Origin of the sequence: Janthinobacterium sp. HH106 (assembly GCF_001758725.1) — a bacterium.
In the GTDB taxonomy this organism is placed as follows: domain Bacteria; phylum Pseudomonadota; class Gammaproteobacteria; order Burkholderiales; family Burkholderiaceae_D; genus Janthinobacterium.
The window spans coordinates 403,701-627,652 of the sequence record NZ_LRIC01000002.1; the positions used below are offsets into that span (position 1 = coordinate 403,701).

General features: G+C 63.3%; 225 protein-coding genes (2 of these 225 cut by a window edge). 114 read left to right on the top strand and 111 right to left on the bottom strand.

Translation table 11 applies throughout. From position 1 onward, the window contains the following. Positions 1-712, bottom strand: partial view of a helix-turn-helix transcriptional regulator gene (locus tag JAB8_RS02330; protein ID WP_083287536.1) — the 5' portion only. The gene continues 23 nt to the left of window position 1, outside the view; only the first 712 of its 735 coding nucleotides appear in the window; its start codon is at positions 710-712; its stop codon lies off the left edge, out of view. A 276-nt stretch (positions 713-988) separates the two neighbouring features. On the opposite strand from JAB8_RS02330, the gene JAB8_RS02335 reads away from it, so the two are divergent. The 5 genes from JAB8_RS02335 to JAB8_RS02355 are packed head-to-tail and all read left to right on the top strand — an operon-like array spanning position 989 to position 7,483. Beyond that, entirely contained in the window at positions 989-1,672 is a 684-nt protein-coding gene (locus JAB8_RS02335; protein WP_070288264.1) for a VWA domain-containing protein, read from the top strand. Between the two features lie 14 nt (positions 1,673-1,686). Beyond that, positions 1,687-2,445, top strand: a complete 759-nt coding sequence (locus tag JAB8_RS02340; protein ID WP_070288266.1) for a PP2C family serine/threonine-protein phosphatase — start codon at positions 1,687-1,689, stop codon at positions 2,443-2,445. Next, positions 2,442-4,784 carry a hypothetical protein gene (locus JAB8_RS02345; protein WP_070288270.1) on the top strand — a complete coding sequence of 781 codons (2,343 nt, stop codon included), beginning with the start codon at positions 2,442-2,444 and terminating at the stop codon, positions 4,782-4,784. The genes JAB8_RS02340 and JAB8_RS02345 overlap by 4 nt, the downstream gene beginning before the upstream one ends. 9 nt (positions 4,785-4,793) lie before the next feature. Continuing rightward, positions 4,794-6,146, top strand: a complete 1,353-nt coding sequence (locus JAB8_RS02350; RefSeq protein WP_070288271.1) for a toxin-antitoxin system YwqK family antitoxin — start codon at positions 4,794-4,796, stop codon at positions 6,144-6,146. Beyond that, positions 6,131-7,483: a toxin-antitoxin system YwqK family antitoxin gene (locus tag JAB8_RS02355; protein ID WP_070288273.1), complete on the top strand. Its 1,353-nt coding sequence runs from the start codon at positions 6,131-6,133 to the stop codon at positions 7,481-7,483. Before JAB8_RS02350 ends, JAB8_RS02355 begins: the two co-directional genes overlap by 16 nt. A 21-nt stretch (positions 7,484-7,504) precedes the next feature. On the opposite strand, the gene JAB8_RS02360 is transcribed toward JAB8_RS02355, so the two are convergent. The 3 genes from JAB8_RS02360 to nadB all read right to left on the bottom strand — a co-directional run bounded on the left by JAB8_RS02360 (position 7,505) and on the right by nadB (position 10,188). After that, the gene (locus JAB8_RS02360) at positions 7,505-7,870 is read right to left on the bottom strand and encodes a hypothetical protein (RefSeq protein WP_070218695.1); all 366 of its coding nucleotides are present in this window, start codon (positions 7,868-7,870) and stop codon (positions 7,505-7,507) included. A 151-nt stretch (positions 7,871-8,021) separates the two neighbouring features. Next, positions 8,022-8,429: a hypothetical protein gene (locus tag JAB8_RS02365; RefSeq protein WP_070288274.1), complete on the bottom strand. Its 408-nt coding sequence runs from the start codon at positions 8,427-8,429 to the stop codon at positions 8,022-8,024. A 145-nt stretch (positions 8,430-8,574) separates the two neighbouring features. Beyond that, positions 8,575-10,188 carry an L-aspartate oxidase gene (nadB, locus tag JAB8_RS02370; RefSeq protein ID WP_070218697.1) on the bottom strand — a complete coding sequence of 538 codons (1,614 nt, stop codon included), beginning with the start codon at positions 10,186-10,188 and terminating at the stop codon, positions 8,575-8,577. 205 nt (positions 10,189-10,393) lie between these two features. Here nadB and JAB8_RS02375 point away from each other — a divergent pair, with 205 nt between their 5' ends. From JAB8_RS02375 to JAB8_RS02400, 6 genes are all read left to right on the top strand, one after another. Continuing rightward, a complete protein-coding gene (locus JAB8_RS02375) occupies positions 10,394-11,782 on the top strand; it encodes a TIGR03013 family XrtA/PEP-CTERM system glycosyltransferase (protein ID WP_070288275.1) in 1,389 nt (462 codons plus the stop codon). Continuing rightward, entirely contained in the window at positions 11,779-13,881 is a 2,103-nt protein-coding gene (gene prsK / locus JAB8_RS02380; RefSeq protein WP_070288276.1) for an XrtA/PEP-CTERM system histidine kinase PrsK, read from the top strand. The genes JAB8_RS02375 and prsK overlap by 4 nt, the downstream gene beginning before the upstream one ends. Positions 13,882-13,896: 15 nt before the next feature. After that, positions 13,897-15,252 (top strand): PEP-CTERM-box response regulator transcription factor, encoded by a 1,356-nt coding sequence (gene prsR / locus JAB8_RS02385; RefSeq protein ID WP_070288277.1) that lies wholly within the window; start codon positions 13,897-13,899, stop codon positions 15,250-15,252. Positions 15,253-15,357: 105 nt separating this feature from the next. Next, the gene (locus JAB8_RS02390; RefSeq protein WP_070218701.1) at positions 15,358-15,801 is read left to right on the top strand and encodes a hemerythrin domain-containing protein; all 444 of its coding nucleotides are present in this window, start codon (positions 15,358-15,360) and stop codon (positions 15,799-15,801) included. 35 nt (positions 15,802-15,836) lie between these two features. Beyond that, positions 15,837-16,775 carry a hypothetical protein gene (locus JAB8_RS02395; RefSeq protein WP_070288280.1) on the top strand — a complete coding sequence of 313 codons (939 nt, stop codon included), beginning with the start codon at positions 15,837-15,839 and terminating at the stop codon, positions 16,773-16,775. A gap of 227 nt (positions 16,776-17,002) precedes the next feature. Further along, on the top strand, positions 17,003-17,572 hold the full coding sequence (locus tag JAB8_RS02400; RefSeq protein WP_070288282.1) for a DUF1439 domain-containing protein: 570 nt from the start codon (positions 17,003-17,005) through the stop codon (positions 17,570-17,572). A 12-nt stretch (positions 17,573-17,584) separates the two neighbouring features. Here JAB8_RS02400 and JAB8_RS02405 read toward each other — a convergent pair whose 3' ends face one another. Next, entirely contained in the window at positions 17,585-17,821 is a 237-nt protein-coding gene (locus tag JAB8_RS02405) for a hypothetical protein (RefSeq protein WP_070288283.1), read from the bottom strand. 156 nt (positions 17,822-17,977) lie between these two features. Here JAB8_RS02405 and JAB8_RS28790 point away from each other — a divergent pair, with 156 nt between their 5' ends. Both JAB8_RS28790 and JAB8_RS02415 read left to right on the top strand, forming a co-directional pair. Further along, a complete protein-coding gene (locus JAB8_RS28790) occupies positions 17,978-18,703 on the top strand; it encodes a hypothetical protein (protein WP_139142908.1) in 726 nt (241 codons plus the stop codon). Between the two features lie 119 nt (positions 18,704-18,822). Next, complete coding sequence (locus tag JAB8_RS02415; protein ID WP_070288285.1) at positions 18,823-20,871, top strand: M13 family metallopeptidase; 2,049 nt, start codon at positions 18,823-18,825, stop codon at positions 20,869-20,871. 31 nt (positions 20,872-20,902) lie between these two features. Here the strand turns inward: JAB8_RS02415 and fdx are convergent, their stop codons facing one another. The 3 genes from fdx to lpxO form a co-directional block, all read right to left on the bottom strand. After that, the gene (gene fdx / locus JAB8_RS02420) at positions 20,903-21,235 is read right to left on the bottom strand and encodes an ISC system 2Fe-2S type ferredoxin (protein ID WP_070288286.1); all 333 of its coding nucleotides are present in this window, start codon (positions 21,233-21,235) and stop codon (positions 20,903-20,905) included. A gap of 61 nt (positions 21,236-21,296) precedes the next feature. Beyond that, a complete protein-coding gene (locus JAB8_RS02425; RefSeq protein WP_070288288.1) occupies positions 21,297-21,695 on the bottom strand; it encodes a DUF6331 family protein in 399 nt (132 codons plus the stop codon). 85 nt (positions 21,696-21,780) lie between these two features. Further along, positions 21,781-22,680, bottom strand: coding sequence for a lipid A hydroxylase LpxO (lpxO, locus tag JAB8_RS02430; protein WP_070218708.1), 900 nt, complete (start codon positions 22,678-22,680; stop codon positions 21,781-21,783). 142 nt (positions 22,681-22,822) lie between these two features. Between lpxO and JAB8_RS02435 the strand changes: the two genes are divergently transcribed. From JAB8_RS02435 to JAB8_RS02490, 12 genes are all read left to right on the top strand, one after another. After that, positions 22,823-23,257, top strand: coding sequence for a hotdog fold thioesterase (locus JAB8_RS02435; RefSeq protein WP_070288290.1), 435 nt, complete (start codon positions 22,823-22,825; stop codon positions 23,255-23,257). 290 nt (positions 23,258-23,547) lie between these two features. Then, the gene (locus JAB8_RS02440) at positions 23,548-25,128 is read left to right on the top strand and encodes a methyl-accepting chemotaxis protein (RefSeq protein ID WP_070288293.1); all 1,581 of its coding nucleotides are present in this window, start codon (positions 23,548-23,550) and stop codon (positions 25,126-25,128) included. A gap of 94 nt (positions 25,129-25,222) precedes the next feature. After that, positions 25,223-25,759, top strand: a complete 537-nt coding sequence (locus tag JAB8_RS02445) for a CPBP family intramembrane metalloprotease (RefSeq protein WP_070288294.1) — start codon at positions 25,223-25,225, stop codon at positions 25,757-25,759. Between the two features lie 35 nt (positions 25,760-25,794). After that, positions 25,795-26,355: a DUF6000 family protein gene (locus JAB8_RS02450; RefSeq protein ID WP_070288296.1), complete on the top strand. Its 561-nt coding sequence runs from the start codon at positions 25,795-25,797 to the stop codon at positions 26,353-26,355. Positions 26,356-26,656: 301 nt separating this feature from the next. After that, positions 26,657-29,701, top strand: coding sequence for a calcium-binding protein (locus tag JAB8_RS02455; RefSeq protein ID WP_070288297.1), 3,045 nt, complete (start codon positions 26,657-26,659; stop codon positions 29,699-29,701). A 102-nt stretch (positions 29,702-29,803) separates the two neighbouring features. Further along, on the top strand, positions 29,804-32,002 hold the full coding sequence (locus JAB8_RS02460; RefSeq protein WP_070288299.1) for a type I secretion system permease/ATPase: 2,199 nt from the start codon (positions 29,804-29,806) through the stop codon (positions 32,000-32,002). Next, on the top strand, positions 31,999-33,342 hold the full coding sequence (locus JAB8_RS02465; protein WP_070288300.1) for an HlyD family type I secretion periplasmic adaptor subunit: 1,344 nt from the start codon (positions 31,999-32,001) through the stop codon (positions 33,340-33,342). The genes JAB8_RS02460 and JAB8_RS02465 overlap by 4 nt, the downstream gene beginning before the upstream one ends. Continuing rightward, positions 33,332-34,729 carry a TolC family protein gene (locus JAB8_RS02470; protein ID WP_083287537.1) on the top strand — a complete coding sequence of 466 codons (1,398 nt, stop codon included), beginning with the start codon at positions 33,332-33,334 and terminating at the stop codon, positions 34,727-34,729. The genes JAB8_RS02465 and JAB8_RS02470 overlap by 11 nt, the downstream gene beginning before the upstream one ends. Before the next feature lie 63 nt (positions 34,730-34,792). Next, positions 34,793-35,293, top strand: a complete 501-nt coding sequence (locus JAB8_RS02475) for a VOC family protein (protein ID WP_217494190.1) — start codon at positions 34,793-34,795, stop codon at positions 35,291-35,293. 106 nt (positions 35,294-35,399) lie between these two features. Further along, positions 35,400-36,629, top strand: coding sequence for a formate-dependent phosphoribosylglycinamide formyltransferase (purT, locus tag JAB8_RS02480; protein WP_071654373.1), 1,230 nt, complete (start codon positions 35,400-35,402; stop codon positions 36,627-36,629). Further along, a complete protein-coding gene (locus JAB8_RS02485; RefSeq protein WP_070288303.1) occupies positions 36,629-37,075 on the top strand; it encodes a DUF6678 family protein in 447 nt (148 codons plus the stop codon). The genes purT and JAB8_RS02485 overlap by 1 nt, the downstream gene beginning before the upstream one ends. A gap of 138 nt (positions 37,076-37,213) precedes the next feature. After that, positions 37,214-37,951 (top strand): hypothetical protein, encoded by a 738-nt coding sequence (locus JAB8_RS02490; RefSeq protein ID WP_070288304.1) that lies wholly within the window; start codon positions 37,214-37,216, stop codon positions 37,949-37,951. Here the strand turns inward: JAB8_RS02490 and JAB8_RS27980 are convergent. Continuing rightward, on the bottom strand, positions 37,938-39,287 hold the full coding sequence (locus tag JAB8_RS27980; protein WP_083287538.1) for a hypothetical protein: 1,350 nt from the start codon (positions 39,285-39,287) through the stop codon (positions 37,938-37,940). The two genes, JAB8_RS02490 and JAB8_RS27980, sit on opposite strands and share 14 nt — an antisense overlap. 241 nt (positions 39,288-39,528) lie before the next feature. Between JAB8_RS27980 and JAB8_RS02505 the strand changes: the two genes are divergently transcribed. Then, on the top strand, positions 39,529-40,707 hold the full coding sequence (locus JAB8_RS02505) for a hypothetical protein (protein WP_070288305.1): 1,179 nt from the start codon (positions 39,529-39,531) through the stop codon (positions 40,705-40,707). Between the two features lie 149 nt (positions 40,708-40,856). Next, positions 40,857-41,189 carry a hypothetical protein gene (locus JAB8_RS02510; protein WP_139142910.1) on the top strand — a complete coding sequence of 111 codons (333 nt, stop codon included), beginning with the start codon at positions 40,857-40,859 and terminating at the stop codon, positions 41,187-41,189. A gap of 78 nt (positions 41,190-41,267) precedes the next feature. On the opposite strand, the gene JAB8_RS02515 is transcribed toward JAB8_RS02510, so the two are convergent. The 4 genes from JAB8_RS02515 to JAB8_RS02530 form a co-directional block, all read right to left on the bottom strand. After that, complete coding sequence (locus JAB8_RS02515; protein ID WP_070288309.1) at positions 41,268-42,704, bottom strand: catalase; 1,437 nt, start codon at positions 42,702-42,704, stop codon at positions 41,268-41,270. A 282-nt stretch (positions 42,705-42,986) separates the two neighbouring features. After that, positions 42,987-43,679, bottom strand: a complete 693-nt coding sequence (locus JAB8_RS02520; protein WP_083287539.1) for a tetratricopeptide repeat protein — start codon at positions 43,677-43,679, stop codon at positions 42,987-42,989. Positions 43,680-43,735: 56 nt separating this feature from the next. Further along, positions 43,736-45,832, bottom strand: a complete 2,097-nt coding sequence (locus JAB8_RS02525; RefSeq protein ID WP_070288314.1) for a bifunctional 2',3'-cyclic-nucleotide 2'-phosphodiesterase/3'-nucleotidase — start codon at positions 45,830-45,832, stop codon at positions 43,736-43,738. 114 nt (positions 45,833-45,946) lie between these two features. Next, positions 45,947-46,993, bottom strand: a complete 1,047-nt coding sequence (locus JAB8_RS02530; RefSeq protein ID WP_070288316.1) for a hypothetical protein — start codon at positions 46,991-46,993, stop codon at positions 45,947-45,949. Positions 46,994-47,231: 238 nt separating this feature from the next. On the opposite strand from JAB8_RS02530, the gene zigA reads away from it, so the two are divergent. Genes zigA through JAB8_RS02550 form a run of 4 tightly spaced genes read left to right on the top strand, consistent with a single transcriptional unit; the run spans position 47,232 to position 50,829 of the window. Next, positions 47,232-48,458: a zinc metallochaperone GTPase ZigA gene (zigA, locus tag JAB8_RS02535; protein WP_070288318.1), complete on the top strand. Its 1,227-nt coding sequence runs from the start codon at positions 47,232-47,234 to the stop codon at positions 48,456-48,458. A gap of 18 nt (positions 48,459-48,476) precedes the next feature. Next, positions 48,477-49,481 (top strand): GTP-binding protein, encoded by a 1,005-nt coding sequence (locus tag JAB8_RS02540; protein ID WP_070288320.1) that lies wholly within the window; start codon positions 48,477-48,479, stop codon positions 49,479-49,481. Beyond that, entirely contained in the window at positions 49,478-50,266 is a 789-nt protein-coding gene (locus JAB8_RS02545) for a hypothetical protein (RefSeq protein WP_070288322.1), read from the top strand. Before JAB8_RS02540 ends, JAB8_RS02545 begins: the two co-directional genes overlap by 4 nt. A gap of 44 nt (positions 50,267-50,310) precedes the next feature. Next, on the top strand, positions 50,311-50,829 hold the full coding sequence (locus JAB8_RS02550) for a GNAT family N-acetyltransferase (protein ID WP_070218729.1): 519 nt from the start codon (positions 50,311-50,313) through the stop codon (positions 50,827-50,829). 13 nt (positions 50,830-50,842) lie between these two features. Here the strand turns inward: JAB8_RS02550 and JAB8_RS02555 are convergent, their stop codons facing one another. The 9 genes from JAB8_RS02555 to JAB8_RS02595 form a co-directional block, all read right to left on the bottom strand. Then, entirely contained in the window at positions 50,843-51,268 is a 426-nt protein-coding gene (locus JAB8_RS02555; protein ID WP_070218730.1) for a transcriptional repressor, read from the bottom strand. Between the two features lie 103 nt (positions 51,269-51,371). Further along, a complete protein-coding gene (locus JAB8_RS02560; RefSeq protein ID WP_070288325.1) occupies positions 51,372-52,721 on the bottom strand; it encodes an alpha/beta hydrolase in 1,350 nt (449 codons plus the stop codon). Between the two features lie 108 nt (positions 52,722-52,829). Beyond that, positions 52,830-53,708, bottom strand: a complete 879-nt coding sequence (locus JAB8_RS02565) for a peptidase (protein WP_070218732.1) — start codon at positions 53,706-53,708, stop codon at positions 52,830-52,832. Between the two features lie 91 nt (positions 53,709-53,799). After that, on the bottom strand, positions 53,800-54,609 hold the full coding sequence (locus JAB8_RS02570; protein ID WP_070288327.1) for a transglutaminase family protein: 810 nt from the start codon (positions 54,607-54,609) through the stop codon (positions 53,800-53,802). Continuing rightward, positions 54,609-55,553, bottom strand: a complete 945-nt coding sequence (locus JAB8_RS02575; protein WP_070288329.1) for an alpha-E domain-containing protein — start codon at positions 55,551-55,553, stop codon at positions 54,609-54,611. Before JAB8_RS02575 ends, JAB8_RS02570 begins: the two co-directional genes overlap by 1 nt. Beyond that, positions 55,547-57,016, bottom strand: a complete 1,470-nt coding sequence (locus tag JAB8_RS02580; protein ID WP_070288332.1) for a circularly permuted type 2 ATP-grasp protein — start codon at positions 57,014-57,016, stop codon at positions 55,547-55,549. Before JAB8_RS02580 ends, JAB8_RS02575 begins: the two co-directional genes overlap by 7 nt. Positions 57,017-57,186: 170 nt before the next feature. Then, the gene (locus tag JAB8_RS02585) at positions 57,187-58,314 is read right to left on the bottom strand and encodes a HAMP domain-containing sensor histidine kinase (RefSeq protein ID WP_070288334.1); all 1,128 of its coding nucleotides are present in this window, start codon (positions 58,312-58,314) and stop codon (positions 57,187-57,189) included. Between the two features lie 83 nt (positions 58,315-58,397). Further along, positions 58,398-59,270 (bottom strand): hypothetical protein, encoded by an 873-nt coding sequence (locus JAB8_RS02590; RefSeq protein WP_139142911.1) that lies wholly within the window; start codon positions 59,268-59,270, stop codon positions 58,398-58,400. An 85-nt stretch (positions 59,271-59,355) separates the two neighbouring features. Next, complete coding sequence (locus tag JAB8_RS02595; protein WP_070288338.1) at positions 59,356-61,572, bottom strand: TonB-dependent receptor; 2,217 nt, start codon at positions 61,570-61,572, stop codon at positions 59,356-59,358. A 233-nt stretch (positions 61,573-61,805) separates the two neighbouring features. Here JAB8_RS02595 and JAB8_RS02600 point away from each other — a divergent pair, with 233 nt between their 5' ends. The 3 genes from JAB8_RS02600 (at position 61,806) to JAB8_RS02610 (ending at position 65,174) form a co-directional block, all read left to right on the top strand. Then, complete coding sequence (locus JAB8_RS02600) at positions 61,806-62,477, top strand: hypothetical protein (RefSeq protein WP_070288339.1); 672 nt, start codon at positions 61,806-61,808, stop codon at positions 62,475-62,477. A gap of 507 nt (positions 62,478-62,984) precedes the next feature. Next, positions 62,985-63,938 carry a 2-hydroxyacid dehydrogenase gene (locus JAB8_RS02605; RefSeq protein WP_070288340.1) on the top strand — a complete coding sequence of 318 codons (954 nt, stop codon included), beginning with the start codon at positions 62,985-62,987 and terminating at the stop codon, positions 63,936-63,938. A 45-nt stretch (positions 63,939-63,983) separates the two neighbouring features. After that, complete coding sequence (locus JAB8_RS02610; protein WP_070288342.1) at positions 63,984-65,174, top strand: low temperature requirement protein A; 1,191 nt, start codon at positions 63,984-63,986, stop codon at positions 65,172-65,174. A 13-nt stretch (positions 65,175-65,187) separates the two neighbouring features. Here the strand turns inward: JAB8_RS02610 and JAB8_RS02615 are convergent, their stop codons facing one another. Continuing rightward, on the bottom strand, positions 65,188-65,718 hold the full coding sequence (locus JAB8_RS02615) for a GNAT family N-acetyltransferase (protein ID WP_070288344.1): 531 nt from the start codon (positions 65,716-65,718) through the stop codon (positions 65,188-65,190). 91 nt (positions 65,719-65,809) lie between these two features. Here JAB8_RS02615 and JAB8_RS02620 point away from each other — a divergent pair, with 91 nt between their 5' ends. Further along, on the top strand, positions 65,810-66,379 hold the full coding sequence (locus JAB8_RS02620; protein WP_070288346.1) for an XRE family transcriptional regulator: 570 nt from the start codon (positions 65,810-65,812) through the stop codon (positions 66,377-66,379). A gap of 2 nt (positions 66,380-66,381) precedes the next feature. On the opposite strand, the gene JAB8_RS02625 is transcribed toward JAB8_RS02620, so the two are convergent. Then, the gene (locus tag JAB8_RS02625; RefSeq protein ID WP_083287562.1) at positions 66,382-67,257 is read right to left on the bottom strand and encodes a LysR substrate-binding domain-containing protein; all 876 of its coding nucleotides are present in this window, start codon (positions 67,255-67,257) and stop codon (positions 66,382-66,384) included. 84 nt (positions 67,258-67,341) lie between these two features. Between JAB8_RS02625 and JAB8_RS02630 the strand changes: the two genes are divergently transcribed. The 3 genes from JAB8_RS02630 (at position 67,342) to JAB8_RS02640 (ending at position 70,834) form a co-directional block, all read left to right on the top strand. Continuing rightward, the gene (locus JAB8_RS02630; protein ID WP_070288352.1) at positions 67,342-68,838 is read left to right on the top strand and encodes an MFS transporter; all 1,497 of its coding nucleotides are present in this window, start codon (positions 67,342-67,344) and stop codon (positions 68,836-68,838) included. Positions 68,839-68,930: 92 nt separating this feature from the next. After that, positions 68,931-70,484 (top strand): EAL domain-containing protein, encoded by a 1,554-nt coding sequence (locus tag JAB8_RS02635; RefSeq protein ID WP_070288355.1) that lies wholly within the window; start codon positions 68,931-68,933, stop codon positions 70,482-70,484. Further along, positions 70,481-70,834, top strand: coding sequence for a hypothetical protein (locus JAB8_RS02640; RefSeq protein ID WP_139142912.1), 354 nt, complete (start codon positions 70,481-70,483; stop codon positions 70,832-70,834). Before JAB8_RS02635 ends, JAB8_RS02640 begins: the two co-directional genes overlap by 4 nt. A 3-nt stretch (positions 70,835-70,837) precedes the next feature. On the opposite strand, the gene JAB8_RS02645 is transcribed toward JAB8_RS02640, so the two are convergent. The 3 genes from JAB8_RS02645 to JAB8_RS02655 form a co-directional block, all read right to left on the bottom strand. Then, the gene (locus JAB8_RS02645; RefSeq protein WP_070288358.1) at positions 70,838-72,190 is read right to left on the bottom strand and encodes a serine hydrolase domain-containing protein; all 1,353 of its coding nucleotides are present in this window, start codon (positions 72,188-72,190) and stop codon (positions 70,838-70,840) included. Between the two features lie 124 nt (positions 72,191-72,314). After that, complete coding sequence (locus tag JAB8_RS02650; RefSeq protein ID WP_070288359.1) at positions 72,315-73,688, bottom strand: serine hydrolase; 1,374 nt, start codon at positions 73,686-73,688, stop codon at positions 72,315-72,317. Between the two features lie 11 nt (positions 73,689-73,699). Next, entirely contained in the window at positions 73,700-74,686 is a 987-nt protein-coding gene (locus tag JAB8_RS02655) for a DUF535 family protein (RefSeq protein ID WP_139142913.1), read from the bottom strand. Between the two features lie 191 nt (positions 74,687-74,877). On the opposite strand from JAB8_RS02655, the gene JAB8_RS02660 reads away from it, so the two are divergent. From JAB8_RS02660 to JAB8_RS02675, 4 genes are read left to right on the top strand one after another with little or no spacing between them, the layout of a single operon-like run. Continuing rightward, positions 74,878-75,486 carry a hypothetical protein gene (locus JAB8_RS02660; RefSeq protein ID WP_070288361.1) on the top strand — a complete coding sequence of 203 codons (609 nt, stop codon included), beginning with the start codon at positions 74,878-74,880 and terminating at the stop codon, positions 75,484-75,486. 29 nt (positions 75,487-75,515) lie between these two features. Beyond that, complete coding sequence (locus JAB8_RS02665; RefSeq protein WP_070288362.1) at positions 75,516-75,950, top strand: DUF1801 domain-containing protein; 435 nt, start codon at positions 75,516-75,518, stop codon at positions 75,948-75,950. Next, a complete protein-coding gene (locus JAB8_RS02670; RefSeq protein ID WP_070288363.1) occupies positions 75,947-76,498 on the top strand; it encodes a hypothetical protein in 552 nt (183 codons plus the stop codon). Before JAB8_RS02665 ends, JAB8_RS02670 begins: the two co-directional genes overlap by 4 nt. 3 nt (positions 76,499-76,501) lie before the next feature. Next, positions 76,502-76,789 (top strand): hypothetical protein, encoded by a 288-nt coding sequence (locus JAB8_RS02675; RefSeq protein ID WP_070288364.1) that lies wholly within the window; start codon positions 76,502-76,504, stop codon positions 76,787-76,789. 210 nt (positions 76,790-76,999) lie between these two features. On the opposite strand, the gene JAB8_RS29375 is transcribed toward JAB8_RS02675, so the two are convergent. Continuing rightward, positions 77,000-77,164, bottom strand: a complete 165-nt coding sequence (locus JAB8_RS29375; protein ID WP_175445147.1) for a hypothetical protein — start codon at positions 77,162-77,164, stop codon at positions 77,000-77,002. 10 nt (positions 77,165-77,174) lie between these two features. Continuing rightward, the gene (locus tag JAB8_RS02680) at positions 77,175-78,197 is read right to left on the bottom strand and encodes a DNA-binding protein (protein WP_254679424.1); all 1,023 of its coding nucleotides are present in this window, start codon (positions 78,195-78,197) and stop codon (positions 77,175-77,177) included. 182 nt (positions 78,198-78,379) lie between these two features. Between JAB8_RS02680 and JAB8_RS02685 the strand changes: the two genes are divergently transcribed. Then, positions 78,380-79,435, top strand: a complete 1,056-nt coding sequence (locus JAB8_RS02685; protein ID WP_254679425.1) for a site-specific integrase — start codon at positions 78,380-78,382, stop codon at positions 79,433-79,435. Positions 79,436-79,633: 198 nt separating this feature from the next. Here JAB8_RS02685 and JAB8_RS02690 read toward each other — a convergent pair whose 3' ends face one another. From JAB8_RS02690 to JAB8_RS02705, 5 genes are all read right to left on the bottom strand, one after another. Next, positions 79,634-82,006, bottom strand: a complete 2,373-nt coding sequence (locus JAB8_RS02690) for an NERD domain-containing protein/DEAD/DEAH box helicase (RefSeq protein ID WP_070288366.1) — start codon at positions 82,004-82,006, stop codon at positions 79,634-79,636. A gap of 350 nt (positions 82,007-82,356) precedes the next feature. Then, on the bottom strand, positions 82,357-82,488 hold the full coding sequence (locus JAB8_RS30105) for a hypothetical protein (protein WP_275528093.1): 132 nt from the start codon (positions 82,486-82,488) through the stop codon (positions 82,357-82,359). Between the two features lies 1 nt (position 82,489). After that, the gene (locus JAB8_RS02695) at positions 82,490-82,942 is read right to left on the bottom strand and encodes a PaaI family thioesterase (protein WP_070288367.1); all 453 of its coding nucleotides are present in this window, start codon (positions 82,940-82,942) and stop codon (positions 82,490-82,492) included. Between the two features lie 33 nt (positions 82,943-82,975). Continuing rightward, the gene (locus JAB8_RS02700; protein ID WP_083287543.1) at positions 82,976-83,467 is read right to left on the bottom strand and encodes a MarR family winged helix-turn-helix transcriptional regulator; all 492 of its coding nucleotides are present in this window, start codon (positions 83,465-83,467) and stop codon (positions 82,976-82,978) included. Positions 83,468-83,512: 45 nt separating this feature from the next. Beyond that, positions 83,513-84,694, bottom strand: a complete 1,182-nt coding sequence (locus JAB8_RS02705) for a citrate synthase family protein (protein WP_083287563.1) — start codon at positions 84,692-84,694, stop codon at positions 83,513-83,515. Between the two features lie 100 nt (positions 84,695-84,794). Here JAB8_RS02705 and JAB8_RS02710 point away from each other — a divergent pair, with 100 nt between their 5' ends. Further along, positions 84,795-85,337, top strand: coding sequence for a GNAT family N-acetyltransferase (locus JAB8_RS02710; RefSeq protein ID WP_070288369.1), 543 nt, complete (start codon positions 84,795-84,797; stop codon positions 85,335-85,337). 168 nt (positions 85,338-85,505) lie between these two features. On the opposite strand, the gene JAB8_RS30110 is transcribed toward JAB8_RS02710, so the two are convergent. From JAB8_RS30110 to JAB8_RS02740, 7 genes are all read right to left on the bottom strand, one after another. After that, complete coding sequence (locus tag JAB8_RS30110) at positions 85,506-85,637, bottom strand: hypothetical protein (RefSeq protein ID WP_275528094.1); 132 nt, start codon at positions 85,635-85,637, stop codon at positions 85,506-85,508. A 4-nt stretch (positions 85,638-85,641) separates the two neighbouring features. Beyond that, a complete protein-coding gene (locus JAB8_RS02715) occupies positions 85,642-86,805 on the bottom strand; it encodes an MFS transporter (protein ID WP_070288370.1) in 1,164 nt (387 codons plus the stop codon). Between the two features lie 90 nt (positions 86,806-86,895). Then, positions 86,896-87,477, bottom strand: a complete 582-nt coding sequence (gene vioE / locus JAB8_RS02720; RefSeq protein WP_070288371.1) for a violacein biosynthesis enzyme VioE — start codon at positions 87,475-87,477, stop codon at positions 86,896-86,898. A 9-nt stretch (positions 87,478-87,486) separates the two neighbouring features. Continuing rightward, on the bottom strand, positions 87,487-88,605 hold the full coding sequence (locus JAB8_RS02725) for a tryptophan hydroxylase (RefSeq protein ID WP_070288372.1): 1,119 nt from the start codon (positions 88,603-88,605) through the stop codon (positions 87,487-87,489). Continuing rightward, entirely contained in the window at positions 88,605-89,894 is a 1,290-nt protein-coding gene (locus tag JAB8_RS02730; RefSeq protein ID WP_070288373.1) for an NAD(P)/FAD-dependent oxidoreductase, read from the bottom strand. Before JAB8_RS02730 ends, JAB8_RS02725 begins: the two co-directional genes overlap by 1 nt. A 1-nt stretch (position 89,895) precedes the next feature. Further along, on the bottom strand, positions 89,896-92,910 hold the full coding sequence (vioB, locus tag JAB8_RS02735) for an iminophenyl-pyruvate dimer synthase VioB (protein ID WP_070288374.1): 3,015 nt from the start codon (positions 92,908-92,910) through the stop codon (positions 89,896-89,898). Then, entirely contained in the window at positions 92,907-94,214 is a 1,308-nt protein-coding gene (locus JAB8_RS02740) for an FAD-dependent oxidoreductase (RefSeq protein ID WP_070288375.1), read from the bottom strand. The genes vioB and JAB8_RS02740 overlap by 4 nt, the downstream gene beginning before the upstream one ends. Between JAB8_RS02740 and JAB8_RS28795 the strand changes: the two genes are divergently transcribed. Together JAB8_RS28795 and JAB8_RS02745 are read left to right on the top strand one after the other, a co-directional pair. After that, a complete protein-coding gene (locus JAB8_RS28795; protein ID WP_139142914.1) occupies positions 94,207-94,461 on the top strand; it encodes a hypothetical protein in 255 nt (84 codons plus the stop codon). The two genes, JAB8_RS02740 and JAB8_RS28795, sit on opposite strands and share 8 nt — an antisense overlap. Before the next feature lie 298 nt (positions 94,462-94,759). After that, positions 94,760-95,815, top strand: a complete 1,056-nt coding sequence (locus JAB8_RS02745; protein ID WP_070288376.1) for an FAD-binding oxidoreductase — start codon at positions 94,760-94,762, stop codon at positions 95,813-95,815. A gap of 3 nt (positions 95,816-95,818) precedes the next feature. Here the strand turns inward: JAB8_RS02745 and JAB8_RS02750 are convergent, their stop codons facing one another. From JAB8_RS02750 to JAB8_RS02760, 3 genes are all read right to left on the bottom strand, one after another. Beyond that, positions 95,819-96,289, bottom strand: coding sequence for a hypothetical protein (locus tag JAB8_RS02750; RefSeq protein ID WP_254679426.1), 471 nt, complete (start codon positions 96,287-96,289; stop codon positions 95,819-95,821). Then, a complete protein-coding gene (locus JAB8_RS02755) occupies positions 96,282-96,899 on the bottom strand; it encodes a hypothetical protein (protein ID WP_139142915.1) in 618 nt (205 codons plus the stop codon). Before JAB8_RS02755 ends, JAB8_RS02750 begins: the two co-directional genes overlap by 8 nt. Positions 96,900-97,064: 165 nt before the next feature. Continuing rightward, on the bottom strand, positions 97,065-97,946 hold the full coding sequence (locus JAB8_RS02760) for a LysR family transcriptional regulator (protein ID WP_070288548.1): 882 nt from the start codon (positions 97,944-97,946) through the stop codon (positions 97,065-97,067). Between the two features lie 97 nt (positions 97,947-98,043). Between JAB8_RS02760 and JAB8_RS02765 the strand changes: the two genes are divergently transcribed. Beyond that, complete coding sequence (locus JAB8_RS02765; protein WP_070288378.1) at positions 98,044-98,628, top strand: GNAT family N-acetyltransferase; 585 nt, start codon at positions 98,044-98,046, stop codon at positions 98,626-98,628. 129 nt (positions 98,629-98,757) lie between these two features. Then, a complete protein-coding gene (locus JAB8_RS02770; protein WP_275528096.1) occupies positions 98,758-100,236 on the top strand; it encodes an MFS transporter in 1,479 nt (492 codons plus the stop codon). A gap of 39 nt (positions 100,237-100,275) precedes the next feature. Here the strand turns inward: JAB8_RS02770 and JAB8_RS02775 are convergent, their stop codons facing one another. The 3 genes from JAB8_RS02775 to JAB8_RS02785 form a co-directional block, all read right to left on the bottom strand. Then, complete coding sequence (locus JAB8_RS02775; protein WP_070288380.1) at positions 100,276-101,097, bottom strand: alpha/beta fold hydrolase; 822 nt, start codon at positions 101,095-101,097, stop codon at positions 100,276-100,278. Between the two features lie 109 nt (positions 101,098-101,206). After that, a complete protein-coding gene (locus JAB8_RS02780) occupies positions 101,207-101,959 on the bottom strand; it encodes a LytTR family DNA-binding domain-containing protein (protein WP_070218775.1) in 753 nt (250 codons plus the stop codon). After that, positions 101,956-103,107 carry a histidine kinase gene (locus JAB8_RS02785; RefSeq protein WP_070218776.1) on the bottom strand — a complete coding sequence of 384 codons (1,152 nt, stop codon included), beginning with the start codon at positions 103,105-103,107 and terminating at the stop codon, positions 101,956-101,958. The genes JAB8_RS02780 and JAB8_RS02785 overlap by 4 nt, the downstream gene beginning before the upstream one ends. A 145-nt stretch (positions 103,108-103,252) precedes the next feature. Here JAB8_RS02785 and JAB8_RS02790 point away from each other — a divergent pair, with 145 nt between their 5' ends. Continuing rightward, the gene (locus tag JAB8_RS02790; RefSeq protein ID WP_070288381.1) at positions 103,253-104,236 is read left to right on the top strand and encodes a formylglycine-generating enzyme family protein; all 984 of its coding nucleotides are present in this window, start codon (positions 103,253-103,255) and stop codon (positions 104,234-104,236) included. Positions 104,237-104,268: 32 nt separating this feature from the next. On the opposite strand, the gene JAB8_RS02795 is transcribed toward JAB8_RS02790, so the two are convergent. Continuing rightward, positions 104,269-105,711, bottom strand: coding sequence for an alpha/beta fold hydrolase (locus tag JAB8_RS02795; RefSeq protein WP_083287544.1), 1,443 nt, complete (start codon positions 105,709-105,711; stop codon positions 104,269-104,271). A gap of 85 nt (positions 105,712-105,796) precedes the next feature. Further along, positions 105,797-108,076, bottom strand: a complete 2,280-nt coding sequence (locus tag JAB8_RS02800; RefSeq protein ID WP_070288382.1) for a heavy metal translocating P-type ATPase — start codon at positions 108,074-108,076, stop codon at positions 105,797-105,799. A 99-nt stretch (positions 108,077-108,175) separates the two neighbouring features. Between JAB8_RS02800 and cadR the strand changes: the two genes are divergently transcribed. Together cadR and JAB8_RS02810 are read left to right on the top strand one after the other, a co-directional pair. Beyond that, positions 108,176-108,616, top strand: a complete 441-nt coding sequence (gene cadR / locus JAB8_RS02805) for a Cd(II)/Pb(II)-responsive transcriptional regulator (RefSeq protein WP_070218780.1) — start codon at positions 108,176-108,178, stop codon at positions 108,614-108,616. Between the two features lie 3 nt (positions 108,617-108,619). Further along, positions 108,620-109,663 carry a hypothetical protein gene (locus JAB8_RS02810; protein WP_139142916.1) on the top strand — a complete coding sequence of 348 codons (1,044 nt, stop codon included), beginning with the start codon at positions 108,620-108,622 and terminating at the stop codon, positions 109,661-109,663. On the opposite strand, the gene JAB8_RS02815 is transcribed toward JAB8_RS02810, so the two are convergent. The 7 genes from JAB8_RS02815 to JAB8_RS02845 form a co-directional block, all read right to left on the bottom strand. Next, on the bottom strand, positions 109,660-111,192 hold the full coding sequence (locus JAB8_RS02815) for a methyl-accepting chemotaxis protein (protein WP_070288384.1): 1,533 nt from the start codon (positions 111,190-111,192) through the stop codon (positions 109,660-109,662). The genes JAB8_RS02810 and JAB8_RS02815 overlap by 4 nt on opposite strands. A 91-nt stretch (positions 111,193-111,283) precedes the next feature. Then, positions 111,284-111,751, bottom strand: a complete 468-nt coding sequence (locus JAB8_RS02820) for a cache domain-containing protein (RefSeq protein WP_083287192.1) — start codon at positions 111,749-111,751, stop codon at positions 111,284-111,286. 239 nt (positions 111,752-111,990) lie between these two features. Next, positions 111,991-112,407: a hypothetical protein gene (locus JAB8_RS02825; RefSeq protein ID WP_070288385.1), complete on the bottom strand. Its 417-nt coding sequence runs from the start codon at positions 112,405-112,407 to the stop codon at positions 111,991-111,993. Between the two features lie 28 nt (positions 112,408-112,435). Beyond that, the gene (locus JAB8_RS02830; RefSeq protein ID WP_070288386.1) at positions 112,436-112,822 is read right to left on the bottom strand and encodes a hypothetical protein; all 387 of its coding nucleotides are present in this window, start codon (positions 112,820-112,822) and stop codon (positions 112,436-112,438) included. A 123-nt stretch (positions 112,823-112,945) separates the two neighbouring features. Continuing rightward, complete coding sequence (locus JAB8_RS02835; protein ID WP_070288387.1) at positions 112,946-113,497, bottom strand: DUF4142 domain-containing protein; 552 nt, start codon at positions 113,495-113,497, stop codon at positions 112,946-112,948. Positions 113,498-113,597: 100 nt separating this feature from the next. Further along, positions 113,598-114,248 carry an SMI1/KNR4 family protein gene (locus JAB8_RS02840; protein ID WP_070288388.1) on the bottom strand — a complete coding sequence of 217 codons (651 nt, stop codon included), beginning with the start codon at positions 114,246-114,248 and terminating at the stop codon, positions 113,598-113,600. Beyond that, entirely contained in the window at positions 114,245-114,643 is a 399-nt protein-coding gene (locus JAB8_RS02845) for a MerR family transcriptional regulator (RefSeq protein ID WP_070218787.1), read from the bottom strand. The genes JAB8_RS02840 and JAB8_RS02845 overlap by 4 nt, the downstream gene beginning before the upstream one ends. A gap of 71 nt (positions 114,644-114,714) precedes the next feature. Between JAB8_RS02845 and JAB8_RS02850 the strand changes: the two genes are divergently transcribed. Then, the gene (locus tag JAB8_RS02850) at positions 114,715-115,509 is read left to right on the top strand and encodes an SDR family oxidoreductase (protein ID WP_070288389.1); all 795 of its coding nucleotides are present in this window, start codon (positions 114,715-114,717) and stop codon (positions 115,507-115,509) included. A gap of 3 nt (positions 115,510-115,512) precedes the next feature. Here the strand turns inward: JAB8_RS02850 and JAB8_RS02855 are convergent, their stop codons facing one another. The 3 genes from JAB8_RS02855 to JAB8_RS02865 all read right to left on the bottom strand — a co-directional run bounded on the left by JAB8_RS02855 (position 115,513) and on the right by JAB8_RS02865 (position 120,003). Continuing rightward, complete coding sequence (locus JAB8_RS02855) at positions 115,513-116,793, bottom strand: divalent metal cation transporter (protein WP_070288390.1); 1,281 nt, start codon at positions 116,791-116,793, stop codon at positions 115,513-115,515. An 81-nt stretch (positions 116,794-116,874) separates the two neighbouring features. Beyond that, positions 116,875-118,836: a c-type cytochrome gene (locus tag JAB8_RS02860; protein WP_254679437.1), complete on the bottom strand. Its 1,962-nt coding sequence runs from the start codon at positions 118,834-118,836 to the stop codon at positions 116,875-116,877. A 243-nt stretch (positions 118,837-119,079) separates the two neighbouring features. Next, complete coding sequence (locus JAB8_RS02865) at positions 119,080-120,003, bottom strand: LysR family transcriptional regulator (RefSeq protein WP_070288392.1); 924 nt, start codon at positions 120,001-120,003, stop codon at positions 119,080-119,082. A gap of 101 nt (positions 120,004-120,104) precedes the next feature. Here JAB8_RS02865 and JAB8_RS02870 point away from each other — a divergent pair, with 101 nt between their 5' ends. Beyond that, on the top strand, positions 120,105-121,565 hold the full coding sequence (locus tag JAB8_RS02870) for an amidase (RefSeq protein WP_070288393.1): 1,461 nt from the start codon (positions 120,105-120,107) through the stop codon (positions 121,563-121,565). A gap of 92 nt (positions 121,566-121,657) precedes the next feature. On the opposite strand, the gene JAB8_RS02875 is transcribed toward JAB8_RS02870, so the two are convergent. Then, positions 121,658-121,906 carry a DUF2061 domain-containing protein gene (locus tag JAB8_RS02875; protein WP_083287545.1) on the bottom strand — a complete coding sequence of 83 codons (249 nt, stop codon included), beginning with the start codon at positions 121,904-121,906 and terminating at the stop codon, positions 121,658-121,660. Positions 121,907-122,406: 500 nt separating this feature from the next. Here JAB8_RS02875 and JAB8_RS02880 point away from each other — a divergent pair, with 500 nt between their 5' ends. Continuing rightward, on the top strand, positions 122,407-123,045 hold the full coding sequence (locus JAB8_RS02880) for an SDR family oxidoreductase (protein WP_070288394.1): 639 nt from the start codon (positions 122,407-122,409) through the stop codon (positions 123,043-123,045). Between the two features lie 259 nt (positions 123,046-123,304). Continuing rightward, complete coding sequence (locus JAB8_RS28800) at positions 123,305-123,604, top strand: hypothetical protein (RefSeq protein WP_139142917.1); 300 nt, start codon at positions 123,305-123,307, stop codon at positions 123,602-123,604. Positions 123,605-123,689: 85 nt separating this feature from the next. Here the strand turns inward: JAB8_RS28800 and JAB8_RS30115 are convergent, their stop codons facing one another. From JAB8_RS30115 to JAB8_RS02970, 22 genes are all read right to left on the bottom strand, one after another. Beyond that, positions 123,690-123,821 carry a hypothetical protein gene (locus tag JAB8_RS30115; RefSeq protein ID WP_275528095.1) on the bottom strand — a complete coding sequence of 44 codons (132 nt, stop codon included), beginning with the start codon at positions 123,819-123,821 and terminating at the stop codon, positions 123,690-123,692. After that, the gene (locus JAB8_RS29380; RefSeq protein WP_175445148.1) at positions 123,818-123,982 is read right to left on the bottom strand and encodes a hypothetical protein; all 165 of its coding nucleotides are present in this window, start codon (positions 123,980-123,982) and stop codon (positions 123,818-123,820) included. Before JAB8_RS29380 ends, JAB8_RS30115 begins: the two co-directional genes overlap by 4 nt. A 13-nt stretch (positions 123,983-123,995) precedes the next feature. After that, on the bottom strand, positions 123,996-124,169 hold the full coding sequence (locus tag JAB8_RS29385) for a hypothetical protein (RefSeq protein WP_157998737.1): 174 nt from the start codon (positions 124,167-124,169) through the stop codon (positions 123,996-123,998). Next, positions 124,169-124,546 carry a hypothetical protein gene (locus JAB8_RS02890; protein WP_070288396.1) on the bottom strand — a complete coding sequence of 126 codons (378 nt, stop codon included), beginning with the start codon at positions 124,544-124,546 and terminating at the stop codon, positions 124,169-124,171. The genes JAB8_RS29385 and JAB8_RS02890 overlap by 1 nt, the downstream gene beginning before the upstream one ends. Continuing rightward, positions 124,546-124,935, bottom strand: a complete 390-nt coding sequence (locus JAB8_RS02895; protein WP_070288397.1) for a hypothetical protein — start codon at positions 124,933-124,935, stop codon at positions 124,546-124,548. Before JAB8_RS02895 ends, JAB8_RS02890 begins: the two co-directional genes overlap by 1 nt. After that, complete coding sequence (locus JAB8_RS02900) at positions 124,932-125,579, bottom strand: glycoside hydrolase family 104 protein (RefSeq protein WP_254679427.1); 648 nt, start codon at positions 125,577-125,579, stop codon at positions 124,932-124,934. Before JAB8_RS02900 ends, JAB8_RS02895 begins: the two co-directional genes overlap by 4 nt. Then, entirely contained in the window at positions 125,580-126,296 is a 717-nt protein-coding gene (locus tag JAB8_RS02905; protein ID WP_070288398.1) for a hypothetical protein, read from the bottom strand. 1 nt (position 126,297) lies between these two features. After that, positions 126,298-126,942, bottom strand: a complete 645-nt coding sequence (locus JAB8_RS02910) for a hypothetical protein (protein ID WP_070288399.1) — start codon at positions 126,940-126,942, stop codon at positions 126,298-126,300. Next, positions 126,939-127,337: a hypothetical protein gene (locus JAB8_RS02915; RefSeq protein ID WP_070288400.1), complete on the bottom strand. Its 399-nt coding sequence runs from the start codon at positions 127,335-127,337 to the stop codon at positions 126,939-126,941. Before JAB8_RS02915 ends, JAB8_RS02910 begins: the two co-directional genes overlap by 4 nt. Next, a complete protein-coding gene (locus tag JAB8_RS02920; RefSeq protein WP_139142918.1) occupies positions 127,334-127,594 on the bottom strand; it encodes a hypothetical protein in 261 nt (86 codons plus the stop codon). The genes JAB8_RS02915 and JAB8_RS02920 overlap by 4 nt, the downstream gene beginning before the upstream one ends. Before the next feature lie 14 nt (positions 127,595-127,608). Then, positions 127,609-127,857, bottom strand: coding sequence for a hypothetical protein (locus tag JAB8_RS02925; protein WP_070288402.1), 249 nt, complete (start codon positions 127,855-127,857; stop codon positions 127,609-127,611). 9 nt (positions 127,858-127,866) lie between these two features. Then, positions 127,867-128,691 (bottom strand): major capsid protein P2, encoded by an 825-nt coding sequence (locus JAB8_RS02930; protein WP_070288403.1) that lies wholly within the window; start codon positions 128,689-128,691, stop codon positions 127,867-127,869. 10 nt (positions 128,692-128,701) lie between these two features. Further along, positions 128,702-128,857: a hypothetical protein gene (locus JAB8_RS29390; protein ID WP_157792321.1), complete on the bottom strand. Its 156-nt coding sequence runs from the start codon at positions 128,855-128,857 to the stop codon at positions 128,702-128,704. 168 nt (positions 128,858-129,025) lie between these two features. Further along, a complete protein-coding gene (locus JAB8_RS02935) occupies positions 129,026-129,640 on the bottom strand; it encodes a hypothetical protein (RefSeq protein WP_070288404.1) in 615 nt (204 codons plus the stop codon). Beyond that, entirely contained in the window at positions 129,637-130,155 is a 519-nt protein-coding gene (locus JAB8_RS02940; protein WP_070288405.1) for a hypothetical protein, read from the bottom strand. Before JAB8_RS02940 ends, JAB8_RS02935 begins: the two co-directional genes overlap by 4 nt. Before the next feature lie 11 nt (positions 130,156-130,166). Next, the gene (locus JAB8_RS02945; RefSeq protein WP_070288406.1) at positions 130,167-130,448 is read right to left on the bottom strand and encodes a hypothetical protein; all 282 of its coding nucleotides are present in this window, start codon (positions 130,446-130,448) and stop codon (positions 130,167-130,169) included. 2 nt (positions 130,449-130,450) lie between these two features. After that, complete coding sequence (locus tag JAB8_RS29395; protein WP_175445149.1) at positions 130,451-130,615, bottom strand: hypothetical protein; 165 nt, start codon at positions 130,613-130,615, stop codon at positions 130,451-130,453. A gap of 1 nt (position 130,616) precedes the next feature. Then, complete coding sequence (locus JAB8_RS29400; protein WP_175445150.1) at positions 130,617-130,763, bottom strand: hypothetical protein; 147 nt, start codon at positions 130,761-130,763, stop codon at positions 130,617-130,619. Further along, entirely contained in the window at positions 130,748-131,344 is a 597-nt protein-coding gene (locus JAB8_RS29795; RefSeq protein WP_254679428.1) for a hypothetical protein, read from the bottom strand. The genes JAB8_RS29400 and JAB8_RS29795 overlap by 16 nt, the downstream gene beginning before the upstream one ends. 7 nt (positions 131,345-131,351) lie before the next feature. Then, positions 131,352-132,581: a replication endonuclease gene (locus tag JAB8_RS02955; RefSeq protein WP_070288408.1), complete on the bottom strand. Its 1,230-nt coding sequence runs from the start codon at positions 132,579-132,581 to the stop codon at positions 131,352-131,354. Further along, positions 132,581-132,853 carry a hypothetical protein gene (locus JAB8_RS02960; RefSeq protein WP_070288409.1) on the bottom strand — a complete coding sequence of 91 codons (273 nt, stop codon included), beginning with the start codon at positions 132,851-132,853 and terminating at the stop codon, positions 132,581-132,583. Before JAB8_RS02960 ends, JAB8_RS02955 begins: the two co-directional genes overlap by 1 nt. Before the next feature lie 185 nt (positions 132,854-133,038). Then, entirely contained in the window at positions 133,039-133,305 is a 267-nt protein-coding gene (locus JAB8_RS02970) for a hypothetical protein (protein WP_070288411.1), read from the bottom strand. Between the two features lie 372 nt (positions 133,306-133,677). On the opposite strand from JAB8_RS02970, the gene JAB8_RS02975 reads away from it, so the two are divergent. After that, positions 133,678-133,992 (top strand): helix-turn-helix domain-containing protein, encoded by a 315-nt coding sequence (locus JAB8_RS02975; protein ID WP_070288412.1) that lies wholly within the window; start codon positions 133,678-133,680, stop codon positions 133,990-133,992. Between the two features lie 186 nt (positions 133,993-134,178). Beyond that, positions 134,179-134,478, top strand: coding sequence for a hypothetical protein (locus JAB8_RS28805; protein ID WP_139142919.1), 300 nt, complete (start codon positions 134,179-134,181; stop codon positions 134,476-134,478). Between the two features lie 26 nt (positions 134,479-134,504). Here the strand turns inward: JAB8_RS28805 and JAB8_RS02980 are convergent, their stop codons facing one another. Together JAB8_RS02980 and JAB8_RS02985 are read right to left on the bottom strand one after the other, a co-directional pair. Further along, entirely contained in the window at positions 134,505-134,894 is a 390-nt protein-coding gene (locus tag JAB8_RS02980) for a DUF6232 family protein (protein WP_070288413.1), read from the bottom strand. Positions 134,895-134,945: 51 nt separating this feature from the next. Next, a complete protein-coding gene (locus JAB8_RS02985) occupies positions 134,946-135,173 on the bottom strand; it encodes a hypothetical protein (RefSeq protein WP_070288414.1) in 228 nt (75 codons plus the stop codon). A 378-nt stretch (positions 135,174-135,551) separates the two neighbouring features. On the opposite strand from JAB8_RS02985, the gene JAB8_RS02990 reads away from it, so the two are divergent. Both JAB8_RS02990 and JAB8_RS02995 read left to right on the top strand, forming a co-directional pair. After that, positions 135,552-136,883 carry a S41 family peptidase gene (locus JAB8_RS02990; protein ID WP_070288415.1) on the top strand — a complete coding sequence of 444 codons (1,332 nt, stop codon included), beginning with the start codon at positions 135,552-135,554 and terminating at the stop codon, positions 136,881-136,883. Then, positions 136,876-137,370, top strand: coding sequence for a MarR family transcriptional regulator (locus tag JAB8_RS02995; protein WP_217494180.1), 495 nt, complete (start codon positions 136,876-136,878; stop codon positions 137,368-137,370). The genes JAB8_RS02990 and JAB8_RS02995 overlap by 8 nt, the downstream gene beginning before the upstream one ends. 19 nt (positions 137,371-137,389) lie before the next feature. Here the strand turns inward: JAB8_RS02995 and JAB8_RS03000 are convergent, their stop codons facing one another. Together JAB8_RS03000 and JAB8_RS03005 are read right to left on the bottom strand one after the other, a co-directional pair. Then, positions 137,390-137,803: a MerR family transcriptional regulator gene (locus JAB8_RS03000; protein ID WP_070288416.1), complete on the bottom strand. Its 414-nt coding sequence runs from the start codon at positions 137,801-137,803 to the stop codon at positions 137,390-137,392. Positions 137,804-137,819: 16 nt separating this feature from the next. Then, on the bottom strand, positions 137,820-138,098 hold the full coding sequence (locus tag JAB8_RS03005) for a hypothetical protein (protein ID WP_070288417.1): 279 nt from the start codon (positions 138,096-138,098) through the stop codon (positions 137,820-137,822). Positions 138,099-138,333: 235 nt separating this feature from the next. On the opposite strand from JAB8_RS03005, the gene JAB8_RS03010 reads away from it, so the two are divergent. Both JAB8_RS03010 and JAB8_RS03015 read left to right on the top strand, forming a co-directional pair. Beyond that, positions 138,334-139,575, top strand: coding sequence for an NADH:flavin oxidoreductase/NADH oxidase family protein (locus JAB8_RS03010; protein WP_070288418.1), 1,242 nt, complete (start codon positions 138,334-138,336; stop codon positions 139,573-139,575). A 43-nt stretch (positions 139,576-139,618) separates the two neighbouring features. Continuing rightward, positions 139,619-140,602: an acetoacetate decarboxylase (ADC) gene (locus tag JAB8_RS03015; protein ID WP_070288553.1), complete on the top strand. Its 984-nt coding sequence runs from the start codon at positions 139,619-139,621 to the stop codon at positions 140,600-140,602. Between the two features lie 4 nt (positions 140,603-140,606). Here JAB8_RS03015 and arsH read toward each other — a convergent pair whose 3' ends face one another. After that, positions 140,607-141,365: an arsenical resistance protein ArsH gene (gene arsH / locus JAB8_RS03020; protein WP_254679429.1), complete on the bottom strand. Its 759-nt coding sequence runs from the start codon at positions 141,363-141,365 to the stop codon at positions 140,607-140,609. 198 nt (positions 141,366-141,563) lie between these two features. Between arsH and JAB8_RS03025 the strand changes: the two genes are divergently transcribed. From JAB8_RS03025 to JAB8_RS03035, 3 genes are all read left to right on the top strand, one after another. After that, positions 141,564-142,598, top strand: coding sequence for a zinc-dependent alcohol dehydrogenase (locus JAB8_RS03025; RefSeq protein ID WP_217494193.1), 1,035 nt, complete (start codon positions 141,564-141,566; stop codon positions 142,596-142,598). A 100-nt stretch (positions 142,599-142,698) separates the two neighbouring features. Next, entirely contained in the window at positions 142,699-143,403 is a 705-nt protein-coding gene (locus tag JAB8_RS03030) for a hypothetical protein (RefSeq protein WP_070288421.1), read from the top strand. 160 nt (positions 143,404-143,563) lie between these two features. Further along, entirely contained in the window at positions 143,564-145,513 is a 1,950-nt protein-coding gene (locus JAB8_RS03035) for a cytochrome c/FTR1 family iron permease (protein ID WP_139142920.1), read from the top strand. Positions 145,514-145,592: 79 nt separating this feature from the next. Here JAB8_RS03035 and JAB8_RS03040 read toward each other — a convergent pair whose 3' ends face one another. After that, on the bottom strand, positions 145,593-145,961 hold the full coding sequence (locus JAB8_RS03040; RefSeq protein WP_070288423.1) for a gamma-glutamylcyclotransferase family protein: 369 nt from the start codon (positions 145,959-145,961) through the stop codon (positions 145,593-145,595). Positions 145,962-146,045: 84 nt separating this feature from the next. Here JAB8_RS03040 and JAB8_RS03045 point away from each other — a divergent pair, with 84 nt between their 5' ends. From JAB8_RS03045 to JAB8_RS03080, 8 genes are all read left to right on the top strand, one after another. Then, complete coding sequence (locus JAB8_RS03045) at positions 146,046-146,672, top strand: TetR/AcrR family transcriptional regulator (RefSeq protein WP_070288424.1); 627 nt, start codon at positions 146,046-146,048, stop codon at positions 146,670-146,672. 91 nt (positions 146,673-146,763) lie between these two features. Further along, positions 146,764-147,570, top strand: a complete 807-nt coding sequence (locus JAB8_RS03050) for an oxidoreductase (protein ID WP_070288425.1) — start codon at positions 146,764-146,766, stop codon at positions 147,568-147,570. Positions 147,571-147,606: 36 nt separating this feature from the next. Beyond that, positions 147,607-148,614 (top strand): NADP-dependent oxidoreductase, encoded by a 1,008-nt coding sequence (locus JAB8_RS03055; RefSeq protein ID WP_070288426.1) that lies wholly within the window; start codon positions 147,607-147,609, stop codon positions 148,612-148,614. Between the two features lie 124 nt (positions 148,615-148,738). After that, positions 148,739-149,896, top strand: a complete 1,158-nt coding sequence (locus JAB8_RS03060; protein WP_070288427.1) for an ABC transporter substrate-binding protein — start codon at positions 148,739-148,741, stop codon at positions 149,894-149,896. Positions 149,897-149,933: 37 nt separating this feature from the next. Next, positions 149,934-153,584 carry a response regulator gene (locus JAB8_RS03065; protein ID WP_070288428.1) on the top strand — a complete coding sequence of 1,217 codons (3,651 nt, stop codon included), beginning with the start codon at positions 149,934-149,936 and terminating at the stop codon, positions 153,582-153,584. Further along, on the top strand, positions 153,581-156,121 hold the full coding sequence (locus JAB8_RS03070) for an EAL domain-containing protein (protein ID WP_070288429.1): 2,541 nt from the start codon (positions 153,581-153,583) through the stop codon (positions 156,119-156,121). The genes JAB8_RS03065 and JAB8_RS03070 overlap by 4 nt, the downstream gene beginning before the upstream one ends. Positions 156,122-156,140: 19 nt before the next feature. Continuing rightward, a complete protein-coding gene (locus tag JAB8_RS03075; RefSeq protein WP_070288430.1) occupies positions 156,141-156,515 on the top strand; it encodes a hypothetical protein in 375 nt (124 codons plus the stop codon). 63 nt (positions 156,516-156,578) lie between these two features. Further along, the gene (locus JAB8_RS03080; protein ID WP_139142921.1) at positions 156,579-157,226 is read left to right on the top strand and encodes a hypothetical protein; all 648 of its coding nucleotides are present in this window, start codon (positions 156,579-156,581) and stop codon (positions 157,224-157,226) included. A gap of 9 nt (positions 157,227-157,235) precedes the next feature. Here JAB8_RS03080 and JAB8_RS03085 read toward each other — a convergent pair whose 3' ends face one another. Continuing rightward, positions 157,236-158,741, bottom strand: a complete 1,506-nt coding sequence (locus JAB8_RS03085; protein WP_070288432.1) for an anion permease — start codon at positions 158,739-158,741, stop codon at positions 157,236-157,238. A 288-nt stretch (positions 158,742-159,029) separates the two neighbouring features. On the opposite strand from JAB8_RS03085, the gene lodA reads away from it, so the two are divergent. From lodA to JAB8_RS03100, 3 genes are all read left to right on the top strand, one after another. After that, positions 159,030-161,240 carry a CTQ-dependent lysine 6-oxidase LodA gene (lodA, locus tag JAB8_RS03090; RefSeq protein ID WP_070288433.1) on the top strand — a complete coding sequence of 737 codons (2,211 nt, stop codon included), beginning with the start codon at positions 159,030-159,032 and terminating at the stop codon, positions 161,238-161,240. Positions 161,241-161,242: 2 nt separating this feature from the next. Further along, positions 161,243-162,340 carry a tryptophan 7-halogenase gene (locus tag JAB8_RS03095; protein WP_070288434.1) on the top strand — a complete coding sequence of 366 codons (1,098 nt, stop codon included), beginning with the start codon at positions 161,243-161,245 and terminating at the stop codon, positions 162,338-162,340. A 245-nt stretch (positions 162,341-162,585) separates the two neighbouring features. Next, positions 162,586-163,359, top strand: a complete 774-nt coding sequence (locus tag JAB8_RS03100; RefSeq protein ID WP_070218815.1) for a ferredoxin--NADP reductase — start codon at positions 162,586-162,588, stop codon at positions 163,357-163,359. A gap of 79 nt (positions 163,360-163,438) precedes the next feature. On the opposite strand, the gene JAB8_RS03105 is transcribed toward JAB8_RS03100, so the two are convergent. Next, positions 163,439-164,980, bottom strand: coding sequence for a phosphoethanolamine transferase (locus JAB8_RS03105; RefSeq protein WP_254679438.1), 1,542 nt, complete (start codon positions 164,978-164,980; stop codon positions 163,439-163,441). A gap of 315 nt (positions 164,981-165,295) precedes the next feature. Between JAB8_RS03105 and JAB8_RS03110 the strand changes: the two genes are divergently transcribed. Then, a complete protein-coding gene (locus JAB8_RS03110; RefSeq protein WP_070288436.1) occupies positions 165,296-165,877 on the top strand; it encodes a type 1 glutamine amidotransferase family protein in 582 nt (193 codons plus the stop codon). Here the strand turns inward: JAB8_RS03110 and JAB8_RS03115 are convergent. The 3 genes from JAB8_RS03115 to JAB8_RS03125 form a co-directional block, all read right to left on the bottom strand. Further along, a complete protein-coding gene (locus JAB8_RS03115) occupies positions 165,874-167,352 on the bottom strand; it encodes a serine hydrolase domain-containing protein (RefSeq protein ID WP_217494181.1) in 1,479 nt (492 codons plus the stop codon). The genes JAB8_RS03110 and JAB8_RS03115 overlap by 4 nt on opposite strands. Positions 167,353-167,437: 85 nt before the next feature. Next, positions 167,438-167,767 (bottom strand): hypothetical protein, encoded by a 330-nt coding sequence (locus JAB8_RS03120; protein WP_070288438.1) that lies wholly within the window; start codon positions 167,765-167,767, stop codon positions 167,438-167,440. Positions 167,768-167,774: 7 nt separating this feature from the next. Beyond that, positions 167,775-168,149 (bottom strand): hypothetical protein, encoded by a 375-nt coding sequence (locus JAB8_RS03125; protein ID WP_070288554.1) that lies wholly within the window; start codon positions 168,147-168,149, stop codon positions 167,775-167,777. Positions 168,150-168,457: 308 nt separating this feature from the next. Between JAB8_RS03125 and JAB8_RS03130 the strand changes: the two genes are divergently transcribed. The 11 genes from JAB8_RS03130 to JAB8_RS03180 all read left to right on the top strand — a co-directional run bounded on the left by JAB8_RS03130 (position 168,458) and on the right by JAB8_RS03180 (position 175,882). Continuing rightward, a complete protein-coding gene (locus JAB8_RS03130) occupies positions 168,458-168,646 on the top strand; it encodes a hypothetical protein (protein ID WP_070288439.1) in 189 nt (62 codons plus the stop codon). Positions 168,647-168,827: 181 nt separating this feature from the next. Beyond that, entirely contained in the window at positions 168,828-169,013 is a 186-nt protein-coding gene (locus JAB8_RS03135) for a hypothetical protein (protein WP_070288440.1), read from the top strand. A 78-nt stretch (positions 169,014-169,091) separates the two neighbouring features. Continuing rightward, positions 169,092-170,105, top strand: coding sequence for an MvdC/MvdD family ATP grasp protein (locus JAB8_RS03140; RefSeq protein WP_070288555.1), 1,014 nt, complete (start codon positions 169,092-169,094; stop codon positions 170,103-170,105). After that, positions 170,087-170,965, top strand: coding sequence for a hypothetical protein (locus JAB8_RS03145; RefSeq protein ID WP_070288441.1), 879 nt, complete (start codon positions 170,087-170,089; stop codon positions 170,963-170,965). The genes JAB8_RS03140 and JAB8_RS03145 overlap by 19 nt, the downstream gene beginning before the upstream one ends. Further along, on the top strand, positions 170,959-171,468 hold the full coding sequence (locus JAB8_RS03150; RefSeq protein ID WP_070288442.1) for a MauE/DoxX family redox-associated membrane protein: 510 nt from the start codon (positions 170,959-170,961) through the stop codon (positions 171,466-171,468). Before JAB8_RS03145 ends, JAB8_RS03150 begins: the two co-directional genes overlap by 7 nt. After that, positions 171,465-172,022, top strand: coding sequence for a hypothetical protein (locus JAB8_RS03155; protein WP_070288443.1), 558 nt, complete (start codon positions 171,465-171,467; stop codon positions 172,020-172,022). Before JAB8_RS03150 ends, JAB8_RS03155 begins: the two co-directional genes overlap by 4 nt. Next, positions 172,019-173,791 carry an ABC transporter transmembrane domain-containing protein gene (locus tag JAB8_RS03160; RefSeq protein ID WP_070288444.1) on the top strand — a complete coding sequence of 591 codons (1,773 nt, stop codon included), beginning with the start codon at positions 172,019-172,021 and terminating at the stop codon, positions 173,789-173,791. Before JAB8_RS03155 ends, JAB8_RS03160 begins: the two co-directional genes overlap by 4 nt. 10 nt (positions 173,792-173,801) lie before the next feature. Continuing rightward, entirely contained in the window at positions 173,802-174,203 is a 402-nt protein-coding gene (locus tag JAB8_RS03165) for a GFA family protein (protein ID WP_070288445.1), read from the top strand. A gap of 197 nt (positions 174,204-174,400) precedes the next feature. Next, complete coding sequence (locus JAB8_RS03170; RefSeq protein WP_205602360.1) at positions 174,401-174,739, top strand: hypothetical protein; 339 nt, start codon at positions 174,401-174,403, stop codon at positions 174,737-174,739. Between the two features lie 18 nt (positions 174,740-174,757). After that, a complete protein-coding gene (locus JAB8_RS03175; protein WP_083287549.1) occupies positions 174,758-175,579 on the top strand; it encodes an OBAP family protein in 822 nt (273 codons plus the stop codon). Between the two features lie 54 nt (positions 175,580-175,633). After that, positions 175,634-175,882: a DUF3297 family protein gene (locus JAB8_RS03180; RefSeq protein ID WP_010398340.1), complete on the top strand. Its 249-nt coding sequence runs from the start codon at positions 175,634-175,636 to the stop codon at positions 175,880-175,882. Positions 175,883-175,947: 65 nt separating this feature from the next. Here JAB8_RS03180 and JAB8_RS03185 read toward each other — a convergent pair whose 3' ends face one another. From JAB8_RS03185 to JAB8_RS03215, 7 genes are all read right to left on the bottom strand, one after another. Next, complete coding sequence (locus tag JAB8_RS03185; protein WP_070288446.1) at positions 175,948-176,820, bottom strand: DNA-binding domain-containing protein; 873 nt, start codon at positions 176,818-176,820, stop codon at positions 175,948-175,950. After that, the gene (locus tag JAB8_RS03190; protein ID WP_083287550.1) at positions 176,810-177,754 is read right to left on the bottom strand and encodes a DUF692 domain-containing protein; all 945 of its coding nucleotides are present in this window, start codon (positions 177,752-177,754) and stop codon (positions 176,810-176,812) included. Before JAB8_RS03190 ends, JAB8_RS03185 begins: the two co-directional genes overlap by 11 nt. Then, on the bottom strand, positions 177,754-179,775 hold the full coding sequence (locus tag JAB8_RS03195; protein ID WP_070288447.1) for a ferritin-like domain-containing protein: 2,022 nt from the start codon (positions 179,773-179,775) through the stop codon (positions 177,754-177,756). Before JAB8_RS03195 ends, JAB8_RS03190 begins: the two co-directional genes overlap by 1 nt. A 281-nt stretch (positions 179,776-180,056) precedes the next feature. Next, complete coding sequence (locus JAB8_RS03200; RefSeq protein WP_070288448.1) at positions 180,057-180,704, bottom strand: hypothetical protein; 648 nt, start codon at positions 180,702-180,704, stop codon at positions 180,057-180,059. Further along, positions 180,701-181,552 carry a hypothetical protein gene (locus tag JAB8_RS03205; protein WP_217494182.1) on the bottom strand — a complete coding sequence of 284 codons (852 nt, stop codon included), beginning with the start codon at positions 181,550-181,552 and terminating at the stop codon, positions 180,701-180,703. Before JAB8_RS03205 ends, JAB8_RS03200 begins: the two co-directional genes overlap by 4 nt. Positions 181,553-181,633: 81 nt before the next feature. Then, positions 181,634-182,452 carry a glutaminyl-peptide cyclotransferase gene (locus JAB8_RS03210; protein ID WP_071650154.1) on the bottom strand — a complete coding sequence of 273 codons (819 nt, stop codon included), beginning with the start codon at positions 182,450-182,452 and terminating at the stop codon, positions 181,634-181,636. A 26-nt stretch (positions 182,453-182,478) separates the two neighbouring features. Next, complete coding sequence (locus JAB8_RS03215; RefSeq protein WP_070288449.1) at positions 182,479-183,387, bottom strand: LysR family transcriptional regulator; 909 nt, start codon at positions 183,385-183,387, stop codon at positions 182,479-182,481. A gap of 103 nt (positions 183,388-183,490) precedes the next feature. On the opposite strand from JAB8_RS03215, the gene JAB8_RS03220 reads away from it, so the two are divergent. Next, positions 183,491-183,949, top strand: a complete 459-nt coding sequence (locus JAB8_RS03220; protein ID WP_083287551.1) for a CidA/LrgA family protein — start codon at positions 183,491-183,493, stop codon at positions 183,947-183,949. Further along, complete coding sequence (locus JAB8_RS03225; protein WP_070288450.1) at positions 183,946-184,635, top strand: LrgB family protein; 690 nt, start codon at positions 183,946-183,948, stop codon at positions 184,633-184,635. Before JAB8_RS03220 ends, JAB8_RS03225 begins: the two co-directional genes overlap by 4 nt. Here the strand turns inward: JAB8_RS03225 and JAB8_RS03230 are convergent. Beyond that, positions 184,632-185,315: a TetR family transcriptional regulator gene (locus JAB8_RS03230; protein WP_070288451.1), complete on the bottom strand. Its 684-nt coding sequence runs from the start codon at positions 185,313-185,315 to the stop codon at positions 184,632-184,634. The genes JAB8_RS03225 and JAB8_RS03230 overlap by 4 nt on opposite strands. 89 nt (positions 185,316-185,404) lie before the next feature. On the opposite strand from JAB8_RS03230, the gene JAB8_RS03235 reads away from it, so the two are divergent. From JAB8_RS03235 to JAB8_RS03300, 15 genes are all read left to right on the top strand, one after another. Further along, positions 185,405-186,547, top strand: coding sequence for an NAD(P)/FAD-dependent oxidoreductase (locus JAB8_RS03235; protein WP_083287552.1), 1,143 nt, complete (start codon positions 185,405-185,407; stop codon positions 186,545-186,547). Between the two features lie 79 nt (positions 186,548-186,626). Continuing rightward, positions 186,627-187,706 carry a tRNA 2-selenouridine(34) synthase MnmH gene (gene mnmH / locus JAB8_RS03240; RefSeq protein WP_070288453.1) on the top strand — a complete coding sequence of 360 codons (1,080 nt, stop codon included), beginning with the start codon at positions 186,627-186,629 and terminating at the stop codon, positions 187,704-187,706. A 98-nt stretch (positions 187,707-187,804) separates the two neighbouring features. Then, a complete protein-coding gene (gene selD / locus JAB8_RS03245) occupies positions 187,805-188,869 on the top strand; it encodes a selenide, water dikinase SelD (protein WP_070288454.1) in 1,065 nt (354 codons plus the stop codon). Positions 188,870-188,894: 25 nt separating this feature from the next. Beyond that, on the top strand, positions 188,895-189,764 hold the full coding sequence (locus tag JAB8_RS03250; RefSeq protein ID WP_070288455.1) for a putative selenate ABC transporter substrate-binding protein: 870 nt from the start codon (positions 188,895-188,897) through the stop codon (positions 189,762-189,764). A 169-nt stretch (positions 189,765-189,933) separates the two neighbouring features. Next, a complete protein-coding gene (locus JAB8_RS03255; protein WP_070288456.1) occupies positions 189,934-190,746 on the top strand; it encodes an ATP-binding cassette domain-containing protein in 813 nt (270 codons plus the stop codon). A 17-nt stretch (positions 190,747-190,763) separates the two neighbouring features. Next, positions 190,764-191,576 (top strand): ABC transporter permease, encoded by an 813-nt coding sequence (locus JAB8_RS03260; protein ID WP_070288559.1) that lies wholly within the window; start codon positions 190,764-190,766, stop codon positions 191,574-191,576. Continuing rightward, positions 191,573-192,370, top strand: coding sequence for a phosphonate ABC transporter, permease protein PhnE (gene phnE, locus JAB8_RS03265; protein ID WP_070288457.1), 798 nt, complete (start codon positions 191,573-191,575; stop codon positions 192,368-192,370). Before JAB8_RS03260 ends, phnE begins: the two co-directional genes overlap by 4 nt. 25 nt (positions 192,371-192,395) lie before the next feature. Further along, entirely contained in the window at positions 192,396-192,761 is a 366-nt protein-coding gene (locus JAB8_RS03270; RefSeq protein WP_070288458.1) for a hypothetical protein, read from the top strand. Between the two features lie 57 nt (positions 192,762-192,818). Beyond that, the gene (locus JAB8_RS03275; RefSeq protein ID WP_070288459.1) at positions 192,819-193,460 is read left to right on the top strand and encodes a hypothetical protein; all 642 of its coding nucleotides are present in this window, start codon (positions 192,819-192,821) and stop codon (positions 193,458-193,460) included. After that, on the top strand, positions 193,457-193,951 hold the full coding sequence (locus JAB8_RS03280; protein ID WP_217494183.1) for a GNAT family N-acetyltransferase: 495 nt from the start codon (positions 193,457-193,459) through the stop codon (positions 193,949-193,951). Before JAB8_RS03275 ends, JAB8_RS03280 begins: the two co-directional genes overlap by 4 nt. Positions 193,952-194,170: 219 nt before the next feature. Continuing rightward, the gene (locus tag JAB8_RS03285; protein WP_070288460.1) at positions 194,171-194,521 is read left to right on the top strand and encodes a hypothetical protein; all 351 of its coding nucleotides are present in this window, start codon (positions 194,171-194,173) and stop codon (positions 194,519-194,521) included. 114 nt (positions 194,522-194,635) lie between these two features. After that, on the top strand, positions 194,636-195,022 hold the full coding sequence (locus JAB8_RS27990; RefSeq protein ID WP_071654374.1) for a hypothetical protein: 387 nt from the start codon (positions 194,636-194,638) through the stop codon (positions 195,020-195,022). 143 nt (positions 195,023-195,165) lie between these two features. Further along, positions 195,166-195,384: a hypothetical protein gene (locus tag JAB8_RS03290; RefSeq protein WP_070288461.1), complete on the top strand. Its 219-nt coding sequence runs from the start codon at positions 195,166-195,168 to the stop codon at positions 195,382-195,384. Positions 195,385-195,735: 351 nt separating this feature from the next. Continuing rightward, positions 195,736-196,419, top strand: coding sequence for a hypothetical protein (locus JAB8_RS03295; RefSeq protein ID WP_070288462.1), 684 nt, complete (start codon positions 195,736-195,738; stop codon positions 196,417-196,419). After that, positions 196,420-197,268, top strand: a complete 849-nt coding sequence (locus JAB8_RS03300) for a phosphodiester glycosidase family protein (RefSeq protein ID WP_070288463.1) — start codon at positions 196,420-196,422, stop codon at positions 197,266-197,268. 55 nt (positions 197,269-197,323) lie between these two features. On the opposite strand, the gene JAB8_RS03305 is transcribed toward JAB8_RS03300, so the two are convergent. The 7 genes from JAB8_RS03305 to cyoA form a co-directional block, all read right to left on the bottom strand. Beyond that, positions 197,324-197,860 carry a response regulator transcription factor gene (locus tag JAB8_RS03305; RefSeq protein ID WP_034788474.1) on the bottom strand — a complete coding sequence of 179 codons (537 nt, stop codon included), beginning with the start codon at positions 197,858-197,860 and terminating at the stop codon, positions 197,324-197,326. Continuing rightward, positions 197,850-199,199: an ATP-binding protein gene (locus JAB8_RS03310; protein WP_139142923.1), complete on the bottom strand. Its 1,350-nt coding sequence runs from the start codon at positions 199,197-199,199 to the stop codon at positions 197,850-197,852. The genes JAB8_RS03305 and JAB8_RS03310 overlap by 11 nt, the downstream gene beginning before the upstream one ends. Then, complete coding sequence (locus JAB8_RS03315; RefSeq protein WP_254679431.1) at positions 199,183-199,944, bottom strand: SURF1 family protein; 762 nt, start codon at positions 199,942-199,944, stop codon at positions 199,183-199,185. Before JAB8_RS03315 ends, JAB8_RS03310 begins: the two co-directional genes overlap by 17 nt. A 77-nt stretch (positions 199,945-200,021) precedes the next feature. Further along, the gene (cyoD, locus tag JAB8_RS03320) at positions 200,022-200,408 is read right to left on the bottom strand and encodes a cytochrome o ubiquinol oxidase subunit IV (protein ID WP_034788483.1); all 387 of its coding nucleotides are present in this window, start codon (positions 200,406-200,408) and stop codon (positions 200,022-200,024) included. Continuing rightward, the gene (gene cyoC, locus JAB8_RS03325; protein WP_034788486.1) at positions 200,405-201,043 is read right to left on the bottom strand and encodes a cytochrome o ubiquinol oxidase subunit III; all 639 of its coding nucleotides are present in this window, start codon (positions 201,041-201,043) and stop codon (positions 200,405-200,407) included. Before cyoC ends, cyoD begins: the two co-directional genes overlap by 4 nt. Further along, the gene (cyoB, locus tag JAB8_RS03330) at positions 201,036-203,039 is read right to left on the bottom strand and encodes a cytochrome o ubiquinol oxidase subunit I (protein ID WP_070288466.1); all 2,004 of its coding nucleotides are present in this window, start codon (positions 203,037-203,039) and stop codon (positions 201,036-201,038) included. Before cyoB ends, cyoC begins: the two co-directional genes overlap by 8 nt. Before the next feature lie 90 nt (positions 203,040-203,129). After that, positions 203,130-204,113: a ubiquinol oxidase subunit II gene (cyoA, locus tag JAB8_RS03335; RefSeq protein WP_175444764.1), complete on the bottom strand. Its 984-nt coding sequence runs from the start codon at positions 204,111-204,113 to the stop codon at positions 203,130-203,132. 217 nt (positions 204,114-204,330) lie between these two features. Here cyoA and JAB8_RS03340 point away from each other — a divergent pair, with 217 nt between their 5' ends. Then, positions 204,331-205,677: an MFS transporter gene (locus JAB8_RS03340; protein ID WP_070288561.1), complete on the top strand. Its 1,347-nt coding sequence runs from the start codon at positions 204,331-204,333 to the stop codon at positions 205,675-205,677. A gap of 104 nt (positions 205,678-205,781) precedes the next feature. Here the strand turns inward: JAB8_RS03340 and JAB8_RS03345 are convergent, their stop codons facing one another. Continuing rightward, on the bottom strand, positions 205,782-206,234 hold the full coding sequence (locus JAB8_RS03345; protein WP_070218889.1) for an Hsp20/alpha crystallin family protein: 453 nt from the start codon (positions 206,232-206,234) through the stop codon (positions 205,782-205,784). Positions 206,235-206,515: 281 nt separating this feature from the next. Between JAB8_RS03345 and JAB8_RS03350 the strand changes: the two genes are divergently transcribed. The 4 genes from JAB8_RS03350 to JAB8_RS03365 are packed head-to-tail and all read left to right on the top strand — an operon-like array spanning position 206,516 to position 214,966. Then, positions 206,516-209,998 carry a response regulator gene (locus JAB8_RS03350; RefSeq protein ID WP_070288562.1) on the top strand — a complete coding sequence of 1,161 codons (3,483 nt, stop codon included), beginning with the start codon at positions 206,516-206,518 and terminating at the stop codon, positions 209,996-209,998. A gap of 13 nt (positions 209,999-210,011) precedes the next feature. After that, complete coding sequence (locus JAB8_RS03355) at positions 210,012-210,893, top strand: CheR family methyltransferase (RefSeq protein WP_070288467.1); 882 nt, start codon at positions 210,012-210,014, stop codon at positions 210,891-210,893. Beyond that, on the top strand, positions 210,883-212,073 hold the full coding sequence (locus JAB8_RS03360; RefSeq protein WP_070218328.1) for a hybrid sensor histidine kinase/response regulator: 1,191 nt from the start codon (positions 210,883-210,885) through the stop codon (positions 212,071-212,073). The genes JAB8_RS03355 and JAB8_RS03360 overlap by 11 nt, the downstream gene beginning before the upstream one ends. Positions 212,074-212,080: 7 nt before the next feature. Beyond that, positions 212,081-214,966, top strand: coding sequence for a PAS domain S-box protein (locus JAB8_RS03365; RefSeq protein WP_070288468.1), 2,886 nt, complete (start codon positions 212,081-212,083; stop codon positions 214,964-214,966). On the opposite strand, the gene JAB8_RS03370 is transcribed toward JAB8_RS03365, so the two are convergent. Next, on the bottom strand, positions 214,960-218,232 hold the full coding sequence (locus JAB8_RS03370; protein WP_254679432.1) for a PAS domain-containing protein: 3,273 nt from the start codon (positions 218,230-218,232) through the stop codon (positions 214,960-214,962). The two genes, JAB8_RS03365 and JAB8_RS03370, sit on opposite strands and share 7 nt — an antisense overlap. A gap of 68 nt (positions 218,233-218,300) precedes the next feature. Between JAB8_RS03370 and JAB8_RS03375 the strand changes: the two genes are divergently transcribed. Then, positions 218,301-219,206, top strand: coding sequence for an alpha/beta hydrolase (locus tag JAB8_RS03375; protein ID WP_070288469.1), 906 nt, complete (start codon positions 218,301-218,303; stop codon positions 219,204-219,206). A 122-nt stretch (positions 219,207-219,328) separates the two neighbouring features. Continuing rightward, the gene (locus JAB8_RS28810; RefSeq protein WP_139142924.1) at positions 219,329-220,537 is read left to right on the top strand and encodes a hypothetical protein; all 1,209 of its coding nucleotides are present in this window, start codon (positions 219,329-219,331) and stop codon (positions 220,535-220,537) included. A 242-nt stretch (positions 220,538-220,779) separates the two neighbouring features. Here JAB8_RS28810 and JAB8_RS03380 read toward each other — a convergent pair whose 3' ends face one another. Beyond that, complete coding sequence (locus JAB8_RS03380; protein WP_070288470.1) at positions 220,780-221,310, bottom strand: SRPBCC domain-containing protein; 531 nt, start codon at positions 221,308-221,310, stop codon at positions 220,780-220,782. Between the two features lie 130 nt (positions 221,311-221,440). Between JAB8_RS03380 and JAB8_RS03385 the strand changes: the two genes are divergently transcribed. The 3 genes in view from JAB8_RS03385 to JAB8_RS03395 are tightly spaced (at most 17 nt apart) and all read left to right on the top strand, a layout consistent with a single transcriptional unit that may run on beyond the window. Next, positions 221,441-221,875 (top strand): MarR family transcriptional regulator, encoded by a 435-nt coding sequence (locus JAB8_RS03385; RefSeq protein WP_070218336.1) that lies wholly within the window; start codon positions 221,441-221,443, stop codon positions 221,873-221,875. Beyond that, a complete protein-coding gene (locus JAB8_RS03390; RefSeq protein WP_070288471.1) occupies positions 221,872-223,446 on the top strand; it encodes a DHA2 family efflux MFS transporter permease subunit in 1,575 nt (524 codons plus the stop codon). The genes JAB8_RS03385 and JAB8_RS03390 overlap by 4 nt, the downstream gene beginning before the upstream one ends. Before the next feature lie 17 nt (positions 223,447-223,463). Continuing rightward, positions 223,464-223,952, top strand: the start of a protein-coding gene (locus JAB8_RS03395; RefSeq protein ID WP_083287554.1) for an efflux transporter outer membrane subunit. Its footprint extends 945 nt past the window's final position; the window shows 489 of its 1,434 coding nt (coding positions 1-489); the start codon lies at positions 223,464-223,466; the stop codon falls past the right edge of the window.

Sequence of the window (223,952 nt, forward strand, 5' to 3'; positions counted from 1 at the left end):
GCGCCGTCGCGCCGTGGATCAGCGCGATCAGCTCGCCCTGGCGGCGCGTGTCGGTCTTCAAATAGGTGTGGTGCAGATGCGTCTTGACGGTATTGACGCTGATGCCGCCGCGCGCGGCGATTTCCTCGATGGTGGCCCCTTGCGCCAGTGCCTTGCCCACTTGCGCTTCGGCTTGCGTCAAGTCGAACAGTTGCCGCAAGGCAGTGACAGAGGTGCTCGCTTGGGTGGGATCGCGCGCGATCAGCAGCGCGCATGGGGGCTGGCAATCGGCAAGCGGTGTGACTGTCAGGGCCAGGGGACCTTGCTGCCTGCGCGCCAGGCGCAGCGACTGGCATTGCGCTGCGCCGCCGGTGCTGCCGATGACCATGCGCACGGCGCGTGCCAGGTCGGGCGGCGCGGCGTGCGCCAGTTGCGCCGCATGCAAGGCGTGGCCGGCGGGCGTGGCGAAACGTAGTCCGAGGTTGGCGTCGAGCACCAGCACGATGGCGCCCATGGCATCGAGCGCCGCCAGCGCGCAGTGGCTGGCCAGTTGCGCTTCGCGCAGGCGCTGCTGCAGGCACAGGGCGCGTTGTAGATGCGGCAAGAGTTCCTGCCATTGCTGGCCGCTCAGGTCAAAGCTGTCGAGCTGCGGCCAGTCGCCCGCGCCGCAGGCCGAGTCGTACATGGCGGCGATCAGTTTCCCCACATCCGCCGTTGCTGTACCTGTGTCCATGCTTGCCCCCAATTCTGACTACATCAGTGTGCCGCAGGCGCGCAGGTGCGGAACTGGGTAAGGGCGGTGTTGCGCAGCGATTCGTCCCACCTTTGTGAGGAAGGTCTGTTCGCTGCCTTCTGTCCTGGGCAACTATCAAGATAGTACAAAGATATCGGTGCCGCAATGGTTCGCGCCTGTCCTTCTGGATAGTGTTCTGTAGGAAACTCGCGCGGGTAAATCACGGCCATGATGTAAGATTCGCACTATGTCCGATTTCACATTTACCGATTGCCCATGAGTTCAATAATGATTCCCGACGTCGCCCTGGTCGACAACACCGAACAACGCACGCCGCTGGTGCTTGTGCTCGACTGCTCCGGCAGCATGGCGGGCGAACCCGTCGCGCTGCTCAACGATGGCCTGGCCTTGCTGGAACAGGAACTCAAGTCCGATGTGATCGCCGCCAAGCGCGTGCGCATCCTCGTGATTCAATACGGCGCGCACGATGAAGCGGTAGTCGCCAGCACCTGGTGCGACGCCATGGATTTCACGGCGCCCCGGCTTGAAGCGAACGGCACCACGCCGACCGGTGCGGCTGTCGAACTGGCCCTGGCCGAGATTGAGCAGGAAAAGCAGCGTTTCCGCGCGGCGGGCGTGGCGTACACGCGGCCGTGGCTGTTTTTGATGTCGGACGGCGAGCCGACCGATCCCTGGCAGCGCGGCGCCGAGCAGGCGCGCGCGGCTGAACAGGCGAATAAAGTGGCGATCTTCCCCATCGCCGTGGGCGACAATGCGAATACCGATACCCTGGGGCAGTTTTCCAGCCGTGGCGAACGGGGCGTGAAGCAGCTGAAGGGCTTGCAGTTCCGCGAACTGTTCCTGTGGCTGAGCGCCAGCATGCAGGTCGTGTCGCAATCGCGCCCAGGCGCGCAGGCGCAGCTGGCTTCGACGGACGGCTGGTCCGTCGTGAATACGTGAAAGCCCGCTGATCCATGGCAATAGCAAAGCAGCAGTGGCGCGTGTTTGGCGCCTCCGTCACGGGCAAGGCGCATCTGGATAAAGACATCCCTTGCCAGGACGCGCACGCGCACGCCGTCGTGAACGACGTTTTGGTGGCCATCGTCTGCGATGGCGCCGGCTCGGCCCGCCTCAGCGAGCAGGGCGCGCAGTTTGTCGCAGCGCAAACCGTGCAGGCGCTGGCTGGCCGGCTGGAGCAGGGCGCCACCGTGCAGGATTTACAGGACGGCGCGCTGGCGGCGACCCTGGCGCAGATCCGCGCCGCGCTCGACGACATCGCCCGCGCCGCCAATGCCACCCTCGACGACTACGCCAGCACGGTGGTGGGCGTGGTCATGGGGCAAGAGGCCGGCTTCTTCTTCCACCTGGGCGACGGCCTGGGCGTGGCGCAACTGATGGACGGCGGCGAGCTGATCTCGCTGCCCGCCAACGGCGAATACGCCAACGAAACATATTTCATCAGCGGCGAGCGCTGGCGCGAACAGCTGCGCCTGCTGGCGATTCCGCAAGCCGTGCGCGGCGTCGTGCTGATGTCGGACGGCTGTATGCCCTTTGCCATGAGCAAAAACAATGCAGCGCTGTACGCGCCGTTCATGGATGCCGTGCAAGGCTATCTGCGCACGGTCGAGAGTATCGAGCTGGGCAATGCGGCGCTGGCGTCCACCCTGGCCGACCCGCGCACGCACCAGATCACGGGCGACGACAAGACCCTGCTGCTGGCCTTGCGCGCATGAGCCGGAAGCAGGGTGTGACACCGGGCCTGAGTCCGGGCGGCAAGATATGGCTGGATAAGGTCCGCAGCCTGGTACTGGGCAAACTCGTCAAGAGCGGCGGCGCGGGCAGCGTGTATCTGCTGCCCGGCGCGTCCGCGCAGGTTGCCAAGCTGTACCACCCGCACCTGGACCGGGCCGCCAACCGGCGCAAGCTCGAAGCGATGCTGGAACTGTCGCCTGAATTGCCCGATCAAGTGGAAAACGGCAAGCGCTATGTGCAGATCGCGTGGCCGCAAGCGGCCGTGTTCGACGGCCAGGGCGGCTTTGCCGGTTTCGTCATGCCCCTGCTGGACATGGCGCAAACGGCCGAGCTGGAACAGATCATGCAGGAGCGGCAAGCACGCGCGGCCGGCTTGCCCACGGGACTCGGTCCCAAGCTGACCCTGGCCGCCAATCTGGCCGCCGTCCTCGACGCGCTGCACCAGCAGCAGCATTACGTGGTCGACTTAAAACCCGTGAACCTGCGTTTTTACCGCGATTCCCTGTACATCGCCATGCTCGATTGCGACGGCTTCAGCATCCAGGGCCATGCGGAGCGTTTTCCTGCCGAGCAATTCACGGCCGACTATCTGGCGCCGGAATTCCAGCGCAAGGGCATGCCTGCGGGCACGGAAATGGCACAGGACCGCTTTGCCCTGGCCGTCGTCATCTTTCAGTTGCTCAACTTCGGCATCCACCCGTACAGCGGGCGGCCCGGCAATGCGCAGGTGGCCACCGACATTCCCGGGCGCATCCGCGACGGTTATTACGCGTATGGCGTGAAGCGCCACAAGCTGCTGGCGCCGAACGCCACCAGCGGCCACGCGCTGATGCCGCCCGAGCTGCGCGCCATGTTCGACCGCGCGTTTTCCCAGTCGCCAAACTCCCAGCGGCCATCGGCGGCCGACTGGGCGCAATTGCTGCGAGGCTATGCGCAGCGCAGCGGCGGCAAGTTGACAGTGTGCGCCGTGAATCCCGAACATCAGCATTTTGCGGGCCACGGTTGCGCGGCCTGCGCGCGCGACAAGGTGATCGGCGCGGCCGCGCAAGCTTCGGCTCAGGCTCAGGCTCAGGCTCAGGCTTCGGCGCAGGCAAGGCAGGCGCCGCCGCCGCGGCGTCCGCGTACCTTGCCTGGCAACGCCGCGCCGGCGCCGGCCGCGCAAGGCCAGTCCGCCGTGTCGGACACGGGCTGGGTGGTCATCGTCATCCTGATCGTGCTGTTCGTGATCGGTTTTGCGATCTGGACCGCCGTACCGGACGATGCGGAAAAGAAGACCGGGCAACAAGCCACGACGGTGCCCGTAGCCGGGCTGGAACAGCTGGATTGGCATGCGCGCAAGGCCGGTGCATTGCAGCAGTCGGACGTGCGCCGTGCCGTGCGCAGCCTGTCGCAAGCCATGGGCAAGGGCGACGATGCCGCCGTCGTGCGGGGCCTGCAACTGCTGTACCGCAGCGAACGGGAAAAATCGTCGGGCTACAGTGGCGACCTGACGCGCACGCGCCTGCGCACCTCGATGATGGAAAGCATGGGCTGGCTGCCCGGCTACCAATCCAGCCTGTCCGATACCTACCTCGATTTGCTGCAAGCCGATCCGCGCGACCACCTGGCCGCGGCGGCGTTGGCGCGCACGCACCTGAGCCTGAACGAGCCGCAAGCGGCGCGCCAGTACTTCGAGCAAGCCGTGTGGGCACGTCCGACTGATGGCGTGGCCTGGCTCGGCATCGCCGCCACGGCGCTGCTGCGCGGCGGCGGGGGCGAGCAGGATGCCGCCAACCTGGTGGCGCTGGCGCAAGTGACGGCGCAGCGCCATACGGCGCAGAATGCCATGCCGGCCGAAGAAGGCGAAGCGGCCGACAACGGCGTCGAGCGCACGGTCAGCCGCATGGAGCGCGCGGCCAATATGCTGCGCCTGGTGCAGCCGGGCGCCTATCCTAAACGCTGGGACAAGGCGCTGGCAGACGGTGCCTTGCTGGCAAAGAGGCTGGCAGCCTTGCCGGCGCCGCCAGACCAGGGCGCCAGCGTGCAGCGCGACACGATGGCCACCGTCGCCTACCGCGTGTTGAGTGAGGCGCAGGCCAGCGGCGAAAGCCGCCTGACCCTGTCCATCGCTGCCGATGGCAGCCTGACCGCTGCGCGGGCCGAGCAATTCATGGAGCCGATGCTCAACAAGGTCATCCTGGATAGCCTGAAGAGCTGGACTTTCAACCCGTCCGTGAAAAATGGACAATTCCAGGACGGCAAGGTTGACGTGCTGGTGCGCTACCGCAACGGCCGTGCCAGTTTCGTGCCTGCCGACGCGCCCGCCACGGCGGAAAATTAAAGGAATAGCATGAAAATCAAGACGATTTGCGCCGTGTTGGGCGCATCCTTGCTGACCCCGGGTCTGGCGCAGGCGGACATCGTGCAGCGCCAGGTGCTGGCCAGCATGGCCAGCGAGCAAGATAGCGAAGGCGGCGATGTGTTCACGATTGCCGGCACGACGGCCTGCGGCGGCAAGCAGATTCGCATGGATGCCCGCTCGGTCAATCTGGACGAGGCGCCGTACGACGCGCTGATAGCCGATCTGGCCCGGCACATCCGCAGCAAGACGCCCATGCTCGTCACCCTGAAAAAATGCCCCGAGGATGCAAGCGTGCCCATCGTGCGCCAGATCGCCGCCTGCACGCCAGCCGCCTGTGCCGATGGCCGGGCGCGGCTGTACCTGCACGAAGGTTTCTACCCCATCGAGCAGGAAAAAGCGCCCAACGTGCTGCTGTTGCCCTTGCCGAAAGGCAAGCTGTCAGGCACATGGAAGGTCGATATTTATAGCGTCGCCGACCACAAGTTGCGCCTGTCCGGCCAGGTCAACCGCGCCGATTATGCCTCCGGCGAGCTGGTGGGCGGCTATGTGACGTATTTCCCCAATGGCAAGGTCGAGAAACAGGTGGCGCAGGATGGGCAAGGCCGGCAACACGGCATCGGCAGCAAGTACTATCCCGACGGCACGCTGGAGCTGCGCGGCAATTGGCGCCATGGCATGCCAGAGGGCGAGCACCAGCGCTATCACGCGACGGGCAAGCTGAGCGAGACGAGCAGCTACCGCGACGGCCAGCGCCTGGACGGGCCAGTGCAAACCTTCGATGAAAATGGCAAGCCCAGTACCAGCTACACTTTACGCAGCGGCAAGATGGAAGGCGAGATGCTCACGTATTTCCCGGATGGAAAAGTCTCCAGCCGCTCGGAAATGCACGATGGCAAGTCCAATGGCTTGACGACGAATTACTACCCCGATGGCGCCGTGCACGCCAGGATGACGCAGGTCGACGATTTGCCGGTCGGGGAAGCGCTGGAGTTCTATCCCGACGGCAAGGTGCAAAGCCGCCAGCGGTACGGCGACAAGGGCGGGCTGCTGAGCCTGCAGCGCTACAGTCCGCAGGGCGTGCAGGTGCTGGAACGACGCTGGGATGCGCAATGGCGCGAGCAGGGCACGTCGCGCTCGTGGTACGAAAGCGGCAAGCCCGAGCAAGCCATCGAGTATGTGAACGACCGGCGCGACGGCTGGAGCCGCAGCTGGCGCGAGGATGGCAGCCTGAAAAGCGAATGCCGCTATGTGGCCGGCAAGGCCCAGGGCGCATGCGGGGAGGCGCCGCCGGCGCCGGCGCCGGAACTGCAGCGCAAGGAGCAAGCATGGCGCGCCTTGTGAAGCACGTGCTTGGCGCCATGCTGCTGTTGCCGGTGCTGGCCCAGGCTGAGATCGTGCAGCGGCAAGTGGTCAGCGCGATCAAGGCCGAGGCCGGCAAGGGCGGCGGCGATGTACTGACACTGGCCAGTGACAACGGTTGCGGCGGGCGCCAGGTGCGCATGGATGCCTTGTCCGTGCACCTGGACGCAGCGCAATACGCGGCCATGAAGCAGCAGCTGGCGCCGTTGATACGCGAGGCGACGCCCTTGCTGATGCGCATCAGATCGTGTCCGGCACCCGGCGCAGCGCTCGCCATGCCCGAAGTCAGCAAGCTGGGCGGCTGCGAGCCGCAAGCGTGTGCCGACGGCAAGGCGCGCCTGTACCTGAATCACAATCTGACGCGCGGCGAAGTGAAGGAACATGCGCGCTATGCGCTCGTCGTGCCGCTGCCGCCAGGCAAGACACCGGGCACCTGGCAAGTCGCGGTATTCCACGTGCGCGAAGGCGAGCCGAAGCGGCTGACGGGCCAGGTCGACGCCCCCGATTACCTGCGCGGCAAGCTGGTGGGCAACTACAGCATGTATTACCCGCATGGTCAGCTGGAAATGCTGGTGGAGCAGGACGGGCGCGGCGTGCAGGAAGGCGTGCAAACCCGCTATTACCCGGACGGCCAGGTTTCCATGCGCGGCAGCTGGCGCAATGGCGTGCAAGAAGGCGAAGAGCAGACTTATCACCAGAGTGGCAAGCTGATCGAGTCGCGCACCTACCGCAACGGCGCCCGCGCCGATGGTGTGGTGGAAACGTTCGATGAAAACGGCAAGCTGCGCACGCGCATGACGCGGGTCAAGGGCGAGACGGACGGCGAGCTGCTGCTGTTCTATCCCGACGGCACCGTGGAAAGCCGCAGCCAGTATGTGAATGGCATCATGACGGGCCCCAGCACCGGCTATTTCCCGGATGGCAAGGTACGCAGCACGGCAAGCTATGTGGACGGCAAGCCCGCCGGCGACAGCGTCGAATATTATCCGGACGGTAAAGTCGCCAGCAAGCGCACGCACAGCGGCCACTACGTATTGCGCAGCGAACAGCGCTTCAGCCGGGCCGGCGTGTTGCTCGTGCACAAGCTGTGGAACGAGGGCGGCCGCGAGGAGGGCGCATTGCGCTCTTGGTACGCCGATGGCAAGCCGCGCCAGCTGATCAAGTACGTGGATGGCGAGCGCCAGGGCTGGACGCGGCATTGGAACGAAGATGGCAGCCTGGAAAGCGAATGCCGCTATGTGGCGGACGAGCCGCAGGGGGAGTGTATGGGCGAGTCGGCCAAATTTTCGTATACGGAAGATGGCATACACATAGACTAGGCGGCGGGCCGGTCAGGTCTTTTATCGGCCTGCGATCAAACGGGCATAGCGGTAATCTGGGATCAGCAACGGTTCAATATCTGCTCTCCAAACCCAGGCTGCGATATCACGCGGAGTTTCTTCCTGCGTAAAATCAGCAAAGAATTCCCGCAGGCTGGTGATGGCGATCAGAAAGTCTTCGGCGCCTAGCAATTGAAAGGAATACACCTCCTGGGTGATGAATTCTCCGCTTGTTATGCTGGACAATATTTCATGGTTGGAACTCAATACCTCATCGAAAATGGCGCCAAACACACGCCATAGTGCATCATCGATACTGGCCCAGGACAGGTTTTCGGCCGAGGGCGGATGTTTGGGGTCAAGAAGACCGATAACAATAACACCCATGGATCAGTTCACTGCCACAAGGGCGCTACTGGTAGGCACAGCGTGGAGCCAGGCCGCAATGTTGCGCGAAATGAATAGCGCCACCACCATCCAACTAGCGACATTGTCGTCCCATGAGATGAACGACTGCTCCTGGCCACTTGAAGCCACCTCAAATTCCATACCTGTTCCGGGCAACGGTCTCAAGCTCAGCCTGCGCCAAGCCTGCTTGCCGCCAAAATTCAAAAAAATACTCCAATGTTTCGGCAGTAGCGCCACTATCCATAGGATGCAAGACGCATATGGCCGTTCTTATTTTCAAAACGTCCGGCTCGTCCGATTGGTCTCGTCCTTCAATTGCTCGCCAGAGACGTACACGCTCGGCGATGACTTCCTCAGCCGTCGCCGCACCGGTGATGTATCGATTCGCCACCGCTGCCGCTGACCTGGCAACCGCAGGCAATTGCGCATTCACTCTTCCTATAGCATCAATCATGAATCGCTGAGCTAAAGATTGTTCTGCAGGGTCATCCAGGTCCACCGCGGAGGCAATGGCATCAAAAAGTCTCTTATTCAACATTTGTATTCAGTTTCGGTGATTGCGCGATGCCTGCGGCGGGGCCGCCTCCAGCAAATGGCGTTCCCCCAAGACGCAGACTGGGGTCGTACCCTCAGGGTACGACCCCGGACCTTGCATGAGTTCCATGATGGAAGCGCCTGGTGGCTTAGCGGTGCGGCGGCGTCAGCACGCTGGCGATGGCCTTCGGCAAGGTTTCCGGATAATCGCGGCTGAAGTGCAGGCCGCGGCTTTCGCGGCGCGACAGGGCGCTGTTGACGATCATCGAGGCCACGTCGACGAGGTTGCGCAGTTCCAGTAAATCGTGCGTGATGCGGAAGTTGCGGTAGTACTCGTCGATTTCCTCTTTCAGCAGGGCGATGCGGTGCTGGGCCCGCTCCAGGCGCTTGGTCGTGCGCACGATGCCCACGTAATTCCACATGAAGCGGCGCAGCTCGTCCCAGTTGTGGGAAATCACCACCTCTTCATCCGCATCCGTGACGCGGCTTTCATCCCAGTCGGGCAGGTAGGGCGTGCCCAGCTTTTCCTTGCTTTCGATATCCTGCGCGCAGGCGCGGCCGATGACGATGCATTCCAGCAAGGAATTGCTGGCCAGGCGGTTCGCACCATGCAAGCCCGTGCACGCCGTCTCGCCCACGGCGTACAGCCCCGGCAAGTCGGCGCGGCCGGACAGGTCCGTCACGACGCCGCCGCACGTGTAGTGGGCGGCGGGCACGATGGGAATCGGCTGCTTGGTGATGTCGATGCCCAGTTCCAGGCAGCGCGCGTAAATGGTGGGGAAGTGTTCGATGAGAAATTCGGCCGGCTTGTGGCTGATATCGAGGTGCACGTAGTCGAGGCCCCGCTTCTTGATCTCGAAGTCGATGGCGCGCGCCACCACGTCGCGCGGCGCCAGTTCGGCCCGCTCGTCGTGGGCCAGCATGAAGCGCTGGCCGGCAGCCGCGCCCGCTTCAGGCGGCAGTTTCAGCAAGCCGCCTTCGCCGCGGATGGCTTCGGTGATCAGGAACGACTTCGCATATGGGTGGTACAAACAGGTCGGGTGGAACTGGATGAATTCCATGTTCGACACGCGGCAGCCGGCGCGCCAGGCCATGGCGATGCCGTCGCCGCTGGCCGTGTCCGGATTGGTGGTATATAAATACACCTTGCCGGCGCCGCCCGTGGCCAGCACGGTGTGCTCGGCGGCAAACGTGTGCACCTTGCCCGTTTGCTCATCCTGCACGTACAGGCCGTGGCAATGCGGTTGCGCATTGCGCTGGGTCGGTTTCATGCCCAGCTTGTCGGAGGTGATCAGGTCGATCGCGCAATGGTGTTCGAACAGGCTGATGTTCGGGTGGGCGCGCACCTTTTCTTCCAGCGTCACTTGCACGGCGTGGCCCGTGGCGTCGGCCGCGTGGATGATGCGGCGCTGGCTGTGGCCGCCTTCGCGGGTCAGGTGGAAACCCAGCTCGGCCGAGGCGTCGCGCGTGAATGGCACGCCTTGCTCGATCAGCCATTCGATGGCTTCGCGGCCGTGCTCGACGATGTAGCGCGTGGCGCTCTCGTCGCACAAGCCGCCGCCGGCGATCAGGGTGTCTTCGATGTGCTGCTGGTGGCTGTCGCCGGAGTCCAGCACGGCCGCGATGCCGCCCTGCGCCCAGTTGCTGGCGCCATCGAGCAGCGCGCGTTTGGAAATGATCGCGACGGTGCGCGTCTCAGCTAAATGCAGTGCAACCGATAAACCCGCCAGGCCACTGCCGACAATCGCTACATCAAATTTCATGACATTTATCTTCTTTTAGGGGAAGCATACTATATGCCATTTCCCCTCATTCGGTAATGTATTGAGATAAATTCTGCCAGCGAAAGATAGCTGGGGCTGTAGCTTGTGGCGCATCAATGTCTTCTTGGAACAGTTCGCCATCATGGCAAGACCAGCAGCGGCCCGCCTTGCGCGCCGCCTGGTGCTTTTTGCCGCAGGGGGAACCATGATCCGCATCTTCAGCCATTATGTCTCGAAAACAGCGTTTATCTTGCTGTTGCTGGAAATCCTGCTCCTGCTGCTGTCGGCCACCCTGACGTCCTTGCTGTGGCTGGCGGACGGCAGCCGCGTGCTGCGCGTGGGCGATATTTACCTGTCGTCCTCGATCTTTGCGCTGGTCATCGTCCTGAGCATGAGTGCGCTGGGCATGTACCAGCACCGCTCGCGCGAAGACATCCGCAACACCTTATTGCGCATCCTGCCTTCGTTCGCGCTGGGTTTTGCCGTGCTCAGCGTCCTGATACGCTTCATTCCGGCGCTGCAATTCGGGCGCGGCAGTGCGATGATCTTCGGCCTGGGCGCCATTGGCGTGCTGCTGGCGCGCCTGGTGGTATTCAAATCCTCGCAATCGGCGCTGATGGAAGGCCGGCTGATCCTGGTGGGCGGCGGGGCGCTGGCGCGCGAATGCATGGACTTGGCGGCCAGCAAGATTGGCTTCCATCAATTTACGGTGGTCGGCTGCATCGATGTGGCGGGCGAGCAATGCTGCGTGCCGGCCTCGGCCTTGCTGCCGGCCGGACCGTCGCTGCTGGCCACGGCGCAGCGCCATGCCGCGCATGAAATCGTCGTGTCCGTCAGCGACCGGCGCAATGGCGCGTTTCCTGCCAAGCAACTATTGGAATGCGCGCTGGGCGGCGTCAAGGTGATCGACGCGGCCACGTTTTTCGAGCGCGAAGCATGCCAGATCCGCATCGACTCCTTGCAACCGAGCTATCTGATCTATGGCGGCGGCTTCGACCAGAGTTTTTTCCGCGCCGCGTCGAAACGGCTGTTCGATCTGGCGGCCAGCGCGGTTATCTGCCTGGCCACGCTGCCCGTGATGCTGGTGACGGCCCTGTGCATCCGCCTGGAAGACGGCGGCCCCGTGTTTTACCAGCAAGAGCGGGTGGGGCGCGATGGCCTGCCTTTCAAGGTGCTGAAATTTCGCAGCATGCGCTGCGATGCCGAGCGCGACGGCAAGCCCATCTGGGCCCTGGCCAACGATACGCGCATCACGCGCGTGGGTAATCTGATCCGCAAGCTGCGCATCGACGAACTGCCGCAGATGCTCAATGTGTTTCGCGGCGAAATGAGTTTCGTGGGCCCCCGTCCCGAGCGCGCGTATTTTGTCGAGCAATTGAAGGAGCAGGTGCCGTACTACAACATTCGTCACAACATCAAGCCTGGCATCACGGGTCTGGCGCAGGTGCGCTACCAGTATGGCGCTTCCGTCGACGATGCCGTCAAGAAGCTGCAATACGATCTGTATTATGTGAAAAACAATAGCCTGTTCCTCGACTTGCTGATCCTGCTCGACACGGTGCAGGTAGTACTGTTTGGCAAGGGCAGCCGATGATGCGGGCGCAGTCGGCCTGGCTGGCGGCTGCCGATGCGGCGGCGCTCAGCCATGGTCTGGCATCGCTGGCTTTTTTCGTGCTGGCGCTGCTGCTCATCAGCAATTGGCGCGCGCGGCAGAACGTGCGCGCCTTGCTCGTCGCGTGCCTGGCGACGGGAGTCTGGGCCACGGGCACGGTGGTGCTGGTGCTGCTGGGGCAACGCATCGCGCTGGCCGGCGACGCGCTCGAATTGCTGCGCACCCTGGCCTGGCTGGTGTTTTTGCTGCTGCTGATCGAGCCGTCGCGGTCCCGCCTGCGCCTCGTGCTGGCCGGCATCGTTCTCACGGCGCTGGCGCCCTGGCTGCTCTCCATGGCTTCCTCCTGGCTGGCGCTGCCTTTGCCTGCGCGCATCATCGCCAGTGTCTGCCGTTTGCTGCTGGCCGTGCTGGGCATGTTGCTGGTGGAACAGTGGTACCGCAACACGCCGCCCTTGAAACGCTGGGGCATCAAGTTTGCGTGCCTGGGCGTGGGCGGGCTGTTTGCCTACGATTTCTATCTGTACAGCGACGCCTTGCTGTTTCGCGCGGTCAACGATGACATCTGGGCCGCGCGCGGCATCGTCGACGCCCTGTGCGCGCCGCTGCTGGCCGTCTCGGCGGCGCGCAATCCGGGCTGGGCGCTGGGCTTGTCCGTCTCGCGCCAGATGCTGTACCGCTCGGCCGCCTTGCTGGGCTCGGCTATTTATCTGCTGGCCATGGCGGCCAGCGCCTATTATTTGCGCTACTTCGGCGGCACCTGGGGTTCCTTGATGCAGATGGCTTACCTGGGCGGCGCGGCCCTGCTGCTGGCGGGCGTGCTGTTTTCGGGCAGCCTGCGCGCCAAGCTCAAGGTGACTATCAATAAACATTTTTACAATGCCATCTTCGACTACCGCGAGGAATGGCTGCGGTTTACACGGGCCTTGTCGGAAGACGGGCCGGCCCTGGGCGAACGCACGATACAGGCCATGGCGCAGCTGGTGGAAAGCCGCGCCGGCGCGCTGTGGATACTGCGCGAACCTGGCCTGTTTGCCCCGGCCGCCAGCTGGAACTGGCCGCCGAGCACGTGGAGCGAGCCGGCGTCCGGCAGCCTGTGCCAGTTTCTGGAGGCGCGGCAATGGGTGATCGACGTGCCCGACTGCGAGCACAACCCGCGCCAGTACGGCGGCTTGCTGTTGCCGCCCGCGCTGCTGGCGCTGCCCGACGTGTGGCTGCTGGTGCCCCTGATGCTGCATGGCCAGTTGTTCGCCTTTGTCGCGCTGGCGCGGCCACGCACGCACATCGGCTTGAACTGGGAAATCCTCGACGTGCTGAAAATTGCCGGCAGCCAGGCCGCCAGCTACCTGGCGCACCGCGAATCGCTCGATACGCTGACGGTGGCGCGTCAGTTCGAGTCGTTCAACCGCATGTCGACTTTCATCGTGCACGACCTCAAGAACCTCGTGTTCCAGCTGTCCCTGTTACTGAGCAATGCGGAAAAGCACCGTGCCAATCCCGCCTTCCAGGAAGACATGCTGGGCACCTTGGAGCATTCCGTGCAGAAAATGAAGACCCTGCTGCAGAAGCTGGCGCGCGGCGAGGCGCCGGAAGCGCCCGCGCCGCTGCTGCTCGACGGTTTGCTGCGCCAGGCCGTGGCCGCCAAGGCGAGCCTGGCGCCGGCGCCCCGGCTGGAAATCGTCGATGGCGAACTGACGGTGCTGGCCAACCGCGCGCGGCTGGAACGGGTGCTGGGCCACTTGATCCAGAATGCCATCGAGGCCACGGCCAGCGACGGCAAGGTGGACGTGCGGCTGCGGCGCGAAGAGCATACGGCAGTCGTCGAGCTCGACGATACGGGGCAGGGCATGAGCGAACAGTTCATCCGCGAACGCTTGTTCAAGCCGTTCGACACGACCAAGACGGCGGGCATGGGCATCGGCGTGTTCGAAAGCCGCGAGTACCTGCGCGAAGTGGGCGGCAGCCTGGAAGTGCGCAGCGAACCGCAGGTGGGCACGACGTTTCGCGTGATCCTGCCGCTGCATGCGCCTTTGGGGGCAGAGCCGTCGGCGCTGACCCCAGACTTCCGTTGCCCTATTCACTGACAGGAGCTGATACGCATGGCCAAGCAAAAGTTGCTAGTCATCGAAGACGATCCCGGCCTGCAAAAGCAGCTGCACTGGAGTTTCGACGGTTATGAGGTCTTGCTGGCGGGCGAGCGCGAGGCGGCGCTGGCGCTGGTGCGGCGCCACCAGCCGGCTGTCGTGACGATGGACCTGGGCTTGCCGCCCGACCCGGACGGCGCCACGGAAGGCCTGGCCACGCTGCAGCAAATCCTCGCGCTGGCGCCGGACACGAAAGTCATCATTTTGTCGGGCAACCAGGAGCGCGCGCATGCCTTGAAAGCCATCGCGCTGGGCGCCTACGACTTCCACCAGAAACCGTTCGAGGCCGACATGCTGGGCCTCGTCATCGCCCGCGCGTTTTACTTGCACGCGATGCAGCAGGAAAACCGCCGCATGCTGCAGACGCAGGCCGACTCGCCCCTGGCGGGCATCGTCAGCCGCGATCCGGGCATGCTCAAACTGTGCCGCAGCGTGGAAAAAGTGGCGCCTTCGTCGGCCAGCGTGATGCTGCTGGGCGACTCGGGCAGCGGCAAGGAACTGATCGCGCGGGGCTTGCATGCACTGTCGAGCCGCCATGCCCAGCGTTTTGTCGCCATCAATTGCGCGGCCATCCCGGAAAACCTGCTGGAAAGCGAGCTGTTCGGCTATGAGCGGGGGGCGTTTACGGGTGCGGCGCGGCAAACGCTGGGCAAGATCGAGCTGGCCCACGGCGGCACTTTCTTTCTCGATGAAATCGGCGACATGCCGATGGCGCTGCAGGCGAAACTGCTGCGTTTCCTGCAGGAGCGAATCATCGAACGGGTGGGCGGACGGGCCGAGATCGCCGTTGACGTGCGCATCGTCTGCGCCACGCACCAGGATTTAAAGGTGCTGGCGGAACAGGGCCGTTTCCGCGAAGACCTGTTTTACCGCCTTAGCGAAATCGTGCTGCGCATTCCGCCGCTGCGCGAGCGGGCTGGCGATGCGGCCTTGCTGGCCCATCATTTCAAGAACAAATTCTGCGCCAGCGAAGGCCGCGGCAACCTGCATTTCAGCGCCGGCGCGCTGCAGCTGATCGAAAGCTATGGCTGGCCCGGCAACGTGCGCGAAGTGGAAAACTGCATCAAGCGGGCCGTCATCATGAGCGACGGGCCGCAGATCGCCGCCGACGATCTGGGCTTGCCCGCCAGCGCCCAGGCGGCGCCCCAGGACGAATCGCTGAACCTGCGCCAGGCACGCGACGGAGCCGAATACAAGGTCATGGTGCGCGCGCTGGCGCGGGCCGACGGCAATATCGCCAAGGCGGCCGAACTGCTGGGTGTCAGCCGGCCCACGCTGTACGACCTGATGAACCACCACGGCATCAAATAGTGTCCGTGCACTGATGTGTATCAAATATCAAGATTGTGTAAGGCGTCGCACATACGCAGGCGCCGCCGTGGCGCATCCTAGCCTCATCAACAACGAGGAGGCGTCATGAATGCGATCAGTTTATTAATGCAGGACCACAAGGCCGTCAAAGCCCTGTTTGCCCAATATGAAGGCTTGAGCGACCGCTCATTTGCCACCAAGAAAAAGCTGGCCGACCAGATCTGCCAGGAATTGACCGTGCACACGCAGCTGGAAGAAGAAATCTTCTACCCGGCCGTGCGTCGTCCCATCCACGATGGCGATCTGATGGATGAAGCCCTCGTCGAGCACGCGAGCGCCAAGGAACTCATCGCGCAAATTACCGCGATGGACCCCGCCGACGACCTGTACGACGCCAAGGTCAAGGTCCTGTCCGAGCAGATCGAACACCACGTCCAGGAAGAAGAGGGCGACATGTTTCCCAAGGTACGCGATACGGCCGTCGACCTCGACGCGCTGGGCAAGGAAATGGCCGCGCGCAAGGAACAGCTGACGGGCGTCGCCGCCTGAACGGCATACAAAATCAACAACCAAGGGAGTATTTCATGCAAGCTACACAATTGTCCGTATCGGACCTGAACAATCCGGGCGTGTCCTGGGGCGCCGTGCTGGCGGGCGCCGCGGCGGCGGCCGCCTTGTCCTTCATCCTGCTGATCCTCGGCGTGGGCCTGGGCCTGTCGTCCGTATCGCCGTGGTCTTTCAACGCCACGGCCATCGGCGTGTCGACCATTGCCTGGCTGGCCTTCATGCAACTGGCCGCCTCCGGCATCGGCGGCTACATGGCGGGCCGTCTGCGCGTGAAATGGAGCGCCATTCATACGGATGAAGTGCATTTCCGCGATACGGCGCACGGCTTGCTGGCCTGGGCCGTGGCCACCCTGATCACCGTGGCCGTGCTGGCCGGCGGCACGCGCGCCGTGCTGAGCGGCGCCATCGATGCGGGCAGCGGCGTGGCGGCGGCAGTTGGCCCGGCCGTAGGGGCGGGCGCAGGTGCTGCAGGTGCCGCCAGCGCCAGGCAAGGCGAGGGCGGCGGCGCCAATCCGCTCGATTATTTCTCGGACATGCTGCTGCGCGCGGCGCCAGCGCCAGCTGCCTCCGGCACGCCAGCGATAGCTAATCCTGGCGCGACCGTCGCCGACCAGCGCATGGAAATCGGCAAGATCTTCGCCACAAGCCTGTCCACGGGCAGCCTGGCCGCCGATGACCGCGCCTACCTGGGCCAGGTCGTGGCCAGCCGCACGGGCGTGACGCAGGCTGAAGCGGAAGCGCGCGTCGACGCCGTCTATGCGCGTGCCGTGAAAGCTGCCGCCGATGCGAAGGCTGCCGCCCAGCAAGCGGCGGAAACGGCCCGCAAAGCCGGCGCCCACACGGCACTGTGGATGTTCGTCGCTTTGCTGCTCGGCGCTTTCGTTGCCAGCCTGGCGGCAACGTTCGGCGGCCGCCAGCGCGACCATGAGCGCGTGCTGCGCCACGTCACCATCTGAACCCCTACCTATTAGATAAATCAAGGAGTCTGCCATGCGTTCCATCCTCTTGCTGTTGTTGGGTATTCCATTACCCATCGTCATACTGATCGCCCTGTTCGTCCGCTGACAAGGCCCAGACCAGGCCAACATGAGAAAAACCGGCGCCCGCTGCAAGGTGGGCGCCGGTTTTTGCGTGAAAGCAGACGCATGTGTAAGATGACGCCATCTTTCCACCGAGACTATCCATGAACGTGAGCACCATCCGTCCCTTGCTGAAAACCGCCGCCATCGCCGCCTTTGCCTGCAGCGTGCTGGCCTCGTGTTCCACCCTGATCGGCCCGCGCGACGTGAATGTGTCGCTCAGCAAGATGCAGCAAGGCCTCGAGCGCCGCTTTCCCATCGATAAACGGGTGCTGTCCGTGCTGGACGTCAAGCTGACCCGCCCGCAGCTTTCCTTGCAGCCCGAGCGCGAACGGGTCGCCTTGAGCGTGGACGCCAGCGTGATGCCGCCGTTCATCCGCCAGACCTGGCGCGGCAGTCTGGCCATGTCGGGCCGTTTGGTGCTCGACGCGCAGCGCAACGCCGTCTACCTGAGCGAAGCGAGCGTGGACAAGGTGAGCATCGACGGCATGGACGAGGCGCAGCAGCGCCAGTTCGCCAAGGTGGCCAGCCTGGTGGCCGACCAGCTCATGCATGAAACGCCGATCTACACCTTCAAGCCCGACGAATTGCGCTATGCGGGCGTGCAATTCGTGCCCACGCAGATCAGGACCACGGGCAATGGCTTGACGGTGACGTTCGAGCCGGTGAAGTAGCGGTGAAGTAGCTTAGGCCCGGAATGCGGGAGCGGCGAGTTGCTTGGCCGTGTTATTGCGTGGCGTCGCTTCTTCATGGAACAGGTCGGCCAGGTATTCGCATAGCGCGTCGCCTTGAATATCGTCTGGAATAATGAAATCGGCGGGGCGGCGCTTGCCTTCCGCACCCAGGTAGAAGGCGCGCCATGCTCCCGGATTGCCCCGGATGGCGATCAGCGTGCCGAAAATATTGAATCTGTATTCCTGCATCAAGCTGCTCCGTTCCCTTGCCCAGGTTTGATATTTGTTGTGCTATAGTAATATTTACTTATATAGTAACATTTACTTATCCAGGGGCGGACAATGGTCAATATCAGCACGGCGGGAATCCAACCCGGGGCACTGTCTGCCGCGGAAGGCAACAAGGTGTCATCAGGCAAGGCAGCATCGGACAAGGCCCAGACAACCCAGGCGCCAGCCGGCGTCGGCGCCGTCGCGGACGAGGTCGTGATTTCGACCCTGGCCGGGCGTTTGTCGACGGCCGCGATGGCGACCAGCGCCGCTATCGAGGGATACGATCATCGATCGCTGGGCGCATGGGTCAATGACAATATCAGCAGCATCCTGTATCCGCTGGACGCCGGACACAAGGCGGCCGCAGCACAGCAGCTGCCGCAACCGAATGACGCTGCCTCGGTCAGGTCGGCCGCTGCCGCGACCGCGTTTATCGATAACAAGGGTCCCAATCCGTTTGCGGGCTTGTCGCGCGAGCAATTGGCCACCATCACGCACGACGACAGCGGGACATTTACGGTCAACGAGCGGCGCGCCGCCTATACGCAGGCCTATGATGAAGAGCAGGCGTGGCGCAGCCAGGTCGTGGCGCAAGCCATGCAGGAATACAATACCACCGGCAAGATGACCAATTTCTTCAAGTCGGCGCTGGCGCATTTCAATGCATTGCCGCAGCTGGAACAGGCACAGTATCCTGAGAATTACGCGAGCGGCCTGCAAGACAAAATCAAGCTCGATTTTAACTATTTCAATCACGCGGCCGGCGATGGCGCGCCTACGCCGGGTTCGCTGGCCGACATGCAGCGCAATCAGGGCGCCAAGCAAGGCGCAGACCTGTTTGAGCTCCTGAGCCGCTGATCACTGGAATTGTTCAACGGACATTGTTTCCACCAAGGCAGGCCGACTATAATCCTGCCTCGCATGCCTGGACACAGCATGTTCTCCAACATGAAGTGAAAACAATTAAAGGAATCTTCGTGAAACGTTCGCTTATCAGCGCCGCCTGCTGCGCTTTGTTCGCCTTATCCTCGCCATCGCTGTACGCCCAGCAAGCCGTAACTGCTGCTGCGCCCGTCTCCGGCATCGACCTGAAAACGCTGGACCCGGCCGTCAGTCCCAGGGATGATTTCTACGGCTACGTCAACGGCGTGTGGACCCGCAATACGGAGATCCCGGCCGACAAATCCGTCTGGGGCACGTATATCGAATTGCGTGAAATCGCGCAAGGCCAGCTGCGCGGCCTGATCGATGCCACCGTCAAGAATCCGGGCAAGCCCGGCAGCGAGGCGCACAAGATCGCCGACCTGTACACGAGTTTCATGAACGACAAGGCGCGCGATGCGGCCGGCTTCAAGCCCCTGAAGGCCGAGCTGGCCCGCGTCGCCGCCATCAAGGACAAGAAAGACTTGCCGGCGCTGTTTGCTTATTTGCAAGGCAATGGCATCCAGACGCCGTTTTCCGCCTATGTGGCGCCCGATGCGCAAGACCCCGAGCGCTACACGGTCAACATCAGCCAGTCCGGCCTGGGCTTGCCCGACCGCGATTACTACCTGAAGGATGACGACGCCAAGCTGCAAGCCGTGCGCGCCAAATACCTCAAGCATATCGAGACCATGCTGGCCATGAGCGGCGACAAGGCCGCGGCCGAACACGCGGCGCAGATCCTCGACATCGAAACGCGCCTGGCGGCCGTGCAGTGGACGCGCGTACAGATGCGCGATCCCGTCAAGTCGTACAACCGCGTCGATTTCGACAAGTTCGCGGCACTGGCGCCCGCCTTCGACTGGAAAGCCTACTTTGCCGCCGCCGGCCTGGCGAAAAAGGAAAGCTCGGCCGTGGTGCGCCAGCCCAGCTTCATGACAGGCTTCTCCGAGACCGTGGCCGCCGTGCCGCTGGCATCGTGGAAGAGCTACCTGAACTGGCGCATCATCGAAAGCTATGCTTCCTACCTGGACAGCGCCACGGTCAAGGAGCGTTTCGCCTTCGACGGCACGGTGCTGCGCGGCGTGCCGCAAAGCGAACCGCAGTGGCAGCTGGCGCTGCGCTTCACGGATAACGCCATCAGCGACGCCGTCGGCAAGCGTTACGTGGACATGTATCTGCCGCCGGAAACCCGGCCCCGCGTGATGGCCATGTTCGACAATTTCGTCGCCTCGTTCAAGGATGGCATCGAGCAGCTCGACTGGATGGGCCCGGAAACCAAGAAGGAAGCCCAGCTCAAGCTGGCCGCCCTGAAGCCGAAGATCGCGTATCCCGATACCTGGCGCGACTACAGCAGCATGCAGACGCAGCCGAACGACCTGATCGCCAACGTGCGCGCCTCGCGCGTGTGGAGCCGCCAGCAAAACCTGGCCAAGCTGGGCAAGCCCGTCGACCGCGACGAATGGTCGATGACGCCGCAAACCGTCAACGCCAGCTACAGCCCCGCGCTGAACGCCATCACCATCCCGGCCGCCATTTTGCAGCCGCCATTTTTCAACGTGAAAGCGGAAGACGCCGTCAATTACGGCTTGCTGGGCATCACCTTCGGCCATGAGATCAGCCATGCCTTCGACGATTCCGGCAGCCAGTACGATGCCAAGGGGCGCCTGCGCAACTGGTGGACGGCGCAAGACCGCGCCGCCTTCAAGGCGCTGGCCGCCGGCCTCGTCAAGCAGTACGGCGCCTACAGCCCCGTGCCGGGCTACCACATCAATGGCGAGCTGACCCTGGGCGAAAACATCGGCGACAATTCCGGCCTGTCGATCACCTACAAGGCTTACCAGCGTTCGCTGGGCGGCAAGCCGTCGCCCGTCATCGACGGCTTGACGGGCGAACAGCGCCTGTACATCGGCTTTGCGCAGAAATGGCGCGCGAAACTGCGTCCCGAAGCGGCCATCGCCCAGATCAAGAGCGACCCCCATTCGCCAGGCGAATTCCGCGCCAAGGGCACGGTCAAGAACCAGCCCGGCTTTTATGAGGCGTTCGGCATCAAGCCGGGCGACCCGATGTATCTGCCGCCCGAGCAGCGCGTGATCATGTGGTAAGCATGGTTTAAGCGGCGCACCGCGCCGGGGACTATTCCTTGGCGTGGTTGAGCGTGTACCTGGGCAGTTCGACCGTCAGGTCTTCGTTTGACACGCGCGCCTGGCAGGACAGGCGCGAGTGGGGCTGCAAGCCCCAGGCCTGGTCGAGCATGTCTTCTTCATTGTCGCCCAGTGCGTTGAGCGAGTCGAAACCCCGCACCACGACCACGTGGCAGGTGGAGCAGGCGCCCACCTGGCCGCAGGCATGTTCGATGTCTATCTTGTGAAGCAGCAAGGCGTCGCAAATGCTCATGTTTTCCGGCGCGTCGAAGACGGCGCCTTTCGGGGCCAGCTCGGGATGGGGCAGGACGGTGATTTTTGGCATGCGGGATTCTCCTCGGTTATCCTTCAATGCCGTCACTGTGGACCTTCCCGCCTTGGCAAGGTCAAGCCCCTGCGCGATCCTGTGCGACGATGCACGCGTCGAGATGGTCGAGCAACTGCAAGAACACGCGTTTATCCGCAACGTGATTCATCGTGGCGCTCGTCAAGACATCGCTGTCCACCGCCGCCACGGCAGCCCTGGCCTGCACGCAGGCGGCATGCAGCTGCGCGCGATCGAGTTCCAGCATCGCCATCGCTATGCCTTCGCGCGTAAAATCGTAGGCATCCATGCCGCAGCAGCCGGCCACGCAATGCGTTTCCAGCCGGCAGATCAGCTGCCACAGCTCTCCCAGCAAGGCATCGATGTCGATCGCCTGGTCATAGCGGCCGTCAAGATCGATGAATTCGATCCAGGCGTCGTCGCCGATCTGGATATCGTACTGGCGGTCGCGTTCGGTCATTTTTCAACATTCTCCGGGTCGGTGGCATCGCATTATAAAAAAAACCGTCCGAAGGCGGTTTTCCAATGCGGTGCAAGCAAGGCGCTTAAATAAAATAGATCAGCGCGATGATGCCAATCACGAGCGCCACGCGGGTGACCTGGTAGGCCGTCTTGTTCCACGCCTTGAAGCGGCGGCGGTACTGGCCCATGGTCCAGGAAATTTGGAACAATTTACTCACGCCGCCCACCTGGTCGCCCAGTTCGTTGGGAGAGGCGGCGGCCGTCATCAGCGTGCGGCCCAGCCAGCGGTTCAAGCCTTGCGCCCAGCGGTAGCGCATCGGGCGCTCGATGTCGCAGAACAGGATGATGCGGTCGCTGTCGGCGTCGTTGCGGGCCCAGTGGATATACGTTTCATCGAACATCACGGCCTGGCCGTCGCGCCAGCTGTGGCGCTCGCCATCGACGTCGATGAAGCAGCGGTCGTCGTTCGGCGTCTGCAATCCCAGGTGGTAGCGCAGCGAGCCGGCGAACGGGTCGCGGTGCGGGTTGAGCTTGCCGCCTTGCGGCAGTTCCGCGAACATGGCTGCCTTGATCGAGGGAATCGATTGCAGCAGCGCATAGGTTTGCGGGCACATCTGCTGTGCCGACGGGTGGTTGGCGTCATACCATTTCAGGTAGAAACGCTTCCAGCCATACTTGAAGAAGGAATTGAAGCCCACGTCATTGTTCTTTTCGGCCGCCTTGATCTTTTTCATTTCCTGCATGCGCAGCGCTTCATCGCGGATGATTTGCCAGTTCTGCTGCAGCGGCGCCAGTTCCGGGAATTGATCGACGGACAGATAGGGCGTGGCCGGCACCTTGGAAAAGGTGTGCATGAACAGGTTCAGCGGCGCCATGAACGAGGAGTGATCGAAGATCTGGCGGCGAAACGGCAGGCGCACCTTGCCCCGAAAATGAATATGTAAAACAGAAAACACAAAAATGCCCAGCAAGGCCCACTTCATACACAACCTCGTTTTGAAAGAATGGGGCAATTATAACCAGTTAATGCCCCGGCTACCCCGTGCCACGGTGAAGGAAAGATGAAGCGGCGCGCGCTGGCGCTCTGTCCTACAATGGCTTTATTTCATCACTGAAGGGGTAACAATGGAAATCTGGCACGCACCGCTCGACCTGGCCGCCCTCAACGCCGCCAGCGAGGGCACGGCCATGCGCCACCTGGGCATCGAATTCTCGGCCTTCGGCCCCGACTGGATCGAGGCGACCATGCCCGTCGACCACCGCACCATGCAGCCTTTCAAGCTGCTGCATGGCGGCGCGTCCGTCCTGCTGGCAGAAACCCTGGGCAGCATGGCCGCGAATGCCTGCCTCGACAGCAGCAAGCAGGTCAGCGTGGGCCAGGAAATCAACGCCAACCACGTGCGCGGCGTGCGCGGCGGCCACGTGACGGGGCGCGCCACGCCCATCCACCGGGGCCGCACCAGCCAGGTCTGGGAAATCCGCATCAGCGACGATGACGGCAAACTGTGCTGCATCTCGCGCATCACCATGGCCGTTATCGACACTCCGGGCGCAGGCTGACGCGGCGGTTCTTGACTTGCATCAAGGCACTAAAAGCGAGCGCGTGGAATCATCCATAACGCTGTTCGCTTATAATTCAGTGTGCTGTTGTATTGCGCGGGGTTTCCAGCCGCGCAACTACATTGCCCGAAATTAGAAGCTGACTGCCCAAAAAACGCCAGTTAGATACCCATCCTGCGCCATGCGGGAAAGGCAACACGACGGCGAGCAGATCGCTGGTTCCAAGTAACTTCCAGTGGATTACTTGACGTAACCGGCAACAATCAACTTTATACAGGGCAATAACAACAATGATGTCATTCAATCGTTTGACGATAGGCGCGCGCCTGAGCGCAGGCTTCGGGCTGCTGGTCTTGCTGATGCTGGTGCTGGCCGCTTTCGCGCTGCTGCGCATCGGCGCCATTTCCGGCGCCATGGACGCGCAAGACAAAGTACAGCTGGAGAAACTGGACCCTCTGTATGTGGCGCGCGAAGCGCTCGACCAGACGGGCCTGGCCGCCCGCAACGCGTATATCTTCCATGACCAGGCCGCCGCCGAAAAAGAGCTGGCCATCCTCGACACCCAGAAAGCGCTGTACCTGGAAGCGCTGGCGAAGCTGGCGCCGCAGTTCGCCGGCGATGCGCAATTCGAGAAAGTCAGCACGGGCCTGAAAACCATGGCGCAGGAATTGCTGCGTCCGCGCCAGTTCCGCGCCACGGGACAGATGGAGCAGTACGGCACCTTCCTCGTCGAGGAGTGCAGCCCCCTGCGGCGCCAGATCGTGTCCGACATCGATGCCGTCCTGAAAAACGTGCAGCGCGAATCGGAGCAGGCCAGCGTGGCCGCGCGCGCCATCTACGGGCAGTCGCTGCGCTGGATCGGCGTGCTGGCCGCGCTCAGCGTGCTCATTTGTATTGCGGTCGCTACCGTCATCACGCGGGGATTGCTGCGCCAGCTCGGCGGCGAACCTGCGTATGCGGCCACGATTGCCGGACGCATCGCGCTCGGTGAGCTGGCCATCGACGTGCATACGCGCCACGGCGACGACAGCAGCCTGCTGTTCGCCATCAAGACCATGCGCGACAACCTCGCTGCCATCGTCGGCAAGGTACGCCACGGTACCGAAAGCATTGCCACGGCCTCGACAGAGATCGCCTCGGGCAACCGCGATTTGTCGCAGCGCACGGAGCAGCAGGCCGGTTCGCTCGAGGAGGTGGCGTCATCGATGGAAGAACTGATTTCCGCCGTGCGCCAGAATGCGGACAACGCCCAGCAGGCGAACCACCTGGCGCGCGAAGCGTCGAAGGTGTCGGAGCAGGGCGGCAAGGCCGTGGCCGAAGTGGTGCACACCATGGGTCTCATCAATGCCTCGTCGAACAAGATCGTCGACATCATCGGCGTGATCGACAGCATCGCCTTCCAGACGAACATCCTGGCCTTGAACGCGGCCGTGGAAGCGGCGCGCGCGGGCGAGCAGGGGCGCGGCTTTGCCGTGGTGGCAACGGAAGTGCGCAACCTGGCGCAGCGCTCGAGCGCGGCCGCGCGCGAAATCAAGGCCCTGATTGACGATTCCGTCAGCAAGGTGGGCACGGGCACGGTGCTCGTCGAGCAGGCGGGCGCCACCATGCATGAGGTGGTGGCCGGCATCGGCCGGGTGACGGGCATCATGGCCGAGATCAGCCATGCCACGCAGGAGCAGGGCGCCGGCATCGAGCAAGTCAACCGCGCCATCGTCGACATGGACCGCGTGACCCAGCAAAATGCAGCCCTGGTCGAGCAGGCGGCGGCCGCCGCGCACGAATTGCAGCAGCAGGCGGCGCAGCTGGAACAGGAAGTGGGCATTTTTAAATTGGCCCCGCCGGCGAACGGCCCTTTGCGCCTGGCGGCCTGACGCCGATGGCACGGCGGCACGGCGCGCCGGCAGCCATGCGCCAATAGTCGTATTCCGCGCTACAATGAGCGCTGGATCACCGCCAGGACTACTCATGCAAGTGCGCAGCAGCCATGATCTATCCAGCCCGGACGACGACAAGCCGGCGCCGCCCGTGCTGCAGCTGGCCCTTGCCGGTCTCGGCTGGGGCTTGCTCACCTGCATGCTGTGCTTTGCCATCCTGTTCCTCACGAAATGGCTGCTGCCGCCCGAATACTGGGGGGCACACACGGGCCTGTCCAAGTTCAAGCGGGAAATGTCGCTGCCGCTGCTGGTGTTCTGGGTCGTCATTTATTCCCCCATCCTGGAAACGTTTCTCGGCCAGTTGCTGCCGCTGGAAATCCTCAAGCGCCTGGGCGCCACCCGGCAGCTGAGCATTTTTATCGGCGCCATCCTGTGGGCCATCGTGCATTTCATCAGCGGCGGCTTGCTGCACGCGATTGTCGCGCTCGGTTCAGGCGCCATGTTCAGCTTTGTCTACCTGCGCTACCGCGCGCCCACTGTGGCCGTGGCCTACGCGACAACGACCTTTTCCCGCGCCTGCAACAATATCGCCATCCTTGTCGCCGTGTTTTACGGCCTCGACGCGTAGACGCCTTCCAAAACCTGCTGCGCAGCATCGCGCCGTTGCCGCCGCAGGAAGCGCTGACGGCGGCCCTGCGCGACGACTGGGTGCGGCCCCTGTACATGGGTCTGCACCAGCCCCAGGCGAGCGCATGCGTGGCGCGGCTGGCGCAGGCCGACGATGCTCTCATCGCCCGCCTGCTGGGGCAATTCGACTGGCGCAGCCGCACGGCGGGCGCCTACCTGGCCGCATTGACCGGGCAGGGCGCCTTCACGGATCAGTTGGGCGGCCTGCTGCTGGCCAGCGAGGTCTGCTACGCGGGCAGCGCCTATTGCCTGGCGCTGGCCGTTTTCGACACGCCCGCCAGCCGCGACTACCTGCACCGCTATCTCGAACATTACCTGCGCCAGCCGCAGTTGTACTTTGATCAGGAACAAGCCATGGCTGCCATCGCCTGGCTCGATGGCCTGCACGGCCGGAATGAGGCGGCGCGCCACGCGCCAGCCTGGGCCGGTTTTGCCGCCAGCCGGCCGGGTCTGGTGCTGGACGATGCGCTCGCGGCGTTTGCGGCCAGTATGGACCGCTTGCGCACCCTGCAAGCTCTCAGGGCGCCCGCTAAGTAATCCTCAGGAAATTCTTGTGAAGTTTTGAAAGTCAGAAATCACAATAATTTCTTGGGGGTTAGTTACTTAGCATCGCTCCAGCCGCCGACGTCCCATCCCCACGCCGTACGGCCACTCCCTCCCCACATCCCGCTTTCATGACATTTGCGTGACAAATGGCAGTGTTTCCCCGCCTGATCTGTCACTGCAGAGTGCATGCCGAAGCTGCCTTTCGACGCGGCACGACTTTGTCTTCCATGCCGGCTTGCGCTGGCATATCCACGCGTGATTTTTTTTAAGTTTAACGACAGGAAACTGCAATATGACTAAGAAATTTGAATCCGCCGCCTTCGCGCCATCTTCCGAAGCGGCCGGCGTGTCCGCCATTGACGCCTATCTGAACAGCCTGGCGGCCCCGCAGCGTTTCGTGGGCACGGCGAACGCCGATGTACTCACCGGCACCACGGGCGCGGACGTGCTCGAAGGACTGGCGGGCGACGACACGTATTACGTCAACCATAGCGGCGACGTAGTCGTCGAGCTGGCCAACGGCGGCACCGATACCGTGTACACCAGCGTCAACTACACGGTGGCCGAGAACGTCGAGAACGTCCACCTGACCGCCGCAGGTCTGACGGTGACGGGCAGCGCCACGACCAACAACATCTTTTACGTCGATGTCCCTGGCGGGCACGTGATTGATGGCGGCAGCACGGGCAACGTGGTCAACTACGGCGGCGCAAGCGCGGGAGTGACGGCTGTCTTTGCGCCTGCGGACGGCCCACTAGTGGCGCGTCCTGGCGCTGACGTAGTGAGGAATGTGGCCAGCATCGTCGGCAGCAAGTTCAATGATGTGCTGACCGGCAACGAACTCAGGAATTTCCTTGCCGGCGGTTATGGAAATGACATTTTGCAGGGCGGCAAAGGCGACGATGGCCTGTTCGGCGCGATGGGTGACGATACCTACATTTTCGCCCGCGGCGACGGCGCCGATAACATCACCGAGATGGTGGAGGCGGGCAGCTGCAACGTCGTCTCCTTCCTGGCAGGCGTCAACGCCGACCAGTTGTGGTTCCGCCAGGTGGGCGCGAACCTTGAAGTGAGCACCATCGGCACGGCCGACAGGATCACCATCAATGGCTGGTATAACGCCGGCTCGCCTCCTCGCATCGATGAATTCCGCACAGCCAACGGCCGCGTGCTGCTGGGAAGCGACGTGGAAAACCTGGTGCGGGCGATGGCCGTCCTGGTGCCGCCGCCGGCGGGCCAGCTGACCTTGCCGGCCGGCATCGCCGCCGCGCTGGCACCAGCGCTGGCGCAGAACTGGCGCACGGAAGGGCCGAACCAGCCGACCAACGGCACTTTCACCGGCACGGCGAACCCGGACATCATCAAGGGCACGGCGGGCGCCGACGTGATGGCCGGCCTGGGCGGCGACGATATCTATTACGTCAACCATGGCGGCGACGCTGTCGTCGAACAGGCGGGCGGCGGACGCGACACAGTCTACACCACCGTCAATCACACCCTGGCCGCCAACGTCGAAGAGGTGCATGTCAGCGCCGCCGGTCTGACGGTGACGGGCAACGGCAACGCGAACGTCTTCCACGTCGATGCCGCCGGGGGCAATGTGCTGCGCGGCGTCGGCGCGAACACTTCGGCCACCTATGCCGCGTCCAAGGCTGGCGTGACGGCCGCCATGATCGCCGTCAACGGTGACGCCACGGCGCGCCCGGGCAGCGATGTGCTCGTCAATATTTCCAACGTGACAGGCAGCGCCCATGACGACGTGCTGTCAGGCAACGAACTGGCCAACACCCTGTCCGGCGGCCTCGGCAACGATACCTTGCAAGGCGGCAAGGGGGACGACGTGCTGACCGGCGGCCTGGGCGACGATATCTATGTCTTTGCGCGCGGCGACGGCGCCGACGTCATCGCCGAGCCCTCGGCCGACGCCAATTACGACAGCATCGCCTTTTTGGCCGGCGTGAACATCGACCAGCTGTGGTTCCGCCAGGTGGGCGCGGATCTGGAAGTGAGCACCATCGGCACGACGGACAAGATCACCATCCGCAGCTGGAACGGGGCTGCGCCGAACATCGAGGAATTCCGCACGGCCGCCGGCCACGTCATGCGCGGCGCCGACGTGCAGCTGCTGGTGCAGGCGATGGCGAACCTGGCGCCGCCGCCGCTGGGCCAGCTGACCCTGCCGGCCGCCACGGCCGCTGCCCTGGCGCCCGTGCTGGCCCAGGCCTGGCACTTCAACGGTCCCACGCAGCCCACGGGGCAGCACTTTGTCGGCACGGCGAACGCCGATGTCATCAACGGCACGGCCGGCGCCGACCTGCTCGAAGGCTTGGGCGGCGACGACACGTATTACGTCAACCACAGTGGCGACTTCATCGTCGAGCGGGGCAACGGCGGCAACGATACCGTCTACACCAGCGTCGATTACACGGTGGCCGACAATGTCGAATACGTGCGCCTCGCCTCTGCCGGCCTGAAGGTGACTGGCAGCGCCTATAACAACAACGTCTTTTATGTCGATACCCCCGGCGGCAATGTGCTCGATGGCGCCGGTGCCGGCAACTCGGTCACTTACAGCGGCGCCAGCACAGGCGTGACGGCCGTCTTCGCGCCCGTTGGCGGTCCCTTGACCGCGCGTCCCGGCGTAGACGTGCTGTCCAATTTCGGCATGCTGTTCGGCAGCAAGTTCGACGATGTGCTGATCGGCAATGAGCTCAAGAACATTCTCTTTGGCGGCTTCGGCAATGATATCTTCCAAGGCGGAAAGGGCGGTGACACTCTGGCCGGCCTCGCGGGCGACGACACCTATATCTTCGCCCGCGGCGACGGCGCCGACATCATCGCTGAGACGGAGGAGGCGGGCAGCCATGACGTCGTGTCCTTCCTGGCCGGCGTCAGCGCCGAGCAGCTGTGGTTCCGCCGGGAGGGCGCCAACCTGGAAGTGAGCACCATCGGCACCACGGACAAGATCACCGTGAATAACTGGTTTGCCGATACGGCCGTGCGCATCGAGGAATTCCGCATGGCCGATGGCCGCGTCTTGTTGGGTAGCAATGTGCAAAACCTCGTGCAGGCGATGGCTGGCCTGACGCCGCCGCCGGCCGGCCAGCTGACCTTGCCTGCCGGCACGGCCGCCATCCTGGCGCCGGCGCTGGCGCAAAACTGGCGTGCCGCGCAGCAATTCGGCGCGGCCAGCCAGGGCGGTTCCTCTGCCTGGCAAGCCGATCCGGCGCAGCTGGTGCAAGCGATGGCCGGCTTTGCCGTGCCCGCGGCCGCATCGGCGCCCTGGTCCGGCCACGGCAACCCGTCGACGCAGATCCAGCTGGCGGCGGCGCAATGATCGCTTACGTTGATCGCTTGAGCACGTAGTTCCACTCCCGCGCAGCCGGGCCGGCCTTGCACGTGCCGGCCCGGCTGCGCCATTGATTTCCGACATGATCCGATGACCGTACTTCCATATCGCCACGCCACTTCGTCCACCGAACCCGCGCCCGACACGGGCCTGCTGTCGCTGCTGCTGATGGCCAGCCTGCACGGCATCGCCGCCGACGGCGCCCAGCTCAAGCACGCTTTCGGCCAGGCCGTGTTCACGCGCCAAACCGTCCTGCTGGCCGCGAAAGGGCTGGGCTTGACGGCCAAGCTGGTGCGCCAGGCGCCCGAACGGCTGGCGCAAGCGCCGCTGCCCGCCATCGCCATCGGTCACGACGGGCGTTTCTTTATTCTCGGCAAGGTCGACAGCAGCGACGGCGCCGTGAGCAAGGTGCTGATTCAGCATCCGGGCCAGCCGCCGCAGATCCTCGGCCGCGACGCATTCCTCGCCGCCTGGTCGGGCGAACTGATCTTTTTTACCAGCAAGGCCAGCTATGCGGGCGAGACGGCCCGTTTCGACTTCAGCTGGTTCATTCCCGCCATCGTCAAATACCGCAGGCTGCTGGGCGAAGTGCTGCTCATTTCCTTCGTGCTGCAATTGATCGGCCTGGCCACGCCCCTGTTTTTCCAGGTGGTGATGGACAAGGTGCTGGTCAACCACGCCATGCAGACCTTGAACGTGGTGGCCATCGGCCTGGTCTGCGCCATCGTCTTCGAAGCGGCGCTGAGCCTCATCCGCACCTATGTATTCGCGCGCACCAGCAGCAAGATCGACGTGGAACTGGGCGCGCGGCTGTTCCGCCACCTGCTGGCCTTGCCGATCGCGTATTTCCAGGCGCGCCGCGTGGGCGATTCCGTGGCCCGCATCCATGAACTGGAAAACATCCGCTCTTTTCTTACCGGCAACGCCATGACCCTGGTGCTCGACCTGCTGTTTTCCTTCATCTTCATTGCCGCCATGCTGTGGTACAGCGCGGCGCTTAGCGTGGTCGTGCTCGCGTCTATCCCCATCTACGCGGTCCTGTCGATGCTGCTCACGCCCGTGCTGCGGGGGCGTTTGAACGACAAATTCAACCGCAGCGCGGAAAACCAGTCTTTTCTGGTTGAAACCATCAGCGGCGTCGACACGGTCAAGGCCATGGCCGTGGAACCGCGCTGGCAGCAGCAGTGGGAAAAGCAGCTGGCCGGCTACGTGTCGGCCGGCCTGTCGGCGAACAATATCGGCATGCTGGCCAGCGGCGGCGTCACTCTGGTGAGTAAACTGGTGACGGCGGCCATCATGTGGTGGGGCGCCACGCTCGTCATCGACGGCAGGATGACGGTGGGCGAGCTGGTGGCCTTCAACATGCTGGCGGGACAGGTGGCCTCGCCCATCCTGCGCCTGGCGCAGCTGTGGAACGATTTCCAGCAAGTGGGCATCTCCATGAGCCGGCTGGGCGACATCCTCAACGCCCGCACGGAAGCAGGTAGCCAAGACGCGGGCAACCAGAAGGCGCGCCTGCCGCGCATCGCCGGCGCCATCGACTTCCAGCAGGTGGGTTTCCGCTACCGACCCGACGCGGCCGAGGTGCTGCGCGAGGTGTCGATCGCCATCGCGCCCGGCGAGGTGATCGGCATCGTCGGGCGTTCCGGCTCCGGCAAGAGCACCCTGACGCGGCTGGCGCAGCGCCTGTACATCCCCGAGCGGGGCAAGGTGCTGATCGACGGGCAGGACATCGCCGTCATCGACACGGCGTCGCTGCGGCGCCAGATCGGCGTGGTGCTGCAGGAAAACATCCTGTTCAACCGCTCCGTGCGCGACAACATCGCCCTGAGCGACCCGGCGCTGCCCATCGATGCGGTCATTGCCGTGGCGAAACTGGCGGGCGCACACGATTTTATCTGCGAGCTGCCGGAAGGCTATGACACCATGGTGGGCGAGCACGGCACGGGCTTGTCAGGCGGCCAGCGCCAGCGCATCGCCATCGCCCGTGCCCTGATCGGCGACCCGCGCATCCTGATTTTTGACGAAGCGACCAGCGCGCTCGACTACGAGTCGGAAAAGATCATCCAGGACAATATGCGCGGCATTTGCGCGGGACGCACCGTGCTCATCATCGCCCACCGCCTGTCGGCCGTGCGCGAAGCGAACCGCATCGTCGTCATGGAGCGGGGGCAGGTGGCGGAACTGGGCAGCCACGACGCGTTGCTGAAGCGGCCGGGCGGCATCTATGCCCATTTGTACAGCCTGCAGCAGGGTACGCACGGGAGCGCAACAGGGGACGCAACATGAGCGCCGGCCACCGTCTCGCCGCGTATGGCGAGCTGTTCAAACGCTATTGCCAGGTGCTGCGGCACAGCTGGCGCAACCGCGCCGCGTTGGGCGGCCCCGTGCTCAGCGAAGACGAGGCGGCCTTTTTGCCGGCCGCGCTGGCGCTGCAGGAGCGGCCCGTGTCGCCGTCGCTGCGCCTGACTGCCAGGGTGCTGATGCTGCTGGTCGGCAGCGTGGTGCTGTGGGCTGTCTTTGGCAAGGTCGACATCATCGTCCATGCGGCGGGCAAGATCATTCCATCCGGTAACACCAAGACCATCGCCTCCGTCGACGTGGCGGCCGTGCGCGCCCTGCACGTGCGCGAGGGACAGGCCGTGCAGGCGGGCCAGCTGCTGGTGGAACTCGACAGCCGGGGACCGGACGCCGAGCGCGACAAGGCGGCCGGCGACGCCGTGGCGGCCGCGCTGCAGGTGGCCCGCGCGCGCGCGCTGATCGCCGCCGTCGACACCCTGACGATGCCGAAGCTGGCGGCGCCGGACGCGATCCCGGCCGTGGAGCGCGCCGCCGCGCAGGCGCACGTGGATGGCCAGTACGCGAGCTTTCGCGCCCGGCTGGCGCACCTCGACGGCGAAATCGCCCGCTACGCGCAGGCGCTGCCATTGGCGACACAGCGGGCCGGCGATTACCGGGCGCTGCTGGCCACGCGCGACGTGGCCGAACACGCGTGGCTGGAGAAGGAACAGGCGCGCATCGACCTGGCCGGCCAGCTGGCGTCGGCCCGCAGCGAACGGGCGGCCCTGGTGGCGCAAACGCGGAAAGATGCGTACGACGCGCTGGCGGAAGGGGCGCGAGTGGCGGCCGCCAGCGGCCAGGATGCGCGCCGCGCGGGCGCCCGCGGCAGTCTGCTGCGCCTGACGGCCCCCGTCGACGGCACGGTGCAGCAACTGAAACTGCATACGGTGGGCGGCGTGGTGCCGGCCGCGCAGGCGCTGATGCAGATCGTGCCGCGCCAGGGCAAGCTGGAAATCGACGCCATGCTGGAAAACCGCGACGTGGGTTTCGTGCAGGCAGGGCAGGCGGTGGCCGTCAAGATCGACGCTTTCGACTACACCAAGTATGGCACCGTGCCCGCCGTCGTCAGCAGCGTCTCGCGCGACGCCATCGAGGATGAAAAAAAGGGGCCCGTCTACGCCGTCAGGATCACCTTGCGCCAGCCGTCCATCGTCATCGACGGCAGATTGGTGCCGCTGTCGGCCGGCATGGCCGTGCGGGCGGAAATCCGTACGGGCACGCGCAGGGTGGTCGAATACGTGCTCTCGCCGCTGGTGCGGCACCAGAAGGAGGCGCTGCATGAACGCTAGGCACGCCGCCATTTTCTTCGCCGCCGGTTTGTTCCTGGCCGCCGCGCCAGTCCGGGCGCAGATGCTGGACGCCGCGCCATGTCCATCTACCTATGAAGCCGCAGTCCCGTTGACCCTGCCGGCGGCCGTCGACCTGGCCCTGTGCCGCAACGCGCAGGTGCACGGCGCCTGGGCCGGCATCCGGCTGCAGGCGGCCGGCGTGGGCGAGGCCAGGGCCGCCTATCTGCCCACCCTGAATGGGGGCTTGAGCCGGGTGCACGACCGCACGGCCTATCCGGGCGCCGGCACGCCGTCCGGCAGCCTGAACAGCAATACGGGCTCGCTGAGCCTGTCCTGGCGTTTGTTCGACTTCGGCGGGCGCGCGGCGGGCCAGCGTTCCGCGCAAGCCATGCTGGACGCGGCCCTGGCCAACCGCGACGCCGTGCTGCAAAAGACCCTGGCGGCGACGGTCAGCGCGTATTTCGAGGCGCAGACGGCGCGCGCCAGCGTGCGCATGCGGCAGGAATACCAGGCGCTGGCCAATGAAACGGTGCAGGCCACGCAGCGCCGCGCCCAGCGGGGTCTCGGCTCGCACAGCGACACCCTGCAGGCGGCCAGCGCCCTGGCCAAGGCGGCCCTGGGCGCCAGCCGCGCCGACGGCGAGTTCCACAAGGCCCGTGCCGTGCTGGTCTACACGCTGGGTTTGCCGGCCGATGCGGGCGTGATCCTGGACGACGACGCGGACGGCGCGGCGGCGGGCCTGCGCGACGGGTTGCAAGATGAGATGCACGCCTGGCTGGCAAGGGCCAGGGAGCGTCATCCGGCCATCCTGGCGGCGCAGGCGCAGCTGGCGGCGGCGCGCGAACGGGTGGAGATTGCCCGCTCGGAGGGCCGCCCCAGCATCGACCTGACGGCCAATCTCTACCAGAACGGCCGGCCCAGCCAGGGCTTGTCGCCGGCTTCCACGCGCGAAACGCTGGTGGGCATCTCGCTCAACATCCCCCTGTTCGACGGCTTTGCGCGCCACTACAAGGTGCGCGGCGCGCAGGCGCAGGCGGGGCAAAGGGAAGCCGAGGCTGAAGAAGTGCAGCAGCAGACCCTGATGGAACTGGTGAAAACGCATGCGGAGGCCAGCACGGCGCTGGCCAACCTGGCCGCTGCGCAAGCGTGGCTGGATGCGGCGCAGGACGCGCTGGCCAGCGTGCGGCGCAAGTTCGGCCTGGGCGCGGCCGATATCCTGGAAATGCTGAACACGCAGTCCGCGCTGCTCGAAGCGCAGCAGGAGCGCATCCGTTGCCAGGCGGAATGGCGATCGGCCCGGCTGCGGCTGCTGGCCAGCGCCGGCATGCTGGCGCGCGACGACGTCGCGCAAGGGGGAGGCAAATTGCGCGCCCCGGCGGCGCAATAATGACTATATTGGTGGCGGTCCTTCCCGCACAGGTAAGGCGTTCCTGTTTCGGACTAGGGAGACATCATGCATAGCGTACAAAAGATTACCCCATGTTTATGGTTCAACGGCAACGCCGAGGCGGCGGCCCGGTTTTATACGGAAATATTTCCCAATTCGAAGATCGGCCAGATCCTGCGTTATGGCGAGGAAGGCAAGGAAATCCACGGCCAGGAGCCGGGCAGCGTGCTGACGGTGGCCTTTGAACTCGATGGCCAGACGTTTACGGGCTTGAACGGCGGGCCGCAATTCCAGTTTTCCGAAGCGATCTCGTTCCAGGTCAATTGCGAAACTCAGGACGAGGTCGACCACTACTGGAACCTGCTGTCCCGGGGCGGGCCGCCGGAAGCGCAGCAATGCAGCTGGCTCAAAGACCAGTTCGGGGTATCGTGGCAAATCGTGCCCACCCTGATGATCAAGCTGCTGGGCGACCCCGATCCCGTCAAGGCCGGGCGTGTGATGAAGGCCATGATGGGCATGAAAAAAATCGACATTGAGCAGATCAAGCGCGCGTACGCGGGCTAGCCCGCCACGCGGGGCAGGGGGCGCACGCCAGCGGCGCACCCTGTCCAAGATGGCCGGCATTTGCTATAGTTCCGGCCATCTTTCCATTGCCAGATTGACCCTGCCCATGACTATCAGCACCAGCAACACCATCGCCCCGCGCACCTTCGGCACGCCCCTGTCTTCCACCGCCATCAAAGTCATGCTGCTGGGTTCCGGCGAACTGGGCAAGGAAGTGATCATTGCGCTGCAGCGCCTGGGCGTGGAAGTGATCGCCGTCGACCGCTATCCGAACGCGCCGGGGCACCCCGTGGCGCACCGCTCGCACGTGATCGACATGAGCGATGGCGTGGCGCTGGCCGCCCTGATCGACCTGGAAAAGCCGGATTTGATCGTGCCGGAAATCGAAGCCATCGCCACCGAGACCCTGGCGGCGCTGGAAGCGGCGGGGCAGATCACCTGCATCCCGAACGCGCGCGCGGCCGTGCTGACGATGAACCGCGAAGGCATCCGTACCCTGGCGGCCGAAACCCTGGGCGTGGCGACTTCTCCCTACCGCTTCGCCAGCAGCCTGCAGGAACTGCAGCTGGCGTGCCAGGAGATCGGCTTTCCGTGCGTGGTCAAACCCGTGATGTCCTCGTCGGGCAAGGGCCAGTCCAAACTCGATAGCGCCGCTGACGTGGAGACGGCGTGGGCGTATGCGGCCAGCGGCAGCCGGGTCGACACGGGCCGCGTCATCGTCGAGGGGTTCATCGACTTCGACTACGAAATCACCCTGCTGACGGTGCGCGCCGTCGGCGCTTCGGGACAGATCGAAACGCAGTTCTGCGAGCCGATCGGCCACTTGCAGGTGCACGGCGACTACGTGGAATCGTGGCAGCCAGCCCGCATGGCGCCGCTGGCCCTCGAGCGTTCGCGCGAGATCGCCCGCAAGGTGACGGACAACCTGGGCGGCCTGGGCCTGTTCGGCGTGGAGCTGTTCGTCAAGGACGACATGGTGTGGTTCTCGGAAGTGAGCCCCCGTCCGCACGACACGGGCATGGTCACGATGGCCAGCCAGGTGCAGAGCGAATTCGAGCTGCACGCGAAAGCCATCCTCGGCTTGCCCGTCAACGTGGCGCTGCGCTCGCCCGGTGCCTCGGCCGTCATCTACGGCCAGCTGGAAGCGAAAGGCATCGCCTTCGAAGGCGTGGCCGACGCCTTGAAGGTGCCGGGCGCCGATTTGCGCCTGTTCGGCAAGCCGGAATCGTTCGCCCGCCGCCGCATGGGCGTGGCGCTGGCCACGGCCGACGATATCGACACGGCCCGCCAGCGCGCCGTGCTGGCCGCGTCCAAAGTCAAGCCGGTGGCCCGCTGATGGCCCTGGCGGCGCACGCCAGCCTGCCGCTGGCCGACGCCGGCGGCGACGACATCAAGCGCAAGCTGCGCGGCCACATCGCGCGGCGCAACCTGGCCGGCGCCGCCAACGACTGCAAGTGGAACGAACTGCTGGCCTTCATGCGCGGGCGGACCGACTGGGTGCCGTCGTACCGCTACGGTTCCGTGTCCGGCTACGTGTCGCGCTGGGACACGGAATGGGATTACCACCCGCCGTTCCCGTTCCTGGGCGTGGAATGGTTCGACATCAGCCTGTACTCGGAAGAACACGTGGCCATGCTGCTGCCGAAGAAAATCATCGACCATGGCGTGTGGATCGTGCCGGAGCTCCAACGCATCGGCTTCGATTTCGAGGTGCGGGACCGGGTGGCGCGCATCTGGGGCTATCTGCCCCGCAATTATCACGATTTCCCTCCTGCTGATTGACACCCGACCAACCCTACTGCGCGTCGGTATAGGCGGCCTGCGATGCTCACCGTACTAGAGTACGGTTGCGCTTCTTAGCCACCTCTCCCTTCCGCTCGCTACGGTTTTGTCAGGTGTCGTAAATAATAGATTGATAACATGCCTGAAAACGATATTCCACAAGTACCGCAACCGGACGACGCCGTCGTCGGCAAGGAAGCGGGCGCGCAAATGCTGGCCGCGGCTTGCGCCGCGCGCGACGCCTTTTATGCCACCCTGGGCACCGTAGACACTGACGTGCTGGCGCCGCTGGTCAACCCGGCCTTCATGGGAGGCCCCCGCTGGCCATCGCTGCGCCAGGCCTGGAGGGTGATCCGCCGGGCCGATACCATCATCATCGCCAGCGATGGCTTGAGCGATCCGTTCGAGGATGACGACGACGTGTTTGTGCCGCGCGGCCACCTGCTGGAAGTGTGCATCGAGGCGCCGCTGTCCGCCTTCGACGGCGATGCGGTGCAGGCATCGTGGCTGTTCGACCTGATCTACCAGGTCAGCCAGAACGTGGCTGACCATGGCTCCATCGACTTGCTGGTGCAGCGCCACGGCAGCGTCTCGATGGTGCTGGACGTGCGCGATGCGCCGGCAGGCCTCGAAGACGAGGACGAACAGGTGGGCGTGCTGCTGGCCCAGGGCGCAAGCAGCATCGCGCCATCGTTCGATACGCCATATGGCGAAGTGATGCTGCTCGCTGTCACCGCGCTGCAGCCGGCCGAACTGGCGTTCATCAGCGAGGCCGCCGACAAGGCGCAATCGCGGCGCGACCTGGCTGCCGCGCTGGCCGCCTCGCCGACGGGGCATTGGAGCGTGGCCCAGCGGCCGGCCGTCATTCCCCGCTAGGTTCTTCGACCGGCGGCACGGCCGGTTCCTCGGTTTTCCGTGCTTCCTTCGCTTCAACGACGGCCGGCGCCGGCGGCGGCTCGCGCCACTTGCCCGCCGCCTTCAGCTTGTTCTTCAGCCCCGGCAAGGGGAAGCCCAGCGCATAGGCTTTTTGCGCATGCGCGCTGGCCTTCTCGTATTCCTTCTTTTTCACATACATCAAGCCCAGGTTGTACTGAATGGTGGCCTGCTCGGGCGCCAGGCGGCTGGCCGCATCCAGCTGTTCCAGCGCCATCGCATCCTGGCCCGTGGCCAGCAGGTAGTTGCCAAACACCATGCGCGCCGTCACGTCGTGCGGCGCGAAGGCGATCGCCCGTTCGAAGTAGCAACTGACCGTGTAGCGGGCGCCCACCGGCTGCGCGCTTTTCAGCCGCAATCCCAGCTTGGCCATCGACGCCAGCGCCCGGTGGTGGTTCGGGAAGTGCTCCAGGGTGTAGAGAAATTCGCGCTTGACCTTGAGGATTTCGATCATTTCCAGCATGCCGCGGCTGGCCGCATACACGGCGCCCGACCAGGACCAGGCGCGCGGATCGCCTTCATCGCCGTACTGCGCCACTTTCGACAGGTCGACGGAGCCCACGAGGTCGGCCAGGTCGGCCGTGGTGGGATCGTGCGGCGCATATGTGCCGATGCCGCAGCGGCCCGCCTCGGACAGGTGGATGCGCTCGACGGGCATGCGCAGGAAGTCGCCCCCGTACTGTTCCTCCAGGCGGGCGCGGCAATGGGGACACAGTTCGCCGTGCAGTTCGGCATCATAGCTGGCGCGAAAGTCGGCGCGCATGCTGTGCGGCACCAGATGCAGCGGCGATTCGTGCACGGGACAGCCGGCGATGCCATATAGCGCGCCTTCACTGCTGTGGCTGTATTCTTCCAGCCCCCGCTTGAGCAAGATCACCATGGTGGACTTGCCGCCCGATGGCGGGCCCAGCAGCAACAGCATGCGCCGGCCCACTTCGGAGCCGGCGGCGGCGGCCTTGAAGTAGGCGGCGACCCGGTCGATCGCCTCGTCGATGCCGAACAGCTCGTCGTCGAACAGGCGGCAGCGGAAGCGCCCGCTGTCGTCGGTCTGGCCGTTCCAGCGCATCATGTCCCACAGATACTGGTGCGCGCTGCGCGTCAGCAGGCCCGCGCGGCCGGGCAGGATTTGCTCGATGAAGTCGGCAAAACTGCCACGCCACGGACTGATGCGGTGTTTTTCCGCCCAGGCCGCCATGCCGTGCACAAAACCCGCATGCTGGCCTTGCTTGCCCGCAGGCGCGTCGTCATCGGATTGGTGTGGCCTACCAGGAATCGTCATTATTTTCCCATCCATACCGTTGCTGCCGTGTGCAGGCCCAGTTCCAGCCTGCCAGTCAAGTATACGACGCTGCCTCTGCCCGCACGACTGATCTCGCTCAACCTTGACGAGGGAACTATTTTTATCCTCGCTGCGCCCATTGAGACAAGGCAGCCATGCGTCAGCGCGGTTCAATCCAGATCAATACTGGCCTGCGCGGCACGTCCACACTGGTCTTGCGACGACCCACGAGGAGAACATAATGATAGGTAACGAGAATGGTTTCAGCGCCCCGCCTGGCGGCAGCGGCAGGGGACAAAGCGCGGACGATGAAGAGGCCGTCGGCCAGTTTGCCGCCCCCGGCGAAGGCGACCATACGATCGAGAGCGCGTCCGTCTCGGAGGTACCCGACGCCTTGAGCGGCGTCAGCATGGAATTGCTGGAAATCAAGCGCAGCATCGAAGACGGCATGCGCCAGGGTATTTCCCAGGCGGGCGGCGTGCGCGCGGCCGACGCCTTCAGCGACGGCGGCAATATCCAGGGCGTGTCCATCGGCCTGGGCGAGGGCGCCAGCGACAGCTCGTCCGGCGAGCCGGGCTTGCCGGCCCTGACCCTGTACGTGGCCGAACCCACCTCCGTCGACCGCGCCAAGGCCGCCATCGTGGGGGCCATGGGCGTGCGCGCCGTGGCCAGCGACAAGGTGCCCGTCAACATCGTCGTCACGGGCGTGATCGATGCGCAACCGCACCGTTTCCGCTTGCGCCCGGCGCCGGGCGGCGTGTCGGTCGGGCATTTCCGCATCACGGCCGGCACCATCGGCTGCCTGGCCGTGGGGCGCAGCGCGCCGCGCAGCGGCCGCTTGATGATCCTGAGCAATAATCACGTGCTGGCCAATTCCAACGGCGGCGTGTTCAACGATTGCATCGTGCAGCCTGGTCCCATCGACGGGGGACGTTGTCCGCAAGACCAGGTGGCCGTGCTCGAGCGTTTCGTGCCCATCAATTTCAGCGGCGGCGTCAATTACGTCGATTGCGCCACCGGCTGGGCCTGGCCTGACCGCGTGCGGCCCGAACTGGTCTACCTGAGCGGCGGCGTGCCCGCCTACTTCCGTATCAGCAATGCGCTGGTGGCCCCCGCGTTGGGCATGATGGTCGGCAAGTCCGGCCGCACGACGCAATTGACGCAGGGCCGCATCACGGGCCTGGGCGCCACCATCAACGTCAATTACGGCGGCGGCAGGATCGCGCTGTTCCAGGACCAGATCGCCATCACGGGCGTGAGCGGGGCGTTCAGCGCGGGCGGCGATTCGGGTTCGTCCATCTGGACCTGGAACCAGCAGCGCAATCCCGTCGGCCTGCTGTTTGCGGGCGGCAACAACATCACGTTTGCCAACCAGATGCGGCGCGTGGTGGCGGCGCTCGACATCAATTTGTACACCTGAGCACGCTGCCAGGTGCCGCCTTGCATAACGCTGCTTTTTGCACGATGATGATTGTATGAGAGGCCGCAGCCATGCATGGTTGTGCCCGGCGAACGGCGCTGCAGCGCCGGATGGCCGGGTGTATCATGGAATGCCTCAGGAGGGTTGTCATGTCAAACAGTAAATTCGTACCATCGCCATATGCCGTCTTCGAAGACGCTGCCATGCCGTACTTACCGGATGAGATTCCTGGACAGGGCATGGGGCAGTACACCCCGGCCGCGCCCCACGGCCGCCTGGAAGCGGCAAAGCGGCGCAACGAGCGGGCGCTGATGGCCATCGACGGCGTGGAAGGCGTCAGCGTGGGACACACGGCCGTGGGCAAGGACGCGCTCGTCGTGTATTTGCGCGACTCGTCCGTCAAGCGGCGCGTGCCGTCGCAGGTCGAGGGCTATCCGGTGGAAACGAGCGTCACTGGCCGGATCGATATCCAGCGCTGGTAGGCAGGCCTGGCCGCCTGGCCGCGGATCGTTGCGGCGGAAGGCCTGTTGCCAGGCCTTCCGGGTTCCTTTCAGCCTGCCTTACTTGCTCAGGCGGCTGATCGCTTCGGCCACGCCCGCGCCATAGGCGGGGTCGCACAGCGTGCAATTGCCGATGTGGCGTTGCTTGACTTGCTCCGAAGCGCCCGAGATGGCGCGCGCCGTGTTGTCGAACAGCGCCTGCTGCTGTGCCGGCGTCATCAGCTGGAACAGGGCGCGCGGCTGCGAATAGTAATCCTCGTCGACCCTGTGGTTCCAGTGGTCGGCCGCGCCTTCGATGCTCAATGGCGGTTCGCGGAAGTCCGGCTGCTCGGCCCATTCCTGCTCGCTGTTCGGTTCATAGCCCAACGTTCCCCCCTGATTGCCGTCGACGCGCATCTGACCGTCGCGGTGGTAGCTGTGGAACGGGCATTTCGGCGCATTGACGGAAATATGGCTGTGGTTGACGCCGAGGCGGTAGCGCTGCGCGTCGCCATACGAAAACAGCCGGCCTTGCAGCATCTTGTCCGGCGAAAAGCTGATGCCGGGCACCACGTTGGCCGGGTTGAAAGCTGCCTGTTCCACTTCCGCGAAATGGTTGTCCGCATTGCGGTTCAGTTCCAGCACGCCCACTTCGATCAGCGGGTAGTCGCCGTGCGGCCACACTTTCGACAGGTCGAAGGGGTTGAGGTGATACGTGCCAGCCTCTTTTTCCGGCATGATCTGCACGTACAGGGTCCAGCGGGGGAAATCCTTGTTTTCGATGCTGTCATACAGGTCGCGGTGCGAGCTTTCGCGGTCCTTGCCGACCAGTTCCTCGGCTTGCGCATCCGTCAGGTTTTGTATGCCTTGCTGGGTTTTAAACGTGAACTTGACCCAGAAACGCTCGTTTTGCGCATTCAGGAAGCTGAAGGTATGGCTGCCGAAGCCATGCATGTGGCGGAAACTGCGCGGCAAGCCCCGGTCGCTCATCACCACCGTCACCTGGTGCAGCGCTTCGGGCAGCGAAGTCCAGAAATCCCAGTTGCTGTTGGGGCTGCGCAAGCCCGTGCGCGGGTCGCGTTTGATGGCGTGATTCAAATCGGGGAATTTCAACGGGTCGCGCATGAAAAACACGGGCGTATTGTTGCCGACCAGGTCCCAGTTACCTTCTTCCGTATAAAACTTCAGGGCGAAGCCGCGGATATCGCGTTCCGCATCGGCCGCGCCCCGTTCGCCGGCCACCGTGGAAAAGCGCGCAAACATCGGCGTTTGCTTGCCCACTGCGCCAAAAATCTTGGCCCGCGTGTAGCGCGTGATGTCGTGCGTGACGGTAAACGTGCCGTGCGCGCCCGATCCCTTGGCATGCATGCGGCGCTCGGGAATCACTTCACGGTCGAAGTGGGCCAGCTTTTCCAGGAACCAGACATCTTGCAACAGGGCGGGGCCGCGGGGGCCGGCCGTCTGGATATTCTGGTTGTCGACGACAGGCGCGCCAAAGGCGGTGGTCAGCTTTTTCATTGGACTCTTTCTTTCATGGCTAGGCAGAGCAATGGACGCACCGGCGCTACTCAAACACTGGCTGGGCTGAATGCACACTCACCGGGGCTGGTCCAGAGTAAAATTTCTAAAATGCAAACCAGTGTAAACTTTTTGGTACGGGATGGCTTGCCACGCCGTCCGAGCAAGCTCAGCCGGCGTACTTGCATCATAAGCGCTCCATCGCTGCCGCTCCCGCACGCTTGCAAGTTGCCAGTATATAAAGGCAGGCGACGATCACGCCACTGGCCTTTTGCCCAGTTCTTAAAACTTGTTCCAGTTGTTATGCCGGTGCTCCGTCGCTTCCTTCATCAGGTGGCCCGCGCGCAGGGCGTCGTCCGCCTGCAGCGTCATGGCCAGTTCCTGGAGGGCGGGCGGGTATTCGTGGTGGGCCGCTTCCTCCAGCAATTCACGGCCCTTGGCCAGGTCGCGCGGCACGCCGCGGCCTTCGCGGTAGGCGTTGTACAGCAGGAACATGGCGTGTGGATTGCCCAGTTCGCTGGACTTGGCCAGCCAGTGCGCCGCTATGACGGGATCTTGCGGCACGCCTTCGCCATTCGCCGCCAGCAAGCCCAGCATCAGAGCCGCCTTCGCATGGCCTTGCTGCGCCGCTTGCCGGTACCACAGCCAGGCCTGGGCCGGCGTGGCCGCACGCAGCATCTGGCTCAGCTCGAACGCCGCTTCCGTATCGCCGGCGCGGGCCGCCTGTTCGAACAGATTCAATGCATCGGCGCGGCGTTCTGGACGGGATTGGTAAATCAGCGCCAGTTCGCGCTCGGCGACGGGCATGTCCTTGCCGGCCCAGCTGCGTACCTGGCGCTCGGCCTGGTGGTCGCCCGCCTGGCGCGCATGCATGGCGACGGCTTCGATTTCGGCCGCCGTGGGCGGCGGTGACGCCTGGCAGGCGGCCAGGACGCTAGCCAGCACGACGGCGGGAAGGGAGAGTGCGTGTTTCATCTGGATGACCTTTCATCAAAACAGGCCGGAACTGCCGCAGTCCCGGCCCATGGACCTTATTTGCTCAGGTCGATGCGGTACTTGGCGAAACCGCTGGCATCGAGCCCGCCTTCGGCCGCCACGCTGGCGATGCCGCTGCCTTGCGCCAGCGCCAGGTGGCCCGGCGCCGAGCGCAGGATCACGGGGCCGGCCGTGGCCGTCTTGACGAAGCTCCAGCTGCGCGCGCTGCCATTGGCCGCCAGGGTCACCTTGCCGCCCTTGGTACTGAGCGACGCCAGGTAGTTGCTGACCACGGCCTGGTTCGCATCGGGCGACTTGATGATGGTCTTGCTGCCGTCGATGCCCGGCACGGCGCCGCCGCCGCCGGCGCGGTAATCGTTGGTGGCGACGATGAAATCATCGCCATCGGCCACGGGCGCGCCCTTGTACGTGAGGTTGACGATGCGGCTGCCGACCTTTTTCGTCACGTCGATCTGATACGTGAGGGCATTGTTTTCCGCGTAGAACACGTCATAGTTGTAGATCGTGCCATACGACGGCACCAGGTCCTGCTCCGCCGTGGCGCTCGGGTCGATCTGGGCGAATTGCCTGGCCGACGTTTCCAGCCAGGCCTTCAAGTCCGCGCCCTTGATCTTCACGGCTTGCAAGTTGTTATTGCTATATAAATACAGGTCGCCCGGATTGCGCACCTGCAAGCCAACCGGCGCGGCCGGCGTCGCGCCCGCGGCCACGTCCGTGAAGTCCGACGGCCCGTTGCGGCCCGCCTTGAATGGCGCGCTGCACGAGATGACGGGGATATTCTTGTAGCTGGACAAGGTCGCATCCGTGCTGGTGGCGATGAAGTTCTTCACGTAATCGAGCTGTGCCTGGTTCACCAGCTGGATGGCGCTGACGTCGCCCACCAGCGCGAAGTAGGCCGACATCTCGAAATCCGTGCTGATGCCCAGCGGCTGCCTGGCGTAGGCGATGGTGGCCGCATGCTCGGTGGCTACCAGCGGGGCGATGGCCGGGTCGGCTTTCACGAGGGTCGTGCCGTCCGTGTACTTGAAGCCGCGCGATTCCACCGTCGTCCTGGCCGGCTGCACCACCCACTTGCCGCCCTGATAGACCATGGTCAGCTTGATGATGCCCAGACGGCGGCCCCAGCTTTGCGCCATGACGGTGGGCACGCCGTTCACAAAGCCGTTGACGGCGTCGATCTTCGCGCTGGCGGGGAAGGCGGCAAACGAGGCGTCCAGCGCGGCCGCGCCCGTCTCTTTGCCTTTCGGGAAGATCAAATGCGAGTGGCCGATCATCAGCGCGTCGATGCCCGTGCTGGTCAAGTGATAGCTGCCGTTTTCCATCTTCGGGCTGTAGGCGCTGGTGTCCAGGCCGCCATGCGACAGGGCCACGACGAGGTCGGCGCCCTTGTTGCGCAATTCCGGCACATACTGTTTCGCCGCTTCCTGCACGCCCGTCACGCTGACTTTGCCGGCGAGCACTTTCTGGTCCCATTCGAGGATTTGCGGCGGCACAAAGCTCAGCACGCCCACATTGATTTTCACGGTCAGCTTGCTGCCGTCGGGCGCCGTGGCGGCGAAATCGCGGGGCAGCAGGGCGTAGGGCTGGAAGATGGGCTTGCCGCTGCTCACGCCGACGACATTGCTTAGCACGGAAGGGAAGGCCGGCGCGCCGCAGGTGCCCGTGGGCTTGGCCACGCCCGGTATGCCGAAATCCGTGTTGGTGATCTGGCTCAGGTAGGGCAAGCCATAGTTGAATTCATGGTTGCCCATGCCGCCCGCGTCGTATTTCAGCGCGTTCATGGCCTTGTGCACGGCCAGGGTGCCGCTGCAAGGAACGGGTGCGGCCACGGCTTGCAGGTCGGCCAGCAAGGTGCCCTGGATGACGTCGCCATCGTCGAGCAGCACATTGTTCGGGTTTTCCGCGCGCGCCGCCTGGATCAGGGTCGACGTGCGCTCCAGGCCCAGGCTCGTGTCTTCGGCCAGCGCGTAATAGTTGTAGCTCAAGACGTTCGAGTGGATATCGGTCGTTTCCAGCAATGCCACGGTGACCGTCGTGCCCTCGGGAATGGCTGGCGCCGTATTCGAACTGCCGTTGCAACCGACGAGACCCGCACTTGCCAGCGCCGCCAGCATGACCCAATTTGTTTTCATTACCGCCCTCGGAAAGATTCAAAGGACGCGACTGTAACGCCGCCATATGACGCGGCGATGACAGCCGTGCAAGGCGCATGGACACAGGGTCGCGCGCGATGGCGCGACCGCCTGTCAATGTGCCGGCAGTTTTTTCAGCACTTCATTGCTGAAGTAAGGCTCGTCTTCCACCCAGAAAATATAGTCGAGGTCCAGGTAGTTGCGGGCAAAGTCGAGCAAGTCTTCGACTGAATTCTTTTTCCCGGTACGAGGATTGATTTGGCGCAGGTTGCCGTCCTGTACGGCCATGCCCTTGACCAGGTTCGCCGGATAGTCCTTGATAAAGCCGTAACTCTGGCCCATATGGCTTTTCCGATACGGCATCAGGTCAGGACCGCCGACGCCCATACGCAGCATTTGCGCCTGCGCAAACAGGCCGCGCATATAGCCCTTGTCGGTCCACGGCAGCCATTCACCGGGCAGAAAATTCAGATACACCATGGTGGTGGTGTGGGGAAAAGCCGCGGCCAGTACCCGCATGTTGTCCTTGATGGCATCGACATAGTGTTGCGGCTTGAAATCATCGGGGAACGTCGTATTTCCCTTGCCGTCTTCCATGCCAATGTCGATCGAGCTTTCGCTGAAATTGATGCCCTCGATTTTCCCGTCAAATTCCTTGCCCAGCGCCTGGATCAAGCGTTGATAACGCTCGCGTACCGGCGCTTCCCACATTTTTGGCGACCAGCCATATTCATCATCGGTGACCGCTTTATGCGGGTCGCGTTCCGGTGCGGAAAGCATGCTCTGCTTGATGATGCCGCCCTGGTAGCGAGGATCGCTGAGCAAATATGCCGGCACATTGTGGCGCGGCGTGAATGATTTTTCCTGCAATTGTATCCACAGTTTTTTCCCGATCGAGTCGAGATAGCTGATGTCGTGGCGGATCGGCGCAAAATCGTAACGGTCCTGTTCCGGCTCCAGGCTGCGCCAGGTGTACACGATTTGAGCACCGCTGAAGCGCGGATCGCTTAATGCCTTATCCGCGCGGATGTTTTCCCCGTGCGGTTCACGGTGATTGAAGTAAATATAGTGCTTGATCGGGTGCTTTATTTCCGCGGCAATCGCACTGCCCATCATCAAAATAACTAATGCAAAAAACGTTGTATGGCTGCGTAAGATCATCGATTCCTTGGGCACTGTGAGAATTTAGCTGTTCAGTCGCCAGGCGCTTGCTTCGATAGCAGAGCCGGTGCGATTCCACTATAGCACCTTGAGGAGGTGGCCTGGACTGCGCGGCGTGTTCAGGATGGCAGGTGATGATTAGCATGCTAAATGCAAGTAAGTTGCATTATAATTCGCAAATGCAATTGAACTGCATTTGCTTCCGCCATCACGCGCCCACCAATTCGAAGGATTCCCCATGCCCCAGCGCAAACTCCCCGTCACCGTCCTGTCCGGCTTTCTCGGCGCCGGCAAGACCACCTTGCTCAACCACATACTGCGCAACCGCGAAGGCAAGCGCGTGGCCGTCATCGTCAACGACATGAGCGAAGTCAATATCGACGCTTCGTTGGTCAAGGACAGTGCCGAGGCGGCCGGCGCGGCACTGTCGCGCACGGAAGAAAAACTCGTGGAAATGTCGAATGGCTGCATCTGCTGCACCCTGCGCGACGATCTGCTGCTGGAAGTGCGGCGCCTGGCGTTTGAAGACCGCTTCGATTACCTGTTGATCGAATCGACGGGCGTGGGCGAGCCGATGCCCGTGGCCGCCACCTTCGACTTCGAGGACGAGCACGGTGACAGCCTGAACGACGTGGCCCGCATCGACTGCATGGTCACCGTCGTCGACTGCGCCAACCTGCTGGCGGATTTTCATAGCGAAGACAGCCTGGAGCAGCGCGGCGAGATCGCGGGCGAGGGCGACGACCGCCAGCTGGCCAACCTGATCACGGAACAGATCGAGTTTGCCAATGTCATCGTCCTCAACAAGGTCGACATGGCGGCGGCGGACGAGCGCCGGCGCGTGCTGGCCATTTTAAAAGCCCTCAATCCCGGCGCGCGCATCATCGAAACCAACCAGTCCATCGTGCCGCTCGACGCCATCCTGGGCACGCACTTGTTCGACCTGGAGCAGGCGGCCGCCATGCCGGGCTGGGCGCAGGAGTTGGCGGGTACCCACACGCCGGAAACGGACACCTACGGCATCGGCAGCTTCGTCTACCGGGCGAAGGAGCCGTTCCACGCGCAGCGCCTGCACGACTACATTTCGCAACCGATACCGGGCGTGGTGCGCAGCAAGGGCTACTTTTGGCTGGCCAGCCGCCCCGAATGGGTGGCCAGCCTGTCCGGCGCGGGCAAGCTGATGAATATCGAGCCCGTGGGCCTGTGGTGGGCGGCCGTGCCGAAGGAGCGCTGGCCCACGGATGCTGCCTCGCTGGCGGAAGTCAAGGCGGGCTGGAGCGAAACGTACGGCGACCGCTACCAGGAGCTCGTCTTCATCGGCCAGGACATGGACCAGGCCGCCATCGAGGCGAACTTGAGGGAATGTCAACTCAACACCACGGAAACGCGCCAGGGCATGGCCGCCTGGCGCCAGCTGCCCGACCCGTTTCCCCAATGGCAACGGATGGAAGAACTCGAAGATTAACTTGGACAGGAACACACTATGACAGAACTGATCCCCGTCACCATCATCACGGGTTTTCTCGGCAGCGGGAAAACCACCTTGCTCAAGCGCATATTGCAGGGCGATCACGGCATGCGCATCGCCGTGATCGAAAATGAATTCGCCGCCGAAAGCATCGACCACGGCTTGCTGGTGCAGGACAGCGACGAGCAGATCGTGGAAATGAACAATGGCTGCATCTGCTGCAGCGTGCGGGGCGACCTGATCCGCATCCTGGGAGAATTGCACGCCAGGCGCAGCGCCGGGGCGATCGCGTTTGATCATGTGATCATCGAAACGACGGGCCTGGCCGCACCCGGTCCCGTGGCGCAGACCTTCTTTGCCGAGCCATCCGTCAGCGAGTGCTATATGCTCGACGCCATCCTGACGGTGGTCGATGCGCGCCATGCGCAGCAGCAATTGACGGCGCACAAGGAAGCGCAGGAGCAAGTGGGCTTTGCCGACCGCATCCTGCTGTCGAAGACGGACCTGGTCAGCAAGGACGACCTGGCCGCGCTGCGCCAGCGCCTGGTCGCCATCAATGGCCGCGCCAGCATACAGAAAGTGCGCTTCGGCAATGTTCCGCTGCGCGACATCCTGAACATCCGCGGTTTCAATCTGAACGCCATCGTCGAACTGGAGCCGGATTTCCTCGGCGAACTGGGTCACCGCCATGGGGACGGCGTGCAATCGTTCGTCTACCACCAGTCCCAGCCCCTCGATCTGCTCCAGGTGGAAAACTTTCTCGATGCGGTGGTGCAGCTGTTCGGCGCCCAGCTGATGCGCTACAAGGGCATTTTGTATGTTGCCGACTTGCCATGCCGCGCCGTGTTCCAGGGCGTGCACATGCTGATGGGCTCGGAATTGGGCGCACCGTGGCGCGACGATGAGCCGCGCGCCAGCAAGATCATTTTTATCGGCCGCGACTTGCCGCAGGAGATGCTGATCCGGGGCCTGGACCGCTGCGTGGTCAAGGCGGGTAGTCCCGTCGGGGTGGCCGCATGAGCGTGGAAGCGGGCTTGCCCGCCCTGGCGCTGATCTTTCTGCTTGGCATGCGGCATGGCCTGGAACCGGACCACCTGGCCGCCGTCGATGGCCTCACCTTGCGTAGCCAGGCGGCCCACCCGCGCTGGACGCCGTGGATGGGGGCGCTGTTTGCCCTCGGGCATGGCGTCTGCGTGCTGGCCATCGTGGCCGTTGCCGCCCTGGCATCCAGGCAATTCACTCCTTCGGAAAGCGTGTTCGGCTGGCTGGAATGGCTGCCCATCGTCTTGCTGCTGGTGATAGCCGCGCTGAATGCGCGCAGCTTGCTGGCTGGCGCGCAACTGGCCGAGGTGCGCGGCCGGCTGCTGCCAGGCTGGCTGCGGCGCGCGTCCGGGCCGCTGGGCGCCATCCTCGTCGGCATGCTGTTCGCGCTCGTGTTCGATACGGCCTTGCAGGCGGCGGCCTGGGGCTACGCGGCCGTGGCGCTGGGCGGCATGGGGCCGGCCTTGCTGACGGGGACGGTGTTTGCCGTCGGCATGGGCGTGACGGATACCTTCGATGGCTGGGTCACGGCAAAGGTCATGCGCACCGGCAAGCTTGATGTCGTGCGGGCGTTCCGGCGCCGCCTGGGCTGGCCCATCGTCGCCATCTGCGTGGCGATGGCAGCTTACATGGCCGCCGGCAAGCTTGATCCGGCCTGGTCGCTGCCGGAAAGCTGGACGGCGGCGCTGGGCGCGGCCATGGTCTTGCTGATGGCGGCCCTGTACGGCTGGACCTTGCTGGGCTTGCGCCGCGTGCGTGCGTAAGGGAAGGGCGTGGGTATAATGGGAAAAAACTGCCGAGTCCTCCCATGCCCGCACCCGATATCGTCATCCGCCTGCTGACGCCAGCCGACACCACCGCCTTTTGCGCGCTGCGCCTGCGCGCCATCCTCGATTCGCCCAGCTCGTTTTCGGCGTCACGCGAGGATGAACTGGCGCGCACGCCGGAGGAACACGTGCAGCGCATCGCCGGCGGCACCCTGCAGCGCGGCTTTGGCGCCTTCGATGGCGATCGTCTCGTGGGTTTTGCCGGCTTGCGGCGCGAATCGCTGCGCCAGTTGTCGCACAAGGCCGTGCTATGGGGCGTGTTCGTCGATGTGACGCAGCGGGGCCATGGCGTGGCACGGCGTCTGGTGAACGCCTGCATCGAACTGGCCGAGACGGACCCTGCCATCATGCAAGTGCACTTGAGCGTGAATGCGGAAAACAATGCCGCCCTGCGCCTGTATGAGTCCCTGGGATTTATCGCGTATGGCACGGAGCCGCGCTCGATGCGCGTGGGCGACCTGTTTTATGACGAGCATCACCTGGCCTTGCTGCTCAAGTGATGTCAGAAGGGTCTTACTTGCAGCGCGGGCACAGGCCCTTTATCAGGTAATCGACTTCGCCGCCGCTGAAGCCTTCCGGCAAGAGCACGGGCGGCGGCAGCTTGACTTCGTTGAAGCAGGTGACGTTCGCGCATTTGGTGCACTGAAAGTGCGCGTGCTCGTGCGCCTGGTGGCCGGCACCGGCGCTGAAGCGCCACACCTGGTCGGCGCCCGCGATGCGGTGCACCAGTTCATTTTCCGTCAGCCATTCCAGCACCCGGTACAGGGTGACGGAATCGATATCGCTGTCCTGCGACAGCGCTTGCTGGATTTCATGGTGGGTCAGCGAACGGCTTTGCGCCATTAAAAAGTCGAGCACCTTCACGCGCGTCTTGGTGACGCGGGCGTTGGTGTTGCGGATCAGCGATTCAGCGTGCGGTGTAGAAGATGATGTCAACATGATAAGCCTGCTTGCGGGGGATCGGCTGACGGCGTCATCGCCGTGCCCGTTGCCACCCTATGGGCCGTATCTTAGCATGCGTGCCGCACCGGATGGAACGGCGTCATGGTTTGAACGTCCAATAGCGGCCGGCGGTCGTATCGACGGGCTCGAGAAAGCGCTGGTCGGCGCGCGCATGGTTGCGTATCAGATAAAACATGTCGGACAGGGCCGAGCGTTTTTCCGCAAAGTAGGAGTGCTTCATGAAGCTCGTGTCGACCCCGGTGGCGTCGATGGTTTCCACGCCCGCCACGATCAGCATGCCGGCGCCGCTGTCGCCCGCGCGCGCGTAGCCGTGCACGGCTTTCGAGGCGGCCAGCGCCAGGTCTTGCGAAGAGGCATATAAAGTGACGGGGTTGCGCGCGCCGGCCAGTTTGGGCGCGATATCCTGTTTGAAGATGGCGGCGTCGATGTCGGGCGCGGACAGGATGATTTCCGTGATCTTTTGCGCCAGCTGCGGTTGCGCGGCCAGCAAGTCGGCCACGGCGCGCGCCAGGCCCCGGCTGCCCATGCTGTGGCCTACCAGATAGACTTGCGCCGCCTCCGTGCTGGCGAGAAAGTCGCCCAGGAAGGCCGTGATGTGGGGCGTGCTCCATTCGATATTGTTTTCATCGATGGTGTAGCTGGCCACTTCACCACGCGACGGCCAGCTGTAGAACACGGGCGCGCCGTCGAAACCGAGGTCGTAGGCCATTTGTCCCGTGCGCCGCGCCGCATCCTCGAAACTCACGTTGTAGCCGTGCACGAAGATAAAGGCGCTCTTGCCGGCCGACGCGCGGATCTGGGTTTTCAGTGCGGCAAAGAAGTTGTCGCGGTCCTGCACGTCGGCCGACAGCACCACCACGTGCTTGACCGGGTCGTCGCGAAATTCCAGGCGCCACAGCGACGGCGATTCCAGCTGGCCCATGCGGTGGTCGCGCGGGATGCTGATGTCGCAGCTGCCATAGCTGAGCGGGCCATTGCCTCCCATGACGTTGCGTTCGCCGCTGAAGCGCTGGGCCGGCGGCTTGCCCACGTCGCGCTGGCGGTCCGTGGCGAAATACACTTTCACCACCGCGTAGTTCGACACGACGGCGCTTTTGTCGGCGGGGGCGGGCGCCGTTTGCGCCGCAGGCGCTGCCGGCGGCAGGGCTACGGGCGGACGCAGCGCATCGAGCAAGCCTTGCGCGGCGAACAGGGTTTCCATGTCATCGGGTACTTTCGCCGTGGAGAGGGCAGCCGACAGGGCCAGTTGCAGCTGGGTATTGGCGGGTTCGGCCTCCAGCGCGGCGATGGCGGCCAGGATGGCGGCGGCGCTGTCGAACTTGGCGATGGCCAGCTTCAGGCGTTGATAGTGGCTGGCGACGGCTTCCGGCGCGTGGCCCGGCGCGCCATGTTCGATGGCCGCCACGACGGCGGAAGTAATCAAGTCCATGCGCTACCTGCCTCTCTGATCAGTATGAATTAAATATCAACTCATATTGCCATAAAAGCACGCGGAAAGCGACTTGTCCAGCACCGCGCGCACGCGGTGCGCGGCAGGTCAATGCTGCTTGTCGTCGCTGAACTGCTGCGCCAAGGATTGCAGAGGGGCCACCGTCAGGCCGCCGCGGCTCACGTGTTCGGGGATGGCTACGCGCACGGGCTTGCTGTGCATGTTGCTTGACGACAGCACGTTCGTGGTGGTCTCGGGCGCCGCGTTCCACACGGGATCGACGATGCCTTCGAACACATGTTTCAATTGCTCGCCCCAGGTGTCGCGGATCATGCGGAAATACTGGTTCTTTTCATCGATGGTGACGAAGCGCGTGACGGCCAGGCTGCCCGTCTCGTAGACGAGCAGATCGAGCGGCAAGCCGACGGAAATGTTCGAGCGCAAGGTGGAATCCATGGAGATCAGCGCACACTTGGCCGCTTCGTCCAGGCGCGTGAACGGGTTGATGACCCGGTCGATGATGGGCTTGCCGTATTTGGCTTCGCCGATCTGGAAATACGTGTTTTCATCATGCGATTCGATGAAATTGCCGGCCGAATACACCTGGAACAATCGGCAGCGCTCGGCGCCTATCTGGCCGCCCACAATGATGCTGACGTTGAAATCGATGCCGCAGTCGGCCAGGGCCTTCGCTTCGCGCAGGTGCACGGTGCGCACGGCTTCGCCCACGATGCGCGCCGCGTCGTACATGCTGGCCACGTTCCAGATGCTGCGTCCGTCCGCATCGACGTGTTCGGAGACGATCTGGCGGATCGCCTGCGAGATCGACAGGTTGCCGGCCGTCATCAGGACCAGCATGCGGTCGCCCGGGTTCTCGAACACGCTCATCTTGCGGAAGGTGCCCACCTGGTCCACGCCGGCGTTGGTGCGGGAGTCGGACAGGAAGACCAGGCCTTCGTTCAGGCGCATGCCTATGCAATAAGTCATCGTCGTAAATCAAATCCAAAGGGGGAGCATTCTACACCAGCCGGGGCTTGAGTATCCGCCGCAAGCCCCGGCCAGCCTCATTCCTGCCTATTTACACGGGCACGATCTGTACATCCACGTGCAGCGTTTCCGTGCCGCCGCCCTGGCGCACGCCGCGCACGGGCGCCGCCGAATCGTAGTCGCGCCCGATGGCCAGGCGGCAATACGCATCCGTCATCAAGCGCGCATGCGTGACGTCGATGCTGACCCAGCCCGCGAAATCCGTGTCTTCCGTCCAGGCGTCGACCCAGGCGTGGCTGGCCGCGTGGCCCGTCGTGCCCGGGTCGATATAGCCGGACACATAACGGGCCGGGATGCCCCAGGCGTGGCAGCAGGCGAGGAACAGGTGCGCGTGGTCCTGGCACACGCCGCGTCCCAGCGCCAGGGCGTCGCCGGCCGTGGTGGTGACCATGGTGGCGCCGCTTTCATAGGCCACCTTGCCGACGATGTGCTCGGCCAGGCGCAGCAAATGGCCCGTGCCGGCCGTCACGCGGCGGTCCGGCAGGCTGGCGGCCGCCAGCTCCACGATGGCAGGGTTGGCCTGCGTCAGCGGCGTCGGCATGGTAAACAACAGCGGCGAGAGGGTATCGACCAGGTTCAGTCGTCCCTTGTGCGGGTAGATGGTTTCCACCACGCCCTGGGCGACCAGGCTCAGCGACTGATGGCTGCCGTTAATGGTCAGCATGTGCGACAAATTGCCGTAGGCATCCGTATAGGCGTGGCACTGGCCCGGCGTCGTGATTTGCCAGGACAGGGGCCGCTGCTGCGGCTCGATACGCGGCGTCAGGTGCAGCTGCTGGATGGTATAGGCCAGCGGTGCACTGTAGGCGTAGCGGGTTTCGTGGCGGATGGCGAGCTGCATCAGGCCGCCAGGGGAACGAGGAAGTCGCGGCTGACCCGGTTGCCCAGCTCATAGATGTTTTCCAGAAACTCAGTCAGGGTATGGTGCAAGCCCGCCTTCATGATGTCGTCGATATGGCCGAATTTCAGTTCCGCATGCAGCTTGCCGGCGAACCGCTCCGTATCGGCCGACACGTCGTTGCGGATATGTTTCAGATTTTCCACCACGTCATCCATGCAGGCAAGGAGCGACCTGGGCATGTCGCCGCGCAGCATCAGCAATTCCGCCACGCGCGCCGGCGTGATCACGTCGCGGTAGACCTTGCGGTAGATCTCGAAGCCGGACACGGAGCGCAGCAGGGCGGCCCAGTAGTAAAAGTCGCGCTGGGTGATGTCTTTCGAGGTGTCGCGCGCGCCATGGAACTTCACGTCGAGGATGCGCGCCGTGTTGTCGGCCCGCTCGAGGAAGGTGCCCAGGCGAATGAAGTGGATGGCTTCGTCCTTGAGCATGGTGCCCAGGGTCACGCCGCGCGACAGATGCGAGCGGTATTTGACCCATTCGAAGAAGGCGCTGGGGTCCGTTTCCAGCAGATTGCTTTTCAGGCGCTTCTGCATGTCGAGCCAGGTGGCGTTCTGGATTTCCCACACTTCCGTCGTCAACGTCCCCCGCACGGCGCGGGCGTTTTCGCGCGCGCCCGTCAGGCAGGCCAGGATGGACGAGGGGTTGTTCGGGTCGCGCACCATGAAGTCGAGCACGTCGCGCGTATGAAAGTGGCCATATTGGTGGTCGTACGCGCTTTGCAGCTCGGAAATGCCCAGGGTGGCGCGCCAGCCTTGCTCCGCGTCCTGCTCGGACTGGGGCAGCATGGACGTCTGCATGTTGACGTCGAGCATGCGCGCCGTGTTTTCCGCCCGCTCCGTGTAGCGGGCCATCCAGAACAAATGATCGGCAGTGCGGCTCAGCATGTTTTCTCTCCTGCAAAAGCTGCTTTTTCTTCTGATAATGTGGCTTCCAGTACCCAGGTATCCTTGGTGCCGCCTCCCTGCGAGGAATTGACCACCAGCGAGCCTTCGCCCAGCGCCACGCGGGTCAAGCCGCCCGGTACCATGGAAATCGTCTTGCCGGACAGCACGAACGGACGCAAATCGATGTGGCGCGGCGCGATGCCGGCCTCGACATACGTGGGGCAGGCGGACAGGGCCAAGGTCGGCTGGGCGATGTAGCCGTCCGGATTGGCCAGCAGGCGCTGGCGGAAATCCTCGATCTGCGCCAGGCTCGACGCGGGCCCCACCAGCATGCCGTAGCCGCCCGCGCCATGCACTTCCTTGACCACCAGTTTCGGCAAATTCGCCAGCACGTAGGACAGGTCGGCCGCCTTGCGACACTGGTACGTCGGCACGTTGTTGAGGATCGGTTCCTGCGACAGGTAGAACTTGATCATGTCGGGCACGAAAGGGTAGATCGACTTGTCGTCGGCCACGCCCGTGCCGATGGCGTTCGCCAACGTCACACGCCCGGCGCGGTAGACGGACAGCAGGCCCGGCACGCCCAGCGAGGAATCGGAGCGGAAGGCCAGCGGGTCGAGGAAATCGTCGTCGACGCGGCGATAAATGACGTCGACGCGCTTGGGCCCGCGCGTGGTGCGCATGTAGACGGAATTGTCGTTGACAAACAAATCCTTGCCTTCGACCAGTTCCACGCCCATCTGCTGGGCCAGGAAAGCGTGCTCGAAGTAGGCGGAGTTGTACATGCCGGGCGTCATGACGACGACCGTCGGGTCATCGACGCCCATGGGCGCGACGGAACGCAAGTTGTCTAGCAGCATATCCGGGTAATGGTCGACGGGCGCGATGCGGTTGCGGGCGAACAGTTCCGGGAACAGCCGCATCATCATCTTGCGGTCTTCCAGCATGTAGGATACGCCGGACGGCACCCGCAGATTGTCTTCCAGTACATAGAATTCGCCCTGGCCCGCGCGCACGATGTCGACGCCGGCGATGTGCGCATAGATGTCGGAAGCGACGGCAATGCCCTGCATTTCCGGGCGGTACTGGGCATTCTTGTAGATTTGCTCGGCGGGAATGATGCCCGCCTTGATGATGTTTTGATCATGATAGATATCATGGATGAACATGTTCAAGGCTTGCACGCGCTGGACCAGGCCCGTCTGCATCTGCGCCCATTCGGCGGCGGGGATGATGCGGGGGATGGTGTCGAACGGAATCAGGCGTTCCGTACCGGCATCGTCGCCGTAGACGGCAAACGTGATGCCGACGCGGCGGAACGTCAGGTCGGCTTCAGCCCGCTTGCGGGCGATGGTCTCGGGCGATTGCTGTGCCAGCCAGCTGCTGAATTCACGATAGTGTTCGCGTACCTTGCTGTCCGTCCCCACGTCATCTGCAGTCATTTCATTGAAAAAATTTGCCATGTTGTGATTTCCCTTGAGCCGTGTCTGACTATAGCTCAGCAGGAAGCGTGCCAATGGCGCACGCCCGAAAGTATGTAAAAAATGACCACTTTTGTGGCGTAAAACCGTCATCCGCACCGCTTTGGTGCGCTACGGCAGCGATTTTGCCGGCAGATGGGGCGTAGCTGCGATCAGGTGCCTGGCGTGACGAAGGGCCGGCAATCGATCGGCAGGTCGATGGTAAACGTGGTGCCCGTTTCCGGCGCACTGTCGACCAGCGCGCTGCCGCCGTGGCTTTCCGCCACGTTTTGCACGAAGGGCAGGCCGATGCCCCAGCCGGGCGCGTTGCCTTCGTGCTCGCGGCGCAGGTATTCGAAGATGCGCTGCGTCTGGTCTTGCGCGATATTGCTGCCCGTGTTGTGCACGCTCAAGATCATGCGTTCGCGCAAACTGTCGATATGAATATGGATGGGACCGTCGTTGCCATACTTGACGGCATTGACGACGAGGTTTTCCAGGGCACGGCGCAGCGAATTTTCGCACCACCAGCCCGTCACGGAGGTGCCGCTGACCACGCATTTGCCCGGATGGCCGATATTGACGCTGTCGGCAACCTGCCGTGCCAGCGGCAGTACGTCGAGGCGCCGCAGGACGAGGGGCAGCTTTTGTCCCCGGTGGTAGCTGAGCGTATCGAGCAATTCCTGGATCATGTCGTCGAGGCGCTTGCCGTGCTCGATAATTTTCAGCGCCAGCGCCGCCACGTCCGGCTGTTGCGCGCGCCGCTGCAGCAGCTGTGCACTGTTGAGCATGACGGACAGGGGATTGCGCATGTCGTGCGACAGCCCGGCGGCGATGCGGCGCTGAAAACTTTCGTGCATGGCGGTAAATTCCAGGATGGCTTCGCGGATGCCCGTATCGATCGAGGCATTGATCACCTTCCAGTCCTTTCGCCGCAGCGGCACGCCCGCCTCCAGCGCGGCGGCGGCGAAGCAGTCGCGGAAAATCTGGTATTCCTGAATTACCTGTTCCGGGCCATAGCTGGTCATGCGCGCCCGTTCGTTGCCATGCACGGCAGGCGCGTTGGTGTTGCTGGTGGCGTCGTCGCGCGGGTAGCCTGGCGTGAGCGCTTCGGCCAGGTTGTCGAAGAAGGCGGGCAAGGTGTTGATGAGGATGGGCGTGAGCAAGGCATCGGCGCCGCGTACCTTGGCGCGCACCTCGTGCTCCCACTGCGTCAGCACGGCATCGCGCATGCTGAAGATGCGCCGCGTGCGGGCGGGCATGTCCAGCGCGTGCATTTTCTGGTCAGAGGCATAGGTCATCGCGGCTCCCCATCGACATCCCGGCATCCGCGCGATGCAAGGCGGGAGCTAAAGTATCCTCCAAATCGGCGCGCAGGTGGCGTTCAATTTGACGCGTGGGCGCCCGTCATGACGGCGCTCAAATGGCTGAGGGCCGCATCCCATTGCTCCAGCGAAAAGTTTTGCGGGTCGTCATGACCGTTCGCAAAGCCCGTATCGAGCACGGCGTGGAAGGCGGGAATCAGCCACGTGCCCTTGCGCACGCTGGCGGCGATATACAGCAGGGCCAGGCGGTCGTATTGGGCCGGCGTAAAGCCGGGATCGGGCGCCAGGCCATCGTTGCCCTTGCCGCCGCCGGGCACGGAGTTGCGCGGCTGCACCAGTTCCACGTGCAGGAACAGGCCCGTCAGCGACGGCTTGTCCTTTTCCAGCTTGCTGGCGTAGCCGGGCGTGCCGAAGTCGCGCACGGCCAGGGAATCGCCGAGGCGGTTCACGTAGACATGGCCCTTCGGACCGCCGCCGAGCGCCGGATTGCGCAAGCTGAAATCGTTGAAATCCCAGCTGGTGTCGTTGATGTGATCGGGAATGGTTTCGTTGAGAAAATTCGGGTAGCTGGTGTCGTGGATGACGAAATAGCGGGCCATGGGCGCGGCCAGCCGGCCCACGGCGCGCGACAGCGGTGCATCGACGGCGCCGCCCGCGTCCGCTTCGCTGATCGATTGCTGCGCCAGCCAGGCGCGCAGGGCGACGGGGGCGATGCCCGTGCGCTGGCCGACGTGGGCGGCAAGAAAGGCCGGCAGCGGCGCACTGTCGCCCAGACGCGCATACAGTTTCACGGGGCGCAGCAGACACGTGGCTTGCGCCCGCGCATCGCCCTTGAAACCGCTTTTCCAGGCGGCATACGGGCATCCGGCCTGCTTTTGGGCAGCGGCGGGCAGGGACATGCAGAGCAATAACAGGAGGGCAGGGAGTTTCATGCGGGCATTGTCGCCCAAATCCGGCCGTTGGCACAGGCGCGCACGCGAAGCTGCCCGGGGAAGCGGCAGCTTCGCGTCGGTCCGGTTAAAACGCCACGCTGCCCGATACGACGAAGGTGCGCGGCGCGGCCAGCACGAGGCTGCCCGCGTCGAACGAGGAGACGGCCGAGGCCCAGTAGCTGCGGTCGGCCACGTTGTCGATGCGCGCGCGCAAGGTCACGTCATGGCCCGCCACCTGCGTCAGGTAGCGCGCGCCGATGTCGACGCGGGTCCAGGACGGCAACTGTTTGCTGTTGGCCAGATCCGCATACTGCGTCGAGGTGTAGACGGTGCGGGCATTCAGGCTCAAGCCTGGCGCGCCGGGCACGTCCCATTCGCCGCCCACGCTGAGCTGTGTTTTTGGCGCGCCGATGGCGTTCTTGCCATTGTTGGCCGGCTTGTCCGTCTTGCGCTGTTCCGTATCGAGCCAGGTCAGGCCGCCCAGCAGGCGCACGCCCGCCATCGGCGTGCCGAAGACGGACAGTTCCAGGCCCTGGTTGCGCTGTTCGCCCGACAAGGTGGCGCGCGAGCCGACCACGGCCGGCAAGGGCTTGGCGGTCGAGAACAGCGCGGCGCTCATGCCCAGCCTGCCGCCGTCGTACTTGATGCCGATTTCCTTCTGCTTCGACTTGTACGGCGCGAAGACTTCGCCATGGTTGCTGACCAGCTGGTTATCCTTGCCATCGAAGTAGGTGCCGCTGGCAACGGGACCCTTGACCAGCGCTTCGATGTAGTTGGCGTAGACCGACACGTTCTTGCCGGCCTTGTAGACGATGCCGGCCACGGGCGTCGTGGCGCTCTTGTCATAGCTGGAATATTGCACGGCCGTGCCGTAGGCATATGCCGCATCGCGGATCTGCTGGCGGCGCAGGCCCACGGTCAGCAGCAGCCGGTCGTCGAGGAAGGCCATGGTATCGGCCACGGCGTAGCTGTTGAGGATAGTTTTTTGCGTCAGCCGTGGGTCGTTCATCACGCCGCCAGAGTTCGCGGGCAGGGTGGGCGGCATGGCCACGTCCAGCGGATGGTAGATATTCGTCGGCAAGCCCGCATAATCGCTGATCGCATACGCATTCTTCGCCTCGTTCCAGTGACCGGACCAGCTGGCCACCAGGGTGTGGCGGACGGCGCCGGTATGGAGCTTGCCGCGCACGCCCAGTTCGCCCGTGCGGATTTCCTGCTTGCGGGCATTGTCGAAGCGGTACACGCTGGCATCGCCATTGAGCGCGCTCAACGTCGGTTGGGCCAGGCTGTTCGCTTCCTTCGTCGAGCGGCTGCCGAACGCGGCCCAGGCCACGACATCCTTGGCCAGATCGACTTCGGCGCGTGCCGTGCCGAACACGTCATGCTCCTTCGAATAGCTCCACGGCTGGGCAAAGTTCTTCGACGCATCGGGTGCGCCTGGCAAGGCCGTCAGGCTGCCCGTGTTGATGGAAGGGCGCGGCGCCGTCAAATCGAAATTCTGGTAGCCGGCGTCGGCCGACAGGCGGTAGCCGCGGCCCCGGTAGTCGAGGCCCACCGAGAACATGCCCACGTCGTGGTCTTCGCGCTGGATGCCGGTTTCGCCCTGGCGCTTGGCGGCATTCACGCGCACGCCGAATTCCTGCTGCTCGCCGAAGCGGCGCGCCACGTCGATGGCCGCGTAGGCGTGGCCGCCCGATTCCACGCCCACGGTCAATTCCGTCAGCGGCGTGTTGCCGGCGCGCTTGGGCATCAGGTTGATGGCGCCGCCGATGCCGCTGCCGCCCGGCGCCGCGCCGTTGAGGAAGGCGCTGGCGCCGCGGAACACTTCCACGCGCTCGAGTAATTCCGGCGAGACATATTGGCGGGGTAGAACGCCGTACAGACCGTTGTAAGCCACGTCGTCCGAATCGAGGGCGAAGCCGCGGATCACATACACTTCCTGGAAGTTGCCGTAACCGCGAGACATGCGCACCGCGCCATCGCTTTGCAGCAAGTCGCCCACGCTGCGCGCTTGCTGGTCGGCAATGAATTGCTGTGTATAACTGGTGCTGCCGAATGGCGAGTCCATCATGTCCACGGCACCGAGGATGCCCATGCGCCCGCCGCGCGCCACCTGGCCACCCGCATACGCTTTCGACAGTCCTTGCGCCGACGCGTCGGCCGAGGCATTGACGACCACGGTCGGCATGGTTGGCGCGTCGCCGGCCGCTGCTGCGGTGCTGGTTTGCGCGTGGGCGGCGGCGCTGGCCAGCAGGAAGGCGGCCAGGGCGAACGGGGTAGGGACGAGGTGGAAGGTGCGCATGGAGTTATCTGGATATTAATGAGAATGATTATCATTATATTCCAGCGTGGCGCAGCGCGTGGGAAAGTGTGAGAAAGCGATGAAAAAGTCGTTATTTGTGCAACATCCGATACCCCAAGGTGCCGGAATCTGGCGAGAAAAGGCGCGCCAGGCGATACCTTGTGGAATTATTAATGCCTATGGTCAAGTTTCGCTAAAATAAGCCATCGCGCCCGGCGCCCACAGGAAACCGCATGCCATTGCACCGCCATCTACAGTCCGCTTCCATGCGCCTACGGGGCGGCTTGAGCTTCAAAGGCGCCGCCGTCGCCCTGATCCTGGCCATGCATGCGCTGGGCCTGTACTTCCTCCTGCTGCCGGCGCGGCAGCTCAAGCAATATACGGAAGTGGCTTTCATGACCTTGCTGCCGCCCCGGCCCGCGCCGCCGGCGCCGCCGATGGCCATGCCGCCACCCATGCCGATTTCCGTGCCGCGCGCGCGAGCTCAGGTTCCGTCCGTCGTGCCTGACATGCCGCCCGTGACAGCAGAAGCCATCACCATGCCCGCCGAGGAATTGTCCGCCGCGCCCCCGAACGCGCCAGCTGGCCCCGATTTGCGCACGCGCGCCAGGCTGGCTGCGGGCGCGGCCGACAAGGCTTTGCGCGGCGAACTCAAGCAACAACAGCCTTGGCTGGCCGCGGCCGACCTCAAAGGCGACAGCGCGTTCCAGAAACAGGTCGCCTCCGCCTGGCGCGGCGGCCCCGTCATCCGCGTAGAGGAATACCTGACGGCCGACGGGCGTCCCGCCACGCGCGTCGTCAACCCCGGCGGCGCCACGTGCTTTGGCATGGATGCGAACCCGGGCGCGGGCGCCGACCCGTTCAAGACGGGCGGCAAGATCAAACGCGTGCCTTGCCCTGGTTGAGCCGGATTGAATGCTATGTAGGTCAGATTAGCGTAGCGTAATCTGACAGGCTGCGTGGCGGCGCTTGTCGGCTTACGCCCTGCGGGCTAAGCCGACCTACGGCGGAATCGGACAGCCCGACGCAGGCAAAGACCGCTCGGCATGCAGTTGTAGGTCAGATTAGCGTAGCGTAATCTGACAGGCTGCGTGGCGGCGCTAGTCGGCTTACGCCCGTTGGGCTAAGCCGACCTACGATGGAATCGGGTGGCTCCACGCAGGAAAAGACCGCGCGGCGCGCAGTTGTAGGTCAGATTAGCGCAGCGTAATTTGACAGGCTGCGTGGCAGCGCTTGTCGGCTTACGCCCGTTGGGCTAAGCCGACCTACGGCGGAATCGGACAGTCCGACGCAGGCAAAGACCGCGCGGCGTGCAGGGTTTTAGGGGCGGTATTAGGGTATGCCATCCCCGGCTGGGTCTCAAATATGCTAAGTTGCGTCTGCAAATCTTGTCGACACGACCCAGGACGCCCATGCCACCCGAACTCCTCATCCTCGCCCCCAGTCCCTCGGCTGCCGTCAACGCGCAGCTGGAACAGCAATATACCTGCCACCATGCCTGGCAAGTGCCGGCGGATGAACGCCACGCCTGGCTGGCCGAGCGGGCGCCGGCCATCCGCGCCGTCGTCACGACGGGCGCGCTGGGCTTGAACGCCGCCGACATGGGCCTGCTGCCCGCATTGGAAATCGTCGCCGTCAATGGCGTGGGCCTCGATGGCGTGGCGCTCGACGTGGCGCGCGAGCGCGGCATTGCCGTTACCACCACGCCGAACGTGCTGACGGACGACGTGGCCGACATGGCGCTGGCCTTGCTGCTGGCCAGCGCGCGGCATGTCGTGGCACTCGACCGTTTCGTGCGCGATGGGGGCTGGGAACGCCGTGAGGCCATCGCCCCCGCATCTACCTTGCGCGGCAAGACGGCCGGCATCTTCGGTTTCGGCCAGATCGGGCAAGCCATCGCGCTGCGCCTGGCCGCCTTCGGCATCCATGTGCGCTACTTCCAGCCGCGCGCCATTGCCGGCACCAGCGTGCCGCGCGCGGAGTCCTTGCTGGCCCTTGCGCAGGAAAGCGATTATTTGATCGTCTGCGCGCCGGGCACGCCGGCCACGCGCAAGATCGTCGACCGCACCGTGCTCGACGCGCTGGGGCCGCAAGGCACCCTGATCAATATCGCCCGTGGCGCCCTGATCGACGAAGACGCCCTGATCGCCGCCTTGCAGGATGGCCACCTGGGCGCGGCCGGCCTCGACGTGTTTGCGGACGAACCGCGCGTGCCAAACGTCTTGCGCGCCTTGCCCAACGTCGTGCTCACGCCGCACGTGGGCAGCCTGACCGTGGAAACACGCCATGCGATGGGTCAACTGGTCGTCGATAACCTGGCCGCGCATTTCGCCGGCTTGCCCTTGTTGACACCAGTAAGCGCATAAGCCCGGAATGCACCGTTTTAATCAAGCATGAATGAAAGAGTCGCTATGGAATTAAGTAAATCGCTGTTGCGCACGCGCGGCGGGCTGGACAGCGGCAAGGTGGGCATGATCGAGCTGTTCTTCGATCTCGTGTTCGTGTTTGCCGTGACGCAACTGTCGCACGGCTTGCTGGCGCACCTGAGCGCCATGGGCTGGCTGCAGACGGGCTTGCTGCTGATGGCCGTCTGGTGGGTGTGGATCTTCACCTCGTGGATCACCAACTGGCTCGATCCCGAGCGCATTCCCGTGCGCATCAGCCTGTTTGCGCTGATGCTGGGCGGACTCATCATGTCAGCCTCGATTCCCGAAGCGTTCGGCACGCGGGGCCTGGGCTTTGCGGGCGCCTACGTCGCCATGCAGGTGGGCCGGCCCCTGTTCGCCTGGTGGGCCGTGCGCCATGAAGCGCTGGCGCGCCGCCGCAATTTCCAGCGCATCGCCCTGTGGGCCGTGCTCTCCGGCATCTTCTGGATCGCCGGCGGCATCGCCTCGCCCGAGCAGCGCATCTTCTGGTGGGCCGCGGCCCTGCTGATCGACCTGGCCGGACCATGGATGCTGTTCGGCATGCCGGGCCTGGGCCGCTCGACGACGGCCGACTGGGACGTCGATGGCAGCCACATGGCCGAACGCTGCGGCCTGTTCGTCATCATCGCCCTGGGCGAATCCTTGCTGGTGACGGGCGCCACGTTCGCGGGCCTGGAATGGACGGCCGGCAACTGGCTGAGCTTCTTGTCTGCTCTGGTCGGCAGCATCGCCATGTGGTGGATTTATTTCGACACGGGCGCCGAAGCGGGCCACCACCGCATCGCCCACTCGAAGGACCCGGGCCGCATCGCCCGCAAGGCTTACACGTATATCCACGTGCTGATCGTGGGCGGCGTGATCGTCAGTGCCGTGGCCGATGAACTGGCCCTCGTGCATCCGGATGAAGCAAGCTTCGCCGGCATCAGCGCCTTGCTGGGCGGCCCGATCCTGTATCTGCTGGGCAATGCGCTGTTCAAATGGGTCAGCAGCGACCGCACCGCGCCGCCGCTGTCGCATCTGCTGGGCATTTTGATCATCCTGGCGCTGATCCCGATGGCCTACGGCCGCCTGTATTCGCCCTTGATCCTGGCCTGCATCACGAGCTGCGTGCTGGTACTGGTGGCCGTGTGGGAACATATGGCGCTGCGCCGCCCTCCGCCGGAAATCGATCCCTGACGTTTTCTTGACCTCAACCGGCCGGCGCGATGTCGTCCGGATCGCTGCGCGCATCGAGTTGCAGCTGCAAGAACGCCAGGTCCAGCCAGGCGCCGAACTTGGTGCCCACCTGGCGCATCAAACCCACTTCCTCGAAGCCCAGCTGCTTGTGCAGGGCGATCGAGCCGGCATTGCCCGCCTCGATGCCCGCCACCATCACATGCTTGCCCAGGCCGCGCGCCCGCATAATCAGTTCCCCCATCAAGGCCTTGCCGACCCCGGCGCCGCGGCGATCGGCGCGCACATACACGGAATGCTCGACCGTATGGCGGAAACCCTCGAACGGGCGCCAGTCGCCGAACGAGGCGTAGCCAGCCACCTTTTCCTCTGCATCGATGGCGACGAGCACGGGATAGCCGGCCCGCTCGCGATCGGCCAGCCAGGCGGCGCGGTTGGCCGCATCGACTGTCCGTTCATTCCAGATGGCCAGGGTATGGCTGACGGCATCGTTGTAGATGGCCGTGATGGCCTCGATATCGCCCGCGTGGGCATCGCGTATGTGCATGTTGATCTCCTTGCTGGTAGTCTACTATAATGGACAAATAATAGTGTGCCGCCCACGCCTTGTCCAATAAAATACGAATGGAACCCGATATATGTCCACTAAACCAGACGAATTGAACCAGCGCATCGGGGCCCGGGTGCGCCTCGAGCGGGAAAGCCTGGGCTGGTCGCTGACGGACCTGGCGGCCCGCTCGGGCGTGTCGCGCGCGATGGTGCACAAGGTGGAGCGCGGCGATTGCAGCCCCACGGCCACCTTGCTGGCGCGCCTGTCGGGCGCCTTCGGCCTCAGCATGTCCGAACTGATCGCCCGCGCCGAGATGCGCGAGGGACGCTTGCTGCGCAAGCTTGAGCAGCCCGTGTGGGTCGACCCGCAGAGCGGCTATGTGCGGCGCCACGTGTCGCCCGCGTCCGACATGCCGCTCGACCTCGTGCACATTACCTTGCCGCCGGGCGCCGTGGTGGCCATGCCGGCCGCCGCCTACGTGGCGCGGCGCCAGCTGATCTGGTCACTCAGCGGCAGCCTCGTCTTCATCGAGGGCGACACCCGCCACGTGCTGGACGAGGGCGACTGCCTGGAACTGGGTCCGCCGGCCGACTGCGTGTTTAGGAATGAAACGACTACGGCCTGCACCTACGCCGTGGCGGTATTGAAAGGCGCTTGACCTTAAGCCAGTGCCGCCGCGCGCAGCTGGGCAATGAAGGCGCGCGCGGCGGGCGCCTGTTCGTGGCGGCGGAAGGCCACGGCGATTTCCGAGCTGATCTGCGGCGCTGCCAGTTCGCGGAACACCACGCCGGGCAATTGCACGCTGGCCATCACGGAGTGGGGCACGATGGCGCAGCCCACGCCCAGCGACACTTCCGTCAGCACGGCCACCAGGCTGCCGGGGCGCGACACTACCTGCGCCGCAAAGCCGCCGCGCCGGCTCACCTCCAGGGTGCCCAGTTCCTGTTCCGGCACGATGAACGCCTGCTGCGCCAGCACGGCCGGTGCCGCCACCTCCAGCCGGGCGAGCGGGCTGTCGGCCGGCACGGCCAGCACGAAGCGGTCGCGCAGCAACACAACTCTGTCCAGTCCGTCCGGCAGGCGCAGGGGCGGGCGCACGAAGGCCAGGTCGACTCTGCCCTGGTCCAGCAAGCCGGGCAGGGCATCCATCGCGTATTCGCGCGCGCCGATCCGGATGCCGGGGTGGCTGGCGCGAAACTGCGCAAACTGTCCCTGCAGCACGCCGGCATAGGCGGCCGAAGCCACGTAGCCGATTTCCAGCCGTCCCAGTTCGCCCCGTCCCGCCCGGCGCGCCACGTCCTGCGCCTGCGCCAGCTGCTCCAGCGCGCGCGCCGCTTCCAGCACGAACAGTTCTCCGGCGGCCGTCAGGGACACGGCGCGCTTGCTGCGCTGGAACAGGCGCGTGCCCAGCAACTGCTCCGTTTCCTGCACCTGCTTGGTCAGCGCGGGCGGCGAAATACCGAGCTCCGCCGCCGCCCGTGCGAAGTGCAGGCTGTGCGCCACGGCCAGCACGCAGCGGAAATGCCGCAATTCCATGTCTTTGTCTGTATTCACCATAGGTAAATTATAAGGCGCTTGTCTTATAACAGGAAATAACAGAAGCCTGCTTAAAATACAGGCATGAAGAATACCAACTGGACCCTCTATACCTGCTCGGGCGTGTGCGCGCTGATCATGCTCGACACCAACGTCGTCGCCGTCTCGCTGCCGTCGATCGCCCGCTCGCTCAACGCCAGCTTCGTCGACGTGGAATGGGTGGTCAGCGCCTACATGCTGGCGTTTGCCTCGTTCCTGTTGCCGGCCGGCAGCATCGCCGACCGCCTGGGACGGCGCAAAGTGATGCTGTATGGCCTGGCCGTGTTCGCGCTGGCCTCGCTGCTGTGCGGCCTGGCGTGGACGCCGTTCGTGCTCAACGTGGCGCGCGCCGTCAAGGGACTCGGTGCCGCGCTGCTGCTCACGTCCGCGCTGGCCGTCATCGGCCACACGTTTCATGCGGAAAAGGAGAGGGCGCGCGCCTGGTCCGTGTGGGGGGCGGCCATGGGCGTGGCCATGACGGTGGCGCCGCTCTTGGGCGGCCTCGTCACGAGCGCCATCAACTGGCGCTGGATTTTCTACCTGAACCTGCCTGTCGTCGCCATGCTGATGTGGCTGGTAGGCAGGCACGTGGACGAGTCGAAGGACGCTTCCAACGCCAGTTTTGATCCATGGGGCGCGCTGCTGTTTTCCGCCGGCCTGTTCTGCATCATCTGGGGCTTGATCGACGCCAGCGTGGCGCTCTGGTCCAGCCATGCCACCATGCTGCGCTTTGCGGCCGGCGCCGCGCTGCTGGTAGTGTTCGTGCTGGTGGAACGGCGCCAGCGCGCGCCCATGGTCGATTTATCGCTGTTTGGCCGGCGCGTGTTCGTCGGCGCCGTGCTGGGCATGTTCGGCTATGCCATCGCCGCGCAAGTGATGATGACGTTTTTGCCGCTGTACCTGCAGAACGCCTTCGGCTTTTCCGCCGTGCTGGCCGGCTGCGCCATGCTGCCGTTCGCCGTCGCCATGGTGGTATTGTCAAGGCTGGCGCCGCGCGCCATGCGGGTGCTGGACGACCGCGGCATATTGGTGACGGGCTTGCTGATCGTCGCCGTGGGCAACGTCGCCACGGCGCTGGCCGCCGCCAGCCTGCAGTACGGCTGGGTGGCAGCCGGCATGGTCGTCACGGGCGCGGGGGCGGGATTGCTGAACGGCACGACCCAGAAGGCCATCCTCGCCTGCATCCCCCGCGAACGCACGGGCATGGGCTCGGGCATCAGCACCACCACGCGCTTCGTCGGCATCGTGCTGGCCGTGGGCGCGCTGGGCGCCGTGCTGGCCATGCGCACGGCCGCCTCGTTCGAGAAACTGGCGTGGCTGCACGGCTTGAAAGCCTCGCCCGAGATGATCGGGCGCATCGTCGCCGGCAACGCGGCCGACGCCTTCGGCCAGCTGCCGCCCGCGCTGCAAGCCGTGGCGCAGGAAGCGGCGCGCCACGCCTTCATCGACGGCTTTGCCAGCGTGCTGTATCTGGCTGGCGGGCTGGCGGCCGTGGTGGCGGCGCTGGTGTTCGTGCTGGCCAGGCCGCTGGAAAAAGTGTAACTCTTCAGCAAGATGCGCGTGCGCCGCCCGCACTTGTAATATGATGCCATCGAGAAATACATGGCAATCATATAACTATCGCAGGGAGTAGCATGCGCAGAAAACGCATTATCGTGACCAGCGTGCTGGTCGCCGTCATCGGCGTGGCCGCCCCCCTGAGCCTGGCCTTCTATTTGTCGTCCGTGCGCGCCGAGCAGGGCGAGCAGGAACGCCTGCGCCTGCTGGCCGGCTACGCGCTCGAGCGCGCCCACCGCTCCATCGCGTCGGCCGGGCTCGCCTTGCGCAGCGCCGATGCGCTGGACCTGGCGCCGTGCTCGGAGGCGCATATCCTGCAGTTGCGCCGCATCACCATCACCACGCGCAGCATCGACGATATCGGCTACGTGGAAAATGGCTTGCTCAAATGCACGTCCACGGGCATCGAAGAAGCACGCATCGCCGTCACGCCTGCCGGTTTCACCCTGGCCAACGGCATGGGCATCGATTTCAACCTGCGGCCCGTCGTCAGCGGCGGCAAGCGCATGGTGGGGCTGTCCCACCGCGCCTACAAGGTGCTGATCGATCCCGTACGCTTTTCCGACGTCATCGTCGACAGCGATATCCAGATGGCCGTGGCCATCGGCAAGCAGGGCGTGCTCGACACCCTCCATCATCCCGACCCGGCCGTGGTGCAGGCCCTGCTCGCCGGCCAGCCAGCGGCGGACGGCCACATCCACGCGACGCTGTACCGCGACGGCTTGACGGCCGTCATGATCGAGCCCCGCAGCAAGCTGAACGACAGGCTGCGCCGCGAACAGCTGCTGCTCCTGCCGCTGGGCCTGCTGATGGCGGCCTTCATCGTCGGCATTGTCATCTGGCTGTCGCGCCGCCGGCTGTCCTTGCGCGGCGAACTGGAAACGGCGGTCGAGCGGCGCGAATTCTTTGTTCATTATCAACCGATCATCGCGCTCGACACGGGCGTGTGCGTGGGCGCCGAGGCGCTGATACGCTGGCGCCGTCCCGACGGCAGCATGATACGGCCCGACCTGTTCATCCCCGTGGCCGAGGAAAGCGACCTGATTCTGCCCATCACGGACCAGGTGATCGCCTGCGTCATCGCCGACATGCGCGCCGCGCTGCTGGCCGACCGCGAACTGCACATCGCCATCAACCTGTGCGCCAGCGATATCGAGACGGGCAGGGTGCTCGACGTGCTCGAACGGGCGCTGGCCGGCACGGGCATCGAGGCGCAGCAGATCTGGCTGGAAGCGACGGAACGGGGCTTCATCAACGTGGAAGCGGCCCGCGCCACCATCGAAAAGGCCCGCGCACGCGGTCATGCCGTGGCCATCGACGACTTCGGCACCGGTTATTCCAGCCTGTCGAGCCTGCAAAACCTGCCGCTCGACGCCTTGAAAATCGACAAGTCCTTTGTCGACACCATCGGCACGGATGCGGCCACCAGCAGCGTCACGCCGCACATCATCGACATGGCGCGCACTTTGAACATGCTGATCGTGGCCGAAGGCATCGAAACGCAGCAGCAAGCCGATTATTTGCTGGAACGCAAGGTCGAATTCGGCCAGGGCTGGCTGTTTGCCAAAGCGCTGCCGGCCTTGGACTTCCTCGCCTTTTACGCAAGCCGCCGCCTGCCATCGCCCACATGAAACAGCCACGCTTTCCCTATCCATTGCAGCCGCTGCGCGTGCCGGGCGGCTGGCACATCACCGTCAACACCCTGTTCGAGGTGGAGCCTGGCCCGGATACCATGCAATGGTTCAGCAGCGCATTGCTGCTGTGGGGCAGTTGCCGCGACAGCGGTTACTGCTTCAACTCGCACTTCGAACCGGAAGACGATCCCGCCGGCGAATTCGTGCTGGAGATGGGCAAGGTGGCATACGACCGCCACGGCAAGATCGTCCAGGGCAGCGACGCCTTCCTCGGCGAATTTCGCACGCGCAGCAAGGCGCAATTCGTCGCCCGGGTCGAGCAATTCATGCAGGACCCGGCAGCCTGAGCGCTACGGCTTGCGCGGCAACACCACCTCCTGCCCGCCTTGCGTGAGCACGGCGCCGGCGATCTTGCCCGCGGCATCGCGCGTAAAGGCCAGGTCCGCCTCGATGGCGCGGAAGAAAAATTGATCTTTCGCGCTGGCAAACAAGGGGGCTGAGCCGACGCCCGTGCCTGCCGCTTCCAGGCCATGCTTGCCCAAGGTCACCGTCAACGTGAAATCTTTGTCCAATGGATACTCGCCCACGTATTCGGCCAGCGCGGCGCGCGGCAATTCGATGGCGGCCGGCGGCTTTTTCAGCGGCGGCAAGGGCGTGCCGGGCAGCAGGGCGGACAAGCCCAGCGCGTCGATATCGCGCGCCGCGTTCGTCAACACCACCACGCCCCGCTTGCCATCCGTCGTGAACGCCGCATAGCTGGTGTAGCCGCCCGTCTGGCCGCTGTGCCAGGCGTAGCTTTGACCCTGCCGCTGCTCCAGCAGCCATGCCAGGCCGATTTTCGTCTCGCTGTCCGGTGCCAGCTGCCGCTGCGGCTTGAGCGCCAGCGCATACGGGCGCAGCGGCTTGAACATGTACGCTTGCAGGTAGGCAACCATGTCGCGCGCGCTCGAATATACGCCGCCGGCCGGCGCCACCACGTTCAAATCCCAGGCGGGTGTCGGCTCGCCCGACAGCAAACGGCCGGGCGCCAGGCGCGCCAGCATGCCATGCGTGGGCGTGTTCGACGTCGAGCGCATGCCCAGCGGTACCGCGATGCGCTTTTGCAGCAGCGCTTCATAGCTGGTACCGGCCTGTGCGGCCAGGGCCGTGCCCAGCACGGCATAGCCGATGTTCGAGTAGTCAAATTTGGTGCCCGGCGCGCGGGGCAGATGGTAGGCGGCGAGAAATTGCCGCTGCTTCGCTTCCGTGTAGTCCGCATACGGATTGGCGGGGTCCTTGGGCGCGAAATTGTCGGGCAGGCGCGGCAGCGAGGAATAATGCGTGGCCAGGTCCAGCAGGCTGATCTGCTTGCCGTCGAAGGCCGGCATGGTGTACTCAGGCAATACTGCCGCCACCGGTTCGTCGAGTTTGACCTTGCCTTCGACGACGGCGTCGGCCAGCAGCAAGGCCGTCATGGTCTTGGTGACGGAACCGATCTGGTAGACGGTGTCGGCGCCCGGCTTGGTATTCTTGCCTGCATGCACGCTGCCAAAGCCGTAGACGGCGCTGGTCTTGCCGTCGATCACGGCGATGACGATGCTGGGGAGCATGCCCGTGCGCGTGAGTTCCTCGGCGCGCTGGCGCACGGCGTCGTCCAGGACGGGCGCGGCCAGGGCGGCGCTGCCGAGCAGGCAAAGGGGGAGAAGGGCGAAAGTGGGTGTCATGGGAACCTTGTCCAGGGTGGGCTGTATGCACGCCGGCAACTGGATAAGATGGCTGGCATGCCCTGGGAAGCATACGGCGCCAACATGAAGGGCGCCTGAGTTTTATGCTACTTTTACCGCTTTGCTAAGGTTTGCGCTTGCCCGGCATGGCCTGGCCGTTCTGGTGCAGAACGACGCCCGTGATGGCGCCCTGGGCGTCGCGCTGGAATACCAGTTGCGCTTCGACCACCTTGTAAAAGAAGGTGTCCTTCGCGCTCGCGTACACGGGCGCTTCGGGCTGGCCCGTGGCGCCCACCAGCAAGCCGTCGGGACCCTGGCGCACGCTGAGGACAAACGTGGGCGCCAGCGCATACTGGCCCGCATATTGGGCCAGCTCGGCCGGGGCGATGGCGATTTCCTTCGGCGCCGGGGCATTCGGCGGCGGCAGGCTGCCGGGCAGCAGCACGCCCACGCCCAGGGCGTCGACGTCGCGCGCCGTGCTGCTCAGCACCACCACGCCCCGCTTGCCGTCCAGCGTGTAACCGGCAAAGCTGGCATAGCCGCCCGTCTGCCCGTTATGCCAGGCAAAGGGCTGGCCCTTGACCTGGTCGAGCATCCACGCCAGGCCGATCTTTTTCACGCCGTCGCCATCGCCTTCGCCCGCCAATACCCGGCGCGGCTGCACGGCCAGTTGCTGCGCGGGACTGCTCGCCCGCATGTACGATTGCATGTAGGCAATCATGTCGCGCGCACTGGAACGCACGGCACCGGCCCCCGCGATGGCCTGGAAATCCCAGTTCGCGGCCGGCTTGCCATCGGCCAGGTGGCCCGGCGCCAGGCGCGCGCGCAGGGCCGGCGTCGTCACTGCCGAGCTGCTGGCCATGCCCAGCGGACGGAAAATGCGTGCTTGCAGCAGTTCTTCGTAAGACATATTGGCTTGCGTGGCCAGAGCCGTGCCCAGCAAGCCATACGCGAGGTTCGAGTATTCATACGCGGCGCCCGGCGCGCGCGCCAGCGCATGGCCGGCCAAAAAGATGCGCAGCTGCGCCTCGCCATAGCCGGCGTAAGGATTGGCCATGTCCGCCGGCGCCAGGTTGGCGGGCAGGCGGGGCAAGCCGGAAAAGTGCGTGGCCAGCTGGCCCACGGTAATTTTCTGGCCCGTCAGCGCGGGGATGGCGTAGGCGGGCAGCAGTTCGGCCACCGGTTGATCCAGTTGCGCTTTGCCCGCCACGACGGCGTCGGCCAGCAGCAAGCCCGTCATGGTTTTCGTCACGGAGCCGATTTCATACACGGTGTCGGCATCGGGCACGCCCTGGTCGCCGGGCCGCACGCGGCCGAAGCCGTACACGGCGCTGTCCTTGCCGTCGATCACGGCGATGACCAGGCTCGCATGCTTGCCGTCACGCACCAATGTTTCCGCCCGTTCCCGCATGGCCGCGTCGAGGGTGGGCGCGGCCAAGGCGGCACCGCCGGACAGGGACAGGAGGGGCAGCAGCAGGGTGCGTAAGCGTGGAGGCATCGTCGATTCCGTCAGGAAAGTGATTGGTGGGAATACAGCATAACAGCATCACTGGCAAGATAGTCGTTTTGGCAAGATGGTGCGGCGATCATGGCCGCCAGCTGCGCGCGCATGCCGGCGGCCATACCGAGCAGCAATTCGCCGCGCCGGCGCGCATCGGCCCGTTTCTTCGATGGCACCCCGGCCAGATCCGGCACGCGGTAAGCAGCGCAGGGCAAGTGATAATTGCCGTCGCGCATGCGCAAGGCATGCAATTCCTGCCACGCCTGGTCGTAATCGGCGGCGATATGGCGCCGCCGGCGCGCATTCAGGGCGATGCGGTTGTCATTGCTGATCAAGAACAGGTTGGTGCAGGCGAAAAAATCGCCGAAATCGCGCAAGGCCGTCACCATCAGGTTTTTCGGACGACAACCGTGCAGCGCCCGTGTGGCGTCCTTGACGGCCAGCTTGCCCGATTCCGAGCGCAAGCCTTGCAGCGCGCCCAGCTGCAGCGAGACGCCATCGGCGCGCGGCACGAACAAAAAGCTGGCCAGGTACAGGGGCAGGCCGTCGCGCGTCAGGCGCAGGCACAGTTCGCCCTCGCGGTAGCTGTCGTGGATGGCCGTCAGCTGCAAACGGTATTGCGCCCCGTCCTTGCCGTCGAGCGCGGCCAGCACCACGGGTTCGCGCGCGGCCCGTTCGACCAGCGCACGCGCACCCGCCTGCCACAGGAAGCGGTAATGCCCTTCCAGCAAGGCCAGGCGATCCGCGCAGCCGAGCCGGCGCGACGCGTATGGGCGGTAAATCTTGAAGCGCAGGCAGGGATGCAGCTGCGCCAGCGAGTTCAAGCCCGGCATGCTGCCGAGGAAGGCGTGCCAGCGCGTGCGCTGGCGGGGAAAGAAGAGGGCGCCCAGGGCCGCTTTCAGGCGGTGGCCGCTGGCGGAATATAGTGGCACTGCGGGTGGCGTGGCGGGCGGCACGGCGGCGCCGTGGTGCAAGGTCAAAGCGATGTCATTCATGATTCTGCCGGAAAATGGCAGGCGCTGCACAATGAGAGCCTTGCCAATTTGAATGCTACGCGGGCCAGGTGAATTTCATATTAAGAAGTTATTCCCACGGGTATTTAGAGGATGGAAACTAAACATTTGCCTTTTGGCAATGTGGCCGGTTATGCTCGCGGCACTGTGACCCGATGAAATGATTGCACCCCATGAAACTCCGCCATTTGCTTGCCATCCCCGTGCTGCTCGCCGCGCAGGCCACCCACGCCCAGGACCGCACGGCCGATCCTCTGGCGCCGCTGGCGCAATGCATCAACCGCAGCGAGTTCCAGTTCAAAACGCAGGACCGCTTGCCGGCCAGCGCGACCACGCGCGTCGTCAAGATGGCGGCGGGGGAGCGCCGGGTCTCGACGGCCGATGGCTACCGGCTGATGCTGTTCCGCAAGAGCAGCCAGCCCTTCGCGAATCTGAAGATCGAGCGCAGCGCCGCAGGCCAGTTTGCCGCCGACCGCGAGACCATCGTGGCGCAAATGCAGGAGATGTCGGCCAGCAGCAAGCCGCCGCATCAGGTGCCGCTGGAAACGGACGCGCGCCAGGGCGTGGAAGTGCTAGGATTGAATAACGCCAGCATCGCGAAGACACCGGGCATTATCAGTTTCTATACGCTGCTGCATGCCGCCAGCGGCACGGTCGCCAGCGCCTACGTGCTGAACCAGCCGGCCGACCCGCGCGACTTTGCCACGGACGCCCAATACCAGGCCTTGCGCGACCAATTCATTGCTTCGCTTGCCAACTGCATGGCCGATCCTGCGCAGTAAGAGAAGCGCACAGGAAGGAGACGTGAACCATGAAAAAAGCCGCAACAAGTACGCCGCCCGCCGGGGAAGCGGCAGGCACCGAACCGGCAGCCAGCCAGATCGACGCGAAAATCGCCTCGCTGGCGGACTGGCGCGGCAAGACCCTGGCCGCCGTGCGCGCGCTGATCCACCAGGCGGACCCGGAGGTGGTCGAGGAAGTCAAATGGCGCGGCGTGCCCGTCTGGTCGCATGCGGGCATGATTTGCACAGGCGAAACGTATAAACTGGCCGTGAAACTCACCTTCGCCAAGGGCGCCGCCTTGCCCGATCCGGCCGGCCTGTTCAATTCCAGCCTGGACGGCAACACGCGCCGGGCCATCGACATCCACGAAGGCGAGCATCTCGATGCCGCGGCGTTCAAGGCGCTGATACGCGCTGCCGTGGCCGCAAATACGGCGCCAAAACCAAAGCGAACGAACACTTGAGACATTATCTGTATATCTGGCACGACCCGGCCGCGCGCATGCTGGTCGCCTCCGGCATCGAATTCAACGATGTCATCCCCGCGCTCCTGGACGCGGACGGCATCGTGCTGCGCAAGGGCAGCGCCGGGACGCCCAGGAAACCTGCCGGCTACCAGACCCTGGCGCGGCAGCAATTGCCAGCGCTGGCGCATGAAGATATCCATGCCTGGGGCAGCCACGCCTGGGCCGATTGGCAGGGCGCGCCGCCGGCCCCCGGCGATGCGGACGTGGCCACGATGCTTGACCATCGTGGCGCGCTCACGCCGCCTGCCGCCTTGCGCAGCCGCTTTCTCGCCTTTGCGCACGACGACGGCTGGTACCTGAAACTGTTGTATGCGGCATGGGGCGATGTGGCGGCCTTGCTTGCCGGCGCCATCGCGCCAACCTTGGGCGCGCTCGACATGGACGCGCTGCAACGGGGAAGCGAAGGTTATTGGCTGCAGGATGGCGCGGTCCAGGCCGAGCTGAAAACCCACGATATCGACAGCGTGCTGAACCGCCGTTTGTAGCCCATGAAAACGCCACAAGAAAAGAAACACCTCAGTTACGCCAAAGACCGCCGCAATACTTATGGCGAAAACAGTAAATCCTCGCGCAAGGCGATTCCCGCCGCCAAGGCACGGGCGAATCGCATTGAGAGACATACGCAAGAGCAACTATTGGCGTCCACTCTGAAAGCGGACGACGCCGAGCAGTTGGCAGCGGTCGAGAATCGCGTGCGTGCCACGCTGCCCAGGCGATGGCGCAAGTTTCCCGATACGGCGCTCGGCCTGGTGCTGGCGCGCCGCCGGCCTGCTTGATACTGCCGGCACGGCTTGGTCTCGGCGGCATCCAGGAAAAGATGTAAAAAGTGGCGCGCAGCGCGGCTTTGCCGCAGCAGCGGCACCAGGGCAGCCTGGATGGCGTCCTCGAGCGCATCCTGGCGGACGTCGATACCACGGTGTCCGCGAAGGCTGTCCAGTGCGACTGGTGCCCGTTTGAAATTGCAGCTCCCGGCGGCGGAAGATGTCTCATTGCTCAGTTGCCAGCGCCAGCAGCGTCGCGTTGATTGGCGTTAAGGTGAAATGCTGTGCGTACTCGTCCCCGTCGGCCGTCATCTGGCAGGCGAAATACTGGGGCAAGCCTTGAGCGCTGGCCAGGCCCGTCCCGCGACCGTCATAGAGATCCCATACCATGTAGACAAGCTCAAACAGCGCCTTTCTCCTGGCTATCCATGAGCAGGGCCAGCCTTGCCGCCATGCCGGCATTGTCGCGCAGCAAGGTATCGCGTTCCAGCGTCAGCGCTTCGGCGCGCTGCTGCGCTGCCTGGCTATTTTCCGCCAGCATGTCGAGCTGTCTGTCCTGTGCAGCCAGCGCCACCTTGGCGTCGTTCAGCGCCAGCAAGGCCGTGTCCAGCTTGGCCAGCAGGGCGTCGGCCGAGGCGGCCGCCTGCAAATATTGAAATTCAAACTGGTCGCGCTCGGGACGCACGGTGGCCAGCGCCTCGCGGTCGGCGGCCGCTTCATCAGCCAGGCGCGTGTGTTCGGCCTGCAGTTGCGCCAAACGCATGTCCTGCTGCACCAGGGTCGCCTGCTGGCCTTGCAGGCGTTGCTGCAACTGCGCGTTATCCTGCTCCAGACGGCTGATCCGTTGCTGCGCCTGCGCCCGTTCCTCGCTGCGCTGGGTCGCGGCCGCTTCCTGGTAATGGTCGAACTGCGAACGCACCTGCGCCAGCTGGCGGTTCAGGGCGGCGATTTCCTCGCCGCGGTCGGCCAGGCGCTGCGTCAGGCCCGCGTTATCGCTGTGCAGGGTGGCCAGGGTGACGGCGCGGAAATGGTGTTCTTCCTTCAGTTGCGCCAGCGCATGCTGGGTGGCGCGCAATTCCTGGGTGAGGGCGGCGCGCGCCTCCGTCAGTTTCAAACGTTCACTTTCCGTCTTCTTGAGTTTTTCCAGTGCCGCGTCCAGTTCGGCGCGGTTCTGCTGCATGCCCGTTTCCAGTTGCTGCGCCACGTCGCGCTGCTGCTTTTCATAGACGCCGCGCATCGCTTCCATCAGTTCGGCCGGCAAGCCTGACTCCGTTTTCACGGCACCCGCGCCCTGAAACTCTTCCTTCCAGCGCTTGAGCAAGGGTGCGATGGTGCTCTTGCTGCCCGTGCTGCCAAGCGCTTCGCGCACATTGTCGACCGTGGGGTTGCGTCCATCGGCAGCGACGATTTGGGCTGCTTTCATAACATCAGAGTACAGAATGCCGGTGCGGGCCATGAAATCACCTATGAGCGAAATTTAGTAACGTATTACATGATACGTAATATCGCATAATATTACGATATAAATTTTCATCGTTTTTGAAAAATATAAAGCACGATAATATTGCTTATCGCGTGTTATGGGGGTGCTTGGCGTGCTATTCTGTGTGTCTCCCAGTACAAAACCCCGATTTCGCCGCCGCCATGCCCGATTTGCCCCTCCCGAAACGCCGTATCGCCGTGCCAAAAAACGCCGCCTTGGCTCCTGTGCCGTTACGCGGCGCCCTGGTCGATGCCGAGCTGGCCGCGCGCCACCAGGCGTTTCTCGCTGCCGCCACGTCCGACAACACGCGCCGCACCTACCGTTCCGCCATCCGCCACTTCCAGGCCTGGGGCGGGGCGCTGCCTGCCGACGAGTCCGCCGTCATCCGCTACCTGATGGCGTATGCGGACAGCCTCAACGCGCGCACCCTGGCCCTGCGCCTGACGGCCCTGTCGCAATGGCATGTGTACCAGGGCTTTGCCGACCCCGCGTCCACGCCCACCGTGCGCAAGACCCTGGCCGGCATCGCCCGCCTGCACGGCAAACCGAAAAAGAAGGCGAGGGCGCTGCCGCTGGAAGATCTGGAACTGATCGTCGCCAGGCTGGCCGCCCTGGGCACCAACAAGGCCTTGCGCGACAGCGCCTTGCTGCAGCTGGGCTTTTTTGGCGCTTTCCGCCGCAGCGAACTGGTGGGATTGAGGCTGGAAGACATCCGCTGGGAGCCGCAGGGCATGGTGATCACCTTGCCCCGCTCGAAAACGGATCAACTGGGGGAGGGCATCGTCAAGGCGATCCCGTTCGGCGACGGCGTCTGCTGCCCGGCCACGGCCCTGCGCGCCTGGCTGGGCGTGGCGGGCATCGCCGGTGGCCCACTCTTGCGCACCGTCAACCAGTGGGGCAATGTGGGAGGAAAGGGATTACACGCGAGCAGCATCAACACGATATTGGAAGGCTGCGCCCGGCTGGCCGGGCTCGATTACGTGCCGGAACTATCGAGCCACAGCCTGCGCCGCGGCATGGCCACCAGCGCCCACCGGGCCGGCGCCGATTTCCAGGCCATCAAGCGCCAGGGCGGCTGGCGCCACGACGGCACCGTGCATGGCTATATAGAAGAGGCGGGCCGCTTCGAGGAAAATGCGGCGGGGAGTTTGTTGAAGGGGAAGAAGGCGGCGGGATGAGGCGAGCGACAACACCTCGCGGCAGGCCTTCAGCGGATGGCATGAATACGTATAGAGGCTCCCTTTGAAGTAGTCGGTTGCCCGCTTCACATACTGTTAATCACACTCAAAGAACTATATCCAGTCAACGACATTGCTGGCCTTCAATCGCAGCCAGAGACTTGAGCACCCAGCAGCTGTAGCTGGCCGGCGCAAGACTCAACTGGTGAGCGCATACGTCTTGTCCGCGATCTTCTTGAATATCTTCCGCGCGCACAAGCTGGTGATGACGCGCCCAACAATATCGTCGATAGACGTACCGAAATCCTGAGGCACGATGCATTCCTCGATCCAGCCAGCAATACTCTGCCGTGTGATCTCGCTGCCCTCACGTCGACCATTGAATATCACGAGGATCGAACCTAGGAGTAGTTCAAGCTCACGCCCATTGTTTTCAACGCTCGCGCGAGGGTCGAACAACTGGTTCGTGCCAGCAATCTTTGCTGCGACATTCCGAATTGAGGTCAAAGGGGCGGAAAGGGTAACCTCCTTGCCCTCGAGTAGGTCGTAAGCCTGACGGATGGCATCCGCGTTCAACGCTACCGAGGAACAGGGAGTACAGGATTGAAGGAACGGATGTGGTGTCATACGCGCGCATGCGTTGCAGTACTTGGGCCTGACTGCATATGCCAAGCGATTCTGCGCCTGCTCAATACTATAGAAACGCGTGTTCGTCAGAATTTTGAGCAAAATGCCCCAAAGTTGTGCTTCTGAGTTTGGCCAGCTCTGCGTATCCGTCAACCATCCTCGCCAAGCTTCTGAAAACGAAAAAGTACATCCCGCAACATCATAGGACTGACTCTTGTCGGCATATTTCTTAATGATGTTCGCGATATAGACGGGCTCGCGCTCGTTGAAATCTTTTTCGATGAGTTTGGGCCGGCAATGCTCAAGCTCGTCCTTCAAATAATCGAGCCGGATATGCGCAGGATCGGTAAAACACTGGGCTTGGTGCCACAGGACAATAGCACGTGTCGTGCATCGACCAAGTGCACAGGCGAGGGTGTTTCCATCCATGTCGACATCGCCGAGGATAATCACGATGGGAGCCTCCATGCCACGGAAGGCTGCAATTGTCGTGACTTCGACGCCGGGGATTATGAAGTCGACACTGAATTGTGATAAGACGACGATATCTTGCGCCTTCGCCCCCGCGCTTTTCAGGTTCTTAATTTGGTTTTTGAGGCTTACTTCGACGTTTTTGACGAAATACTGGTTGAGCGCCATATTCCTGTCGGTGCGCTGATTGATGATTTCATGATTCACCGGCAATATTTCCAGGATTTTTTCGGTTACCGACCAGGGATTCCGGTACACGGCATGCAAATAATAAGCCTCGACGCCATACGTCGCTTCCAAGTAGCTGTAGTCTACGCCTTTTTCCATAGGCGAAAATACTTGGTAGCGATCCGCAAAGATATATTTCTTTGCATGTTGAAAGTGACGCACGAGCGCAGCGTGGTCGGTTTCGCTCAACCCTTGAGCCTCATCAACGATCAAACAGTCATAAATTGTATCGACGCTCGACATCAAGTATTTGTGATAGTCGTCAAATGCGTGCCGTTCCGTCAGGTCATCCCGGGAATACTTATCGCAATAAGCATGAAATGTCGATACCATGATTCTGTCACCATTCGGCGCGGTGTTAACTTGTTCTGCAATATGGGAAGCGATTTTCTTATTCTTGAACAGGAAAGCAACACGCTTTCCAGCAGCCGCATATGCCGTCGCGACGGCATATGCGATGACGGTCTTACCTGTCCCTGCAAAGCCGGCGGTTATCCAGGAATTGTTCTTTAGGCATCTCTTTACGATATGATGCTGATTCTGATCGAGTTTTAGCCAGACTTCGTTGTCGAAGGAAATCTTGCGGGCTAATTCGTTATCGATGATTTCCTTCGGCCAAACGGTAGCGATGAATCGCTCTATCACATCTGCAAAATCCTGTTTGGCAGGAGACAATGCCGTGCGCCAAAATTCAAATAATTCGAGAATACGTTCCTGGATGCGTTGCTCGTGCTTGGGCAGAAGAATGATGCCTTCCTGTAGTTGGGTCTCACCGATAGGGAAATATGCTGAAGCGAAATCCGGAGTGTCGAGCTGACTGTTGCAGATATAAACTGCATAACCGACCGGGCAGGAAATCTGCTTTTGTTCAAGTAAATCAATGGTTGTGAACGCATTGTTCTTGACCTGATCCAGCGGATCAATGATGTGACGATCCTTCGCATGTACGAAACGGGCTCCGAGTGGGTGGTAATCGCCGGTCTTGACCTCGATGCAGAGTATCCCGTACTTGGGATGCGTAATAACGAAATCTGTTTCCCCTGTTAAGTTTTTTTTATTGTTCCGGAAAAGGTTTATATAGCGGTGCTTTGTTTGTGAGAAAATGCGATTTACACTCGGCCTCAGCCAGGGGCAGGAATGGACGACAGTAAATTCGTCGTCTAGCGCAGCCAGCGTATTGAACAGCTTGTATTCACCTTCGCTCTTGAAACATGCATCTTTCAGTTCAGGTAAGAAAACTGCCATATTCATTCGACTTTACAAAGGTAGATGGACGTATGCGGTGCTAGCGATATATGTCTCAGTGTATGGTGTTGTTACTCCCATGACAAGGAAGAACCAAACCAGTGGCTGCGTGAGCCGTTCGAAGGCAAGGGCTTGATGAAGTGTATGCGCTCCCGGGTCGGGTCTCCAAAGTGCTCCACTGCGCGTATCCGATACCCTTTGCGGACCAGCAAGCGCCGCATGGCCGGGTAGCGGTTCATCGATTTCACGGTGACGGCCGCAAAGCCTTGTGCACCGGCCCCGGCTTCCTGGCGTTCCAGCGGGCGCTGCGTCAGGCCTGTCTTGCGGTGCGCGGGCAGCACACCGCCCAGTCAGCTATACAAGGAGCCATCGTCGGTGCCATAGCCCAGCTTGCGGCCCATGGGCTGGCCGCCCGCTTCCGCGATCAGCGCCAGCGCGCTGGCGGACAGCCGGCCCTGCAACTGCGCCAGGTACCGGGCCATATCACGCGGCCGCTTGCTCCCGCGGCCGGATGATCATGCAGGTGGCCGTCGCGTGCGCGTACACTTTACCGGCTTCATCGCGGATCGTGCCTTCCGAAATGACCAGGTTGCGGCCTGCATTGATGACCTTGCCTTCCGCAAAGACCGTCACGTTGAAGGGCAGGGGGCGGCACATCTTGATGTTCAGGTCCGTCGTGCCGTAGCTTTCGCCGGCCGGCAAGACCGTGTGCGTGGCGCAGCCCGTGACCGTGTCGAGCACGGTGGCGGCGAAACCGCCGTGCACGCCGCCCATGGGATTCGTGTGGTTTTCATTCGCCGTGGCCGTGAAGATCACGCGGCCGTGCTCGATCGTGTGCGCATCCATGGGCATGGTCTTGGAAATGCCGGGCCGGGGGAACAGGCCTTGCGCGAATGCTTGCATCAGTTGCAAGCCGGTCATGTCGTTGGGGTGCATGGGTAACTCCTGTGGTGGTGATGGGGGGATGAATCAGACGTCCTGCGCAAAACGCAGGCGCGAGGCGTGCAGCAGGAAGCGGGCGACGACGGCCAGCTCTTCCTCGCTGAAACCGGCTTTCAGTTGTTCGTTCAGGCTGTCGAGCAGGGGCAGGGCATGCGCCAGTACCTCGCCGCCCTTGGCCGACATGTGCAGGGTGCCGGCACGTGCGTCGAGCGCCGACTGGCCGCGCACGATCAGGCCGTTTTCTTCCATGCGCGCCACCAGGCCCGTTACGGCCGAGTTTTTCAGCTGCAATGCCCGCCCCAGATCCTTCAATTGGCAGCCTTCTTCGCCCTTCAGGGCAAACAGGGCGACCACTTGCGTGCCGGAAAAGCCCAGTTCGCTGGTGAAAACGGCATCAGCCGAGCGGAACAGGTTCTGGCGCGCCAGGTTGAGCAGATTGAACAGGCGCGGCGAACGCTCGCCCAGCGGGCAGGCGGCGGCATCGGGAAGGTCTGGCTGGGGGGAGGTATTGGTACGCATGCGAAGTATACTACTACGTATGCGTAATAAATCAAGCGACTATTTTCAGTCGCGCTGGTGGCGCCCCACGTAGCGGGCGCGGGGCCGTATCAGTGCCGCGCTGGCGGCTTGCTCGGCGGCATGCGCGATCCAGCCGGCCGAGCGGGCCAGCGCAAATACGCTCATGCCCGCGCCTTCGGGCCAGCCGAACGCCAGTTCCATGGCGGCCAGCGCCAGGTCGGCATTCGGGCGGGCATTGAGCCGTTTGCTCGCCGTGGCGCAGACGGACAGAATGGCGGCCAGATGGGGGTACCCGGGCGACAGCGCCGACAAGCTTCCCAGCAGATACGCGGCACGCGGGTCGCCATCTGGATACAGCGGATGGCCAAAGCCGGCAAATTCCGGTGCGATGGTCTTGTAATACTGGCCGATGGCGGCCCTGGCGTCCGGTGCGGCCAGCGCCTGCGTCAACATGCGCCTGGCCGCCGCGCTGCCGCCGCCGTGCTTGTCTCCGGACAAGGCACCCAACCCGGCCATCAGCGCGGCGGGCAGGCTGGCGCCCGTCGAAGCGACGCAGCGTACGGCAAAGGTCGAGGCATTCAATTCGTGGTCGGCCAGCAGCACGAGGGCCGCGCGCAGCAATTCCGTTTGCTGCGCATCGGCATGCCACGCCCAGGCCAGCTGCAGGTGCAGCGGCAGGGCGGACGGCGGCGTCCGGAGCAGGGCGGCGGCCAGGATGCGCATCTGGGCGGGACCGGATGACAGCATGCTTGCAGGCAGATTCGCGGACGTGGACGCCAGCATGGCCAGGGCGAGCATGGCGCGCGCCAGCGGCGGCGCGTCCGGCGCGCTGGCCAGTCCTGGCGGCAGGGCCGGGGCGTCCTGCTGAAAATAGTCGCTAAGGTTATCGTCCCACAGCAGGCCGGCAGTCGCTTCCAGTGTCGCGGACTCGGCCAATGCCGTCGCATCGCAGCCCCGGTACAGCAATCGTCCATCGAGAATGTGGGAAATGCGCGTCTCCAGCACGGGCAAGCCCCAGTGCATGGCGGCCACGGCCGTCTGGCCGCCGCGCTTGGCGTCGTTCTTGCGGGCCGCCAGGCGCAGCACGTCTTCCTGCGGATAGCGCTTGCGGCGCGATGCACCGTTGCTGACGGAGGCCAGCAAGCCCCGGCTCACATAGGAATACAGGGTGGGCAGGCTGACGTTCAAGAGGCGCGCGGCCTCGGCAGCGGACAGATCGTTGTTCATGGCGGCCATTGTAGCGGCTGTCACTTTATATTGATTGGTGGAATCAAGATTGACGGGCCGGGCGGCGCGTCACTAGACTCATGCCTTTCCAGGAGTCTCCATGAGCACACACACCATTCGCACCCTGCGCCCCGATGACGCCGCGCCCTTGCTGGCCTTCGAGCAAGCCAACCGGGCCTGGTTCGAGCACCATATCGACCGGCGCGCCGATGATTTTTACAGCCTCGACGGCATTCATGCCCACGTCGCGCAATTCCTGGACCAGCACGCACAGGGCCGCATGCACCCCTGCATCATCGTCGATGAACACGGACAATTGATCGGGCGCGCCAACCTCAAGGACATTGACCAACAGCAAGGCGTAGCCGAAGTCGGCTACCGCATCGGGGAATTACAGGCTGGCAAGGGCCTGGCCACGGCCGCGCTGCGCCATCTGATTGATCTGGCGCAAAACGAATGGCAGCTGGCCAGCCTGTGCGCCTACGCCATCGACGGTAATGCGGCGTCGATCCGCGTGCTGGAGCGCTGCGGTTTCGTGCAGGGAGTGGCCGTGTCCGATATCGCCATCGTGGAAGGCAAGGTTGTCGATGGCCATGCCTATGCGCTGCAGTTGCGCTCGGCTGGGGTAGACTCTGCCAGGTAATAGATAAGCAACGTTGACAGATATGAATCATGAGGACCCAAAGCGCGCAGGACGCATTGGCATCGTCGGCGCGTCGCTCGCCTACCACCGGACCAGCAAGGGCCACAAGTCACCGTGGTCGAGGCAGGCGGCATCGCGTCCGGCGTGACGGGGACCTGATTTGCCTGGCTAGCACCACAGTTGCGGCAAACGCCGGAACAGGCTGTCCACGAGCCGGAGCAGGGCGCCATCGACGCCGTTGCCGCAACCCACGCCTTGCTGGCAGCGGCCGGGACGTTCGGCGCCACGGTCCGCACGCATACCGTTAATGCGACAGCACCGAATCGCGCGACCTGTGCCCGAGGTAAGGCAGCAAGCTGATTAATCCAAGCACTGCCAGCGCGACGCCGACCCACAGTGGGGAGCGCAAGCCGTAGCCGGCGGCAATGCCGAGGCCGCCGAGCCATGAGCCGGCGCCAAGGCCGATGTTGATGACGGAGGTATGGACGGTGTTGACCAGGGGCCCGGGATGGGCGGTTTTCATCACGCGGGCGATGATGGCGGGATTCATCGACATGCCCACGAGGCCTGTGACGACCAGCAAGGCGACGCTGATGGCCTTGTCGTGCGCAAAGACCGCGAACAGTGCCAGACTGATGCTCAGGATGGCCATGCCCCAGACCATGATGGGCGTGGTGTAGCGGTCCGCATAGCGGCCGACCACGCCATTGCCCACCACGTTCGCGATGCCGTAGACGCCCAGCAGCCAGGGGATCGAAGACGCTGGAAAGCCGGTAATTTCCGTCAGGATGGCCGCAAAGTAGCTGAACGCCGCGAAAATTGCGCCGATGATGAGGCCGCTGCTGGCATACGCTGCCCACAGATGGCGGTTGCGAAACTCCCCCAGTTCCTTGCCGAGGCTGACGATTTCGGACGGCTTGGCGCGCGGCACCAGCACGGTGATCAGTGCCAGGCACAAGAGCGCCAGCAGTACCACCAGCCAGAAGCTGGCGCGCCATCCCAGGTGCTGGTCGATGAGCGTGGCGACCGGCACGCCGACCACCGAAGCGAGCATGAGGCCGCCGATCACGACGGCGGCGGCGCGTCCGCGCGCGTCGGGAGCGACGATTTCTGCGCAGATCGCCAGGGACAGTCCAAAGCAGGTGGCGGCCGCCACGCCCGTGACTACCCGCGCGATGGCCAGGATGTCATAGCTGGTGGCCGACGCGGCGACGGATTGGGCAAGGATATAAAAGCCCAGCAGCCACAGCAGTCCCTTCTTGTTCGGCACGCGCAGTTTGAGCAAGGCAATGGTGCTCAGCGGCCCGCCGATGACCATGCCCATGGCATAGAGCGAGATCAGGTAGCCGATCCGTGTCACCGGTTCGTCCATGGCCAGGGCCAGCGACGGCATCATGCCCGCCACCATGAATTCGGATGTGGTTAACGAAAAGATCGTCAACCCCAGAATGTAAACAACCAGCGGCATAGCAATATCCTTCGAGATTAATAACTAAAACACTCGCCAGGCGGGCGCGCGCCCGGGCCGCATGGGGCTCGGGCGCGCGCCACATCCTGGTCAGGTGTTGCAAGACGTAAAGACGCTATCCGGAATGTCGCCGACTAGCAGGTTGGGGAAGTCGCGTACCGAAAGGTGCTGCGGATCATTGCCGGTGACCATGCGCAGCAGGCGGTTGCCGCCGGCCTCCAGGTAAAAGACCGATGGCGGCTTGCCCGCACGCTCGACTACCCAGGCGTCCGCCTCCTGGCCCAGCACGGTGTGGCGGCCGTCGTGACGCGCGCCGCCGTCCAGCAGCACGGCTTGCGGCAGGAACAAGTCATGGAACGGCGTGACCTCGTCGGCCAGCGCCGTGCCCTGCAGCTGCTCGCCAGTTGCCTGCGCCTGCCTTGCGTAGGCCACTTTCTGCTTGCGGCTTTGTTCGCGCCTGGCATCGCCGATTTCCGACATCCACAGCAGGTGCCCATGTTCCTTTTCCGACCAGGGATTGAACAGGCCATCGATGCGGCAGATGTTGCGCGCATAGTCGAACCAGCAATAGCCGGACGTGACCTGATCGTCCTCCTGCATCGGTGTCCAGTAGGAAATATAGGCGCTGCTCCATTGCAGCGGCAGCAGCGGCGGGGCGAGGTGTGTCGGCATGGCAGCTCCCTAGCGGCCCAACGCGTAGCCGAGGCTGGCCATCAGCGCTTCCTGCAGCGACGGCAAGTCCTTGCGGCGCGCGTCGAAGCTGGCGGTCAGCTCTTCATTGCTCAGTCCGATACGTTCGCCCACGCTTTCAAACCACAGGCGGCTGCTGTTGGCGTGGTCCTTGAACAATTGCATCAGGGGCACGGCGCGGGCGTTGAAGCTGTCCAGGGCGGCCGCCGTGCCGGCTTCGGTATGGAGGATCTTGACCAGCAGCAGGGCTGCCACCACCGCCATGGTGGTGCCATGGCCGATGGAAAAATGCCCCGATTGCAGCGCATCGCCGAGCAGCACGAACTTGCCGTCGCAGGCCCGGTCGCGGCTGAGAGTCATGAAGTTGCGCCAGCCCTGGCCCGGTTGGCTCTGCAACCCGTGCTCACCGAGTTCGGCCTTGAAGGTTTGGGCGATATACGCGGCGGCGTCGCGTTCGGACAGCGCCTCCAGCCCCGCCTTGGCGTAGGTCTCTTCGCTGCATTCGACGATAAAGGTGCTCATCGTGTCCGAGTATTTATATGCATGGCCGATGAAAATCCCTTGGTCATTGCTGCGGAACACCAGGTTCATCTGGTCGAACAGCTGGGTGGTGCCGTACCAGATGTATTTGTTGCGGCCGAAATCGATGTGCGGCGCCAGCGCGGGCGGCAAGTCCAGCGATTTGTAGTTGACGCCATTCGACACCACCACCAGGTCGTACTCGGCTTCCAGCTGCGCCTTGTCCGCCGGCGGCGTTTCATAGCGGATGGCGATGCCGGCCGCCACGCACTTGGCGCGCAAGGCCTGCACCAGGGCCTGGCGTCCCACGCCGCACAGGGTCACACCGGTGCTCATCAGGTTGGGCTGGTCGTGATGCACGAGCTTGAATTCTTCCAGGAACTGCGGATTGAGCCGTTCCGGCTGCTCCAGGTAGGAGAGCGGATTGGCAGGATGGCGCGGCGGCCGGCCCGGCAGCACCACGCCCCAGCCCAGCACTTCTTCCGGGGTATTTTTTTCCGTAATGCTGATATCCCAGCCCGGTTGGGCTTGTTTCATCTGACTGGCAAAGATCAGTCCTGCGGGTCCTGCGCCGATAACGAGAATGTTCATTAATTTACCCTTCCAAGTTTGTACCAAACGTTTTGTTTCTTCTGGATTTGCTGCAGTTCATCGTAGGGAACCGATGTGAAGTACAGTTTCTCCGCCATGTCTGGCGGATAAACACGGGGGAATTTCTTGTGCATGTAGCGCGTGTAGCGCGTCTGCAGGAAGAAAATCAGATTCGGATTGCTCAGCGCTTCATAGTTGGCGATCGCCATGTCCTGCATGGCGTCGGCCTGCACCTTGCGCTGCTGCGTGAACTCGGACAGGGCGGGGCCCAGGGCATTGCCATGCTTTTCCAGCAGGGAAACGAAGACGTGGACGTCTTCCAGCGCCATGTTCATGCCTTGTCCGAGGAAGGGGGCGGTGGCATGCGCCGCATCGCCGATCAGCAGGATATTGGCCTTGTAGTGGAAGGTGCTGGAGCGGACATTGATGAGGTCGTTACTGGGCAGCGTCATGAACTGCTCCAGCATCTCCTTGCGGTGCTCCGGCGGCAGGCTGCCGAAGTAGCGGCTGAAGAAGTCGGCCATGGCTTCGCGGTTCAGCGTGCCCAGGCTCGGTGTGCCGGTGTAGGGCAGGCACAGGGCGAAGCTGATGCTGCCGTCCGGAATGGTGGCCGCGCGGCCGGCAAACAGCCCCTTGGAATCCATGCCGAAGAAGTACAGCAAATCCTTCCTGAAACCCAAGTCCGCCGCGTTCGGCAACACCAAGGTTTTGTAGCCATGGCGGAAGTAACTCTGCCTGAATTCGAAGCGGCGCACGCCGCTTTGCATGGCACGCCGTACTGCGGAGTGGGCGCCGTCTGCGCCAATGATCAGGTCGCCATCCAGCTGCTGCACGGCGCCGTCCGGGGCCTGGATCAGTACGCTCTTTCTTTCCAGGTCGACATCCAGGCATTTATGCTCAAAGTAATACTTCACCTCGTGCTTGACGGCATGCCGGTTCAGCAGGCGCTGGAAGGCCGTGCGGTCCAGCGACAGGGGAAACAGGCCTTCGAGCGGGGTCAGCTCGCGTATCCGGTGCCGGCCGCCCACGCTGAACGCCATGCCGACGATGGGTTCGCCGCACCGGTCCAGCTCCTGTTTATTGATGCCGGCTCCCAGGACGGCCTTGATACCGCGTACCGTCATGCTCACGCCGATGGCGCGCGAGTTGACCGGGTCGGCGTTTGCGGCATTCTCCAGCAGCGGATCGCCGCGTTTTTCGACAACGTGGACATCGTGTCCCCGTTGCGCCAGATAAATGGCGCTGAGGCTACCTGCCAGGCCTCCGCCGACGATAATGATTTTATGCATTTCAGGCCTCTCTTGACATCTTTCCCCGAGATAAATCGGTAAGTTGCTGATTGAAAAACTCCAACATGTCTATCGGTGCCATGCCGATGACATCGCTCTCAAGGCTGCGCGCGTACTGCGCCAGCGCCAGGCATTTCTGCGCCAGCATGTCGCAGCCCAGGCTGTAGTCGCTGCTGACCCGGCTGCCGACCGGCTCGGGCACGGGCGGTCCCGCGTGGCGGCCGGGCACGCCGGATGGCATGTTCATCAGGGCCGCCGACAGGGGACGCAACAGGCCGGTCATGATGTCGATCGAGGCGTTCATCAGGCGCGAGCGGCGCAGGCTGCCCAGCGGCTGCTGCGCGAAATGGTGCGCCATCAGCAGGAAGGTCAGTTCGTAGCACCCCTGATACAACCGCATCAGCGCGCGCGCCTTCGGGTCGGTCACCACGCTGCAGTCCGCGCGCGCTTCCAGCACGGGATTCTTCAGCGCCGGCAGGGCCGGTTCGAACGGCTTGGCGCAGGCTGAAAACTTGCCGGCGACGGCACGCAGGCGGTGGAAATGGGACGAGGCGAAATGCGGCGAATCGACAGCCACGCCTTCTCCCTGCTCGGTGACGAAGTCGATGGCGAACAGCGCGCTGTCGCGGTCGGACACCTCCAGCTGGTAGCCGGGATAGGCGCGGTTGGTCAGCTCTTTCAGGAACAGGTGGTGTTCGCCGCCGCGCTTGCCGCCGCCGTTCTCGAACAGGCCGGGCAAAGCGGCCAGGGCCTGGCGGATCGCCGTATAGAAGGTCGCGATGGATTTGCCCGGCGTGGGAATATAGTCGGGCCATTCGAAACGCACGAAGCGGGCCAGCACGTGTTCGGAAAATGGCTCGAAAGCAAATTCCGTGTCCAGGCCGAAACGCTGGCGCGCCTGCTGGCCCAGCACCGGGGTGCCGCTATAAAACGGTTCGCCAAGCGCCATCAACACGTTGTTGACTAATAAGTAGTGAATCATTTCTTCATGGGCGATTTCCAGCAGCGCGCCGCGCGTACCGCTGTTGCGGCGCCGGTCTTCGCCGCCGCAGGCCAGTTCCAGCTCGGCCGGCAGCCAGCGGCCGGCCCGCACCAGCGCCGCCCCCTGCGCGTAATTGGGAATCGAATACGCGGCATACAGGTATTGCAGCATCAGCGACAATTCCAGGTCGATGGCCTTCTTCAGCTCGTCGATCAGCTCCGCCTTGCAGCCGATGGCATGCTGTGCCGCCGGTTGCGGCAGCGCCGCCTTGGCCTTTGCCTCGACCTGGGTCAGGTATTTGAGGAACAGGCGCGACTTCGGCAGCGACAGTTCGCGGGTGCTGGGCATGTAATAGCTCTTGTCGCGGTTCTGCGGATCGCACATCTGCCACATCAGGCGCGAATACGTTTCGCACTTGCACTGGTCCGCCAGGCTGAAGACCTTGTCCGACATGAAGGGGTACACGAGCTCGTAGTAGCTCATCACATGCCGGTAGAGGAAGGCGTAGTCGACCTGTTCGGCCGGTACGTCGTCGAGGTCCCAGTCGTCGGGCAGCACGCGCACGCCGAGGTACTGTTTGTCGTTGCCGGTCCCCAGCACGATCCTGGTCGCGCCCGGCTGGCGGCCCGTCAGGGTCAGCGCCGTATAGCCATGCCCGAGCGGCGACGGCTGCTGCTCCACGGCCAGCAGCGCACCGTCCTCGGCCTGCGCTGACAGGGACGCAGGCGCCGCCAGCGCGCCGCGGAAGCGGCTTTGTACGGTGATCGTCTGCGGAAATTGCTCGTGCTTTTTCCGGTTCGGCGCTTCCAGGTACAGCTGGTTGCTGTCCGATTGCAGCACCCAGTCGGCTTCTTCCCACTGCGCCTGTGCGCTGCCCAGGCTGAGCGCACCCGAGGCGGCGGCATGTTGCAGCGGCACATCGAAGACGCCATGATGGCGCCAATAGTCGCGGTACAGCTGCTCGGGAATCCGGGCCAGCAAGGTGCCGGCGCCGTCATGCAGCAACAGCTCGCCCAGCGCCTGCTTGCCGCCCAGGGCATGCGTCGGATGCTGTTCCGAGACGGCGCCCGTGCCGCGCGTGGTGAACGGAATGGCGGTCGGCATGTTGAACGAGACGCGGTCCGCATGTACTTTTACCAGCACCGGCCCCAGGCTGCCCTGGCGCGGCTGCAGCAGGCGGCCGGCCGGATAGGTGGCCAGCTCGTCGCGCCGCCACAGGCCGATGCTGCCAGCCAGATCGTAGAAAACGGGCGAGTCGGGTTTTTGCGGCGTGGACATATTGAACAGGCAATACTGCACCGTCAGTCCCAGCACCTCGTCGTCGGCCAGGGCTTGCTGCAAGGCATGCATGCTGGCCGGCAGCGGCAGGTCCGCATTGAACAGGAAATGCGGGTCCCCCTTTGCCACGGAAAACTGGAACAGCCTGGAGCGGCCGAATTCATCATCCAGGAAATGCCCGCTGCGTTCCGTGATATGGCCGCTGCCGAGCCAGCGCACCGAATGCGCCTGCGCGATGTCGGCGGTGAACAAGGTGGGCGTGTTTGGCGTGGCCAGTTTGTCGCTCAAGGTGAACTGGCCGGCGTAGATCAGCGTGGTGTCCGGCTGGGCCGGGTTGTTGTCGATCCACCTGGCGCGGTTGAACGTCGTACGCAGATACTCGTTGTAGTGGCCCCACAGCGCCAGCTTGGCGCCCACCAGCGCGTCTTGCGTATCGACCTCGCCATCGCGCAGCTGGACGCCCGTGATCCTCGCGTTCTCCCACGAGAAATGATTGTTGCCGCAAAAGTTATAGCCCGCCGCCTGGCTGAAGATGCCGTCCGGATCGGGCTTGCCCTCCGCATTGAAACGGGGGGCAAGCTGTTTCAGGTGCGCATGGAATTCAGCCGGCGGCCGGCTCAGGTCGACAGCTTCGCCCGCCATCGATACCGCATTCGTGGCGATATCGATGTTGCCATGCGTATTGCGATTCCCGGTCGGCACATTGGCGCGGGCAAAACCCCGAAAATGCAGGCGGGGGAAGTCAAGTAGGCTCATGCGCGCTCGGTCGAGGTAGTGATGAAGGTATCGTTGGCGGCGGCGACGTCTTCCAGCTGATCTAGCCGTTGCAGCAACAGGCCGCTGGCTTGCTGGGCACTGATCAGGCTGCCTTCCATCCAGCCGCAATGCGCGGTATACGCATCCGAACAGGAAATGATGCCGTCCCGGTGCAGCAGGACGGCCGGGTGCTCGGCTTCCGGCTCCACGCAAAACTCGACGCCATGGGGCCAGAACTTGTGAAAGTGCGCCTTGATCTGTGGCAGCGGCTGACCGTCGAGCGGCAGCACTTCTTCCAGGTGGCTGCGGACACGCTCCAGGTACACGTCTTCACCGAGCTCGAGGCTGTCCCGCCAGTAGGCGGCGCTTTTGCTGTCGGTATAGAACAGCACATATTTGTCGCTCTTGAAGTAGATCTTGCGCAGGGGATTTGCCGCCATCAGCACCTTGTCGGTCAGCCCGAGCGCGTCCCACCAGGCCGTGTCGAACGTCAGGAAGCCCTTGAACAGGGGCAGCGAGTCGTACCGGAACGGACTCCAGGCGTGCGGGAAATCCAGGTTCAGGCGCGGCATGGCGGACGGCGGGATGGCCATCACCAGATGGCGTGTGCGGTGCATCTGCGTGTCGCCATGGTGGCTGAAGGCGAGCACATGGTCGGCGCCGGATTTTTCAACGGACAGCAGACGATGGTCGAGCCGGAATTCCACTCCGGCGGCCTGGGCCTGGTGCTGCAACTGGCACAGCAACGCGTGATAGCCGTCGGTCGCATAGCGCCACTGGTTGGCGGCGTTTTCCGTAAAATGCTGCGTTTCCGGGTGCTTCTTGATGATGTCGTAGGCCATGGCCGCCGACACCATCGGCAGCAGCAATGCGTCATAGCCGGTCGCCTTGATGATGTGGGTGGCCTTGGCGGCGCCCAGGTAATGGCTGACGAACGCGAGGAAGGAGTCATTCGGATGCTCTTTCAGCATCGGGCTCAGGTCATCCAGTGTTGCCTTCAGCTCTTCCAGCACGCTATCGTGGGAGATGACTTCGGTGAACGGGTAGACCGCATGCGGCAATCCGCTACCCTGCATGAGTTGCTGGAAATGCGGATGCAGCTGCGGCGAGTAGCGGGCGGCGCCCAGTTCGGCGATTTCCTCGCCATCTATTTTCCGCGACTGGATGCGGCCGCCGACGGTGGCGTTCAGGTCGAAGACCCGGATGCGCAGCTTCCTGCCGGCGGCGCCGTCGATCAGCCGATTGGCGCAAGTCAGGCCGCCTATGCCGGCGCCGATGATGCAAATATCAGAATACGTGCTCATACGAAATTCCTTTTTAACGTTCATTAAAAAAGCTGCAAAATCGTTAGCAAAAGTTTCCCCCGCCCGTGCAGGCAAGAGAGGGGGAACGCTGGGTGTTACCGCACTTGGCGAGCGTTATCGGCTGGGAAATGAAGAGCCTGGCGAGAACTGGCGTTGCGTCTGGTATGGTCGATTCTTGGCAGCAGAGTTTCTGTTTCAAATCAAAGATGGCACCGACAATAGCCCGGGTATCGGGCTGTCAGTTTGATAAATATCAATGTAGTTGTCGTCTGCAAGGCGCGCGCTGATCAAGCGCGAATGTTGCTACGCTCATCGAAAACAGGAGGCGCCATGTCCGAATTCATCGACTTATTGCAATGCTCCGCCCTGGCCGCTTCGCTGCTGGTGGCGTGGCTGGTGGGTTCGCGCACGGCTGCGCGGCGCCTTGCCGGGTTCTAGATATCGCCATCGTGGAAGGCAAGGTTGTCGATGGCCATGCCTATGCGCTGGAGTTGCGGCGCCTGTGGTAGACTCGGTCTTGTGATAAATAAGCAACGTTGTCAACTATGAATCAAAGTGCTCCAGAACGCGTCGTCGTCATCGGCGCCGGCATCGTCGGCGCGTCGCTCGCCTACCACCTGGCCAGCAAGGGCGCACAAGTCACCGTGGTCGAGGCGGGCGCCATCGCGTCCGGCGTGACGGGCACCTCGTTTGCGTGGATTAACACCTCCTGCGCGGGGATTGATCCCATCGCGGCCCTGCGCGGCGGGGCCATCGCAGCCTACCGGAAGCTGGAATCGCAGGTGCCGGGCTTGACGATGCGCTGGCACGGCGCCTTGTCGTATGGCACGCAGGATGGGCGCGTGTCGCCTGAATCCATCGTGATTGACCGCTCGCGCATCGCCCAGCTTGAACCTCAGCTGCGGCAGCCGCCGGAACAGGCCGTCCACGAGCCGGAGGAGGGTGCGCTCGACGCCGTTGCCGCCACGCACGCCTTGCTGGCGGCGGCCCAGGCGCTCGGTGCAACGGTCCGCACGCACACGCCCGTGCTGGGTTTTACCGTCCGGGACGCACAGGTGACGGGCGTGGAGACGGCCGCGGGCCTCATCGGGGCCGATATGGTCGTGCTGGCGGCGGGCACGGGCACGGCCAGCCTGGCCGCGCAGCTGGGAGTTGACTTGCCGATTCACGCCTCGCCCGCCATCTTCCTGCGCTACCAGGCGCCGCCCGGCCTCGTGCGCGGCATCATTTCCAATCATGCAATGGAAGTGCGGCAAGCCGAGGACGGGACCATGCTGGCAGCGGAAGACTATCTGGACGACGCGCCGGAAAACCAGCCCGCCGCCATCGCGCTACGCACGGCCAGCGCGATCCGGGAAGAACTGGAGGGAGCGGAGGCCATCGTGCCGGCATTCGCCTGCGTCGGCCTGCGCCCCATGCCCGCAGACGGCGTACCCGTCATCGGCTACTTGCCGCAAGTGAGCGGCGTGTACGTGTGCGCCATGCATCCGGGCGTGGTGCTGGCCGCCATCGTGGGCCAGCTGGCCAGCGGGGAGATTGTCACTGGCGAGCCAGCGCCGGCCCTGGAGGCGTGCCGGCCCGCGCGTTTTCAGGCGCGCTGATTCCTAGGGCACAGGCGCCACGAACACAGGCAGCACGAACGGCGCCGGCTCCTGCGCATCGCCTTCCTCCGACGGGGCCTGCATGAAATCCTCATTGCGCCAGTCGCCGTTGACCACGCGCTCGGCGATCAGCGCCAGATCCTGCGTTTCGCGCAGTTCGCAGCGAAACGGCAGCCGCCCATGCGAGCGCGACACCAGGCTGAAGCGCAACTGCCGGCATTGCACGTCGTGCCAGCAATAGAACAGCATATCCTCGCTAGCGAGGGCACTGCGGCGCGCCGCGATCACCTCGCCGATGAAGGCGACGATATCGGCCGCATGGATCTGCGGCGTTTCCTCGTCAGTGGGCGAAAAGCTCCACATATTGGTCCTGGCTTCGTGGTTGATGTCATCGGGATCGACAAGCACCTCATCGTCTTGCGCCATTTCCAGCCATGCATTGACTGTCTTGCCATTCATCATGTCATTATGCATCCCATGTTTCAAAAGCCGTCCATACCGACCGCCATGCGCCATGCGGAAGTTTGGCCTGCATGGAAATGGAAAGCCCGCCCGTGCCCAAACAATCACCTGGCTGCCATAGCGCATTTTCCAGACTCAGTGCCCGTGCTCGTCCCACGTCGACATTTGTCATTGCATTTATGTCATAGCCGACTTCCAATATGGGATGCAGCACTTTTCCATTGGCGGTCAAATATAAAGTATTGACATGCACCTTGGGTTTGTCGAAACGTTCGTAAAACCTTGTTGCTGCGGATTTGAAGCCCTGGTAAATGGCGATGCTGATGGTCGCAGGACCATTGCACCCCAGAAGCGAAGCAAGCGCCCAATAGTCATGATCGGCAGTGACAAGCCTGGCCAAACAGCGCTCTATCCATGCCGCTTCATCAGTTCTGAATTCCTTCCAGTATGGAGACAATGAATTCTGAAGGTAGCCGACTTCATGCAATGCCCCGACCAGGTTAATTTGCTTGTCCACGCAATCGATATCTTGCAACAAATGGGTGGTGGCGGCGGCGACTGCATATTCGCCCTTGTCCGTGGCTTTATCTGCGAGTTTTTTCAGTTTGGTGCTAATACTCATTATTTTCCTGGCGCGGGCGATGCCGCGCGCGATGTGCATTTAAGTTCAGATTGTGCCATAGCTCAGCCTGTAAACTCCCGCTCCTGGCGTGCCGGACCAGCTCTCAGGAAGGGGCGACTATCGAGTATTCACAACCTCAACAATTCCGCATCGCTATGCATGCACTCACCCCCTAGGTCCATCCGCCAACAACTCCGCCAGCCTGGTCGTCAGCCACAAACTCGTCTCGCTGAGTTTCTTTCCATGTATCGCCAGCCGCCGCACGGGCAGCCTGGATAAAGCCAGCGCAGGGCAGGGCACTTCCTGCAGATAGCCCTTGTAGTTGTCGTAATTGGCGATATTCAGCGGCAAAATCGCCCAGCCCAGCTCGTCCGCGACCATTTCCGCGATGCTGTAAAAACTGTCGGAAAACCAGACGGCGGGGCTGAACGCATGTTCGCGGTTCAGCTCGGAATCCATGATCAGCTGGCGGTAGCGGGTCAGCTCGTTGCGGCTCACTTCCTGGCCGTGCGCCATGGGATGTCCCTTGGCCACGAACACGCCTTGCGCCACGCTGCCGATGTGCTGCTGCTCCAGCACGGGAGAAATCGGGCCGCGGTCGAAGTGAAAAGCCACGTCGGCTTGCTGCTGCTCCACGTATTGCGCCACTTCCGACGCCGTGGCGTTGAGCATCACCAGTTCCAGCGCCGGGTAGCGCGCCGCCAGTTCCTTGACCAGGGTGCCGATGGCCAGATAGGGCAGGGCTTCGTCCAGGGCCAGGGTCAGCTGCGCTTCGGGCGCCTCGCTCAGCAGCTGGGCACGCAGCTGCAAGCGCTCGGCCTGGCGCAGCAGTTCGCACGCTTCCAGGTGCATGACCTTGCCCGCTTCCGTCAGTACGGCGCTGCGGCGCGAGCGGTCGAACAGTTCCACGCCGAATTCCGCTTCCAGCAAGCCGATCGAGGTACTGACCACCGATTGCGCGCGGCCCAGCCGGCGCGCCGCGCCCGAGAAAGAACCGGCCGCGACAGCCGCTTCAAAGTAACGCATTTGTTCCAAAGTCCATTGCATGGCATCCACCTATCTGTTTTACAGATGGATTTTAACTTGAATGCCATTCTGGGGCGACATAAAATGCTTTTACTAATTCAATAACACGAGATCCGCCATGAAAAACGCCCAAGTCCATACCCCCGCCATCCGCTTCAGCTGGTGTCACGATACCAGCGCCGAAGATGCGCTGTGCAAGCTCTACCTTGACAACGTCAGCGCCGACTATATCTCCCATTCCGAGCTGCAGGGCGAACGGGCCGATGCGCCCGGCAACTGGCGCGCGGACTTGCCTGAAGTGATACGCGGCGAAATCCGCGCCGCCCTGTCGCACGACTGGGCGCATGGCGATTCGACCCTGCTGGCCGTCGCCACCTTGGGTGACGCCATCGTCGGCATGGCCTTGGTGTCCATCGACACGCGCCAGCGCGCCTCGAAATCGTTCGCCGCGCTGGATGACCTGGTCTTGCTGCCTTCCGTGCGCGGCAGCGGCATCGGCAGCCAGTTGGTGGAGTGGGTGGCCGACGAGCTGCGCAGCCACGGCATCGCCCGCTTGTTCCTTGAATGCGGCGCGCACAACTTGAAAGCACAACAATTCTTCCAGGGCCGCGGTTTCAAGCAGGTGTCCGTCGTCATGCTGCGCGAACTCGACGCAACTACAGCGAGTGCCGCCGTGGATGACAAGGATGGCGACCGTGGCTGACGCCCGCCGCCCCCGACAAGGCCAGGCCCGTGGCAGCCTGGAACGTAAATATTTGCGCAGCACCAGATTCATCCAAACCGACAGTTGTTAAAAGTTACACTAAAATCCAATGAGTTGTTTATGCATCCAATGAAAAAATGGCTGACGCTGGCCATCGTCTCCAGCGCCCTGTTCCTGATCGTGGTCGACATGACCGTGCTCTACACCGCCTTGCCCGCGCTGACGCGCGACTTGCAGGCCACTTCCTCGCAAAAACTGTGGATCATCAACGTCTACGCGCTGGTCGTCTCCGGTCTGTTGCCCGGCCTCGGCACCCTCGGTGACCGCTTGAGCCACAAACCCGTTTTCCTCGCCGGCCTGGCCGTGTTCGGCATCGCCTCGCTGTGCGCCGCGTTTTCGCCGGCTGCAGAATGGCTGATCTTTGCCCGCGTGCTGCTGGCCATCGGCGCCGCCCTGATGATGCCGGCCACCTTGTCCATCATCCGCCTGACCTTTACGGACAACCGCGAGCGTTCGTTCGCCATCGGCGTGTGGGCGGCGATTGCCTCCGGCGGCGCCGCGTTCGGCCCCGTGCTCGGTGGTTTCCTGTTGGAACATTACTGGTGGGGTTCCGTCTTCCTGATCAACGTGCCCATCGTGCTGCTGACCTTGGTATTGGCCACTGTCATCCTGCCGAAACGGGCCGGTAACCGCGACAAGCCATGGGACTTGAAGGGCTCGCTGCAAGTCATGATGGGTTTGCTTGGTGGCGTGTATGCGATCAAGGAGCTGGGCAAGTCGCAGCCGTCGTATGCGCTGGCCGCCTTTGCTTTCGCCGTGGGCGCCTTCTTCATGCTCAAATTCGTCCGTCGCCAGAAGCGCCAAGCCCGGCCGCTGATCGACTTCGCCCTGTTCCGCGAACTGCCGTTTTCCAGCGCCGTGGCCGCCGCCATGGTGGCGTCCGCCGCCCTGATCGGCATGGAACTGGCGCTGAGCCAGCACATGCAGTTGGTGCGTGAGCTGTCGCCGCTGGAAGCGGGTCTGCTGCTGTTGCCGCTGCCGCTGGCATCCGTGTTTGCCGGTCCGTTGACGGGTTTCATGCTGCCGCGCGCCGACAAGGCCAAGGTCTTGTGGGGTTCGCTGTTGCTGTCCGGTATAGGCATGGCATCGTATCTGGTGCTGCATGACGCCGCCGTCTCGGCGCAAGTGGCCAGCCTGGTGATCCTGGGCCTTGGCCTGGGCGCCGTCATGACGGCCGCATCGAGCGCCGTGATGCTCAACGTGGCTCCCCAGCAAGCCGGCATGGCCGCCTCGATCGAGGAGGTGTCGTACGAGCTGGGCGCCGTCATCGGCGTGACGGTGCTGGGCACCATCATGTCGGCCGTCTACAGCGCCACCCTGGTGATCCCGGAAAGCGCGGGCCTGCTGCCGAACGCCCATGACACCTTGGACGCGGCGCTGCTGGCCGCCGAGCAATTGCCGGCCGAACTGGGCTTGCAAGTGTCGGAACTGGCCCGTTCGGCCTTCGACAAGGCATTTATTGTCGTGCTGGCAACGGCTTCCGCCATCCTGATGGCGGCCGCCGCCACCATCCGCCACCTGCATCTGCGGGCACGCCGCGCGGCCTGATCGCAAGCAACTGACCGCAAAGACCGGCACCAGCCGGCCTCATTGCCCGGCGACCGTCTTCCCGCCGGGGCCGGGCAACACCTGCCGGATCGCTGCCTCGACGATGTCGGGCGTCGTCAATGCCATCTGGTGGCTGGAATCGGCCACCATCCTGACCGCCTGCGGGTACAGCGCGTTGACGCCGTCGCGGGTGGTTTTATCCATCCTGAACGCGCCAAAGTCGACGGCGATCGCCGTGCTGGAGACGGGCCGGTTTTCCAGGCGTACCACGGGCTTGTCGATGTCAGGCAGGCTCAACACCATCTTGCCCGTCGCATCGATCTGTTCGATTTCGCGCCAGACGGCGCGTGAAAAGGCCAACTGGCCCACGATGCGCGTCAGCAATGGGAAATCCTGTACCGGCGTCACCATGCGCGGATACAGCGCATCGACCAGCACCAGGGCCTTGACTTCCTCAGGGTAAGTGCGGGCAAACAGCTGCAGGTACAGGCCGCCCAGCGAATGGCCGACCAGCACATAGGGCGGATGCAAGCCCTTGAAGCGCAGCACGGCGCGCAGCTCCTCGACGATGGTGCGGCCGTCGCGCGGCGCGGCGGCCGCTTCGCTGTTGCCATAGCCGGGCCGGTGATACGCGAACACGGAGGTGTCCAATGCCAGCCGCTCGGGCACCACGCCCCATTTGTCCAGCGTTGCGCGCGAACCATTCTCGAACACCACCACGTCCCGCGAGGTGGGATGGCGCAGGATCAGCGATTCCACCAGGCGCCCGTCGACCTTGTCGATGACGGGGGCGGGCAGGGTGGCAAGGGCGGGCTGGGCGGTGGCGGCACACAGTAAACATATCGGCAATAGCTTGAACATGGGCGTCTCCGGCAATAAAAATGCCAGCATGGCCAACGGCGACGCCCGCCGCACGGGCCTTGTGACGAATCGACAGCCAGGGCGACGGAAGGCAAGCGGGCAGGACGCGCTACATGGCCCGGAACAGGTGGACGAAGGCGCGGCTCACGGGCAGCTCGCCCGCGTGGCCGCGCATGCGCACGAATAAACGGCTGGCGTCGTCGCGGCGCGTGCCGTCCAGCCAGGCCAGATTGATCAGGGTAGAGCGGTGCACTTGCCAGAACTGTTCCGGATCAAGCTGGGCGGCCAGCTCCATGATGGGCGTGCGGATCAGGAATTCGCCATCCACGCTGGCGACGACCGTGTACTTGTCGTCGGCATGGAAAAAGCGCACCTTGGCCACGTCGAGGTGGTGCGTGCGCTCGCCCCTGGACGCGAGGATGTAGCGCAGCCGGGGGCGGGCAGGTCCGGGCGCGGCCGTCAGTTGCTGCAGCGCCAGTGCCATGGCCGCACTGGCGGGCGGCAAGGGCGCCACCGACCGCAAGCGCGCCACGGTACGGGCCAGCCTTTCGGTGGTAACGGGTTTCAATACGTAATCGAGCGCCGCCTGCTCAAAGGCTTGCAGGGCAAACTCGTCGAAGGCGGTGACGAACACCACGCGGGTAGGGCCTTCGATGCCTTGCGCCACCTCAAGGCCGGACAGCCCCGGCATCTGGATATCGAGAAAGGCGATATCGGGTTCCAGCTCGGCGATGCAGGCGGCGGCCTCGACGCCATTGCGCGCCATATGAATGATCTGCAAGTCCGGCCACAGGGCCAGCAGCTGGTCGCGCAAGTAGAGCGCCAGGTGCGGTTCATCGTCCGCGATCAGGGCGCGCGTCATGCGGCCTCCACTGGTCCTGCGCTGGCGGCGCGCTGGTACGGCAGCTCCAGCACGGCTTCGGTGCCATGCTCGCGCCCGCGCAGGACCAGGCTGGCCTGCGCGCCGAACTGGGCCTGCAGGCGCGAGCGCAGATTGGCCAGCGCCATGCCGCTGCCCGGACGCGGTGGCTTGCCTGGGGCCGTCAAGCCCATGCCGTCGTCAAGCACGCGGATTTCAAGACGGCCCGCGCGCACCTCGGCATGCACGACGACGCTGCCGCCGTCCAACATGGGCGCCAGTCCGTGCACGATGGCATTTTCCACCAGCGGCTGCAGCATCAGCGTGGGCATGCTGGCCAGGCACGCTTGCGCGCTGGCGTCGATGCGGAAACGCAGGCGCTCGTCCATGCGGATCTGCAGCAGGCACAAATACTGGCTGGCCATGTCGAGTTCCGCTTCCAGCGTGCTGTCGCCCTGGCGCAGCTGCGACAGGCTGGCGCGCAGGTAGCCGGAAAACGTTTCCAGCATGCGTTTCGCGCGCGGCGGATCGTAGTCCATCAGGCTCTGGATGTTGGCCAGGGTGTTGAACAGCAGGTGCGGCTCGATCTGCCCCTGCAGCAGGCGCAGGCGCGCCTCCGTCACCTCGCTTTGCAGCTGCTGCTGGCGCAGGCGCGAGCGCCACCAGGCCCAGTTGGCGCCCATGACAAACAGGATGAAGACGGCAAACTTGGTCAGCGCGGCAGGCAGGGAGACGAACATGCCCCACAGCTTGAAACCCACCAGTATCGGGACGATGGTGAAGCCGATGCTCATGCCGAGGATGATGGCGGCCAGGGACAGCGCGCCCAGGCCCATGCCGGCGCGGATGTCGCGCACATGCGACATGCGCTCGACGAGCGGCGTCGGCAGCCAGCGCCCGGCCAGGCGCAGCACGCCGAACAGGGTATGCACGATGCACAGGCAGATGCCGATATTCGGCAGCAGCGAGGCCCACCACCAGTGCGGCCGGTCGACCCGGCCGAAGATGGCGACCACGGCCATCAGGCCCAGTGCCAGGGCGATGCCGATCAGGGAGATGAGCAGCAGGCGGGTGAGGGTGGGCACTTCGTGCCGGGGGCGCAGTTCCCATAGGGAGCGCCAGCCCTGCAGCAGGGTCGTTTGTCTGGTCATGGGCGTAGTGTAGCGGCCGCTTGTCTTGTTGACCAGAACATGGCTTGCCGTTCGTCGGCCCCATTGTCGATTCGTCGCATGCGCCCGGCCATCCGCTGGCCCGGCTGTCAATCTGTGTTCTCACCCACCGATTACCAGGAGCCACATGAAGCACAGCATTATTTCCCTTGCCTGCGCCATCTTTTGCAGCGCCCAGGCAGCCGCCGCGGCCATCCTCCCTCCCATGGCCCGCATCCCCGCCGGTGTGTTTACCATGGGCAGCACGGAGCCGCGTATCGGCGATGGCAGCCATAATCCGGCCGAGGGGCCGCCCCACGAAGTGCGCGTGGCCGCATTCCGACTGGCAAAATACGAGACGACGGTGGCGCAGTTCCGGCAATTTGTTGCCGCCACCGGCTATCGGGCGGCTGGCGAATGCTGGGATTTCGACCGCACTGACGGCATCGCGCTCAAGGAGTCGGGCTGGGACGCCCCCGCGCATGCGCCAACGGACTTCCACCCCGTCATGTGCGTGAGCTGGAACGATGCGACGGCCTATGTGCAATGGCTGGCGCGGGAAACGGGCCGCCCATTCCGCCTGCCCAGCGAGGCGGAATGGGAATACGCGGCGCGCGCCGGCACCAGCACGAAATACGCGTCCGGCGATGTTCCTGAACAATTGTGTAGCTACGCCAACATGAAAGACCAGCGTTTCAAGGCCGCGGCCTGGCGCGATCACGGCCTCGACATGCTCGTCACTGATTGCGACGATGGCGCCGAGTACACGGCTGTCGTGGGCAGCTATGCGCCCAACGGCTACGGCTTGCACGACATGATGGGCAACGTGGCGGAATGGGTGGCCGATTGCCAGCATCCCGACTACCGGGGTGCGCCCGCCGATGGATCGGCCTGGCGCAGCGGCTGCGAGGTGGAAGGCGACTATTTTATGACACGCGGCGGCAGCTATTCGTCCTCGCGCCAGGTGCTGCGCAGCGCCGCGCGCGGACATGGCGGACGCGGCAATGCCAGCAGCCTGGGCGAAGGCTTCCGCATCGCCGAAGACCTGGATAGCTGCACGGCCAGCCAGTGCGTCGATGGCGACGCCACTTTTGTCGCGGCGCTGGCAGCGGCGCGACAAGCACGAGACTGATGGCTTGCTCAGCGCAGCAACGGCCGTGGGAACTACAGCGTGCAATCCTGTGCCTGCTTGCCGGCAATAAAGCGGGTGCTGGCCTGCTCGAAACAGGCGGGCGCCGTCCACAGGATGAAATGCGGGGCATTCTGCACGGTGGCCAGGGCCACCTTGCCGGCCTTGCTTTGCGTCAAAGCCTGCACTTGCGCCTGCGCGCCAGCGTACGGCGTCTTCGGATCCAGCGTTCCCTGCAGCACCAGGGTCGGCGGCACTTTTGCCGGCAAGGCGCCGAAATAGGCGTCGCGCGGGTAGGCGGGCAAGCCGCCGCCCAGCAGGATGCGGGGCAGGGGACTGGTCAACAGCAAGTCAGCCTCGTCGCGCTCGAGGTCGGCAGCTGTCGAGCCGGGGCGCAACGAGGGCTGCAGATTGTTTTCCGAGTTGCTGATGATGCTGACCAGCGGAATCGACAGCGGCGACTGGGGATAGCTGCCCAGGCTGGCTGCCGCTTCCGTCAACGTGGCGCGCACGGCGGCCAGTTCCGTCTCGCCGCCCTGGTCCAGGTCGTGCAGCAGATACGGGATGCGGGCGCGGGCGGCCGGCACGTCGAGCATGCCGCCGAGGAAGTTTTTCAGGTTCTTGCCGGGAATCTTCGCCAGCAGGGCGGGGGCGGCCTGCGCCTTGTCCAGCACGCGGCGGTACAAGGCTTCGGCCGGCTCGCCCAATGCCGCATGGCAAGCCGCATCCGCGTCGCAACGGGCCAGCACCTGCATGCCGACCTGGTTGACCACGTGCGAACGCTGGCTCAAGTCCCAGCGCGCATCCGTTTGCGGTGGCACCAACGAATCGAAAATCACGCCCTGGACGGGCAGCGGTCCCAGCTGCAAGGTGCGCAAGACCAGCTGCGTGCCGTACGACACACTGTATACATACACGGGCGGCTGCTTGTGCTTGCTCCGTTCGCCCTCGATCAAGGCTTTCAAGTCACGCGCGGCCGTGGTGATGGAAAACTGGCCCGCGTATTCCGGCATCAAGTTGATGCCCTTGAAGCAGCTGGCCCATTCCGCGCCGGTCAGGGCGCGGCCGCCGGGACTTTGTTCGGACTCTTCCACCTTGCACAGGCGCGACGAATGGCCCGTGCCACGATGGTCGGGGATCAGGAATTCGAAACCGGGAAAGCTGCGGCGCAGGGTGGGCAGCAGGCTGTAGAACGCAGCGCCCGATTCGCCGGGGCCGCCCGCCACCAGCCACAGCGTGCCCTTGGCGGGCTTGCCGGCAGGCACATCGGCGGCAAACTTGCGCACGAAGACGTGCATGGCATCCGCGTCGCCGACGGCGCGGCCCTGGGCATCGTAGCTGCCGGGCACGTTCAAGCCCGAGCACAAGCTGCCGGACACGGCCGTATCGGAGCAGGGCGTGAAGAACATCGGTTCGGCGTGCAGGGAGGTGTCTGCCAGCAGCGTGGCCAGCAGGGTCAAACGGGGCAGCAAGGTCATCGGCTACTTTGGCGAAGGTGAAGATCAGCCGCCAAAGTAGCGTTTTTTACACCAATTGTCCAGATGGAAATATTTCTACACGGGACTATGTTTGCTTCTTATTGCGCAACAGGCGCAAGCCGTTCGCCACCACCAGCAGGCTGGCGCCCACGTCGGCGAACACGGCCATCCACAGGGTCGCCATGCCGGCCAGGGCCAGGCCGAAGAACACGGCCTTGATGCCGATGGCAAAGCTGATGTTTTGCACGAGGATGCTGCGCGTGCGCTGGCTCAGGCTGATGAATTCAGGTAACTTGCCCAGTTCATCATCCATTAGGGCCACGTCCGCCGTTTCGATGGCCGTGTCGCTGCCGGCCGCGCCCATGGCAAAGCCGATGTCGGCCTGCGCCAGGGCCGGGGCGTCGTTGACGCCGTCGCCCAGCATGGCCACCACGCCAAACTCTTGCTGCAAGGCCTTGATTTCATCGAGCTTGTTTTCCGGCAGCAATTCCGCCTTAACCAGGCTCACGCCCACCTCGGCCGCGATGCGCTGCGCCGTCAGCAGATTGTCTCCCGTCAGCATCACGGTGGTCACGCCCAGCGCATTCAGGCGGGCAATGGCGGACGCGGCCGTCGGACGCAGCACGTCGGCCACGGCGATCACGCCCAGCGCACCGGCCGGGGTGGCCAGCACCATGGCCGTGTAGGCTTGCTGTTCCAGCCGCGCCAGGATCGCTTGCAGTGCCGGCGTCAGCACGTTCAACTCCGTCATCAGGCGCGCATTGCCCAAGTAATATGTCTGGCCATCGATATTGCCTTGCACGCCGCGTCCATGCAGGGCGGCAAACTGGCTGACGGGCAAGTGGCTGCCGGCGGGCGGACCCGCCTTGACGATGGCGGCGGCCAGCGGGTGGGCCGAGTTGGCGTCCAGGCTGGCGGCCAGCAGCAGGATGGCGTCGCGGTCGCTGCCCTCCAGGGCCACCACATCCGTCACGGCCGGCTTGCCCATGGTCAAGGTGCCCGTCTTGTCGACGGCGATGGCCTTGATCCGATAACCCGTTTCCAGGAATTGTCCGCCTTTCACCAGAATGCCGCGCCGCGCGGCCGCCGTCAGGCCGCTGACCACGGTGACGGGCGTGGAAATGACGAGTGCGCACGGGCAGGCGATCACCAGCATCACCAGCGCCTTATACACCCAGGCCATGAAGGGCTGGCCCAGCAGCAAAGGCGGCAGCACGGCCACGAGGATGGCGAACACGACCACGGCAGGCGTGTAGTAGCGGGCGAACTGATCGACAAAGCGCTGCGTGGGCGCCTGCTTGCCCTGGGTTTCCTCGATCACCTTGACGATCTTGGCCAGGGTGCTGTTGCCGCTGTTGGCCGTTACGGTGACGTCGAGCAAGCCCCGTTCATTGATGGTGCCCGCATACACTACGTCGCCCACGGTCTTGTCCACCGGCATGCTTTCACCGGTGATCGGCGCCTGGTTGACGGACGACTCGCCACTGGCCACGACGCCATCGAGGGCGATGCGCTCGCCCGGTTTCACGCGCATGGTCGCGCCGATGGCCACGGTGGCGACGGATACTTGCTGCCAGGCGCCGCTGGCGTCGGCGACGGTCGCCGAGTCGGGCGCCAGCTGCATCAGGCTTTGCACGGCGTTGCGCGCGCGGTTCAGCGACAAGCCCTCGATCAGCTCGGCGATGGCGAACAGGAAGATGACCATGGCCGCTTCCGGCCACTGGCCGATGGCGATGGCGCCGAAAACCGCCAGGCTCATCAGGAAATTGATGTTCAGGGTAAAGGTTTTCAGCGCAATCCAGCCCTTCTTCAGGGTCGGCCAGCCGCCCGTGGCGATCGACAGCAAGGCCAGGGCGATGACGAGGGGCGAACTGTCTTCATGCATGGTCCACGCCAGCGCTTCGGCGCCCGCTGCGGCCAGGCCGGAAACGACCAGCAAGCCTTTTTGCATGCCGGACAGATTGCCTTCGTTCGGGTCACGCGCAACGGCAGCGTTCGCTTCCATGGGAATGGCCTGCATGCCGATGCCGTGCAGGGCCGCTTCCACCGTCGCCAGCGAGGGCAGGGTGTGGTGCACGTCGAGCACGCGGTTCATCAGGTTGAAATCGAGGCCCACCACACCCGCCATGGTGGCCAGCTTGTTACGGATCAGCCGTTCTTCCGTGGGGCAATCCATGTTGGCGATACGGTATTTGGCCGTGCTCGCGCCGGCGATGGCCGCGCTGGGCAGCGCTGGACCAGACGGGGCCGCAGGCGTGGACGAGCACGCATGCTGGCTGGAACAGCAACTGGCCGCCTTGGGTGCATGCTGATGCTCATGGTCGTGCTTGTGCTCGTGGGTATGATCGTGGCTATCGTGCGGCATCGCATTCGTCCTTCCGGTTTCGTGTATGCTTCCATTAGAAACCCTGTAGCCGCTACAGGGTCAAGCGGAATTTGCACGAAAGAATGAAAAGGGGATGCCATGCGTATCGGAGAACTGGCCAAACGGACAGATTGTGATGTGGAAACCGTGCGTTACTATGAAAAGGCGGGCTTGCTGCAGGAACCGGGGCGCAACAGCGCCGGCTACCGCGAATACCGCGAAGAACACCAGGAACGGCTGCAATTCATCCGCCATTGCCGCTCCTTGCAGATCGGCCTGACCGATATCCGCGCCTTGCTGGAATTTAAGAACAATCCGGCCGAAGGCTGCCAGAGCGTCAACGAATTGCTCGACCACCATATCCTGCGCATCGCCGAGCAGATGGCAAATTTGCAAACCCTGCAGCAGCAGCTGGTGACCTTGCGCCACCAGTGCGACCAGCCGCAGCCGTCGCAAGACTGCGCGATTCTGCAAAACCTGTCCGAGGCCGCCAGCGGCCACGACTGCGCCTGCCATACCGAACTCCCACAATCCCATTGATTCATGTTGAAACTGTTACCTGCAAGAGCTTTATTCACCTTGTCCCTGCTGTCGCCGCTGAGCCATGCGGCAGATATTCCTGCCCCCGCCGGCCACTACCTGACCCTGTACGCCGCCCCCGGCGTGCCGCAAGACGATGACCCGTATACCTGGAGCACGGTGGGCGGCAAGCAACTGACAAAGGGCGTGACCAAGGCGGACGGCCGAGCCTATCTCAAGGCAGAAGAGGGAGAAGAGACGTATGTGCTGGAAACGGTCAGCATGCGCTGGACGTTCACGGTGCCGGCTCGCTGCTGGCAAGAAGCGCCTGCCGCCTTCCAGTCATGCCTGAAACTCAAGCAAAGCGCCAGCCAATACGATATCAGACAGGATGCGGAAAAACTGGCCAGAGAGAAAGATCAACAGGCCAAGGCGGTAGCCTACGAGCTGGCGGTGCGGGCCAACGACGATGCGCTGGCCTGGCTGGGCAAATTGCCGCCGCAGTGGTCCGTGCAGGAACACGCCAGGCGCCTGCTGGCCATCGGCGACAAGATCGAGCGGCATATCGCCAGCGGCTTGCGGCAAGGCGGCCCCGATGCGCGCCAGTTTGTCTGCAAGGTGCCCACGGCCTACGGCGCGTTGCCGCAGCAGCAAGCCGTGCTGGCCTATCAGCTACAGCCGCAGCCCGTGCCGCACGCCGGTGCCGCCTGGGACCAGCTGCTTGCGGCTGCCGCGCAGGGCAACTGGATGGCGCGCCTGGAAGTGTATGAGGCGCTTGCGGAGCGCAAGGTGAGCGAACTGAGCTATGTGGAGCAGGCGCGCCTGGTGCAATTGATGGAATGGCTGCAGCAACGCGAAATCGCCGGCCTGTACAGCTTTTTCAGCGCCCGTACCCTTGGCGATGGTGCCACGCAAGACCGCGTGGCACGCCTGGCCGCCATGCAGGGCAGCGTTGCCGACCAGAGCGTCGTCGGGACGCTGCTGCAGGACGAGGACGATCCGGCACTGGCGGCGGCAGGCAAGCGGATGCTCGACTGCGCGGCAGCGGCCATGCAGTCACCGCGCTAACGGGGCAGCAGCGGCGGGCCACCGTCGCCCAGGCGGAAGGCGTCGACCACGCGCAATAAATCATGCGCCTGGTCCTGCATGCTTTGCGCGGCGGCGGCCGATTGCTCGACCAGGGCGGCATTGCGCTGGGTCAATTCGTCCATTTCCGTGATGGCATTGTTGACTTCCTCGATGCCCTTGCTCTGGCGCTGGCTGGCCGCCGTGATGTCGTTCATGATCTCCGTCACCTGCTGAACGGAGGCGACGATATCGCCCATGGTGCGCCCGGCGCTGTCGGCCAGCTCGCTGCCCGTTTCTATTCTGGCAACGGAATCCTCGATCAGCTGCTTGATTTCGCGCGCCGCCGTGGCCGAGCGCTGCGCCAGGCCCCGCACTTCCGTGGCGACGACGGCGAAGCCGCGCCCCTGTTCGCCCGCGCGCGCCGCTTCCACGGCCGCGTTCAAGGCGAGGATATTGGTCTGGAAGGCAATGCCGTCGATGACGGCGATGATATCGACGATGCGCCCGGAACTGGCTTTGATCGACCCCATCGTCTCAACCACCTGGCCCACGACGCGGCCGCCTTCCAGCGCCACGTTCGAGGTCGACAGCACCATCTGGTTGGCCTGGTGCGCATGGCTGGCGTTTTCCTTCACGGTATCGGTCAGCGCATGCATGGACGAGGCTGTTTCCTGCAAGGAATGTGCTTGCGACTCCGTACGGGCCGACAGGTCCGCATTGCCGAGGGCGATTTCGCTCGCTTCCACCGTGATGGTGGAGCCCGCCTGGCGTATCTCGCCCAATAAAGTGTTCCAGTTTTTCAAGACGGTAGCCAGCGCCCGCGACAGCTTGCCGACCTCATCGTCGCTCCGGGCGTCGATGCGCGTGGTCAGGTCGCCGGCCGCCAGGCTTTCAGCGGCGCGGCACGCCTCGTCGATGGGGCGCACGACAGAGCGCGCCACCCAGGTGGCAATCAGGGCCAGCAGGGCAAAGCCGACAGCCATGGTGCCCAGCGACAGCCAGCCGGCGCGCTGGCCCGCATTTTTTGTCTCTTGCAGCGCGTCGACCGTGCGGTGGTCGAGGTTGAGCAGCACCTGGCGCAGTTGCCCGCTCACTTGCTGGTAGTGCCCGGCGGCATTTTGCATCGCCGCCACGCCCGTATTCGGGTCCATCGAGGCCAGGTCCAGCGCCTGCGCCACGCTGGCACGGTAGCGCTCGACACCCGGCAGCGCCTGGCCCGCTTCCGTGGCGGCGCCCGAGAATTGCTTGAGTTCCTTCAAGCCTTGCGCGATGGCATTGAGCTGGCGATCCGTCTGCGCGCCGAACTGCTTGAACTGTTCGTCCGACAGGCTGGCGGCGATGGCGATCTTCGCATACACGTCGGCGTGTACCTGACCCAGGGCAATGGCTTGCTGGTTGGCAAGCCGCTCGGCCGTCAAGGTGACGTCTTTCAAGTCGCGCATGCGGCTTTCGTTTTGCTGCATGGCGAAATAGGACAAGGCCCCCATGGCCAGCAGGCAAGCCAGCGCGACCACCGGGACGATCAACATCTTCTGTGCGATTTTCACATGAGGCCCATATCGTTGAGAAATTCGTTGAGAGATCGGTGTGCCATCCCGGCGCTGGCGGCGCGGCGGCAGGCTACAGGTATATGCCGCCGCAGACGACGGTCTCGGCGAGTTTCTCGCAATACATTACCTTCGGCTCGATCTTCTTGGTTTCCGGATTCGTGAATTTGTATTCCTGCCAGAACGTGCCCTTGCTCTTGGCCAAGTCGACTCGTTCCTTCACGAAAGCCTTGCCATCGATATCCTTCAGCTCGATCAAGTTCTTGCCGACCATTTTCGGATTGGCGCCATGCGCAACCACCGTCCCGTCGAGTTTATAGACGACCAGGTACAGGTCGTGCAGGATGAATTGCGGCGACTTGGCCGTGATGTCGCCATACGCCTTGGCGTCGCCGGCGCTCTTGATGTAGGACACGCCTTTCTTGACCATGGCTTCCGCGTCGGCGCGCGTGGCGCCGCCTTCGGCAGCGCTGGCGATACAGGGCAGCATGCCGGCGGCAAGCATGACCGACAGGCAAATGGCAGGGGCGAACTTGGGCATGAGAATCTCCTTCACATTGCGGCAGGGGAAAGCCGGCGGGGAACCGGTGCGGTGAGGCGGCGCCTATCGAAGTGCCGACGTTTCATAGTAGCGCGATGCCAGCAGACATGCGCTGGTGCAACAGATTTTTTTTGAATGGGGCGTTTTTGCAACGATGCGTGCAGACGGCCGTAATCGCGTCCACAGAGGGAAAGTGAGAGCGCAGACTAGCGTATCGATAGTGTGGTGCGGGCGCCGCGTTACCAGCTGGCCGGGTCTTCCGCCGCCGCGCGCGCCAGGTCGTCGTGCCAATCTTGCTGCACCAGGCGGTAGATATCGGCAAAGAAGGCGCGCGGATCGGCCATTTCATCCCACAAGGCAGGCAGGGCATTCGTGCTTTCCGGGTCATGTTCGAGGATGGCCTGGAAATCATAGCCGGGGTCTTGCAGCGCCTGCGCCAGCACGGCCACCAGCGCATGGCGGTGGCGATAGCTGAGTTCCTTGTATTGCGACGTGATGTCGCGCCGTATCAGGGCCGCGCGCTGGAGCGGGTCGTTCATGTCCCAGCGGTCCAGTTCCACGCCCAAGGTTTCTTCACGATCATACACGTCGAAGGGGCCGAGAAAATGGTGGAGCGTAGGAATGTAGGGAGCATCGCTCCAGGGGCCGCGCAGCATGGGACTCTTTCGTTTGATTGCTAAATGATCACGCGCATTCGGGCAAGGTCCAGCTTTCGTCGCCCATGTCCGTAGGGTAGATGGCGCGGGTCTGGTTCTGGCCCCAGCGCGCATGGTCGAGGATGCCGTCTTCATGCATGTCCAGTATCCATTCCGTGCTTTCCAGCAAGGTGCCATCCTTGTGGTAGACGCGGAAAAAGGTGGACGTGCTCAGCGCGCGCACGATGTTCTGCGGCACGCCGTTGCCGTAGTGGGGTACATAGGTATTGATCACGCACGTGCGCTGATCGTTCCATTCCTGGGCATATACGCTGGCATTGCGCGCCGCGCTGACTTTGATGAAGAGCCAGCCTGCCAGCACGAGGATGAGCAGGAAGGCGGCGGCGATCAGGCCGGTTTTCTTGAGTAGCTGCATGAGGTCATGGCATGGCCAAAAACGAAGTTGCCGCATTGTATGTCAAGAGCAGATAAGCTTGCCGTACGGCACGTACAGCAAGCATATCCCCGCTAATTGCCGGTAACTTGGCTATTCACTTGACTATTTGCCCACCGCCGTGTGCAGGGTATTGGCCATGTCCAGATGATGTTGCAACGCTGGCAAGGTCTTCGCGGCAAAGGCCTTGATGTCGGGATCGCTCGCCTTCTGGCTGGCATCCGTAAACAGTTTCACGGCCTCCTTGTGCGCCGCCACGCCGAGGGTGGCCGCATATTCCTTGTCAAACTGCGCGCCTTCCAGGCGGCTCAGCTTGTCGATCTGCGCCTGGTGCTTCTTGCCGGGCTGGTCGCTGACCTCGATTTGCTTGCTGCTGGCCAGCTGTTTCAGCTCATCCGCCACTTTCGTGTGATCGGTGACCATGGCATCGGCGAATTTCTTCACTTCCGCATTGCTGCTCTTGCTTTGCGCCACTTTGCTGGCGGCAATTTCCGTGCTGCCAGCGTCGGCGGCCTTGCTGAGGAATTGCTTGTCGTACGCGCCCGGCGCCGCGGCGGCGATGCTGTTGATGGCGATGCCGCTCAATAAGGCAACGGCGGCGCCGATGGCCACGCTTTTGAAGGACGGGGCACGGGAGCTGGTGGTCGGGATAGGCATGGGAAATCCTTTCGAGTGTGGTTTTTTCTACAAGCTGATGACAATGTTAAGCCAGCAGCCTGCGCACACCCATAGGACAGTCGCGATCATGCCCGTAGGATTAGTCCTGTTCGTTAGCGCACAGTTCGACTTGCTTCAGGGCAAATAAGGCGGCAATACCGGCATCGCGGCGCCACGCGGGCATGCCGATATCGAGCCATTCCGCCATCGCGTCCAGGTGCGACGGTTCCGAGACGCTGTGTTCGAGTTCGTCAAGCACCGTGTCGCGGTCGATATACAGGCTATCCAGCCACGCGTCGAATGAAGGCGCCAGTTCCATCAGGCCATAGGCGCGCTTGCCCGTCCACTCCGGCAACTCCTGCACATACGCCAGCACGCGGCCGCCGCCTTCCTCCGTCAGATCCAGATAAACCATGGAATTGCCGCCATCGCGGGCGAACGGCAGGATGCGCACCGGCATGTCCGTATGCTTGCGCGCCGCGCGGATTTCGCCGACCAAGGTTTCGTCGCAGAAATCGCCTTCGTCGGCGCTGAAAAAGGTATTGAAGCCCATTTTTTCCACGCCGCCATTGCCGTCCGGCACATCGCAGGTGTAATCAAACCAGGCGCCGTTGGCCGCTTGCAAGAACGCCAGGAAGGCGGGCGGCAACGGCGCTTCCAGCAAGGCTTCGATGGCGGCGAGCTGCTGCGCCGTGGGGGCGGGCTTGGCGCCCTCGAGCGCCAGGTGGCGGTATTGCGTGTAATAAGTCATTGATTATCCTTGTAGTTTCCTGCGGCCGCCACGCCATCCTCGCAGCCCGTCTCCACCTTGGCCAGCGCATCGACGAGTCCGGCCCGCAGCACGGCCATCGAGCGGGCCTTATCATCGATCTGGGCGATTTTCGTTTCCAGCATGGCCCGCTTGGTTTGCGCATCGAGCGCATTTTCCTGCCAGACGGCAATGACCTCGGCAATTTCCTTCAAGGTAAAGCCCAGCGCCTTGGCGTGGCCGATCAGCTCGATCCGGCGCAAGGCTTGCGCCGAATATTCCTTGTAGTTATTCGTCAAACCCGGCTGTGGCGCTTCATCCAGCAGCCCCTGGCGCTCGTAAAAGCGCACCGTGTCCTTGCTGACGCCCGTCAGGCGGGTGATTTCTCCGATACGCATCGATTCCCCTTGACCGTGGACTAAAGACCGCAGTTTACAGTAGAAACACTTTCAACTACGACACTTTTGCCATGACCGCCTTCAACTACACCAACCAGACCGTGCTGATCACGGGCGCCTCGTCCGGCATCGGCCGCGTCTTTGCGGAAACCCTGGCTGCGCGCGGCGCCCATTTGCTGCTGCTGGCCCGTTCCGGCGCCGTGCTCGACAGCCTGGCCAAGGAACTTTCCCAGCGTCACGGCATCCGCGCGCACGCGCTGGTGGCCGACTTGGGCTTGCCTGGCGCCGCCAGGGAAGCTTATGCACGGGCTTGCGCGCTGGGCATGCCGCCCGACGTGCTGATCAATAATGCGGGTTTCGCCACGCACGGCCGCTTCGAAAGCATCGACTTGGCGCGCCAGGCGGCTGAAATCACCGTCAATTGCACGGCCCTGATGGAACTGACGCACTGCGCCTTGCCGCACATGCTGGCACAGGGGCGGGGCGCCATCATCAACGTGGCATCCACGGCGGCCCTGCAGCCCGATCCCTACATGGCGGTCTACGGCGCCAGCAAGGCTTTCGTGCTGTCGTTCTCGGAAGCGCTGTGGGCGGAAAACAGCAACCGCGGCGTGCGCGTGCTGGGCTTGTGCCCGGGCGCCACGGACACGGCTTTCTTCGACGTCGTGGCCGCGCCCGAGGCGGCCGTGGGCGAGCGCATGGCGCCGCAAGCGGTGGTCGATGAAGCGCTGCGCGCGCTGGACCGTGGCCGCAGCAGCCACGTGGCGGGCCGGCCGAACCGGCTGCTGGCCTGGTTGCCGCGCCTGCTGCCGCGCCAGACCGTGCTGGGCATCGTGGAAGGCATGCTCAAGCCGAAGGCGGCCTAGGCATCAAAAGATCATGGTGGCGAACATGGCCAGCACGGCCGTCGCCATGACGATGGTCGACAGCCAGCCCAGCGCCCGCAGGCGGCGCGAAATGGTGAGCGTGCCCATGATGGCGGGGCGCGAGGCCATCACCATCATCAGGGCCATGATCGGCACGGAAATGACGCCGTTGATGACGGCGCTCCAGTACAGCGCCTTGATGGGGTCGAGCGGCGAAAAGCACAGGACCGCGCCGATCACGGTGGCCGTGACGATGATGCCGTAGAACTTCTTGGCCGCCTTGGGCGCCAGTTCCAGGCTGTTTTTCCAGTGAAAGGCGCCGGCCATGGCGTAGGCGGCCGAGCCGGCCAGCACGGGAATGGCCAGCAAGCCCGTGCCGATGATGCCCAGGCTGAACAGCGCGAAGGCGAACTCGCCCGCGATGGGGCGCAGGGCGGAAGCGGCCTGGGCGGAAGTGTCGATGTGCGTGATGCCTTGCGCGCCCAGGGTCACGGCCGTCGTCAGCATGATGAAGAAGGCCACCAAGTTGGAAAAGCCCATGCCGATAGCCGTGTCCATCTTGATGCGCTGGAATTGTCGTGGCGCCTGTTCCGGCGCACGGCGCAACGCTTGCGCGCTGGCATCGGCCTGCAAGTCCTCCACTTCCTGCGAGGCTTGCCAAAAGAATAAATAGGGGCTGATCGTGGTGCCGAACACGGCCACAATCATGGTCACCGAGGCGGCCGACCAGGCGAACCGGGGCCAGACGGTGCGCAGCGCCACTTCACTCCAGGGAATATGCACGGTCAGCACGGTGGCCACATAGGCCAGCAAGCCCAGGGTCAGCCATTTCAGGATGCGCACGTACTGTTGATACGGAATGAAGACTTGCAGCAGCAGGGACAACAGCCCGAAGCCCACGGCGTACAAATGCGTGGGGCCGCCGATGATCAGGGTCAGGGCATCGCCCATGGCGGCCACGTCGGCGGCGATATTGATGACATTGGCCAGCAGCAGCAAGCTGACGATGGCGTACAGCAAGGATTTCGGATAGTGGCGGCGGATATTCGTCGCCAGCCCATGACCGCTGACCCGGCCGATCTTGGCGCTGATGACCTGGATACCCAGCATCAGGGGAAACGTCAGGCACACGGTCCACAGCATGCCGAAACCGAACTGGGCGCCCGCCTGCGAATACGTGGCGATGCCGCTGGGATCGTCATCGGCCGCGCCCGTGATCAGGCCGGGGCCCAGCTTGCCCAGCCAGGTGTCGGATGGGTCGGCCCGGCCGCTATCGGTCTGCATGCGTCGCTCCTGCGTGATGGAGCAAGCAGCGTATCACAGGCGGGCAGCGTCGGACAGGGCGCAGCCCGGGAAACACGCGTCTCAGTAGCGCGCATCCTTGGGCTTGCCGCCCTTCGGCCAATCCTTGACCTTGTCGGGGAAGTCCGGACGGGGCATGTGCGTAAAATATTCCGCCACGTCGACGGCATCCTGGTCGGACAGGTTGCCTTGTCCCAGCGGGAATTTCTGGCCGTGGCCCATCACCATATTCGCCTTGACGAAGCCGGCCGCCGTGTAGGTGCGGGCCATGCCGGCGCCGATGTTGAACGAGCGCTCGCCCCACAGCGGCGGGAAGGCGACGATGCCATTGGCGCCCTTGATGCCTTCGCCATTCGCGCCGTGGCAGACGGCACATTGCTCGGCATACACTTTTTTGCCATGCACGGGATCGGGCAGCAGGGCACGGTCAATCTTCGCCACACCGCGTCCCGCCACCTTGTCGCCCGCTTGCGTAGCGCCCTTCATCCAGTCGATGTAGGCGACCATCGCCTGCAGGTCGGTGCCGTCCACGGGCAGCGGCTTGCCGTGCATGGAGCGGCGGAAGCAGCCATTGATGCGCTCTCCCAGGCTGATGACCTTGCCGGCGCGCGGCGCTTCCGACGGGAAGAAGGCGGAAATGCCGAGGAAGGGCGAACCGCCGGCCACCGTGCCGCCATTCAGGTGGCAGCTGCTGCAATTGAGGTCGTTGCCCACATTTTGCGGCAGGCGGGCCCGCGTTTCCGTCATCAGCTGCATGCCGTGGATCAATTGATTGGCATTCGGATCGGCCGTCAGGGCGGCGAAGCGGGGCGTGACGAAGCCGCCCGCGTCCGGCGCCTTGAGTTTGAGCTCCTTGCGTACCCTGGCGATCTGCGCGGGCGTGACGGGCGCGCCTTGATTACCCCACTTGCCGCGCACAAAGGTGAGGATTTCCGCCAGTTCCGTGTCCGACAGGCGGTCATACGCGGGCATGCCGAAGGAGCGCGGCGAGTGCTGCGTGACGGCCGACTGCCAGCCCGTCAGCGCGATATGGATGACGGTGGTGGCGTCCTTCGACTGCACCGAGTCGTTCTGCGCCAGCGGCGGGAAGATGTTGTCCACGCCACGGCCGTCGCGGCGGTGGCAGGTGGCGCAAAACTGCAGGTAGCCCAGGCCGCCCCGCGTGTTGTACAGCGCATCGTTGCTGGCCGCCACGACGGGCGCCGTTTTCTTCGGCGGCGCGGCCGCCCCGTCCTTGGCCGGCAAGCCGTGCAGGTAGTGCGCCAGCGCGTCGAGGTCGGCATCCGTGAAGTATTGCGTGCTGTGCGTGATGACTTCCGTCATGCTGCCGGCCGCCGTGCCGAAACTGTTGCGGCCCGTTTTCAGCAATTGCACGATGTCGCCCGGCGTCCACAGATTGCGCAGGTTCACCGCATGCCAGCCGTCGAAGGTAAAACCGGACAGGTAATGCTTGCCGCTGCCGCCATCCTGGCCCATGGTTTTTTCCTGGAAAGCCACGCCGCGCGGCGTGTGGCAGGAGCCGCAATGGCCCAACCCTTGGGCCAGGTAGCTGCCCCGGTTCCACTGGGCTGACTTGGCGCTGTCGGGCTTGAATGGCGCGTCGTCGAGGAAGACGGCGTTCCACAGCGACAAGCCCCAGCGCATGCTGAACGGCCATTTCATGTCCGTTTCGCGGTTTTGCTGCGCCACGGGCGCCACGCCCCGCTGCAGATAGGCGTACAGGGCCTGCATGTCGTCGGGCGTGATCTTCGCGTAGGAAGGGTAGGGCATGGCCGGGTACAGATTGTGGCCGTCCGCCGCCACGCCCTTGCGCATGGCGCGGTCGAACTGGGCAAACGTGTACGTGCCCAGGCCCGTCTTCGCGTCGGGCGTGATATTCGTGCTGTAGATGGTGCCGAACGGCGTTTTCAGTTCCAGGCCGCCGGCCATGGCGGCGCCGTTCGGGCTCGTGTGGCAGGCCACGCAGTCGCCAAGGCGGGCGACGTATTCGCCGCGCTTGATCAGCTCGGCCGAGGCTGCGGGCATCCTGGCGGGCGCGGCGGCGGGTGCCGCCCTGGCGTTGGCGCAGAAGCCCAGCATGCCCAGAAGCATTGCCGCCAGCCAGGCAGTGATCGAAAAGGAAAAAGCGGGAGGGCGGCGCGAACCGCGGTGCAGGATGGAAATGGCGTTCATGGTGACCCTTTATTATTACGCGCAAGCTTACGCAGTCGTCACCACGGCGAACATTGGGAATTTCTTTCGAGCAACTAGGTAATCTTCCCTAGTGTTTTATAGCGGGAAATCGTGTAGGGGCGCCTGCAAGCTGGCCAGGATGCGTTCGCGCAGCCAGCGGTGCGCCGGGTCCAGGTGCATGCGTTCGTGCCAGACCATGGCCATCTCATAATCGGGCAGGGGCACGGGCGGTTCCCATGTGCGCAGCGCGCCCAGCGCATTCTTCAGCAGGCGCGACGGCAGCAGGGCCACCATGTCGGACGCTGTCAACAAGGGCGGCACGATTAGGAAATGCGGCACGGACAGCACCACCTTGCGCGTGCGCCCCAGCTTTTCCAGGGCCGTATCGACGTTGCTGCGGAAACCGCCGCCGTTGGGTGAGACGACGATGAATTCCAGCGCGCAGAACTGGTCGAGCTTGGGCGGCGATTGCAGCAGCGGGTGGCCGTGGCGGCCCGCCAGCACGTAGTGCTCGGTGAACAAGGTGCGGTGGCGCAAGCCGGGCGGCGCTTCTTCCTGCGCCAGGAAACCCAGGTCGACCTGGCCCGTCTCCAGGTCGTGCGCCATGCGCGCCGGCACGGCTTCGAACACGGCCATGCGCGACAACGGCGCCTGCGCGCGCAGCGCGGGCAGCATGGGCAGCAGGATCGCATATTCGGCGGCGTCGGCCGCCGCCAGGTTCCAGCGCACCTGGGCGGTGGCCGGATCGAAGGCCGCTTCGGGCTGCAAGACCTGTTCCAGCTGGGCCAGCACGGCTTGCAAGGGCGCCAGCAGGGCCAGCGCCCGCGCCGTGGGCAGCATGCCGCGCGGACCGGGCAAGAGCAGCGGATCGTCAAAGGCCGCGCGCAGCTTGCCCAGTTGCACGCTGACGGAGGGCTGGCTCAGGTGCAGCCGCGCGGCCGCCCGCGTCACGTTGCGCTCGATCAACAGGGCGTTGAGGGTCAGCAGCAGGTTCAGGTCTAGCTTGCGCAAATTGTCCATGACTATACCTTGTATACCAACTATTCATTTCCGCTATGATAGCGCAAGCCCTACAGTGGTTCCTGTGACTTTTACTCTTCACCTTTTACAGGAACTAACTGATGCAACTCCATGAATATACAAGCTTTGATGGTCTGGGGCTGGCCCAGCTGCTGCGCAAGGGCGCCGTTTCCGCCGCCGAATTGCACGACGCCGCCCAGCACGCCTGCGCCGCCGTCAATCCGCAGATCAATGCCGTGGTCGAGCTGTGGCCGGCCGATTTGACCGCCATCGACCACGCGGCACCGTTCGCCGGTGTGCCATTCCTGATCAAGGACGTGGCCGTCACCATGGCGGGCCAGCGCAGCGAAGCGGGCAGCCGTCTGGGCGCCGGCCATGTCGCGTCCGCCGATTCCCATCTGATGACGCAGTTCCGCGCCGCCGGCCTGGCGACGTTCGGCCGCACGAGCACGCCGGAAATGGCGTTTGCCACCACCACGGAACCCGTTTTATATGGCGCCACGCGCAACCCGTGGAACGTCAGCCTGAGCGCGGGCGGCTCCAGCGGCGGCGCGGCGGCGGCCGTGGCGGCCGGCATCGTGCCGCTGGCCCACGCGACGGACGCGGCCGGCTCCATCCGCGTGCCCGCCGCCTCGACGGGCCTGTTCGGCTTCAAGCCCAGCCGGGGACGGGTGTCGAACGGCCCCGCCATGGACGAAATCTTCAGCGGCCTGGGCGTGCAGCTGGGCGTGAGCCGCAGCGTGCGCGACAGCGCCGCCTTGCTCGACTGCGTGCAGGCAATCATGCCGGGCGAGCCGTATGTGACGAGCGCGCCCAATTTCACCTGGCTGTCGCAGGTGGACGTGGCGCCGGGCAAGCTGCGCATCGCCGTGCAGCGGACCGCCAGCAATGGCGCCCGGCCCGTGCCTGCCGTCGATGCCGCGCTGCAAGACACCGTGCGCCTGCTGGCAAGCCTGGGTCACCATGTGGAAGAAGTGCAACCAGCGCTGGGCGTGTCGTGGCAAGCCTTCGTACACGCCAATGCCGGCATCTGGTGCGCCAACCTGGTGCCGTGGATAGGCGGCCTGGCGCACGAGAGCGGGCGGACCGTGTCGCTCGATACGCTGGAACCGGCCACGTTGGCCTGCTACCGGTACGGGCAGACGGTGTCGGCCGTCGATTTCGTGGCCGCGCTCGACATGCGCAACACCGTCACGCGTCAGACCGGCACCCTGTTCGGCCAGTATGACGTGCTGCTGACGCCCACCATGCCGGATGTGCCGTGGCCGCTGGGGCGCTATGGAGAAAACGAGGAACAGCTCGATGGGCTGGGCTGGACGGCGCGTCTGTTCGAGCATTCGCCGTACACGCCGCTGGCCAACGTGGCGGGCTTGCCGGCCATGTCCGTGCCGCTGGGCATGTCCAATGATGGCTTGCCGATCGGCATGCAGTTCATGGCCGGGTATGGTCAGGATGGAACCTTGCTGCGCCTGGCGGGCCAGCTGGAGCGGGCGGCGCCATGGCTTCCAAGGCGGCCGCCTGTGTGGGCGGGCAAGGTGCAAGCACGCCTTGCGGACGGCTGAAACCGGCCACCATAGCGGCTTTGGCCAGCGACAAGAAGCCGGGGTCGGACCCGCCGGGTCCGACCCCAGTCCTTGTTCTTGGGTGAAAAGTATCAGGTGGGCATCGTAGTCAGCTGCGCCGCGCCCCGGTTTTCCATGCGGAAACGAAATCGTTCCCACAGCCGGTCGTGGAAGGGCAGCACGATCACGTTGCAGATCGGCTCGACCACGGCCAGCAAGCCGCCGAAGGCCATGGAACCCGTGGCCAAGTACATGACGCTGAAAGCGACGCCCATGTGCATGGCCGTCTGGCTCAGCTTTTCACCGGCCAGGGCGGCAAAGCCCAGGCAGGTGGTAGTCAACTGGTTTTATTGTTTGTGCAAGATCACAATACCAGTTGCGGACTTTCCCCTTCGGATGGGCGATGCGGGCCATACCAGTGCCTGTTTTCCGGTGCGCTGGTATGGTGCCAGGAATGGTGCCGGGAGCAGGGCGGGGAAGGGAGGATGACTCTCTCAGCGGCTGCGGTATTGTTTCCTGGCGCAAATCGGCATGCGGCACGCGACACGTCCAGCAGCGACAGAAAACGGCGGCAATGCACTAAAAGAAGCGCCGGGCGTAGATGCGAGCGGCCCATGCGGGTCTCCTGATTGCTTATCCAATGTTGAGACTTCTTATTCAACATAGTCGGCAAGCACCTGATTTCATTGAAATTACAAGGCCAGCAATCTACCGCTGGACAAGGCGATGGGCTGGCGCTCATGGCGCGTTTTTGTCTTTTTTTCAAGCGCGCCGTGCTCCTTTCGTTAAAGAAAGCCTGTAACTTCTTGCATGTCAGCGTGCCATGACGAAAGCGATAACGATGAAAAAGATATTGATACTGGGTGCAGGCGGACAGGTGGCGCAGTGGGTCATCCGCGCCTTCGCGGGCCGTAAAGACTTCGCCTTGACACTGTTGCTACGCAATCCCGGCAAGCTGCCAACGCCAGTCCCGGCCAACAGCAGCGTGCTGGCCGGTGACGTGCTGGACCAGGCTTTGCTGCGGCAAACGATGCCCGGTCACGACGTGGTCTACGCCAATCTGGTGGGCGACGACATGGAACACCAGGCCAACAGCATCATTGCCGCCATGCGGGCCTCGGGCGTCGAACGCCTGATTTTCGTCCTGTCGATGGGCATCTACGATGAAGTTCCCGGCAAATTCGGCGAGTGGAACAACGCCATGCTGGCCGAAGACCTGAAACCATTCCGCCGCGCCGCCGACGCCATCGAAGCATCGGGCCTGGTATACACCATCGTGCGCCCAGCCTGGATGACGAACGAAGACGAAGTCGACTACGAACTGACGACACGCCACGCGCCATTCAAAGGCACCGTGGTCTCGCGCCGGAGCGTGGCAGACCTGATCGCCAGCATCATCGAAACGCCAGACCTGCACCGGCACGCCAACCTCGGCGTGAACAAACCGAACACGGACGGGGATAAGCCGTATTTCATGTAGCTTGTGAGCCACCAGCGACAGCGGCGCGCAAAGGGCCAAAATCGCATTTGCGATTGTATAAGTTGCAAAACGGGGGATTTGACAAATCCGTCCATAACTTCGCATAATTTATATTATGTCAAATCACTAAAGCAGTGCAGAATCAAAGCGTTACATGCAGTTCCTCGAAAAAGTCTAGCTTTTTGCGAAATTATGTAAAACGCTAAACACCCCTCTATTCCCCGCATTGCCGCCTCAGTTCGCCGGGCATTATATCCGAATGAAAAAGACAACAACCCGCCGCAAGCCGAAGCCGCCAGCAGCCTATTTTTCCTACCAGCTACGCCAGCCAGCAATCGACCTATTCGGAGAGATTGCCGTCATTGAGGACGATTTGTACGATTGGGTCGCCGCTGTCGCGCCGCTGCACCTCAGCCCTCGATCCTTCGCCAACTACGTGCGCGGCTACGACGTCGCCGCCAAGGTGCGCCATGCGAAGCTGCACGACCTGTTCGACGCCATCAAGGATCGCCCGTCCCGCCCATGGCATGCGCGCCTTGCCATGCACGCCATCATGTAAAAAGGCCCGCGATTTGCGGGCCTCTGCTATTTCTTCTTGCGCTTGCGGAATTGTCCGTTTGCCTTGCGCGGCGGCGTCCGTTTGCTCATGGTGTAGCCCTCGTCAGTTCAAGTTTCATCACGCGCCGTTCCATCGACAGCGCCCATTTCAGCACGCCGAGGCCACCGGCCAGCACCCCGGTGCTGGTGACTATCTGGATAGCCTCGATCACGCTCATTTCGCCACCGGGCCTTTTTCAGTGATCAGCGCCGCCAGGCCACCCGCAAAAATGGAGGCGCCATCGATCACGAAATGGTATTGCGGCGGTACAAACAGTTTGGCGCCCTGCACCAGTCCAGCCAGGCCCGCCCAGGTGGACGGCTCTTTCAGTCGATTCATGAATTCCCCTTTTTTAGTAAAGTTGGCGGCCGCTCGTGTCTTTCACCGTTATCGACTGTGCGGCCACCCAATCGCGGATTTTCGGGAAACGGCTCAGCACATACGCCGCGATCAGGATGCCGCCCAAGACAATGATGGCCTCGCGGGCGACTTCCGGCCCCGTAGGGATAACTTTTGACAGGTTCATCACAGTTGCCGATCAAACATTGGTGTGGAACGACGCGGCTCCGTGTCGGCTGGCATCCACGACACCGCTGGCCAGAAGTTGGCCGCACGCATGAACGCTGGCAGGCCGCATTTGCCCATGGACGACCAGACGCCGTTTGCATCCATGTACGACCGGCACTCGCCCGTGTCCGTCAGCGTCTCGCTCGTCGTGGGGATGCCGATTGCCGTGCTCACGCCGTCAAGAATGCCCGTCGCCACGCCGCCAGCCGCATCAACGATTGCGCCCCCCACAGCCGCACCCACATCCGCCGCCGCCCCCTTTTTTTTTACAACGTAAATCACGGCGGCCACCGCCGCAATGATCGCTACCAGCTTCACCGCTTCCATGTTGCCCATTATTGCCACCACTCGCCTGAGAGGGTCGGGAACAGACCGTTAATCAGGTCTGGCGTGTCGCCGTAGCTGACGCTATCCGTCATGCCGTCGCCGTAGGCATACGGGAACAGGTCGCCAAGCTGTTCGCCGACGGGCTTGCCGTCGCTCGTCACCGTCTGGCCCATCCAGTTTTTCATGAGGAAAGCCGGGCTACCGTCTTTGTTCTGTGCGTCTTTCAGGAACTTCCACGCGCCACCGATCACCGCATTCCAGCGCTGATCCTGCACGTTATTGGTTTGCACCTGGCCACCCTTCGGGACCGTCGTCGTCGGCGACGCCTTTGCGCGCTTCATGTACAGGACGGCGCCCACGACCAGCGCGGCCACCAGTACGATATCTCGATTGCTCATGCGACCGTGCCCCCTGCATTTGCGTAATTGTTGACGAAAGCGGCCATTTTTACCTCGCCCTGGCCGTAGCCAGCACCTGGCAGCGATGCCCACACCTTGCGCACCTTGTCGGCGGCAATTTCCACCCGGCCCGCGCGCACGTCCGCCAGCGCGCCTTTTTCGCTGATCAGTTCCAGCGCCACGGCATCCTGGCTGGCCGGTGAAAAGTCGGTCAGGCCCAGCTTGCGGCTCACGCGCAGCCACGTCGGCTTGTTGATCTGGAAGGCGCCCGCCGCTGTCGATACGCAGCCTGGGCCGAAACCCGCCGCCGCGCACATGGCATTGCTCAAGCCGACTCCGCGCCAGCCCAGCAAGGCCGGATGATCGGCAAAGCTGCCGAACGTGGTCCCGCCGAAGAGGATCGAGTAGCCATTACTGGCGCTCGTTCCCTCCCCTACCCTGATGGCGGCCAAGAATGCCCGCTCGTTCGCTTGTGCTGTCATGTCGTCTATCTCGCTAAAATATTCACTGCCGGCGTCAAGCGCCTGATTCCCAAGGTCTTCCAGATCGGCGCCGTTCGCGCTTTCCCCGCCCTCGCCATCGTCCAGCAGGTACAGCAGCAGCAATGCCGCGCCGCCCGCAATGGCGATTGCCCGCATATCCATTTACAGCGGCTCTTCAAAGAATTCGAACATGCAGCGCAGAATTGTCGTGATCGTGCCCGACTGCACCACAAAGCCGCGCCCTGGCGGAATAACAATCGGCTCCCGCATGGGGAACACAAATGTTCCGTTTGCCTGGCAGTTGACCGAACCATTGCGCACGCCGGAATAGGCCACGCCCGGATTGTCCATAAATGTGCGCGCCACGCCCGCCGCCCCGCCGAGCAATTTTGGCGACGGGTTTTGGCCCGGCGTCAGTTTCGGCGCCGTCGAATCCCACATGGAAATTGCCGTTCCCGCATCCACCGATATCGTCATCTGTTCCAGCATTACATTTTTGCCAGAACCCACAGGGTTCCAGAGCTGCAACGTGGCGTAGGATGCGCCCGGGCTGATGGCCGTATCCGCCAGAAATGCTGTGTTGGCCAGGGTGCGCGTGCGCCCGCCGTCCACCATATCGACCGTTCCGGTGATACGGTCGTCATGAAAATCAAAGTCGCCTGCGATCAGCACGCCCGCATTGTTTGCGCCGCTCCGGTCCTGCACCGTCAAGCTGTCGTAATCAAGGCTCCACACGCCTTGTCCTGGCAGCAGATCGACGTAGCCGCCCTTCGAGGCGCGTACGCGGATAGGGCCAGCACCACTGCGATACTTGAAGAATTTGCCCTTGACGTCCAGATTCAGGGCGCCGCCTGGAAGTAAATTGAAGTCGTATTGCATGCTATGCCTTCGCCAGAACGGGAGCCAGAACCAGCAGGCCAGCAACGACCAGCACGCCGATGATGACTTGCTTTTGTGAGTCGGAAGTACCCTTTGCATCGGCGTACGCGCCCTGCAACTGGCCCATGGCCGCCGACTGCGCCGATTGCGCCTTGTCGTACGCCGTGGTCAGGTTTTTTTGCGAGTTTTCCACGAAGCCCAGCGATTTATCGAACAGGTCGGCATACGTTTTCTGCGATTCCTTCGCGCCGCTGGTTACCGCGCTCAGCGACTGATCGAACATATCGCCGTATGCAGTGCGCGACTTGTCCGCCTGGCTTGCAAGCGTGCTTGCTGCTGTGTCGAACAGGTCGGCATACCGCGTTATTGCGCTGTCCGCCGTCTTCGCCACGGCCCCGGATGCGGTCTCGAACAGGCTTTCGCCGTAGTCCAGCGCCTTCCCGGTGTTGGCCGTGCTGCCCGTGATGGCGGCCTTGCCCATATCGAACGCCCCGGCGATGGCGCCGCCGTCCAGCGTGTTTGTCACGATGGAACGGCTATCCGTTACCGCCGACGATGTTTCAGTCTTCTGGCTCTTACTGCCGCCGAAATACAGGGGCAAAATGGCAAAGCAGAACAGCGCCTTCCAGAATTGAATAATGCTCATTTTTTGATTGCCTTCCGCATGATTTTTGCCGCCTCGCCATATCCGGCGCCTTGCAGCTTGCGCACGAGCCCTGCGCGCTTCGTGTAGATCGTCACCGCATCGCAGCCCACGCCGAACACGCGCTCAATTTCTGGCAGCACCTCACCGACCAGATCGCGCCCGCGCACCAGCTGATGCGCCACGCGCACGACCAGTTCACGGCCATGCTCGTACTGCACCTGCTCCACGACGAAGGCCACCGTGGGCTTGCCGTCCGCATCGAGCGCGGCATAGGCATCACCGCCGCCGATCACATCGTCCACGCCGCACAGGCCCGACCAGTCCCACTTTTCCACCTTGACCATGCGCGCCACGAACTGGCGCGCATGGTCTTCGGGGATGGCCGTGAATTTCATCGCTTCGACCACAGGTAAATGCCGACGCAGATCGCGCCCAGCACGAGGGGGTTGCTCAGCATGCCCAGCAAATTCCCGATTTCCGAGCGCGACTGCGCATTGCTGGCCGATCCGCTGCCGACGTTGACCACCCAGCCCGACGAGTCATAGCCGAAGCTGGAATTTGTCGAGCTGGTCTGTGGCGTATTGTCGGCCAGCGCCTTGGTGGCCACGCCCGCCGCCGTGCCGAAAAGCTGGGCGAACGGGTCAACCTGCATTGGCGCCGCCGCCATTATTTCGACGCCACGAAGATGACCGCGCCGACCAGCAACAGCAGGAACAGCGGGTTCATTTGCGGCGTGCTGGTGACGCGGGTAGGAGTGTTCGGCTGGCCCAGCACGTAGACGTTGCCGAATTCATCCTGCCCGTAGGTCTGGCCGCTGTTGTACAGGGTTTGACCGCCGCCAAGCTGGCGATCTACCCATGTGTCAAGAGCGAAGCCAGCGCGCGCGGCAAGCCATGCGCTTGTGCTTTCATCCATGACGGCTCCTTAGAAAACGCCCAGCGGTTCCAGAACTTCGACTTCGATCACGATGGTTTCGCCGGCCGAGAACGTGCCGAGGATTTCCATGGTCTGCGCGTCGCGCGTGTTCAGCGCCTGGCTTTGGTTGTCATCTACGATGAAATCCATCATGTACAGGCCAGCTTGCGGCACCTTGCGGTATTCCTGCTGCTGGTAGTCGTTCAGGGTCTTGATGTTTTCTTCGACCACGACACCATTTTTCTTGATCAGCAGGCCGGTCATGTTGGCCGAGAAGATCGCGATGCGCTTGTAAATGGAGCCGCCTTCCGACACCGCAAAGTGTGGCACGGACAGCGAGAACTGGCCCGATCCGCCAATGGTCTGGTTCGAACTGTGCACGCGGGCCATCAGGCCACGCGTGGACGTTTGCGCCGCATCGACCTGGGGGCGGTCTACTTCCGCCCAGGCTTGCAGCGTCGGCGCCGTGGCGCCCGCAATGGTCACTTCCAGCTTCAAACTGGTAATGCCCATGGTCGTATCGATCGAACCCAGCGACTGGCCCAATTCGGTCTTGCTGCGGATTTCGCTGAAATCGAGCACCAGAAAACCGGCATTGGCGGTGATGCTGCGATACTGCATGCAGGTATCGCGGCGGGCGCCGGATGTGTCGTAAATGATTTTGCCGTTCGCCTTGATCTGGATGCTGGTCAGCATGGCCTTCGTCAGCGCCGTGCCGCCCAATTGCAGGGCGATGCGCTCGATAGTCGTACCCAGCAGGGACGACAGGTCGAGCGTGGCGACGCCATTGGCGACGACGTTATTGAAGGGGAGGCATTTCAAGCGTAAGCCCATGGCGCGCCCCTTACAGTACGTCTTTGAGGATAGGCACGCGCTTACCGATGATGACACCGGCAACGCCCAGGGCAGCGGCTTTAGCCAGCTGGTTCGGCACGAATTTATACACGCCAAACAGGATGCCGATTGCCATCGCCAGTTTGGTCATTTCGGATTGAGTCATGATTTCCTCAGAAAATTGGTAAAAAAAATGAGAACTGTTGTTCGCAGTCCTCATAGTGTTTTTTTCCAATTTCAAAGGCAAAAATCCGGCCTTAGGCGGTCGCCTTAGGCGGGCGGAAATTCCCGCCCTGCCGCTCAACTTTATTTTCGCTCTGTAGCATAAATACTACTAAAAACGCAGTTTTGTACGCGCCTTTTCCTTCGTCACAGGGTCATAACGGATAAATTCAAACGGCTTCAGCGACTCAATCTCGTCAATCGGAACCCGCGTCTTCCTGGCGATATAGTCAACGTCCTCACCACGTGACGTAAACAGCAGGTACTCAGACGCATTGCCTATAGCGGTCTTGTCAGCTTCCGCCCAGCGCTGGGATATGGCATAGATCGTAATGCCCCGCTTAAGGCCGCGCCTTATCAGGATGCCCCAGTTCCCCGGCGCCTTGGAGGACGTTGTCACGTCCGCCAGCTCTTCAGCAATCGCCACCAGTGGCGCGATGTAGCGCCCCGCGTACATGACCACACCACACCAGAAGTCGAATTCTGCCTTGATGTCGCCGCCCGCCACATACGCCACGCGCACGCGCCCTGGCGTGCCCATGGCCGCCAAAAGCTCCTTCCTCGTCGTCACCTTGCGATAACCCGGCAACTGCGCCCACTGGTCTTCCGGGTCCCAAGCGCAGATTCGTTTCTCGCTGGCGGTTTCCTTCGCCACCTGGGTGGTTTTCCCGCAACGCGACGCGCCCGACACCACCCTCAGGCGCCCATCTTCCGTTTTTAGCGTCATGGCAGGGCCGCCGCTACTTCCTGCGGCACATCCCCCACCTGTTCCGCCTTAGGCGCCTGCTGGCCCTGTTCCGGCTGCTCAGCGGCGCGTTTTACTCTTACGTCATGCATCACCGCGTCTCGCAATGCCTTGGCAATCGGCAGCGACACAAACACGGCCGTTATCTCCGCCTTGTATTTGCCGCCCAGTTCCGACATGTCTACGCCATATTTCGTCAACACCGGCGCCCACACCAACGCCAGCGCCTGGCCCCGCGTCACACCGGAGGCATCCTTGTAACCGAGTACCACGCCCACGCTGGGGAAACCGAACTGTGCCAGCGTCGGGCCTGCCAAGTCGATCAGCATGCTCAGCCCCTGCGCGTTTCTATCCTCAAGCTCGCCGACGACCCGATCTTCTTCGACCTGCTGCACCTTGCTTGCGTCGTTTTCCTGCACCGCCGCCGCCGACACGAGCCGCTGAAGGTCGGCCGCCTGTTCGCCTGACATTTCCGACTGCTGTTCCTGTTGTTCCATGCTGCCCTCCCCTATGCGTTGAGGAAGCTGAAACCGCCCTTAGGCTGCTGTTTCTCAGCCTCCTTTACGGGCGGTTTGACTTCGGCCTTAGGCGGTTCGCCTAAGGCCGGTTTCGGCAACTTCGCCAGCCATCGCCGTGCGGCGCCGGTATGCGCCTGGGCGAAGCCAGACGATTCACAGTCGGCATGCTGGCATTTGTAGCTGAGCGTACCCGGTTCGGACTGCATCACCGCTACCGGGTCGCCACAGTCGGGGCAAGGCATCTTGCCGAGATTTTTTTTAGCGGTGGCCATGGTTAGAAAAGTCCCTTGATCGAGGTAATTTCGAAGGACTCGATAACGCCGTCATCGAATTTCAGGTTGTAATCCGTGCCATCCATGCCGACATAGCTGCCGACCTGGCCGAAACGCTCCAGTGTTTCATCGATCACCTGCACCGATTGATATTGCGTAAATTGCATCTTATTTCCCCTTCAGTTGATTGACTTCCACCCGCAGGCGGTCGATTTCCATTGCCATTTCCAGCAATGTCTCTTTGTAGCCGGACGGCAGGTACGCCGCCGCCAGCGCGCTCAGCCGCGAAAACGCAGCCTTCAATTTTTCATGCATGACTCCCCCATTTGAAATTGCATTAATCGGTCGTGCTCGTCGCACTTTTTCAGGGCGGCGATGATGCGCCACCGCTCGTCTTGATCCGCAACGAGGTCTTGATAGTCCTGATCTTCAAAAACGGCAAAATCTGCCTGCCCCCACCAGTCGGAATCATCGTGCGGCTCCACCTGGGCCGGGCACGGCGCATGCCGTTCCCAATTTTTTTCGCTGGCCGGCGTACAGTTATTGACAGGACTCCAAGGACGGCAAACCCGCACGTCAACAGCAACCCCGACGCGGCGCCACGTGAAGCGGGTAGAGGCGTACATCTGTGGCGGGCCGACGAACGTAGGATCAGGCTTGACGAACAGGCCCACAGGGCCGCGTCCGAACAGGCCATAGCGCCCTGCCTCTGCGCGCGCCGCCTGCGCCACACGCACCCGATAGCCCCGGCCCATGTTGATACCGCCCTGCGCCCGAATGTAGGCCGCCCAGGAACATTTTTTCTGCCCGGCTATCTCGCCGGTTTCCTCGTCCACCAAGTCAAGGCGGTTGCCAGCAAGCCAGATATCCTTGACGCATTCCGGCGCTTGCTCCACGACGGCCTCAGCGACGCGGCGGCCCTCGCGGTACGGCGTCACGGGGGGGCTGGCCGAACGCCTGAAACTGCCGGATCCCCCACACTCCCGCCCAGGCGTTGACGCGCATTTCCTTGGTGATAATGTCGCGCCCGTTCGCGTCTTCCTTGATGCCTTCGGCGTCAATGTTCTTTGCCGTGTACTTCATCATGTAGGCGGCGGCGCTGCCCTTCGCCGGGTCGAGCGCCTCAAATTTCACACGGTGCTTGTCCGCGCCGGGGTCGTTCGCGCCCTCTTGCAGGGCGAACTTGCGCAGGTTGCGCTTGAATATCTCGATATCGTCGGCGGGCATGAAAACCATCATGTGCCAGTGCGTGCAGCCGTCGTGGTGCGGCTCAGCGACGCGGAAGCCGTAAGGGGCAATGCAGTCACGGTCGTTCTGTGCGCGGGTGCGGCCCCACAGGTCGCGCAGGTACAACTGCGTTTCGCGTGGCGTGGCGCCGTTGTACTTCGGGTTCGGCATGTTGCTTGATTCCAGCACCGCATGGTAGGCGGCGGGCGCCGTCAGCGTGACGAACAGTCCTACGTGACCGTTTTCAATGGCTATCTCGTCCACGCCGTCCATGCGCATCATCAGCTCGTCATGGCGTATTTTCGGGTTTGCCGTGCTCTTGTCGGCCAGTTCATCGAGCGCGAACTCCTGCCCCGTTTCCATGTTGCGCAGCACTGTGTTTTGCAGCACTTTCTTGTTGCGGCGGCGCTGGCCGACACGGCTTTTCGCTGCCTCGTCGCTGCAATACTTGCCCTTGCGGCTCGACACGAAGCCCAGGCGCATTGCCGCATGCTCACGGGCGCGGCCATGGACGGTGCGCAGGTTGCGACGCCACCATGCCGGGTCTGTGTAGCGCTTGACGGCCTGGCGATCATCCTTGATGGTGGAGACGTCCATGTCGTACATACGCACGATCAGTTCGACGCAGACGCGCAGGGTTTGCGCGTCATGGGCATCCAGCGCGACATTCATGCACTCGTTTGCGCACTTCTCGGCCAGCATCGTGAGCTGGGCCTCAGTGCTGTCCAGCGGCAGCGGGCAGGCCGTTACCTCGTCCAGCATGGCCGACAGGCGCTTGTAGCCTTCAGGCATGGCGCCAATCGTGCCGGCCTGCTCCGCATGCAACTCGCGGTAGGCAGAGATACCCCAGCGCAGGGGCAAGCCCTTGACGCTACGGATACCGTTTTCTTGCTGGATGGTCGGCATCAGTGCAGGACCGTCGTGGTGTGCGTCGTCACGTCGCTGTCGTTCATGCACGACTCAGCCACGGAGAGGTGCGTCATCATCGAGCGCAAGGCCGCCGTGATGCGGGCGCGCTCGGTGCGGTTGAAGGCCGTCAACTCGTCATTGGAGCGGGCATCTGGCATATCAGCCAAGGCCAGCACGAGGCGGCGCACCGGATGCGGCAGCAGCAGCCAGATCGTGATGCGCGCCTCTTTCCGGGTGTTTTTTTGCGACGTGGCGGCGGCCGTTTTCATCCTTTAACCTCGGCAAACTTATCCTGCAGGTCGCACAGAATCACCACTTCGCGCTGCCGAATAGTCGAGCACCTAAAGCCGCGTGACTTCATAATTTCGATATCGTTACGCAGTACCGGGAGTCGATATTGGATGGCCCACCAAATAGCCCGGCACTCTTCCGCCGTCAGAGATATGTTTTCCACTTATCGTTTCCTCAGCAGTTGAGTGCGGATCAGGTGCGCGATGACGGTGCTTTGCTTTTTTCCCTTCGATGTGAGCCAGGTCATGAACTCAGCGTGAAGCGCTTCCGGTAACTGGACAGTCATGGGCACAATGCCATTACGCGCCACGTAGGCACGCTGGCGGGCGGCAGCGTTGGCATGGAGGGCCGGGCGCCCCCGCTTTTTCGTCACTGGTGGCGGTTTGATGCCGGGCAGTTCCAGCGTGGCGCTATCGTTTGGCGATCTCATTTGTTCCGGCCCCGGTAGAGCCGCACCAGCACGACGAGGCACAGGACGATGACGATGGCCACCCAAATGTTTTCGACTTGGTATGCGGGAAGGTGGCTCATGCGACCACCGTAAACGTAGCTGTTTTGTAATTTTGTGTAACTTGCATGATCGCCTCCCAAGGCATTCTCCCCGGCAAAGGATTTGAGCGGCCCCGCATGCCTGCGGGCTTTGCCTTGGGAGCGATGGATAAAACCGCTCAACGGAACGTAATATAGCCTTTGACATGTGACACGTCAATGCCCCTTTTACGGTTGCATGTCATCACACTTGTGACTATGCTCTGTACATCACCACCTGGGCACAGGTGGTTTAATGCCTTGGGAGAAACACATGAACACTATGGAATACATGGGCGCCGTGAAGGCGGCCCTGGGGATCGAGTCTGACTATGCCCTATCAAAAGCGCTGAATGTGACACGCCAAACCGTAAGCCGCTACGTCCAGGGCAAGGGATATTTTGACGATGCGGTAGCCGTCAAGGTGGCTGAATTGCTGCAAATCCACCCTGGCCTTGTCATGCTCGACATGCATCGCGAACGTGCAAAGACGCCCGCAGAGCAGACCATCTGGCAGGAGATTTTTGAGGGTTTTCACGTACTGTTGCTACACGCTAAATCGGGCCGGAGTCTTGCACTCCCCCGGTAACAACAGTTTATTATTTAGTGATCAATGACGTTGTCTTTATATTATGTAAAATAGCTAAAAGAGTGCAGAATCAAAGCAGTACATGCAGTTCCTCGAAAAAGTCCAGCTTTTTACGAAATTATGTAAAACGCCAAACACCCTCTATTCCTCGCATTTCCGCCCCAAGTCGCCGGGCATTATATCCGAATGAAAAAGACAACAACCCGCCGCAAGCGGAGGCCGCCAGCAGCTTATTTTTCCTACCAGCTACGCCAGCAAGCAATCGACCTCTTCGGAGAGATTGCCGTCATCGAGGACGATTTATACGATTGGGTGGCATCCGTCGCGCCGCTACACCTCAGTCCACGAGCCTTCGGCAACTACGTGCGCGGCTACGATGTGGCCGCCAAGGTGCGCCATGCGAAGCTTCATGACCTGTTCGACGCGATCAAGGATCGCCCGTCCCGCCCATGGCATGCCCGCCTGGCCATGCACGCCATCATGTAAAAAGGCCCGCGATCTGCGGGTCCTTTCTATGCTCGACGGACAATAGCTTGATTTATCGCTTCGACCACCTCGCTCACGAACGGCTTTACCTTGCTTTTCAAGGCCCGATGCTCCCCGGACGCGCTGGCAAGCGTTACCGTATAGTGAGTTCGTTGAAAGCACATCCAAATTAGCCCTGGAAGCAAGATAATGGCCCTGTGCCAGATAGATAGAGTTGCCAAGTTCTTGCCACTTGTGAGCGCCAATAATTCAAAAATTATGAGTGCCGCTGGCAAAATCCTATTCGATTTTTTCACCTCCAGCTTGACCGATGTAATGCCACTTATTGCATGAGTTTCGCCATCGACCATGAAACGGGCATTTGTGACGGTTACCCTGTCATTCGTGTAATACGTGGTTTCTGCTGCGCCGCTCATTGTTTCTCCCAAGTAATGAGATTCAATGTTATCAAGAATTCTCGATACGGCCTAGCTCTTGTACGCCATCGGGTAACGGTCGTTCAGCACGTTTGCCGCCTTGCGCTGCTTGTACATGACAGGTACCACAATGCCCTTGGAGCGGAAGTAGCGTTTCTGGTCAAGCGCCCTGCACTGCATTTCCTTGCCACAGTACTTTGCTATGTAACTGGCGACCTTGTGCGCCCCGGCCACGCCAAAGCCGAAATGGTTCGGGTCACGGACGTGGACTTGGCCCATCTGTTCTGAACAGTTACGCCGGGGGGCTTCACACTGGTTGCGTCATGCCTTCGCGAAGGCCGCCCTTCCTGCATGTCTGCACTTCCTGCGTCCCGCATGCGCTCGGCGTTTCGTCGGTCTGAATATCCGGCCATTCACGCTTAATCACTGAGCGCTACTCATCCTGGTTGGTGGCACACCAGCATTGAGCAACGCGAGCAGCAAGTGTTCCGCTTCATCGCCCAGGACACGCGCACTGGATACCGGATTGACGCGGCCGTCAGCACGCAGTGCGTCAGGCACCAACTGGAAGCCGCCCGCCCGATGTTGTTCAATTTTTTATACAACATATTGCGCAATATATTGTATTCTTGAGTCTCATCGGGGAGAAACATCAGAATGCGCTATCACTCATGTCTGCTTCAAGCGCTGTCGGCGCTGTCCGTCATTTGCGCATCGGGCGCTTTTGCCGAGGTGCCGGGCATCTCGCGAGACGAAAAAGACGCGATCATCGCCACCCTCAACAGCACCTTGAATACGAACTACGCGTTTCCGGACATCGCGCGAAAAATTGCGCCCGTGCTTCAGGAGCGTCTGAAAAAGGGAGATTATGACTCGGCGGCGACGAAGGCAGAGTTTGCGAGCAAGCTGACCGACGATCTCATCAAAGTCAGCGGCGACCTGCATTTCCTGGTGGGAGCCGACTCCCAATGGATCGCGGAATTCAAGGCGAAAGCCAACCCGGCACTCAAGCCCAAGATACGAAAAGAAGAATTGAGCAGGCTGGAAGAGAGCAATTTCGGTTTCGACGAGGTCGCTCGCCTGAAGGGCAATATCGGTTATATGCGGTTCAGCTATTTTGCCGATCCCGAGCTTGCCTATGATACGGCCGCGTCCGTTATGCGCTTCATCGGCAATACGGATGCCGTCATCATCGATTTGCGCTATAACAATGGCGGACATCTGGAAATGGCGCAATTCCTGGCGAGCTATTACTTCTCCAGCGAGAAAGACCAGCTGCTCTTCGACTACTATTACAATGAGGATGGCAAGCGTATCCAGCGCGGACAATGGGTGCTGCCGGGCCTGCCGGGCAAGCGCATGGTGGACAAGCCCGTCTATATCCTGACCGGCTCCACGTCGTTTTCCTCCGCAGAATGGTTTTCCTATGCAATGAAAAAGCTCGGGCGGGCGACGCTGATCGGGGAGCGAACCGCCGGCGGTGCGCATCCGGTTGCGCGCAAGCCGCTCAACGACGATTTTTTTGTGCAAGTGCCGATCGGCCAGATCCAGGATCCCGTGGACCATGGCGATTTCGAAGGTGCCGGCGTGCAACCTGATATCCCTAGCCCCTCTATTCGCGCCCTTCCTCTGGCGCACAAGCTGGCGCTTGAACATCTGGCCAAGACCGATGACGCCAGGCGAACCGAACTTGCCTGGCTGCTCCCGAGCCTGACGGCAGCGATCGAGCGCCCGCACGTCGATGGCGCGGTGTTGGCGAAAGCGGCCGGAAAATACGAAGGCCGCCAGATCATCCTGGACAATGGCACGCTTTACTATCTCTGGCGCGAACGGTTCCGAGTCGCGCTTGAGCCGATCGGTCCCAACCTGTTCGCGGTGGAAGGCGTATCGGATTTTCGATACCGCCTGACTACCTTGCGCGGGAAAGTGACGGAGCTGGAACGCGTGAACAAGGATGGCAGCATCCAGAGGTACAAGCGCCTTGACTAAAAAGACCCATCAACCGGCCCCGATCGATGACGCCGTGTTTCTCGGCCGCGCTGTCGAACGGCTGAGCGTCCTGATCGCCGAGCAATCCAAGACTGTCTTCGATACGATGGGGATCGTTATCCCGGTCCGCTCGTGTTCGCTGATGACTGTTCTGGCAACGCTCGGCACGGCCTCCGCCGCGGATCTGGCGCGCGAACTCGGACATTCGCACCAGCTGGTCATGCAAAAGATACCAAAGCTGCTCCGCCTGGGCCTCGTACGGTATCGGAACGATGACAATGATGCCCGGCGACGACTATTGGTGCCCACGGAGGAAGGCTTGTCGCAGCTCGCGAAATTCGAGCAGTGCACGGTGCTGATCCGGGCAGCCTATGCCGGCCTGTTTGCCGAGGTGGGAGACGTCAGGCAATTCGTGGACCGGGCCGCCGATGCGCTCAACGAGAGGCCGCTGGACAAGCGCATCCATTCCCCGGCGCGTTTGACCTGACGCACAAGCAGTTTTGTCTTCAGTTTTTGCTGACTATCCCCATGCTTTCCATGATCCTGGCCGTATTATCCTTGCAGTCGATATCCTCGGGTTTGGCCTCGATCAGCTGAATCAGCGACAAAAGATGGGCCTTGTTCTGCGCCAGCCGCACCTCCAGCGACTCGATATCGGCGATCTTCTTCTTGAGCGCCACCATCAGCTCATCATGTTTCCATGATGAAATATCCTCCGGCAAGACCTGCCTGATTTCGTCCAGGGAAAAGCCCGCCTGCTGGGCGTCGGTGATGATGGATAGGACCGCCACCGCTTCCAGCGGATAGTCGCGGTAGCCGTTCGATTGCCGGTCCACGGCTTTCAGCAAGCCCTTGGCTTCATAGAAGCGTATCGTGGACGCCGCCAGGCCGCTGCGCTTGGCCAGTTCACCGATTTTCATCGTTTTTCCTACTCCCTTATTGTGGTGTGTTATTCCGCAGGGCCGTGAGCAGCGCTTGCGCCACTTCCTTGCCCGATCCGGGATTCTGGCCCGTGACGAGCCGGCCATCGGTCATGACGAAGCTGCCGAACGGTAGAAAACCCTTGTCATACAGCGCTCCCCTGCCCTCGAGCTCGCTTTGCAGCAGATAGAGTACCGTGCCCGGTTCCCGCCTTGGCGCCGCCGGTTCCGCAGCAACGATCTGCATGAACAGCATAGGCATGAGCGCGAGGAAAAGCTGCTTGAAAACTGACATGGGATCGTCCTCCTGATGGTTGCGTGGCCTGCGCCATGTGATCCACTATAAGCTTAAAGCCAACTTGAATGTCAAGCGGCAGATGGGCGGTGGCAGGAATTTGTTGTCTCACGGTGCTGCATTTCTTCCGGCCCGTGTCGCAAACGGGACACATGCAAAAAAAGTGCGTTTTAAAGCTTGACCTTCAAGTTAGCTTAAAGCTTATCGTAAAACCATCGCAACCCTGGAGATAAGCATGAAACCTTTTACCCCACTGACGCTGCCCAATGGAAGCGTCATTCCGAACCGCCTCGCCAAAGCCGCCATGGAAGAGAACATGGCTGACAACGATCACGCGCCCTCACAGGAGCTGATCCGCCTGTACCAGTCATGGGCCGACGGTGGCGTTGGCCTGATGATCACGGGAAATGTGATGATCGACCGCCGCGCCATGACGGGACCGGGCGGCGTGGTGCTCGATTCTGCGCAATTTGGCGCCCGCTTCGAGCAATGGTCGCGCACTGCCCGTTCACGCGGGGCGCAGATCTGGATGCAGATTAACCATCCCGGACGCCAGATGCCGGCCGCCATGGGACAGGAAACCATCGCGCCCTCGGCCGTGCCCATGGATATGGGCAACTTCTCGAAGCAGTTTTCCGCGCCGCGTGCAATGACGGAAGCCGACATTGCCGACGTGAAGCAGCGCTTCGTCAACAGCGCCAAGCTGGCGGAACAGTTCGGCTTTACGGGCGTGCAAATCCATGCGGCGCACGGCTACCTGCTCAGCCAGTTCCTCTCCCCCATCACGAACAAGCGCACGGACCGCTGGGGCGGCTCGCTCGAGAACCGGGTGCGGCTGCTGGTCGAGGTCGTCAACGGGGTGCGGCAAGCCGTGGGCAAAGGCTTTGCCGTCGCCGTCAAGCTCAACTCGGCGGATTTCCAGAAAGGCGGCTTCAGCTCGGAGGATGCGAAACACGTGGTTTCCATGCTCAACAGCCTGGGCGTGGATCTGATCGAATTGTCCGGCGGCAGTTACGAAGCCCCTGCCATGCATGGCCAGACCCGCGACGGCCGCACCTTGGCCCGCGAAGCGTATTTCCTGGAGTTTGCCAAGGACATCGCCACCGTGGCCCGGATGCCCATCATGGTGACGGGCGGCATACGCCGCTACCCGGTGGTCGAGCAAGTGCTGGGCAGCGGCATTGCCATGGCCGGCATGGGAACGGCGCTGGCCATCGACCCGCACTTGCCGAAAGCATGGCGTGCCGATCAATCGGCCAGCCCCTTGCTCAGGGTCATCACCTGGAAAAACAAGGTGCTGTCGTCGATCGGCTACATGGCGATGGTCAAGTATCAGCTGCGGCGCCTGAGCCAGGGCAAGCCAACGCGGCCCAATGTGGCGCCCGCCCTGGCGCTGGCGATGCAGCAATGGGAAACCGCCATCAGGAACCGGCAGTATCGCCGCCGGATGAACAGGCTGGCGCCCGGCGGCCTGTGACTCAATTAATTCCAATCCAATATGAAAGGTGGAAGCAATGAACATGAAAATTGCCGCGGCGGTATGCGCATTGATATGGAGTGCCGCCGCCGTCCCGTCGCGGGCCGACAGTCCTGTTGAAAACAAGCAGGTCATCATCAATATCGCCGGCCATGACGTGCCGGTGGCGGCCGGCGGCCTGTATGACCGCTATCGCTCGAACCCGCCTCTATCGGTGATCGCGGCGGAAGCGCCGGAGCTCGACCTGAGCTGGTTCAAGGGAATCAAAAAAGAGAAAGTCGCCATCGGATTTGACTCGTATTCACCGAATTTTTATTATAAAAACAATAAAATCACGGCCGTCTTCACGGCGGATCTGGCGAGGCTGAAGGAACTGATGCCGGAAGACATACTGAAGCAGGTGCAGCCATTGCAAGTATGGCCGGGCCGGGGCGCGGTGGCATTGACGGCATACGCGTATGAATATTGCGACAACGACAGCTACAATGAAATTTCCCTGGCGATCGTGACCAACAAGCCTGGCAGTGCCAGTTTCGGCCCTTTCACCTTGCTGGGCCAATCGCTGTCGAAGGATTTCTGGGGTTATGTGCTCAAGCTGCCCGTGAACACGGAACTGGCCAGGGTGCGCGGCGTCATAGGCTACAACCTGCCCAAGTGGCTGACCGGCATCGAGCGCAAGGAAACGGACGCCGCCGTATCCTTTGAAGTCATGGACAGCGCAACGGGCAAACTCGATTTTGTCTTCGCGGGGAAAAAGCTGGACGGCCTGTCGCACCAGGCCGAGCTGGTGACGAACAGCTTCACCAACCAGGATGGCGCCGGCAAGCTCACTTATGGCTATGCCGTTTCGCGCCAGCTCAGCCATGCAACGAGCACGAACGCGGAAGCGGTCGGCCTGACACTGGGCGACGGCAGCTTCTCCAGCTATCTCAAGTCATTGAAACTGGGGAAGATGATGAAATATGAATATGTGCCGGAATTCCAAAATGCGCTGTATGCGCCGAAACCCTTATTAATAGGCAATTAATAAGCTACCTGCCCGGCGTCTCGTGTTCCATGGCCGCCGCGGCAAGGGCGCGCGCATCGAGCGGCATGGATTCCTTGCGCTCGCTGTAGCGGCTGGTCAGGTAATCGGAGCGGTCGCGCACGACCAGGGTGAATTTATACAATTCTTCCATGACGTCGACCAGGCGGTCGTAGTACGGCGACGGTTTCATGCGGTCGTTGTCGTCGAACTCCTGGTAGGCCTTGGCGACGGACGACTGGTTCGGGATCGTCACCATGCGCATCCAGCGGCCCAGCACGCGCAAGCCGTTGACGGCGTTGAACGATTGCGAGCCGCCCGACACCTGCATCACCGCCAGGGTGCGCCCCTGCGTGGGACGCACGCTGCCCATTTCCAGCGGCAGCCAGTCGATCTGCGACTTGAACACGCCCGTCACGGCGCCATGGCGTTCCGGACTGCACCAGACCTGGCCTTCCGACCACAGCGACAAGGCGCGCAATTCCTGCACCTTGGGATGGTCGGGGCTGACGCTGTCGACCATGGGCAAGCCATGCGGGTCGAAAACCCGTGTCTCGGCGCCGAAATGCTGGAGCAGCCGCTCCGCCTCCAGGGTCAGCAAGCGGCTGAATGAACGTTCACGCAGCGAGCCGTACAGCAAGAGGATGCGTGGCGGATGCGTGGCCACCGCCGGCGGCGCCAGTTTATCGAGGGTCGGCGTATCGAGGTGGGCTGCGCTGATGTTGGGCAAGTCATGCATGGTGATTTCCTTGTTTAATAATTCCATGATAGTCGAATTATGGAATTAATGTAAGCCTGTTTTATAGCAGAACGGATTCCCCTCTCCCCGTATAAGTTGATGTATATCAATCATTTTTTGTATCGTGTGCAGCAGAATATGATCATGCGCAACTCGCTATCCAATAAACGATGGTCCGCGTCTGCGCCCCGCACTACTCCGTACCCACTTCAAAGGAATACCATGATCCCCACTACCATGAAAGCCGCCGTTGTCGAGCAACTGGGCCAGCCGCTGGTGCTGCGCGACGTACCCGTGCCTGTGCCCGGTCCCGGCCAGATCCTCGTCAGGACGGAAGCATGCGGCGTCTGCCACACGGACCTGCATGCGGCGCGCGGCGACTGGCCCGTCAAGCCGACGCCGCCATTCATTCCCGGCCACGAAGGCATCGGCGTGGTGGTGGAGTTGGGCACGGGCGTGACCGAGGTGCGGCTGGGCGACCGGGTCGGCGTGCCCTGGCTCTATTCCGCTTGCGGCCATTGCGAACATTGCCTGGCAGCCTGGGAAACCGTGTGCGCCGAGGCGCAGTTCGGCGGTTACACGAAAAATGGCGGCTTCGCCGAATACATCCTGGCCGACCCGCGCTACGTCGCGCATATTCCGGCCGGTCTTTCTGCCGTGCAAGCGGCCCCCATCATCTGCGCGGGCGTAACGAGCTACAAGGGCATCAAGGAAACGGGCGCGCGGCCGGGCCAGTGGCTGGCCGTATCCGGCATCGGCGGACTGGGCCACCTGGCCATCGAATATGCGGTGGCGATGGGCTTGCGCGTGGCGGCCGTCGACATCGATGAAGGCAAGCTCGAGCACGCCCGCGCCCTCGGCGCCGAAGTGACGATCAATGCGCGCCAGGGCGACCCCGTCGCCGCCTTGCGCGAAGCGACTGGCGGCGGCGCCCACGGCGTACTCATCACGGCACCATCGATCGATGCCTTCCAGCAAGGCGTGGCGATGACGCGCAAGCGCGGCACCTGCGTGCTGGTCGGCTTGCCGCCAGGCGACTTCCCGACGCCGCTGTTCGACGTCGTCGCCAACTGCGTGACGATACGCGGCTCGTTTGTCGGCACGCGCCAGGACATGGCCGAGGCGCTGGCGTTTGCCGCCACAGGCAAGGTCACGGCCGGCATCGAATTGCAGCCGCTGTCGGCCATCAACGAAGTCTTCAGCCGCCTGGAACATGGCAAGGTCGCCTCGCGCGTGGTGCTCGATTTCAGCAGCAGCTGAGCGCGACGCCGCCGCGCGGCCGGTGTGTCCTATGGTGCGACGGCAAGCAATTGCCGTTGTTATCATGGCATTTCATAAAAGACACAACAAGGACACCGCGATGAAAAAAACCCTTTCCAGCCTCCTGGCCTGCGCCGCCCTCGCCTGGCCGCTTGCGGCCGGCGCGGCCGACCAGGCCCCGTCAACGCTGCCCGGGCATTATTACCTGCAAGGCGTGATGGAAACGGGTTCCGAGCTGCTGCTGAAAAAGGACGGCACCTTCGAATGGGTGCTCAGCTACGGCAATACCGACCAGCAAGCCAGCGGCGAATGGCGCGTGGCCGGCGACACGGTGACCCTGGTGACGGGCAACGGCGGCAAGGAGCCGCAGTTCCGCGTGTTCGAGGAAGCGGAAATGCGCATCCAGAAACCTGCCGAAGCGGGCCTGTGGGTGGCCATCGTCGGCTTCCCCAAAGTGGGGCCGATGGCCGGCGTGGAGGTAAAATTCGAAGCGCAAAGCGGCAAGACGGCCACGGCGGTGAGCGTGGCGAACGGCGACGCCATCGTCCGCATGCCGGCGTCGGAACGCTGGGTGCGCGCCGGTCTGCGCCGCCAGGGTTCAACAGCCGACTATCAATGGCTGGCCGTGCCGGCGGCGCGCGCGCAGGAACGCATCGCCGCGTTCGCCGTCACCGACGCGCAGTGGCTGCGGGGCCAGGCATTCCAGAAGCTGGCCTTGCGCGTCGTCGATGGCGGTCTGAAAGTCGACGATGCGGACAATGGCCTGTCCAGGGGCTTGTACGCCAAACCGGCATCGCAGCAGTAGCCCTCAATCTACCTCATTCCATTGCGCAAACGCCTTGCACCTGGCCAGCAATATCGGCCAGGGCAGCGCTGTTTTGCGCCCACGCACGCCCGTGCGCCGTTGACACCCTGCGCCGTCTGTCCTATAGTCGCCGGGTTAACGACAAATGAGAATGAGAATCATGTTCACTTCTATCAAGAGATGGCTGGTCTGCTATCCGCTCGTGGCTGCCAGCCTCAGCCTGTTACTGGCCGGAGGCGCGCAGGCGCAGGCGGCCGATCCTGGCGCCGGCGCCAAGCAATTGTGGCAACTGATTGATTATGTTGCCGTCGATTACAGCGGCGCCGTCGAGCACGGCAAAGTGGTCAGCGAGGCGGAATACGCGGAGATGCTCGACTTTACCGACAACGCGACGACGCAGATCGCCGCCCTCCCCGCCCACGCCTCCAAGGCGGCCATCGCCGCCGCCATCGCCGACCTGCGCAAAGCCGTCGTGGCCAAGGCCGATGGCGCGGAAGTCAAGCGCCTGGCGCACCACGCGAACGGCTTGCTGATCGCCGCCTACCCGATACCCGTGGCGCCGAAAGTGCTGCCGAACCTGGCGCGCGGCGCGGCCCTGTATGCGGCCCAGTGCGCCTCTTGCCACGGCGTGGCCGGCGGCGGCGATGGTCCGCTGGCGGCCAGCCTGGAGCCGAAACCGATCGCCTTCACGGATGGCGAGCGGGCGCAGTCGCGCAGCCTGATGGCGCTGTACCAGGTCATTTCGCAGGGCGTGGCCGGCACCTCGATGGCCAGTTTCGGCCAGTTGTCCGAAAACGAGCGCTGGGACCTGGCCTTCTATATCGGCGGCATGTCGCACGATGCGGCGGCAAGCGCGCGCGGCGAAAAACTGTGGCAGGACGATCCGCGCAGCAAAAAACTGTACGCGGACCTGGCCGCCGTGACGACCGTGACACAGGAAGCGGCGGCCGCCAAGCTGGGCGCGGACGAAGCGCAAGCCTTGACGGCATACCTGCGCAGCCATCCGGACAAGGCCGAGGCGCACAAGCCTGCCGGCCTGGCCCTGTCGCGTATGCGCCTGGAAGAAAGCCTCGCCGCCATGCATGCGGGGGACCGCGCGGCCGCCACCCGCCTGGGCCTGTCCGCCTACCTGGACGGTTTCGAGCCGATCGAGCCGATGGTCGGCGCGCGCAACAAATCCCTGCTGCTGGCCGTGGAAAACGCCATGCTGGCCTACCGCTCCGCCGTTGCCAAGGGCACGGTGGCCGACGCCGAGGCGGCCGGCGACAAGCTGCAGCAACTGTTTTCCCACGTGGAAGCGGAACTGGGCGATGCCAAGGCCGATCCGATGACGACTTTTATCGGCGCCCTGACGATCCTGCTGCGCGAAGGCGTGGAAGCGCTGCTGATCGTGATCGGCATCATCGCCTTCCTGCGCAAGGCCAAGCGCAACGACGTGCTGCCTTACGTGCATGCGGGCTGGGCCAGCGCGCTGGTGGCGGGCGGCCTGACGTGGGTGGCGGCGACGTATTTGGTGACCATCAGCGGCGCCAGCCGTGAAGTGAGCGAGGGTCTCGGCTCCGTCTTCGCGGCCCTGGTCCTGCTCAGCGTGGGCTTGTGGATGCACCAGAAGAGCAGCGCCGGGCGCTGGCAGGAATATTTGCACGAGAAACTCACGGCGGCGATGACGCGGCGCTCGGCCTGGGGCCTGTTCGCCCTGGCCTTCATCGCCGTCTACCGCGAAGTGTTTGAAACCGTGCTGTTCTATTCCGCCCTGGCGGCGGACGGCAACGGCGGCGCCCTGCTGGGCGGCTTCCTGGTGGCCATCGTGCTGCTGGTCGTCATCGCCTGGGCCTTGCTGCGCACCAGCGCCCGCATGCCGATCGGCAAGTTCTTCTCGTGGACGTCGGCCTTCGTGGCCGTGCTGGCCGTGATTTTGATGGGCAAAGGCGTGGCCGCGCTGCAGGAAGCGGGCTGGGTCGGCGTGACCCCCGTCGATTTCATGCGCATCGACCTGCTGGGCATCCTGCCGACGGCGGAAACCCTGCTGGCGCAGGCGGCCATCGTGGCCATCATCATCGCCGGCTATGGCTGGAACCGCGTCTCCGCAGGCAAGCGCAAGCTGGCTTGACCATGCAATAGCCGGCATGGGCAAGCCGCCCGTGCCGGCACTTCCGCACTTTTCCCCCATTCACCTGTTGCCATGCCGCTCAAGGAGCGGCATCGCGCGCATCCACGTAGGCCCAGGCTTGCAGGCCCGACGCCAGGGTCACGCGTTCGCGCCGGTAGTCGGCCACCTCGTAGCCGTCCGCCTGCCGCAATTCCTCGGGCGAGACGGCCAGCACGGCGCCCGGCACGCTATCGGTCGCTGCGCCGCGCGAGGCGATCGGATGATGCGTCTTGCCGCTGGTCGCCACCACCTGCGCATCGTCGATGGCCAGCAGCGCCAGGCGGTAGCCGGGTAACTGGTCGGGCCGGCTGTCGAGCAGACGCCCGAAGGTGGCCAGTTGCACCCCGGGCTGCTGCAAGGTGCCGTAGGAAAACAGCTGTTCTGTCGTTGCCGCTGGAATAGTTGCCATCTGTTTCTCCTGGTCGCATGTCGATAGCGTGCATCGTAACGCCTTTTACCGGCACAGGCTCTGCACGGTTTTGAAAACTGCGATATGATGACCATCATGCAGAACTCATCCAACAAATCATCTGACAAGCAACTCTCGGCGCCAAGCCGCAAGGAAGCCACCCATGAACGCATCGTCGAGGTGGCCACGCGCGCCATCCGCCGCAGCGGCTATGCGGGCACGGGCGTGGCCGATATCATGAAGGAAGCGGGCCTGACGCACGGCGGCTTTTATGCGCACTTCGCCTCGCGCGACGCGCTGCTGGCCGAAGCGGGCGACCGCGCGGGCGCCGAAGCGGTGGCGCTGGCGGCCAGGGTGGCGGCCGCCGCCCCGCCCGGCCAGGCGCTGCAGGCGATGCTGGCCGCCTACTTGTCGCCCGAACACATCGCCGCCATCGAGGTCGGCTGCCCCGTCTCGGCGCTGGGTTCGGAAATGCCGCGCCAAGCGCCCGAGGTGCGGCGCACTGCCACCATCCACATCAAGGAAATGATCGACCTGTTCGCGCGCCAGCTGCCGAACTGGGGCCAGCCCGAAGCGCACGCGCAAGCCATGGCGACGGTGTGCGCCATGATCGGCACCACCATCATGGCGCGTGCCGTCGACGAACCGGCGCTGTCGGATGCCCTGTGCGCCGCCACCCTGGCGCAGTTCCAGGACACAAACCAGCCGTAACACCCATGGCCCGGGTCCGTCCCGGGCTTTTTTTCAAAAAACAATATGACGATCATCATATTCAACACTATCCACCACTGAAGGAACTGCCATGAAAAACAAGATTGCCCTGGTCACCGGCGCCTCGTCCGGCATCGGCGCGGCCACGGCCCAACGCCTGGCGCAGGCGGGCTACACGGTGTACGGCACCAGCCGTCGCGGCGCGCAAGCCGATGCGGTCGGCTACACGATGCTGGCGCTCGACGTCACCAGCGACGCGTCCGTCGCTGCCGCCGTGGCCGAGCTGATGCGGCGCGAAGGCCGCATCGACCTGCTGGTCAATAACGCCGGCTTCGGCGTGGCCCCGGCGGGCGCCGAGGAAAGCAGCGTGGCGCAGGCACAAGCCATCTTCGACACGAATTTCCATGGCGTCGTGCGCATGACCCTGGCCGTGCTGCCGCACATGCGGGCCCAGGGCGGCGGGCGCATCCTCAACATCGGTTCCGTCGTGGGCTTTTTGCCCATGCCCTACGGCGCGCTGTATTCTGCCACCAAGCACGCGATCGAGGGCTACACTGAATCGCTCGACCATGAAGTGCGCGGCTGGGGCATCCGCGCCAGCGTCATCGAACCGGCCTATACGAAAACCACGTTCGAAGCCAATCTGCTGGCGCCCGATACGCCGCTGTCCGCCTACCGGCAAGTGAGCGCGGCCGTCACAAGCCGGCTGCAAGCGCTGATGGCCGGCGCCGATGACCCTGGCGTCGTGGCCGATACCATCCTGGCGGCGGCCCAGGCAAGCGAGCCGACATTGCGCTACACGGCCGGGCCGCTGGCGGCGCGCTTGCGCCTGATGCGCCGTTTCCTGCCCGCCGCGCTGATGGACGCCGGCTTGCGCAAGGATCTGCGCCTGGCCTGAACGCCAGCATTTTTTCCCGCATTCAGAGAGAACATCATGCAAGCATTGCAACTTAAAAAATACGGCGGCCTCGATCACGTGGCGTTTGCGGAACTGCCCTGCCCCACGCCCGGCCCCGGCGAACTGCTGGTGCGGGTGCACGCCGTCGGCCTGAACCCCATCGATAACCTGATTCCCAGGGGCTACTTCAAGCCGATATTAAAACTGCGCTTGCCGGCCACCCTGGGCAGCGACCTGGCCGGCGTGGTGATGGAAGTCGGCAGCGGCGTCACGCGCTTCAAGGTCGGCGACGCCGTGTATGCGAGCATTTTCGACACGCCGCACGGCAGCCTGGCCGAATTTGCCGTCGTGCCGGAACAGGCGGCCGCCCTGAAACCGGCCAGCCTCGATTTCGTGCAGGCGGCGTCGATCCCCATGGTGGGCTTGACGGCGTGGCAAGCCATGCACGAGCGCATGCAGCTGCGGCCGGGTCAGAAAGTGTTCATCCCGGCCGGTTCCGGCGGCATCGGCACGTTCGCCATCCAGCTGGCCCGGCACTTGGGCGCCCGCGTGGGCACAACCACCAGCACGGCGAACGTGGAACTGGTGCGCAGCCTGGGGGCCGATGAGGTGGTCGACTATAAACAACAGCCGTTCGAGGACGTGCTGCGCGATTACGACGCCGTGCTGGGCACGGTGCGCGGCGACGGGCTGGAAAAAGCCTTGCGCGTCGTCAAGCCCGGCAGCCGCGTCGTCTCGCTGGTCGGCCCGCCGGATGCGGCCTTTGCCCGCGCGCGCGGCATGCACGCGGTGCTGAAACTGGTGTTCGGTTTACTCAGCCGCAAGATCATCAGCCTGGCACGGCGGCGCGGCGCCAGCTATGCCTTTCACTTCGTGCGTCCCGACGGCGGCCAGCTGGCGCAGATCGCCGCCCTGCTTGAGGCGGGCACCATCCGCCCCGTCATCGACCAGGTGTTTCCTTTTCTTCAAGCCAAACAGGCGCTGGCCTACCTGGCGCAGGGACGCGCACGGGGCAAGGTGGTGGTGCAGCTGACCGTGCCTTGAACGAGCTGCGCCGCAACGGCTTCGGGCGCCGTGACTATGTGTGAGTTTTTTGTTGGCAATTTCCTCCATACTCGTTGTCAACCCCATGCCTATTGATACCGGTCAATCTCCATAAAGGTAGCTCATGCGCTTTTTCCCGGAATGCTGCTGGCTCGCTCTCACCCTCGCGGCCGGCGTAGTCCATGCCGCCGAACCGGGCGTCACCGATACGCACATCCGTCTGGGCATGGTCAATGCGCAAACGGGCGCGGCCTCGGGGCTGGGGCAGGCCATGCTCGACGGCGCAACGGCCGTGTTCCAGGAAGCGAACCGCAGCGGCGGCATCCACGGCCGCAGCATCGAGCTGGTGGTGGCCGACGATGGCTACGATCCGGACCGCGCCATCAGCGAGACGCTCAGGCTGGTCGAGGAAAAACAGGTATTCGCCCTGTTCGGCAACGTGGGCACGCCCACCACCAACGCCGTCATCCCGATTGTGCAGGAAATGAAGGTGCCGCTGGTGGGCGCGTTTACGGGCGCGATGACCTTGCGCCGCCCCGTGGTGCATGAAATCATCAACTTTCGCGCCAGTTACGACGATGAGTCCGATGCCCTGGTGCAGTACTTCGCCAGCCGGGGCATCAAGCGCTTTGGCGTGCTGTACCAGGACGACGGTTTCGGCAATGCCGTGCTCGACGGCACCGTGCGCGCGCTGCAGCGGCGCGGCATGGAACTCGTTGCCAAGGGATCGTTCCAGCGCGGCACGACGGCCGTCAAGGCGGGCCTGGCGGCCCTGATCGGCCACGACCTGCAAGCGGTGATCATGGCCGGCCCCTACACGCCGGTGGCCGCATTCGTGCGCGAGGCGGGCCAGGCCGGGCTGAAGGCGGCCTTGGCCACGGTATCGTTTGTCGGTACCGACAGCCTGCTGCAGCTGCTGGGCACGGAAGGCAACAACATTGTGATTTCGCAAGTGGTGCCCTTGCCGGAAGACCGCCAGTTGCCGATCGCCGCCGACTGCGCCGCCCTGCTGGCCCGGCACGTGCCGGCGGCCAGGCTGTCTTTCGTCAGTTTCGAAGGCTGCATCTCGGCCACCCTGATGGTGGCGGCGCTGCGCCGCACGGGCGCCGACCTCACGCGCGAGCGCCTGATCCGCAGTTTCGAAACGTTCGACCGGCTCGATCTGGGCGGCATGCTGGTAACGCTGCGGCCGGACAATCACCAGGCGTCGACGGCCGTTTTCCTGACCCGCATCGCCGACGGCAGGATCGTTCCGGCGGATATGGCGCCTGGCGCGAAGTGATGCGCGCCCATTTTTGCGGCCCGCCCTGGAGCCTGGCATGAAAATCAGGACCAAGCTGATCATCAGTACCACCGTCCTGCTGGCCGGCGTGGCGGCCATGGCGGCGGCCGGCCTGCTGCTGGTGAAAGGCATCGAAACCCATGTCCACGGCTTGACCGACGAGACGGTGCCGCTGTACACGGACGTGTTGCGCCTGCGTTATACCGTGCAGGACATGGCGTCGGACTTTTTCGAGCTGGGCAAGGCGGAAGACCTGGCGCAGCTGGAGCAGGTATCGAACAAGATCGGCGCCAATATCGAGGCCGCCGAGAGCATCAGCGACGATTTGCGGCGCCATGGCGAATCGCAGGCGCCCCGCTACCACGCGGCCTTCGAACGGGAATTCCAGCGCATGCGCGTCGCCGTGCGCAAGCGCCTGGAAAACGAGGCCTATTACAAGGCTCAGGCAACGGAGATGCGGCAAGTGCTGGCGCAGATCAAGGCCGCCGCCAAGGGCGCGCGCAGCAAGATCCGCGTCGTCGACAGCCAGGCCCAGGCCACGGCCGCCGAAGTGCAGCTGCAAAGCCAGCGCCTGAACCAGAATGCCCGCTACCTGACCGACCTGCGCAAGAGCATCCACGACATGCAGATTGCGCTGGCCGAAACGGAAGCCGTGAAGAACCGTTTCCGCATCGCTCCCCTGCGCGAGCGGCTGACGGCGGCCGTCGCGCACCTGGCGGGAACCAGCGAGCGCGACATCAGCCCCGCCCAGCAGACGCTACGGGCGACCCTGCTGGCCACGGCGCGCCAGATGCTCGATCCCGCCGCCGGCTTGCTGGCCCTGCGCGCCGGCCTGCTGGCCGAGGGCGGCGCCAGCGCGGCGCAGCAGGCGCAATATGCGGCGCTCAAGGAACAGACCAGCACCGCCCTGGCCGCTGCCCACCTGCGCCTGGCCGAGGAGCTCGATCCCATCGAACTGCAGCTGGCCATCGGACGCGCCCGGATGGCCGAGGCCGGCCGCTACATGCGCACCTCGGCCCGCATCGAGGATGCCAGCGGTGAAATCAACCTTGCCGTCGACGCCATCAGCATCGACGTGGGCGAAGTCATGCTCGCCACGGCCGCCGCCGACGTCACCCGGCTGGGCCAGGATATCGCCCGGCGCATCAGCGCCCTGCACCGCGACATGGCCACCATGCAGGCCCTACAGCAAAGCATAGGCCAGCTGGGCTTGCTGGCCGAAACGAGGGTCGTCAACACCTACCTGGACGCCGTGGAGCGCTCGGGACAGCGGCTGGTGCAGGCCAAGGGCAGCGTGCTGGACAGCCAGACGGCGCTGGGCGAGGTCATCGACCATGTGCGCGCCTTCGAGCGCGAACAGGCCGCCTATTCCGCGCAGCAAGTGGCGCGCATCACGGGGCAGCAGCAGGATGCGGTGGCCAAGGTGCGCGACGGCGTGCGGCATGCCTTCGTGCTGATCCTCGGCATCGCGCTGGTGCTGCTGTTGGCCTGCGTGATCATCACGGGCCTGATCAGTGCATCGATCGCCAGGCCGCTGGCGCGTTTGTCCTACGCGATTGCGCATATCCGCGACGGCAAGGCGCTGTCGGTGCGCGTGGCGCAGCACGGCAGCGATGAACTGGGGCAGCTGATCACGGGCTTCAACGGCATGCTCGAGCACGTCGAACAGCGCGACCTGGCGCTGACGCAGGCCAAGGCCGAGGCCGACGCCGCCAACCGCGCCAAATCGGAATTCCTTGCCAAGATGAGCCACGAGATCCGCACGCCGATGAATGGCGTGCTGGGCATGACGGAATTGCTGCAACGCACGGAACTGAGCCCCAAGCAGCAGCGTTTCGTGCACACGGTGCACCGTTCGGGCGAAAGTCTGCTCAGCATCATCGACGATATCCTCGACTTTTCCAAGATCGAGGCGGGCAAGCTGGTGCTCGAACACATCCCCTTCGACCTGCGCCAGGTGATCGACGACGTGGTGGCGCTGTTTGCCAACGGCATCCAGCGCAAGGCCATCGAATTTACCTGCCGCGTTGCCTCCGACGTGCCGCAGCACGTGCGCGGCGACCCCGTGCGCCTGCGCCAGATCCTCACCAACCTGCTCAATAACGCCACCAAGTTCACGGAACGGGGCGAAATTTCCGTCGATGTCAGCTGTCCCGCTGCCGGCCAGATCCGCCTGGAAGTGCGCGACACGGGCATCGGCATGGCACCGGAAGCGGCGGCGGCCGTCTTCCAGCCGTTCCGCCAGGCCGACAGCACCACGTCGCGCAAATACGGCGGCACGGGCCTGGGCCTGGCCATCATCAAGCAGCTGGCGGAAATGATGGGCGGCAACATTGTGCTCCAATCCGTGGCGGGACAGGGTTCCAGCTTTGCCGTGACCGTCGTCGTCGGCGAGGTGGCGCCCGAGGATGCGCCGGCGGCGCCGCCGCCGCGCGTGTCGCTCAATGCCTTGAACGTGCTGATCGTGGACGACAACGCCACCAACCGCAGTATCCTGCTGCAGCACGCGATCGAGTGGCAGATGGCTGCCGCCAGCGCCGCCGACGGCGCCGAAGCGCTGGACCTGCTGCAAGGGGCGCTGCGTAGCGGGCGCCCGTTCGACCTGGCAATCATCGACATGCGCATGCCCGTCATGGATGGCGCCGAGCTGGTGCGGGCGATCAAGGGCGACGCGCGCATGGCGGCGCTGAAAATCATCATGCTCAGTTCGATCGACGCCTCGGCCGATTTGCGCCAGGTGACGGCGCTGGGCGTGGAATACTGCCTGACCAAGCCCGTGCGGGCGCTGGAATTGCGCCACTGCATCGAGGCCGTCGGCGGCTTCGGCACCCTGGCGCCAGCGACGGCTGCCCTGCCCGCTCCGCCCGATACGGCGGCCCCGGCCGCAAGCCAGGCGCCGCTGCGCATGCTGCTGGTGGAAGACAACGCGATCAACCAGGAAATCGCCCTGGCCATGCTGGAAGACACGGGCTACGAGGCCACGCCGGCCGACAACGGGCGGCGCGCGCTGGCCCTGTGGGAACGCTATCCGTTCGATGTGATCCTGATGGATTGCCAGATGCCGGAAATGGACGGCTTCGAAGCGACGCGGCGCCTGCGCCGCATGGAAGCCCAGCAAGGCCGCAGCCGCACGCCCATCATTGCCCTGACGGCCAACGCCATCCTGGGCGACCGCGAACTGTGCCTGGAGGCGGGCATGGATGACTACCTCGCCAAGCCGTATACGCGCGCCGCCCTGCTGGCCATGCTGGCCCGCTGGCGCCCGCCGGCGGCAGCGGAGACGGCGGCGGAAGCCGTCCCGGCGCAGGCTGCCCCGGCGGCGCCGGCTGAAACAAGCTCCATCCTCGACGCGGCCGCCCTGCAAAACCTGCGCGCCATGCGGCGTCCCGGCCGTCCCGACGTGCTCGGCCGCATCATCGATTTGTTTTACAGCGATGCCCCGCGCCTGCTGGGCCAGCTGGAAGTGGCGGCCGGGGCCAGCGACGCCGCGGCGCTGCAGCTGGCGGCGCACACGCTCAAGTCCAGCTGCGCCAACGTGGGCGCGCTGGGCTTGTCGGCCACCTGCCGTGAAATCGAACAATATGCGCGCGGCAATGACGTCGGCAGCGCGCTGCAGCATATCCGCGGCATCCAGCAAGAACTCGACCGTGTCCTCGCCGCCCTGGCCATTGAGAAGGAAACCCCATGAATACAGCACAGCCCCCGCAAGCACTGGTCCTGGTGGTCGATGACGACACCATGACGCGCATCCTCGTGACGGAAGCGCTGGAGCCGGAAGGCTTCCGCATCGAGGAAGCGGCCAGCGGCCTGGAAGCGCTGGCCGCCTTCCAGCGCGGCGTGCCCGACCTGATCCTGCTCGACGTCGCCATGCCCGGCATGAGCGGCTTCGAATGCTGCGCCCAGCTGCGCCGGCTGCCCGGCGGCGCGCATGTGCCCATCGTCGTACTGACCGGCAACGACGACGATGACTCCATCAAGCAGGCACTGGAAGCGGGCGCCAGCGATTTCATTTCCAAGCCGATGCAATGGCGGCTGCTGGCGCACCGCTTGCGCTACCTGCTGCGGGCCAGCAGCGCGCTCACCGAGCTGAGCCGTATCCAGGAAAGCCTCAGCCACGCGCAGGCGCTGGCCCGCCTCGGCAACTGGGAATACCGGGGCACCGGCGGCGACGGCTACTGGTCGCCGGAACTGCTGCGCATCCTGGGCCTGGAGGCCGATTCCGGCCCCACCAGCTTTGACCGTTTGCTGCAATGCCTGCCCGAAGACCAGCGGCCCCTGCTGCTCGATGCCTTCATGGAACTGCATGCCAACGGCACCAGCTACAGCCTGGAGCACAAGGTGCGGCAGCCCGATGGCGGCGAGTGCATCGTCTTTCACCAGGCCGAAGCCGTGCGCGAAGGTCATCAGGTGCTGCTGATGCGCGGTACCGTGCAGGACATCACGGAACGCAAGCTGCAGCAAAGGCGCATCGAATACCTGGCCAACCACGATGCGCTGACCGACTTGCCCAACCGCCAGTTGCTGAACGACCGCATCGGCCAGGCCATCGCCCACGCCCGCCGCACCCGTTTGCACCTGGCGACCCTGATGCTGGACCTCGACCGTTTCAAGTTCGTCAACGACAGCTATGGCCACCCCGTGGGCGATGCGCTGCTGCAGGAAGTGGCCCGCCGGCTCAAGCTGGCCGTGCGCGAAGGCGACACCGTGGCCCGCCAGGGCGGCGACGAATTCGTCGTCCTGCTGACGGACCTGCCCGACATCGGGACGGCCGAAGAGATCGTGAAAAAAGTGCTCGAGCTGTTCGCCGATCCGGTCGTGCTGGGCGAACATACCTTGCACGTCAGCACCAGCATCGGCGCCAGCGTCTTTCCCTCCGACGGCGACAGCGCCGACATGCTGCTCAAGACGGCCGACGCGGCCCTCTACAGCGCCAAGGACAAGGGCCGCAATGGCTGCCAGTTCTACAACCACAAGATGGGCGTGCTGGTGGAAGAGCGGGCCGAAATCGAACACGCGCTGCACCAGGCGCTGGCGCTGGGCGAGCTGGAATTGCATTACCAGCCCAAGGTCGACCTCACCAGCGGCAAGATTTATGGCATGGAAGCCCTGCTGCGCTGGCGCCGCGACGGCATCGGGCTGGTGCCGCCGGACCGCTTCATTCCCCTCGCCGAGGAAACGGGCATGATCGTGCCCATCGGCGAATGGGTGCTGCGCACGGCCTGCGCGCAGCTGGGCGTCTGGCATGCCTACGGCTTTACGCACCTGACGATGGCCGTCAACGTGTCGGCACGCCAGTTCCGCCAGGTCGACATGCCGGAACTGGTGCGCGCAGTGCTGGACGACAGCGGCCTGCCGGCGCATTGCCTGGAACTGGAGCTGACGGAGAGCGTGCTGATGCAGAACCGCGACCTCGTGGTGCGGGCGCTGGAGCAGCTGAAGGAAATCGGCGTCACCCTGTCGCTGGACGACTTCGGCACCGGCTATTCCAGCCTGTCCTATCTGAAGCAATTCCCCATCGACGTGGTCAAGATCGACCAATCGTTCATCCGCGACGTGACCGACAGCGTGGATGGCGCTTCGCTGACCCGCTCCATCATCGCCATGGCCAAGTCCCTGCACCTGACCACGGTGGCCGAGGGCGTGGAAACGGAGGGTCAATTGGGTTTTCTCAATACTAACCGCTGCGACGCCATGCAAGGCTATTACTTCAGCCGCCCCCTGCCCGGCGCCGAGATGGATCTGATGCTGCATGCAGGTACCCATTTGCCGCCCGAGAGCTGCCATGCCGTGGCGCCCCAGCGCGTGCTGCTGCTGGTGGACGACGAGGAGCATATCCTGTCCGCCCTGCGCCGCTCGCTGCGCAAGGAAGGCTACCAGATACTCAGCACCACCAATCCGCAGGAAGCGCTGGAACTGGTCGCCTCGCACGCGGTGGGCGTGATCCTCACGGATGCGCGCATGCCGGGCATGTCGGGCAACGAACTATTGCGCCGCATCAAGGGCGTCTATCCCGAGATCGTGCGCGTGATGCTGTCCGGCTACCCTGAATTGCATTCGGTCACGGCGGCCATCAACGAAGGCTCGGTGTACAAATTCATCACCAAGCCGTGGGACGAAACCCTGCTGAAAGACCACTTGCTGGAAGCCTTCCAGCGTTTCGAATCGGGCGTGCAGCGGCCGCCGCGGGGGCCCCATGGCATCGAGATCAGCAACCGCGCCGCCTAGCGCGCCGCCAGGAGCCGACATGCAGGAGCAGCTGTTCTTCGAAGGCTTGCGCGCCCTGGCCGAAGCGGCCTTTCCCAAGCACTGCGCCTGCTGCGGGCGCGTCTTCGCCACGGCGCACGAGTTCATCGGGCAGACACGGGCGATGCGCCAGGATGTCTCGGGGCTCAAGCAAAGTTTCGATGACAACAACGTGGCCATCGTCGAGGTCTACCGCAATTGCCTGTGCGGCTCGACCCTGATGGATTTCTTTTCGGACCGGCGCGACAGGTCCGAACCATCGCTGCGGCGGCGCCAGCTGTTTGAGCGCCTGCTACCGCTGCTGCAGGAAAAAGGCATGGAACGGGCCGCGGCGCGCGACTATCTGCTGCAAGTCGTGCGCGGCCAGTTGCCGTGACGGCGGTGCTTGCATATATGATGCCGCCTGCACACACAAACAGGGAAAGGCAGGCGGCGGAGAATGACAACGATCACTGGGCGATTGCAGGAAGCGGGCTTCGATGCGGCACAGGCCGATGCCCTGGCGCAGGATATTAAACAGAAGAAATATGGTCCCTTGCTGCAGCAGTTGCTGCTGCGCGGCCTGTGGGCCGATGTCGTCGATGACAGCTTGCCGCGGCCCCAGTGGCTGGAACGCTGGCGCGCGTTGGGCGAGTCGGGCTTTCCCTTCATCAACACCCCTGCCCTGCAGCGGCTGCTGGACGCGGGTATCGACGTGCACGACCTGACCGACGTCGTGCGATCCGCGCAGGTGTTGACGATCTACAATATTGCCCAGCTGATCGACGAACCCTGCCGCGACCTGGGCTACGACCTGGAAGAAACGCCGGACCTGGCGCTGGCGGCCGTCGATGAGGGCGGCGCCCTGCACCGTTACGGCAGCCTGCACGACGCGCTGGAAGAACTCGACCCGGCGGGCCGCCACGGCCAGCCCCGCACGCTGGAACTGCGCCAGTTCGGCGGCTTGCCGGCAGCGCAGCAGGAAGAACTCCGGGACTTGCTGGCGAAAAAAGCCTGGTCGCAGGCGGCCGTCCTGTGGAAGCGCGCCGTGGGCGGCGAACTGGCGCACTGCCTGTCGGCCATGCGGCAGCTGGCGCGCCAGCTGTAGCAACTGGTATTACCAGTAGCCGAGCAACTTCCACCACGTCGTGCCGACGACGGCAAAGATCAGCAGTTCCACCACGCACATGATGAAGCCGACCCGCCACCAGTTGCCCATCGTCACGAAGCCGCTGCCGAAGATGATGGGCGAGGTACCCGTCGCGTAGTGGGTCAGGGTCATCATGATGGCCGAGCCGGCCGTCATCATCAGCATGAACGGCACGTGGTATTCGGCGGGAATCAGGTGCAGGCCCACCGTCAGGAAGGCCAGCAGCATGGCGCTGATGTGGGCCGTCGTGCTGGCAAAGAAGTAATGCGAAAAGACAAACACCAGCACGAGGACGCCGGCGATCGGCAGCCAGTCCATGCCGCTGGCGACGATGGCCGCCTTCATGCCGGCCGAGAACCAGGCGATCACGCCCGTCTTGTTCAGCTGCTCGGCCATCATGACCAGGGCGCCAAACCACACCAGAGTGTCCCAGGCGCTCTTTTCCGACAGCACGTCGTCCCAGTCGATGGTGCCGGTAATGATCAGCACGAACAAGCCGACAAAGGCAACGACCGTCGCATCGAGCGAAAAGGCGGGGCCGAACAGCATGGCGGGCACGTTGGCCCACAGCAGCAGCAAGAGGGCGAAGGTGCCCAGCATGACTTTTTCCGGCGGCGACAGCGGGCCCATGCCTTTCAATTGCGCCTTGGCGTAGGTGACGGCGTCGGGCGTGGCTTTCAGTTCCGGCGGCGACAGCCAATAGATGATCAAAGGCATCACCAGCAGGCAGACCAGGCCCGGCAGCAGCATGCACAGGGCCCAGGTGGTCCACGTCAGGTGGAAACTCTGGCCGCTGGCCTTGGCGACGAAATCGACCACGAGCGGGTTCGGCGCCGTGGCCGTCAGGAACATGGCCGACGTGATCGGGTTGGCATGGTAGTTGACGAGGGCCAGATACGTGCCCACCTTCTTTTCCGTGCCCTTGGCCGGGTCCGAATCGAAGGCGTTGGCGATCGATTTCATGACGGGGTGGACGATGCCGCCGCCGCGTGCCGTGTTACTGGGCGTAAATGGCGCCAGCACCAGTTCGCAAATCGCCAGGCCATAGCCGATGCCCATGGTGCGCTTGCCCAGCAAGGAAATGAACAGCAGGCCGATGCGGCTGCCCAGCCCCGTCTTCTTCAGGCCGCGCGATATCAGAATCGCCACGACGATCAGCCAGATCAGAGGATTCGAGAAACTGCTGAGCGCATCCGTGATGGCGCCCTTGGACGAAGTCGACGTCACCTGCGACAAGGAAACAATGACGATGGCCATCATCGCCATCACGCCGATCGGCATGACTTTTAATATGATCGCCAGTATCGTGGTGAGGAAGATCGCCACCAGGCCCCAAGCCTTGGGCGTCAAGCCTTCGGGCGCCGGCAGCAATAGCATGCCGACAAGCAAGGCGGTGCAGATCAGGGCGGGGACAAGGCGGAATGGGACGGCTTCCTTGAAATGCAGGAACAGGTCGCGCACTGTTTTATACATCATGATTTCCTTTACTGGACAGGCATCCGGACGGGCAGTGGCGCCCGCTCGGCTTGTGATAATTCTTTTTAGCAACATCATACAAGCTCATACGCAACCGCCCCGCTCCATTACGCGTGCGCGTGCCAGGAAATTCCCGAATCGTTGACTTGAGCGCTATCACAGGAGCGGAATATATTGACGGCCAGTGACAATGGGTGACTTTTTTGGCAATTTTTCTCTGTATCTTTCCCCGTAGCTGCCGCCAGATATGCCACCAGGATTGCCAACCTTTCAGGGGAAAACTTGATGAATAGCACGGAACAGTATTCGATCCACCCATCCATCGGCATCGCCCGCGTGGGCAACAGCCATGATTCGTTCTATCTGGCGCCGGAAACCATCGGCGGGCTGCCGGTCGAAGCGGACGGCAACAACGATCCGCTGCTGGCCGATGGCAAGCCGGTCCACGTTGCCCAGTTCAAGGATGCGGCCGGCCGCGTGCGGCGCCAGGCGGCCAGTTTCCGCATCTACAAGTCCGTGGCGGGACGTCCCGGGGAAAAAGTCCTGGTCGACCTGCAAGACCCGAGCATTGCCAAAATCGAGTGGACAGTGCACGTGGCTAACAAGAAGGCGGCCTGGTGGAACTTCATCCCCCTGCTGGGCGACCTGATGTTTGGCCCGTACAACAGCTATGAAACCTGGGAAAATACGCCGCCCGCCTGGAACCTCACGCCCACGTCCTGGACCAATCTGCGCAACAGCGACGTCACGGGAGAGGCGGCACGGCAAAAACTGATCGTCGATCCGGGACCGCGCACCCTCGACGCGCCGCTGGGCAAGGCCCAGTTCGACAAGGACGGCGCCGGTTCCTATGCGCACGTGTCCTTCCCCGATCCGCAAGCCATCACGCAAGGCTATCCGGTGCGCACCCTGGGCGAAATGCGCACGGATTCGCGCGGCAACTTGCTGGTGATCGGCGCCTATGGCCGCGCCGGCGGCTCGGAAAGCATCACGGGCTTCGGCGGCGGCGATACGTGGAATGACGACGTGGCCGACGGCCCCGTCAGCGCAACCATCCATTTCAAGGATGGCAGCCCCTCCGTGGAGCTGAAAGCCTGGGTGGTCATCGGCTCGCCGAAGTTCGCGCCAGAACTGGTGAATATTTCCACCTGGGATGACGTCGTGGCCGACATGGCCATCAAATACAAGAACGCGCTGCCCGAGGCCTACGATGCGGCCCGCTGGAGCGGCAGCGATGGCTGGAACCCCGACTATGTCGTCAATTACGCGCAGGACATTCAGCCATTCCTCGCCAGGATAGGCGATTACCAGTGGGTGGCAACGGTGCCGTCGATGACGGCCTTCATCCGCCCCGCCTTCGACGTGGCCGATGCCTCGGAAGCAAACCGGCCCCAGCGGGAGAAATTCCTCAGTTACTTCAGGAAGCCATCGGCCATCCGGCCAGGGACAAAGGAACAGGTGCCGGGTTTTACCGGCGGCCAGGGCGGGCAATTGTTCAGCGCCGCCACCACGGACAATCCCGGCGCGGGCATACCGCTCGTGCCCCTGAATTCGGGCAGCAATTCCGTGCGCAACAACGTCATCAGCAAGTTTTCGGTATTGACGGATACACAATACTTTGCCTTGCAGCAATGGGCGGCCGGCAAATTCGCCCCCGACGCGCCGGGCCTGGCCTTACCGGGCATCGACCCGCTCGACCACGCGACCATCGGCAATTGCGTCGGCGAACCCATGTGCCCTGGCATCGAAGTGACGTGGAGCGTGCGCAACCCCATCATCTATGAAAAACCGTACGCCATCCTGCACCGCGTGGATGCCGACTACGCCAAAAACGGCCTCTCGCCGGGCCGCGACGAATGCGAACCGCTGGACTGGAACGATCCGACCGTCGGCACCGGCTGCGAACCGGGCGACCTGACCAAGCGCATGGCGATTCCATGGCAAGCCGACTTCTATGACTGCTCCGTACAGATGATCAACTTCGACAATCCGGATATCGTCAAGAATCCCGATACGATGATCCCCGTGCCGCCCACCTACTACGCCTACTGGTGGCCGCCGCAAAGCCCGTGGAACGTCATCAATGGCGCCACAACCAAGGAAGAACAGGCGCTCGCCGGCGTGCCGGCCGGCATGCAGGTGATGTACAGCCGCGGCATGAACAGTTTTTCGCAGATGATCAGCTCCTGGCACTACCTGGGTTTCATCGTGAACCAGAACGAGGATGCCGAATCGGGCCGCCAGTACCCGTACTTTGTGGAAAAGGAGCGCAATCACGCGAAATTCGTGGCTGCCAGCGTGGGGGTCGGCAATGCCAGCAGTTTCATCACGGGCGACGATGCCAACTACCTGCCCGCGTGGTTCCTCAAGGACGAGGATCCGCAGACGGCGCCCGAGAAGGCCTCGCAGCTGTTTGCCAGCGGCGGCGCGCAAGTGGCCCTGCATGACACGCCGAAGAAAATCATGCCGGCCAACCGGCGCCGGTTTTCCCATTGAGCATGTCTTCATCGCCCGACTACGACGTCGTCATTGTCGGCGGCGGTGCCGCCGGCACGGCCGCCGCCCTGACCCTGGCCCGCTACACGGGCTTGCGCATCGCCTTGCTGGAAAAGCAGCTGTTCGACGATTACCGGGCCGGCGAAACGGTCTCGTCGTCCATCTTCTCGATGCTGGACTTTCTGGGCGTGGGCCGCGACCTGCTGGACGGCGCCCAGCTGCCCGCGTTTTCCCACGCGGCCGCCTGGGGCAGCGCGGAACTGATGTCGCGCGACGCCGTCTTCAGCAGCCATGGCCACGGCTTGCACCTGGACCGCCGGCATTACGACGCCATCCTGCTGGAGCAGGCGCGCCAGGCGGGCGTGGAGCTGTGGCGTCCCGCCCAACTGGTGCAGCTGGAACACGGCGACCCATGGCGCTTGCGCGTGGCGGCCGGCGGGCAGGAAGTGGACCTGACGGCCCGTTACCTGATCGATTGCAGCGGCAAGCAGGCGGCCATCGTGCGCCAGCGCAAGCGCCCCATCCACACGCAAGACGCGCTGGTGGCGCTGTACGCCTATTATCAGTTGCAAGAACCGCAATTCCTGCCCCACCGCACCCTGGTGGAAACGACGGAGCACGGCTGGTATTATGCGGCGCCCCTGCCCGGCGACCGCGTGGCGCTGGCCTTCATCACGGATGCCGACATCCTCAAGCGCCTGCGGCTGAAGGAGGAAGCGCCCTGGCGCGATGCCGCCATGGGCACGCGGCATGTGCGCGATATCATGCCGCGCCTGCCCGCGCCGAATGCCCTGCGCCACTATGCGATCCACAGCCGCGTGGCATCGCTGCCGGCGGACGACAACTGGACGGCGGCGGGCGACGCGGCCGCCTGCTTCGACCCCATCTCCTCACTGGGCATCGGTCAGGCCATGGCGTCGGGCATCCATGCGGCGCGGGTGGCGGAAGCCTGCCTGGCGGGCGACCGGGGCATGGCGGCGGGCTACCGGCGCAGCGTCTTCGCCTCGTTTGAAACCTATCTGCAGATGCGGCGCGGCTTCTACGGCGCCGAACAGCGCTGGCCGGAGGCGCCATTCTGGCAGCGCCGGGCCGCGTCCTGATGCCGCCGGCGAAAAACTGAGCCAGGTCAAGAGACCGCATGCCCACCGCCCGTTTCCGGGCGAATTTCAGCCCCGCCTTGCCATTCGCACTATAATGTCGGCACCGCGTGCGGCAGCATTGGCGGCGATAGACGGTAACAATTTCGTGTGGAGGCCAGTACAATAGCGTCTGGGCCTACACAGGGTTTCACTTTTGCCAGCAGTTGCCAGCAACTAACCATTTTTTTGACCAGCCAACAAATACTATGAGTTCGATGAATGAAGAGCGCGTTTTAAGCGTGCACCACTGGACGGATACCCTGTTCTCCTTTACCACCACGCGCGACCCGTCGCTGCGTTTCTCGAATGGCCACTTCACCATGATCGGCCTGCGCGTTGACGGCAAGCCATTGCTGCGCGCCTACAGTATCGCCAGCGCCAATTACGAAGACCACCTGGAATTTTTCAGCATCAAGGTGCCGGGCGGCCCATTGACGTCGCGTCTGCAGCACTTGCAAGTGGGCGACACCGTCATCGTCGGCCGCAAGCCGACGGGCACCCTGGTGTCCGACTACCTGCTGCCGGGCAAGCGCCTGTACATGCTGTCGACGGGCACGGGCCTGGCGCCTTTCCTCAGCATCGTGCGCGATCCGGACATCTACGAACGCTTCGACGAATTGATCCTCGTGCACGGCGTGCGCCAGGTCGACGAACTGGCTTACCACGACTTGCTGGAAGAACATCTGCCGAAGCATGAGTTCCTGGGCGAAATGGTCAGCGACAAGCTGCGCTACTACCCGACCGTGACGCGCGAAGACTTCCGCAACATGGGCCGCATCACGGAACTGATCGAGAACGGCAAGCTGGCCAAAGACCTGGGCGTGCCGGAACTCAATCCTGCCGAAGACCGCGTGATGATTTGCGGCAGCTCCGAGATGCTGCGCGACCTGAAAGACATGCTGGAAGCGCGTGGCTTCAAGGAAGGCAATACCTCGACGCCTGGCGACTTCGTTGTCGAGCGCGCGTTCGCCGAAAAGTAATCGAGGGCAAATCCGCAGCAAATTCAGGGGCCCGGCCCCGCCGCTTCCCGCGGCGGCGCCGGGCCTTTTCATTGCAGGCTCAACGGGCCAGCACTGGACCGCGCTGGTATTGCAAACCATTCATGAAGCGCTGCACGGGCGTAAAGGCACTGCTGAGGATATCGTCATGCGCGGCGTAATAGCGCGTCTCGATCTTCAGCAGGCCCAGCACGGTCGCATCGAGCTTGTCCGTCTGATACGGCCGGCTTTCCAGCGCGGCGCGCGCGGCCGTCGACTGCGGCGCTTGCTGGTTATCCCAGATCAACATGGGGATTTCATAGCCGCTCTTGTCCGACGCGGAATGGCCCGCGTGATTGCGGCTGTAGCCCACTTCCTGCCCATGGTCGGAGACGAACAGCAAGGAGGCGGCCCGGCCGGTCTTGGCCGTTTCCGCCATGCCGATCAGGGTGCCCAGCACGTAATCGCCATAGCGGATGGCGTTATCGTATTCGTCGCGCTGGTTGCGTATCCAGCTGGACCTGCCCTGGCTGGCCATCTGCGCGCTGACGGCGTCCTGTGCCCGGTCGAAATGGGCGAAGCGGCTGGGATAGCGCATGTCATAGCTGGGATGCGCGCCCAGCAAGTGCACGACGATGAGCTTTTTCGGCGCCGCGTCGCGCAGCGCGTGGGCGAATGGCTGGAACAGGTTGCCGTCAAAATTGTTTTCTCCACGACCGGTGCCGTAGTTGATGAAGTCGCTTTCATCGGCCTCGCCCGCCAGCAGCCCGATCCAGCCATCGTTACGCGTCTGGTTCGAAACCCAGAACGTCTTGTAGCCGGCCGCCTCGGCCAGCATCAGCAGATTCGGCTTGGCCATCCACGCATCGGGGTTGCCGATATCGGCCGGCGTGAGCATGGTCATCATCGATTCCACCGTGCTGGACGCGGGCGAAATCACATCGTTAAAAACCAGCAGCTTCGCGCGCATGGCGTCGAGCCGGGGCGTGGTCGCGCGCGGATAGCCGTACAGCGACATCGAGGCGCGGTTGGTGCTCTCGCCGATCACCAGGATGACGGTGCGCGCCTCCTCGCCCGCATAGCGCACATTCCAGTCGCGCGGCGCGGCCATGGCCGCCGTCAGCGCATGCTGCATCGATTTCATCGCGTCCAGCTGCGCGCTGTACTGCTGGTAGCGCAGCGGCCAGAACAGGGCCGGATTTTCGCGCCGCATGGTGGTATTGACGTGCAGCAGCACGAGAAACACGGCCATACCGGCGGCAAAGGCTTTGTGCGGCCAGCCCGGCGCGGTACCGGCGCGCGACGCCTGCCAGCGCTGCAGCTGGTGGTCGGCCAGCAGCACGGCCGCCGTCACGAGCACAAACCAGCCAGCCGCTTGCGCCAGGGCGACGCTGTTGTGCAGGAGAAATTCTCCCGTTTCCGCTTGATCTGTCGCAAACATGGCCTGCAAAACCGCATTCGGGTTCGGGCGCATGCCAAAATAGCCACGCAAGAAGCCTTTTACGGCGGCGTCCAGGTAAAACACGGGCACGACGACGCGCACCAGCACGGTGATCGCGCCGGAACTGCCACGCCATGCGTGCAGCACGCCGCCCACGCCCAGCAGGAAGGCCGCCAGCAACACGCTCAATTTCAGACATTCATTCGCGCTTAACTGATCGAAGAGGAAGAAAACCAGCAGGCCAGCAATGCTGAACAGGACACGGCAAAACAGAATCAGCATGGAGGCGATGGAGAGTAAGCATTGAACAAGGACAAGCCCGCGCGGACGGGCAAGCGATTGTAGCGCAGTCTGTTGCAACTTGTACCATCGTTTCCTGCGCGCTGCTGATTCACGCATGCTACTGACAGAAATTGTCAGTGCTTTTTATTATGATTTCGGCACCAGCTGGCCAGCCAGCCAGTACTATTGATATCTCCACCTGCGACAGGACTTTTCATGACACGTGCCATTACCATACTGACCGAAAACTTTGCCGATTGGGAAACCGCCCTGCTCAATTCCACGGCGCGCCTGTACTACGGTTTTTACACGCAGTTCGCCACGCCGGGCGGCTTGCCCGTCACATCGTCCGGCGGCATGCTGGTCACGCCGCAGCTGGCGCTGGAAGATATCGTGCTCGAGGAACTCGATTTGCTGATGGTGTGCGGCGGCAGCCACTGGCAAAGCGGCAAGGCGCCCGACCTGGGCCCGTTGCTGCGCGCGGCGCGCGACAAGGGCGTGGTGCTGGCCGGCATTTGCGACGGCACGCGCGTGCTGGCGCAGGCGGGCGTGCTTGACACCGTGCGCCATACGTCCAACAGCGCGGGCAACTTGCTGGAAACGGGCTATGCGGGCGCCGCCCTGTACCAGGACGTACCGTGGGCCGTTGCCGACCAGCGCATCATCACGGCGCCCGGCACGGCGCCCGTCACCTTCACCAAGGAAGTCTTGCGCGCCCTGGGCATCGCCGACGACAACCTGACGGCCTACCTGGCCATGCATGGGTCCGAGCACGGCCAGGCCGCGGCGGCGCGCTAATCCGGGGAAAGCACGCGCAAACGCGCCACGGCGTGCGTGTTGCCCGGGTCCAGCTCCAGCGAACGGCGGTAATGCGTGACGGCCAGCGCCGTGGCGCCATCGGCCTCGTACGCTTCGGCCAGGCTGTCGTGGCCATTCGCCCCTTGCGGATACAGCTGCACACCCAGCTGGAAGACGGCGACCGCCTGTTTCGGCTGCTGCCGGCCCAGCAAGCGATAGCCCCAGGCATTCAGGTCGTCGTCGGCGGGTGCGGGCAGCCCATGCTGGCGCCGGATGGCGGCCAGTTTCTGCTCCAGCCCTTCAAAGCCCGTGCCGGCCGCCTTGTTGCGCAATAGATGCGCGGCATACGCGCCGCCCCGCTGCTGGCGCAGTCCGGGAACATAAAAGCCGGCAATGGTATCGATCAGCTGTTCCGGCTGGCCGCCGGCCAGGTTGCTCAGGATAATGACGGCCAGGCCATCGTCGGGATACACATAGAAGGCCGAGCGGCCGCCGCCGATGCCGGCCACGGCGCGGTGGCCATCACGGCCGATGGTGGGCCAGCCCAGCGCCCACTGTGCCGGCTTGCCGTCGTTCAAACTGGTCGGCTGCCACAGCCGTTCCACACTGGCGGGCGCCAGCAAGCGCCCCGACTGCAGGGCGATGAGCCAGTTGGCCAGTTCGCCCGCATTGCTGTTGATGCCGGCCCCGGCGCGCATGAAGACGGGAAAGTCCTCGATCACGTTGCGGTAGCCGTTGCCGCCCCGGTCCAGCACGTAGGAACTGGCCTTGCCCACGACCACGTCCTTCGCATCGCCAAAGCCGCTGTGCGGCATGCCCGCCACGTCGAACTGCCGGTGCCGGATGAAGTCGGTAAAGGGCTGGCCGCTCTGGCGCTCGATCAATTGCGCCAGCAACACGTAATTGGTCTGGTTGTAGCGGTAGCGCTGGCCTGGCGGGGCTTCCACGGGCAGCGCCTGCACTGCGCTCCACGCCGCAGCGGCGTCGTCCGGTTGCGGCCCCACCAGCTTGCCGCTGCGCTGGTCGAGCACGTCGGGCAAGCCCGACGTATGGTTGAGCAATTGCGTCACCGTCACGGCTTGCCAGGCTGCAGGCAGCCCCGTCAGGTATTGGCCGATGGGCGCGGCCAGGTCGATCTTGCCCTCCTGCACCAGCTGCATCACGGCCACACCCGCAAACGCCTTGGTGGCCGAGTTGATGGAAAACAGGCTGGCGTCCGTCACGGGCAACTGATATTGCAGGCTGGCCAGGCCGAAATTGCGCTTCAGCACGACCTTGCCGTGCCGGATCACGGCCAGTTGCAGCCCGGGAATCTGGCGCTCCCGCATTTCGCTGCGCACAAAGGCGGCAATCTCCTGTTCCGCGCGCGATGCCTGCGATGAGTTGGCGGGGGCGGCAGTGGCGATCGAGGTGACGGGAGCTGCCACGGCGGCAAGCGCCATGACGAGCAGGACGGATGGGAGGCGTGGCTTCAAGATGCGGCTTTCGACAGTTGAAAACGGAACCGCAGCATCCCATACCTATTTGTCAACGTCAACGACAATCTTGCCGACTAGAAAGTTACTCTTCCAGCCACACATCTTCATACCCTTGCCGGTCGAGAATGAACTTGGCGCCGCTGGGCAAGGCCAGGTAATCGACCACCTGCGGCAGCATCTCGTGCAGGTGCTCCGCATGCAGGGCCTGGTAAAAGCCGCTGGCGTCGTCGTGTTCGCCGCAGTGGATGAACCAGCTGATGGTGCCGTTTTCCGGCAGCACGATGCGCGTGCCATAGATGGGCGACTGCGCCAGGCTGCCGATGGCCAGGGCCACCATGGGTTCGGGCGCCTGCGCCGGCAAGCCGAATTTGTCGCAGATGCGTTGCTGTGTTTCGCTGATCAGTTCAGTCATGGTGCTCTCAGGATCCGATGTAGCGGTAATGGAGGCGCAGCGCGCCATCGTGGCCGGACATTTCCAGGTGCAAAATCGCTTCACCGGGCTTGCCGTCGGCCAGCAACAGGCATTCCAGGCCCAGCGGGCCGTCGCCGGTGGCGTACACATCGACGCCGGGCCGGCCGCCCTTGCCCGGCACAAAGGCGTGCGCCAGCGGCGTCAGGGACAGCGCCTCGCTGGCCGCAAAGTAGCTGTCGAGCATGTCGACGATCTCCGCGGCCACGGCCGGCGACAGACCCCAGTCGCGTTGCAGCGCAACAGGATCGCGCCCGTTCAGCGTCTGCACGAACGCTGCGGCCTGCGCGTACGCCAGCTCTCGCAGGCTGTCAGTAACTGTCATTTCCATATAGCGACTCCTGCCTTCTCCATTCAACAGGCGCCATTATAGTGCGTGGCCGGGCGCATAGGCGATCCGTTTGCCATCCATAATCAAACGGCTTGCCGCTCATTTAAAACACCGCCCTTATTATTTATCGCACTGCAATAACATAAATGGCCGGCGTGATATTTGGTGAGTATCTCGGACATATAATCGCGAATACGGTTGATTTCCAATTGACGCTTATTTATTCCGGCGCTAATATCGAACGGCCATATACCATGGCACACAGCGCAAGCCGTACTTAACCATCACAAGAGGATAGTACAATGCAAAACCAATCCAAATTGTTCGCATTCAAACTGGCTGAAAAACAAGTTCAAAAACAGGCGGCGCCCGCCACCGTCTGGAAAGTGCGCGACGGCGTCGCCGTGGCCGGCTGCACCGCCGTCGGCACCAATGATCAATATCGCGACTCTTCGCGTCTCAAGCCGAACGACAGCGGCCAGTATTGCTGATTTCCGGCACGCCATAACCCCGCCCGGCGCGGGGTTGCATATATTCCCCATATTCAAACCGGCGCCGTGCGGCGCGGATTTTCCGCGCGCAATGAATATATGAACCCCTCTCAATTGGAGATGCCATTCTTTAAAGCAGTTATCGGTAAAAATCGAAACATAACCATTAACAGAGGATCTCATGCACGATAAAACCAAGCTGTTCGCATTCAAACTGGCGGAAAAAAAGGAAGAGGAAAAACCGGCGCGTCCTGCGCCCTGGAAAGTGCGCGACGGTGTCGCCGTGGCCGGCTGCACGGCGGTCGACAGCGAGGAACAATACCGCTATTCGCGCGTCGGCTCGAGTGACGGCGGAGAATTCTGCTGATCGCTGCGCCAACTGAAAGCCTTGCCGCGGCAAGGCTTTTTCATCTTCCCGATTTTCCGCTACTGCAGGCTCCCCGACATGCATAAAAAGGTATTGATTATCAGCCATAGCGGCGATCTGCACGCCGACCTGGTGGCAACGATTCTCGCCGACCGCGGCCATGCCCCCTTCCGTATCGATCTCGACGCCTTTCCCCGCGATTACCAGCTGTGCCAGCGCATGCTGGGCGGCCAGGCCAGCGCGCGGCTGCGCCGCCTGCCCGACGGCGACTGGCTGGACCTGCGCCAGGTGGGCGCCGTCTGGCTGCGCAAGGCGGCCGACTACGCCTATGCCAGCGCCGACCTGACGCCGCAGGAACGCGCCTATGCCCGGCTGGAAACGGAACAAGCCATCTTCAGCGTGCTGTACAGCCTCGATTGTTACTGGCTCAGCCACCCGCTGGCCCTGCGCGGCGCCCAATGGAAGGGCGAACAGCTGGCGCGGGCCGCGCGCATGGGTTTTCGCGTGCCCGCCACCGTGATTACCAACGTGCCCGACGACGTGCGCGCTTTCCGCGCCACCGTCGGCGGCCCCATCATTTTCAAGAGCATGTCCACGCCCAGCCTGGCAGCCGAAGCCGTCGAAGACGTGGACAGAATCAGCGCCGGCCTCGGCACCACCATCGTCGACGACGCCATGCAAGGCAGCCTGGACGCCGTTAGCGAGCTGAGCTGCCAATTCCAGGAATATATCGCCAAGCAATATGAATTGCGGGTCACCGTAATCGGCCAGCAACTGTTTGCCGCCCGCCTGTATTCGCAGGACGATGCGCGCACGGCCATCGATTCACGCGACATGTCGGCCCCCATCCGCTATGAAGCCGCGACCTTGCCCGATGACATACGGCAGCGCTGCCTCGCTTTCGTGCACAGCTATGGGCTCGAATATGGCGCGCTGGATCTCATCGTCACGCCCGAAGGCGAATATGTTTTCCTGGAAAACAATCCTGTTGGTCAATTTCTATATGTGCAACAACTGGTGCCCGCCTTGCCCCTGCTGGAAAGCGTGGCCACTACCCTGATCGAAGGAGCCTTATGCCGCAGCCAGACCTGAGCCAGATTCCCCACCAGTTGCGCGAACTGGAACTGGCGCGCGACAGCCGTGCCATCGTCCTGGCCGCCTCGCACCTGGACATGGAACTGCTGCCCGCCCTGTATGAACTGTGCCAAGACATCGGCCCCGTGGCGCGCCTCGACGTGGTGCTGCACGGACGGGGCGGCATCGTCAACGCGGCGCGCCGCATCGCCCTGCTGCTGCGCCAGCATGCGCGCCACCTGAGCTTTATCGTGCCCTTCCACTGCCAGTCGGCCGCTACCCTGCTGGCCCTGGGCGCCGATGAAATCATCGCCGGCGACCTGGCCCTGTTCTCGCCCATCGACCCGCAGCTCGACGGCGTGGACGGCGGCGCCATTTCCAGCCTGGACATCAAGGTCTTCGGCGACATGGCGCAGCAGTGGTTCGGCGTCGATGCCGGCGAAGCGCGCCAGCAATCCTTGTCCCTGCTGTGCGGCAGCATCTTTCCCCCGTCCCTGACGGCCTTTTACCGCACCACGCTGGAACTGGCGCAAATCGGCGAGGAATTGCTGGCCTGGCAATTGCCCGATGCCACGCAAGAGGCGCGGCGCGCCATCGTCGCGCAATTGGTGACCGGATACCACTCGCATAACTATGCCTTGACGCGCGAAGAGCTGGCCCGGCTGGGCTTGAACATGGCGCGCGATGCCCAGGCTGAACGGCTGGGCTGGGCCATCTCGACCCAGTTGCAGGCGCACATAGGCGGCGCCCTGCGCAGCGCCCCCGACGAACCGTGGAACGACGCGCTGCTGGCCTCGCGCGACGGCGTGCAGCTGCGGCGCCAGCGTCCGGGCGGCTTCGCGCCGCTGTGGACCACGCAAACGGGGGCAGCATGCTGACGGCATTACTGTCTGATATTGCGCGCTGCTGCATCGCCTTGCTGCTGCTGGCGGCCAGCGTGGGCAAGCTGCGCAGCTACGGGGAATTTCGCGGCAACCTGGCCACCTCGTTCGGCCTGCCGCCCGCCGCCGCTGCCTGGGCCGCGCCAGCCCTGGTGGCGGCAGAACTGCTGCTGGCCGGCTGGCTGCTGGCCGGCGGCGCCCGGCTGCCGATGCTGCTGTCGCTCTTGCTGTTAAGCGCCCTCACCGGCGTGCTGGCCTGGCGCTACTTCACGCACAGCGTGGTGCGCTGCAGCTGCTTCGGCGAAGCGGCGCGGCCCGTCTCGCAGTACGACTTGCTGCGCAACGTGCTGGCGGTGGGCATCAACGGCAGCTACTGTGCGCTGGCGCAAGATGCGGCCTTGCCCGTCGCCACCACTGTATTGGCGGCCGGCTTGGCGGCCATCGCCTGCGTGGCCATCATTTCCCTGCACGACATCGCCAACCTGGCAAAGGCCGGATGATGGATGCCGCGACCTTGCAACTGGTGCTGGCGGTGCTGGCGTTTGCCATCGCCGGCAATCTCTGGCTGACTCTGGCCGTGCTGCGCGCCAGCCGCCGCGAAAGGCTGGCGCCCACGGCACTGGAGCCGGGCGAGCCCCTGCCTGCCGTGCCAGCCCGTCCGCTGGCTGGCGGCGCGCGTTTCCAGCCGGGCGCCCCCGGCCAGGCGGCCGTGCTGCTGTTCCTGGCCAGCCGCTGCCCGAAATGCGCGGATAAGCTGGCCGGCATCGAACGGCTGCTGCCGCTGGCGCGCAATGCGGGCCTGGCCGTGTGGCTGCTCAGCGAGGAAGCGCCGCGCCGCCTGCGCGCCTTCCTGCCCGGCGACGCCTTGCGTGCGGCGGCGGCGCGCGTCAGTCTGCGCGACTACCGGCGCGTCAATCCCCAAATGAGCTCGCCGTCCTATGTCTTTGTCAATCACCAGGGACGCGTGGAAGCGGCAGGCCTGATCGGCGACTCAGACTGGCTGGCCCTCGTCGGACAATTGAACGCCGAACCGTCGCAGGAGCGCGCCGCATGAGCAATATCAACTTCGGCCCGCATTTTGAACGCCTGCGCCTGCTGTACCCCGTGCGCTGGCGCATTGCCGCCGGCCTGCTGTGCATGGCCCTTACCGTGGGCGCGCAGCTGGCCTTTCCGCAAGCCATCGCGTATTTCATCGACAACGTGACCGCCCTCACCCGGCACGGCGTCACGCCGGGCATGGTCGCCGCCATGCTGGCCTTCAGCGTGCTGTATGCGCTGGCCTCGGCCGCGCGCTTCTACCTGCTGCAATCGAGCGGCCACATGGTTGTCATGGGCGTGCGCCGGCGCCTGTTCGACGTGGTGATCAACCAGCCCATCGCCTTCTTCGACAAGCACCATGGCGGCGAGCTGAACAGCCGGCTCACGTCCGACGTGTCGGCCCTGCATGAAAGCCTGACCATCGGCGCGGCCAACGCCCTGCGTTCGCTGTGCGTGTTTTTGGGCGGCATCGCCATGCTGCTGCAGCTGTCGCCCATGCTGAGCCTGCCGCTGGCCTTGTTCATTCCCATCAGCCTGTATCTCGGCAAGTTATCCGGCAGCAATTACCGGCAGCGCGCGCGGGCCATTTCGGCCACCCTGGCCGCCAGCGGCAAGGTGGCGCAGGAATATTTTGCCCATGCGCGCCTGGTGCAGGCGTTCAACCAGCAAGGCGGCGCCATGGCCCGTTACGCGCAAGCCATGCGGGAGCTGCTGGGAGTGTCCCTGGCCGGTACGCGGCTGCTGGCCGTGTTTCAGGGCGCGCAGGGGCTGCTCGCGTTTGTTGCCCTGCTGACCACCCTGTGCTTCGGCGCCCACCTGATCGGCCAGGGCCGCCTGAGCGTGGGCGAGCTGACGGCCTTTGTCATCTATGCCAGCATGGTGACGGACACGGCCGGCTCCATCAGCGAGTTCTGGAACACCTGGATGCGCACCATGGGCTCGACCGACCGCATCTTCGAGATCCTGCGCAGCCACCGTGCCGTGCCCGAAGCGCCGCCGCAGCCGCCGCTGGCGGGCCACATCGCGCTGCGCGACGTGCGTTTTGCGTATCCCGAGCGCGTACAGGTCGCGGCGCTGGACGGCGTCAGCCTGTCCATCCGCGCGGGCGAAAAGATCGCCCTCGTCGGCGCCTCGGGCGCGGGCAAGTCCACCATCGCCAGCCTGGTGCTGGGCCACTACAAGATGGACGCGGGCAGCCTGCAATTCGACGGCATCGACGCGCAGGTGCTGGGCGTGACGCAATTGCGGCGCCAGATGGCCGTGGTGGAGCAGGAGCCGGCCCTGTTTTCCGGCAGCATCGCCGACAATATCGCCTTTGCTGTGCCGGACCGGGTCGTGGCGCGCGAAGCGATGGTGGCGGCGGCGCGCCTGGCCCATGCCCACGATTTTATCGCGGCCTTTCCGGACGGCTACGACACCCTCGTGGGCGAACGGGGCGTGCAATTATCGGGCGGACAGAAGCAGCGCATCGCGATTGCCCGCGCCATCCTGCGCGCGCCGAAAATCCTGATTCTGGACGAGGCCACCAGCGCGCTCGACGCGGCCAGCGAACAGCTGGTGCAGCGCGCGCTCGATGCGCTGATGCAAGGGCGCACCACCATCATCATCGCCCACCGCTTTTCCACCATCGTCAAGGCCGACCGCATCATCGTCATGGACAAGGGTCGGATTTGCCAGCAAGGCACGCACGCCGAGCTGCTGCGCGCGGGCGGCCAGTATGCGCGGCTGATGCAGCAGCAGCTGTCGCAATTCCAGCAGTTGCATGACAGTACGGCCACCCTGTAGAGTGGGCCAGATGAAAAAAACCTACCATGGCAGCTGCCACTGCGGCGCCGTGCGCTTCGCGGCCGAGATCGACCTGGCGGCCCCCAGCCTGCGCTGCAACTGTTCCTATTGCCTGAAGATCCGCTGCTGGGCCAGCCAGGTGCCGCCCGCCGACTTCCAGTTGCTGGCCGGCGAAGGCGACTTGAGCGCATACCGCTTCGGCGCCGGGCGCGAGCGCCACTATTTTTGCCGCCACTGCGGCGTACACCCGTTTGGCTACGGCGATTCACCCCGCAGCGGCCCATTTGTCGGCATCGGCGTGAACTGCCTCGACGATGCGGCGGCGGCCGAGCTGGCCCGGGTGCCCGTCACCTTTGTCGATGGCTGGCATGACGACTGGGACAGGCCGCCGCAGGAAACAGGGCACTTGTAATCAATGCAAATGTAGAAATGGTTGTCTGCTACGCCGGAGTTTTCCTACGTGGCGACAAGGAGTGTCCCTATGGTTAAGCCCGACGCTTGCAACGAGAATGGTCTCAACGGTGCTGCACGGCGCCGGAGCTCAGGCAGGAACATCCAACCCAATATTGGAGCGGATGACGACGCAGACTAACCTTAGGGGACATGATCATGACTTCGAACAGCAACGACAAATCCGGCAGCCAATCGGACAAACAGCAATCGGGCAGCCAACAGTCGGACAAACAGTCCGGCAGCCGCCAATCGTCGGGCGGTACCCAGGGCGGCACGCACGAGCAGCACGTCGAGGCGGGCCGCCAAAGCCACAAGAATGACGGCGACAAGCAATCAGGCTCACAAGGTTCGCAGCAGTCGGGCCAGCAATCGGGCCAGGGCAAGAGCGGTGGCGGCAGCCAGCAATCGGGTTCCGGCTCCGGCACGCGCGGCGGCACGCATGAGCAGCACGTGGAAGCGGGACGTCAAAGCCACAAGAATGACGACAAATCCTGATTTCGCAGGCACGGCCCGATGCTGCTGGTCGACATGAAAGCGCTGAAGGCCATGCTGTGCGCCGGGCTGGGCATGGGCCTGGCCGCCTGCGGCGCCAGGAATACGGCATCGAACGTGGAGGCCCCGGGCGCGCCAGCCGGGGTCTCCACGCGCGTGCTCGATGCTGGCGCCGACGCCCTGCAAGCCCGGCCGCCCATTGCGGCCCTCAATGCCTATCTCGACGGTTTTCATTTCTACAACGGCAATCTGCGCGGTCAGATGGAGGCGCACCACTATTGCACCATCGTCAATGAAGAGTTGATTCAATGCGTGATTTACGACGGCAACGTCAAGGATGCCAAGCTGATGGGCGTCGAATACATCGTCAGCGCCAGGCTGTACCAAGGTTTGCCTGCGGCGGAAAAAGCGCTGTGGCACAGCCATGTGCATGAAGTGAAGTCGGGCCAGCTGATCGCGCCCGGCATACCTGCCGTGGCGGAAAAGGCGCTGATGCAAAAGCTGGTGGGCACCTACGGCAAGACCTGGCATACCTGGCACACGGATCTGCACAAGACCTTGCCGCTGGGCGTGCCGCAACTAATGATGGGCTTTACAGCCGACGGCCAGGCCGATGCCGCCATGGTCGCCGCGCGCGACCACCGCTTCGGCATCGATTCGGCCGAAAAACGCCGCCAGCGCACCGACATCGCCGCGCCCGCCATCGTTGCCGGTGCCGACGCCTGGCAGCACGGCACGGTCATCCAGCTGGCCGACCCGACGGGAATGCCGCACAGTTCATCATCACCGCCGCCGCCATCCACGCACACGGCCGCGCCCGCCATTTCGCATCCATCTAGATAGACGGCGTGCGAAAGGCCGTTGTCTGGATCGGCATTCTGGGCGATAATTACGCCCATGAACGATACCACTACCTTACCCCCATTGCCCGATCGCCTGTCGATCGACCCGAGCAGCCCTTACCACGTTGCAGCCGTGTTCGAGAACGACGTCGGCATCCGCTTCAACGACAAGGAACGTCTTGACGTGGAAGAATATTGCATCAGCGAACGCTGGATCAAGGTCGCTTCCACCAAGTCCCTCGACCGCCGCGGCCGTCCGCTGCAGATCAAGCTGAAGGGCAAAGTCGAAGCGTTTTACCGCTAAGCAACACCTGCAGTTGTCATCGAGGCCGATTTTCATCGGCCTTTTTTGCGTCCGCCGCTTTCCGCTCAGGCAGCGCTGGTGACCAGCCCGGCCGCGGCCGCCAAGGGCAGCCACAGCATGGCGTCGGCCAGCACCTCGTCCGGCGCCCTGCCGCTGGACCGCGCCGCCTGCTGCGCGCACTGCGCCAGCGTCGCGCCGCCGGCCAGCGCCTGCAGGCAGTCAAATTGCCACGGCTGCAGCTCTTGCATGGCAAGCCGGTAATGCATGCGTGAAATGGCCACAAAGGCGGGACTGGCCTGCGGTTGGGCCGGAATGGCGTCGTCCGGCGCGGCCTGTGCCTGTTGCCAGAATGCACACAAGGGAAATGACAGGGCCAGCAGCCGCGTGCACGGCGCCAGGCGCCAGGCCGGAGTATTTCCCAACAGCAAGTCCAGGCCGGACGGCAGGACGGCCGGCGCCCGTTTTTCCAGCCCCGGCGCCCTGCCCGCCTCGCTGCGCGCCCGCTCCAGCCGCGCCAGTTCGACGGGAAAGCGCAAGACGTCCCCCTGCGCGCCAGCCGCGCCCTGGCTGGCGGCGAGAAAATCGGCAAAGCCGCCGCCCAGGTCGTACAAGGTCGGGGAAGCGGACGGGTGGCGCCAGACATAGGCGCGGGCAAAGAAGGCGAACAGCTCGTCGCCCATGGCCTTGTGCAAGACGGGATAGTCGGCCTGCAGGCATTCGAGCAGACGCTGCACGTAGCCGTCCGCATGGATGTGCAGCGGCGCCGGCCCGCCCCGCGCCCGTTTCAATACTTGGTCCTGCGTCAAGCCGTGGCGCTCGCTGGCCAGCTGCGCGCCGCGCGCCGCACCGCCCGGCGCCGTCATCGCCGTCAAAAACCACGATTGCAATTGCGCCAACGGTGCGTCCGCGCGCGCGTCGCCGTCGGCGCTACGGGGCATGGGCGGCCTCCAGGTGAAAGCCCAGCGGCGCCGAGACGGCGGCCAGGCTCGCCGTGGCCGTGGCCGTGGCTGGTACGGCATCGGAAAACTCTCCCCGCCCGGCCGTGCGCGCCTTGTCGAGCTCGGCCAGCAGCTGCGGGTACGCCGGGATATCCGCATCCCATTCCAGCAGGGCCGACACGCCCCCCGTCAGCTGCTGCGCCAGCGCGTACAGGCGCCAGACGGCCGCCGGCACGGGTGCGTCGTGCGTGTCGATCAGCATGGCGCCGCAGACGGTGGGCCCGGCCAGGTGGATTTGCACGATGTGCTCATGCGGCAACTGGCGGATGTAGGCTGCCGCGTCATAGCCATGGTTATGCGCGCTGACGTGGACATTATTAACGTCGAGCAAGAGTCCGCAGCCCGTGTCCTCGGCCAGGCAGCCCAGGAATTCCCATTCCGGCATGCTGGACTGGGCAAACTCCACGTAGCTGCTGGGGTTTTCCAGGATCAGGGGACGGCCCAGGAATTCCTGCACTTGCCGCACTCTGCCCGCCACGTGGCGCAGGCTGGCTTCGTCCAGCGGCAAGGGCAGCAAGTCGTGGCTGTTGAGCGAGGCGGCGCCCGTCCAGCACAGGTGGTCGGAAATCCACGCGGGACGGATCTCGGCGGCCAGCTGGCGCAGCTTGCGCAGGTAGGCCAGGCTCAAGGGATCGCTGCTGCCGATCGACAGCGACACGCCATGCATGACGATGGGCACCTGCGCCGCCACCTGCTCGAGCACGTGGCGCGCATAGCCGTGGTTATCGATGAAATTCTCGCTGATGATCTCGAACCAGTCCACCTGCGGCCCGTGTTCCAGAATGTGCGCGTAATGGGGCGGACGCAGCCCCACGCCCAGGCCCAGGTTCGGCAGGCCCAGGCGCGGCCGCGCCTCGTGCAGGATGCCCCGCATCAGGTCGACGGCGGCAAGGCCAGGCGCAGGTCGGTGGGCGCCGGCGGCGCGCCCACCGGCGTGCCGCGCGCCGCCATCACCTTGCCGTAGGCTTCCCAGGCCTTGTCGTAGACATTGTCGCCCAGCGCAAAGCGCATGGTCTGGCCCAGCGGAATGCTGCGGTGCTCGGGCGCGGGACCGAAATCGTACAAGGTCATGGTGGCGGGTTCGGGCGGGTCCTTCTTCGTGGTGTTCGGATACAGCTGCGAGGCCGAAATCGGCACGGCGCAGCCGCCGAAGCCGCCGCATTTGTTGTCGCTGGGCGCGCTGTAGATTTTATCGTCCTGCGGCGGCGGTGGCACATAGCATTCGCTGCCCGGCGCCGCGGCAGCCTTGACCGAATGGCCGCAGGACGAGCCGCCCGTGTCGGCCTGGGCAAAGCCGCAGCCGCCCTGGGCGTGGCAGCCGTTGGAGCCGCGGCACGTATGGTAGACGGCCAGCGCGGCGCAGGTGGACGACGCTTCGCCCTCCAGATGCATGCCCTGGCAGGCGTGGTACAGCACGCCATTCTCGGCCAGCGGCACGCCCGTCGCCAGGTTCGGCGCCTGGCCCAGCACGGCCCAGCAGATGGCCATGCGGTCGCCCGCGCCCACCATCGACGGATACGGAAACTCCAGTTGCTGGTTCAGCCAGTACTTGTCCAGCACGGAAGTGATGCCATAGATGGCGCCCGTGGCCACCGTGCTCAGCATCCCCAATGTGCCGCTGGTATCCTTCATGCGGTTCAGGGCGCTCGCCACGGCAGCGGGCGCGGGGATGTTCTTCGGCGCGGTGGCCGGGTTGTAGCGCTCGTTGGTCAGCATGGCCTCGCTCCAGCGCCCGCCTTCCTTGTGCCAGCCGGCCCAGGTCTTGACGGGCAGCATGGCCTTGACCTGGCCAAAACGCTCGTAGTGGTCGTAGGCGGCGCTGTCGTGGCGCGCGGCCGCATCGCGCGATTCGGCATCCTTGCCATTGTTCGCGTAGGACGGATAATCGCACTTCAGGGCGGCCAGGTCTTCGCGGTAGTCGGGCTGCACGGCCATCAGGCGCATGGCCGCGTCGCGGCGGTAGCGCTGGATGGCCGTGTCGCTGCCCTCGCCCTGGTCCGTGATGGCCGCCATCATGTCGATGGCCTTGTTGAACGAGCCCGTCTGGCCGCCATCCTGGTCCTGCGGACCGAAGCAGGTGTCGAAACGGGGAAATTCCGCCCGTGCATGGCCTTGCACCTGGCTGTTGAACATGTCCTGCTGCACCGAGCCGTTGACGAACAGCTTTTGCCACAGGGTCTGGCCATCCGTGTATTCGATGCTGATATAGCGCGCGTAGCACTCATACATATAGCCTATGGTGCCGAACAGGGGCAGATCATGCACGTGCTTGCCCGGCGTCCAGCCCGGCAGCGGCACTTCCGGGAAATATTTCGTGTGGTCATGGCTGTCGAACTTCGCCAGCTGGGCCCGCGCCTGTTGTTCCGGCTGCTCGATGGCGAGGAACAGGTCGCACTGGTTGCCGTTCAGCTCTTCCAGGTTGACGCGCACGTGGCGGTAGCCGGCCGTGTCCTGCAAGTCGACGATGTGCGGGATCACCGTGCAATCCTTGCCGTAGCAGGTCCAGCCGTGGTCCTGCGACTGCAGCTCCGAGCCCGTGAAGCATGGCGCCGTGCCGATGGCCGTGGCCAGGTTGGCCGCCATCTGCAGGTGCAGCATTTCCTGGATGAAGACGCTGAAGATGATATTGAAGGCCTTCTGCTCATTCAGTTCGGGGCGCGCCGTGGTACCCATGCCCGGCCACTGGCGGCCTTCGTAGTAGGTGATGCCTTTCGAGTTGATCTGGTGCGTGCCCTGGATCGAATACATGGTGGCCATGTACAGGGGAATGGTGAACAGTTCCACGCTGACGGCTGCCTGGGCGATGGCGCGCACTGCCGCCGTATCGGTGGCCAGCATGTCGAGCGGACGGTTGCTGATGGCGGCCTGGGTGCTTCCTAAAACGGGCATTTTCATTCTGTCTCTCCACAGGAACGATGCGTTTCGGATATCGGGCCGGGCCGCACCATCTGCGTGCGCTGCTCACGGCACGGAAATCATACGCCTGAGAAAGATATTTTTGCGGCAAGATTTATGTGCTGGCCGCGGTATTGATCTGCGTCAATTCAGCCGGGTTTTCAGCGCATAAATAAGCGTTTTACGCCGCCATTCGATGACAATTGAATAGAATCGGCGAAACGCGCGCGTGTATAAGCGCCGCACCGTCCAAGGCCGACGCGTCGCTTGCATGATGATAGTCAGGCACTTGGCGGCGGCTGGAAGGCGCAAAAGCCGGGCCACTGGTCGCGGCTGTCGCACACTTTCAGGCAGCCTTGATTGCCCTTGAACGTGGCGACGACCTTGATGGGAAAGCCATACAGTGGCGTGGTGGCCAGGAAGGCGGACGGGCAGCTTTGCTCATTGCTGAAGCGGAAAGTGATTTCTTCGCGGCGGCCCTTGCGCGCAAAGCTCAGCATGAAGGTTTCATTGCTGTTCCACTGCGCCTTGCCCGGCACGCGGAAACGATAGCGCGGACTGCCCGGCTGCTGCCCGTCAAGTTTCTGGCCGAAGACGCGGCTGCTGGCCGTGGCCGTTTCCACCTTGGCGATCGGATAAGGCACGGCAAACATGTAGGTGCCGGCGAAACCCTGGTCGAAGCCCAGGCCCTTCTGGTAGAACGGCACGACGATATGCGGCGCACCCGCGTATTCCACGCTGTTGCGAGCCGTCATGCGCGACGTCAGCTTGTCGTCGGGCGCTTGCCCGAAGACGACGTCCACTTCCACCAGGGCCTGGCTCTTGTCGATGTCTTGCGCCAGATAATCCCTGGGGGCGATCTCGCTGTACACGCAGCCGGCCAGCAGGACTGCGGCGAGGCAGCCGGCGATGAGTTGAGGGTAGCTCATGGCTGTTTTCCTTCCGGCGGCGCGGAACTGAGGCCCAGGCCCGTCACTTGCCAGCCGCCCTTGCCTTGTTTCCATTGAAATTGCTGGCCGAACCAGGCCAGTTCCAGCTCGCGCCGGATGCGGTTGCTATCCGTGCGGCCCTGGCGCGCCTTGATGGCGGCGCCCGCCTGCGCGGAAGCGGCCTGCGACAAGGGTTTCAGCCACCGTTGATACGTGTCGGACGGCAAGGCCAGCACGCCGGCCACGCCGTCGTCGCGCGTGGCGACGATGATCCCCACCTTCGTCAGCGCATTCGTCAGATAGGCGCCGCGCCGCCCGTCGGGCGAAACGGAGACCAGCATGGCGGGCGCGTAATCGCCGGTGACGCCGCCCGGCACGTCAAACCACAGCAGCTCGCCCGTGCCCGTGTCGAGCGCGCGGCCGTCGCGGGCAAACAGCAGCATCTCGGGACGGCCCGGCTGCGGCACGCCCCATTCGGGGTCGCGCTCCGTGCGCACCATGCTGTCGCGCTGCAGGGGACTGATGGGGCGCATCAGCGGTTCGCCATTCTGCACGCCGATCAGTATCGTGCCCTGGCCCGTATAGCCCTTGGTGAATGCCAGCAGCATGGGCTGGCCCTCGCGCGTCGCTTTCAGCGGACGCACCTCCACCACTTCGCGCGCGCCGCCGGGCCAGTAGCCGTGCTTGCGGAAAGTCAAGGTAACGAGCGGGGCGTGGCGGTCACGCGTGACGACAAAGTCGCCGTATTGCTGCATCACCGGCACGTATGGCGCTTGCGCCTGCGCGGCGGGCACGATGGCGGCGGCCAGGGCGGCGGCGGCCAGGCGGTGTAAAGAAAAGAACAGCATGGCATCCTGTAAAGGTCGCACTGGGCGAAGGAACGCCATCATAAACGATTCATCGCCAGCAACACTGTCCGATAGGAAACATCAATGGCGCTGGATTTCGATCAGCTCGATTTCGAACAGCTTGGGCCACAGTTTCCCCGTGACAAACAGGCGTTTTCCCCGTGCATCCCAGGCGATGCCGTTGAGCACGGCATCGGGATTGGCCGTGCCCCGCTGCTCGGGCGGCAGCAAGCCCGTCAGGTCGATCCAGCCCATAACTTTACCGCTGGCGGGATCGATGCGGGCGATCACGTCCGCGCCCCACACATTGGCGAACAATTGCCCGTCGACCATTTCCAGCTCGTTCAGCCGGTCGATGGGCCGCCCTTCGGCTTTCACTTCGAAGCGGCGCACTTCCTTCAGGGTTTTCGGATTGAGCACGCGGATGGCGGACGTGCCGTCGCTCATGTAGACGAATTGATTGTCGCTGGCCAGGCCCCAGCCTTCGCCCGGGTAGCTGAATTTACGTTTCAATTTGAAGGTTTTCACGTCGAAGACATAGCCCGTCTGCGAAATCCATGTCAGGCCCAGGAGCTCATCGCCCACGTCCGTGATGCCTTCGCCAAACACATTCTTGTCGAGCATGCTTTTCTGCAGCACCTTGCCCGTCGTCAATTCCACCTTGCGCAAGGAGGACTGGCCGTTCTGGCCCGTGCTTTCATACAGATGCCCATCCTTGAACAGCAAGCCTTGCGTGAACGCCTGGGGGTCGTGCGGATAGGTGTTCTTGACGAAATAGCCATACACGGGCAAGGCGGCCTGGGCGTAGCCCATTTCGCTCATCAGGCCCACGGTGCATAACAATCCCAGCAGCAATGAGCCGGCCGTGCGTTTAAGTCTGGTATTGACGTTGATGTTCATCGGGTCGGGCGGAAGTTGGCGAGCGCCTATTGTAAACGTGCCGCGTCCGCCATGCGCGCCCTGACGAGCTCCAGCCAGGCGCGCGCCGCGAACGACAGCCGCCCGCCCCGGCGCCAGGCCAGCATCAAATTCCACTCCACGGGCGGGCCGTCCAGAGGGATGACGTCAAATTGCGCGGCATCAAGCGTGTCGCAATACATCTTCGGCAGCAGGCAGATCCCCACGCCCAGCCGTACCAGCGAGGCAATGAAATCCCACTGGCCGCTGCGGCCCGTGATGCGCGGCGCGAAACCGGCCCGCTGGCAGGCATCCTGCACGATGTCGTTCAGGGCAAACGCGGCGCCATAGAAGATGAAAGGGCTGTCGGCCAGCTCGGCCAGGGCCACGGCAGCGCGCCCCTGCCACGGCGAGCCGGGCGCCGCCAGCAGGCACAGCGGCGAGCGCACGAGGGGCAAGGCTTCGAAATCCTGCCAGGTGGCCGCGTTGCCCGGATAGTCGAGCATGGTGCCCAGTTCCACCGTGCCGGTGCGCAAGTCGCGCTCGATGGCCTGCGTGCCGCTTTCGTACATCTTCAGTTCGATGCCCGGATAGCGCTGGTGGTATTCGGCCAGCCACGGCGCCAGGGTCGAATGCGTCTGCGGCGACACGCCGACGCGCAGTTCTCCCCGTTCCAGATGTTGCAGGTCACGCAATTCCACCTTCAGTTCCGCATGCAGGGCCAGCAGTTCATGCGCGCGCGACAGCACCACCTTGCCCGCGTCCGTCAGCGTAAAACGCTTGCCCGCGCGGTCCAGCAGGGCCAGGTCCAGCGATTGCTCCAGCTGTTGCACCATCTTGCTGACGGTGGGCTGCGTCACGTGCAGCTTGCTGGCCGCGCGCGTAAAACTGTTCTGTTCGACCACTTCGACGAAGTAGCGCAGGGAGCGGATATCCATGATGCATTCCAAAATAGAATGATAATCATGAGTTTAAGTCATTTTATCTTTTGATGTGGGCTCACTACAATGAAAACCTCCCCCATCCGTTTGAAAGCCCGCCGTGAAAGCCGTCCCTTGTTCCACCGCCGCCCCACTTTCCATCCCCGTCTGGCGCCAGCCTGCGCAGACTGCGTGGCAAGTGGGCATTTTGATTGCCGCCTGGTGGCTGGCCGACGCGGCCGCGGCCGCCCTGCACTTGCCGTTCTCCGGCGGAGTCGTGGGCCTGTTCGTGCTGGTGGCCCTGCTGCTGGCGGGCTGGGTGCGCCCCGCCGCCATCGAACTGGGCGCGAACTGGCTGCTGGCCAACATGCTGCTGTTTTTCATACCGCTGGTCGTATCCGTGGTGCAATTTACGCAACTGTTGAAGTCGCAAGGTCTGATGCTGTTCGTAAATATCGGCCTGGGCTTTGCCTGCGTGATGCTGGCCACGGCGCTGACGGTGGAATGGGTATGCCGCCATGAACGCAAGTTGCGTCTGAATAAGCTTCTGCGCCAGCGCGCCGCGAGGGCGCCAGCATGAGCACCCTGCTGCTGTCCCTGCTGTTCCTGCTGCTGACCCTGGTGCTGTTTTATGCCAACCAGGCCGTGCACCGCCGCCATCCGCATTTTCTGCTCACGCCCGCCATCTGCACCTCGGCGATATTGATCGTCATCGTGCAGGCCACGTCGACGCCGTTCGCCACGTATTTCGGCGAGACGCGCTGGCTGCCGTGGCTGCTGGGCCCGGCCACCATCGCGTTTGCGCTGCCCATCTTCCAGGAGCGCAAGCTGATCCGCAAGCACTGGCTGGCCTTGTCGCTGGGCAGCTGCGCCGGCATCGTGGCATCGGTCGCCGCCACCTTGCTGCTGGACCGGGTATTTGGCGTGCACGGCGACATGGCGCGCAGCCTGCTGGCGCGTTCCGTGTCGACGCCGTTCGCGCTGGAAGCGTCGCGCCACATGGGCGGCTCGGCCCAGCTGACGGGCATCTTCGTGGTGATGACGGGCTTGTTCGGCTTGATGCTGGGCAAGCCGCTGCTCAAACTGCTGCCCTTGCGCATGCGCATCGCCCGTGGCGCTCCGTACGGCGCGGCCGCGCACGGCTTCGGCTTGTCCGTGGCGCGCAGGGTCGGCACGGAAGAAGGCGCCGTGGCCAGCCTGACGATGATCTTTTCCGGTGTCGTGACGGTGCTGCTGGCGCCGCTGCTGGGGCATTTGCTGGGCTAGCGGCCCGCTTGCAGCGCCTGCATGCCAAGCACGATCAGGTCGATGCCCGCCAAAAAATCCGCGCGGTCGTCGTGCGCGCGCAGCTGACCCGCCACCTTGCGGGCAAACGGAAACGCCTGCGCATCGAGGCGTGACCAGGCGCCCGCCAGGGTGTCGAGGAAATGCGCGCGTTCCAGGCCCTGTTCCCGGGCGATGACGGCATTGGCCGCATTCTGCCCGCTCACGCCCAGCAGATAATTGAGCAAGGCGCATGCCGCCATCCACTGCCGGTCCTGCGGCACGCCCAGCGCATCGACCTGCCGGCCCAGGCGTTCCAGGATGCGCACGGTGGGCAGCTGGCCCGGCGCGCGGGACAGGGCCGAACCCAGCCACGGATGCGCATCCATCGCCTCGAACATGGCCAGCGCCACTTCGCGGATGCCCGCCTGCGGCGTATCACCAGGCGGGGCGGCCTGCATGGCGCGGGCGACGATGGCGTCGCTGGCGGCCGTGAACAAATCATCCTTGTCGGCCACGTGCCAGTAGATGGCGCCCGCTCCCGTCGCCAGGCGCGCGGCCAGGGCGCGGAAGGTCAGGCCGCCCTCGCCTGCCGTGTCGAGCAGGGCAATGGCGGCGTCGATGATGGAGTCGCGCGTCAGCGAGTCGGCGCGTCGTGGTGGGGTCGCTACGGTATCGGGCATCGCTTATCTTGACACAGATGATGGCTTGCCGCAAAATTCTTCTGGAACGCCGTTCCACTACTATTTTGAACACCACCTGAAGGATCACCATGCAAATCGCCATCATCGGCGCGGGCCTGGGCGGGCTGATGCTCGCCCGCGTGCTGCACGTCCACGGCATCGCCGCCACCGTGTATGAAGCGGATGCGTCGCCCCAGGCGCGCCGCCAGGGCGGCATGCTCGATATCCACGAGGAAAGCGGCCAACAAGCGCTGCGGGCGGCCGGCCTGCACGACGCCTTCCGTGCCCTCATCCATGTGGGCGGCGAAGCGAGCCGCGTGCTCGACCAGCATGGCACGGTCCTGCACGACGAGGGCGACGATGGCACGGGCGGGCGTCCCGAAGTGCCGCGCGGCGAGCTGCGCCGCATCTTGCTCGATGCCTTGCCTGAAGGCTGCGTGCGCTGGGGCCACAAGCTGACAAACGTCGCGACGCTGGACGACGGCAGGTACATGCTGAGCTTTGCGCATGGCGCCACGGCGGCCAGCGATCTGCTGGTGGGCGCGGACGGCGCCTGGTCCCGGGTGCGGCCGCTGCTCTCCAGCGCGCAGCCCGCCTACAGCGGCATTGCCTTCATTGAAACGTATCTGTTCGACAGCGACCGCCGCCACGGGGCCACTGCGCAAGCCGTGGGCGCCGGCGCCCTGTTCGCGCTGGCACCGGGCAAGGGCATCCAGGCTCACCGCGAAGCCGATGGCGTGCTGCATGCGTATGTGGCCCTGAGTAAACCCGAAGAGTGGCTGGCAGGCATCGATTTTGCCGATCCCGCCGCCGCGCGGGCAGCCATCGCCGCCCAGTTTGCCGGCTGGGCGCCGGCGCTCACGGCCCTGATCACGGACGCGGACACGCCGCCCGTGCCCCGTCCCGTGCACCTGCTGCCCGTCGACCACCGCTGGCAACGCGTGGCAGGCGTGACCTTACTGGGCGACGCGGCCCATTTGATGGCGCCGGCCGGCGAAGGCGCCAACCTGGCCATGCTGGACGGCGCCGAGCTGGCGCAGGCGCTTGCCGCGCACCCAAGCGACGTGGAAGCGGCCTTGCTGGCATATGAAACGGCGCTGTTTGCGCGCAGCAGCGCGGCCGCGGTGGAGTCGGAACGCATCCTGCGCCTGTGCTTTGACGACGACGCGCCGCATAGCCTGGTGCGGTTCTTCACAGGCATGCGGGACGCCGGCCCGGCACGCACAGTGTGAAAGGCGGCGCCAAAGCCCCACGCCAGCGGCCTTTATCGGGGATAATACGTCTTTCCCCATTCCAAGCAGCCGCGCCACGATGAAATACCCCGCAGTCCTTCCCTTCAGCGACATCCTGCCACGCCTGCATGAATTCGACGCCATCATCGACGTGCGCAGCCCGTCCGAGTTCGCGGAAGACCACTTGCCGGGCGCCATCAACCTGTCCGTGCTCGACGACGAGCAGCGCGTTCGCGTCGGCACGCTATATAAGCAGACGAGCGCCTTCGAAGCGAAGAAGCTGGGCGCGGCGCTGGTGGCGAAGAATATCGCGCGGCATATCGAAGACGGTTTCCTCGGTCACCCGCACGAATGGAAGCCGCTCGTCTACTGCTGGCGCGGCGGCAACCGCAGCGGCGCCATGGCGCACATCCTGGCGCGCATCGGCTGGCCCGTCACGCAGCTCGACGGCGGCTACAAGGATTACCGGCGCCACGTGAACGCCGAGCTGGCCACCCTGCCCGAGCGCTTCGACTTCATCAATGTGCTGTGCGGCCCCACGGGCAGCGGCAAGAGCCGCTTGCTGCAAGTGCTGGACCGCCAAGGCGCGCAGGTGATCGACCTGGAGCGATTGGCAGCGCACCGCGGCTCCGTGCTGGGCGGCTTGCCCGAGGAAGAGCAGCCCTCGCAAAAATCGTTCGAAAGCGCGCTGTGGCAGCAGTTGCGCCAGTTCGACCCGGCATTGCCCGTCTTCATCGAATCGGAAAGCAAGAAAGTGGGCCGCGTGCGCGTGCCCGACGCGCTGATGGACAAGATGCGCGCGGCCGCCTGCACCGACGTGCGGCTGGCCACGGACCAGCGCGTGCAATTGCTGATGCAGGACTATGAACATTTCGTCGGCGACCCGGAGCGCCTGAATGTGCAGCTGGCCCTGTTGACGCAGCTGCATGGCAAGGAGAAAATCGCCCATTGGCAGCAGCTGGCGACGGCGGGCCAGATGGCCGAGCTGGTGGAAGAGCTGCTGGTCCAGCACTACGACCCCGTCTACCGGCAATCGATCGCCCGCAACTTCAGCCGCTACGCCCAGGCGACGCCGCTGGTCTTGCCCGATATTTCAGAACATGCCTTTGAGCAAGCCGCGCGCGCGTTGTGTGGTATTGTCGGCACTAATTCCCCCTAAAGACGCAGTGCCGGGGTCGGCCCCTGAGAGTCCGACCCCAGACCTTGCGTTTGGGGTAAAAATGATCATCGTTGTACACAACATCAGCAGGAATTTCCATGTCAGATAGCGCAGCAACATCCAATACCCCCATCCGATTGACCGAATTTGCCCATGGCGGCGGCTGCGGCTGCAAGATCGCGCCCGGCGTGCTGGCCGACATTTTAAAGGGCAGCGGCGGCTTTCCCCTGCCGAAAGAATTGCTGGTCGGCATAGAAACCTCCGATGACGCGGCCGTCTACCAGCTCAACGACGAGCAGGCGCTGATCGCCACGACGGATTTCTTCATGCCCATCGTCGACGACCCGTTCGACTTCGGCCGCATCGCCGCCACCAACGCCATTTCCGACGTCTACGCCATGGGCGGCACGCCCATCATGGCGCTGGCCCTGGTCGGCATGCCGATCAACAAGCTTCCCGTGGAAACCATCGGCCTCATCTTGAAAGGCGGCGAAACCATCTGCGCCCAGGCCGGCATCCCCATCGCCGGCGGCCACACCATCGATTCCGTCGAACCGATCTATGGCCTCGTCGTGCTGGGCCTCGTGCACCCGTCGCAAGTGAAGCGCAATGCGGGCGCGCGCGCCGGCGACAAACTGGTGCTGGGCAAGCCGATCGGCGTGGGCATCCTGTCAGCCGCGCTGAAGAAGAATGCACTGGACGCGGATGGCTACGCTTCCTTGATCAACAACACCACCAAATTGAATACCCCAGGCAAGAAACTGGCCCTGCTCGACGGCGTGCATGCGCTGACGGACGTGACGGGCTTCGGCTTGCTGGGCCACACGCTGGAACTGGCGCGCGGCGCCAAGTTGCAGGCGCGCATCGCCATGGCTGACGTGCCGCTGCTGCCGCAAGTGCAGCAACTGGCGCAGAATGGCAACATCACGGGCGCCTCGGGCCGCAATTGGCAGGGCTACGGTGCGCAAGTGGCGCTGGCCGACAGCCTCAGCGCCATCGACAAGGCGATCCTGACGGACCCGCAGACGGCCGGCCCCCTGCTGGTGGCGTGCGCGCCGGAAGCCGTCGAGCACGTGCTGGCGATTTTCCGCGCCGAAGGCTTTGGCGACGCCGTCGTCATCGGCGAGATGCAGGATGGCACGACCGGTGTTTCCGTATATTAATGAACAATCTTTCAAAGGCAGTCCCATGACCACATTCTCCAACAAGTTCCCCGCCATCCTGGCCACCGTCGCCGCCACCCTGGCCATCCACAGCGGCCTGGCGCAGGCGCAGCAAGTATTGCGCGTGTCCGCCATCCCCGACGAAGCGCCGACGGAATTGCAGCGCAAGTTCAAGCCGCTGGGCAGCTATCTGGAGAAAAAGCTGGGCATGAAGGTGGAATTTACGCCCGTCACCGATTACGCGGCCTCCGTGGAAGGCTTGATCAATCACAAGCTCGACATGGTCTGGTTCGGCGGTTTCACGTTTGTACAAGCCAACGTGCGCAGCGGCGGCAAGATCGTGCCGCTGGTGCAGCGCGAGGAAGACACGAAGTTCCGCTCCGTGTTCGTGACCACCAGCAAGGACATCAACCAATTGTCTGACCTGAAAGGCAAGAACTTCACGTTCGGCTCGGAATCGTCGACCTCGGGCCACTTGATGCCCCGTTACTACTTGCTGGCCGCCAAGATCAATCCGGATACGGACATGAAGCGCATCGCATTCTCGGGCGCGCATGACGCCACCGTGGCGGCCGTGGCCGGCGGCAAGGTCGATGCGGGCACCTTGAACATTTCCGTATGGGAAAAGCTGGTCGAAGCGAAAAAGGTCGATCCAAGCAAGGTGCGCGTGTTCTACACGACACCGGGCTACTACGATTACAACTGGAGCGTGCGCGCCGACATGAACCCCGTCGTGCGCAAGAAGCTGACGGACGCCTTCCTGGCGCTGGACCCATCGACGGCCGAAGGCAAGGAAATCCTCGAGCTGCAGCGCGCGACCAAATTCATCCCGACCAAGGCCGAGAAATACAAGGATATCGAAGCGGCCGCGCGCGATGCGAAGCTGTTGAAGTAAACTACGTCGTCGCGTTTTATCGTAGGTCGGATTAGCGGCAAAGCCGCATAATCCGACACAAGCGATAATGTCAACAATGTTGTCGGATTACGGCCTCCGGCCTAATCCGACCTACGCTGCCGTCGCATGGCGTAATCCGACACACCAACGCCCCCATACCGAACATCGCATGACATTCCAACTTCACAAGGTCAGCGTCCACCACGCGGGTGCCGTCGGCAATGCGCTGGCCCTGCGCGACGTGGACCTGGACGTGGCCCAGGGTGAACAGATCGCCCTGATCGGCCCTTCCGGCGCCGGCAAGACCAGCCTGCTGCACACCTTGGCCTGCGCGCTGCGCCCGGCATCGGGCACCTTGCACATCCTGGGCACGTCGCCCTGGCAAGTCGGCAGCGGCGAACGCCACGCCTTGCGCGCTCGATTATTCCTGGCGCCGCAAACGCCGCCCTTGCCGCCGCGCCAGCGCGTCGTCAACGCCGTGCTGGCAGGACGCTTGCCGCAATGGAGCTTGTGGACGGCCATCCGTTCGCTGGTCGCGCCCGTCGATCCGCGCGCCGCGTGGGAAGCGCTGGGCAAATTCAACCTGCAGGATAAACTGTACGCCAGGGTCGACCGCCTGTCCGGCGGCGAACGCCAGCGCTGCGGCATGGCGCGCGCGCTCGTGTCGGATGCCCAAGTCTTCCTCGTCGACGAACCGCTGTCCGCGCTCGACCCCACCCTGGCTTTGCAGACGATCCATGTGCTGCAGGCGGAAGCGACGGCGCGCAACGCCACCCTGATCTGCAGCCTGCACCAGGTGGAGATCGCGCGCGCCTGCTTTACGCGCATCGTCGCCCTGCGCGACGGCCAGATCGTCTTCGACTTGCCTGGCGCCGAGGTCAGCGACGCCATGATCGCCGAGCTGTACCGCAACAAGGCCGACGCCGCGCCCCAGTTCGAATCGGTGGAAGCGAACCTGGACGCCGCGAGGCCCCTTTGCTGAAGAGCGCCGACGCCGCCATGCCGCGCGACCCCGCCTGGCGCGGCCGCCTGACCGGGGCTGCCATCGTGCTGCTCGTGCTGTGGCCGATGCTGGTGCAGGCTGAGTTCAAACCGTGGATACTCTGGGATGCGCAAAGCCTGGCAGCCACCTGGCAATTCATCGCCAGCTTCGTGCCGCCCGCCCACTCGCTGGAATTTTTGCAGCTGGTGGCCATTTCCAGCTGGGAAACCATCGCCATGGCCACGGCCGGCATGGCGCTGGCCATGCTGGGCGCCATTCCCCTGACCTTGCTGGTGACGGAGCGCTTGTCGATCTCGCGCATCGGCAGCGGCCAAGTGTCGCCGCTGGCCGCCAGCGTGCGCCATGGCGTGCGCGCGCTGCTGGTGCTGCTGCGCAGCGTGCCGGAACTGGTCTGGGCATTGCTATTGGTGCGCATCGTGGGACTGGGGCCGACGGCGGGCGTGATCGCCATCGCGCTCACGTATTGCGGCATGCTGGGCAAGGTGTATGCGGAAATCCTCGAATCATCGGACGCCGCCGCCTGCAACGCGCTATTGCACAACGGCAGCGGCAGATTAAAAGCCTTGCTGTACGGCGCCCTGCCCGAATCGGCCGCGGAACTGGTGTCGTACACGATCTACCGGTGGGAATGCGCGATCCGCGGCTCCGTCGTCATGGGATTTGTCGGCGCGGGCGGCCTGGGCCAGCGCATGGATGAATCGATGAAGATGATGGCAGGCAATGAACTGGCCACCATGCTGATGGTGTTCGTGCTGCTGGTGGCGGGCGCCGACGCCGTCTCCGCCATGCTGCGCCGGAGGCTGGCATGAAGACTGAACCGATGTTGCCCGCCCCTGCCCCCGTGCGCTGGTCGACCTGGGCCTTGCTGGCCGGTCTGCTGCTGCTGGTCATCGCCAGCTTCGCCACCCTGCCCCTGAAATGGGGAGAATTCTTCAGTGCCGATGCCGTGCGCACGACGGCCGATTTCCTGCACGGCTTCGCCCCGCCCGAGCTGGCCAGCCCTTTCCTGATGAAAGTGGGCATTGCCACCTTTGAAACACTTGCCATGTCGGCCATCGGCACGGTGATCGCCGCCATCCTGGGCGCGCTGCTGGCCCTGCCCGCCAGCGGCCGTTTCGGCAGCCTGGCGCGCAACGCGACGCGTGGCGTGTTGAATGTGCTGCGCTCGATCCCGGAGCTGGTGTGGGCCTCGATCCTGCTGATCGCCGCCGGCCTGGGCCCGTTCGCGGGCACACTGGCGCTGGCCCTGCACACGGTGGGCGTGCTGGGCCGCTTGTTTGCCGACGCGTTCGAAAACTGCCCGCCCTTGCCGGCCGCCACCCTGCGCATCAACGGCGCCCGGCCTGCGGTGGCCTTTTTGTACGCCACCTTGCCGCAGTGCGGGCCGCAGATGATGTCCTACACTTTGTACCGCTGGGAAAACAATATCCGCGCCGCCGCCATCCTCGGCGTCGTCGGTGCGGGCGGCCTGGGGCAGATGCTGAAATACCATCTGTCGCTGTTCCAGATGCAGAACGCCGCCACCGTCATCGTCGCCATGCTGCTGATGGTGGCCGCCGTCGATGGCCTCAGCTACCTGCTGCGCCGCGCCATGACCCGCTAATTTTCACTTTTCACAAGGAATGCCCATGTCAGGCTGGTGGACGATTATCTCGACAGAAACGCCGGAACAAATGGCCGATATGACGAAAGTCAACAAGGAAGCGTTTCTCGCCACGTGGGAAGCGGGCCTGTTCGGCGCCGACTGGATCGCGCAACTGTGTGAGCAAGGCAAGGCGACCCAGCTGGCCTTCAATGGTTTCCCCAACCGCTACACGGCCTCGGCGGACGTCATCGCGCCCCTGCTGCTGGCGGGCATCGCCGAAGCGCAGGATGGGGAATTTCCGCAGGACCAGCTCACAGGCTGGCCCGGCAGCATTACCGTGTATCCGGAGCGCATCGCCGCCTGCAGACCTGGACAGTTGCTGACCATCGAAGTGTGGGACCAATCGTAAATGATGATCAGAGGCAAATGATTTACACTGGCAGCTGAACAATAAAGGAGTCCATGCATGGGATTGGCAATAGCAGTCGGCGCTCTGGCCGACCTGCACGAAGAAGACCCGGAAGGCGCGCAATGGTTGGCCGATTCCCTGGCGCAAGCGAACGCCCTGCTGAAAAAAGCGGGCTTGCCGCAGCATGGCGAACCGCTGGTCTTGCCGCAACTGCAGTCGCGCGCAGCGCTTGATTCCTTTCCATACAGCTACCTGCATTATTTGCGCCGCGCGTATGCGCATGCGGTCCAGGATGGGCAATGGCGGGCCACGCCGCTGGCCGAAGGCGAGGATCCAAGCGAAGATCCGGTGCTGGAAGCAGCGCAGGATGACCTGGACAGCCACCTGCTCTGCCATTCCGATTGCGAGGGCTTTTATTTCCCCCTCGTCTTCGACGACGTCATTTTTGCCGATGATGAACATCCGCTGCTGGGCGGCATGCTCGGTTCCTCGTACAGCCTGCGCGCCGAACTGGTCACGGTCGCGCCCGCGCTGGGCATTTTCCTGCTCGGCGACGAGCTGAGCGATGAAGAAGCGGCCCGCATCAATGCACGCATCGACGACGAAGACGGTCTCGAGCGCGAACTGATCGCCTGGCTGGCCGCGTATGAAGCTTGCAGGCTCAGCATCGAACACAAGACGGCGATCGTCTTCAATTGAGCCTGCTGATACGCCCCACCACCGCCAGCGACTGGCCGGCGCTGAAAGCCACGCGCCTGGCCGCGCTGCTCGACGCCCCCACAGCCTTTGGCGCCAGCCACGCCAGCGCGGCCGCTTTTTCCGATGCCGACTGGCAGCAGCGCGCCATCAGCACGCCGCAGCGCACGTTTTTCCTCGCCTTTGACGGAGAACAAGCCATCGGCCTGGCCGCGCAAGTGGTGGCCGGCAATGGCGAATGCCATTTGATCGCGATGTGGGTACAGTCCGCATATCGGGGCCTGGCCGTGGCGCAAGGCCTGGTCGAGGCCGTAAAACAATGCGCCGTGGACAATGGCCATCCTCGCCTGGTGCTCGACGTCGCGCCCGAGAATGCGCGTGCGGCGGCGTTTTACCAGAAGCAGGGGTTTGTCTTTTTGCCGGAATGGGAAGCGCTGGAGAGCCATCCGCATATCCGCGTGCAGAAGATGGAGTGGCTAGCGCCGGCTAGCTGATAGTGGCCCAGGCCCTGACACCGCTGGAACTGTCGGGGCGCGCATACAACACGATGTGAGCAAAATTGTGGGGACGGCAGCAAACGACGCAATGATCCTGTTAATATTGCCAAATACTTAAATGACTGGCGCCATCCGACGGACAAGTGCCACGCCATTCAAGCATGACGGATGTATTTTCCTGCCCCGCAGGCCACTCTTGCATAGACTGTCAACACCATGAAAAAACTGCTCCTGGGCGCCCTCGCCGCCTGCTGCGCGCTGCATGCCGGCGCCGCCCCTGTCGAAGACTTCATCGGTACCTGGAAACTGGAACGCACCACCGTCCCGAACTATGTCGTCATCAAACAGGAAGGCGAGCGGCTCGTGGCGCTGCGCTACTCGCGCAATGTGCTGACCAACAAGATCACCGAGCGGCGCTTTCCCGCCAGCTATGCGAACGGCGACGTCACCATCGCTGCGGGCGAGACCATCATCGAAGCGCGCAGCGTGAATGACGTGGCGACCGTCAAGACGCTGGCGGAAGCGTACAAAAAGATTTCGTCCTCCACGGCCGCACCGACTAGTTAAGGAATGGCGCAGATTTGAGTCACATCATCATCCGCCAGCGCTATCCGGGTGCAAAAGATGGAGTCGATAGCTCCGGCATGAGCGCAATCAGTTGGCACACCCCGAGGATGAAGCGTGTATGACTGGATTTTCGACGCCATCGTCTGGGTCGTTCGCCTGCTGGTCTATAACGTAGTAGGAACGGTCATCGAAAAACTGTTCTATTGGCCGGGCTGGGCAATGCTACGGCTGCTCACCCTGGGCCATTACCCTCCGGCAAGAGGGCTTCCTCACCATCATTTTGCCGTCGCCCTGTTTACTGCAATAGTCATTGCTTCCGGCTTGCTGATGGCATGGGGCATAAATACAGTTGGGCGTATTTGGGGGAAACAGCGATTTCAAGCACTTCATTCATCCCAGTTGACACTCCGTCTTAAAAACCTGCCTTTACAGGTGTTTTTTTCCATACTCACATTGATGAGTAGAAAGATTGGGTATGCGTGCACGACAAGGCCGAGCTGACCGTGAACCGCAAGGCGGGTCCCGTCAGATGGACACACTACGTCAGGAGCACGGCGGCCAGTGACACGCTCCGCCGCCTGGGCGACCTGCGGCTGGCCTGCGAAGTCCATTGAACCATCGACAAGGACAACTTGCCTTTTGCGATGAGCACGGCGAAGAGCGCACTGGTCGGCCCCTGCAATTTCGTGTCGCAAAAAGGCACCTACAGCTTTGCCGAAGGGTGGCGCATCACGGCTGCGACGATCAGCTTCAACGGCAAAAGCGCGCCCGTGCCATTCAGCGGCAAGTCGTTCACGCAGCCGCTGCGAGAGCAGGACTGGGACAATGACAGTATGATCGAACTGGCATTCGACCTCAATTAGCTTTCGCAAGTATTTCACTGATCCTGCCGCTGACGTGCTTGAGTATCCTGCACGGCCGGCCCCGCGTTCGATATGGCGCGCTGCGGTGAGAAAACTCCTCCATCTACTGAACCGCTTATCAACACCTGCGGGTGCTGTGCTGGTCTGCCGGATGACGCCGGCGCAAGCCGTGCATGGGAATCGGAAATAACGGCCATTTAGCAGCATATCTAGATATTTATCAGGATCTGAGCAACTGCAACTGCAAGAATTAACATTCACGGCAGTGCAAGCTTGGGTACGATGGGCTTTCAAGACATTGATTAATCATATTCCTTTGCTGCCATCGTTATTTATCTCCGGAGCGACCACATGGAAGCATCCAGCAACGAGTGTGATTCCAGCCAGAAGGAAGCTGATTTTAATGCCCAGATGGAGCTGTACGTCAGGCGCAAGTTAAAAATCTTTGGCGCACTAATTACAATACTGACATTTCTCTTTGGCGCGCTTGGAGTCGCAGGGATCGGATACAAGGAAATCTTTTTCACGCCGTTAATAAAATATATCTATCCTCCCTCGGTGATACGTGACGAATTGCTGAAATTGAGCGGCGATACGAATAGCAAGGAATCGAGTGCCCTGAAAAGCAATGTCCTGGACTTTCTGCATGACCATGTGGACTCGGGCTATACCAAGGTGATGATTCTGCCAGCCAAGGGGAAATTCAATGACAACAATATCCCTTTCTATTCAACTCCGGAACAGGAAGTCGAACTGACCATCTACGTCGATACGGAACAACTGGACTTCCGATATGTGGCAACGGTGGACCAGAAACCGATCGATGACGACGGGGGGAGCGACCATTCCATTCCAATGAGCCGTCCCGTTCTGAATATCTCGCTGGCCAGGAAACTCAATTTTGATGAGTTCTCCAAACATAAAAGACTGCCCAACCTGCATTTGCTATCGATCAGTCCGACCGATGTGCAGAAAAAGGATGTCATCATTACATGTGTAATTATCGTCAGGAACAAAAAAATAAGGCAACAATAAATGTCCCACTTCAAGACACGACTGGTTTACCTATGCATCTCGGTGCTGGCGAGCATGGCAATGTCGTTGGCGCATGCAGTCAATTCCTTGCAGTACAAAACAGTGGCTCCCGGAATAGAGATCGGCGATATCACCCTCGCAGCGAACAAAAACATCGCTGATTCCGTGAATTTCCATGTTATCCGGGTCAATCCGGCGCTGGTGCACATATCGGTTGTCGACGTACGTTACTTGTCCAATCCGCATGACAAGAATTCCATGCAGGTCGCCTACAGCCTGCGCGAAGTGATGCGGCTCATTACACCTGTTGCGGCAATTAACGGTGGTTACACGCGGTCCCTCATCAAGCCGATACCGACCGGTTTGATTTTATCGGAAGGCAAGCCCACGTCGAAAATCATCAACGATTCCACGAAAATCAGGGGCGTTGTCTGTATCCACCGCGATGGACGCGTCGCCATCGATGAAATCAGCACCATCGCTACAGCCGACTGCCTGTCTGCCATTCAATCAGGTCCGATGGTCATCGAGAAAAATGGCGTCAACGGCATTCGCAAGACGCAACAAGCGGTCAAGGCCATCCGTTCGCTGGTTGGCATCGATCAAAAGGGGTGGATGTACCTGATACAGACGACGAGCGCCTCACTGTTCGACCTGGCGGAGATACTTCGCCCGGGTGGCGCCCTGAACACTGAGCTGAGCGCCGCCCTCAATCTTGACGGAGACATCGATTCAGGGATGATGGTCAGAGAGGAGAACGGTACCCGTATCTTTGGCAACGTGGATGCGGTCATACCCAGCGCCCTGGTCATCCATTCGCTCCCGTATCGCGCCAGGCGCCAGAAATAAGCGCAATGCCGTAACAGCTGCACCTTGTGTGAGGTCTGGCAAGCCGGGAAATCCCCTACTTCACCCGCTGCTTTTCCAGCTTGCGCGCCAGCGTGCGCCGGTGCATGCCCAGTCTTCTCGCCGTTTCGGAAATATTGAAATCCGTCTCGGCCAGCATTTCGTGGATGCGTTCCCATTCCAGGGTCTTGATGTTGGTGGCGCGGTTCGTCAGTTCGATGTCGGCGTTGCCGGCCACGTGGCCGAAGGCCGCTTCGATGTCGTCCGTGTTCGACGGTTTCGCCAGGTACTGGCAGGCGCCCAGCTTGATCGCTTCGACGGCCGTGCCGATGCTGGCGTAGCCCGTCAGCACGACGATCAGCATTTCCGGGTCGTGCTGGTGCAGCATCTGCACGCAGGCCAGGCCCGAGGTGTTGCCATTGAGTTTCAAATCGACGACGGCGTAGTCGGGGCAATGCTGTTCCAGCAAGGCGCTCGCCTCGTCGAAATTGGTGGCCAGGATGACCTGATAGCCGCGCCGTTCGAACGAGCGGCCCAGCGTGCGGGCAAACGCGGCATCGTCTTCCACGATCAGTAACAGACGGTCATCCTGCATGGTGGTCGCTTTCTCTTTCCAGTTTGATGGCCGCCAGCGGCAAGGCCAGGTGCACCACCGCCCCGCCCTGCACCCGGTTGCGCGCAGTCACCGTGCCGCCCAGGGTACGCGCGACATTGACCACCAGGAACAGACCGAGGCCGCCGCCGGGCTTGCCCTTGCTGCTTTGATATGGTTTGCCCAGGTGCGTCAGCATCGACGGCTCGAAGCCGGGGCCCGCATCGGTAACGACCAGGTGCAAGGCGTCCGCTTCGCGCGTCGCTTCAAAACGCAGCCATTCGGGCGACGCTTCCAGCGCATTGTCGAGCACATTGCAGATAGTTTGTTTCAAGGTCGAATCGAAGACGACGGGCACATCGTGCTCGATGCGGTTATCGTACTCGAAATCCTGGATCGGGCGGCTCGTGCGCCACTCGTCGACCAGGTCGTTGAGGAAGGTATTGATCGTCGTCTTCACGGAAGATTCCCCGCGCGCCTCGCCCGCCGACAATAAAATGCCGCTGACGATGCTTTTGCAGCGCTGCAATTGCGCCTGCATTTCCGTGATTTCTTCCAGCATCTCGCTGTTCTTGCTCAGTTCCGGCATCCGGCGCCAGTCGCCAAGGATGACGGACAGGGTTGCCAGCGGCGTGCCCAGCTCGTGCGCGGCGCCCGAGGCCAGCAAGCCCATGCGGATGATGTGCTCCTCTTCCGCCGCACGCTGGCGCAAGTCGGCCACCTTGGCGTCGCCGGCCCGCTGGTTGCGGTTGATGCGCGTGATGAACACCACCAGCAAGGCGGCGTTCAAAATAAAACAGATCAGCAGGCCCTGCACGTACAGGCTGGAAAAGCCGCGCTCAGGGTCGATCGGCAGGATCAAGGGGCCGGGCAGCAAGGCCAGGCCCGCCAGGCACAGGCTGGTAATGGCCACCATGATCCACGTCGACCACACTTCCAGCAGCACGGCGCTGAGGATGACTTGCAATAAATACAGGAAGGCAAACGGATTGCTGATGCCGCCGCTCAGGTAGAGCTGGGCCGTCAGCACGGTGACGTCGACCAGCAGAGCAAGGAACAGGGCCGTGTTGGAAACGGGCTGGCGCTCGTGCCAGCGCAGCAGGCTGGCCAGATTGAAGGCAATCAGGCAGGACAGCACTTCCAGCATGTAGGGCACGGGCAAGGCGATGCCCAGTCCCACGCCCACGCCGAAGATCGTGCTGATCTGGCCGATCACGGCCAGCCAGCGCAGCTGGATCAGCAGCTTCATGTTCTGGTGGCCAGCCGGATGTTCCATCTCGGCCGCCACGGCGCCGCGTTCTAGTACCTCGCGGTTGGGCAGGATTTCAATCCTGCCTGGCATGGTCGCTTTCCTGGCGATCGGCATTGCCCGCCTTGCGCGCGCGGCGGCGCTTGTCTTCGCGCACGATCCACCATGTGATGCCGGCCACCATCAGGGCCAGCGCGAACCACGTCAAGGCGTACACGAGGTGGTTGTTGTGGAACGAGATCACGGTCAGGCCGCCGACGGGGGCGTCACTGGCCGTTTCCGATTTTTCCTTCGCATCGACGAAATACGGCGCCACGTTGGTGAGCATATGCGAGGCGGCGATGGCGGCCACGTCGCGCGAATACCAGTGCTGGGTGGCAGGACTGTTTTCGCGCAGGAAACCGCCGCCCGTCTCGCTGATGCGCAGCAAGCCGTCGACCTCGACGATGCCGGCCGGCGTGCTGGCGCCGATGCCGGCGCGTTTCGGCACAAAGCCGCGGTTGATGAGCACGGTGCTGCCGTCGGCCAGGCGCAAGGGCGTCACCAGCCAGTAACCGCTGCCCAGTGCCGTCGTTGCTTGCACCAGGGTATTGAATAGGGGGAGATAAGTACCGGAGAGTCGCACATGGCGGTATTCATCCGTTTGCTGCGTGATGCTGGCCCAGGCTGCGGGTCCAGGCGCGTCCGTTGCGGGCGCATGTACGCGTTGTTCGACGCGCTCGATCAGGTCAAGCTTCCAGAACAGGCGCTTGACTTGCCAGGTTCCCAGGACGCAGAAACCGGCAAACAAGATCCCCGCCAGCAAGGCTAACGCAATTTTTGAATAATGCACAGCCATGCCGCGTGGGCCTGGCGCGGCATCTTGCGATGCGGCGCCAGGGGCGCGCCCGGTGTTGCTTGGGCGCGGTTGACTCATCATGGAGCCGTTTTCGTATGCATGTACTCAGGCATCAGATCCGGCATCATGTTGTGGTTCATGTGGTACATGACCCACAGGGAACCGGCCATGGCGATGCCCACGATCATGATCGTGAAGATCAGCGCCATCATGTTCCAGCCGCCTTCGGACTTGGTGTTCATGTGCAGGAAGTACACCATGTGTACCACCACTTGAACGGCCGCGAATGCCAGCAGGACCAGGCCCATGGTGCCCGAGTTGGTGATGGCTTTCGTCATCACCAGCCAGAACGGAATGGCCGTCAGGATCACCGACAGGATGAAACCGATGGCGTAGCTTTTCAGGCTGCCATGATCGTGGTTGTCATGGTGGTGGCTATCGCCGTGTGTGTGGTGGTCGCTCATGGCAGCACTCCCATCAGGTAGACAAAGGTGAAGACGCCGATCCAGATGACGTCCAGGAAGTGCCAGAACAGCGACAGGCACATCATGCGGCGGCCGTTTTCCGGGGTCAGGCCATGCTTGTTCAACTGGAACATCAAGGTCACGAGCCAGATCACGCCGAACGTCACGTGCAAGCCGTGGGTACCGACCAGGGCAAAGAACGACGACAGGAACGCGCTGCGCTGCGGACCGGCGCCTTCGTGGATCAGATGAATGAATTCATACATTTCCAGCGACAGGAAGGCCAGGCCGAACAGGCCCGTGATGCCCAGCCAGACCAGGGTGCTGCGCAATTGCTTGCGCTGCATGGCCAGCATGGCGAAGCCGTAGGTGATCGACGACAGCAGCAGCATGGCCGTGTTGACGGCCACCAGCGGCAGGTCGAACAGCGCGGCGCCCGTCGGGCCGTCCGCATAGCTGCGGCCGACCACGGCGTACGTGGCGAACAGACAGGCGAAGATCAGGCAATCGCTCATCAGGTAGAGCCAGAAACCGAGCAAGCTGCCGTTTTCCGGATGATGCTCGCGCACAAAGTAGCTGCGCGTGCTTGGTGCGGCGCCAGCGGCGCCGGTGTTATGGGCGATGGTATCAGACATGGCTGCTCAGCAATTTAGTATAAGCGTCTTCGGTACGGACCACTTCTTCCGCAGGAATGTAGTAATCGCGCTTGTAGTTAAAGGTATGGACGATGATCGTAATCATCATGACCACGAAGCCAACGCTGGCGACGAGCCACATTTGCCAGATCAGGCCAAAACCGACCAGTGCGGACAGTGCGGCGATCACGAAACCAGCCCAGGTGTTCTTCGGCATGTGGATCTTCGTGAAACCGGACGTCGGACGCTGGTAACCGTGTTTCTTCATGTCAGTCCATGCATCGAGTTCGTGCACTTGTGGCGTGAAGGCGAAATTATAGTCTGGCGGTGGCGACGACGTCGACCATTCCAGCGTACGGCCGCCCCATGGGTCGCCGGTGACGTCGCGCAGGGCGTGACGGTTGCGGAAACTCACATAGAACTGCATCAGCAGGGAACCGATGCCCAGCGCGATCGAGACGGCGCCAAACCAGGCGATGATGGTCCAGATTTGCAAGGATGGATCTTCAAAGTGGTTGACACGACGGGTCACGCCCATCAGGCCCAGCACGTACAGCGGCATGAAGGCCAGGTAGAAGCCGACGAACCAGAACCAGAACGAGCACTTGCCCCAGAACGCGTCGAGCTTGTAGCCGAAGGCTTTCGGGTACCAGTAGTTGATCGCAGCAAATACACCGAACACCACGCCGCCGATAATCACATTATGGAAGTGGGCGATCAGGAACAGGCTGTTATGCAGCACGAAGTCCGCTGGAGGTACGGCCAGCAGCACGCCGGTCATGCCGCCGATGGTGAAGGTGACCATGAAGCCGATCGTCCACAGCATAGGCAGTTCGAAGCGGATACGGCCGCGGTACATGGTAAACAGCCAGTTGAAGATCTTCGCGCCCGTCGGGATCGAAATGATCATCGTCGTGATGCCGAAGAAGGAGTTGACGCTGGCGCCCGAACCCATGGTGAAGAAGTGATGCAGCCATACCAGGTACGACAGGATCATGATGACGCAGGTGGCGTACACCATCGAGGCGTAGCCGAACAGGCGCTTGCTGCTGAACGTGGCGACCACTTCCGAGAACACGCCGAACAGCGGCAGGATCAGGATGTAGACTTCCGGGTGACCCCAGATCCAGATCAGGTTGACGTACATCATGGCGTTGCCGCCCAGTTCCGTCGTGAAGAAGTTAAAGCCGGCAACGCGGTCCAGCGACAGCATGGCCAATACGGCCGTCAGCACCGGGAAGGCGGCGACGATCAGGATGTTGGTGCACAGTGCGGTCCAGGTGAAGACGGGCATTTTCATCCAGGTCATGCCAGGCGCGCGCATCTTGACGATGGTGGCGATCAGGTTGACACCGGACAATAGCGTCCCGACCCCGGCAATCTGCAAGGACCAGATGTAATAGTCTACCCCCACGTCCGGACTGCCGACGATGCCCGACAGCGGCGGATACGCCAGCCAGCCCGTGCGGGCGAATTCGCCGACGAACAGCGAAGCCATGACCAGGGCGGCGCCCATGGTGGTCATCCAGAAGCTGAAGTTGTTGAGGAATGGGAAAGCCACGTCGCGCGCGCCGATCTGCAGCGGCACCACGTAGTTCATCAGACCCGTCACGAAAGGCATCGCGACGAAGAAGATCATGATCACGCCGTGGGCGGTGAAGATCTGGTCGTAGTGATGCGGCGGCAGGAAGCCGGCATTGTCGCCAAAGGCGATCGCCTGCTGGGTACGCATCATCAGCGCGTCGGCAAAGCCGCGCAGCAGCATGACCAGGCCCAGGATCATGTACATGATACCGATTTTTTTATGGTCGATACTGGTGATCCAGTCGCGCCACAGGGTACCCCAGACGCGGAAATACGTCAGTGCCGCAACGAGTGCGATACCGCCCAGGGCGACCATTGCAAAGGTCGCCAGCAGGATAGGTTCGTGAAATGGAATTGCATCCCAAGTCAGACGGCCGAATATAAGCTTCGTCAGATCAATATGGTCTAGCATTGTTACTCTCAGAGAAAAAAGGGAGGCGCCAGGCAAGCGGCGCCAGTATCTGCAGCGCCACTACGATGCGCTGCGGGATTCATGCAGTGGTTACTTGGCTTGAACGCCCTTTTCCACGACTGCATCGCTAGCGACTACTGCCGTTACGGCCGCTACCGGGCTTTTTGCCATCGTCAATTTGTATGGCTCGACCGGCGTCACGCACAGGGCGTCGGAAACGATGGTGCGGTTCAGTATTGCCTTGTACAGATCGTTAGGCACGGCGCTGTAGCGGCGTACCGGGTCGCGTTCGCTAGGCTGGGCCAGCGACAGGTAGTCGTCGCGGTTCAGCGCGCCGCCACCGGCACGTGCCGATTCCACCCATTTGTCGAAGTCCGCATCATTGACGCCGTGGAACTTGAAGCGCATGCCCGAGAAACCGGCACCGCTGTAGTTCGCGGAGAAGCCTTTATAGACACCCGGCTTGTTGATGACGGCATTCAACTGCGTTTCCATGCCCGGCATGGCGTAGATCTGACCTGCCAGCGCGGGGATGAAGAACGAGTTCATGACGGACGACGCGGTGATCTTGAAGCGGATCGGACGATCGACGGGCGCGTACAGTTCATTCACGGAAGCGATGCCTTGCTCCGGGTAGATGAACAGCCATTTCCAGTCCATGGCCACGACTTCGACGATCATCGGCTTGTGGCTGGCGGGAATGGGACGGTTGGCGTCGATACGGCTCAATGGGCGGTATGGATCGAGGGTGTGGGTGCTGATCCAGGTCAGCAGGCCCAGCACGATGATGATCAGCAGGGGCGCGCCCCAGATAATCAGCTCGAGGCGAGTCGAGTGGTCCCAGTCCGGCTCGTATTTGGCCGCGGTGTTGTTTTTTCTATAGCGCCATGCGAACAGCAGGGTCAGGGCGATTACCGGAACGATAATCAACAGCATCAGCAATGTCGAGATGACAATCAGATTGCCTTGCTGAACTGCGATGTCGCCAGACGGATTCAGTACCACCGTATTGCAACCAGCCAACAATGCGAGAGGTAAAAGAAGCAGTCCGCGACGAACTTTTAATGAAAACATACAGGAAAGTCCAGTACAGGGGATGAAGATATGGTACTGTATTCTCACTGGAGCGCACTGGCAATTGGACGTTTTGTCCTACCCCTTGCTCGGACTTTCACTTGGTAGACGAGGACTTCTCCTACAACTATCTAATGAATAGTCCTGCTCCGGGCGTGAGACACCCGGGGTAAGTTACGCGTTGGCCGAACTCGAAACGATATTGGAGACGATCATCATGTCCAGCACGCGCACACACAGCGGCGATGTACCCGCCGACTTTTCCCCCCACTCCCTGCGCGACGCACGCGGGGCCGGCACGGTCGAATCGCATATCGACCCCGGTGAGATCGCCGTCGGCGTGATCATCGGCCGCGCTTCCGAATACTTTGACTTCTTTGTTTACGCCATCGCCTCGGTGCTGGTGTTTCCGCGCGTCTTCTTCCCGTTCGAAGAACGCCTGGAAGGGACGTTATATGCGTTCCTGATTTTCTCATTCGCCTTCATCGCCCGTCCGTTCGGCACCGTGATCTTCATGGAAATCCAGCGCCGCATGGGACGCAGCGCCAAGCTGACGTTCGCCCTCTTCCTCCTGGGCGTGTCGACGGCCGGCATCGCCTTCCTGCCGACCTACTCCCACTTGGGCTTTGCCGCCATCATCTGGCTGTCCGTGCTGCGCATCGGCCAGGGCGTCGCTCTGGGCGGTTCCTGGGATGGCTTGCCATCGCTGCTGGCCCTGAACGCGCCTGAAAACAAGCGCGGCTGGTACGCCATGCTGGGCCAGCTGGGCGCGCCCGCCGGCTTCCTGATCGCCGCCGGCCTGTTCTGGTTCATGCTGACCAGCCTGACGGATGAAGACTTCCTCGACTGGGGCTGGCGCTATCCGTTCTATGTCGCCTTCGCCATCAACGTCGTGGCCCTGTTTGCCCGTTTGCGCCTGGTGTCGACGAATGAATATGCGCGCCTGCTCGACGAACGCGAACTGCAGCCCGTGAGCGTGTTTGAAATGAGCCGCGGCCAGGGCCGCAACGTGCTGATCGGCGCCCTCGCCGCGCTGGCCAGCTACGCCCTGTTCCACCTGGTCACCGTGTTCCCGCTGTCGTGGATTTCCGTCTACCAGACGCGTTCGGCGCCGGACTTCCTGCAAATCCAGATGCTCGGCGCCGTGCTGGCCGCCATCGGCGTGGTGATTTCCGGCTTGCTGGCCGATAAAGTGGGCCGCCGCACCACCCTGGGCGTGCTGGCCGTGCTGATCGCCATCTTCAGCGCCTTCGTGCCGACCCTGATGGGCGGCGGCAATACCGGCCAGAATGTGTTCATCCTCGTGGGCTTCAGCCTGCTGGGACTGTCCTACGGCCAGGCTGCCGGCGCCGTGACGGCCAACTTCCCTGCCCGCTTCCGCTATACGGGCGCGGCCCTGACGTCCGACCTGGCCTGGCTGGTCGGCGCCGGCTTCGCCCCGCTGGTGGCGCTGGGCCTGTCGGCCAACTTCGGCCTCGCCTATGTCAGCTTCTACCTGCTGTCGGGCGCCGTCGCCTCGCTGGCCGCGCTGAGCCTGAACCGGGCGCTGGAAATCCGCGACTGATATATATATAGAGGCAAATCGGGTGGCAGCGTGCTGCCACCCGACAATACCCAAGAAACGCCGGCACCGTCCGGCGTTTTTTCATGCCCGCTCCTTGGCCAGGCTTACTGTATCGCCAGCTGCCGCCCGCCCGTGCCCTCTTTCTTCGGCAAGTCCAGCAGCAGCACGCCATTTTCATAGCGCGCTTGGGCGCCGGCCTCGTCCACCTCGTGCGGCAGCACGAAGCTGCGGTATTGCTGGCCATACTCGCGTTCGCTGCGCACGGTCTTGCCGCCGCCGTCGCGCGTCACTCTTTCATCTTTGAGTTCGGCACTGATGGAGACGCGGCTCCCGTCGATGGAGACCTTGATATCGTCCTTGTTGACGCCCGGAATGTCTGCCTGCACCTGATAGGCTTGCTCGGTTTCGGAAATGTCGACGCGCATGCGTGACGAACCCGCATCGCGCAAGCGCAAGGCGGGCGCGAAAAAGTCATGCATGAAATCTTCCATGTCGCTGAACGGGTCGAAACGTGCCAGCGGGTTTTGCGGATCGCGACGCATCAATTGATTAGCCATGATGTCCTCCTGCATGGGATGGTTTGCACACGGCGGTCGTCGCAGGGACGCCGCCACCTCCTGCATCTTAGGATGCAAACCGCTTGTCTCTTTGATCTGCCTCAATCGCGGCCAGCTTGATTTTTCCCCGACGATCATCTGTGCGCTGGCGCGCTTTGCACCGCCTTACGCGTCGGCAATTTAGCGCAAGACTGTTATGCTAGCGCACGCTATGCTTGACCACCAGAAACCTTGCATTTCAATTAAAATTGACTTTTTCGCGACAGCCTTACACGGACATGATGAATACCAAGACCCCGATCGACTCCTTCAGCTTTCGCCGCATCCTCGCCCGCAACGTTACCTTGCCGCTGCTTATCGGGATCGTCACGGCCCTCGTCTTTGTCGGCTTGATCGCCTACCTGCTCTCGGCCCTGCGCTCGGTCGAGCATTCCGAACGGGTGATCGGCAACGCCAACGAGGTCATGAAGCTGTCCGTCGACCTGGAAACAGGCATGCGCGGCTACCTGCTGACGGGCGATGAAACGTTTTTGGCGCCGTATAAATCGGGCAAGGCAAAGATCGCGGTAGAGATGAGCACGCTGCTTGAGCTGGTGTCCGACAATTCCATCCAGGTGGACCGGCTGCGCCGCATCCGCGCGCTGCAAGGCCAGTGGATGGAGTACGCGGAAGCCGTGATCGCCCAGCGCCGCAACAACCAGGAATTCCTCGCGCGCGTGCGCCAGGGCGAAGGCAAGCTGGAATTCGACGAAATCCGCCGCGAATTTCTCACCTTCCTGTCCATGGAGCAGCGGCTGCGCCAGGAGCGGGCAGACTCGGCCGAGGGCCGCACCATGCTGGCCGTGGTGGTGTTCCTGATCCTCAGCCTGGGCATGTCCGGCTTGCTCGCCTACCTGGGACGGCGCGAACTGCTGCGCCTGTCCGATATCTATAACGATGCGCTCGAGCAGCGCGGCAAGGACAACGACGTGCTGCAGGAGCAAGCGTGGCTGCGCACGGGACAGACGGAACTGGCCGCCCACACGAGCGGCCAGCTGGGCTTGCCGCAGCTGGGACGGCACGTGCTCGATTTCCTGGCCCACCGGCTGGAAGTGGCCGTGGCCACCCTGTACGTGGTCGACGAGGATGGCAGCCTGCGCCGCACTGCCGTGTACGGTTTCAACGAACAGGGCGTGAAGGAAAAACAGGTGTTCAAGCTGGGCGAAGGCCTGGTGGGCGAGACGGCGCGCGAAAAGCGCCTCAAGCACGTGCAGCAAGTGCCCGAGAATTATCTGACCGTGACGTCGAGCCTGGGCAGCGGCGCGCCGCTGGAACTGGTGTTGGTGCCCGTCAACAATGAAGGCCTCGTCAACGGCGTCATCGAGCTGGGCTTTACACATCCCGTCAGCGCCCGCGCCAAGGAATGGCTGAACCTGATTGGCAGCAATATCGGCACGTCGCTGGAAGCGGCCCTGTACCGCCAGCGCCTGCAAAATGTACTGGAAGAAACGCAGCAATTGAATGAAGAACTGGAAGTGCAGCAGGAAGAACTGCGCACGGCCAATGAAGAGCTGGGCGAGCAATCGCGCGTGCTGGAACAGTCGCAAGCCCACCTGGAAGAACAAAAGGCGGCGCTGGAGCAGTCGAACGAGCAGCTGGCCGTGCAGGCGCTGTCGCTGGACCAGAAAAACATGGCCATCGTCCAGGCGCACGCCCAGCTGGAAGCGCGCGCCGAAGAGCTGCAGCGGGCCAGCCGCTACAAATCCGAGTTCCTGGCGAACATGTCGCATGAACTGCGCACGCCGCTGAACAGCTCGCTCATCCTGTCGAAGCTGTTGTCCGACAACAGCAGCGGCAACCTGACGCCGGAACAAGTGACGTTTGCGCAAACCATTTATTCGGCCGGCAACGACCTGTTGACCCTCATCAACGACATCCTCGACATTTCCAAAGTCGAGGCGGGCAAGCTGGAGTTGACGCCGGACGCCGTGCCTTTCGACGAGCTGCTCAGCAGCATGAAGATGCTGTTCGGCGCCCAGGCGCAACAAAAGAAACTGGTATTTGACGTCAAGATGGCGCCGGACACGCCGCCGTCCTTCGTCAGCGACCGCCAGCGCCTGGAGCAGATCCTGAAAAACCTGCTGTCGAACGCCATCAAGTTTACCGATGCGGGCACGGTGTCCCTGCACGTGAGCGCCGATGCGGCCGGCCAGGTGCGCTTCCAGGTGCAGGATTCGGGCATCGGCATCGCCGACGACCAGCAGCACAAGATTTTCGACGCCTTCCACCAGGCAGATGGCACCACCAGCCGCCGCTATGGCGGCACGGGCCTGGGCCTGTCGATTTCGCGCGACCTGGCCGCCTTGCTGGGCGGCGGCATCGAGCTGGCCAGCACGCCGGGCCAGGGCAGCACGTTTACCTTGGTGTTGCCGGCCGTCATGCCGGAACGGGCGGTGGAGGCGGCGGCAGCGCCCCACGCCGCGCCGCAAGCACCCGCAAAAACCGCGGCCGCTGCACCAAAGGCGGCCCCCGCCGCCAAGCCCGTGCCGCTGCCCACGTTCCAAGATGACCGCGATAGCGTGCCCCCCGCCAAGACGGGCCAGCGTTCCGTGCTGGTGATCGAGGATGAGCCGTCGTTTGCCGGCATCCTGTTCGACCTCGCGCATGAAATGCAATACCGCTGCCTGGTGGCGCACGGCGCAGACGAAGGCTTGCGCCTGGCGGAAGAATTCCTGCCCGACGCCATCCTGCTCGACATGGGCTTGCCGGACCGCCCTGGCTTGCTGGTCTTGCAGCAATTGAAGGAAAACCCGCTGACGCGCCACATTCCCGTGCACATCGTCTCCGGCAACGACCAGATCCAGGAAGCCATGCAGCTGGGCGCCATCGGCTACGCCACCAAGCCGCGCACGCGCGAACAATTGAAGGAAGTGTTCCGCAAGCTCGAATCGAAATTCACGCAGCAGATGAAGCGCATCCTGCTGGTCGAGGATGACGAACGCCAGCGCGAAAGCGTGGTCCACCTGATCAGCGACAACGACGTGGAAATCACGGCCGTGGCGCTGGGCGAACAGGCACTGGAACTGCTGAAGACACAGATTTTCGACTGCATGATCATCGACTTGAAGCTGCCCGACATCCAGGGCAACGAATTGCTCGAACGCATGGAACATGAAGAGCTGTGCTCGTTCCCGCCCGTCATCGTCTACACGGGCCGCAACCTGAGCCGCGAGGAAGAAGCGGATTTAATGAAATATTCGCGCTCGATCATCATCAAGGGCGCCCGTTCGCCCGAGCGCCTGCTCGACGAAGTGACCCTCTTCCTGCACAAGGTGGAGTCGGAACTGTCGAGCGAGCGCCAGGGCATGCTGCAACAGGTGCGCAGCCGCGAGCGCGTGTTTGAAGGACGCAAGATTTTGCTGGTGGACGACGACGTGCGCAACATCTTTGCCCTGACGAATGCGCTGGAACAGAAAGGCGTGGTGGTGGAAATCGGCCGCAACGGCTTCGAAGCCATCAGCAAGCTCAACAGCGTGGACGATATCGACCTGGTGTTGATGGACGTCATGATGCCGGGCATGGATGGACTGGAAGCGACGCGTCTCATTCGCGCCGATGGCCGCTACAACAAGCTGCCCATCATCGCCATTACGGCCAAGGCCATGAAGAATGACCAGGAAGAATGCCTGCAGGCGGGCGCATCCGATTACCTGGCCAAGCCGATCGACCTGGACCGCCTGTATTCGCTGCTGCGCGTGTGGATGCCGAAGATGGAACGCATGTGATGGAGCGATACTGATGTCCCAACGCACCACGGACACGCAGTTGCACGCGCTGATGGACGCGATCTATCAGCGCTACAGCTATGATTTTCGCGACTACTCTTTACCCTCGCAGCGCCGGCGCCTGAACCAGGCGCTCGAGCGCTTCCATTGCGCCGATTTGCCTGCCTTGCAGCAACTGGTGCTGGATGACGCAGCCAGCTTTGGCAAGCTGCTGCAGATTTTGACCGTGCCCGTCACGCAAATGTTCCGCGACCCGGCGTTTTTCCTCGCCCTGCGCGAACACGTGGTGCCCGTGCTGAAAACCTACCCGTCGCCGACCATCTGGGTGGCCGGCTGCTGCACGGGCGAAGAGGCGCTGTCGCTGGCCATCGTGCTGCACGAGGAAGGATTGCTTGAGCGCAGCACGATCTACGCCACCGACATCAATCCGCAAGCGCTGGCCACGGCCGCGCGCGGCGTGTATCCGCTGCACCGGCTCGAGGAGTATGGCGCCAACTACCTGGCAGCGGGCGGCCTGGGCCGGCTGGCCGACTACTACACGGTCGAGCACGCCACCGCGCGTTTCCAGCAGCGTCTGCTCGACAGTATCAACTTTGCCGACCACAGCTTGTCCACGGACAGCGTTTTTATCGAAACGCAATTGATTTTGTGCCGTAACGTGCTGATTTACTTCAACAAAACCTTGCAGGAGCGGGCCCTGGGTCTGTTCCACGACTCGCTGTGCCACCGGGGTTTCCTGGGCCTGGGCAGCAAGGAAAGCACGCATTTCACGCGCTTTGCCGCCGACTTCGAGCCATTGCCGGGTCCCGAAAAGCTCTACCGCAAGCGTGCGCCGTCGCACGCCGCTTCCCATTACGCTGGGCGGCACATGCCAGGATTGAAACATGATGAATGAAACAAGCACCAAACTGCTGATCGTCGATGACTTGCCGGAAAACCTGCGCGCGCTCAATGCGCTGATCCGCGAGAGCGACCGCAGCGTCTACCAGGCCTCGTCGGGCGAAGAAGCGCTGGCCCTGCTGCTCGAACACGATTTCGCGCTGGCCATCCTCGACGTGCAAATGCCGGAAATGGATGGCTTTGAGCTGGCGCAACTGATGCGCGGCACGGAAAAGACGCGCCATATCCCCATCGTCTTCGTCACGGCGGCCGGCAAGGAAATGAATTTCGCCTTCCAGGGCTATGAAAGCGGCGCCGTCGACTTCCTGCACAAGCCGCTCGACATCAATGCCGTGCAAAGCAAGGTCAACGTTTTTGTTGCCCTGCACCAGCAGCGCAGCGAGACGCGGCGCCAGGTGCAGGCGCTCGAGCACAGCCGCCAGCAGCAGGAAGCGTTATTGAAGGAATTGCGCGCCACCCAGGCCGAGCTGCAGCGCTCGCTGCGCCTGCGCGACGAATTCATGTCCATGGTGGCGCACGAGCTGCGCACGCCCCTGAACACGCTGTTCCTCGAGACGCAGATGCGCACCGTGAACCTCGAGCGGGGCAATCTGGCCGCCTTCGAGCCTGAAAAGCTGGGCAAGATGGTGGCGCGCGACGGGCGGCAAATCCGCAGCATGGTGCGCCTAATCGACGACATGCTCGACGTGTCGCGCATTACCAGCGGCAAGCTGTCGATCCGCCGCGAATCGGTCGACCTGACCAGCCTGGTGCGCCGGGTGGCCGACGACCTGTCGCCGTATGCCGCCGCGGCCGGCAGCGTGCTGGAAGTGCTAGCCTTCGAACCCATCCACGGTTACTGGGATGCCTTCCGCGTCGAGCAAATCGTTGTCAACCTGATCAGCAATGCCGTGCGCTACGGCCAGGGCCAGCCCGTGGAAATCAGCCTGGCGCACACGCAGAACAGCGCCGTCATCGAAGTGCGCGACCATGGCATCGGCATCAACGCGCGCGACCAGGAGCGCATCTTCGACGCCTTCGAGCGCGTCATGCACCAGGACCGCACCGGCGGCCTGGGCCTGGGCCTGTTCATCACCAAGCAGCTGGTCGACGCGCATGGCGGCGCCATCACCCTGCAAAGCCAGCCCGGCAATGGTGCCCTGTTCAGCGTCACCCTGCCGCTGGCCGGCAGCTGAGGCCGGCATGACCATCACACCCGCCCCCCGCGGCCAGGCCGGCGCCAGCGGCGTCGCCTTCTTGCTGCAGCTGGAACGCCGGCTGCGGCTGCTGCAGGACACGGGCGAGATCCTGTCCCTGTCAGCGCAGCTGCTGGGACAGCGCCTGGGCGCCCAGCAGGTGGCCTGTTTCGATATCGATCAGAGCCTGCAATGCCCTACCCTGCAGCATGCGTGGAGCGACGGCCTGGCGCCCGGCGCCGCCGGCGAGTATTTCCTCGGCGATTATGCCGCACGCCTGGCCGATGCGCTGGCCGCCGGCCAGGCGCTGGCCGTCAGCGATGTAGCGAGCGACCCGCGCACGGCCATGCCGGCCGCGCTGGCCACGTTTGCGCGCCTGGGCATCCGTGCCTTCCTGAACATTCCCATTGCCAAGGAAGGCCGGCTGGCGGCCCTGTTCGTCGTGCACAGCAGCGCGGCACGGCTGTGGCATGCGGACGAAATCGAACTGGCCGTGCAAGTGTCGGAACGGGTCTGGTCGACCATTTTGCGGGCCCGGGCGGAATCGCGCCTGCGCGACCTCAGCGCCACCATGGAAACACAGGTGGCCGAGCGCACGCGCGAGTTCGGCCGCACCTGGAACGTCAGCCCCGACTTGCTGGGCGTGCTCAACCTCGACGGCTATTTCGAGCATTCGAACCCCGCCTGGCAAGCCACCCTGGGCTGGTCGGTCGAGGAAATCCGCACGACGAAATTTTTTGAACTGATCCATCCCGAAGACTTGCCGCGCACCCATGCGGCCTGGGAGGCGGCCAACCAGGGCCAGCCGGCGCTACGCTTCGAAAACCGCTACCGCCACAAGCTCGGCGGCTGGCACTGGCTGTCGTGGGTGGCCGTGCCCGAAGGCGAGAAGGTGTATTGCAGCGCGCGCGACATCACCGTGGAAAAGAAGCTGGAAGCGGACCTGGCCGCGCGCAACAGCGAGCGCGAACGGCTGTGGCGCAGCGCGCAAGACCTGATGGTCGCCATCGATGCCGAAGGCTGCTTTACCGCCGTCAACCCGGCCGCCAGCGCCATCCTGGGCTGGCTGCCCGAGGAAATGCTGGGCCGCAGCCTGTTCGACTTCGTGCTGCCCGAAGATGCCGCCGCCACGCGCCAGGCGCTGGCGCAAGTGTCGCGGGAAGCCATGCCCAGCTTTGAAAACCGCTACCGGCACCGCGATGGCGGCCACCGCTGGCTGTCGTGGGTGGCGGCGACCGAAGGCGACCTGGTGTTTGCCACCGGGCGCCACGTCACCCTGGAAAAGGAGGCGGAAAGCACCTTGCTCAGCATGCAGGAATCGTTGCGCCACAGCGAGATGGCCCTGCTGCAATCGCAAAAGCTCGAAGCGCTGGGCAAGCTGACGGGCGGCGTGGCCCATGATTTCAATAACGTCCTGCAAATTATCTCGGGCAATCTGCAACTGCTGCAGATGACCCTGGATGGCGACCCGCTGGCTGCCAAGCGCATCGCCAGCGCCTCGTCCGCCGTGGAACGGGGCGCCAAGCTGTCGGCCCAGCTGCTGGCGTTTGCGCGGCGTCAACCGTTGAAACCGCTGGTGACGGACCTGGCGCAGCTGCTGCGTTCGACGGAAGAGCTGCTGCGGCGCGCCACGGGCGAAAGCATCGAGACGCGTCTGCTGCTGGCCGACGACTGCTGGCGCGCGCTGGTCGACCCGCACCAGCTGGAAAACGTCATCCTCAACCTAGCCATCAACGCGCGCGACGCCATGAATGGCCAGGGCCAGCTGACCATCGAACTGAGCAACAGCGTGCTGGACAGCGGCTACGCGGCGCACCATGCGGACGTGGCGCCCGGCGACTACGTGCAGCTTGCCGTCTCGGATACGGGCACGGGCATTCCCGCCGAGCTGCTGGACAAGATTTTCGAACCGTTCTTCACGACCAAAAGCGAGGGCGAAGGCACGGGACTGGGCCTGTCCATGGCGTACGGTTTCCTGCGCCAGAGCGGCGGCCACCTGACGGTGGACAGTTTGCCAGGCCACGGCAGCACCTTCCGCATCTACCTGCCGCGCTCGCTCGAAGCGGAAACGGAACTGCCGCTGCAACTGGGCGGTCCCGTGCTGGGCGGCAAGGAAACCATCCTCGTCGTGGAAGACGACGTGCAGGTGCAGACGACGGTGGTGGACATGCTGCGCGGCCTCGGCTACGTCGTGCTGCGCGCCAGCGACGGCGAAAGCGCGCTGGCCATCGTCGGCAGCGGCGTGCCCATCGACCTGCTGTTTACGGACGTGGTAATGCCGGGCAAGGTAGCCAGCACGGAACTGGCGCGCCAGGCCCGCTTGCTGCTGCCGCAGCTGGCCGTGTTGTTTACCTCGGGCTACACGCAGGACGCCATCATGCAAGGCGGCCGCCTGGAGCCGGGCGTGGAGCTGTTGAGCAAGCCCTACCGGCGCGAAGACCTGGCGCGGCGCATCCGCCACCTGCTGGCCAATGGCCGCCATGTGACGGCCCTGCACCAGTACCGTGCGCAGCTGGCGCCGCAGCCTGCGCCGGCGCTGCCGGAGGGAAGGCATATCCTGCTGGTGGAAGACAATGCCGACGCGCGCGCGATGACGAGCGAACTGCTGGCCATGCTCGGCCACACGGTGCTGGCCGTGGGCACGGCCGAGGAAGCCCTGCCGCTGCTGGGCACGCCGGGACTGGATCTGCTGCTGACCGATATCAGCCTGCCGCAGATGTCGGGCGTCCAGCTGGCCGAGCTGGCGGCGCGCGACTATCCGCAGCTGGAAGTGGTGTTTTCCACCGGCCATGCGCCGGCCAATTCCGGCGTGCTCGACCCGCAGGCGCGCTTTCTGGTGAAACCATTTACCGTCAAGCAATTACAGCGGGCCTTGCTGCCGCCAGGTCAGTAGACGTCGAGCCGGCGTGCCTTCAGTGCGCTGGCCAGCTCTTCCAGGCCAAACGGCTTGCGCAGGAAGCGCGCGCTGGCGTCCTGCATCAGGCTGGCGCCCCAGTCGTGTCCTGAAGCAAACACCACCTCCAGCTGCGGCCAGTGCGCGCGCGCATGGCGCGCCAGCTCCAGGCCGGACATGGTGGGCAGGCTGATGTCCGTCACCAGCACGTCCAGGCCCGGCATGGCCAACAGCGGCATGGCCGCTTCCGCGCTGGCCACGCCGTGCACGGTGTGCCCCAGCATATTGAGCATCTCGGTGGTCATTTCACGCGCATCGTCATTGTCCTCCACCAGCAAGATGCGCCGCCCGGACGGATCGGGCGCGCCCACCAGGCGGCGGTCGGCCAGCAAATGGCGGATGCGCCGCGCCAGGTCTTCGCGCCGATAGGGTTTGCTCAACAACTCGACGCCAGCGTCCAGGCGCCCGCCGCGCATGATGGCGTTATGCGTATAGCCCGAGGTAAACAGCACGGCCAGGTCCGGCAGCAGCAATCTCGCCTGCTGCGCCAGCTCCTTGCTGCTGACGGGACCGGGCATGACAACGTCCGTAAACAGCAGGTCGATGGCCACGCCCGTGCCCAGCAGGGCCAGCGCCGAGGCGCCATCGTCCGCATGCAGCACGTCGTAGCCGAGGCCGCGCAACATGTCGACCACCGTGTGCTGCACGGGCGCGTCGTCTTCCACCACGAGGATGGTCTCGCCGCCGCCCAGCACGGGGCCCGTCAGGCCAGGCGGCGGTTCGGCCAGCTTTTCCAGCGAACGGGGCAGATAAATTTTAAAAGTCGTGCCGGCGCCCGGCGCGCTGTGCACCTTGATGTGACCCGCGCTTTGGCGGATGAAGCCGTAAGCCATGGACAGGCCCAGGCCCGTGCCCTCGCCTTCCTTTTTCGTCGTGAAGAACGGTTCGAATATCTGGTCGATCACGTCGCGCTCCATGCCGTGGCCCGTATCCGTGATGGTCAGCAGCACGTATTGCCCCTCCAGCACATCGGCATGCAGGCTGGCATAGGCGGCGTCGAGCGTGACGTTACTCAAGGTAAAAGTGAGGCGCCCGCCCTTGTCCATCGCGTCGCGCGCATTGATGGCCATGTTCAGCAGCACGTTTTCCATCTGGTTCGGGTCGACCAGGGTATGCCACAAGCCTTCGCTGATGAAGGTTTCCTCGGTAATCGCCTCGCCCAGGGCGCGGCGGATCAGCTCGTGCATGCGGCGCAGCAGCCGGCCCAGGTCCGTCACCAGCGGTTTTAATGGCTGGCGCCGTGCAAAGGCCAGCAGTTGCGACGACAGCTTGGCGCCCCGCTCGACGGCCGAGGCGGCTGAATCGAGGCGCCTGGCCGCCTGCGGATTATCGGCCACGGTCAGCTTCAGCAACTGCAAATTACCGGAGATGATTTGCAGCACGTTATTGAAATCGTGGGCCACGCCGCCCGTCAGCTTGCCGATCGATTCCAGCTTTTGCGCCTGCAACAAGGCTTGCTCGCTGCGCACGAGCGCCAGACGCGCCTCTTTTTCATCGGTGACGTCGCGGCCGATGGCGTGGATCAGCTTTTGCGCCGGCACGGCCGTCCAGGAAATCCAGCGGTAGCCGCCATCGCGCCGGCGGTAGCGGTTTTCCATGCGCAAGGTGGGTGCGCCGTGGGCCAGGCGCGACAAGTCCTGCAGGGCCGCCATGCGGTCGTCGGGATGCACGAGGCTGATGAAGTCCATGCCCAGCGATTCGATTTCCGGGCGCTCGAGGATCTTGCTCCATGCGGGGTTGACGGCAATGATCATGCCGGACAGGTCCGCCACCAGCATGATGTCGGTGGACAGCCGCCACATGCGGTCGCGGTCTGCCGTGCGGTTGGCCATTTCCACTTCCAGCGAGGAATTCAGGTAGGCCATTTTTTCCAGCACGTTCTTCTGTTCCTGCACGTCCGTATTCGTGCCCACCCAGCGCAGCACCTTGCCCGCCTCGTCGAACAGGGGCAAGGCGCGCGCCAGGAACCAGCGGTAGGCGCCGTCGCTGGCGCGGCGCATGCGGAACTCCTGTTCATAGGCGCTGGCTGTGGCGACGGCCCGGTCCCAGCTTTTCTGCGTGATCTGCACGTCGTCCGGATGCACGCAGTGGCGAAAGCCGCTCGATACGAGCGACTTCATCGATTGCCCTGTGTATTCGCACACCTGTTCGTTGACCCAGTAGGTGGCGCCGCTGCCATGCGCCAGCCAGGCCTGGTTGGGCATGGTCGAGGCAAGCGAACGGAACTGCGCCTCGCTGTCGAGCAAGGCGTTGCGCGCCTGCCAGTGTTCGTCGATATCTTCGCAGGAGCCATACCATTTCACGGCTTGGCCGCGCTCGTCTCGCCGGCAATACGCGCGCGAATGCACCCAGCGGTACTGGCCATCCTGCCGGCGCACGCGCATTTCCTGGTCCAGGGGCTGGCCGCTGCCCACCGCTTCGCTCCACGCCGCCAGTGTGCGGGGCACGTCCTCGGGATGGATGGCGTCCAGCCAGCTGGTACCGAGGCCGCTGCCGCCCGTCCAGTCGCGCCAGCGCTGCGCCACATAGTCGAGCTTGCCGTCGAGGTCGGCCGTCCACAGCACTTGTGTGTTGAGCTCGATGGCGTAATGAAAGTGTTCGCGGCTGTCGTGCAGCGCCTGTTCCAGCTGGCCCCGCTCGATGACATGCGCGGCCACGCGCGCGGCCAGCGCCAGCAGTTCGATTTCCGGTTGCGTGGGATGGCATGTCGCCTGGAAAAACAGGCCCAGCACACCCAGGATATGCCCCTTCGCGCCAAAGATGGGGGCGACCCAGCAGGCACGGTAGCCGTGCAGCATGGCTTCCTTGCGTCCCGCGCTCCAGTGCACGTCGCGCGTCATATCGCCGCAATATACGGGCGCGCCGGAAAAGGCCGCCGTGCCGAATGGGGAAGGCTGTTCGCCGCCGTGGCGCAGGGCCAGGCACAGGTCTTGCGGCAGGCTGGGCGCGGACAGGCCGCAAAAGCGGTCGGCCTCGTCGATGAGCACGAGGCAGGCATGTGCACCGCCCTCGGCCAGGTCTTGCAGCGCCAGCAACAAATGCTCCAATGCATGGGCCAGGTCGGCGCCTGCCGCGATGCTGCCCAGCGCACTATGCTCGGCGTCCAGCAAGGAAAGAATGTTGTTTGCGTGCACCGTGTCGATAAGGGGAAAACTGATGCCCGAAATATACCATGGGGCAACGCTCTTGCAGGAGGAAAACAGCATGCCCCTTGATCTCTCCCCCCACGCGGCCCTATGCTAAAGTGTTGCTCTCTTCTCAAGCGAATCCCAGCATGCCTACCACCTTGCCGTTCTCCCTGATCGCCACCGCCCTGCTCGCCTCCGTCCACGGCGCCGTCGCCGCCCCCATGAGCCTGGACGATTACCTGGCCCTGAGCGGCCCCGCCCCCACGGCGCAGATCGCCTATGGCCCCGCGCCGTCGCAATACGCGCAGCTGTTCCGGCCCGAAGGCAGCGGCCCGTTCCCCGTCGTCGTGCTCGTCCATGGCGGCTGCTGGACGGTGGCCTTCGGCGGGATCAAACAGATGCGCAACGTGGCCGGCGCCCTCGTCGCGCAAGGCATCGCCGTGTGGAATGTCGAGTACCGCCGCGTCGACGAGCCAGGCGGCGGCTATCCGGGCACCTACGAAGACATGCACGCGGCGCTCGACAGCCTGCAGCAGCACGCGCCCCGGTACCAGATCGACACGCGCCGCATCCTCGCCATGGGCCACTCGGCCGGCGGCCAGCTGGTGCAATGGATCGCCGGCCGCGAAAAGCTGCCAAAGACCAGCCCCCTGTACCGCGAACAGTATCTGCCGATCAAAAATATCCTGAGCCTGGGCGGCCTGGCCGACCTGCGCCATGAAAAGGAGTTGATCAAGACCAGCTGCGAGCGCGACATCGCGCAACTGGCAGGCAGCGCCAGCACTGAGCGCCCCGACATCTACAGCGACACCAACGCCGCCGACCTGCTCCCCAACGGCAGCCGCACCGTGCTGGCGACCGGAGAGCTCGACACCATCTCCCCGCCCAGAGTCGCGCACGACTATGCGGCCAAGACCCGGCTGGCCGGCGACCATGCGGAGGTGCTGATTTTGCCGGGGGCCAGTCATTATGACGAGATTGCCGCGACGTCGAATGCTTGGGGGATGATTTTGCCGGTGGTGCGGGAGATGCTGGGGATGGCGGCGAAATGATGAAAGTAGTGCCTGAAGCAGGCAACATAACAGTAAAAGCATATCCAACACTAGAAGTTACGCTACCTTAGTCAACAGATTAAGCAATAAAAGTTATTTTAATTAACGACAAAGGTTTGATTGTGCAACCTATTCAAGTTTATCTAGATAGCAGCGATTTTTCCGATATCGCGAATGTCAAAAAAAAGCCATCCGAATATAGCGATGTAATAAATTACTTACTAACAAAACGTGACAAAGGCCTAATTCAAATTCGCTTTAGTGAGGCACATGTCGTTGAGGCGGCCCCAACAATCCCGGATTCCATTCCAGCAGCAATTGAAAGATTGAAAACCATCCAGGAAATTTGCGGAAAGAACTCTTTAATTCACCCTATTGATTTAATAGCTTACGAAGTCTCATCTAATGCAATTTCAGCCTCCAACGATGGTCGCTCTCACATCTTTCGCAGTGATGCTAATTGGTTACCAGCCGCATTTGATTTCTCTGAAATTATTCCTGACGTAGAAAAATCTGTGCAACAAGATATTGAAAAAATGGGGCGACTTGAAAGAAGAAAATATCTGAAAAATGGAAAGCCGACAGCACTTTGGTACGGAGAAATGCGAGATGCGAATAGTGCGACAGGAAGTATCGCTGCTAATAACCTTCCTTTGACAACTGACGCCATCCGTACATTTAGGAGATACTTTATCGGAGATGCTTCCCGAAAAGAGGCATCAAAAGCATTATATGACTCAATAACTGACTTAGAAGTATTTGGCAATTGGTATAAAAAAGATTGGGGAAGAGCCTCTGATATGTCTCGTCACCTACGCGAGATCGGAGGCGAGTTTGAAACTGCACTTGATGAGGCACGTAAGCAGTTCGAAGAAATGATGGTGGAGCATACTGATGCGGGGGGTGATTCTAAAAAACTACTTGACTTGTCAGTGCGTGCGTTCTATGAAGTTTTGGCTGGCAGCAGTAGTCGCCTAGCAAATAAATTGGCACTACAAATTGGAGCGACTCCGAAGCTTACAGAAGATAGTTGGCAAGCATCACCGGGTTTGACTTGTTCTGTTACATTGGCGATGCATATAGCACGACGGTCGGTCGTGGCTAAGCTACCGAGAAGTCCAAAATCTAGTGATTTCCCCGATTGCTACCATGCAATTTATCTACCGTACGTTGATGTCTTTCGAGCTGATGGCTTTATGGCCGGAATGCTTCGAGAGTGCAAAATACCATTGTCAACTATGGTTGTGGATAAATTTCTACAACTTCCCGTTAAGATTGATGAGTTGTTAGAAACTCGAAAAAAAGAAATAGTAAGCGACGATGTTGAATAACTCCTTAAGTTACTTCCGCCAAACCGCTTTGCGGTTTAACGCTCCTCAGAAACCACGAGCACAAGATCAAGCCGAGTAGACAACCGCTGCCAACCCAGGCTCCCCGGGCCCAGCGGGCCTGAAAAATGGCCAGGGCAAGGCGCGCGGGCGAAGACAGTACGCATGTACGGCGAGCCCAAGCAACGCAGCCATGGCCATTTTCTCAGGCTCGCGGCTCTGGCCCGCCGTTCAAAACAATACGATCACTGAACACGCGCCAGGTACTGTGCCAGTTGGGCAAAAGTAGCCTTAAACCCCTGCTTCATCGACTCAAACCCCTGCTTGAACGTCTCATGCTGCTCCTCGGTGGCCTTGTGCGGCGTCGACCGCAAAGTCATCGTCGTCTTGCCGTTTTCCTCGGTAAGCGTCATGACATTGAACGATTCCAAAGGCCACGTCGCGCTGACCGGGTGCTGCACGGCATTGCCCTGCTTGTCGGCGAATGACAAAATCGAGACGATCTTTTCCGGCGCTTCAATGGCCTGGTAGGTGAACTTGCCCCACATCTCATAGCCATTGTCGGCGCGCATGCCGTAATGGAAGACGCCGCCCGGCCGCAAGTCCAGCGCCAGCACGCTCAATTCGAAGCCGACGGGACCCCACCATTGGGCCAGGCGTTCCGGCTCCACCCACGACTGGAACACCAGCTCGCGCGGCGCGTCGAAGGTTTGCGTGATGACAAAGTCGCTGCTGTCGCGGTGCTGTCCGTCCTGCTTCTGTTTTTCCGTCGTCATGCTGTCTCCTGATGGTGGTGGGCTCACTGTTAATGTACCAGCGGCGCCGACAAACGGAAAGGCCTGTACGCCTGTCAAACCCGCATGCTAGAATATTAGTTAGACACCTAACCATTAGACGACTCACCTTATGATTTCTATCGAAGAGCGCTTTTCCGCCGCGCTCCACAAGACGGCGCGCGGCTGGCGCCATGCGATTGACCGGCGCCTGAAGGACCTGGACCTGGGGCAAGCGAGCTGGATGTGCATCGCCATGATCGCCAAATCGCCGCAGCCGCCCTCGCAAAGCGAACTGGCCCATCAGCTGGGCGTGGAAAACCCCACCATGGTGTCGATGCTGGACCGGCTCGTGAAATCGGGCTTCGTGCAGCGCCAGCCGTCGGAAACGGACCGCCGCGTGAAACTCGTCGTGCTGACGGAAGCTGGCCTGCAGGTGTATGACACGGTGCGCAAGGAAGCGGACGGTTTCCGCAAGGAACTGCTGCAGGGCATTGATCCCGGTCAGCTGCAGGCCGCCACCGAACTGCTGGAAGCGCTACAGGCGGCCACGGAGAAATCCGCATGAGTTCGGCCACAGCCAGTGCCACGCCGGCGCTGCCCGCTTCACAGGACCCTACCTTGAACCGGCGCATGATCACGATTTCGATCATGCTCGCCACCATCATCCAGGCGCTCGACGGCACCATCGCCAACGTCGCCCTGCCCCACATGCAAGGCAGCCTGTCCGCCTCGCAAGACCAGATCACCTGGGTGCTGACCTCGTTCATCGTCGCCGCCGCCATCGCCACGCCCCTGACGGGCTGGCTGTGCGACCGTTTCGGCCAGAAAAACACCTTTCTCGTGTCGGTCGCCGGTTTCACGCTCGCCTCCGTGCTGTGCGGCCTGTCCGGTACCCTGTCCGAGATCGTTGCCGCCCGCTTGCTGCAGGGCGTATTCGGCGCGGCCCTCGTGCCGCTGTCGCAGGCGGTCTTGCTCGACATCAATCCACGCGAAAAACACGGCTCGGCCATGGCCATCTGGGGCATGGGCGTGATGATCGGCCCCATCCTCGGTCCGACCCTGGGCGGCTGGCTGACGGACAGCTACAGCTGGCGCTGGGTCTTCTTCATCAACATCCCCATCGGCGCCATGGCCTTCTATGGCATCTGGCGCTACATCCGCAAGGACCCGCCCAACCGCCGCATGAACTTTGACATGTTCGGCTTTGCGACGCTCAGCCTGTCCATCGGCGCGCTGCAGATGCTGCTGGACCGGGGCGAGCAGAACGACTGGTTTTCCTCCACGGAAACGTGGATCGAAGCCATCGTGCTGGCCATGAGCCTGTGTTACTTCATCGCCCACACGGCCCTGCGCCCGGCCGGCAAGTCCTTCCTCGACTACCGCCTGCTGAAGAATTCGAACTATGTGAGCGGCCTGCTGTTCATCTTCATCGTCGGCATGGTGCTGTTCGCCACCCGCGCGCTGACGCCGTCGATGCTGCAAGGCTTGATGAATTACCCGGCGGCCATTGCCGGCCTGGTGACGGCGCCCAGCGGCCTGGGCACGATGCTGGCCATGCTGATTGTCGGCAGGCTGACGGGCAAGATCGATACGCGCATCCTGCTGGGCGTGGGCTTTTCCATTACCGCGTTTTCACTGTGGCAAATGGCCAACTTCACCTTGGACCTGGTACCGAAGACGGTCGTATGGAATGGCATCATCCAAGGCATCGGCCTGGGCCTCGTGTTCGTGCCCCTGAGCGCGGCCACGTTCGCCACCCTGTCGCCGCAGATGCGGGCGGAAGGCACGGCCATCTACAGTCTGATGCGCAATATCGGCAGCAGCATCGGCATCGCCCTCGTGCAGACCTTGTTGGTGCGCAATACGCAGATCGCCCATGCGTCCCTGACGGAACACATCACTATCGCCAACCCGGCCCTGCATGACCCCGGCATCGCCCAGGTGTTCGACCTGGGCACGAGCACGGGCATGGCGGCGCTGAATGGCGAAATCACGCGGCAGGCATCGATGATCGCCTATCTCGACGACTTCTGGCTGATGATGTGGCTGACCATCCTCGTGCTGCCGCTCTTGCTCCTGATTAAACCACCGAAGAAAAATGCGCCTGTCGTGGTCGACCACGCGGCCATGGAATAACCCTCATGCACACACCGATGAAACTCTCCCTCAGCGTCCTGGCGCTAAGCTTATCCCTGGCCGGCTGCGCCAGCATTGCGCCCGACACGCAACAGCTGCCGCAGCAAGACCTGACCACCGTGCAATTGGCGGCCGACATCCACCTGGCCAGCGAAGGCTGGCCCGCCGCCCAGTGGTGGCGCCAGTTCCAGGACGATCAGCTGGACCAGCTGATCGAACAGGCGCTGGCCGCCAGCCCGAACCTGGCTGTGGCGAATGCCCGCATCGGCTCGGCCCTGTCCGCGTTTGACGCGCAACACGCGCAGCGCGGCCCCAGCGTCGACCTGGGCGCGAACGCCAGCCGCCAGCGCTATTCGGGCAACGGCCTGATGCCCGCCCCCATCGGCGGCAATTACTACAACGAGGTCACGGTGGGCGTGCAAGCCCATTACGACCTGGACTGGTGGGGCAAGCACAAGGCGCAGATCGCCGCCAGTCTGGGCGAAGTCAACGCGCGCCGTGCCGAA

Coding starts and splice junctions, on each gene's coding strand:
- nadB (WP_070218697.1), bottom strand. CDS start 10,188: ATGAAATTTGATGTAGCGATTGTCGGCAGTGGCCTGGCGGGTTTATCG.
- JAB8_RS03030 (WP_070288421.1), top strand. CDS start 142,699: ATGAAAAAAACCCTTTCCAGCCTCCTGGCCTGCGCCGCCCTCGCCTGG.
- JAB8_RS03315 (WP_254679431.1), bottom strand. CDS start 199,944: ATGGCTGTGCATTATTCAAAAATTGCGTTAGCCTTGCTGGCGGGGATC.
- JAB8_RS03100 (WP_070218815.1), top strand. CDS start 162,586: ATGAGTTCGATGAATGAAGAGCGCGTTTTAAGCGTGCACCACTGGACG.
- JAB8_RS02635 (WP_070288355.1), top strand. CDS start 68,931: ATGCGCAGAAAACGCATTATCGTGACCAGCGTGCTGGTCGCCGTCATC.
- JAB8_RS02395 (WP_070288280.1), top strand. CDS start 15,837: ATGCAAGCTACACAATTGTCCGTATCGGACCTGAACAATCCGGGCGTG.
- JAB8_RS02800 (WP_070288382.1), bottom strand. CDS start 108,076: ATGCCGCACGATAGCCACGATCATACCCACGAGCACAAGCACGACCAT.
- JAB8_RS02960 (WP_070288409.1), bottom strand. CDS start 132,853: ATGAAAACGGCCGCCGCCACGTCGCAAAAAAACACCCGGAAAGAGGCG.
- JAB8_RS03390 (WP_070288471.1), top strand. CDS start 221,872: ATGAGTTCGGCCACAGCCAGTGCCACGCCGGCGCTGCCCGCTTCACAG.
- JAB8_RS02905 (WP_070288398.1), bottom strand. CDS start 126,296: ATGCAATACGACTTCAATTTACTTCCAGGCGGCGCCCTGAATCTGGAC.
- JAB8_RS03055 (WP_070288426.1), top strand. CDS start 147,607: ATGCAAGCATTGCAACTTAAAAAATACGGCGGCCTCGATCACGTGGCG.
- JAB8_RS02360 (WP_070218695.1), bottom strand. CDS start 7,870: ATGGGTGTTATTGTTATCGGTCTTCTTGACCCCAAACATCCGCCCTCG.
- JAB8_RS30115 (WP_275528095.1), bottom strand. CDS start 123,821: ATGAGCGTGATCGAGGCTATCCAGATAGTCACCAGCACCGGGGTGCTG.
- JAB8_RS02375 (WP_070288275.1), top strand. CDS start 10,394: ATGATCCGCATCTTCAGCCATTATGTCTCGAAAACAGCGTTTATCTTG.
- vioE (WP_070288371.1), bottom strand. CDS start 87,477: ATGCCGACACACCTCGCCCCGCCGCTGCTGCCGCTGCAATGGAGCAGC.
- JAB8_RS02630 (WP_070288352.1), top strand. CDS start 67,342: ATGAAGAATACCAACTGGACCCTCTATACCTGCTCGGGCGTGTGCGCG.
- JAB8_RS02850 (WP_070288389.1), top strand. CDS start 114,715: ATGACCGCCTTCAACTACACCAACCAGACCGTGCTGATCACGGGCGCC.
- JAB8_RS02975 (WP_070288412.1), top strand. CDS start 133,678: ATGAACACTATGGAATACATGGGCGCCGTGAAGGCGGCCCTGGGGATC.
- JAB8_RS02715 (WP_070288370.1), bottom strand. CDS start 86,805: ATGCCGCTGGTTGTTTACATTCTGGGGTTGACGATCTTTTCGTTAACC.
- JAB8_RS02945 (WP_070288406.1), bottom strand. CDS start 130,448: ATGGCCACCGCTAAAAAAAATCTCGGCAAGATGCCTTGCCCCGACTGT.
- JAB8_RS03205 (WP_217494182.1), bottom strand. CDS start 181,552: ATGCTGTTCTTTTCTTTACACCGCCTGGCCGCCGCCGCCCTGGCCGCC.
- JAB8_RS02760 (WP_070288548.1), bottom strand. CDS start 97,946: ATGCAATGGACTTTGGAACAAATGCGTTACTTTGAAGCGGCTGTCGCG.
- JAB8_RS03120 (WP_070288438.1), bottom strand. CDS start 167,767: ATGACTGAACTGATCAGCGAAACACAGCAACGCATCTGCGACAAATTC.
- JAB8_RS02405 (WP_070288283.1), bottom strand. CDS start 17,821: ATGCAGGAATACAGATTCAATATTTTCGGCACGCTGATCGCCATCCGG.
- JAB8_RS02455 (WP_070288297.1), top strand. CDS start 26,657: ATGACTAAGAAATTTGAATCCGCCGCCTTCGCGCCATCTTCCGAAGCG.
- JAB8_RS02470 (WP_083287537.1), top strand. CDS start 33,332: ATGAACGCTAGGCACGCCGCCATTTTCTTCGCCGCCGGTTTGTTCCTG.
- JAB8_RS03045 (WP_070288424.1), top strand. CDS start 146,046: ATGATGACCATCATGCAGAACTCATCCAACAAATCATCTGACAAGCAA.
- JAB8_RS29400 (WP_175445150.1), bottom strand. CDS start 130,763: ATGCATGAAAAATTGAAGGCTGCGTTTTCGCGGCTGAGCGCGCTGGCG.
- JAB8_RS03345 (WP_070218889.1), bottom strand. CDS start 206,234: ATGGCTAATCAATTGATGCGTCGCGATCCGCAAAACCCGCTGGCACGT.
- JAB8_RS02425 (WP_070288288.1), bottom strand. CDS start 21,695: ATGACCGAACGCGACCGCCAGTACGATATCCAGATCGGCGACGACGCC.
- JAB8_RS02980 (WP_070288413.1), bottom strand. CDS start 134,894: ATGAGCGGCGCAGCAGAAACCACGTATTACACGAATGACAGGGTAACC.
- lpxO (WP_070218708.1), bottom strand. CDS start 22,680: ATGAAGTGGGCCTTGCTGGGCATTTTTGTGTTTTCTGTTTTACATATT.
- JAB8_RS02640 (WP_139142912.1), top strand. CDS start 70,481: ATGAAACAGCCACGCTTTCCCTATCCATTGCAGCCGCTGCGCGTGCCG.
- JAB8_RS02820 (WP_083287192.1), bottom strand. CDS start 111,751: ATGCCCAAGTTCGCCCCTGCCATTTGCCTGTCGGTCATGCTTGCCGCC.
- purT (WP_071654373.1), top strand. CDS start 35,400: ATGACTATCAGCACCAGCAACACCATCGCCCCGCGCACCTTCGGCACG.
- JAB8_RS02765 (WP_070288378.1), top strand. CDS start 98,044: ATGAAAAACGCCCAAGTCCATACCCCCGCCATCCGCTTCAGCTGGTGT.
- JAB8_RS30110 (WP_275528094.1), bottom strand. CDS start 85,637: ATGCGTGCGGACCGTGGCGCCGAACGTCCCGGCCGCTGCCAGCAAGGC.
- JAB8_RS02520 (WP_083287539.1), bottom strand. CDS start 43,679: ATGAAACACGCACTCTCCCTTCCCGCCGTCGTGCTGGCTAGCGTCCTG.
- JAB8_RS03155 (WP_070288443.1), top strand. CDS start 171,465: ATGATGGATGCCGCGACCTTGCAACTGGTGCTGGCGGTGCTGGCGTTT.
- JAB8_RS03300 (WP_070288463.1), top strand. CDS start 196,420: ATGTCCCACTTCAAGACACGACTGGTTTACCTATGCATCTCGGTGCTG.
- JAB8_RS02400 (WP_070288282.1), top strand. CDS start 17,003: ATGAACGTGAGCACCATCCGTCCCTTGCTGAAAACCGCCGCCATCGCC.
- arsH (WP_254679429.1), bottom strand. CDS start 141,365: ATGGAATTATTAAACAAGGAAATCACCATGCATGACTTGCCCAACATC.
- JAB8_RS28805 (WP_139142919.1), top strand. CDS start 134,179: ATGAAAAAGACAACAACCCGCCGCAAGCGGAGGCCGCCAGCAGCTTAT.
- JAB8_RS03270 (WP_070288458.1), top strand. CDS start 192,396: ATGTCAGGCTGGTGGACGATTATCTCGACAGAAACGCCGGAACAAATG.
- JAB8_RS02915 (WP_070288400.1), bottom strand. CDS start 127,337: ATGAAATTCACGGCCATCCCCGAAGACCATGCGCGCCAGTTCGTGGCG.
- JAB8_RS02985 (WP_070288414.1), bottom strand. CDS start 135,173: ATGGGCCAAGTCCACGTCCGTGACCCGAACCATTTCGGCTTTGGCGTG.
- JAB8_RS03250 (WP_070288455.1), top strand. CDS start 188,895: ATGACCACATTCTCCAACAAGTTCCCCGCCATCCTGGCCACCGTCGCC.
- JAB8_RS03145 (WP_070288441.1), top strand. CDS start 170,087: ATGCCGCAGCCAGACCTGAGCCAGATTCCCCACCAGTTGCGCGAACTG.
- JAB8_RS02355 (WP_070288273.1), top strand. CDS start 6,131: ATGGCGCGCCTTGTGAAGCACGTGCTTGGCGCCATGCTGCTGTTGCCG.
- JAB8_RS03085 (WP_070288432.1), bottom strand. CDS start 158,741: ATGTATAAAACAGTGCGCGACCTGTTCCTGCATTTCAAGGAAGCCGTC.
- JAB8_RS02710 (WP_070288369.1), top strand. CDS start 84,795: ATGAGCACACACACCATTCGCACCCTGCGCCCCGATGACGCCGCGCCC.
- JAB8_RS03310 (WP_139142923.1), bottom strand. CDS start 199,199: ATGCCAGGCAGGATTGAAATCCTGCCCAACCGCGAGGTACTAGAACGC.
- JAB8_RS03015 (WP_070288553.1), top strand. CDS start 139,619: ATGAAAATTGCCGCGGCGGTATGCGCATTGATATGGAGTGCCGCCGCC.
- JAB8_RS02545 (WP_070288322.1), top strand. CDS start 49,478: ATGAGCGTGGAAGCGGGCTTGCCCGCCCTGGCGCTGATCTTTCTGCTT.
- JAB8_RS02605 (WP_070288340.1), top strand. CDS start 62,985: ATGCCACCCGAACTCCTCATCCTCGCCCCCAGTCCCTCGGCTGCCGTC.
- JAB8_RS02785 (WP_070218776.1), bottom strand. CDS start 103,107: ATGACCAGACAAACGACCCTGCTGCAGGGCTGGCGCTCCCTATGGGAA.
- lodA (WP_070288433.1), top strand. CDS start 159,030: ATGAATAGCACGGAACAGTATTCGATCCACCCATCCATCGGCATCGCC.
- JAB8_RS02700 (WP_083287543.1), bottom strand. CDS start 83,467: ATGCGTACCAATACCTCCCCCCAGCCAGACCTTCCCGATGCCGCCGCC.
- JAB8_RS03005 (WP_070288417.1), bottom strand. CDS start 138,098: ATGTCAGTTTTCAAGCAGCTTTTCCTCGCGCTCATGCCTATGCTGTTC.
- JAB8_RS02895 (WP_070288397.1), bottom strand. CDS start 124,935: ATGAGCAATCGAGATATCGTACTGGTGGCCGCGCTGGTCGTGGGCGCC.
- JAB8_RS03285 (WP_070288460.1), top strand. CDS start 194,171: ATGAAAAAACTGCTCCTGGGCGCCCTCGCCGCCTGCTGCGCGCTGCAT.
- JAB8_RS03370 (WP_254679432.1), bottom strand. CDS start 218,232: ATGCTGTTTTCCTCCTGCAAGAGCGTTGCCCCATGGTATATTTCGGGC.
- JAB8_RS03215 (WP_070288449.1), bottom strand. CDS start 183,387: ATGGATATCCGCTCCCTGCGCTACTTCGTCGAAGTGGTCGAACAGAAC.
- JAB8_RS03065 (WP_070288428.1), top strand. CDS start 149,934: ATGAAAATCAGGACCAAGCTGATCATCAGTACCACCGTCCTGCTGGCC.
- JAB8_RS27980 (WP_083287538.1), bottom strand. CDS start 39,287: ATGACGATTCCTGGTAGGCCACACCAATCCGATGACGACGCGCCTGCG.
- JAB8_RS02990 (WP_070288415.1), top strand. CDS start 135,552: ATGCGCTATCACTCATGTCTGCTTCAAGCGCTGTCGGCGCTGTCCGTC.
- JAB8_RS02680 (WP_254679424.1), bottom strand. CDS start 78,197: ATGAAAGCAGCCCAAATCGTCGCTGCCGATGGACGCAACCCCACGGTC.
- JAB8_RS02740 (WP_070288375.1), bottom strand. CDS start 94,214: ATGAGCACGTATTCTGATATTTGCATCATCGGCGCCGGCATAGGCGGC.
- JAB8_RS02600 (WP_070288339.1), top strand. CDS start 61,806: ATGCCATTGCACCGCCATCTACAGTCCGCTTCCATGCGCCTACGGGGC.
- JAB8_RS02505 (WP_070288305.1), top strand. CDS start 39,529: ATGATAGGTAACGAGAATGGTTTCAGCGCCCCGCCTGGCGGCAGCGGC.
- JAB8_RS03170 (WP_205602360.1), top strand. CDS start 174,401: ATGACTTCGAACAGCAACGACAAATCCGGCAGCCAATCGGACAAACAG.
- JAB8_RS03365 (WP_070288468.1), top strand. CDS start 212,081: ATGACCATCACACCCGCCCCCCGCGGCCAGGCCGGCGCCAGCGGCGTC.
- JAB8_RS02780 (WP_070218775.1), bottom strand. CDS start 101,959: ATGACGCGCGCCCTGATCGCGGACGATGAACCGCACCTGGCGCTCTAC.
- JAB8_RS03075 (WP_070288430.1), top strand. CDS start 156,141: ATGCAGGAGCAGCTGTTCTTCGAAGGCTTGCGCGCCCTGGCCGAAGCG.
- JAB8_RS30105 (WP_275528093.1), bottom strand. CDS start 82,488: ATGGCCCGGTACCTGGCGCAGTTGCAGGGCCGGCTGTCCGCCAGCGCG.
- JAB8_RS02585 (WP_070288334.1), bottom strand. CDS start 58,314: ATGACCTATGCCTCTGACCAGAAAATGCACGCGCTGGACATGCCCGCC.
- JAB8_RS02390 (WP_070218701.1), top strand. CDS start 15,358: ATGAATGCGATCAGTTTATTAATGCAGGACCACAAGGCCGTCAAAGCC.
- JAB8_RS03130 (WP_070288439.1), top strand. CDS start 168,458: ATGCAAAACCAATCCAAATTGTTCGCATTCAAACTGGCTGAAAAACAA.
- JAB8_RS03070 (WP_070288429.1), top strand. CDS start 153,581: ATGAATACAGCACAGCCCCCGCAAGCACTGGTCCTGGTGGTCGATGAC.
- JAB8_RS02855 (WP_070288390.1), bottom strand. CDS start 116,793: ATGCAGACCGATAGCGGCCGGGCCGACCCATCCGACACCTGGCTGGGC.
- JAB8_RS03125 (WP_070288554.1), bottom strand. CDS start 168,149: ATGACAGTTACTGACAGCCTGCGAGAGCTGGCGTACGCGCAGGCCGCA.
- JAB8_RS03040 (WP_070288423.1), bottom strand. CDS start 145,961: ATGGCAACTATTCCAGCGGCAACGACAGAACAGCTGTTTTCCTACGGC.
- JAB8_RS03185 (WP_070288446.1), bottom strand. CDS start 176,820: ATGCCCCGTAGCGCCGACGGCGACGCGCGCGCGGACGCACCGTTGGCG.
- JAB8_RS02625 (WP_083287562.1), bottom strand. CDS start 67,257: ATGGAATTGCGGCATTTCCGCTGCGTGCTGGCCGTGGCGCACAGCCTG.
- JAB8_RS02750 (WP_254679426.1), bottom strand. CDS start 96,289: ATGCATAATGACATGATGAATGGCAAGACAGTCAATGCATGGCTGGAA.
- JAB8_RS02815 (WP_070288384.1), bottom strand. CDS start 111,192: ATGTTGATCGTCCCGGTGGTCGCGCTGGCTTGCCTGCTGGCCATGGGG.
- JAB8_RS02660 (WP_070288361.1), top strand. CDS start 74,878: ATGAAACTCCGCCATTTGCTTGCCATCCCCGTGCTGCTCGCCGCGCAG.
- JAB8_RS02560 (WP_070288325.1), bottom strand. CDS start 52,721: ATGGACTTGATTACTTCCGCCGTCGTGGCGGCCATCGAACATGGCGCG.
- JAB8_RS03050 (WP_070288425.1), top strand. CDS start 146,764: ATGAAAAACAAGATTGCCCTGGTCACCGGCGCCTCGTCCGGCATCGGC.
- JAB8_RS03035 (WP_139142920.1), top strand. CDS start 143,564: ATGTTCACTTCTATCAAGAGATGGCTGGTCTGCTATCCGCTCGTGGCT.
- JAB8_RS02445 (WP_070288294.1), top strand. CDS start 25,223: ATGCAAGTGCGCAGCAGCCATGATCTATCCAGCCCGGACGACGACAAG.
- JAB8_RS02755 (WP_139142915.1), bottom strand. CDS start 96,899: ATGAGTATTAGCACCAAACTGAAAAAACTCGCAGATAAAGCCACGGAC.
- prsK (WP_070288276.1), top strand. CDS start 11,779: ATGATGCGGGCGCAGTCGGCCTGGCTGGCGGCTGCCGATGCGGCGGCG.
- cadR (WP_070218780.1), top strand. CDS start 108,176: ATGCGTATCGGAGAACTGGCCAAACGGACAGATTGTGATGTGGAAACC.
- JAB8_RS02840 (WP_070288388.1), bottom strand. CDS start 114,248: ATGACTTATTACACGCAATACCGCCACCTGGCGCTCGAGGGCGCCAAG.
- JAB8_RS02825 (WP_070288385.1), bottom strand. CDS start 112,407: ATGCTGCGCGGCCCCTGGAGCGATGCTCCCTACATTCCTACGCTCCAC.
- JAB8_RS03360 (WP_070218328.1), top strand. CDS start 210,883: ATGATGAATGAAACAAGCACCAAACTGCTGATCGTCGATGACTTGCCG.
- JAB8_RS02835 (WP_070288387.1), bottom strand. CDS start 113,497: ATGCCTATCCCGACCACCAGCTCCCGTGCCCCGTCCTTCAAAAGCGTG.
- JAB8_RS02725 (WP_070288372.1), bottom strand. CDS start 88,605: ATGAACATTCTCGTTATCGGCGCAGGACCCGCAGGACTGATCTTTGCC.
- JAB8_RS02620 (WP_070288346.1), top strand. CDS start 65,810: ATGTCCACTAAACCAGACGAATTGAACCAGCGCATCGGGGCCCGGGTG.
- JAB8_RS02730 (WP_070288373.1), bottom strand. CDS start 89,894: ATGCATAAAATCATTATCGTCGGCGGAGGCCTGGCAGGTAGCCTCAGC.
- JAB8_RS03200 (WP_070288448.1), bottom strand. CDS start 180,704: ATGAGCTACCCTCAACTCATCGCCGGCTGCCTCGCCGCAGTCCTGCTG.
- mnmH (WP_070288453.1), top strand. CDS start 186,627: ATGAAATACCCCGCAGTCCTTCCCTTCAGCGACATCCTGCCACGCCTG.
- JAB8_RS02540 (WP_070288320.1), top strand. CDS start 48,477: ATGACAGAACTGATCCCCGTCACCATCATCACGGGTTTTCTCGGCAGC.
- JAB8_RS02570 (WP_070288327.1), bottom strand. CDS start 54,609: ATGCAGCTCGCCATCCGCCACGAAACCCGCTACGCCTACAGTGCACCG.
- JAB8_RS02485 (WP_070288303.1), top strand. CDS start 36,629: ATGGCCCTGGCGGCGCACGCCAGCCTGCCGCTGGCCGACGCCGGCGGC.
- cyoB (WP_070288466.1), bottom strand. CDS start 203,039: ATGCTAGACCATATTGATCTGACGAAGCTTATATTCGGCCGTCTGACT.
- JAB8_RS02910 (WP_070288399.1), bottom strand. CDS start 126,942: ATGAGCATTATTCAATTCTGGAAGGCGCTGTTCTGCTTTGCCATTTTG.
- JAB8_RS03355 (WP_070288467.1), top strand. CDS start 210,012: ATGTCCCAACGCACCACGGACACGCAGTTGCACGCGCTGATGGACGCG.
- cyoC (WP_034788486.1), bottom strand. CDS start 201,043: ATGTCTGATACCATCGCCCATAACACCGGCGCCGCTGGCGCCGCACCA.
- cyoD (WP_034788483.1), bottom strand. CDS start 200,408: ATGAGCGACCACCACACACACGGCGATAGCCACCACCATGACAACCAC.
- JAB8_RS02880 (WP_070288394.1), top strand. CDS start 122,407: ATGAAAAAGATATTGATACTGGGTGCAGGCGGACAGGTGGCGCAGTGG.
- JAB8_RS02790 (WP_070288381.1), top strand. CDS start 103,253: ATGAAGCACAGCATTATTTCCCTTGCCTGCGCCATCTTTTGCAGCGCC.
- JAB8_RS03290 (WP_070288461.1), top strand. CDS start 195,166: ATGAGCACGGCGAAGAGCGCACTGGTCGGCCCCTGCAATTTCGTGTCG.
- JAB8_RS02350 (WP_070288271.1), top strand. CDS start 4,794: ATGAAAATCAAGACGATTTGCGCCGTGTTGGGCGCATCCTTGCTGACC.
- JAB8_RS02900 (WP_254679427.1), bottom strand. CDS start 125,579: ATGGATATGCGGGCAATCGCCATTGCGGGCGGCGCGGCATTGCTGCTG.
- JAB8_RS02940 (WP_070288405.1), bottom strand. CDS start 130,155: ATGGAACAACAGGAACAGCAGTCGGAAATGTCAGGCGAACAGGCGGCC.
- JAB8_RS02645 (WP_070288358.1), bottom strand. CDS start 72,190: ATGACACCCACTTTCGCCCTTCTCCCCCTTTGCCTGCTCGGCAGCGCC.
- prsR (WP_070288277.1), top strand. CDS start 13,897: ATGGCCAAGCAAAAGTTGCTAGTCATCGAAGACGATCCCGGCCTGCAA.
- JAB8_RS03150 (WP_070288442.1), top strand. CDS start 170,959: ATGCTGACGGCATTACTGTCTGATATTGCGCGCTGCTGCATCGCCTTG.
- JAB8_RS02705 (WP_083287563.1), bottom strand. CDS start 84,694: ATGAACAACGATCTGTCCGCTGCCGAGGCCGCGCGCCTCTTGAACGTC.
- JAB8_RS02655 (WP_139142913.1), bottom strand. CDS start 74,686: ATGAATGACATCGCTTTGACCTTGCACCACGGCGCCGCCGTGCCGCCC.
- JAB8_RS02525 (WP_070288314.1), bottom strand. CDS start 45,832: ATGAAAACAAATTGGGTCATGCTGGCGGCGCTGGCAAGTGCGGGTCTC.
- JAB8_RS02860 (WP_254679437.1), bottom strand. CDS start 118,836: ATGCCCGCAGCCTCGGCCGAGCTGATCAAGCGCGGCGAATACGTCGCC.
- JAB8_RS03010 (WP_070288418.1), top strand. CDS start 138,334: ATGAAACCTTTTACCCCACTGACGCTGCCCAATGGAAGCGTCATTCCG.
- JAB8_RS03000 (WP_070288416.1), bottom strand. CDS start 137,803: ATGAAAATCGGTGAACTGGCCAAGCGCAGCGGCCTGGCGGCGTCCACG.
- JAB8_RS02920 (WP_139142918.1), bottom strand. CDS start 127,594: ATGCAGGTTGACCCGTTCGCCCAGCTTTTCGGCACGGCGGCGGGCGTG.
- JAB8_RS03080 (WP_139142921.1), top strand. CDS start 156,579: ATGACAACGATCACTGGGCGATTGCAGGAAGCGGGCTTCGATGCGGCA.
- JAB8_RS02595 (WP_070288338.1), bottom strand. CDS start 61,572: ATGCGCACCTTCCACCTCGTCCCTACCCCGTTCGCCCTGGCCGCCTTC.
- JAB8_RS02870 (WP_070288393.1), top strand. CDS start 120,105: ATGCAACTCCATGAATATACAAGCTTTGATGGTCTGGGGCTGGCCCAG.
- JAB8_RS03160 (WP_070288444.1), top strand. CDS start 172,019: ATGAGCAATATCAACTTCGGCCCGCATTTTGAACGCCTGCGCCTGCTG.
- JAB8_RS03175 (WP_083287549.1), top strand. CDS start 174,758: ATGCTGCTGGTCGACATGAAAGCGCTGAAGGCCATGCTGTGCGCCGGG.
- JAB8_RS02970 (WP_070288411.1), bottom strand. CDS start 133,305: ATGAGATCGCCAAACGATAGCGCCACGCTGGAACTGCCCGGCATCAAA.
- JAB8_RS02435 (WP_070288290.1), top strand. CDS start 22,823: ATGGAAATCTGGCACGCACCGCTCGACCTGGCCGCCCTCAACGCCGCC.
- JAB8_RS03165 (WP_070288445.1), top strand. CDS start 173,802: ATGAAAAAAACCTACCATGGCAGCTGCCACTGCGGCGCCGTGCGCTTC.
- JAB8_RS03190 (WP_083287550.1), bottom strand. CDS start 177,754: ATGCGGGGCATCCTGCACGAGGCGCGGCCGCGCCTGGGCCTGCCGAAC.
- JAB8_RS03260 (WP_070288559.1), top strand. CDS start 190,764: ATGCCGCGCGACCCCGCCTGGCGCGGCCGCCTGACCGGGGCTGCCATC.
- JAB8_RS03110 (WP_070288436.1), top strand. CDS start 165,296: ATGACACGTGCCATTACCATACTGACCGAAAACTTTGCCGATTGGGAA.
- JAB8_RS03380 (WP_070288470.1), bottom strand. CDS start 221,310: ATGACGACGGAAAAACAGAAGCAGGACGGACAGCACCGCGACAGCAGC.
- JAB8_RS03180 (WP_010398340.1), top strand. CDS start 175,634: ATGAACGATACCACTACCTTACCCCCATTGCCCGATCGCCTGTCGATC.
- JAB8_RS02830 (WP_070288386.1), bottom strand. CDS start 112,822: ATGCAGCTACTCAAGAAAACCGGCCTGATCGCCGCCGCCTTCCTGCTC.
- JAB8_RS02465 (WP_070288300.1), top strand. CDS start 31,999: ATGAGCGCCGGCCACCGTCTCGCCGCGTATGGCGAGCTGTTCAAACGC.
- JAB8_RS29380 (WP_175445148.1), bottom strand. CDS start 123,982: ATGAATCGACTGAAAGAGCCGTCCACCTGGGCGGGCCTGGCTGGACTG.
- JAB8_RS03295 (WP_070288462.1), top strand. CDS start 195,736: ATGGAAGCATCCAGCAACGAGTGTGATTCCAGCCAGAAGGAAGCTGAT.
- JAB8_RS03385 (WP_070218336.1), top strand. CDS start 221,441: ATGATTTCTATCGAAGAGCGCTTTTCCGCCGCGCTCCACAAGACGGCG.
- JAB8_RS03095 (WP_070288434.1), top strand. CDS start 161,243: ATGTCTTCATCGCCCGACTACGACGTCGTCATTGTCGGCGGCGGTGCC.
- JAB8_RS02925 (WP_070288402.1), bottom strand. CDS start 127,857: ATGGATGAAAGCACAAGCGCATGGCTTGCCGCGCGCGCTGGCTTCGCT.
- JAB8_RS03230 (WP_070288451.1), bottom strand. CDS start 185,315: ATGCCCGATACCGTAGCGACCCCACCACGACGCGCCGACTCGCTGACG.
- JAB8_RS02440 (WP_070288293.1), top strand. CDS start 23,548: ATGATGTCATTCAATCGTTTGACGATAGGCGCGCGCCTGAGCGCAGGC.
- selD (WP_070288454.1), top strand. CDS start 187,805: ATGTCAGATAGCGCAGCAACATCCAATACCCCCATCCGATTGACCGAA.
- JAB8_RS02615 (WP_070288344.1), bottom strand. CDS start 65,718: ATGCACATACGCGATGCCCACGCGGGCGATATCGAGGCCATCACGGCC.
- JAB8_RS02795 (WP_083287544.1), bottom strand. CDS start 105,711: ATGACCTTGCTGCCCCGTTTGACCCTGCTGGCCACGCTGCTGGCAGAC.
- JAB8_RS29390 (WP_157792321.1), bottom strand. CDS start 128,857: ATGACTCAATCCGAAATGACCAAACTGGCGATGGCAATCGGCATCCTG.
- JAB8_RS03350 (WP_070288562.1), top strand. CDS start 206,516: ATGAATACCAAGACCCCGATCGACTCCTTCAGCTTTCGCCGCATCCTC.
- JAB8_RS03225 (WP_070288450.1), top strand. CDS start 183,946: ATGAGCACCCTGCTGCTGTCCCTGCTGTTCCTGCTGCTGACCCTGGTG.
- JAB8_RS02665 (WP_070288362.1), top strand. CDS start 75,516: ATGAAAAAAGCCGCAACAAGTACGCCGCCCGCCGGGGAAGCGGCAGGC.
- JAB8_RS03135 (WP_070288440.1), top strand. CDS start 168,828: ATGCACGATAAAACCAAGCTGTTCGCATTCAAACTGGCGGAAAAAAAG.
- JAB8_RS02510 (WP_139142910.1), top strand. CDS start 40,857: ATGTCAAACAGTAAATTCGTACCATCGCCATATGCCGTCTTCGAAGAC.
- JAB8_RS02865 (WP_070288392.1), bottom strand. CDS start 120,003: ATGGACAATTTGCGCAAGCTAGACCTGAACCTGCTGCTGACCCTCAAC.
- JAB8_RS03235 (WP_083287552.1), top strand. CDS start 185,405: ATGCAAATCGCCATCATCGGCGCGGGCCTGGGCGGGCTGATGCTCGCC.
- JAB8_RS02460 (WP_070288299.1), top strand. CDS start 29,804: ATGACCGTACTTCCATATCGCCACGCCACTTCGTCCACCGAACCCGCG.
- JAB8_RS02365 (WP_070288274.1), bottom strand. CDS start 8,429: ATGTTGAATAAGAGACTTTTTGATGCCATTGCCTCCGCGGTGGACCTG.
- JAB8_RS02610 (WP_070288342.1), top strand. CDS start 63,984: ATGGAATTAAGTAAATCGCTGTTGCGCACGCGCGGCGGGCTGGACAGC.
- phnE (WP_070288457.1), top strand. CDS start 191,573: ATGAAGACTGAACCGATGTTGCCCGCCCCTGCCCCCGTGCGCTGGTCG.
- JAB8_RS03340 (WP_070288561.1), top strand. CDS start 204,331: ATGTCCAGCACGCGCACACACAGCGGCGATGTACCCGCCGACTTTTCC.
- cyoA (WP_175444764.1), bottom strand. CDS start 204,113: ATGTTTTCATTAAAAGTTCGTCGCGGACTGCTTCTTTTACCTCTCGCA.
- JAB8_RS02340 (WP_070288266.1), top strand. CDS start 1,687: ATGGCAATAGCAAAGCAGCAGTGGCGCGTGTTTGGCGCCTCCGTCACG.
- JAB8_RS02335 (WP_070288264.1), top strand. CDS start 989: ATGAGTTCAATAATGATTCCCGACGTCGCCCTGGTCGACAACACCGAA.
- JAB8_RS03140 (WP_070288555.1), top strand. CDS start 169,092: ATGCATAAAAAGGTATTGATTATCAGCCATAGCGGCGATCTGCACGCC.
- JAB8_RS02550 (WP_070218729.1), top strand. CDS start 50,311: ATGCCCGCACCCGATATCGTCATCCGCCTGCTGACGCCAGCCGACACC.
- JAB8_RS29395 (WP_175445149.1), bottom strand. CDS start 130,615: ATGCAATTTACGCAATATCAATCGGTGCAGGTGATCGATGAAACACTG.
- fdx (WP_070288286.1), bottom strand. CDS start 21,235: ATGCCAAAAATCACCGTCCTGCCCCATCCCGAGCTGGCCCCGAAAGGC.
- JAB8_RS29375 (WP_175445147.1), bottom strand. CDS start 77,164: ATGGTATGGGATCTCTATGACGGTCGCGGGACGGGCCTGGCCAGCGCT.
- JAB8_RS29385 (WP_157998737.1), bottom strand. CDS start 124,169: ATGAACCTGTCAAAAGTTATCCCTACGGGGCCGGAAGTCGCCCGCGAG.
- JAB8_RS02345 (WP_070288270.1), top strand. CDS start 2,442: ATGAGCCGGAAGCAGGGTGTGACACCGGGCCTGAGTCCGGGCGGCAAG.
- JAB8_RS02565 (WP_070218732.1), bottom strand. CDS start 53,708: ATGACTTATTGCATAGGCATGCGCCTGAACGAAGGCCTGGTCTTCCTG.
- JAB8_RS02580 (WP_070288332.1), bottom strand. CDS start 57,016: ATGGCAAATTTTTTCAATGAAATGACTGCAGATGACGTGGGGACGGAC.
- JAB8_RS02675 (WP_070288364.1), top strand. CDS start 76,502: ATGAAAACGCCACAAGAAAAGAAACACCTCAGTTACGCCAAAGACCGC.
- JAB8_RS03305 (WP_034788474.1), bottom strand. CDS start 197,860: ATGCAGGATGACCGTCTGTTACTGATCGTGGAAGACGATGCCGCGTTT.
- JAB8_RS02745 (WP_070288376.1), top strand. CDS start 94,760: ATGAATCAAAGTGCTCCAGAACGCGTCGTCGTCATCGGCGCCGGCATC.
- JAB8_RS03060 (WP_070288427.1), top strand. CDS start 148,739: ATGCGCTTTTTCCCGGAATGCTGCTGGCTCGCTCTCACCCTCGCGGCC.
- JAB8_RS02770 (WP_275528096.1), top strand. CDS start 98,758: ATGAAAAAATGGCTGACGCTGGCCATCGTCTCCAGCGCCCTGTTCCTG.
- JAB8_RS02810 (WP_139142916.1), top strand. CDS start 108,620: ATGTTGAAACTGTTACCTGCAAGAGCTTTATTCACCTTGTCCCTGCTG.
- JAB8_RS02490 (WP_070288304.1), top strand. CDS start 37,214: ATGCCTGAAAACGATATTCCACAAGTACCGCAACCGGACGACGCCGTC.
- JAB8_RS02575 (WP_070288329.1), bottom strand. CDS start 55,553: ATGCTGAGCCGCACTGCCGATCATTTGTTCTGGATGGCCCGCTACACG.
- JAB8_RS03375 (WP_070288469.1), top strand. CDS start 218,301: ATGCCTACCACCTTGCCGTTCTCCCTGATCGCCACCGCCCTGCTCGCC.
- JAB8_RS02515 (WP_070288309.1), bottom strand. CDS start 42,704: ATGAAAAAGCTGACCACCGCCTTTGGCGCGCCTGTCGTCGACAACCAG.
- vioB (WP_070288374.1), bottom strand. CDS start 92,910: ATGAGCCTACTTGACTTCCCCCGCCTGCATTTTCGGGGTTTTGCCCGC.
- JAB8_RS02890 (WP_070288396.1), bottom strand. CDS start 124,546: ATGGGCAACATGGAAGCGGTGAAGCTGGTAGCGATCATTGCGGCGGTG.
- zigA (WP_070288318.1), top strand. CDS start 47,232: ATGCCCCAGCGCAAACTCCCCGTCACCGTCCTGTCCGGCTTTCTCGGC.
- JAB8_RS02775 (WP_070288380.1), bottom strand. CDS start 101,097: ATGTTCAAGCTATTGCCGATATGTTTACTGTGTGCCGCCACCGCCCAG.
- JAB8_RS02650 (WP_070288359.1), bottom strand. CDS start 73,688: ATGCCTCCACGCTTACGCACCCTGCTGCTGCCCCTCCTGTCCCTGTCC.
- JAB8_RS02845 (WP_070218787.1), bottom strand. CDS start 114,643: ATGCGTATCGGAGAAATCACCCGCCTGACGGGCGTCAGCAAGGACACG.
- JAB8_RS02690 (WP_070288366.1), bottom strand. CDS start 82,006: ATGGCAGTTTTCTTACCTGAACTGAAAGATGCATGTTTCAAGAGCGAA.
- JAB8_RS03195 (WP_070288447.1), bottom strand. CDS start 179,775: ATGAAAATGCCCGTTTTAGGAAGCACCCAGGCCGCCATCAGCAACCGT.
- JAB8_RS02590 (WP_139142911.1), bottom strand. CDS start 59,270: ATGAAACTCCCTGCCCTCCTGTTATTGCTCTGCATGTCCCTGCCCGCC.
- JAB8_RS02530 (WP_070288316.1), bottom strand. CDS start 46,993: ATGATCTTACGCAGCCATACAACGTTTTTTGCATTAGTTATTTTGATG.
- JAB8_RS02930 (WP_070288403.1), bottom strand. CDS start 128,691: ATGGGCTTACGCTTGAAATGCCTCCCCTTCAATAACGTCGTCGCCAAT.
- JAB8_RS02955 (WP_070288408.1), bottom strand. CDS start 132,581: ATGCCGACCATCCAGCAAGAAAACGGTATCCGTAGCGTCAAGGGCTTG.
- JAB8_RS03255 (WP_070288456.1), top strand. CDS start 189,934: ATGACATTCCAACTTCACAAGGTCAGCGTCCACCACGCGGGTGCCGTC.
- JAB8_RS03210 (WP_071650154.1), bottom strand. CDS start 182,452: ATGAACATCAACGTCAATACCAGACTTAAACGCACGGCCGGCTCATTG.
- JAB8_RS03275 (WP_070288459.1), top strand. CDS start 192,819: ATGGGATTGGCAATAGCAGTCGGCGCTCTGGCCGACCTGCACGAAGAA.
- JAB8_RS02935 (WP_070288404.1), bottom strand. CDS start 129,640: ATGACGCTAAAAACGGAAGATGGGCGCCTGAGGGTGGTGTCGGGCGCG.
- JAB8_RS02555 (WP_070218730.1), bottom strand. CDS start 51,268: ATGTTGACATCATCTTCTACACCGCACGCTGAATCGCTGATCCGCAAC.
- JAB8_RS02695 (WP_070288367.1), bottom strand. CDS start 82,942: ATGCACCCCAACGACATGACCGGCTTGCAACTGATGCAAGCATTCGCG.
- JAB8_RS28800 (WP_139142917.1), top strand. CDS start 123,305: ATGAAAAAGACAACAACCCGCCGCAAGCCGAAGCCGCCAGCAGCCTAT.